230 protein-coding genes, 1 tRNA gene and 1 pseudogene (1 of these 232 only partly in view) are annotated in these 222454 nt (G+C 66.8%); 84 read left to right on the top strand and 148 right to left on the bottom strand.

The window, feature by feature from the left end; genetic code table 11:
* Positions 1–133: 133 nt before the first annotated feature.
* Complete coding sequence (locus EAO27_RS14245; RefSeq protein WP_242770839.1) at positions 134–508, top strand: glycine zipper 2TM domain-containing protein; 375 nt, start codon at positions 134–136, stop codon at positions 506–508.
* A gap of 89 nt (positions 509–597) precedes the next feature.
* A complete protein-coding gene (locus tag EAO27_RS14240) occupies positions 598–2124 on the top strand; it encodes a tetratricopeptide repeat protein (protein ID WP_242770837.1) in 1527 nt (508 codons plus the stop codon).
* A 22-nt stretch (positions 2125–2146) separates the two neighbouring features.
* On the opposite strand, the gene EAO27_RS14235 is transcribed toward EAO27_RS14240, so the two are convergent.
* On the bottom strand, positions 2147–2863 hold the full coding sequence (locus tag EAO27_RS14235) for a cistern family PEP-CTERM protein (RefSeq protein WP_242770835.1): 717 nt from the start codon (positions 2861–2863) through the stop codon (positions 2147–2149).
* A 244-nt stretch (positions 2864–3107) separates the two neighbouring features.
* On the opposite strand from EAO27_RS14235, the gene EAO27_RS14230 reads away from it, so the two are divergent.
* On the top strand, positions 3108–3737 hold the full coding sequence (locus EAO27_RS14230; RefSeq protein WP_242770833.1) for a GNAT family N-acetyltransferase: 630 nt from the start codon (positions 3108–3110) through the stop codon (positions 3735–3737).
* A 233-nt stretch (positions 3738–3970) separates the two neighbouring features.
* On the opposite strand, the gene EAO27_RS14225 is transcribed toward EAO27_RS14230, so the two are convergent.
* The 3 genes from EAO27_RS14225 to EAO27_RS14215 form a co-directional block, all read right to left on the bottom strand.
* On the bottom strand, positions 3971–4246 hold the full coding sequence (locus EAO27_RS14225) for a hypothetical protein (RefSeq protein ID WP_242770831.1): 276 nt from the start codon (positions 4244–4246) through the stop codon (positions 3971–3973).
* A gap of 207 nt (positions 4247–4453) precedes the next feature.
* The gene (locus EAO27_RS14220) at positions 4454–4753 is read right to left on the bottom strand and encodes a DUF1153 domain-containing protein (protein WP_242770829.1); all 300 of its coding nucleotides are present in this window, start codon (positions 4751–4753) and stop codon (positions 4454–4456) included.
* A 2-nt stretch (positions 4754–4755) separates the two neighbouring features.
* Positions 4756–5124: a hypothetical protein gene (locus EAO27_RS14215; RefSeq protein ID WP_242770827.1), complete on the bottom strand. Its 369-nt coding sequence runs from the start codon at positions 5122–5124 to the stop codon at positions 4756–4758.
* 132 nt (positions 5125–5256) lie between these two features.
* Between EAO27_RS14215 and mnmA the strand changes: the two genes are divergently transcribed.
* From mnmA to EAO27_RS14190, 5 genes are all read left to right on the top strand, one after another.
* Positions 5257–6405 carry a tRNA 2-thiouridine(34) synthase MnmA gene (gene mnmA, locus EAO27_RS14210; protein ID WP_242770826.1) on the top strand — a complete coding sequence of 383 codons (1149 nt, stop codon included), beginning with the start codon at positions 5257–5259 and terminating at the stop codon, positions 6403–6405.
* Between the two features lie 51 nt (positions 6406–6456).
* Positions 6457–6876: a hypothetical protein gene (locus tag EAO27_RS14205; protein ID WP_242770825.1), complete on the top strand. Its 420-nt coding sequence runs from the start codon at positions 6457–6459 to the stop codon at positions 6874–6876.
* A 77-nt stretch (positions 6877–6953) separates the two neighbouring features.
* Positions 6954–7103 carry a hypothetical protein gene (locus tag EAO27_RS14200; protein ID WP_242770824.1) on the top strand — a complete coding sequence of 50 codons (150 nt, stop codon included), beginning with the start codon at positions 6954–6956 and terminating at the stop codon, positions 7101–7103.
* 127 nt (positions 7104–7230) lie between these two features.
* Positions 7231–7923, top strand: coding sequence for a DsbA family oxidoreductase (locus tag EAO27_RS14195; RefSeq protein ID WP_242770823.1), 693 nt, complete (start codon positions 7231–7233; stop codon positions 7921–7923).
* A gap of 57 nt (positions 7924–7980) precedes the next feature.
* Positions 7981–8292: a hypothetical protein gene (locus EAO27_RS14190; RefSeq protein ID WP_242770822.1), complete on the top strand. Its 312-nt coding sequence runs from the start codon at positions 7981–7983 to the stop codon at positions 8290–8292.
* Between the two features lie 384 nt (positions 8293–8676).
* On the opposite strand, the gene EAO27_RS14185 is transcribed toward EAO27_RS14190, so the two are convergent.
* Complete coding sequence (locus EAO27_RS14185) at positions 8677–9375, bottom strand: hypothetical protein (RefSeq protein WP_242770821.1); 699 nt, start codon at positions 9373–9375, stop codon at positions 8677–8679.
* A 162-nt stretch (positions 9376–9537) separates the two neighbouring features.
* On the opposite strand from EAO27_RS14185, the gene EAO27_RS14180 reads away from it, so the two are divergent.
* Positions 9538–9795 carry a DUF2171 domain-containing protein gene (locus EAO27_RS14180; RefSeq protein WP_242780594.1) on the top strand — a complete coding sequence of 86 codons (258 nt, stop codon included), beginning with the start codon at positions 9538–9540 and terminating at the stop codon, positions 9793–9795.
* Between the two features lie 126 nt (positions 9796–9921).
* Positions 9922–11496 (top strand): sulfatase-like hydrolase/transferase, encoded by a 1575-nt coding sequence (locus EAO27_RS14175; protein WP_242770819.1) that lies wholly within the window; start codon positions 9922–9924, stop codon positions 11494–11496.
* A gap of 59 nt (positions 11497–11555) precedes the next feature.
* On the opposite strand, the gene EAO27_RS14170 is transcribed toward EAO27_RS14175, so the two are convergent.
* The 3 genes from EAO27_RS14170 to EAO27_RS14160 form a co-directional block, all read right to left on the bottom strand.
* Positions 11556–12008: a hypothetical protein gene (locus EAO27_RS14170; RefSeq protein ID WP_242770817.1), complete on the bottom strand. Its 453-nt coding sequence runs from the start codon at positions 12006–12008 to the stop codon at positions 11556–11558.
* Positions 12009–12125: 117 nt separating this feature from the next.
* Positions 12126–12701, bottom strand: a complete 576-nt coding sequence (locus EAO27_RS14165) for a hypothetical protein (RefSeq protein ID WP_242770815.1) — start codon at positions 12699–12701, stop codon at positions 12126–12128.
* 104 nt (positions 12702–12805) lie between these two features.
* Positions 12806–12952 carry a hypothetical protein gene (locus EAO27_RS14160; protein ID WP_242770813.1) on the bottom strand — a complete coding sequence of 49 codons (147 nt, stop codon included), beginning with the start codon at positions 12950–12952 and terminating at the stop codon, positions 12806–12808.
* A gap of 129 nt (positions 12953–13081) precedes the next feature.
* On the opposite strand from EAO27_RS14160, the gene EAO27_RS14155 reads away from it, so the two are divergent.
* On the top strand, positions 13082–13585 hold the full coding sequence (locus tag EAO27_RS14155; protein WP_242770812.1) for a hypothetical protein: 504 nt from the start codon (positions 13082–13084) through the stop codon (positions 13583–13585).
* Between the two features lie 387 nt (positions 13586–13972).
* On the top strand, positions 13973–14593 hold the full coding sequence (locus tag EAO27_RS20935) for a hypothetical protein (protein ID WP_278190099.1): 621 nt from the start codon (positions 13973–13975) through the stop codon (positions 14591–14593).
* A 247-nt stretch (positions 14594–14840) separates the two neighbouring features.
* On the opposite strand, the gene EAO27_RS14145 is transcribed toward EAO27_RS20935, so the two are convergent.
* The 5 genes from EAO27_RS14145 to EAO27_RS14125 form a co-directional block, all read right to left on the bottom strand.
* Positions 14841–15155 carry a GIY-YIG nuclease family protein gene (locus tag EAO27_RS14145; RefSeq protein WP_242770811.1) on the bottom strand — a complete coding sequence of 105 codons (315 nt, stop codon included), beginning with the start codon at positions 15153–15155 and terminating at the stop codon, positions 14841–14843.
* A 143-nt stretch (positions 15156–15298) separates the two neighbouring features.
* Positions 15299–15955, bottom strand: a complete 657-nt coding sequence (locus EAO27_RS14140; RefSeq protein ID WP_242770810.1) for a DUF4145 domain-containing protein — start codon at positions 15953–15955, stop codon at positions 15299–15301.
* 43 nt (positions 15956–15998) lie between these two features.
* The gene (locus EAO27_RS14135) at positions 15999–16232 is read right to left on the bottom strand and encodes a hypothetical protein (protein WP_242770809.1); all 234 of its coding nucleotides are present in this window, start codon (positions 16230–16232) and stop codon (positions 15999–16001) included.
* Positions 16233–16366: 134 nt separating this feature from the next.
* Positions 16367–17431 (bottom strand): ribonucleotide-diphosphate reductase subunit beta, encoded by a 1065-nt coding sequence (locus EAO27_RS14130; protein WP_242770808.1) that lies wholly within the window; start codon positions 17429–17431, stop codon positions 16367–16369.
* 119 nt (positions 17432–17550) lie between these two features.
* Positions 17551–19497: a ribonucleoside-diphosphate reductase subunit alpha gene (locus EAO27_RS14125; RefSeq protein WP_242770807.1), complete on the bottom strand. Its 1947-nt coding sequence runs from the start codon at positions 19495–19497 to the stop codon at positions 17551–17553.
* Positions 19498–20398: 901 nt separating this feature from the next.
* On the opposite strand from EAO27_RS14125, the gene EAO27_RS14120 reads away from it, so the two are divergent.
* The 3 genes from EAO27_RS14120 to EAO27_RS14110 all read left to right on the top strand — a co-directional run bounded on the left by EAO27_RS14120 (position 20399) and on the right by EAO27_RS14110 (position 23632).
* Positions 20399–20767: a BlaI/MecI/CopY family transcriptional regulator gene (locus tag EAO27_RS14120; RefSeq protein ID WP_242770806.1), complete on the top strand. Its 369-nt coding sequence runs from the start codon at positions 20399–20401 to the stop codon at positions 20765–20767.
* Positions 20764–22485, top strand: a complete 1722-nt coding sequence (locus EAO27_RS14115) for a M56 family metallopeptidase (RefSeq protein ID WP_242770805.1) — start codon at positions 20764–20766, stop codon at positions 22483–22485. The genes EAO27_RS14120 and EAO27_RS14115 overlap by 4 nt, the downstream gene beginning before the upstream one ends.
* A 190-nt stretch (positions 22486–22675) precedes the next feature.
* Positions 22676–23632, top strand: coding sequence for an SEC-C domain-containing protein (locus tag EAO27_RS14110; protein ID WP_242770803.1), 957 nt, complete (start codon positions 22676–22678; stop codon positions 23630–23632).
* Between the two features lie 518 nt (positions 23633–24150).
* On the opposite strand, the gene EAO27_RS14105 is transcribed toward EAO27_RS14110, so the two are convergent.
* The 9 genes from EAO27_RS14105 to EAO27_RS14065 form a co-directional block, all read right to left on the bottom strand.
* Positions 24151–26421 (bottom strand): EAL domain-containing protein, encoded by a 2271-nt coding sequence (locus tag EAO27_RS14105; RefSeq protein ID WP_242770801.1) that lies wholly within the window; start codon positions 26419–26421, stop codon positions 24151–24153.
* A gap of 225 nt (positions 26422–26646) precedes the next feature.
* Positions 26647–27822, bottom strand: a complete 1176-nt coding sequence (locus EAO27_RS14100; RefSeq protein ID WP_242770794.1) for an acyl-CoA dehydrogenase — start codon at positions 27820–27822, stop codon at positions 26647–26649.
* 14 nt (positions 27823–27836) lie between these two features.
* Positions 27837–28244 (bottom strand): RidA family protein, encoded by a 408-nt coding sequence (locus tag EAO27_RS14095; protein WP_242770793.1) that lies wholly within the window; start codon positions 28242–28244, stop codon positions 27837–27839.
* Entirely contained in the window at positions 28241–28645 is a 405-nt protein-coding gene (locus tag EAO27_RS14090) for a thioesterase family protein (protein WP_242770792.1), read from the bottom strand. The genes EAO27_RS14095 and EAO27_RS14090 overlap by 4 nt, the downstream gene beginning before the upstream one ends.
* Positions 28645–29811 (bottom strand): acyl-CoA dehydrogenase family protein, encoded by a 1167-nt coding sequence (locus EAO27_RS14085; protein ID WP_242770791.1) that lies wholly within the window; start codon positions 29809–29811, stop codon positions 28645–28647. Before EAO27_RS14085 ends, EAO27_RS14090 begins: the two co-directional genes overlap by 1 nt.
* Positions 29811–30620 carry an enoyl-CoA hydratase family protein gene (locus EAO27_RS14080; RefSeq protein ID WP_242770790.1) on the bottom strand — a complete coding sequence of 270 codons (810 nt, stop codon included), beginning with the start codon at positions 30618–30620 and terminating at the stop codon, positions 29811–29813. Before EAO27_RS14080 ends, EAO27_RS14085 begins: the two co-directional genes overlap by 1 nt.
* Complete coding sequence (locus EAO27_RS14075) at positions 30617–31114, bottom strand: MarR family transcriptional regulator (RefSeq protein WP_242770789.1); 498 nt, start codon at positions 31112–31114, stop codon at positions 30617–30619. The genes EAO27_RS14080 and EAO27_RS14075 overlap by 4 nt, the downstream gene beginning before the upstream one ends.
* A complete protein-coding gene (locus tag EAO27_RS14070) occupies positions 31111–31872 on the bottom strand; it encodes an SDR family NAD(P)-dependent oxidoreductase (protein WP_242770788.1) in 762 nt (253 codons plus the stop codon). Before EAO27_RS14070 ends, EAO27_RS14075 begins: the two co-directional genes overlap by 4 nt.
* Before the next feature lie 14 nt (positions 31873–31886).
* The gene (locus tag EAO27_RS14065) at positions 31887–34187 is read right to left on the bottom strand and encodes a bifunctional salicylyl-CoA 5-hydroxylase/oxidoreductase (protein WP_242770787.1); all 2301 of its coding nucleotides are present in this window, start codon (positions 34185–34187) and stop codon (positions 31887–31889) included.
* 137 nt (positions 34188–34324) lie between these two features.
* Between EAO27_RS14065 and EAO27_RS14060 the strand changes: the two genes are divergently transcribed.
* The gene (locus tag EAO27_RS14060) at positions 34325–35494 is read left to right on the top strand and encodes a pyridoxal phosphate-dependent aminotransferase (RefSeq protein WP_242770786.1); all 1170 of its coding nucleotides are present in this window, start codon (positions 34325–34327) and stop codon (positions 35492–35494) included.
* Between the two features lie 43 nt (positions 35495–35537).
* On the top strand, positions 35538–37193 hold the full coding sequence (locus tag EAO27_RS14055; RefSeq protein WP_242770785.1) for a DUF885 family protein: 1656 nt from the start codon (positions 35538–35540) through the stop codon (positions 37191–37193).
* Positions 37194–37270: 77 nt separating this feature from the next.
* Here EAO27_RS14055 and EAO27_RS14050 read toward each other — a convergent pair whose 3' ends face one another.
* Positions 37271–38998 (bottom strand): amidohydrolase family protein, encoded by a 1728-nt coding sequence (locus EAO27_RS14050; RefSeq protein WP_242770783.1) that lies wholly within the window; start codon positions 38996–38998, stop codon positions 37271–37273.
* Between the two features lie 100 nt (positions 38999–39098).
* Between EAO27_RS14050 and EAO27_RS14045 the strand changes: the two genes are divergently transcribed.
* Positions 39099–39761, top strand: coding sequence for a Crp/Fnr family transcriptional regulator (locus EAO27_RS14045; protein ID WP_242770781.1), 663 nt, complete (start codon positions 39099–39101; stop codon positions 39759–39761).
* A 26-nt stretch (positions 39762–39787) separates the two neighbouring features.
* Here the strand turns inward: EAO27_RS14045 and EAO27_RS14040 are convergent, their stop codons facing one another.
* The 5 genes from EAO27_RS14040 to EAO27_RS14020 are packed head-to-tail and all read right to left on the bottom strand — an operon-like array spanning position 39788 to position 44119.
* On the bottom strand, positions 39788–40270 hold the full coding sequence (locus tag EAO27_RS14040) for a VOC family protein (protein WP_242770780.1): 483 nt from the start codon (positions 40268–40270) through the stop codon (positions 39788–39790).
* A complete protein-coding gene (locus EAO27_RS14035) occupies positions 40264–41448 on the bottom strand; it encodes a DUF1214 domain-containing protein (protein ID WP_242770779.1) in 1185 nt (394 codons plus the stop codon). The genes EAO27_RS14040 and EAO27_RS14035 overlap by 7 nt, the downstream gene beginning before the upstream one ends.
* Before the next feature lie 13 nt (positions 41449–41461).
* Positions 41462–41947, bottom strand: coding sequence for a VOC family protein (locus tag EAO27_RS14030; RefSeq protein WP_242770778.1), 486 nt, complete (start codon positions 41945–41947; stop codon positions 41462–41464).
* Position 41948: 1 nt separating this feature from the next.
* The gene (locus EAO27_RS14025; RefSeq protein ID WP_242770777.1) at positions 41949–43106 is read right to left on the bottom strand and encodes a sulfotransferase; all 1158 of its coding nucleotides are present in this window, start codon (positions 43104–43106) and stop codon (positions 41949–41951) included.
* Positions 43103–44119, bottom strand: a complete 1017-nt coding sequence (locus EAO27_RS14020; RefSeq protein WP_242770776.1) for an alcohol dehydrogenase catalytic domain-containing protein — start codon at positions 44117–44119, stop codon at positions 43103–43105. The genes EAO27_RS14025 and EAO27_RS14020 overlap by 4 nt, the downstream gene beginning before the upstream one ends.
* A gap of 87 nt (positions 44120–44206) precedes the next feature.
* Between EAO27_RS14020 and EAO27_RS14015 the strand changes: the two genes are divergently transcribed.
* Positions 44207–45298, top strand: a complete 1092-nt coding sequence (locus EAO27_RS14015; RefSeq protein ID WP_242770775.1) for a hypothetical protein — start codon at positions 44207–44209, stop codon at positions 45296–45298.
* A gap of 458 nt (positions 45299–45756) precedes the next feature.
* On the opposite strand, the gene EAO27_RS14010 is transcribed toward EAO27_RS14015, so the two are convergent.
* Positions 45757–46539 (bottom strand): enoyl-CoA hydratase/isomerase family protein, encoded by a 783-nt coding sequence (locus EAO27_RS14010; RefSeq protein WP_242770774.1) that lies wholly within the window; start codon positions 46537–46539, stop codon positions 45757–45759.
* The gene (locus tag EAO27_RS14005; RefSeq protein ID WP_242770773.1) at positions 46539–47252 is read right to left on the bottom strand and encodes a 2-oxo acid dehydrogenase subunit E2; all 714 of its coding nucleotides are present in this window, start codon (positions 47250–47252) and stop codon (positions 46539–46541) included. Before EAO27_RS14005 ends, EAO27_RS14010 begins: the two co-directional genes overlap by 1 nt.
* 143 nt (positions 47253–47395) lie before the next feature.
* On the opposite strand from EAO27_RS14005, the gene EAO27_RS14000 reads away from it, so the two are divergent.
* The 5 genes from EAO27_RS14000 to EAO27_RS13980 are packed head-to-tail and all read left to right on the top strand — an operon-like array spanning position 47396 to position 53127.
* The gene (locus tag EAO27_RS14000; protein WP_242770772.1) at positions 47396–49006 is read left to right on the top strand and encodes a class I adenylate-forming enzyme family protein; all 1611 of its coding nucleotides are present in this window, start codon (positions 47396–47398) and stop codon (positions 49004–49006) included.
* A gap of 27 nt (positions 49007–49033) precedes the next feature.
* Positions 49034–49855 carry an SDR family oxidoreductase gene (locus EAO27_RS13995; RefSeq protein WP_242770771.1) on the top strand — a complete coding sequence of 274 codons (822 nt, stop codon included), beginning with the start codon at positions 49034–49036 and terminating at the stop codon, positions 49853–49855.
* Positions 49852–51048 carry a sulfotransferase gene (locus tag EAO27_RS13990; RefSeq protein ID WP_242770770.1) on the top strand — a complete coding sequence of 399 codons (1197 nt, stop codon included), beginning with the start codon at positions 49852–49854 and terminating at the stop codon, positions 51046–51048. Before EAO27_RS13995 ends, EAO27_RS13990 begins: the two co-directional genes overlap by 4 nt.
* Positions 51045–52283: a hypothetical protein gene (locus EAO27_RS13985; RefSeq protein WP_242770769.1), complete on the top strand. Its 1239-nt coding sequence runs from the start codon at positions 51045–51047 to the stop codon at positions 52281–52283. The genes EAO27_RS13990 and EAO27_RS13985 overlap by 4 nt, the downstream gene beginning before the upstream one ends.
* A 4-nt stretch (positions 52284–52287) precedes the next feature.
* Entirely contained in the window at positions 52288–53127 is an 840-nt protein-coding gene (locus EAO27_RS13980; RefSeq protein WP_242770768.1) for an acyl-CoA thioesterase domain-containing protein, read from the top strand.
* 85 nt (positions 53128–53212) lie between these two features.
* On the opposite strand, the gene EAO27_RS13975 is transcribed toward EAO27_RS13980, so the two are convergent.
* The gene (locus EAO27_RS13975) at positions 53213–54790 is read right to left on the bottom strand and encodes a toll/interleukin-1 receptor domain-containing protein (RefSeq protein ID WP_242770767.1); all 1578 of its coding nucleotides are present in this window, start codon (positions 54788–54790) and stop codon (positions 53213–53215) included.
* Positions 54791–54927: 137 nt separating this feature from the next.
* On the opposite strand from EAO27_RS13975, the gene creD reads away from it, so the two are divergent.
* A complete protein-coding gene (gene creD / locus EAO27_RS13970) occupies positions 54928–56400 on the top strand; it encodes a cell envelope integrity protein CreD (protein WP_242770766.1) in 1473 nt (490 codons plus the stop codon).
* A gap of 114 nt (positions 56401–56514) precedes the next feature.
* Here creD and EAO27_RS13965 read toward each other — a convergent pair whose 3' ends face one another.
* The 6 genes from EAO27_RS13965 to EAO27_RS13940 form a co-directional block, all read right to left on the bottom strand.
* Positions 56515–57663 (bottom strand): alpha-hydroxy acid oxidase, encoded by a 1149-nt coding sequence (locus tag EAO27_RS13965; RefSeq protein WP_242770765.1) that lies wholly within the window; start codon positions 57661–57663, stop codon positions 56515–56517.
* 248 nt (positions 57664–57911) lie between these two features.
* Entirely contained in the window at positions 57912–58235 is a 324-nt protein-coding gene (locus tag EAO27_RS13960) for a hypothetical protein (RefSeq protein WP_242770764.1), read from the bottom strand.
* 68 nt (positions 58236–58303) lie between these two features.
* Positions 58304–59560 (bottom strand): FAD-dependent oxidoreductase, encoded by a 1257-nt coding sequence (locus EAO27_RS13955; RefSeq protein ID WP_242770763.1) that lies wholly within the window; start codon positions 59558–59560, stop codon positions 58304–58306.
* Positions 59557–60384, bottom strand: coding sequence for a class I mannose-6-phosphate isomerase (locus tag EAO27_RS13950; RefSeq protein ID WP_242770762.1), 828 nt, complete (start codon positions 60382–60384; stop codon positions 59557–59559). The genes EAO27_RS13955 and EAO27_RS13950 overlap by 4 nt, the downstream gene beginning before the upstream one ends.
* Positions 60385–60388: 4 nt before the next feature.
* Positions 60389–62038, bottom strand: a complete 1650-nt coding sequence (locus EAO27_RS13945) for an amidohydrolase (protein ID WP_242770760.1) — start codon at positions 62036–62038, stop codon at positions 60389–60391.
* Positions 62035–62913, bottom strand: coding sequence for an NAD(P)-dependent oxidoreductase (locus EAO27_RS13940; RefSeq protein WP_242770758.1), 879 nt, complete (start codon positions 62911–62913; stop codon positions 62035–62037). Before EAO27_RS13940 ends, EAO27_RS13945 begins: the two co-directional genes overlap by 4 nt.
* A gap of 105 nt (positions 62914–63018) precedes the next feature.
* Between EAO27_RS13940 and EAO27_RS13935 the strand changes: the two genes are divergently transcribed.
* The 4 genes from EAO27_RS13935 (at position 63019) to EAO27_RS13920 (ending at position 65803) form a co-directional block, all read left to right on the top strand.
* Positions 63019–64266: a threonine ammonia-lyase gene (locus tag EAO27_RS13935; protein ID WP_242770757.1), complete on the top strand. Its 1248-nt coding sequence runs from the start codon at positions 63019–63021 to the stop codon at positions 64264–64266.
* Positions 64267–64437: 171 nt separating this feature from the next.
* Positions 64438–64836, top strand: coding sequence for an acyl-CoA thioesterase (locus EAO27_RS13930; protein ID WP_242770756.1), 399 nt, complete (start codon positions 64438–64440; stop codon positions 64834–64836).
* Positions 64833–65318, top strand: coding sequence for a GNAT family N-acetyltransferase (locus EAO27_RS13925; RefSeq protein ID WP_242770755.1), 486 nt, complete (start codon positions 64833–64835; stop codon positions 65316–65318). The genes EAO27_RS13930 and EAO27_RS13925 overlap by 4 nt, the downstream gene beginning before the upstream one ends.
* Positions 65315–65803: a GNAT family N-acetyltransferase gene (locus EAO27_RS13920; RefSeq protein WP_242770754.1), complete on the top strand. Its 489-nt coding sequence runs from the start codon at positions 65315–65317 to the stop codon at positions 65801–65803. Before EAO27_RS13925 ends, EAO27_RS13920 begins: the two co-directional genes overlap by 4 nt.
* Before the next feature lie 3 nt (positions 65804–65806).
* Here the strand turns inward: EAO27_RS13920 and EAO27_RS13915 are convergent, their stop codons facing one another.
* The 4 genes from EAO27_RS13915 to EAO27_RS13900 form a co-directional block, all read right to left on the bottom strand.
* A complete protein-coding gene (locus EAO27_RS13915) occupies positions 65807–66502 on the bottom strand; it encodes a class I SAM-dependent methyltransferase (protein ID WP_242770753.1) in 696 nt (231 codons plus the stop codon).
* The gene (locus EAO27_RS13910) at positions 66495–66953 is read right to left on the bottom strand and encodes an Rrf2 family transcriptional regulator (protein ID WP_242770752.1); all 459 of its coding nucleotides are present in this window, start codon (positions 66951–66953) and stop codon (positions 66495–66497) included. The genes EAO27_RS13915 and EAO27_RS13910 overlap by 8 nt, the downstream gene beginning before the upstream one ends.
* A 108-nt stretch (positions 66954–67061) precedes the next feature.
* Positions 67062–67541 (bottom strand): MarR family winged helix-turn-helix transcriptional regulator, encoded by a 480-nt coding sequence (locus EAO27_RS13905; protein WP_242770751.1) that lies wholly within the window; start codon positions 67539–67541, stop codon positions 67062–67064.
* The gene (locus EAO27_RS13900; RefSeq protein WP_242770750.1) at positions 67525–68844 is read right to left on the bottom strand and encodes a S41 family peptidase; all 1320 of its coding nucleotides are present in this window, start codon (positions 68842–68844) and stop codon (positions 67525–67527) included. Before EAO27_RS13900 ends, EAO27_RS13905 begins: the two co-directional genes overlap by 17 nt.
* 369 nt (positions 68845–69213) lie before the next feature.
* On the opposite strand from EAO27_RS13900, the gene EAO27_RS13895 reads away from it, so the two are divergent.
* Positions 69214–69726, top strand: coding sequence for a GNAT family N-acetyltransferase (locus EAO27_RS13895; RefSeq protein WP_242770748.1), 513 nt, complete (start codon positions 69214–69216; stop codon positions 69724–69726).
* On the opposite strand, the gene EAO27_RS13890 is transcribed toward EAO27_RS13895, so the two are convergent.
* From EAO27_RS13890 to EAO27_RS13875, 4 genes are all read right to left on the bottom strand, one after another.
* Positions 69727–70476 (bottom strand): alpha/beta fold hydrolase, encoded by a 750-nt coding sequence (locus EAO27_RS13890; protein ID WP_242770744.1) that lies wholly within the window; start codon positions 70474–70476, stop codon positions 69727–69729.
* Positions 70477–70570: 94 nt separating this feature from the next.
* Positions 70571–71746 carry a PQQ-dependent sugar dehydrogenase gene (locus EAO27_RS13885; protein ID WP_242770743.1) on the bottom strand — a complete coding sequence of 392 codons (1176 nt, stop codon included), beginning with the start codon at positions 71744–71746 and terminating at the stop codon, positions 70571–70573.
* A gap of 85 nt (positions 71747–71831) precedes the next feature.
* Entirely contained in the window at positions 71832–72467 is a 636-nt protein-coding gene (locus EAO27_RS13880) for a sigma-70 family RNA polymerase sigma factor (protein WP_242770742.1), read from the bottom strand.
* Positions 72464–72718, bottom strand: a complete 255-nt coding sequence (locus EAO27_RS13875) for a NepR family anti-sigma factor (protein WP_242770741.1) — start codon at positions 72716–72718, stop codon at positions 72464–72466. The genes EAO27_RS13880 and EAO27_RS13875 overlap by 4 nt, the downstream gene beginning before the upstream one ends.
* A 173-nt stretch (positions 72719–72891) precedes the next feature.
* Here EAO27_RS13875 and EAO27_RS13870 point away from each other — a divergent pair, with 173 nt between their 5' ends.
* Both EAO27_RS13870 and EAO27_RS13865 read left to right on the top strand, forming a co-directional pair.
* Entirely contained in the window at positions 72892–73296 is a 405-nt protein-coding gene (locus EAO27_RS13870) for a BLUF domain-containing protein (protein WP_242770740.1), read from the top strand.
* Between the two features lie 111 nt (positions 73297–73407).
* Positions 73408–74022 carry a sigma-70 family RNA polymerase sigma factor gene (locus tag EAO27_RS13865; RefSeq protein ID WP_242770739.1) on the top strand — a complete coding sequence of 205 codons (615 nt, stop codon included), beginning with the start codon at positions 73408–73410 and terminating at the stop codon, positions 74020–74022.
* Positions 74023–74277: 255 nt separating this feature from the next.
* Here EAO27_RS13865 and EAO27_RS13860 read toward each other — a convergent pair whose 3' ends face one another.
* Positions 74278–74484 carry a hypothetical protein gene (locus tag EAO27_RS13860; protein WP_242770737.1) on the bottom strand — a complete coding sequence of 69 codons (207 nt, stop codon included), beginning with the start codon at positions 74482–74484 and terminating at the stop codon, positions 74278–74280.
* 52 nt (positions 74485–74536) lie between these two features.
* Positions 74537–75325 carry a response regulator gene (locus tag EAO27_RS13855; RefSeq protein ID WP_242770736.1) on the bottom strand — a complete coding sequence of 263 codons (789 nt, stop codon included), beginning with the start codon at positions 75323–75325 and terminating at the stop codon, positions 74537–74539.
* Between the two features lie 230 nt (positions 75326–75555).
* On the opposite strand from EAO27_RS13855, the gene EAO27_RS13845 reads away from it, so the two are divergent.
* The 8 genes from EAO27_RS13845 (at position 75556) to EAO27_RS13810 (ending at position 84661) form a co-directional block, all read left to right on the top strand.
* Entirely contained in the window at positions 75556–77058 is a 1503-nt protein-coding gene (locus EAO27_RS13845; protein ID WP_278190098.1) for a GAF domain-containing protein, read from the top strand.
* 16 nt (positions 77059–77074) lie between these two features.
* Positions 77075–77806 carry a Crp/Fnr family transcriptional regulator gene (locus EAO27_RS13840; protein ID WP_242770734.1) on the top strand — a complete coding sequence of 244 codons (732 nt, stop codon included), beginning with the start codon at positions 77075–77077 and terminating at the stop codon, positions 77804–77806.
* Positions 77807–77962: 156 nt separating this feature from the next.
* A complete protein-coding gene (locus EAO27_RS13835) occupies positions 77963–79213 on the top strand; it encodes a putative DNA modification/repair radical SAM protein (RefSeq protein WP_242770732.1) in 1251 nt (416 codons plus the stop codon).
* A 22-nt stretch (positions 79214–79235) separates the two neighbouring features.
* The gene (locus EAO27_RS13830; protein WP_242770730.1) at positions 79236–80651 is read left to right on the top strand and encodes a UdgX family uracil-DNA binding protein; all 1416 of its coding nucleotides are present in this window, start codon (positions 79236–79238) and stop codon (positions 80649–80651) included.
* Positions 80651–81664 carry a ligase-associated DNA damage response exonuclease gene (locus tag EAO27_RS13825; protein ID WP_242770728.1) on the top strand — a complete coding sequence of 338 codons (1014 nt, stop codon included), beginning with the start codon at positions 80651–80653 and terminating at the stop codon, positions 81662–81664. The genes EAO27_RS13830 and EAO27_RS13825 overlap by 1 nt, the downstream gene beginning before the upstream one ends.
* Positions 81661–83229: a cisplatin damage response ATP-dependent DNA ligase gene (locus tag EAO27_RS13820; RefSeq protein WP_242770726.1), complete on the top strand. Its 1569-nt coding sequence runs from the start codon at positions 81661–81663 to the stop codon at positions 83227–83229. Before EAO27_RS13825 ends, EAO27_RS13820 begins: the two co-directional genes overlap by 4 nt.
* A gap of 201 nt (positions 83230–83430) precedes the next feature.
* Positions 83431–84045 carry a superoxide dismutase gene (locus EAO27_RS13815; RefSeq protein ID WP_242770724.1) on the top strand — a complete coding sequence of 205 codons (615 nt, stop codon included), beginning with the start codon at positions 83431–83433 and terminating at the stop codon, positions 84043–84045.
* A gap of 106 nt (positions 84046–84151) precedes the next feature.
* Entirely contained in the window at positions 84152–84661 is a 510-nt protein-coding gene (locus EAO27_RS13810) for an acyltransferase (protein ID WP_242770722.1), read from the top strand.
* Here EAO27_RS13810 and EAO27_RS13805 read toward each other — a convergent pair.
* From EAO27_RS13805 to EAO27_RS13645, 33 genes are all read right to left on the bottom strand, one after another.
* Positions 84639–85484 (bottom strand): DNA adenine methylase, encoded by an 846-nt coding sequence (locus tag EAO27_RS13805; RefSeq protein WP_242770720.1) that lies wholly within the window; start codon positions 85482–85484, stop codon positions 84639–84641. The two genes, EAO27_RS13810 and EAO27_RS13805, sit on opposite strands and share 23 nt — an antisense overlap.
* 132 nt (positions 85485–85616) lie before the next feature.
* Positions 85617–85931 (bottom strand): hypothetical protein, encoded by a 315-nt coding sequence (locus tag EAO27_RS13800; RefSeq protein WP_242770718.1) that lies wholly within the window; start codon positions 85929–85931, stop codon positions 85617–85619.
* Positions 85928–86122: a hypothetical protein gene (locus EAO27_RS13795; RefSeq protein WP_242770717.1), complete on the bottom strand. Its 195-nt coding sequence runs from the start codon at positions 86120–86122 to the stop codon at positions 85928–85930. The genes EAO27_RS13800 and EAO27_RS13795 overlap by 4 nt, the downstream gene beginning before the upstream one ends.
* Entirely contained in the window at positions 86115–86672 is a 558-nt protein-coding gene (locus tag EAO27_RS13790; RefSeq protein ID WP_242770715.1) for a host-nuclease inhibitor Gam family protein, read from the bottom strand. The genes EAO27_RS13795 and EAO27_RS13790 overlap by 8 nt, the downstream gene beginning before the upstream one ends.
* Positions 86669–87175, bottom strand: a complete 507-nt coding sequence (locus EAO27_RS13785) for a phage tail assembly chaperone (RefSeq protein ID WP_242770713.1) — start codon at positions 87173–87175, stop codon at positions 86669–86671. The genes EAO27_RS13790 and EAO27_RS13785 overlap by 4 nt, the downstream gene beginning before the upstream one ends.
* 12 nt (positions 87176–87187) lie before the next feature.
* Entirely contained in the window at positions 87188–87859 is a 672-nt protein-coding gene (locus EAO27_RS13780; protein WP_242770711.1) for a hypothetical protein, read from the bottom strand.
* 10 nt (positions 87860–87869) lie between these two features.
* Positions 87870–88550 carry a putative phage tail protein gene (locus EAO27_RS13775; RefSeq protein ID WP_242770709.1) on the bottom strand — a complete coding sequence of 227 codons (681 nt, stop codon included), beginning with the start codon at positions 88548–88550 and terminating at the stop codon, positions 87870–87872.
* Entirely contained in the window at positions 88541–89593 is a 1053-nt protein-coding gene (locus EAO27_RS13770; protein ID WP_242770707.1) for a baseplate J/gp47 family protein, read from the bottom strand. Before EAO27_RS13770 ends, EAO27_RS13775 begins: the two co-directional genes overlap by 10 nt.
* Positions 89583–90047 carry a phage GP46 family protein gene (locus tag EAO27_RS13765; RefSeq protein ID WP_242770705.1) on the bottom strand — a complete coding sequence of 155 codons (465 nt, stop codon included), beginning with the start codon at positions 90045–90047 and terminating at the stop codon, positions 89583–89585. Before EAO27_RS13765 ends, EAO27_RS13770 begins: the two co-directional genes overlap by 11 nt.
* Entirely contained in the window at positions 90044–90334 is a 291-nt protein-coding gene (locus tag EAO27_RS13760; protein WP_242770703.1) for a hypothetical protein, read from the bottom strand. The genes EAO27_RS13765 and EAO27_RS13760 overlap by 4 nt, the downstream gene beginning before the upstream one ends.
* The gene (locus EAO27_RS13755) at positions 90331–90870 is read right to left on the bottom strand and encodes a phage baseplate assembly protein V (RefSeq protein WP_242770701.1); all 540 of its coding nucleotides are present in this window, start codon (positions 90868–90870) and stop codon (positions 90331–90333) included. Before EAO27_RS13755 ends, EAO27_RS13760 begins: the two co-directional genes overlap by 4 nt.
* Positions 90867–91925, bottom strand: a complete 1059-nt coding sequence (locus tag EAO27_RS13750) for a phage baseplate assembly protein (RefSeq protein ID WP_242770699.1) — start codon at positions 91923–91925, stop codon at positions 90867–90869. The genes EAO27_RS13755 and EAO27_RS13750 overlap by 4 nt, the downstream gene beginning before the upstream one ends.
* Complete coding sequence (locus EAO27_RS13745; RefSeq protein WP_242770698.1) at positions 91918–93216, bottom strand: DNA circularization N-terminal domain-containing protein; 1299 nt, start codon at positions 93214–93216, stop codon at positions 91918–91920. The genes EAO27_RS13750 and EAO27_RS13745 overlap by 8 nt, the downstream gene beginning before the upstream one ends.
* The gene (locus tag EAO27_RS13740; protein WP_242770697.1) at positions 93216–94700 is read right to left on the bottom strand and encodes a hypothetical protein; all 1485 of its coding nucleotides are present in this window, start codon (positions 94698–94700) and stop codon (positions 93216–93218) included. Before EAO27_RS13740 ends, EAO27_RS13745 begins: the two co-directional genes overlap by 1 nt.
* Positions 94701–94831: 131 nt before the next feature.
* A complete protein-coding gene (locus tag EAO27_RS13735) occupies positions 94832–95131 on the bottom strand; it encodes a phage tail assembly protein (protein WP_242770696.1) in 300 nt (99 codons plus the stop codon).
* Entirely contained in the window at positions 95131–95499 is a 369-nt protein-coding gene (locus EAO27_RS13730) for a phage tail tube protein (protein WP_242770695.1), read from the bottom strand. Before EAO27_RS13730 ends, EAO27_RS13735 begins: the two co-directional genes overlap by 1 nt.
* Positions 95500–95594: 95 nt before the next feature.
* Positions 95595–97058 (bottom strand): phage tail sheath C-terminal domain-containing protein, encoded by a 1464-nt coding sequence (locus EAO27_RS13725; protein ID WP_242770694.1) that lies wholly within the window; start codon positions 97056–97058, stop codon positions 95595–95597.
* Positions 97059–97065: 7 nt separating this feature from the next.
* The gene (locus tag EAO27_RS13720; protein WP_242770693.1) at positions 97066–97716 is read right to left on the bottom strand and encodes a phage protein Gp37; all 651 of its coding nucleotides are present in this window, start codon (positions 97714–97716) and stop codon (positions 97066–97068) included.
* Positions 97713–97931 carry a hypothetical protein gene (locus EAO27_RS13715; RefSeq protein WP_242770692.1) on the bottom strand — a complete coding sequence of 73 codons (219 nt, stop codon included), beginning with the start codon at positions 97929–97931 and terminating at the stop codon, positions 97713–97715. Before EAO27_RS13715 ends, EAO27_RS13720 begins: the two co-directional genes overlap by 4 nt.
* On the bottom strand, positions 97928–98455 hold the full coding sequence (locus EAO27_RS13710; RefSeq protein ID WP_242770691.1) for a phage virion morphogenesis protein: 528 nt from the start codon (positions 98453–98455) through the stop codon (positions 97928–97930). The genes EAO27_RS13715 and EAO27_RS13710 overlap by 4 nt, the downstream gene beginning before the upstream one ends.
* A complete protein-coding gene (locus EAO27_RS13705) occupies positions 98452–98871 on the bottom strand; it encodes a DUF1320 domain-containing protein (RefSeq protein ID WP_242770690.1) in 420 nt (139 codons plus the stop codon). Before EAO27_RS13705 ends, EAO27_RS13710 begins: the two co-directional genes overlap by 4 nt.
* Before the next feature lie 75 nt (positions 98872–98946).
* Positions 98947–99615 (bottom strand): hypothetical protein, encoded by a 669-nt coding sequence (locus EAO27_RS13700; protein WP_242770689.1) that lies wholly within the window; start codon positions 99613–99615, stop codon positions 98947–98949.
* On the bottom strand, positions 99612–100496 hold the full coding sequence (locus tag EAO27_RS13695; RefSeq protein ID WP_242770688.1) for a Mu-like prophage major head subunit gpT family protein: 885 nt from the start codon (positions 100494–100496) through the stop codon (positions 99612–99614). Before EAO27_RS13695 ends, EAO27_RS13700 begins: the two co-directional genes overlap by 4 nt.
* 19 nt (positions 100497–100515) lie before the next feature.
* Entirely contained in the window at positions 100516–100989 is a 474-nt protein-coding gene (locus EAO27_RS13690) for a hypothetical protein (protein ID WP_242770687.1), read from the bottom strand.
* Positions 100989–102053 carry a phage protease gene (locus EAO27_RS13685; protein ID WP_242770685.1) on the bottom strand — a complete coding sequence of 355 codons (1065 nt, stop codon included), beginning with the start codon at positions 102051–102053 and terminating at the stop codon, positions 100989–100991. Before EAO27_RS13685 ends, EAO27_RS13690 begins: the two co-directional genes overlap by 1 nt.
* A gap of 187 nt (positions 102054–102240) precedes the next feature.
* On the bottom strand, positions 102241–103881 hold the full coding sequence (locus EAO27_RS13680) for a phage minor head protein (protein WP_242780590.1): 1641 nt from the start codon (positions 103879–103881) through the stop codon (positions 102241–102243).
* Complete coding sequence (locus tag EAO27_RS13675) at positions 103881–104378, bottom strand: hypothetical protein (RefSeq protein ID WP_242770683.1); 498 nt, start codon at positions 104376–104378, stop codon at positions 103881–103883. Before EAO27_RS13675 ends, EAO27_RS13680 begins: the two co-directional genes overlap by 1 nt.
* Complete coding sequence (locus EAO27_RS13670) at positions 104378–106051, bottom strand: DUF935 domain-containing protein (protein ID WP_242770681.1); 1674 nt, start codon at positions 106049–106051, stop codon at positions 104378–104380. The genes EAO27_RS13675 and EAO27_RS13670 overlap by 1 nt, the downstream gene beginning before the upstream one ends.
* Positions 106051–107589, bottom strand: coding sequence for a terminase family protein (locus EAO27_RS13665; RefSeq protein WP_242770679.1), 1539 nt, complete (start codon positions 107587–107589; stop codon positions 106051–106053). The genes EAO27_RS13670 and EAO27_RS13665 overlap by 1 nt, the downstream gene beginning before the upstream one ends.
* A complete protein-coding gene (locus EAO27_RS13660; RefSeq protein ID WP_242770677.1) occupies positions 107586–108173 on the bottom strand; it encodes a phage protein Gp27 family protein in 588 nt (195 codons plus the stop codon). The genes EAO27_RS13665 and EAO27_RS13660 overlap by 4 nt, the downstream gene beginning before the upstream one ends.
* 1 nt (position 108174) lies before the next feature.
* On the bottom strand, positions 108175–108477 hold the full coding sequence (locus EAO27_RS13655; protein ID WP_242770675.1) for an ArsR family transcriptional regulator: 303 nt from the start codon (positions 108475–108477) through the stop codon (positions 108175–108177).
* The gene (locus EAO27_RS13650; protein WP_242770673.1) at positions 108474–108776 is read right to left on the bottom strand and encodes a hypothetical protein; all 303 of its coding nucleotides are present in this window, start codon (positions 108774–108776) and stop codon (positions 108474–108476) included. Before EAO27_RS13650 ends, EAO27_RS13655 begins: the two co-directional genes overlap by 4 nt.
* Positions 108773–109246, bottom strand: coding sequence for a hypothetical protein (locus EAO27_RS13645; protein WP_242770671.1), 474 nt, complete (start codon positions 109244–109246; stop codon positions 108773–108775). The genes EAO27_RS13650 and EAO27_RS13645 overlap by 4 nt, the downstream gene beginning before the upstream one ends.
* Before the next feature lie 2 nt (positions 109247–109248).
* On the opposite strand from EAO27_RS13645, the gene EAO27_RS13640 reads away from it, so the two are divergent.
* Entirely contained in the window at positions 109249–109833 is a 585-nt protein-coding gene (locus tag EAO27_RS13640) for an SGNH/GDSL hydrolase family protein (protein WP_242770669.1), read from the top strand.
* A gap of 2 nt (positions 109834–109835) precedes the next feature.
* On the opposite strand, the gene EAO27_RS13635 is transcribed toward EAO27_RS13640, so the two are convergent.
* The 20 genes and pseudogenes from EAO27_RS13635 to EAO27_RS13540 form a co-directional block, all read right to left on the bottom strand.
* The gene (locus EAO27_RS13635; RefSeq protein ID WP_242770668.1) at positions 109836–110405 is read right to left on the bottom strand and encodes a hypothetical protein; all 570 of its coding nucleotides are present in this window, start codon (positions 110403–110405) and stop codon (positions 109836–109838) included.
* Between the two features lie 10 nt (positions 110406–110415).
* The gene (locus EAO27_RS13630; protein ID WP_242770666.1) at positions 110416–112668 is read right to left on the bottom strand and encodes a hypothetical protein; all 2253 of its coding nucleotides are present in this window, start codon (positions 112666–112668) and stop codon (positions 110416–110418) included.
* Positions 112661–112861 carry a hypothetical protein gene (locus tag EAO27_RS13625; RefSeq protein ID WP_242770664.1) on the bottom strand — a complete coding sequence of 67 codons (201 nt, stop codon included), beginning with the start codon at positions 112859–112861 and terminating at the stop codon, positions 112661–112663. Before EAO27_RS13625 ends, EAO27_RS13630 begins: the two co-directional genes overlap by 8 nt.
* 22 nt (positions 112862–112883) lie before the next feature.
* The gene (locus tag EAO27_RS13620) at positions 112884–113432 is read right to left on the bottom strand and encodes a hypothetical protein (RefSeq protein ID WP_242770662.1); all 549 of its coding nucleotides are present in this window, start codon (positions 113430–113432) and stop codon (positions 112884–112886) included.
* Entirely contained in the window at positions 113432–114097 is a 666-nt protein-coding gene (locus EAO27_RS13615; RefSeq protein WP_242770660.1) for an N-acetylmuramidase, read from the bottom strand. The genes EAO27_RS13620 and EAO27_RS13615 overlap by 1 nt, the downstream gene beginning before the upstream one ends.
* A 47-nt stretch (positions 114098–114144) precedes the next feature.
* Entirely contained in the window at positions 114145–114528 is a 384-nt protein-coding gene (locus tag EAO27_RS13610) for a hypothetical protein (protein ID WP_242770658.1), read from the bottom strand.
* A gap of 4 nt (positions 114529–114532) precedes the next feature.
* The gene (locus EAO27_RS13605) at positions 114533–114724 is read right to left on the bottom strand and encodes a hypothetical protein (RefSeq protein ID WP_242770657.1); all 192 of its coding nucleotides are present in this window, start codon (positions 114722–114724) and stop codon (positions 114533–114535) included.
* Position 114725: 1 nt separating this feature from the next.
* The gene (locus EAO27_RS13600; protein ID WP_242770656.1) at positions 114726–115466 is read right to left on the bottom strand and encodes a regulatory protein GemA; all 741 of its coding nucleotides are present in this window, start codon (positions 115464–115466) and stop codon (positions 114726–114728) included.
* Complete coding sequence (locus tag EAO27_RS13595; protein ID WP_242770655.1) at positions 115463–115723, bottom strand: hypothetical protein; 261 nt, start codon at positions 115721–115723, stop codon at positions 115463–115465. Before EAO27_RS13595 ends, EAO27_RS13600 begins: the two co-directional genes overlap by 4 nt.
* A complete protein-coding gene (locus EAO27_RS13590) occupies positions 115720–115875 on the bottom strand; it encodes a hypothetical protein (protein ID WP_242770654.1) in 156 nt (51 codons plus the stop codon). The genes EAO27_RS13595 and EAO27_RS13590 overlap by 4 nt, the downstream gene beginning before the upstream one ends.
* Positions 115872–116831: an AAA family ATPase gene (locus tag EAO27_RS13585; RefSeq protein ID WP_242770653.1), complete on the bottom strand. Its 960-nt coding sequence runs from the start codon at positions 116829–116831 to the stop codon at positions 115872–115874. Before EAO27_RS13585 ends, EAO27_RS13590 begins: the two co-directional genes overlap by 4 nt.
* Before the next feature lie 69 nt (positions 116832–116900).
* A complete protein-coding gene (locus EAO27_RS13580; RefSeq protein ID WP_242770652.1) occupies positions 116901–118847 on the bottom strand; it encodes a transposase domain-containing protein in 1947 nt (648 codons plus the stop codon).
* Positions 118844–119311, bottom strand: a complete 468-nt coding sequence (locus EAO27_RS13575) for a hypothetical protein (RefSeq protein WP_242770651.1) — start codon at positions 119309–119311, stop codon at positions 118844–118846. The genes EAO27_RS13580 and EAO27_RS13575 overlap by 4 nt, the downstream gene beginning before the upstream one ends.
* A complete protein-coding gene (locus tag EAO27_RS13570; RefSeq protein ID WP_242770649.1) occupies positions 119308–119514 on the bottom strand; it encodes a hypothetical protein in 207 nt (68 codons plus the stop codon). Before EAO27_RS13570 ends, EAO27_RS13575 begins: the two co-directional genes overlap by 4 nt.
* Before the next feature lie 206 nt (positions 119515–119720).
* Positions 119721–119839, bottom strand: a pseudogene (locus EAO27_RS13565).
* Positions 119840–120210: 371 nt separating this feature from the next.
* Positions 120211–120462 carry a hypothetical protein gene (locus EAO27_RS13560; protein WP_242770647.1) on the bottom strand — a complete coding sequence of 84 codons (252 nt, stop codon included), beginning with the start codon at positions 120460–120462 and terminating at the stop codon, positions 120211–120213.
* Positions 120459–121145: a hypothetical protein gene (locus EAO27_RS13555; protein WP_242770645.1), complete on the bottom strand. Its 687-nt coding sequence runs from the start codon at positions 121143–121145 to the stop codon at positions 120459–120461. The genes EAO27_RS13560 and EAO27_RS13555 overlap by 4 nt, the downstream gene beginning before the upstream one ends.
* A complete protein-coding gene (locus EAO27_RS13550) occupies positions 121142–121489 on the bottom strand; it encodes a transposase family protein (protein ID WP_242770643.1) in 348 nt (115 codons plus the stop codon). Before EAO27_RS13550 ends, EAO27_RS13555 begins: the two co-directional genes overlap by 4 nt.
* The gene (locus EAO27_RS13545; protein ID WP_242770641.1) at positions 121486–121761 is read right to left on the bottom strand and encodes a hypothetical protein; all 276 of its coding nucleotides are present in this window, start codon (positions 121759–121761) and stop codon (positions 121486–121488) included. The genes EAO27_RS13550 and EAO27_RS13545 overlap by 4 nt, the downstream gene beginning before the upstream one ends.
* A 315-nt stretch (positions 121762–122076) precedes the next feature.
* Positions 122077–123078, bottom strand: a complete 1002-nt coding sequence (locus EAO27_RS13540; RefSeq protein ID WP_242770639.1) for a ParB/RepB/Spo0J family partition protein — start codon at positions 123076–123078, stop codon at positions 122077–122079.
* A 252-nt stretch (positions 123079–123330) separates the two neighbouring features.
* On the opposite strand from EAO27_RS13540, the gene EAO27_RS13535 reads away from it, so the two are divergent.
* From EAO27_RS13535 to EAO27_RS13510, 6 genes are all read left to right on the top strand, one after another.
* Positions 123331–124026, top strand: coding sequence for a helix-turn-helix transcriptional regulator (locus tag EAO27_RS13535; protein WP_242770637.1), 696 nt, complete (start codon positions 123331–123333; stop codon positions 124024–124026).
* Between the two features lie 86 nt (positions 124027–124112).
* Positions 124113–124346 (top strand): hypothetical protein, encoded by a 234-nt coding sequence (locus EAO27_RS13530; RefSeq protein WP_242770635.1) that lies wholly within the window; start codon positions 124113–124115, stop codon positions 124344–124346.
* Positions 124346–124597 (top strand): hypothetical protein, encoded by a 252-nt coding sequence (locus EAO27_RS13525; protein ID WP_242770632.1) that lies wholly within the window; start codon positions 124346–124348, stop codon positions 124595–124597. The genes EAO27_RS13530 and EAO27_RS13525 overlap by 1 nt, the downstream gene beginning before the upstream one ends.
* A gap of 19 nt (positions 124598–124616) precedes the next feature.
* Positions 124617–125093, top strand: a complete 477-nt coding sequence (locus EAO27_RS13520; protein ID WP_242770629.1) for an OB-fold putative lipoprotein — start codon at positions 124617–124619, stop codon at positions 125091–125093.
* A 469-nt stretch (positions 125094–125562) separates the two neighbouring features.
* Positions 125563–126948 carry an acyltransferase family protein gene (locus EAO27_RS13515; protein WP_242770626.1) on the top strand — a complete coding sequence of 462 codons (1386 nt, stop codon included), beginning with the start codon at positions 125563–125565 and terminating at the stop codon, positions 126946–126948.
* 13 nt (positions 126949–126961) lie between these two features.
* Positions 126962–128341, top strand: coding sequence for an L-serine ammonia-lyase (locus tag EAO27_RS13510; protein WP_242770623.1), 1380 nt, complete (start codon positions 126962–126964; stop codon positions 128339–128341).
* Between the two features lie 6 nt (positions 128342–128347).
* Here the strand turns inward: EAO27_RS13510 and EAO27_RS13505 are convergent, their stop codons facing one another.
* Complete coding sequence (locus EAO27_RS13505; RefSeq protein ID WP_242770621.1) at positions 128348–128761, bottom strand: immunity 70 family protein; 414 nt, start codon at positions 128759–128761, stop codon at positions 128348–128350.
* A gap of 77 nt (positions 128762–128838) precedes the next feature.
* Entirely contained in the window at positions 128839–129729 is an 891-nt protein-coding gene (locus EAO27_RS13500) for a LysR family transcriptional regulator (RefSeq protein WP_242770617.1), read from the bottom strand.
* Between the two features lie 99 nt (positions 129730–129828).
* Here EAO27_RS13500 and EAO27_RS13495 point away from each other — a divergent pair, with 99 nt between their 5' ends.
* The 4 genes from EAO27_RS13495 (at position 129829) to EAO27_RS13480 (ending at position 132881) form a co-directional block, all read left to right on the top strand.
* Positions 129829–130941, top strand: coding sequence for an S-(hydroxymethyl)glutathione dehydrogenase/class III alcohol dehydrogenase (locus EAO27_RS13495; protein ID WP_242770615.1), 1113 nt, complete (start codon positions 129829–129831; stop codon positions 130939–130941).
* A 143-nt stretch (positions 130942–131084) separates the two neighbouring features.
* The gene (gene purU, locus EAO27_RS13490) at positions 131085–131945 is read left to right on the top strand and encodes a formyltetrahydrofolate deformylase (protein ID WP_242770612.1); all 861 of its coding nucleotides are present in this window, start codon (positions 131085–131087) and stop codon (positions 131943–131945) included.
* A gap of 50 nt (positions 131946–131995) precedes the next feature.
* On the top strand, positions 131996–132373 hold the full coding sequence (locus tag EAO27_RS13485) for a VOC family protein (protein WP_242770610.1): 378 nt from the start codon (positions 131996–131998) through the stop codon (positions 132371–132373).
* A gap of 13 nt (positions 132374–132386) precedes the next feature.
* Positions 132387–132881 (top strand): prolyl-tRNA synthetase associated domain-containing protein, encoded by a 495-nt coding sequence (locus tag EAO27_RS13480; protein WP_242770608.1) that lies wholly within the window; start codon positions 132387–132389, stop codon positions 132879–132881.
* A gap of 56 nt (positions 132882–132937) precedes the next feature.
* On the opposite strand, the gene EAO27_RS13475 is transcribed toward EAO27_RS13480, so the two are convergent.
* The gene (locus EAO27_RS13475; RefSeq protein ID WP_242770606.1) at positions 132938–133150 is read right to left on the bottom strand and encodes a hypothetical protein; all 213 of its coding nucleotides are present in this window, start codon (positions 133148–133150) and stop codon (positions 132938–132940) included.
* Between the two features lie 209 nt (positions 133151–133359).
* Entirely contained in the window at positions 133360–134493 is a 1134-nt protein-coding gene (locus tag EAO27_RS13470) for a serine hydrolase domain-containing protein (protein WP_242770604.1), read from the bottom strand.
* A gap of 68 nt (positions 134494–134561) precedes the next feature.
* On the opposite strand from EAO27_RS13470, the gene fghA reads away from it, so the two are divergent.
* On the top strand, positions 134562–135425 hold the full coding sequence (gene fghA, locus EAO27_RS13465; RefSeq protein ID WP_242770602.1) for an S-formylglutathione hydrolase: 864 nt from the start codon (positions 134562–134564) through the stop codon (positions 135423–135425).
* A 223-nt stretch (positions 135426–135648) separates the two neighbouring features.
* Positions 135649–136524, top strand: a complete 876-nt coding sequence (locus EAO27_RS13460; RefSeq protein ID WP_242770600.1) for an OmpA family protein — start codon at positions 135649–135651, stop codon at positions 136522–136524.
* Between the two features lie 44 nt (positions 136525–136568).
* On the opposite strand, the gene EAO27_RS13455 is transcribed toward EAO27_RS13460, so the two are convergent.
* From EAO27_RS13455 to EAO27_RS13435, 5 genes are all read right to left on the bottom strand, one after another.
* Complete coding sequence (locus EAO27_RS13455) at positions 136569–137555, bottom strand: quinone oxidoreductase (protein ID WP_242770598.1); 987 nt, start codon at positions 137553–137555, stop codon at positions 136569–136571.
* Between the two features lie 202 nt (positions 137556–137757).
* On the bottom strand, positions 137758–139623 hold the full coding sequence (locus EAO27_RS13450) for a DEAD/DEAH box helicase (RefSeq protein WP_242770596.1): 1866 nt from the start codon (positions 139621–139623) through the stop codon (positions 137758–137760).
* A 125-nt stretch (positions 139624–139748) separates the two neighbouring features.
* Positions 139749–140927, bottom strand: coding sequence for an NAD(P)/FAD-dependent oxidoreductase (locus EAO27_RS13445; RefSeq protein ID WP_242770594.1), 1179 nt, complete (start codon positions 140925–140927; stop codon positions 139749–139751).
* Between the two features lie 118 nt (positions 140928–141045).
* Positions 141046–141225, bottom strand: coding sequence for a hypothetical protein (locus EAO27_RS13440; protein ID WP_179498761.1), 180 nt, complete (start codon positions 141223–141225; stop codon positions 141046–141048).
* The gene (locus EAO27_RS13435) at positions 141222–141698 is read right to left on the bottom strand and encodes a GreA/GreB family elongation factor (RefSeq protein ID WP_242770592.1); all 477 of its coding nucleotides are present in this window, start codon (positions 141696–141698) and stop codon (positions 141222–141224) included. Before EAO27_RS13435 ends, EAO27_RS13440 begins: the two co-directional genes overlap by 4 nt.
* A gap of 123 nt (positions 141699–141821) precedes the next feature.
* Here EAO27_RS13435 and EAO27_RS13430 point away from each other — a divergent pair, with 123 nt between their 5' ends.
* The gene (locus tag EAO27_RS13430) at positions 141822–142577 is read left to right on the top strand and encodes a head GIN domain-containing protein (RefSeq protein ID WP_242770591.1); all 756 of its coding nucleotides are present in this window, start codon (positions 141822–141824) and stop codon (positions 142575–142577) included.
* 9 nt (positions 142578–142586) lie between these two features.
* Entirely contained in the window at positions 142587–143330 is a 744-nt protein-coding gene (locus tag EAO27_RS13425) for a head GIN domain-containing protein (protein WP_242770590.1), read from the top strand.
* A 25-nt stretch (positions 143331–143355) separates the two neighbouring features.
* Here EAO27_RS13425 and EAO27_RS13420 read toward each other — a convergent pair whose 3' ends face one another.
* From EAO27_RS13420 to EAO27_RS13405, 4 genes are read right to left on the bottom strand one after another with little or no spacing between them, the layout of a single operon-like run.
* Positions 143356–144948, bottom strand: coding sequence for an MDR family MFS transporter (locus EAO27_RS13420; RefSeq protein WP_242770589.1), 1593 nt, complete (start codon positions 144946–144948; stop codon positions 143356–143358).
* Positions 144948–145106, bottom strand: a complete 159-nt coding sequence (locus EAO27_RS13415; protein ID WP_242770588.1) for a hypothetical protein — start codon at positions 145104–145106, stop codon at positions 144948–144950. The genes EAO27_RS13420 and EAO27_RS13415 overlap by 1 nt, the downstream gene beginning before the upstream one ends.
* Before the next feature lie 2 nt (positions 145107–145108).
* The gene (locus tag EAO27_RS13410) at positions 145109–146233 is read right to left on the bottom strand and encodes an HlyD family secretion protein (protein WP_242770587.1); all 1125 of its coding nucleotides are present in this window, start codon (positions 146231–146233) and stop codon (positions 145109–145111) included.
* Positions 146233–146679, bottom strand: coding sequence for a MarR family transcriptional regulator (locus EAO27_RS13405; RefSeq protein ID WP_242770586.1), 447 nt, complete (start codon positions 146677–146679; stop codon positions 146233–146235). Before EAO27_RS13405 ends, EAO27_RS13410 begins: the two co-directional genes overlap by 1 nt.
* A gap of 100 nt (positions 146680–146779) precedes the next feature.
* Between EAO27_RS13405 and EAO27_RS13400 the strand changes: the two genes are divergently transcribed.
* The 5 genes from EAO27_RS13400 (at position 146780) to EAO27_RS13380 (ending at position 151557) form a co-directional block, all read left to right on the top strand.
* Positions 146780–147427, top strand: coding sequence for a 2-hydroxychromene-2-carboxylate isomerase (locus tag EAO27_RS13400; RefSeq protein ID WP_242770585.1), 648 nt, complete (start codon positions 146780–146782; stop codon positions 147425–147427).
* Positions 147424–147885 carry a GFA family protein gene (locus EAO27_RS13395; RefSeq protein ID WP_242770583.1) on the top strand — a complete coding sequence of 154 codons (462 nt, stop codon included), beginning with the start codon at positions 147424–147426 and terminating at the stop codon, positions 147883–147885. The genes EAO27_RS13400 and EAO27_RS13395 overlap by 4 nt, the downstream gene beginning before the upstream one ends.
* On the top strand, positions 147882–148634 hold the full coding sequence (locus tag EAO27_RS13390; RefSeq protein ID WP_242770581.1) for an alpha/beta fold hydrolase: 753 nt from the start codon (positions 147882–147884) through the stop codon (positions 148632–148634). The genes EAO27_RS13395 and EAO27_RS13390 overlap by 4 nt, the downstream gene beginning before the upstream one ends.
* 74 nt (positions 148635–148708) lie before the next feature.
* Positions 148709–150568, top strand: a complete 1860-nt coding sequence (locus tag EAO27_RS13385; protein WP_242770579.1) for a M2 family metallopeptidase — start codon at positions 148709–148711, stop codon at positions 150566–150568.
* Entirely contained in the window at positions 150565–151557 is a 993-nt protein-coding gene (locus EAO27_RS13380) for a TonB family protein (protein WP_242770576.1), read from the top strand. Before EAO27_RS13385 ends, EAO27_RS13380 begins: the two co-directional genes overlap by 4 nt.
* 20 nt (positions 151558–151577) lie before the next feature.
* Here the strand turns inward: EAO27_RS13380 and EAO27_RS13375 are convergent, their stop codons facing one another.
* Positions 151578–151904 carry a helix-turn-helix domain-containing protein gene (locus tag EAO27_RS13375; protein ID WP_242770573.1) on the bottom strand — a complete coding sequence of 109 codons (327 nt, stop codon included), beginning with the start codon at positions 151902–151904 and terminating at the stop codon, positions 151578–151580.
* Positions 151905–151952: 48 nt separating this feature from the next.
* Between EAO27_RS13375 and EAO27_RS13370 the strand changes: the two genes are divergently transcribed.
* Both EAO27_RS13370 and EAO27_RS13365 read left to right on the top strand, forming a co-directional pair.
* Positions 151953–152435, top strand: a complete 483-nt coding sequence (locus EAO27_RS13370; RefSeq protein WP_242770571.1) for an SRPBCC family protein — start codon at positions 151953–151955, stop codon at positions 152433–152435.
* Between the two features lie 73 nt (positions 152436–152508).
* Positions 152509–152886, top strand: a complete 378-nt coding sequence (locus EAO27_RS13365) for a hypothetical protein (protein WP_242770568.1) — start codon at positions 152509–152511, stop codon at positions 152884–152886.
* A gap of 252 nt (positions 152887–153138) precedes the next feature.
* On the opposite strand, the gene EAO27_RS13360 is transcribed toward EAO27_RS13365, so the two are convergent.
* Complete coding sequence (locus EAO27_RS13360; protein ID WP_242770565.1) at positions 153139–154302, bottom strand: Gfo/Idh/MocA family oxidoreductase; 1164 nt, start codon at positions 154300–154302, stop codon at positions 153139–153141.
* A 404-nt stretch (positions 154303–154706) separates the two neighbouring features.
* On the opposite strand from EAO27_RS13360, the gene EAO27_RS13355 reads away from it, so the two are divergent.
* The gene (locus tag EAO27_RS13355; RefSeq protein ID WP_242770562.1) at positions 154707–155777 is read left to right on the top strand and encodes a phosphotransferase; all 1071 of its coding nucleotides are present in this window, start codon (positions 154707–154709) and stop codon (positions 155775–155777) included.
* A gap of 7 nt (positions 155778–155784) precedes the next feature.
* Here EAO27_RS13355 and EAO27_RS13350 read toward each other — a convergent pair whose 3' ends face one another.
* From EAO27_RS13350 to EAO27_RS13340, 3 genes are all read right to left on the bottom strand, one after another.
* Positions 155785–156339, bottom strand: coding sequence for a TetR/AcrR family transcriptional regulator (locus tag EAO27_RS13350; RefSeq protein WP_242770559.1), 555 nt, complete (start codon positions 156337–156339; stop codon positions 155785–155787).
* 86 nt (positions 156340–156425) lie between these two features.
* Positions 156426–157250 carry an enoyl-CoA hydratase-related protein gene (locus tag EAO27_RS13345; protein WP_242770557.1) on the bottom strand — a complete coding sequence of 275 codons (825 nt, stop codon included), beginning with the start codon at positions 157248–157250 and terminating at the stop codon, positions 156426–156428.
* Entirely contained in the window at positions 157247–157819 is a 573-nt protein-coding gene (locus EAO27_RS13340) for a hypothetical protein (RefSeq protein WP_242770554.1), read from the bottom strand. Before EAO27_RS13340 ends, EAO27_RS13345 begins: the two co-directional genes overlap by 4 nt.
* A 351-nt stretch (positions 157820–158170) precedes the next feature.
* Here EAO27_RS13340 and EAO27_RS13335 point away from each other — a divergent pair, with 351 nt between their 5' ends.
* The 5 genes from EAO27_RS13335 to EAO27_RS13315 all read left to right on the top strand — a co-directional run bounded on the left by EAO27_RS13335 (position 158171) and on the right by EAO27_RS13315 (position 167910).
* Positions 158171–160582, top strand: a complete 2412-nt coding sequence (locus EAO27_RS13335; protein ID WP_242770549.1) for a TonB-dependent receptor — start codon at positions 158171–158173, stop codon at positions 160580–160582.
* A gap of 33 nt (positions 160583–160615) precedes the next feature.
* Complete coding sequence (locus EAO27_RS13330) at positions 160616–161599, top strand: SDR family NAD(P)-dependent oxidoreductase (protein WP_242770546.1); 984 nt, start codon at positions 160616–160618, stop codon at positions 161597–161599.
* Positions 161599–162810, top strand: coding sequence for an MFS transporter (locus EAO27_RS13325; RefSeq protein WP_242770543.1), 1212 nt, complete (start codon positions 161599–161601; stop codon positions 162808–162810). Before EAO27_RS13330 ends, EAO27_RS13325 begins: the two co-directional genes overlap by 1 nt.
* A 151-nt stretch (positions 162811–162961) precedes the next feature.
* Entirely contained in the window at positions 162962–165535 is a 2574-nt protein-coding gene (locus EAO27_RS13320; protein ID WP_242770540.1) for a TonB-dependent receptor, read from the top strand.
* A gap of 92 nt (positions 165536–165627) precedes the next feature.
* Positions 165628–167910 carry an arylsulfatase gene (locus EAO27_RS13315; protein ID WP_242770537.1) on the top strand — a complete coding sequence of 761 codons (2283 nt, stop codon included), beginning with the start codon at positions 165628–165630 and terminating at the stop codon, positions 167908–167910.
* Positions 167911–167924: 14 nt separating this feature from the next.
* On the opposite strand, the gene EAO27_RS13310 is transcribed toward EAO27_RS13315, so the two are convergent.
* From EAO27_RS13310 to EAO27_RS13295, 4 genes are all read right to left on the bottom strand, one after another.
* Positions 167925–168695, bottom strand: coding sequence for an enoyl-CoA hydratase/isomerase family protein (locus tag EAO27_RS13310; protein ID WP_242770534.1), 771 nt, complete (start codon positions 168693–168695; stop codon positions 167925–167927).
* A 54-nt stretch (positions 168696–168749) separates the two neighbouring features.
* A complete protein-coding gene (locus EAO27_RS13305; protein WP_242770531.1) occupies positions 168750–170003 on the bottom strand; it encodes a MaoC family dehydratase N-terminal domain-containing protein in 1254 nt (417 codons plus the stop codon).
* Positions 170004–170089: 86 nt separating this feature from the next.
* Entirely contained in the window at positions 170090–171769 is a 1680-nt protein-coding gene (locus tag EAO27_RS13300; protein ID WP_242770528.1) for a class I adenylate-forming enzyme family protein, read from the bottom strand.
* The gene (locus tag EAO27_RS13295) at positions 171766–172614 is read right to left on the bottom strand and encodes an alpha/beta fold hydrolase (protein ID WP_242770525.1); all 849 of its coding nucleotides are present in this window, start codon (positions 172612–172614) and stop codon (positions 171766–171768) included. The genes EAO27_RS13300 and EAO27_RS13295 overlap by 4 nt, the downstream gene beginning before the upstream one ends.
* Positions 172615–172708: 94 nt before the next feature.
* Between EAO27_RS13295 and EAO27_RS13290 the strand changes: the two genes are divergently transcribed.
* On the top strand, positions 172709–173917 hold the full coding sequence (locus EAO27_RS13290; RefSeq protein ID WP_242770522.1) for a cytochrome P450: 1209 nt from the start codon (positions 172709–172711) through the stop codon (positions 173915–173917).
* 3 nt (positions 173918–173920) lie between these two features.
* Here the strand turns inward: EAO27_RS13290 and EAO27_RS13285 are convergent, their stop codons facing one another.
* The 6 genes from EAO27_RS13285 to EAO27_RS13260 form a co-directional block, all read right to left on the bottom strand.
* A complete protein-coding gene (locus EAO27_RS13285) occupies positions 173921–175747 on the bottom strand; it encodes an AMP-binding protein (RefSeq protein ID WP_242770519.1) in 1827 nt (608 codons plus the stop codon).
* A gap of 31 nt (positions 175748–175778) precedes the next feature.
* Positions 175779–177275, bottom strand: a complete 1497-nt coding sequence (locus EAO27_RS13280; RefSeq protein ID WP_242770517.1) for a class I adenylate-forming enzyme family protein — start codon at positions 177273–177275, stop codon at positions 175779–175781.
* A gap of 80 nt (positions 177276–177355) precedes the next feature.
* Positions 177356–178045 (bottom strand): SDR family oxidoreductase, encoded by a 690-nt coding sequence (locus EAO27_RS13275; RefSeq protein ID WP_242770515.1) that lies wholly within the window; start codon positions 178043–178045, stop codon positions 177356–177358.
* Complete coding sequence (locus tag EAO27_RS13270) at positions 178042–179646, bottom strand: GMC family oxidoreductase N-terminal domain-containing protein (protein WP_242770513.1); 1605 nt, start codon at positions 179644–179646, stop codon at positions 178042–178044. The genes EAO27_RS13275 and EAO27_RS13270 overlap by 4 nt, the downstream gene beginning before the upstream one ends.
* Before the next feature lie 11 nt (positions 179647–179657).
* The gene (locus EAO27_RS13265; protein WP_242770511.1) at positions 179658–181106 is read right to left on the bottom strand and encodes an aldehyde dehydrogenase family protein; all 1449 of its coding nucleotides are present in this window, start codon (positions 181104–181106) and stop codon (positions 179658–179660) included.
* A 4-nt stretch (positions 181107–181110) separates the two neighbouring features.
* Positions 181111–181923 carry an SDR family NAD(P)-dependent oxidoreductase gene (locus EAO27_RS13260; RefSeq protein WP_242770509.1) on the bottom strand — a complete coding sequence of 271 codons (813 nt, stop codon included), beginning with the start codon at positions 181921–181923 and terminating at the stop codon, positions 181111–181113.
* A gap of 193 nt (positions 181924–182116) precedes the next feature.
* Between EAO27_RS13260 and EAO27_RS13255 the strand changes: the two genes are divergently transcribed.
* Positions 182117–183040, top strand: coding sequence for an SDR family NAD(P)-dependent oxidoreductase (locus EAO27_RS13255; protein WP_242770507.1), 924 nt, complete (start codon positions 182117–182119; stop codon positions 183038–183040).
* A 24-nt stretch (positions 183041–183064) separates the two neighbouring features.
* Here the strand turns inward: EAO27_RS13255 and EAO27_RS13250 are convergent, their stop codons facing one another.
* The 4 genes from EAO27_RS13250 to EAO27_RS13235 are packed head-to-tail and all read right to left on the bottom strand — an operon-like array spanning position 183065 to position 187668.
* Positions 183065–184072 carry an NAD(P)-dependent alcohol dehydrogenase gene (locus EAO27_RS13250; protein ID WP_242770505.1) on the bottom strand — a complete coding sequence of 336 codons (1008 nt, stop codon included), beginning with the start codon at positions 184070–184072 and terminating at the stop codon, positions 183065–183067.
* 22 nt (positions 184073–184094) lie between these two features.
* Positions 184095–184667 carry a nuclear transport factor 2 family protein gene (locus EAO27_RS13245; protein WP_242770502.1) on the bottom strand — a complete coding sequence of 191 codons (573 nt, stop codon included), beginning with the start codon at positions 184665–184667 and terminating at the stop codon, positions 184095–184097.
* Positions 184668–184678: 11 nt separating this feature from the next.
* The gene (locus tag EAO27_RS13240; RefSeq protein WP_242770499.1) at positions 184679–186328 is read right to left on the bottom strand and encodes an FAD-binding protein; all 1650 of its coding nucleotides are present in this window, start codon (positions 186326–186328) and stop codon (positions 184679–184681) included.
* A complete protein-coding gene (locus EAO27_RS13235; protein WP_242770495.1) occupies positions 186325–187668 on the bottom strand; it encodes an aromatic ring-hydroxylating dioxygenase subunit alpha in 1344 nt (447 codons plus the stop codon). The genes EAO27_RS13240 and EAO27_RS13235 overlap by 4 nt, the downstream gene beginning before the upstream one ends.
* A gap of 187 nt (positions 187669–187855) precedes the next feature.
* On the opposite strand from EAO27_RS13235, the gene EAO27_RS13230 reads away from it, so the two are divergent.
* The 6 genes from EAO27_RS13230 to EAO27_RS13205 all read left to right on the top strand — a co-directional run bounded on the left by EAO27_RS13230 (position 187856) and on the right by EAO27_RS13205 (position 192452).
* Entirely contained in the window at positions 187856–188650 is a 795-nt protein-coding gene (locus EAO27_RS13230) for a GntR family transcriptional regulator (protein WP_242770492.1), read from the top strand.
* Positions 188651–188738: 88 nt separating this feature from the next.
* Positions 188739–189728 carry a thiamine pyrophosphate-dependent dehydrogenase E1 component subunit alpha gene (locus tag EAO27_RS13225; RefSeq protein WP_242770489.1) on the top strand — a complete coding sequence of 330 codons (990 nt, stop codon included), beginning with the start codon at positions 188739–188741 and terminating at the stop codon, positions 189726–189728.
* Positions 189725–190738 (top strand): alpha-ketoacid dehydrogenase subunit beta, encoded by a 1014-nt coding sequence (locus EAO27_RS13220; protein WP_242770486.1) that lies wholly within the window; start codon positions 189725–189727, stop codon positions 190736–190738. The genes EAO27_RS13225 and EAO27_RS13220 overlap by 4 nt, the downstream gene beginning before the upstream one ends.
* A 12-nt stretch (positions 190739–190750) precedes the next feature.
* Positions 190751–190981 carry a biotin/lipoyl-containing protein gene (locus EAO27_RS13215; RefSeq protein ID WP_242770483.1) on the top strand — a complete coding sequence of 77 codons (231 nt, stop codon included), beginning with the start codon at positions 190751–190753 and terminating at the stop codon, positions 190979–190981.
* A gap of 4 nt (positions 190982–190985) precedes the next feature.
* Positions 190986–191687, top strand: coding sequence for a nitroreductase (locus tag EAO27_RS13210; protein WP_242770480.1), 702 nt, complete (start codon positions 190986–190988; stop codon positions 191685–191687).
* A gap of 180 nt (positions 191688–191867) precedes the next feature.
* The gene (locus tag EAO27_RS13205) at positions 191868–192452 is read left to right on the top strand and encodes a septation protein IspZ (protein WP_242770477.1); all 585 of its coding nucleotides are present in this window, start codon (positions 191868–191870) and stop codon (positions 192450–192452) included.
* A 1-nt stretch (position 192453) separates the two neighbouring features.
* Here the strand turns inward: EAO27_RS13205 and EAO27_RS13200 are convergent, their stop codons facing one another.
* A complete protein-coding gene (locus tag EAO27_RS13200) occupies positions 192454–193701 on the bottom strand; it encodes an aspartate kinase (protein WP_242770474.1) in 1248 nt (415 codons plus the stop codon).
* Positions 193702–193924: 223 nt separating this feature from the next.
* Here EAO27_RS13200 and ubiG point away from each other — a divergent pair, with 223 nt between their 5' ends.
* Together ubiG and EAO27_RS13190 are read left to right on the top strand one after the other, a co-directional pair.
* On the top strand, positions 193925–194650 hold the full coding sequence (gene ubiG / locus EAO27_RS13195) for a bifunctional 2-polyprenyl-6-hydroxyphenol methylase/3-demethylubiquinol 3-O-methyltransferase UbiG (protein WP_242770471.1): 726 nt from the start codon (positions 193925–193927) through the stop codon (positions 194648–194650).
* A gap of 7 nt (positions 194651–194657) precedes the next feature.
* Positions 194658–195257 carry a YdeI/OmpD-associated family protein gene (locus EAO27_RS13190; protein WP_242770468.1) on the top strand — a complete coding sequence of 200 codons (600 nt, stop codon included), beginning with the start codon at positions 194658–194660 and terminating at the stop codon, positions 195255–195257.
* A 110-nt stretch (positions 195258–195367) separates the two neighbouring features.
* Here the strand turns inward: EAO27_RS13190 and EAO27_RS13185 are convergent, their stop codons facing one another.
* The 7 genes from EAO27_RS13185 to EAO27_RS13155 form a co-directional block, all read right to left on the bottom strand.
* Positions 195368–196039 (bottom strand): glutathione S-transferase family protein, encoded by a 672-nt coding sequence (locus EAO27_RS13185; protein WP_242770465.1) that lies wholly within the window; start codon positions 196037–196039, stop codon positions 195368–195370.
* 74 nt (positions 196040–196113) lie between these two features.
* The gene (locus tag EAO27_RS13180; RefSeq protein ID WP_242770462.1) at positions 196114–196542 is read right to left on the bottom strand and encodes a hypothetical protein; all 429 of its coding nucleotides are present in this window, start codon (positions 196540–196542) and stop codon (positions 196114–196116) included.
* Between the two features lie 201 nt (positions 196543–196743).
* Positions 196744–201270: a glutamate synthase large subunit gene (gltB, locus tag EAO27_RS13175; protein WP_242770460.1), complete on the bottom strand. Its 4527-nt coding sequence runs from the start codon at positions 201268–201270 to the stop codon at positions 196744–196746.
* A 30-nt stretch (positions 201271–201300) separates the two neighbouring features.
* Entirely contained in the window at positions 201301–202461 is a 1161-nt protein-coding gene (locus EAO27_RS13170) for a DUF2059 domain-containing protein (protein ID WP_242770457.1), read from the bottom strand.
* A 23-nt stretch (positions 202462–202484) separates the two neighbouring features.
* The gene (locus tag EAO27_RS13165) at positions 202485–203927 is read right to left on the bottom strand and encodes an NAD(P)-dependent oxidoreductase (protein WP_242770454.1); all 1443 of its coding nucleotides are present in this window, start codon (positions 203925–203927) and stop codon (positions 202485–202487) included.
* Positions 203928–204089: 162 nt separating this feature from the next.
* Positions 204090–204890, bottom strand: a complete 801-nt coding sequence (locus tag EAO27_RS13160) for an undecaprenyl-diphosphate phosphatase (protein ID WP_242770452.1) — start codon at positions 204888–204890, stop codon at positions 204090–204092.
* 269 nt (positions 204891–205159) lie between these two features.
* Complete coding sequence (locus tag EAO27_RS13155; RefSeq protein WP_242770450.1) at positions 205160–206098, bottom strand: complex I NDUFA9 subunit family protein; 939 nt, start codon at positions 206096–206098, stop codon at positions 205160–205162.
* Between the two features lie 199 nt (positions 206099–206297).
* On the opposite strand from EAO27_RS13155, the gene EAO27_RS13150 reads away from it, so the two are divergent.
* Positions 206298–206384 (top strand) — tRNA-Leu (locus EAO27_RS13150).
* Positions 206385–206527: 143 nt separating this feature from the next.
* On the opposite strand, the gene EAO27_RS13145 is transcribed toward EAO27_RS13150, so the two are convergent.
* Together EAO27_RS13145 and traA are read right to left on the bottom strand one after the other, a co-directional pair.
* Positions 206528–207295, bottom strand: coding sequence for a DUF6118 family protein (locus tag EAO27_RS13145; RefSeq protein WP_242770448.1), 768 nt, complete (start codon positions 207293–207295; stop codon positions 206528–206530).
* A gap of 10 nt (positions 207296–207305) precedes the next feature.
* Entirely contained in the window at positions 207306–210191 is a 2886-nt protein-coding gene (gene traA, locus EAO27_RS13140; RefSeq protein WP_242770446.1) for a Ti-type conjugative transfer relaxase TraA, read from the bottom strand.
* 172 nt (positions 210192–210363) lie between these two features.
* Here traA and EAO27_RS13135 point away from each other — a divergent pair, with 172 nt between their 5' ends.
* Positions 210364–210669, top strand: coding sequence for a conjugal transfer protein TraD (locus EAO27_RS13135; protein ID WP_242770444.1), 306 nt, complete (start codon positions 210364–210366; stop codon positions 210667–210669).
* A 22-nt stretch (positions 210670–210691) separates the two neighbouring features.
* Complete coding sequence (locus tag EAO27_RS13130; protein WP_242770442.1) at positions 210692–210916, top strand: conjugal transfer protein TraD; 225 nt, start codon at positions 210692–210694, stop codon at positions 210914–210916.
* A 7-nt stretch (positions 210917–210923) separates the two neighbouring features.
* Here the strand turns inward: EAO27_RS13130 and EAO27_RS13125 are convergent, their stop codons facing one another.
* From EAO27_RS13125 to EAO27_RS13110, 4 genes are read right to left on the bottom strand one after another with little or no spacing between them, the layout of a single operon-like run.
* A complete protein-coding gene (locus EAO27_RS13125; protein WP_242770440.1) occupies positions 210924–214061 on the bottom strand; it encodes a type I restriction endonuclease subunit R in 3138 nt (1045 codons plus the stop codon).
* Positions 214058–215623, bottom strand: coding sequence for a restriction endonuclease subunit S (locus EAO27_RS13120; protein WP_242770438.1), 1566 nt, complete (start codon positions 215621–215623; stop codon positions 214058–214060). Before EAO27_RS13120 ends, EAO27_RS13125 begins: the two co-directional genes overlap by 4 nt.
* Complete coding sequence (locus tag EAO27_RS13115) at positions 215620–216030, bottom strand: nucleotidyltransferase substrate binding protein (protein ID WP_242770436.1); 411 nt, start codon at positions 216028–216030, stop codon at positions 215620–215622. Before EAO27_RS13115 ends, EAO27_RS13120 begins: the two co-directional genes overlap by 4 nt.
* The gene (locus EAO27_RS13110; RefSeq protein WP_242770434.1) at positions 216020–217618 is read right to left on the bottom strand and encodes a class I SAM-dependent DNA methyltransferase; all 1599 of its coding nucleotides are present in this window, start codon (positions 217616–217618) and stop codon (positions 216020–216022) included. The genes EAO27_RS13115 and EAO27_RS13110 overlap by 11 nt, the downstream gene beginning before the upstream one ends.
* Positions 217619–218085: 467 nt before the next feature.
* Here EAO27_RS13110 and EAO27_RS13105 point away from each other — a divergent pair, with 467 nt between their 5' ends.
* Together EAO27_RS13105 and EAO27_RS13100 are read left to right on the top strand one after the other, a co-directional pair.
* On the top strand, positions 218086–218292 hold the full coding sequence (locus EAO27_RS13105; protein ID WP_242770432.1) for an AlpA family transcriptional regulator: 207 nt from the start codon (positions 218086–218088) through the stop codon (positions 218290–218292).
* Positions 218289–218483 carry a helix-turn-helix domain-containing protein gene (locus tag EAO27_RS13100; RefSeq protein WP_278190097.1) on the top strand — a complete coding sequence of 65 codons (195 nt, stop codon included), beginning with the start codon at positions 218289–218291 and terminating at the stop codon, positions 218481–218483. Before EAO27_RS13105 ends, EAO27_RS13100 begins: the two co-directional genes overlap by 4 nt.
* A gap of 48 nt (positions 218484–218531) precedes the next feature.
* Here the strand turns inward: EAO27_RS13100 and EAO27_RS13095 are convergent, their stop codons facing one another.
* Together EAO27_RS13095 and EAO27_RS13090 are read right to left on the bottom strand one after the other, a co-directional pair.
* Positions 218532–220670: a hypothetical protein gene (locus tag EAO27_RS13095; protein ID WP_242770430.1), complete on the bottom strand. Its 2139-nt coding sequence runs from the start codon at positions 220668–220670 to the stop codon at positions 218532–218534.
* Between the two features lie 79 nt (positions 220671–220749).
* Positions 220750–221910: a site-specific integrase gene (locus EAO27_RS13090; RefSeq protein ID WP_242770428.1), complete on the bottom strand. Its 1161-nt coding sequence runs from the start codon at positions 221908–221910 to the stop codon at positions 220750–220752.
* A 382-nt stretch (positions 221911–222292) separates the two neighbouring features.
* Between EAO27_RS13090 and EAO27_RS13085 the strand changes: the two genes are divergently transcribed.
* Positions 222293–222454: the 5' end (the start) of a DUF6538 domain-containing protein gene (locus tag EAO27_RS13085; protein ID WP_347567083.1), read on the top strand. 1308 nt of this gene lie beyond the right edge of the window; only the first 162 of its 1470 coding nucleotides appear in the window; it begins with the start codon at positions 222293–222295; its stop codon lies off the right edge, out of view.

The raw sequence follows: 222454 nt of genomic DNA, 5'->3' as shown, positions 1-222454 counted from the left end.
TGGTCGACGCGATCGTTCCGCGCCAATATAAGCCAAAGGACCTCCCGGACGCCGCCGGTGGGCGTCGCTATCGTTCAGCGCCGGTTCGGGGTGCGTGCCATAGCCTTGCCGGATCACAGAAGGAGAATCCGTCGTGAAGAAATTTCTTGCCGCTGCGGTGCTCGCCTCGCTCGCCATTCCGACGGCGCCCGCGTTCGCCGACCCGCCGCCCTGGGCTCCCGCGCACGGAAAGCGTGCCAAGGATCGCGGACTTTATGACAGCTATGGCCGTTATTACGAGCCGCGGCGCCTGTCGCACAACGACCGCATCTGGCGCGGGAACGACGGTCGCTATCATTGTCGCCGCGACAATGGCACGACCGGGTTGATCATCGGCGCGGCGGTCGGTGCGCTCGTCGGACGCGAACTCGATGGCGGACGCGACCGGACGGTCGGCACGATCATCGGCGCGGCCGGCGGCGGCTTGCTCGGCCGGGCGATCGACCGCGGCGAGCTGAAGTGCCGCTGACGCGAGCGGGCGCGGTCCGCCGGGCTTAACGCACCGGTGAGGATTGAGCACTAGGGTTGCTCGCACATGTTCGAGGAGCCCCGATCCCCATGCGCCTTTCGCTATCGTTGATCCTGCCGGCGTTCGCGCTTCTGGCCGCCTGCCAGCCGGAGCGCGGCGCGCGCCTCGCCGATGCCGAGCGCTATTATGCCGCGGGGCAATGGGGCGATGCGCGCATCGCCCTGATGAATGTCCTGAAGGCGGAACCCGGCAATGCCGCGGCGCTCGGGCTGATGGCGCGTATCCAGATCGCGAGCGGCGACGGCGAGGGGGCCGCGGCCACGCTGGCGCGCATCGGCGGCAAGCCGCCATCGCCCGAGCTCGCGGACTTGCAGGCGGAGGCCGACATGCTGCGCGGGCGGTGCGGCGACCTGCTTGGCGCGCCGCCGGGCAAGGCGGCTATGTCTGCAACGTTGCGACGGGTCCGCGCGCTCTGCGCAATCGACGGCGGTGACATGGCGGCGGCAGCCCGAGAAGTTGCATCGGGATTGGCGGATCATGCCGGCGATGCGGGGCTTCAGCTGGTGGCTGCGCGTCTTGCCATGCTTCGCGGCGATCTGTCCGAGGCCGAGCGGCTGGTCGGCGCCGCGCGCGAGGCCAAAGGCAATGGTTTCGAAATCGAAATGGCGGCCGGTGCGATCGCGCAGCGGCGCGCCAATGTGAGCGGCGCGCTGACACATTATGCCGCGGCGGAGAAGCGGAACCCGCTGAACAGCGGACCGCTTGCGGCGCAGGCCGAACTGCTCGCGGCGGCCAAGGACAAGGAAGCACTGACCGGCGTGGTCGAGCGACTGCGCCGGATCGCGCCGCAGTCGCCGGCGACGACGATCGCCGCGGCGCGGCTGGCGCTGCTGCGCGGCGACGCGCAGGAGGCACAGGAAAAATTGCTCGCAGCGCGTCAACTCGCCGGCGACCGTCCGGCGATCCAGCTGCTCGCGGGGCAGGTCGCGATGGCGGCGGGCAACCATGACATCGCGATTGCCGAACTGTCGCGCTATCTGGCGAGCGGCGCGCGCGACGAGGATGCGGCGCTCACGCTGGCCGCGGCCTATGCGGCGTCGGGCGATCCCGAACGGGCGGTGACGACGTTGAAGCCGCTCGCCGACGGCCCCGGCGCGTCGCGGGCGGTGCTTGCGGCGCTGGCCCGTCATGCGAAGGCTGCGGGGCAGGCGGACGCCGCCGCCGCCTATGCCGCGCGTGCCACGAAGCCCTCAGCCGAGCGGACGGCCAATCTGTTCGTTCGGGCCGACCAAGCGCTGGCAGCGCGGGACTGGAAGGGCGCGATCATCGCCTACGAGGCCCTGATCGAGCGCGAGGGTGTCCGGCCCGACGCGATGATCCTGAACAATATGGGCTGGGCGTATTTTCAGGACGGTCAGTCCGACAAGGCAGTGGCCTTGCTGCGGGATGCGCTCAAGCAGGCGCCCGACAATGCATCGGTGCTCGACAGTCTCGGCTGGGTGCTCTGGTCGTCGGGCAAGGATCGCGCCGCGGCGCGGACCTATCTCGCCAAGGCTCATCGGCTCGCGCCGGGCAACGCCGCGATCAGGGCGCATTGGGAGGCCGCGAACCGCTGATCGCGGTCGCGGACCAGCCCGATCAGGCGGTCGCGAGCTGGGGCGCGCCTGCACCGCGCCGGCGGCGCAACATCAATGCGCCGACGCCCAGCGCGAACAGGCCGAACATGCCGGGTTCGGGAACCGGCGTCCCGCCCGACGAGGTGCCGCCCGACGAGGTGCTGATCGTACCGCTGCCGACCGCTGACGTGGTCGATCCCGCGCCGCTGATCGACTGGTAGCGGGTGAAGAAGTCGCTGAGCGTCAGCGAGGTGACGGGCGAGGCGAACGACAGGGTCAGTGTGCCCGAACCCGAATCGCCGAGGCTCACACCGCCGCCGCCGCCTCCGGCGCAGCTGTTGGTGCCGCCGCCGCCCTTGAAGCACACGTCGACGGTGCCGACGTTGGGCACGTTCGAGTTGAGCGCGGTCACGCTGTAGGTGCCGGTGCTCGACGCGCCGCTGATCGTCGGGTCGGTATTGAAGCCGAAACCCGACACGCGCGAACCGGTGATCGGCGTGCCCGAATTGTTCGCGACCGCATAGCTCAGCGTATAGCTGTTCGCCGTCGTGCCGGTCAGCGTGAAGACGATCTGCGACGTCAGTCCGTCGATCGCGCCGCTGCCGGTGTAGCCGTTGTAGTCGACGGTGAAGCTCTTGTTGAGGTCGCCGCTTCCGAGCGTGATGACGTCTGCATGCGCGACGCCGGGCAGCGACGCGAGCGCGGCGGCGGCGAGGATGGGCAGTATGCGGATGTTCATCGAATCCCCCTAGATTTGGTTACTGCCAAGTAAAGGCATGGGGCATTCGGGCCAATGCCAAAGAAGACCGATCACTGTACCAATCGGGGATTCCGGCGGCGCGCCGACCGGGCGAAGGGGCGGCCTGAACGGTGATCGATCTGCGCGGGCAGATTTCCAAGGCCCTCATTCCATGCGCTTTATCGACGCGCGGCAGGGTGTTGCCAGTATTGTGATGCCTGCTATCGTCGGTGCAGGAGGCGCGATGGACGAGAGAGCCGCTTCGAGGCCGCAGCCGCGCCCCGCGCTGGGCGATATCGCCGTGCACAGCCGGCTGGCCGACGGCACCGCCGTGTGCCTGCGCACGATCACCCCTGATGACGAGCCGCTGCTGCGGGCGGGAATTGAGACGCTGTCGGCCGAGGCCCGCTACCTGCGTTTCTTTTCATGTGCGCCGATGCTGCCCGATCCCGTGATCGAGCGGCTGCTCGATGTCGACGGGCACGACCATATCGGCTGGGGTGCGATCTGTACCGAATGCGAAGGCCAACCCGCGATCGGAGCAGTGCACGCGGTGCGCGACCGGCCGGGTGGGCCGGTGGGCGAATATTCGGTGGCGGTGCTCGACGCCTTTCACGGGTTGGGGCTGGCGCGGATGATGACCGCCGCGCTGCTGCTCCAGTGTCGTGCCGAAGGCATCGAGGCGCTCGACGTGCATATGCTGAGCGAAAATGCGGCGGCGAAACGGTTGATCAAGGCGCTCGGCGCAATCTGGCGAGGCGAGAGCGCGGGGGTCGCCGACTACCGGCTCGACGTCGCGGCGAGCCTTGCGCTGCTGCGCGCCGATACCGATGCGCGCGGGGTGCAGGACGTGTTCGCGGCGCTGGACCGGTAAGCGTGCGGGGCTAGTCCCTCCCGCCATCGTGGTCGCGAACGGCGGCGGGAGGGTGGAGCGATGGGGCGTCGCCGAAGCGTTTTCGTCCCACGGACCGTGAATAGCGGGCGCTGCGCGGTGCCGCGGTGACTCCGCTCACAGGTCCGGCATATTTCCGGAAAAGCGCGCGCGCACGACAAAGGGCGCCGGAATCGCCCGGCGCCCTTCACCCTGCCCTTTAGGGGAGGCAGCCCTTATTTCTTCTGCGTGTCGCCGACGCCGGTTTCGGACGGGGCGATCTCGCCCTTGTCGTCCATCGCATTGGCCTTTTCTTCGCCCATTTCCTCGACGACGTCGGCCTTCTGCTCCATCGCCTCCTTGGCGGGCCCCTCGGGCATCGCGTCGGCCTGGTCGTCGATCGCGTCGGCCTTAGCTTCGGCTTGATCCTCGACCTTGTCGGCGGCCGGGCTCTGGCAGGCGCCCAGCGCGAGGGCCGAGGTGGCGGCGAGCGTAATGAACATCTTGCGCATATCGAGTGACTCCAAAAGTTGACTCGGGGGCTTAACGCGGGGTGAACAATTGAGTTGCAACCAAAATGTCACGCGGCAGAGAGCCGACGATCGGGGATGGCGTGCGCATCGCCCCCTCTCGCGCCTGCTCCCGTCCCTTCGCAGACTGTGCCCAAGTCAAAAAAAAAGGGCGCCCGGAGGCGCCCTTCTGCTGGTTGTCGCGCGCGATTAGAAGCGCTGCTGGCGTTCGTATAGATCGCGGTAATGCTGGATACGCGTGACGCGCAGGCCGGGCATGCCGCTGCGGTCGATCGAGCGTTGCCAGCCGGCGAATTCCTCGAGCGTCAGGCCGTAGCGTTCGCACACCTCGTCGACGGTCAGCAGGCCGCCGTTTACCGCCGCAACGACCTCCGCCTTGCGACGGACGACCCAGCGCGTGGTGTTCGCGGGGGGCAGCGTGTCGAGCGTCAGCGGTTCCCCGAGGGGGCCGATGACCTGAGCCGGACGGATTTTCTGATTCTCGATCATATTCATTCCACTTTTTCGCCGCCGGACAGGGGGTGGTCCGGCGAAGACTCGTCTAGAGGCCCGGGTTTCAACATCGACTGAAACCCTCTGGTAAACAGCTTGTTCAGACTTTCGGACAGGATGTTCCCCTCGTCCGACAGGTCGAAGAATCGCGCCGGACGCGGCCCAAACGCGCGGTCCTTTGCGATCGTTCCGCACAGCAGCGCGCGCCGCGCGGCGGCGGTTCCGGCAAGCGATTCGCGCCCGGCCAGCATCGCGGTCGGCAGCGCAGCCTGACGTGCACCCGACACCGCCAGGATGATGTCGAAGCCGGGCGTCGACAGGCTGGCAGCACCGGCAAGGCGCGGAAGATCGGAGGGCGCGAGGTTCATGCCATCGGTCTAGTCCGAACGACCTAAGGCTCGGTAAATGCCCATTTCATGCCTCGTTAGCGAAGCTTAACCGGCGTCAATATCTTGACAGGGGGCGCAGGAAAGCTGGCATTTCGGCGCATTTGTCCCTAGATGGCGCCGATCATGATCGACACGATTGCCGTCCCCGCCGGGCTCGCCCGGGCCGATTTTCAGCTCGCCGAACCGATGAAGGGCCGGCGAATCGTCGTCGCCATGTCGGGCGGAGTCGATTCGAGCGTGGTCGCGGCGCTTGCGGCGCGCTCGGGCGCCGAGGTGATCGGGGTGACGCTGCAGCTTTACGATCATGGCGCCAAGGCGAAGCGCGTCGGTGCGTGCTGCGCGGGGCAGGATATTCGCGACGCGCGGGCGGTTGCCGACCGGCTGGGCTTCGCGCACCATGTTCACGACCATGAAAGCCGCTTTCGCGACACGGTGATCGATCAGTTTGCCGACGAATATCTGGCCGGACGCACGCCGATCCCCTGCGTTCGCTGCAACATGGGGGTGAAGTTCACCGACCTGTTCCAGCTCGCGAGGGATCTGGGCGCTGATTGTCTGGCGACCGGTCATTATGTGCGGCGCGTGACGGGGCCGGCCGGGGCCGAATTGCACCGCGCGGTCGACCCGGCGCGCGACCAGAGCTATTTCCTGTTCGCGACGACGCAGGAACAGCTCGATTTCCTGCGCTTCCCCTTGGGCGGGCTCGAAAAGAGCGTCGTGCGCGAGATCGCCCGCGACCTCGGCCTCGGCGTCGCGGGCAAGCCCGACAGCCAGGACATCTGCTTCGTTCCCGACGGCGACTATGCGACGCTGGTGCGCAAGCTGCGTCCCGACGCCGACGATCAGGGCGCGATCGTCCATGTCGACGGCACGGTGCTCGGCGCGCACAAGGGGCTGATCCACTACACGGTCGGGCAGCGGCGCGGGATCGAGATCGGCGGACAGGCCGAACCGCTGTATGTCGTGCGCCTCGATGCCGCGAAGAAGGAAGTCGTCGTCGGGCCGCGGCGTGCGCTCGCGGTGGCGGGCGCGCGGCTGGGCGAGGCGAACTGGCTCGCCGATGTTTCGGGCCGCGACGTGCTCGCCAAGGTGCGCAGCATGGCGAAGCCGGTTCCGGCGCGCGTCGAAGGCGAGCGACTGGTCTTCGCGGCGCCCGAATATGGCGTCGCGCCGGGGCAGGCGGCGGTGCTGTATGACGCCGCGAACGAAAGCCGCGTGCTCGGCGGCGGCTGGATCGAGGAAACATTCGCCGCGGAATAGATTGCGCTTTCGTCCCCGATGCCGCAGCCTGCGGTGCAACAAGGGGAGAATATGATGGTCAACTGGGTCTTGCGCGGCGCCGTCCTGCTCTGGGCGCTTTTCTTTTTCATCGTCGGCGCGCGCGGGTTCCTCGACCCGGCAAGCTATACCGAGACCTTCGGTTTCACGATCAGCGGCGTTGCGATCAACACGCTGCGCGCCGACCTTTCGGCCTTTTTCCTGGTATCGGCGGGTGCGGCGGCGCTCGGGGCGCTGGTGCCGGGATGGCTGCGCGCGCTGCTGGTACCGGCGGCGCTTTATGGCACGGCGCTCGCCGGACGGCTGGTCGGGGTTGCAATGGGCGATCCGACCAACGCCGGAATCGTGCAGGGGATGATCATCGAGGCGCTGTCGCTGCTGCTGATGGTCGGGGCCTGGTGGGTCTTGTCGCGCCCGGCATCGGGTGCGGCGAGCGGCGCTCCGGCCGCCTAGGCGGCCGTTAACCATTTCTCATCGCCTTGCTGCGATAGACACTCCTTCCGTCGGTGGGGCGGAGAAGGAGGGACCAGATGGAACCCGAATATGAACAGCGGAGCGGCGCAGGCCGTCGCCGCGCGGACCGGCGCAAGGCCGTCGATCCCAATTATACCGGACCCGAGCGCCGCTCGGGCGTCGACCGCCGTTCGGCGACCGACCGGCGCGCCGCCGTCCGGAGCTAGCGCAGCAACCTGTCGCGGATCGCATTTATTTGCCGCATTTTCCGAATTGGCGCCTGTTTCCCGCCGGGCCGGAAGTGCTAGGGTCGGATCCGCGGCCGGCTTTGCGGTCGCGCCGGAAAGGCGCGTCATGACCAGTTCCCCGATTCCCCGTCTCAGCGTCGATATCGTGTCCGACGTGATGTGCCCCTGGTGCATCATCGGCTGGCTGAAGTTCCGCAAGGTCATGGAGCATTTCGAGGGCCGGATCGCCTTTCGCGTCCAGTGGCACCCTTTCGAGCTCAACCCCGATATGCCGCGCGAGGGCGAAGATGCCGCGAGCCATGTGATGCGCAAATATGGCATCAGCGCCGAACAGAGCCGCGCCAACAGCGGCCGGATGGCAGGGATCGCAGATGAACTGGGCTTTGCCTTCAATCGCGGCCCCGATTTTCGGATGCGCAACAGTTTCGATGCGCACCGCCTGCTGACCTGGGCGGGAGCGATCGAAGATCCCGAACAGACCGCGGCAACGGGCGTGCAGACCGCCTTGAAGCTGGCGCTGTTCACCGCGCATTTTACGGACGGCCGCGACGTGAGCGATCCCGCCGTGCTCGCCGATGTCGCGGCGTCGGTCGGGCTCGATCGCGCGCGCGCGGCGGCAATCCTCGCGGGCGACGAGTTCGGCGAGATGGTAAGGACCGAAGAGCGCTATTGGGCCGACCAGAATGTCACCGGGGTGCCGGCCTTCATCCTCGGCGGGCGAATGCTGGTACCGGGCGCCCAGGACCCGGAGGTTTTCATCCGGGTGATCGAACGAAAAATATTGGCCGACGCGGCCTGAGGAACGGAGGCGCCCCGCGGCGCGTTGCCTGGCTATTCCGCAAAAGGAGTCCCGGCCATGACCGCCAAGCCCATCCCGGCGAACGACGATGCCCCCGAAGCGCTGAACCGCGAGCAGCAGGACGAAGACGCACAGGCGCAGACCGTAGCCGGGGATGCACGAGCAGGGCGGCGGCTCGAGGACAGCGAAAAGCCCGCTGCGCACGGCGAAGGCGATGATGTCCAGGATCTGGTCGACCATATGCACCAGATGGAGCGGTCGGGTCGGATCGACATGGACGCCTATCGCGGCGAGCGTAGCGACGACGACGAGGAGGGCGAACTCGGCGAGGCCGGGATCGAGGACGACGAGCCCCGCGGCGCACCCTAGCGGCCGCCGGTTTCAATCGTGGCGGCTCCGGCCGGAACTGCGGGACACCGCAGCTTGTCCGGCGCGGAGCACGCGTCGCGGTACATCAATCCTTGCGCGACCGGATCAGGTCGCCCGCGGCGATCGGTCCCAGAATGACGAGGAACGACAGCATCATGAAGGCAAAGATCAGGACGGGTGTCTGAAGAAGATGATCGGACATGGCGGTGCTCCTTTGGCGGCCGTGATGTCCGTGCATTGCCCGGCGAGCGCTGCCACGCATTGACTTCGGTCAAAATGGCGCCGCGGCAGGATATCCTTGTTCGCCTGTTCGCATGCCGACCGGGCTCGTCTGGATTTCGGCAAGGGGGTGGCAGGCGGGCGCGATGACTATTGGCTGGTGTGTCAGTTCGCCTGCCCGGCGTCCGTGGCCGGTCCATTGTCGTCAATCGTCGGCAGTTCCTCGCGCAGCGGCTTGTTCGGTCCGGCGAGCTGGCGGTCGATGTCATCCGCGAGCAGTTGTGCGACAGGATCGTCCGTCAGGGCGCGCCATTCATCGCGACGCGCGACCAGCGCCGCGTGCCGGTCGGCCTCGGGCAGCGCCTCGACCTCGAGATAGAAGCGCACCGCCCGGAGCCAGGGTGCCTCGTCGGTCAGGACATCCTCGGCCCAGCGCGAAAAGGCGCCGCCTGCGCTCGTCCAGCCGCCGCCCTCGCGGTGTTTCAGGAAGAAGAGCGCGCGCGTGCCGAGCGGAAAGGCGTAGCGAACGCACGCGCCCGCGAAGCTTTGCGGATGCGCGCTTTCAAGGTCGTAGGGATTGCTGAGCAGCGTGTCGCCGCCGTTCGCGAGCATGAATGGCAGGGTCAGCGGGCGGTCGGGCACGGCCCCCTTGAGCGCCGCCACCGGCGCGAGCGTGATCGCCATGTCGTCGGGGCGCCGGGGATCGGTCGTGCCGCCGGACACCGTGGCAAGCAGGATCAGCTCGGCATCGGCCGCGAGCTGCATGTTGGTCGGCACGCGGTAACCCGGCGCGACCGAGCAGGCGAGGGCGGGAAGCGGCGCGGCGAGAAGGAGGAGGGCGGCGAAAGGACGGAAAAGGTGCATCGCGGCAGGCTAGCGCGCCGCCACGGGCTTGGGAAGCGGCGCGACTTTGGGGCGGATCGTCGATGCTGTGGATCGAAAGCCGCGCCGTCGCGTATGATCGCTGTCGCTGCCGTGGAGTCGTCACGGCGCGCGGCGGGGAAACCGATGTCGAGGAGACGGATGATGGCCGAGCATGACCATAGCGCGATCAAGGAAGATATGAATGTCGTCGGCGCCGACGGCGTCCATATCGGCACCGTCGACCGGCTCGACGGCGAGCGCATCAAGCTGACCAAGGCCGACAGCCCGCAGGCGGGCGACGGTGCGGGCGCCAGGCATCATTATCTCCCCGCGGGGCTCGTCGCCGCCGTCGAGGGCGATACGGTGCGGCTGTCGGCGACCGCCGCCAATGCGGCTGGCCTGTTCGAGGAAGCCGAATAACGGCGGGCGGGCCGCGCGGCGTCGCCCGCGCTGCAGCGGGGCTGGCGTGCGGCCGCTTCATTTCGTGATTTCTCAACATGTTTCGCTTAACCTCTTCGCCCAATGGCACGCGAAGGGGCGAGGAGAATGGCGGGGCGGCGCCGCGGGGCGGGGGCGATGTGGATCGCCGCCGGGCTGCTGCTGTTCGCGTTCGGCTATGCGGTCGCCAACCGGTTCCAGCTGACGCATGATGTTGCGTACCGGCTCGCGGCGGGCGATCCGCAGAATGCGGCGCGCGCCTTTGCCACGCTCGCGGCGCAGGGCGCGGGGCTGCTGGCGGCGCTGGTCTGGCTGCCGCGGCGCTGGATGCTGGTGCTGCTGGGGCTCGCGGGCGCGTCGATCCTCGTCAATATCGGATATAGCGGACTTGTCGGCGAACTGCTCGGCGCCGGATCGCTCGCCTGGCTGATCGCGGAGGCGCGGCAGGCCGGCAATGCCGCGGGCGAATTCGCGGGTCCGTTGCTGTTCGCGCTCGCGCAGAGCGTCGCCGCGGTGGCGCTGTTCGCGGCGGCGCGGCACGCGCTGCGGCGATCGGCGCTGGTGCCCGCGGGGCGCGGCTGGAGGATCGCGGCGGTGGCGGCGCTGGTGCTGCCGGCGCTGCTGATCCGGCCGCTCGAACGCTGGCCCGAGGGCGCCGAACGCAATCTCTACGGGCTGGCGTGGGAACTGGCGACCGCGGCGCCGCCACCGCCGCGCGATGCGGTGACGGCGGTTCCCGACACCGCGGGGGCGCCGCGGCATATCGTCTGGCTGGTCGACGAGAGCGTTGCGGCGGCGCCGTTCGGGCGGCTCGTGGCGCCGATGCTGGCGAAGGTGCCGCACAGCGATTTCGGAACCGCGGCGGCGCTGGGCAATTGCAGCGCGCCGGCGCAGGTCGCGCTGCGCTCGGGCGTCGATGTGCTGAACGTCGGAAGGCGCACCGACTTGCGGCGAACGCCGTCGATCTGGGGCTATGCGCGGCGCGCCGGATATCGCACCCGGCTGATCGACGGGCAGGCGGTGGGCGCGCCGCAGAACCTGCTGCTCGCGCCCGAAGCGGCGCTGATCGACGAACTGCACCCGATGGCGGGCGGGATCGACACCGATTTGCGCATCGCCGGATATCTGAACCGGAAGATGAAAGAGCCGGGCAAGAGCTTTACTCTGGCGGTGCTGCGCGGTGTCCATTTCCAGTATCGCGACCATTATCCCGCGGGCACCATTCCCGACGACAGTCCGGTGCCGCGGCAATATGACACCGCGCTGAGCTGGTCGAAGCGCGGCTTTTTCGAGGCACTGCTCGCCGGGGTCGACCGCGACGCGGTCGCGATCGTCTATACGTCGGACCACGGCCAGAATCTGGCGCCGGGGGCACTGCCGCATTGCAGCCACGCGCCGGTCGCCGACGAGTTTCGCGTGCCGCTGCTCGCCTTCCTGCCGCCCGCGCAGGCGGCGCGCTATGCCGCGGCGCCGCGCGCGGGGCATTCAGCGAGCCAGATCTTTCCCGCGACACTGGGCTGGATGGGCTATGACCGCGCGGCGGCCACGGCGCGCTACGACCGCGACCTCGACGCACCGACCGCGCGCTATGTGTGGTTCGGGCGCAGCGTGATCCCGATGGGCGGCAGCCGCGAGATCAATGTGGTCGCCGGCCCCGGCTTCCCCGGCACGCCCGCGCGATAGGCACGCAGGACCGGGCCGGGCCGGGCCGGGGAGGCGGGGCGGCCGCCGTCGGCGCGCGCTCAGTCGATCGCCACGCCGCCGGCGGCGCGCGCCTTGAAATCGGCGCGCGGCAATTTGGTGACGAGGCCTTTCACCCGGCCGCTGGCATCGTGATAGATGGCGGATAGCGGCACATTGTACAGCTTGCCGCCGCGCACCACGATCGCGATGTCGCCGTCGAGGCTCTGGACCGTGCCGACGGAATGGCCGCTCGAATCGCGAAGCTCGGCGCCGGTGCGGACATGGTCGCGGGTGGCGGGGCTGAGGTCGGTGGCGTCGATCGCGCGGTCGGCGGCGCCGTCGAGCCGGTCGACCGTGGTGCCGAGGCGGCCGGTGACGCCGCCAACGGTGCCCGCCGGATCGACCCCGACGCGCGCGCCGGCCTGGGCGCCGACATCGACCCCGAATTGGGCGAAGGCGGGCATCGCGGCGACGATGGCGCCCGTAGCGGTGAGGGTGAGGATGGTCCGCATGGCTGTTCTCCCGAGGATGGTCGGGAGAGAAACCGGGCGGCGACGCGCGCGTTGCCCGGTGCGCGGCGGGACGGCGCAGCGGCGCGACGAATGCCTGTTCCGGCCGAAGGGTGCTGATCAGGCGGCTGTTTTCGGCCCCTCGCCGCACGCAGGGCAGAGAATGAACAAAACGAAATAGAAGAAGAGAGACACGCTGATCAGAGCGAGGCCGGCACGGGGAAAGCCACAACCGCCGATGACGGCTCCGGCGGCGGCGATGCCCGAAAGACCAACAAGGAGTCTGTTTGCCCTGAGCGATCCGTTGCGCTGCGCCCATGACCGCCCGCGCGAGGACAGAAAGATGCGGGAGATTGGGGGGTGCAGGAAGGCAATCGCGAGCCAGCACCAGTGGCGTTCGAGCGACGGATCGGCGAAGACGGCATTTGCAAGGGAGCCTGGGGGGCGTTCGAACAAACCCAATGCCCCAAAAGCCATTGTCATGACGCAGATCTCGAAAAGTTCGCATAGCATCTCCGGCCAGCCGAACGCGTCGCCATCGCCCGTTTTATTCCGCTGAGCTGCGGTCGCGCCCTCGCCATATTGCGCGATAAAATAGAGCAGAGCTGCAATTATGATCCCGAACGTGACGCAGTCGCCGACAGGGAGAGACAGGGCCGAAACGAGAAACGTCCCGAGGAAAGCGGGGTAGATCAAGCCATAGATATATGTTGACGCGCGCACGGCCAAAGAATGCCATGGGCCGGCGAATCCACAAGTTCCAATCGCCCCGTTCCGGTTCAATCAACCGGATGGGCGTGTCAGTGCGGTTTCGGGCGCGCGACGAGTTTGGTGAGGGTGGCGAGGCGGCGGCGGGCCGCGCTCCAGTCGCGTTCGGGGTGCGCCTGAATCTGGTGGAGAAGGACGCGGATTTCCTTGCGGCGGTCGCCTTCGGTCACGGCGTGCATGGCGAGTCTCCTTTCGCGCGTGAGCATAGCATGAAAATCGCGCCGTCGAGGGCTTTCGCCGCGCGTGCGGGGCGGGGCGCCGTCACGCGGTGCTGGCGCCGCGCCGCCGCGCTGCTATCGTGCGCGGCGATGAAACATTGGGAACGCAAGATGGTGGTGATCGGCCGGCTGCGCGCAAAGCCGCTGCTGGCGGGGCAATTGCTGTGCGGCCTCGCCGCGGCGGGGCTGGCGGTGCGGCAGGCCAGCGGCGCGTGGGACGACGGCGCGGCCGAGGTGCTGCGCGCCGTCGTCGCGGGCAATCCGGCGGTGACGGTGCTGATCGCGGCGGCGCTGGCGGGGGTCGTCCATTTCCGGCGGCTGTGGCGGCGGCGGGCCAGCCATATCCGCCACGACGGGTCGCTGCTCTATCGCGGCAGCGAAAGCTGGCCGCTGGCGCTGATCCGCGACGTGGTGGTGGCCAGGAACGGGATCGGCATCGCGTCGCTGCGGCTGGTCGTCGACGACGACAGCGAGGTCACGCGCGCGCTGGCGCCGCTCTACATGCTCGAAGATTCGCCCGAAGCGGTGCGCGGCGGGGTGATGTTCGCGGTCGCGGGGGTGCGCGGGTTTCCGGCGGGGTCGGCGATGAATTGAGGGAGGGGGGGCGTGGGCTCCCCCGCTTCGTCATCCCGGACCCGGTATTGGGCGGCGAGGACAGGCAAGCGGCGGCGATCCCGGCGCCTGGCCCGCTTCGCGCGGGCGGCGCGGCGCGATGCGGGACGACCATGCTTGACAGGTCCGGGGCGGAGTCTATGTCCCCGCCCGGGGTTGGAGGGTCTAAATATCTGTAGCATATAGTTTTTAAGAGGACGGGCTGGCCCGGCCGGACGCCGGCGCGCCTTCGCGGCTGCCGCGTGATCGCGGCGCGTCCCCTCCATTTTCCTGTTGCCTTGCGGCAGTCCCCGGACAGCCGCTGTTTCCACCACCCGGCGCCCCGTGCTGCCGGCTGCGCCCCGGCGCGATCCCATGGAGTTTGATATCGTGAAGAAGTTGATCCTGCTGGCAACCGCAACCTTCATCGCCACCCCGGCGACGGCTGCCCCGCTGTGGCAGAATGTCGAAGCGGGGATGACCGTCAAGGAGGTGATGAGGCTGTACCCCAAGGCCAACCGCAAGTCGAAATATGTCGAGATCAAGAAATATGAGCCGATCCGGGGGTGTAAGAGCGAGGTTCGGGTGATGCTCGACGCGGGGGTCGTCGACAGCGTCGTGGTGACGGGCGAGGACAAGAAATGCGCCGACAGGCTGTATAGCGCGCTGATCGGCAAATATGGTCGGCCGGCGCACAGGATCGATGGCGAGGCGGGCGGATCGGGCGGCGGCGGCGGGCTGCTCGGGCGGATCACCGGCGGAGTCGTCAACCAGGCGCTGGGTGCGGCGGGTGTGCCGCAGGGCGCGGGCGGTCTGCTCGGCGGCGACGGCGGCCTGGGCGAGCTGGGCGGCGCGACCGCGATGAACGCGGTCGGCGGAATGCTGGGCGGCGGCGGCGGCCGGGGCGACGGCGCGCTGATGTGGTCGATCGACGGCACCATCCTGCGTTTCGAACGCGACGGCGGCGACTGGGAAATGAGCTATCTGCCGACCGCGAATATCGGGCTGTAGGCGAGGGCGACCGGCCGGGGGCGAGGCGTTCGGGCGGGGGGCCGGCGCTTCGCCTGGGGGGCGGGGCGCGCGCCAGGATCGCGGTAATCGGGTTTCGCGCGAAGACGCGAAGCGCGACCCCTCTTGCGTCGCCCGCGAACGAGGCGCGTGCCTCGTTCGCTTTGATCCGGGGGCCATGTGGTACGCGCTGGAGTGGATGCCGGATCAAGTCCGGCATGACGAATGCGGGAGGGGCAGAGGGTCGGCGTCACGTGCCGAGCGGCGGCAGGCCAAGTTCCTCGGCCAAGTCGCGCCAATCCGGGTTCGCTGCCTCGATCAAATCGATCTTCCACTTGCGCTGCCAGTTCTTGATCTGCTTTTCGCGCGTGATCGCGGCGTGCATCGTGCCGGCGAGTTCGAACCACACCAGCGTCTTGACGCTATAACGTTTGGTGAAGCCGTCGAAGCTGCCGTCGCGGTGCTGGCAGATGCGCTGGATCAGGTGCGAGGTGACGCCCGCGTAGAGCGTTCCGTGTCGCGCGCTGGCCATGATATAGGCGCAGGGCTGGAAGTCGGCGTGCATGGGGTGGAGGCTAGGGCGGCGATGGACCCCGGATCAAGTCCGGGGTGACGAAGGTTGGGTTGGAATAGAGAATACTCTTCGGATCGTCATGCCGGACTTGATCCGGCATCCATGCGGTTTGCCAAACTATTGCGCGTACTTCTTTAGGTTGATTGGCCTTGGCCTAAGTTACGCCTTTCGCGACTTCTTTCGACCATTTTTGGCAAGGAATAGATATACCTGAGATAGGCATCAACAAATGAGCTAAGAGCTTCTGCTTGATCCTTGGTAAATGGGTCATCCTCATGCGCGGCTTCGTTGCCGTCAAGCCGTATCTCGTGTGCCCAAGCTTTAATGTCGGGTGTCAGTTTTCCCGATTTTTCTAATTCGTCTATACGGGAGGCAAGCATCTTCTTTGAAAGAGATGGGTCTAGCAACTTTGTAGATATGTCTATCACTTTTCTGAAGGTCATCCCCGCCGCATCCCATGCGCCCTGTCGAAGGCATTTGACTGCTTGAGACAAAAGCCCCGACAACTGGGCGGGTATGTCTTCCGGGACGTCGTTGTGGGCGGTCTGAGGCCAAGATTTTATCGGTCGCAAGCCATTGAATTCCAAATTACCACTGGCCTTGTTGAAGTCGTAGTCGGATGTGTGGTTGCTTAAACCAAAAAGAAAAATGACTCCGCCATGGCATCCATTGCATGTCGTCAATATAAATTTTTGGCTTGAAGTGTTTGGAATTTTCCAATCATAACGACTGGTAAAGCCAATCTTATCAGTTTTGCAATAAGGGCAATTGTGAGAAAACTCTAATGGCATTGAGTTTACCTCGCTAAGTGCATAATTTGGACGCGATTTTCACTCAAACCGAAAACCCGCCCGAGTTCCGCCGGTTCGATCCTGCCGCGAGGACCTTCTTGCCCGTCAGGGTCAGCGCCCATTTGGCGCCCTGCTTGACGACGAGGCCAAGCGTGACGAGCTCGTCGCGGACGGGGTCGGTGGGGAGTTGGGGGCGGCGGTTCGAGAGGCCTTCGAGGGTCGCGCGCTGGGGCTGGCTGAGGACCAGCAGTTTGAGCTTGGGTTTCTTGTCGGTCATTTGGGTGGTCTTATCCTGTTGTCGGGCGTGGGCCTGTCGCGCTGACGTTGGAGGCCCACCCCGCTGCGACTAGGTGGCATAGCCACCAAGTCTCGCTGCCCCTCCCCTGAAGGGGAGGGGTTTTGGAGGGCGGGTTACTCCGCGGCGATGCCGGCCTTGGCGAACATGTCCTCGCCGTCGCCATCGGCGTCGGGCGCCGCGGCGCCGTCGTCGTTGGCTTTCGCCTTCTTGCGGTTGTCGAAGCTCGACCAGACGGTGTTCCAGTCGCCGCGCGTCGCGCCCTTGCTATACTCGGTCGCGCGCGTTTCGAAGAAGTTGGCGTGCTCGACGCCGTTGAGGAGCGGGGCGAGCCAGGGGAGCGGGTGTTCCTCGATCATGTAGATCGGCTGGAAACCGAGCTGGCCGAGGCGCCAGTCGGCGATGTAGCGGATGTAGCGCTTGATCTCTTTGGGCGTCATGCCGGGGACCGGGCCCTGTTCGAAGGCGAGGTCGATGAACGCATCCTCGAGCCGCACCGTCTTCTGGCAGGTGTCGATGATGTCTTCCTTCACCGCCTTGGTCAGGCAGCCGCGTTCCTTCACGAAGGTGTGGAACAGCTTGATGATGCCTTCGCAGTGGAGGCTTTCGTCGCGGATCGACCAGCTGACGATCTGGCCCATGCCCTTCATCTTGTTGAAGCGCGGGAAGTTCATCAGCATCGCGAAGCTGGCAAAGAGCTGGAGCCCCTCGGTAAAGCCGCCGAACATCGCGAGCGTGCGCGCGATATCCTCGTCGCTGTCGACGCCGAAGGTGCCCATATAGTCGTGCTTGGCGCGCATCTCGTCATATTCGAGGAACATGCCATATTCGCTCTCGGGCATGCCGATCGTGTCGAGCAGGTGGCTGTACGCCGCGATGTGCACCGTTTCCATGTTGCTGAACGCGGTCAGCATCATCTTGATCTCGGTCGGCTTGAACACGCGGCCGTATTTTTCGTGGTAGCAATCCTGCACCTCGATGTCGGCCTGGGTGAAGAAGCGGAAGATCTGGGTGAGCAGGTTGCGCTCGTGGTCGCTGATCTTCTGCGCCCAGTCGCGGCAATCCTCGCCCAGCGGCACTTCCTCGGGAACCCAGTGGATCTGCTGCTGGCGCTTCCAGAAATCGAACGCCCACGGATATTCGAAGGGCTTGTAGGTCTTGCGGGCTTCGAGAAGGGACATCGGCTTATCCTCGGGTCTTGTCTCGGGTGGTGTGCCCCGGCGAAAGCCGGGGTCCAGTCGGATGTTGCGTTACTGCGCGCTGGGCCCCGGCTTTCGCCGGGGGGCACGCGGCGGGAGCGTCACTGACAGGCCAGACACTCGTCGTAATCGGTGCTCTCGGCGCTGAGTTCGAACTTCGCGGCTTCGGGCGTGTTGTCGGCCTCGACCCCGCCCGCGAAGCCGGCGCGCTGCACCGATTTCGAGCGGAGATAATAGAGCGATTTGATGCCGAGTTCCCACGCGCGGTAGTGGAGCATGAGCAGGTCCCATTTCTCGACGTCGGCGGGGATGAACAGGTTCAGCGACGCCGCCTGATCGATATACGGCGTGCGGTCGGCGGCGAGTTCGAGCAGCCAGCGCTGGTCGATCTCGAAGCTCGTCTTGTAGCAGTCCTTCTCGTCCTGCGTCAGGAAGTCGAGGTGCTGGACGCTGCCGCCGCGTTCGAGGATCGAGTTCCACACCGCGTCGCTGTTCTTCGCCTTGTCGACGAGCAGCGCTTCGAGGTGCGGGTTGCGGATCGAGAAGCTGCCCGAGAGCGTCTTGTGCGTGTAGATGTTCGCGGGGATCGGCTCGATGCACGCGCTGGTGCCGCCGCAGATGATGCTGATCGACGCGGTCGGCGCGATCGCCATCTTGCAGCTGAAGCGCTCCATCACGCCCTGATCGGCGGCGTCGGGGCACGGGCCGCGCTCGTTGGCGAGCAGCATCGAGGCCGCGTCGACCTGCGCGCGGATATGCTTGAAGACGCGGAGGTTCGACGATTTCGCCATCGCGCCCTCGAAGGGCAGGCCGCGCGCCTGCAGGAAGCTGTGGAAGCCCATCACGCCGAGGCCGACCGAGCGTTCGCGGCTCGCGCTGTACTTGGCGCGCGCCATTTCGGGCGGGGCGCGGTCGATATAGTCCTGGAGGACGTTGTCGAGCATGCGCATCACATCCTCGATGAAACGCTTGTCGCCGTTCCACTCGTCCCAGGTTTCAAGGTTGAGCGACGAAAGGCAGCAGACCGCGGTGCGATCGTTGCCGAGATGGTCGCGGCCGGTCGGCAGCGTGATTTCCGAGCAGAGGTTCGAGGTGGTGACCTTGAGTCCGAGGTCGCGATGATGCTTGGGCATCATGCGGTTCACCTGGTCGATGAAGATGATGTACGGCTCGCCGGTCGCGAGGCGCGTCTCGACGAGCTTCTGGAACAGCCCGCGCGCGTCGACGGTGCCGCGGACGCTCTGGTCCTTCGGCGAGCGGAGGTCGAATTCCTTGCCGTCGCGGACGGCTTCCATGAACTCGTCGGTGATGAGGACGCCGTGGTGGAGGTTGAGCGCCTTGCGGTTGAAGTCGCCCGAGGGTTTGCGGACCTCGAGGAATTCCTCGATCTCGGGGTGCGAGATGTCGAGATAGCAGGCGGCCGAACCGCGGCGGAGGCTGCCCTGCGAAATCGCGAGGGTGAGGCTGTCCATCACCCGGACGAAGGGAATGATACCGCTGGTCTTGCCGTTCAAACCGACGGGTTCGCCGATGCCGCGCACCGCGCCCCAATAGGTACCGATACCGCCGCCGCGCGAGGCGAGCCAGACATTCTCGTTCCACGTGCCGACGATGCCCTCGAGGCTGTCGTCGACCGAGTTCAGGTAGCAGGAGATCGGGAGGCCGCGGCCGGTGCCGCCGTTCGAGAGAACGGGGGTGGCGGGCATGAACCACAGCTTCGAGATATAGTCGTAGAGGCGCTGCGCGTGATCCTGATCGTCGGCATAGGCGTCGGCGACGCGCGCGAAGAGATCCTGATAGGATTCGCCGGGGAGCAGATAACGGTCTTCGAGCGTTTCCTTGCCGAAATCGGTGAGCAGCGCGTCGCGGCTCTTGTCGGTGACGATCGCGAAGCGGCGCGCGTGCACCTTGGGCTCGCCCGAATCGTTGAGCTTCACCGCGGGACCCGAATCGGGCGTCGATTCGGTGCTCGCCGGAGCCTCGTTCTTCGTCAATTCCACCGTCGCCACGTCGCCTGTCTCCACCCGTTCCGTCTCGCGAAAATCCATCTCGATCGCCCTCGTTCCGAACGCGCGCGCGGCGCGTTTTGTTCCTGTCTTGTTCGACTCAGGGCGAAGCCCCGATCCTAGCATCTAAACCCGTCGCCGGGGCAGTTATTTTTGGGCGCAAGCAGGGTTTTCCCGTGCCCATATGCGATGGGCGACGGAAATCCGCCACTTCCAGCCAAATACAAATTATTGGGGTGCCCCCTGCGGTCGACCCACCACCTATAGTGCCACGTCGGCGCGGCGATGCAAGAGAGTAAATGACAGATTGAGGACTCGACTCGTCGCTCTTCCGATTCGTTTCGTCGTTCGCGAGGCACGCTTCGCGGACCCGATCGACGGCTTTCCGCGGGCTTCGCCGATACGGTCGGCGCCGAACGGCGCGAAGCAAAATAAATCGCTTGCCACCCGATGCGGAAACGGGGGTGCGGGGGCGCATCGGGCGGCCGGGCATCGCGGCGCCGGTGCGGCCGCCATCGAGGGGAGGGAGGAGGCGTCCGGGGGGCGGGGCCTTGCGGCCGCTCCGCCCCCCGTCTGCTTCGGGGGCAAGTGGGGATTTCCCGGGTGGGGACAGGAGGCATCGGGGACCAGACCGATGCCTCCTGCCGCTCCAGTGAGCGGAACACTCGGGAACATCGATGATCATACAAGGCGCGTGCCAGATTCGGGCCGCCGTGCTTTTGTGCGGCCTCGGCTGGTTAGCGATTCCTTACCGCGCCGCGCGGGTGTCAAAAATCCCGACAGGGCCCGCCCGTGCCGTCGGCCTGGTGCGGGCGGGGTGCGGGCGGGGGGCCGAAGCATCGCCCCGCCGCTCCTCCTCCTTTCGTTCCGTTCAGCAAGCGTTCAGTCTATTGACTACATCTGTAGTCGTATTGCAGACACAAGCCGAGGGAGGGGTTCCGTCATGGCTGAACGCGCAAGCGAATCCGAGATGCAGGTCCTGACCGCGCTGTGGGACGAATCCCCGCAGACCGCGGCCGAGCTTGCGGAAAGCGTCGGCACCGCGAACGGCTGGACGCTCGCCACGGTCAAGACCCTGCTCGCGCGCCTCGTCCAGAAGGGCGCGGTCGCCGCCGAGGCCGAAGGGCGGCGCTACCTGTACCGTCCCGCGGTCGAACGCGCCGAGGCGGTCGGCGAGGAATCGCAGCGCTTCGTCGACCGGCTGTTCGGCGGCCGGGTGAGCCCGATGATCGCGCACCTCGCCGAACGCGAGGCGCTGACCGACAGCGACATCGCCGAGATCGAGGCGCTGCTCCGGAAGCTCAAGTCATGAGCGCCGCGATGCTCTTTCAGGCGTGGGCCGACACGCTCGTCACCACCGCGCTGCTCGTCCTCGCGGTCCTGCTGATCCGCAAGCCCTTTGCGCGCCATTTCGGACCGCGGCTGACCTATGCGCTGTGGGCGGTGCCCGCGTTGCGGCTGGTGCTGCCGCCGCTGCCCTTTGCCGAGCCCGTTGCCCCTCAGGCCGCGGCGCCGGTGGCCGATATCGTGCTGGTCGACATGGCCGGGGCGGCGGGCACCGGCACCCCCGCGCTGCCGGTTTCGCAGGCGGCGCCGCTCTGGTCGTTCGCCGACCTGCTGCCGTGGCTGTTCGCGCTGTGGGCGGCGGGGCTGGTCGCGGTGATCGCGACGGCGACGCTGTCGCACCAGCGTTTCCGGCGGGCGGTGCTGACGGGCGCGGTCGCGCTCGAACCGATCGGCACGATCCGGCTGGTGATGAGCGAGGCGGTCGACGGCCCGGTCGCCTTTGGCCTGTGGCATCGCTATGTCGCGGTGCCGCGCGATTTCTTTGCGCGCTATGTCGCCGAGGAGCGCGCGCTGGCGATCGACCACGAGCTGGCGCATCACCGCCACGGCGACTTGTGGGCGAACAGCGCGGCGCTGCTTCTGCTCGCGGTGCAATGGTTCAACCCCTTCGCCTGGCGCGCCATCCGCGCCTTCCGTTTCGACCAGGAGGCGGCGTGCGATGCGCGCGTGCTGACGATGAGCGACGTCGCGCCGCGCGATGTGCGCACCGCGCGCTACGCCACCGCGATCGCGAAGGCGGCGGTCGGATCGCGGCTGTCGCTCGCGGCGCCGATGGCGGTCCACGACAATCTGCAGGAGAGACTGACGATGCTGATGCAGCAGGATATTTCGAAGGAGCGCGGGCTGGTCGGCCGGCTGCTCGTCGGCGGCACGGCGCTTGCGGTGCTCGCGACGACCGCGACGCTGGTGCCCGCCGGGATCGCGAGCGCGAGCGTGCAGGACAGCGACCTGCCCGCACCGCCGCCGCCGCCGGCACCGCCCGCTCCCCCGGCCGCGCCCGACGCACCGCCGCCGCCCGAAGCCCCCGCCGCGCCCGACGCGATCGGCGATGGCCATGGCGTGATGATCTTTACCTCGAACGACGACGGCGCGGGCACCGACGCCGCCAGGCATGGCAAGCGCCGTGAAGTGCGGAGCATCATGATCCGCGAGCGCGACGGCGAGACGCCGGCGCATGTCACGATGGTTGCGCCGGGGGAGGCCGGGGCGAAGCGGTTCGAATTCCGCATGCCGGGCAGCCTGTCGCGCGACGACATCCTTGCGACGTTGAAGGAACAGGGCATCGCCGGCGCCCAGGCCGAAGCGATTGCCGACAAGCTCGAGGCGAAGCGCAAGGAAAGCTTTCGCACCGCTCTGGCGCCCATCCCCCCGATGCCCCCGATCCCGCCCATGAGCTGGTCGCCGGGCGACGGCAAGGCGCTTAGCGTCGCGCATTGCGGCAAGGGGGCGGTGCCGGTGCCGCTGGTCGATCGCGACGACAAGGATGGCGCCAGGCACAGCCGCGTGATGATGATCCGCTGCGGCGCGCCGGGCGACCGTACGGCGCAGCTGTCGGCGCTGAAGAAGGCGCGGGCGCAGTTTTCCGAAGCGCAGGCGGGGCGGCAGATGTCCGACGCGATGCGCGCGAAGGTCGCCGCCGACCTCGACCGGGCGATCGCCGAGCTCGAGCAGAAGCACGACTGACGGGTTTCGATCATGCCGCGCGCGCCTTCTCCCCGGTGGGCGCATGCGGCAGGGGCGGGGAAAGGGAGCGGGCGACCGCTCCCTTTTTCTTGGGCTGCGCGAGCGAGCGCCGGCTGCCGTCGGACAGGGAGCGATGGCGCGGAGGGCTCCGCCGTGTCATGTCGGTGACCAAATCATCGGAGTAGTCCGTGTGACCCTGATCCTCGCCGCCATGAACAAAGATTTCGTCGTGCAAGTTACCGATCGTCGCCTGACGGCCGATGGCCTCGTCGTGGATGACGAGCATGAGAAATGTTTCTCGCTCGTTTTTTCGAACTTCCGCTTTTCCGTTGCCTTTGCCGGTCTTGCGACGATCGGCTCTCACGCGACGAAAACATGGTTGATGACCACGCTCATCAATTTGGCAAAGGAAAATACGGATCCGGTCCAGATGCTCGATGGCTTGGCGACCGAACTCACCAAGCTTTTCACGACGACAATACCCATTAAGATATTGGCGCCCGACCGAAAAGCGCTGATCATATCGATTATCGGTTATAATATTTCGATCGATCCGCCCAAAGGGTTGGCGGCGGAAATTTCCAACTTGGACGACCCCCACGGGCCCTTTGGCACACGCTATTCAGGCGTCGCCGACAATGCGCCCGATGATTGGACGTGGGTTGGCGTCATGGGGAGCGGCGGACCTGCCGCTGTCCGGTTCGAGCACCGGATTCGGAAGGGGCTGAAGGCCGGCATGCCCGCAGCCGGGATGCGTGCCATGCTGGAAGGGATGGTGCGCAAGGTGGCGGACGATCCGAAAAGTGCGGGCACCGTGGGCAAGCAACTCGATTCTATCCTGTTGTATTCCGATCCCGTGCGCCCGATCGAAGGCGGCGGTTCGACCATGGTCAACCAGTTCAGTGTGCGCATGCCTTCCATGGTGTCCATCCATCCCGGCGGCGGCGGGATCGCCATGACCGACTTCACGGTTGAGGACGTTAGCGACGAGCCGGCTCCCATGGCGGTGCCCAAGGTCCACCGCAACGCGCCGTGCCCGTGCGGAGACGGCAAGCAGTACAAAAACTGCCACGGAAGCAAGCTGTTGCAACAGCCGTCTCCGATCCTCCCCGGGTTGCCGGGCAATGGGCAACTCCCCCGCTCCTGATGCGGACGACAGCGGGTCGGGGTGGCGTCGGCGCCGCTCTGAACTAGAAACCCTTCCGCTCCACCTCCGGCTTGGCGGTGCTGACAGGTGCCCCGCGTCCTTCGCGGGGGCGGAGAATGCTTGCGAACCGCGCTTCGCCGATGCCGTTGTCGTGTCGTGACATAAATCGATAGGCGAGGGGCCAATGACGAGCGTCGCAACCGGAATCGGGCCCGCCACGAGGAACGAGACCGTCGTCTTGTCGACGAAAATCTCCGATGTTTACCATGCCCCAACGAAAAAAAAAGGCCCCGGCGATGCCGAGGCCCTTTCTCTATTTCGTTCGGATCAGGCCTGACCGCCACCGCTACCGGTGCCGCCGCCGCCCATCCATCTCCAGAACCAACCCATGGGATGTCTCCTTGATGCACTGCATGCACTGCCCACGCAGAGCAGTTAACCAATCATATACCTTAATGGATATGGTAAAGCGAGTCTTAACTATGTCCATTAGTACCAGAGTGGCGGCTTTTGGGAGGTCAGGCGGAGCGGCTGTGGGGCGGGGTGGCGAGACGGGCCGCGAGTTCGGAAAATAGCTGCGGCTTTCCAAGGTGATAACCTTGGCCAACGTCGCATCCGAGTTCGGCGAGCAGCGCCATCGTCGGGGCGTCTTCAATGCCTTCGGCGACCGCGACGGCGCCGAGGCGGTGCGCGAGATCGATCGTCGATTTCACGACTTCGAAGTTGCGCTGCGAATCGCGCATCGTCATCACGAATCGCTTGTCGATCTTGATCTCGTCGGCCTCGATCTCGGTGAGATATTCGAGGTTGGACTGGCCGGTGCCATAGTCGTCGATCGACAGGCGGATGCCGGCGCGGCGCAGCTGCGCGAGCGTCTGCCGCGCCTGGCGGCTGTTTTCGATCTGCGCGGTTTCGGTGATCTCGATCGTCAGCATCTCGGCGGGCAGATGGTGCGCAGTGAGCATGACGCGGATCGTGCCGACGAGGTCGGCGTGGTCGAGCAGCGTCGCCGAGAGGTTGACCGACATGTGGATGCGCAGCCCGCGTTCCTGGAGCTGGGCGGCCGAACGGATCGCCTGGTCCATCACGAACAGGGTGAGGCGATAGATGTCCTGGCTCTTTTCGGCCTGGACGATGAATTCGTCGGGCGGAATCGGGCCGCGCGTCGGGTGCGTCCAGCGCGCGAGCGCCTCGACCCCGACGAGCTGGTGCGTGCGGATGTCATATTGCGGCTGGAAGGCGACCCAGATGTCGCCGCCGGTGAGGGCGTCCTCGAGCTGCGAGTGGAAGCTGAGCTGCCAGCCGGCGTCTTCCTTCTGCCGCGGCGCATATTTGGTCCACAAGGCACGGGTGCGCACCGCGCGTTCGGCCGCGACGAGCGCGGCGGCGAGGCGCTGCGCGTTCGACCCTTCGAATTCGTCGTTGACCCCGAAGGCGATCGCGACGTCGACGCGTAACTCGCCGATCGTCAGCGGGGCGTTGAACAGCGCGGCGAGCCCGGCGAGATGCCCCTCGATCTGGCTGTGCTGATAATAGGGGACGAGCCAGGCGAAGGTGCCGTCGAGATCGTGATGGAGCTGGGTGCCGTGGCACGCCAGCGTCAGGCGGCGCGCGACCTGGTCGACGAGCTGCTGGCTGCCCTGCCCGGGCAGGAAGGCGGCGAGATCCTCGAAATTGACGAGCTTCGCGGCGATGATCGTGGCGCTGCCGAACGGCGCCTGGCCGCGCAGCGCCTCGAAATTGGGGAGACCCGAGACGGGGTTTTCGCGCTGGGCCGAGGTGCGGCGGCGCTTGCGCGACACATTGGCGCTGACCGCGGCGACGAGGAAGAGCGAGGCGCCGATCGACGAGGTGACGAGCAGCGTCGCGAGCAGGACCTTGCCGACGATCGCGGCGCCCACCGCGGCGAAGGCGATCGGCGCGTACCAGCGCTGGAAGCGCGGCAGCAGCGCGACGAGGAGCGTGAGCAGCATCGCCGCGAGCGGGGGGATCCAGCCGATATCGACCGGGTTGCCGCGCTTGAGCGTCTCGCCCGCGATCAGATGGATATAGGCGCCGGGCACGAGATCGTGGCCGGGGAGGTAATGCGCGTCCTGGAAGGTCGAGGCGGTCGGCGCGAAGATGACGTCCTTGTCCTTGAGCCGGGCGGGATCGACGCGCCCCGCGAGCAGGTCGGCGGCGCCATATTGGGGGATGCTGTCGGTGTCGTAGGACAGGTCGAGCCGGAAGCTGCGGGGCTCGGGCGAGGTCTTGCCGCCGAGCAGCGAGGCGAAGCTGGGGAGCTTGCGCCCGTCGGCGACATAGGTGATCGGCACCGACCAGACCTGCCAGAATTCATAATCCCACGCGATGCTCGCGAGCTGCGCCTCTTCGCCGAAGGCGGGGTTGGGAAAGATCGAGCGGGTGCGGTCGGTGCCCGGCATCGATTTGGTCGCGACGGCAAGCACCGCGCGGTCGCCGAGCCGGCGCACCGTATCGGTCAGGCGCGAGAAATCGGGATCCGATTCGCGGCGGTCGAAAAAGAAATCGAGAAAGATGCGCTTCGCGCCCGCCTTGTCGATCGCGTCGATGACCTCGGCATATTGGGTCATCGAAAAGCTGCCGCCTGGGGTCTGGCCGAGGGTGCGGTCGTCGAGCGCGACGATGACGATATCGCCCGAAACCGGGCGATCGCCGAGCCGGCTCGTCGCGGTCGCGATCATCCGGTCGGCAAGCTCGCCCGCCGTCGAGACGCCGACGAGGATGCTGAGCAGCAGCGCGAGCCCGAGAGTCCGCCAGCTGACGATCATCCTGTTGACAACAAGTGGCACGCGCACACGTCTCCGGCAATTGCCGGTCGTGCCTATCGGCCGATGGTTATCATCGCGTTAATGATGAAGGAAATCTTGCGGTTTTCCGGGGCGGGTGGCACCCCGGCGCGCGCTTTCAAGCCTTGCCGCCCCGCCGCGCCGAAAGGCGACCGGAGGGGCGGCAAGGGGGCGCCCGCCGCCCGCAGGCGGGGGCGCTCCGGGGGCTCAGAAAGCGGCGATGCCGGTGATCGCGCGGCCGAGGATCAGCGCGTGGACGTCGTGCGTGCCCTCGTAGGTGTTGACCGTTTCGAGGTTCATCGCGTGGCGGATGACCTGATATTCGCCGCTGATGCCGTTGCCGCCGTGCATGTCGCGCGCCGCGCGGGCGATATCGAGCGCCTTGCCGACATTGTTGCGCTTGACGATCGAGATCATCTCGGGCGCGAACCTGCCCGCGTCGATCAGCCGCCCGACGCGCAGGCTCGCCTGCAGGCCGAGCGCGATGTCGGTCTCCATGTCGGCGAGCTTTTTCTGGAACAGCTGCGTCGCGGCGAGCGGGCGGCCGAACTGGTGCCGGTCGAGCCCATATTGGCGCGCCGCGTGGAAGCAGAATTCGGCGGCGCCGAGCGCGCCCCAGCTGATCCCGTAACGCGCGCGATTGAGGCACGAGAAGGGACCTTTCAGTCCCTCGACTTCGGGGAGCAGCGCGTCGTCGGACACCTCGACCTCGTCCATCACGACCATGCCGGTGATCGAGGCGCGCAGGCTGAGCTTGCCCTCGATCTTCGGCGCCGACAGGCCCTTCATGCCCTTTTCGAGCACGAAGCCGCGGATCGCGCCGCCGTGCGCGTCCGATTTGGCCCAGACGACGAAGACGTCGGCGATCGGTGCGTTCGAGATCCACGTCTTGGTCCCCGACAGGCGATAGCCGCCGTCGACCTTGGTGGCGCGGGTGCGCATCCCGCCCGGATCGCTGCCTGCATCGGGTTCGGTGAGGCCGAAGCAGCCGATCCACTCACCGCTCGCGAGCTTCGGCAGGTAGCGCCGCTTCTGCGCTTCCGACCCGAAGGCGTGGATCGGGTACATGACGAGGCTCGACTGCACGCTCATCATCGAGCGATAGCCCGAATCGACGCGCTCGACCTCGCGCGCGACGAGGCCGTAGGCGACATAGGAGGCGCCGACGCCGCCATAGGTTTCGGGGATCGTCGGGCCGAGCAGCCCGAGCTCGCCCATCTCGCGAAAGATTTCGGGATCGGTGCTCTCGGTCGCGAACGCCTCGATCGCGCGCGGCGCAAGGCGGTCCTGCGCATAGGCGCGCGCGCTGTCGCGGATCATGCGCTCGTCGTCCTCGAGCTGATCGTCGAGGAGGAAGGGATCGGCCCAGTCGAATTTTTGCATCTTGCTGTCCTTGCTCAGGCGGCGTCGGGGACGACGGCGATCGTCTCGATCTCGATCTTCGCTTCGGCCTCGACCAGCGCGACGACCTCGACGACGGCCATCGCCGGGAAATTCTTGCCGATCAGTTCGCGATAGGCGTCGCCGATCGCGGGCAGGCTGGCGAGATATTCGTCGCGGCTGGTTACATACCAGGTCATGCGCACGATATGTTCGGGCCCCGCGCCGGCTTCGGCGAGGATCGCGAGCGTGTTGAGCAGCACCTGGCGGAACTGGCCGCCGAGATCGGCGGCGACGAAGCGTTCCTCGGCATCCCAGCCGACGACGCCGGCGGTGAAGACCATGCGGCCGGTGGCCGCGACGCCGTTGGCGTAGCCGCGCGGGCGTTTCCAGCCGGGGGGGAGAAGGCTTTGGTGGGCGGTCATGACAATTCCTTGTTCAGTCGTTCGAGGAGGTCGGGCGGCCAGGCGTGCGAGCTGCCTTCGGCCAGATTGGTGAGCACCTGCGTGAAGCGCACCGCGAAGCGCGGCGTACCGGCGCAGGCGACGTCGACCGCGAGGTCGATCGAACTGCGCCCGACGCGGGTGACCGCGACGGTGAAGTCGAGCCGGTCGCCGAGCCGGCTCGGCGCGGCGAAATCGGCGTGCAGGCTGACCGTCGGCAGGCCGAGGCCCATATCGAGGTGCAGCGTCCGCCGGTCGATGCCGAGCACCGCCGCCGTCCAGTCCTCGATCGCCGCGTCGCACAGTTCGAAATAGCGCGGATAATAAGCGATGCCCGCCGGATCGCAGTGCGCGAAGCGCAGCGGCAGGCTGGTTTCGAACATCAGGGCGCGCTCTGGGCGAGGTGCTGGCGTGCGATGACGACCTTCTGCACTTCCGACGCGCCTTCGTAGATGCGCAGCGCGCGCACCTCGCGATAGAGCGCCTCGACGGGCGTGCCGACGGTGACGCCGAGCCCGCCGAACATCTGCACCGCCTTGTCGATCACCACCTGCGCGCTGTCGGTCGCGTGGAGCTTGGCGAGCGCGGCCTCGCGCGTGTTGCGTTCGCCGCGCACGTCGCGGAGCCAGCCGGCGCGATAGATGAGGAGCGCCGACGTATCGACGTCGAGCACCATTTCGGCGAGCTTCGACTGGGTCACCGCATTGTCGGCGAGCGTCCCGGCGCCGAGCTTGCGGAGCTTCGCGCGCGCCGTGGCGTCGTCGAGCGCGCGGCGCGCGAAGCCGAGCGCCGCGGCGCCGACGGTGGTGCGGAAGATGTCGAGCGTCGCCATCGCCTGCGCAAAGCCGCGTCCCGCCTCGCCGAGCAACGCGGTTTCGGGGATCGTCATGCCGGTGAAGGTCAGCGTCGCGAGCGGGTGCGGCGCGATCACCGCGATGCGCTCGGTCACCGCAAGGCCCGCGGTGTCGGCGTCGACGATGAAGGCCGACACGCCCTTCGCGCCCGGCGCCTCGCCGGTGCGTGCGAAGAGGACATAATAGTCGGCGATGCCGCCGTTCGAGATATAGGTCTTTGCCCCGTTGACGACATAGCCGCCCGCCGTGCGCTCGGCGGTGGTGTCCATCGATGCGACGTCCGACCCCGACGCGGGCTCGGTGAGCGCGAAGGCCGCGATCTTCCGGCCCGCCGCGACCTCGGGCAGATAGGCCTGCTTCTGCGCTTCGGTGCCGAAGAGACTGATCGTGCCCGAGCCGAGTCCCTGCATCGCAAAGGCGAAATCGGCGAGCCCCGAGTGGCGCGCGAGCGTTTCGCGGATCAGTGCGAGCGAGCGGATGTCGAGGCTGTCGTGCACCCCGCCATAGGCGGCGGGGACGCAGTAGCGCAGCCAGCCGGCGTCGCCGAGCGCGCGCACCAGCTTGCGGCATTCGCCGTCGATGTCGTCCGAATGATCGTGCGCGATGTTCGCGCTGCACCAGTCGTCGAGCTCGATCGCGAGGCGGCGGTGACCGTCGTCGAGGAACGGCCAGTCGAGGAAGCTGCGGTCGGCCATCAGTCGCCCGCGAACTCGGGGGTGCGCTTTTCGGCGAAGGCTTCGAAGGCGCGGCGGAAGTCCTTGGTCGCCATGCAGATCGCCTGCGCCTGCGCTTCCATCTCGATCGCGGTTTCGACCGAGACCGACCATTCGGTGCTGAGCTGGGTCTTGGTGATGCCGTGCGCGAAGGTCGGGCCGGCGGCGAGCGATCGTGCCAGCTTGGTGGCTTCGTCGAGCAATACGTCGGCGTCGACGATGCGGTTGTGGAAGCCCCAGCGCTCGCCTTCCTCGGCGCCCATCATGCGGCCGGTGTAGAGCAGGTCCGACGCGCGGCCCTGGCCGATGATGCGCGGCAGGATCGCGCAGGCGCCCATGTCGCAGCCGGCGAGGCCGACGCGGGTGAAGAGGAAGGCGGTCTTGGCCGCCGGGGTCGCGATGCGCAGGTCCGACGCCATCGCCATGATCGCGCCGGCGCCGACGCAGATGCCGTCGATCGCGGCGATCACGGGCTGCGGACAGGCGCGCATCGCCTTGACCAGATCGCCGGTCATGCGCGTGAAGTTCAAGAGTTCGGGCATCGCCATTTCGGTGAGCGGGCCGATGATTTCATGGACGTCGCCGCCCGACGAGAAATTGCCGCCCGCGCCGGTGACGACGATCGCCTTGACCGCCGGCACATAGACGAGCGCGCGGAAGGTGTCGCGCAGTTCGGCATAGCTTTCGAAGGTCAGCGGGTTCTTGCGGTCGGGGCGGTTCAGCGTGACGGTGGCGACACCGCCTTCGAACTGCCAGCCGAAATGTTCGGGCGAAAAGCTTTCGGGATTCATGCCTCTTCCTTTCCATGGTCGGCGGCGAGCGAATCTTTGAGCGCGCCGAGGAGATCGTAAAGCGTCGTGCGCTGGTCGCGGGTGAGCCCCGCGAGCATCGCGTCGATCCAGTCGTGATGCGCGTCCGCGAGCCCCGCGAAGCAGTCGCGGCCTTCCTGCGTCAGGCGGACGATCGAGGCGCGACCGTCGCTGGGGGAGGGGGCGATGCTGACATAGCGGTCGCGCGCGAGCGTCTGGACGACGCCGGTGACATTGCCGTTCGACACGAGCAGCGCCGCCGACAATTGCCCCATCGTCATGCCTTCGGGGTGGCGATCGAGCGCGGCCATCACGTCGAAGCGCGGCAGGGTGATGCCGTGCTGGTCCGAAAAGCGCCGCTTGAGACGCTTTTCGATCACCGTGGTGCAGGTCAGCATGCGCAGCCAGAGGCGGACGTTGCCGCGATCGTCGAGCGCGCCGTCGTGCTTTTCGCGGATCGGAGCGACCTTGGTCACATCACTTCCCCGCCCGCGACCATCACCGCCTGTCCGGTGACCGAACGGCTGGCGGGCAGGCAGAGCCAGAGCACCGCTTCGGCGACCTCGGCGGGCTCGATCAGCCGTTTCTGCGGATTGTAGCGCGTCAGCTCGGCGATCGCCTCGTCGGCGCTGCGGCCGGTCTTGGCCTGGATATTGGCGACCGCCTGCCCGACGATATCGGTGTCGGTGAAGCCCGGGCACACGGCGTTGGCGGTGAGCGGGGTCGCGGCGAATTCGGTGGCGAGCGCGCGCATCAGCCCGATCGCGCCGTGCTTCGAGGCGACATAGGGGGCGGTATAACCATAGCCCTTGACCCCCGCGGTCGAGGCGACGGTGACGATGCGTCCGGCCGGCGCGGCGAGCAGGTCGGGCAGCGCCGCCTGGCAGCAATGAAAGAGCGCGTCGAGATTGACCGCCATCGTCGTGCGCCACGCCTCCGCCGTGACGCGCGCGAAGGGCGCGCTCGGCGCGACGCCGGCGTTGTTGATCAGGATCGAGATCGGACCGTGCGCGGCGCGCGCCGACGCAAAGGCGGCATCGACCGCGGCGCGATCGGCGACGTCGGCGGGGGCGACGTGCGCGCCGGGAAGCGTCGCGGCGACCGCGTCGAGCGCGTCGCGGCGGCGCCCGACGAGCGTCAGCCGCGCGCCCTCGGCCGCGAGCGCCTGCGCCACCGCGGCGCCGATCCCCGATCCGCCGCCGGTGACGACGGCATGCACATGTTCGAGCCGCATCGCTGCCTCCTGTCTCAGCCCCGCAGGGCCGCTTCCTGTTCGGCCGCGCGCTTCATGTTGCGCGCGAGCTGGCCCATGCCGTTGAGATAGGCGGGCGGCACCGCGGCGCCGCGATATTCGTGCTGCGCGGCGGCGCGCAGCGTCCACATCGGATCGATCATGTGCGGGCGGCCCAGCGCGACGAGGTCGGCGCGGCCCGCGGCGAGGATCGAATTGACATGGTCGGTCTCGAAGATGTTGCCGACCGCCATCGTCGATACGCGTGCTTCGTTGCGGATCTGGTCGGCGAAGGGGGTCTGGAACATGCGGCCGTAGACCGGCGTGCAATCGGCCCAGGTCTGCCCCGCCGAGACGTCGATCAGGTCGGCGCCCGCGGCGTGGAACGCCTCGGCGATCCGCACCGCCTCGTCGGGGGTCACGCCCTGGTCGCCCATCCAGTCGGTCGCCGAAATGCGCACCGACATCGGGCGGTCGGCGGGCCACGCCTCGCGCATCGCGGCGAACACCTCGAGCGGGAAGCGCAGCCGGTTTTCGAGGCTGCCGCCATAATCGTCGGTGCGGCGGTTCTGCATCGGGGTGATGAAGCTCGACAGGAGATAACCGTGCGCGGCGTGCAGTTCGATCATGTCGAACCCGGCGTAGATCGCCATGCGCGTCGCGGCGACGAACTGGTCGCGCACCTGATCCATATCGGTCCGCGTCATCGGGCGCGGGGGCTGGTTGGCCGCGCTCCACGGCACGTCGGACGCGGCGATCAGCGGCCAGTTTCCGGTGTCGAGCGGCTCGTCCATCCCCTCCCAGCCGATCTTCGTCGATCCCTTGGCGCCCGAATGGCCGAGCTGAAGGCAGATTTTCGCCTGGCTCTCGCGGTGGACGAAATCGACGATGCGGCGCCACGCGGCGGCATGGTCGGGGGCGTACATGCCGGGGCAGCCGGGGGTGATGCGCGCCTCGGGCGAGACGCAGGTCATTTCGGTATAGACCAGTCCCGCGCCGCCCTGCGCCCGCGTGCCATAGTGGACGAGATGGAAATCGCCGGGGGTGCCGTCCTCGGCCGAATACATCGCCATCGGCGACACGACGATGCGGTTTTCGAGCGTCATCTCGCGCAGCTGGTAGGGCGCGAACATCGGCGGTGCGTTCCGGTCCCGACCGCCGGGGGCCTGCGACTGGAACCAGCGCTCGACGCCTTCGAGCCAGCCCTTGTCGCGCAGCCGGAGATTCTCGTGGCTGACGCGCTGCGAGCGGGTGAGCAGCGAATAGGCGAACTGGATCGGCGCGAAGGGCAGGTAGCGGTCGAGCGTTTCGAACCATTCGGTCGAATTGCGCGCGCTGTTCTGGAGCTTCAGGACCTCGACGCTGCGTTCGGCCTGATATTCGGCGAGCGCGGCGGCGCGATCGAGGCCGGGGCGGCTCAGCACCTCGGCGAGCTTGATCGCATCCTCGATCGCGAGCTTGGTGCCCGATCCGATCGAGAAATGCGCGGTGTGCGCGGCGTCGCCGAGCAGGATGAGCTTGTCGTACGACCAGCGTCCGGTGATGATGCGGCGGAAATTGAGCCACGCCGCTGACCCGCGCAGGTGCGACGCGTTCGTCATCAGCCTGTTGCCGTCCAGATATTTGGCGAAGACGCGCTCGCTCCACGCGATCGCCTCGTCGGGGCCCTGCCGGTCGAGCCCGAGCTTCTCCCAGGTTTCGGGCGCCATTTCGACGATGAAGGTCGAAAGATTGTCGTCGAAACGATAGGCGTGCGCCCACACCCAGCCCTCTTCGAGCTGTTCGAAGGCGAAGGTGAAGGCGTCGAAGGTCTTGTGCGTGCCGAGCCAGATATATTTGTTGCGGCGCGTCTGGATGTCGATGTCGAAATGTTCGGCATAGGCGTCGCGGATGCGGCTGTTCGCGCCGTCGGCGGCGATGACGAGGTCGTAGTCGGCCCATTCGGCGAGGTCGGCGCTCGCTTCATGCTCGAAATGCAGCCCGACGCCGAGTTCGCGCGCGCGGTCCTGCATGATCCGGAGCAGGCGCTTGCGGCCGATGCCGATGAAACCATGGCCGGTCGAACGGACGCATTCGCCATGGATATGGACGTCGATATCGTCCCAGTGGGTGAATTCGTCGCGGATCGTCGCGCCGCTGACGGGGTCGTTCGCCATCAGATTCTCGACCGTCTGGTCCGAGAAGACGACCCCCCAGCCGAAGGTGTCGTCGGCGCGGTTGCGTTCGAACACATCGACCTGGTGCGCGGGGTCGCGCAGCTTCATCGAGATCGCGAAATAGAGGCCGGCCGGTCCGCCGCCCACGCAGGCAATCTTCACTGCAAGAGACTCCATCGGGGATTGATGCGTCGATTCCTAAGCCGCGGCACAAGAAGCTTCAAGCCTAAAATTTTAAGCTTGAAATATCCTTTATCACACAATTATTCACGTGTAGGGAATCGCTCGGAGGATCGAATATGAAGTGGCCGGCACAACGTCTCGCGACGGGATCGAAGAAAAGTTTTGGCATGTACGACGAGGCGGCGAAGCTCGACGCCGAGGGCGTCGACCTGATCCATCTCGAGTTCGGCCGGCCGCATGCGGACACCCCGCTGCACATCAAGGAGGCCGCGAAGGCGGCGCTCGACGCGGGTATCGTCCACTATGGCGATTTTCGCGGCACGCTGTCGTTCCGCGAGGCGCTGGCGCGCAAGCTGCGCGACTTCAACCGCCTCGACTACGGGGCCGACGAGATCCTCGTCACCAACGGGCTGACCCACGCCTCCTTCGCGGCCTTCATGGCGGCGATCGATCCGGGCGACGAGGTCATCCTGCTCGATCCCTATTATCCGCAGCACATCGGCAAGACCGAGATCGCGGGGGGCAAGGTGGTGATCGCCGAGCTCGACAAGGCCGACAATTTTGCGATCTCGAAAGCGCGGATCGCGGCGAAGATCACCGACAAGACGCGGATGATCGTGCTGATCAACCCCGCCAACCCGACCGGCCGCGTCTATTCGCGCGCCGAGTTGCAGGAGGTCGCGGACCTCGCGATCAAGCACGATCTGCTCGTGCTGTCGGACGAGGTGTATGAATATATCACCTATGGCGGCGCCGAGCATATCAGCATCGCCAGCCTGCCCGGGATGCGCGAGCGCACGATCACCTGCTTCGCCTTCACCAAGGCCTATTCGATGGACGGCTGGCGGATCGGCTATCTGACCGCCGATGCGGCGCTGATGCCCGCGATCCTGCGCATCGCGATGACCGACGTGACGCACGTCAACGTCTTTGTCCAGGAAGGCGCGCGCGCCGCGGTCGAGGGGCCGCAGGACGCGATGCACGCACTGGTCGAGGCCGACCGGCGCAAGCGCGACATCGTCGTGCAGGCGCTCAACCAGATGCCCGGCGTCACCTGCGCCGAGCCCGAGGGCACCATCTATGCCTTTCCCGACATCAGCGGAACGGGCAAGAGCTCGACCGACCTCGCGATGGCGATCCTCAAGGAAGCGCATGTCGTCGTCGAATCGGGCAGCTTCTATGGCCCGAGCGGCGAAGGTTATCTGCGCGTCTGCTTCGGATCCGAATCGGAAGCGCGCGTGACCGAGGCGATGGAGCGGCTCGGCCGCTTCTTCAACAGCCTCTGACAACCGACGGGCCGCATCGGGCCGACATGACAGGGAGTATTCGATGACGAAGACGCTGCGACTGGCCGCTGCCCTGATGGCCGCGCCCCTGTTCATGACCGCCGCGCCGGTGCCGCCGGCCGCGGCGAGCGAGGCGGCGCCCGCGGGCTATTCGGACCTGCTCGCGCTCTATGCCGAATTCCGCGCCTTCGTCGCGCCGCCGATGGTGAAGGGGGTTCCCGACTATTCGCCCGTGGCGATGGCGAAGCAGAAGGCCGGGCTGGAAACGTTCCAGGCGCGGCTGAAGGCGATCGACGACAGCGGCTGGCCGGTGGCGCAGCGCGTCGATTATATGGTCGTGCTCGCCGAGATGCGCGGGCTGGAATTCCAGCATCGCGTCGTCGAGCCGTGGAAGCGCGACCCCGCCTTCTACAGCACCACCAACCTTGGCTTCGGGCCGAAGATGCACGGCGCGATCGCGATCCCCAAGCTGCCGCTGGCCAAGGACAAGACCGCCGCCTTCAAGGCGCAGCTCGACGCGGTGCCCGAGGCGTTGCGGCAGGCGCGGGCGAACCTGATCGACGCGCGCGGCGACCTTGCGCGGCTCGCCATCGCGCAGAAGGCGGTCGAGGTGAACGTCTATGGCGAACTCGCCGACCGCGCGGCGAAGGTGCAGCCCGCGCTCGCAGCGCCGGCACGGCGCGCGCAGGCGGCGGCGGCGGAGTTCAAGGCCTGGCTCGAAGGCATCGAGGCGGGGCTGCCCGCGCACGGCGGCGTCGGCCGCGACAATTATGCCTGGTATCTGAAGAATGTCCTGCTGCTCCCCTACACCCCCGAAGAGATCGGGGTGATCGGCGAGCGCGAATATCAGCGCCAGCTCGCCTTCCTGAAGATCGAGGAGCATCGCAACCGCGCCATCGCGATGCCCGAACCCGTCGCGACCCGCGAGGAATTCGACGCCAAGCGCAAGGTCGAGGACGAGGATCTGCTCGCCTTCCTGCGCGACGGCGACTGGGTCACCATCCCCGACTATGTCCGGCACGACCCCGAGGAAGGGCCGTATCAATTCCCGTTCGAAAAGGACCCGTCGAAGCCGGGTCTGTTCGATCCGCCGCTGCATCTCCATTTCTTTTTTCAGGCCGAATTCCGCGACGGCCGCCCGCTGCGCGCGCACAATCTGCCCGGGCACGCCTTCGACGCCTTGCAGGCGGCGCGCGACACGCGGCCGGTGCGCGGCGCACCGCGGCTGTTCTTCGTCAACGGCCTGCGCAACGAGGGCTGGGCCTTTTATCTGGAGGAGCTGATCGTCCAGGCGGGGATGCTCGAGGACCGGCCGAAGACGCGCGAGATCGACTATATCCTCGGCGCCAAGCGCGCGGCGCGGGTGATGCCCGAGCTCAAGATGCAGGCGAACGAATGGACGTGGAGCCAGGCGAATGAATCGCTGATCGCGCGCACGCCCAAATGGATGAAGCCGGGCGACGCGGTCGCGCAGTTCGACATCGAGCTCTACCTGCGCCAGCCGGGTTATGGCATCGGCTATTATATGGGCAAGGTCGAACTCGAAAAGCTGCTCGCCGACGTTGCGATGCAGGAAGGCGACGCGTTCGACATCAAGCGCTTCCACGATCGTTTCCGCGCGGCGGGATCGATCCCCATTTCGCTGATCCGCTGGGAAATGACCGGGCGCGACGACGAAATCCGGGCGATGCGCGACTAGCGCGGCGAGCGATAAATCAGCACCATCCCGAAGCCCGACAGGCTCAGGGCTGACGGTTTATATCGAACGCACGCCGCTTACGCCGCCAATCGCCGCGCGCCGCGCACCAGCCGGCCGGGCAGCGCGCCGCTGTGCGTGCCGCCGCGGTAGGTGACGACCCCCGACACGATCGTCGCGTCGTAGCCGTCGGCGAGCTGGCGCAGCCGCCGTCCGCCCGCGGGCAGGTCGTTGACCACCGACGGATTGTGCAGGCGCAGCGCCGCGAGATCGATGATGTTGATGTCGGCCTTTGCCCCGACCGTCAGCCGGCCGCGGTCGCCGAGGCCGATCATGTCGGCGGGCTCGCTGGTCAGCGCCGCGACCGCCGTTTCGAGCGCGATGCGCTGGCCCGGCGCGGCGTCGACCGTCCAGCGCCTGAGATAGAAGGTCGGAAAGCTCGCGTCGCAGATCATGCCGTAATGCGCGCCGCCGTCGGCGAGCCCGACGACCGTGCCGGGGTGAGCGAGCATGGTGTGCACCGCGTCGAGGTTGCCGTCGCGATAATTGGCACCCGGCTGGTAGAGCAGCGCGCGGCCGTCCTGTTCGAGGAGCAGGTCATAGGCATATTCCTCCGCCGACAGGCCGAGTGCGGCGGCGCGATTGTCGATCCGGTCGGCAAGGTCGGGTTCGTAGTCGGGGGTTTCGCCCATCGGATAGGCAAAGCGGAACGCCTTGACCGTGGCGAGCGAAACCGGATTGCTGTCCTCGGGCTGTTCGGCGAGCAGCCGCGCGCGGAAATCGGGATCGCGCATCGCCGCGACCTTGTCGGTGAGCGGGCGGTCGAGCAGCGGGCGGAAACTCGGGTGCATCGAAAAGGGATGGAAGCTGAGGTCGAGACCATAGAACATGCCGACCGGCCGCGGCGCGACCTGCGCGCGGATCGGCAGCCCCGCGTCGCGCGCGTCGGTCAGCGCGTCGAGCGACGCGCGCCATTCGGCGGGGTCGCCGGCGGGCATCTGGAGCAGCGAATAGGAAAGCGGGCGCCCGGCGGCTTCGGCGAGCCGCCGCATCAGCGCGAATTCGTCGCGCGCCGGCCCCATGACGCGCGGGATGATCTGGAACACCCCGTCATCGGCGTCGCGCAGGCCGTGCGCGAGCGCGGTCAGCTCATCCTCTTCGGAAAACAGGCTGGGTGCGAGTTCGCCGGCCTTGGTGCGGTGCATCAGGTTGCGCGAGGTGCTGACCCCCAGCGCACCGGCGCGGATCGCCTCGGTGGTGAGCGCGCGCATCTGTGCCAGATCGTTCGCATTGGGCGGCTCGTGATCGGCGGCGCGGGCGCCCATCACGAAGACGCGCAGCGCTGAATGCGGCAATTGCGTCGCGACGTCGACGTCGAGCGCGCGGGCGTCGAGGGCGTCGAGATATTCGGGAAAGGTCTCCCAGTTCCACGGCAGGCCCTCGGTCATCACGACTTCGGGCACATCCTCCACCCCCTCCATCACCGCGACGAGCATGTCGCGCTGGTCGGGCTTGCACGGCGCGAAGCCGACCCCGCAATTGCCCATCAGCACCGTCGTCACGCCATGGTTGGAGGAGGGGGCGAGCCGCGTCTCCCACAAGGCCTGTCCATCATAGTGGGTGTGGACGTCGACGAAGCCGGGGGTGACGATGCGGCCGGTGGCATCGATCTCCTCGCGCCCGCGGCCGTCGACCCGGCCGATCGCGGCGATGCGGCCGTCCTGCACCGCGAGATCGCCGACCGCGCCGGGATTGCCGAGGCCGTCGACGATCGTTCCGCCGCGAATCACCAGATCATAATCGGCCATGATGCTCTCCCTGTCGCCGTTCTGCCGCGGGCATAGCATCGGCGGGCATCGCAAAATGTCATGTGGTTGACATTGTTCCGGCGGACGGCCAGCCTTGGGCATGGGGACTGCCGATCATCTCGTCGCCGACAGCTGGTTCGACGCGCTTCCGGGCGACCAGCGCGCGGGGCTGCTGGCTGGCGCGCAGGCGCGGACGATCGACGACGGCACGCATGTCTATCGCATCGGCGATCCGCCGAACGGGCTGCACGCGGTCGTGACCGGGCGGGTACGGCTGGTCAGCTATCCGGCGGCGGGGCAGGAACTCGTCAACATGATCGTCAGGCCCGGCCGCTGGTTCGGCGAACTGTCGGTGATCGACGGCCGCGAGCGCCCGCACGATGCGATCGCGGCGGGCCCCGCGCGCATCCTGACCGTCCCGATGGGGGCGATCGCCGGGCTTGCCGCGGTGGTGCCCGACCTGTGGCGAGGGCTCGCGCTGCTCAACTGCATGCATCACCGGCTCGGCATGCGCGAAGCGGCGCGCGTCCGCGCCTTGCCCGCGCTGGCGCGGCTCGCGCTGTTTCTGGCGGGCGGACGGGGGCATGTCGACGGGCGGTTCGACACGACGCAGGACGAGCTGGCGCGCATCGTCGGCGTATCGCGCCAGCACATGAACGGGCTGCTGCGACAGCTCGCCGGACAGGGGCTGATCGCGCCCGCCTATGGCGGGGTCGCGATCCGCGACCGGTCGGGGCTGCTGGCGCTCGCCGACAGGGGTTGAGGCGCCGCATGCGCCGCCGTTTCGTTTCAGGAAACGGCTTCGGACCGGACCCACGCGTCGAGCCGCTCGGCCAGCGGGCGCCATGCGAGTTCGAGGAAAAAGCCGAGTTCGGCGACGGTGTTGAGGTGGACGATCGCCGGGCGGCCGCCGGGCGTGCGCTGCGATTGCACCTCGAACACGACGCCCGCCGCCACCGGGCGATCCGCCATGTCGTCGACCGCGACCCCGACGTGAAAAATGCCTTCGCCGCGCGTATCGAGCCATTCGCGCGCATTGCCCTCGCCGATGCCGGGCTCGATCATTTCGAGGTGGATCGGACCCCATGGCGCAAAGGCGTTGCGGTTGGCGATCCGCCCCTCCCAGTCGCGGTAGCGCGCGACATAGTCGGTATCCATGTGCTTCCAGCCCGAAAGGCCGAGCAGGCGGCGGTAGCGGTCGATGCCAGCGTCGAGATCGGCGACCATGACGCCGATCTGGTACGGGACGAGCCCCGGCGGCGCGATCACCATTTGCGACGGAATTGCGCGCCGCGGAAGCGTGCGCGCAGGCTCTCGCGCCGCGCCGCGCGGTCGACCTGCGGCGTGTCGGGGGGCAAGTGGTCGCGCAGCTCCGACAGCCTGACGCGCCGCAGCGTCGGGGTCGGCGCCGCGCTCGCCTGATACCAGCGGCCCTGGACGACGCCCCTGGTGCGCCCGCCGGTGTCGAGCCAGTTGGGGACGCCGGGATCCTCGGCGGCGATCACCGCGCGGAACCTGCCGTCGGCGTCGCGCCGCGCCTGGAAGCCGTTGAGGCTCGACTGGCATTTCTCCCAGTCGATCGTGTTGAACAGCGGGTCGGCGAGCAGCACCGCCCAGTAGCGCACCGTGTCGGGCACGTCGGTCTCGAGGATCAGTGCCTCGCCCTCCGAAAATTCGAACAGTCCTTCGTAGTAGGTCTGTCCGGCGAGGCCGCCGATGTCGGACCAGCTGTTGAGCACGACGGTGTTGACGGGGTGCCGGCTCAGCGTCTTGACGAAATGGACAAAGAGCTGGGCGTAGCGTTCGGGAAAGCCCGCGAGCCGTTCGAGGCGGTGCGCGATCTCTTCGGGGGTGGGGCGGGTGAAGCCGCCGGCGTCGTCGAGCCGCTCGATCGCGAGGCGGCTGTCGACCTCATTCTCCCAGTCGTAGCTCGCCTCGCGGATGCCGATCGTGCGGGCATTGGCGGGCAATGCGTACCAGTCGCCGTCGTAGCCCGCGGGGCGTTCGGCGCTGAGGATCACCGAGAAGCGCCCCTGATCGTCGAAGGTCAGCGTGTCGGCGTCGATATGACCGACCGACGGTCCCGGCTTGTCGTCGACGCCGATATAACCCGACCCGATGCCGATGTGCAGGAACAGCGTCGTGCCCCGCCACCCCGACAGGCGATAGGTGCCGTCGCCCTCGACGAAGCTGGTGCGGTACATATAGTCGGGGTTGGGCGCCGCCGACTTGATCACCGGGTTGAGGAAGGTGAAGAAGCCCGGGACGCGGCTGTCCTGCGCGACGATCGGAGCATAGCCCTGCGCGAGGCTCATCGCCATCTGCTGGATCGCTTCCTGCTTGAGCCAGGGGTCGGCGGGGTCGATCACATGCTGAAGGCTGCGATCGATGCCCGAGATCAGTTCGATGAAGCGTTCCCATTCCATCGGGACGGCGGGGCCGGTCGACATGGCGGTTGCCCCCTTAGTTGCGCGGGATGCGGGCAAAGAATTGCTCGCCCGCGGGCTTGAGGTTGATGAGTTCGTAATAATGGCCGAGCAGCGCGGTGGTGTCGGCATAATGATAGTCGAGCGCGTCGCCGAAGCTGCCGCTGACCGCGGTGGGATAGCCCGCTGCGCCGAGTTGCGCGATCGCGGCCTTGAAGTCTTCGTCGCTCCGGACGAGGAAGCCGAGATGGTGCAGGCGGACGCCGTCCTCTTCGGCCGGGATCCAGTCGCGGTAGATCGAATCGCCCGCGGGGTCGGGTTCGATCAGTTCGATCATCGTGTCGCCGGCGAAGCTGTTGCCGATGTAGCGGGTGCCGTGGCCGGGACCCATCAGCGCCGCCATGTCCATGACATCCCATTCGGCGACCCCGAACTCGCGCGCGAGCCGCGTGCGGGCGGCGGCGAGGTTGCGCACGACATAGGCGATCTGGAAATGCTGTTTGAAAAGGACGGGGATGCTCATCTCAGGCTCCTGCGGGAACGGGGCGCTTCAGGTCGAAGCGCGCGATATAGTCGGCGAAGAGGTCGTCGACGGGGCCGCGGTCGACCGCGCGATAGCTGTGCGACGAGCGCCCGTCGGGCGGGTTGGCGGCGGCCCAGGCGGCGTAGCGGCGCTCGGCCTCGGCCGACATCGCGATGCCGAAATGGCCGTAGATGCGCGTGACGACGCCCAGCGGATCGGCGCGGATATCCTCCTGCCGGACATGGACGAATCGTGCCGGATCGCGATCCGCCGCCGCCATGCTGCGCCGGGCGGCTTCGGCCCAGAAGCTGCTTTCGCGCGCGAGCAGCGCGGCGCGGTCGATCGGCCCGCCCGCCATCAGTTCGCGGATGCCGCCGAGCAGGCTCATCAGCGACGCGATCGACGCGGCGGGGTCGCGGTGCGTCTGGACGATGCAGGCGTCGGGAAAGGCGGCGAGCAGCGCGTCGATGCCGAACGCGTGGCTGGGATTTTTCAGCAGCCACGGCCGCGCGTCGCCCAGCCCGACGAGCTGAAGCACCCGCTTGTAGCGCAGGAAGGACGGCGTCTCGTCCGCGGCGCGGAACCAGGCGTCATAGGCGGGCGCGTCGATGTTCGAGGCGAACCAGTTGCAGATGAAGCTCTGCGCCATCGGCATCAGGCATTCGTCGACCTCGTCGGCTTCGGCCGAGTGCGCCGCCATGATCGCGGGCGCCCGTGCGCGCATCGCCGCGATCCGCGCCTGCGTCGCCTGGAACAGCGGATGCGCGTCCCATGTGTCGCGCGGCGGGCGCACCATCGGGTTCGCGGTGAGCCAGCGTTCGAAACCCTGGAACTGCGGGTCCTGGCTGAGCAGCTGGTGGAGCGCGGTGGTGCCGGTGCGCGGCAGGCCGATGACGATCAGCGGGCGCGCGACCGGTTCGGCGGCATGGTCCGGATGGGCGTTCCATCCCGCCTGCGTGACCAGCCGGCCGGCGAGCGCGCCGCCGATCGTTCCTGCCACCGCCGCCTCGACCGCCGCGCCCTGCGGCGGATTGGCGTCGATCGCGTCGAGCAGCACGCGCATCGGCGCATGATAGCCCGTGTCGCCGAAGTCCTCGTGCCCCGTCGCGGCAACCGCGGCTTCGTGCAGCGCGTCGAAGCGCTTCCGCCAGCCGCTCACCGGCCGCGCCACGGATCGACGAGCAGCTTGCCGCCGCCGCCGGTTCCGGCGCGCAGCCGTTCGAAGGCGGCGGGCGCGTCGGCGAGCGCGACGGTCTCGGTCACCATCGCGCGCGCGCGGTCGCCGTCGGCGTCGAGCGCGGCGGCGCATTCGGCATAATCGTCGCGCGTGTAGATGAGCGAGAAGCGAAGGCTGACGTCCTTCATCAGCGCCATGCCCGGCACGAACTGGTCGGGCACCATGCAGAAGCCGAGCGAGACGACCTGCCCCTGCGGCCGCACGAGCGCCATCGCGCGCGCGATGGTGCCGGGGACGCCCGCGCATTCGAACACGATATCGGGCGCGCCGCCGAGTGCGGCGACGATGTCCTGCTGCGCGGTTTCGCCTTCGAGGATGAAGCTGTCGGCCCCCATCGCCTCGGCGAGCGGCCGGCGGCGGTCGCTGCTGGCGAGCAGCGCGACCGACCGGACGCCGGCGCGACGCAGCCAGAAGAGCACCGCGAGACCGATCGGACCGGGGCCGATGATCAGCGCGCGGTCGCCCGGCGCGGGGTTGGCGAGGCGGACCGCGCGGCGCCCGACGGCGAAGGGCTCGACCAGCGCGCCGTCGGCGAGCGACAGCGTCTGCGGCAGGATCGTCGCGCCGCGCTCGCTGATCTTCGCATAGTCGGCGAGCCCGCCTCCATAGCCCTTCCAGCGCGAACAGAGCACGTCGATGCCGGTGCGGCAGGCGTCGCATTCGCCGCAGCCGACGACGGGCAGCGCCGCGACATGATCGCCGACCTTCAGCCGTTCGACCCCGCGTCCGACCGCGACGACCTCGCCCGCATATTCGTGGCCGAGCTGTGCGCCGGCGGGCAGCGTGTAGCCGTGGCCGCTCGTCGAATGGAGGTCGGTACCGCACACGCCGCAGCGCGCGACGCGGATCACCGCCTCGCCCGCGCCGGGTTCGGGGTCGGGCAGGTCCTCGATGGCGAGGGGGGTGCCCACCGCCTTGAACAGGGCCGCTTTCACGTCTCGTCTCTCCCGAAGCTGTTTTTTCCTGTATAGGATTCGCAAAGAGGCGGGGCATATTCCCAAATGGGAAGGGCGGAGAGGATAGTGGACGACGAACTCGAAGCGTTGTTGCTGGCGGTCCAGGCGGGGCCGATCGACAGCCCGCCCTGGTCGGATTTCGTGCGCCGGCTGCGCGTGCGGCTCGGCGGCAACTTCGCCAACCTGATCTTTCGCCGCGCCGATGCCGATCGCGCGAGCGGGATCGAGGTCCACGACGCGCCGGCGCCGCCCGACTGGCTGTGGGACCGCTATCGCGCGCGCTTTGCCGACGCAGACCCCATTCCCTATTTCGCGATGCAGCCGGGGCGGGTCTATGCCTATGCCGAGCTCGACGGCATCGCGGCGCTGGCGCGCGATGCGTTCCGCGAGGATTTCCTGCGCGCCGCCGACCTTGAACATTTCCTGATCTTTCGCGTCGTCGAGCCCGGCGGGTGCAACATCTGGGTCACGGTCACGCGCAGCGCGGCGATGCCCGATTTCGACGCCGACGACCGCCGGCTGTGCGAGCGGCTGACGCGCGCGCTGGTACCGGCGCTGTCCTGCTATTCGGCGCTGCTCGCGCAGGCGACCGAGACCGCCGCGTATCGCCGCGCTGCCGACCTGCTCGCCTTCGGCGTCGTGACGCTCGATTCGACCGGCCGCGTGGTGGGGGTCGACGATGCCGCGCAGCGCTGGATCGACACCGCTGGCGCTCTCGTCATCCACGGTGACCGCCCGCACGCGATCGACCGCAAGGTTGACCTGCCGCAGCGCATCGCCGCGGCGCTGGCGTCGGGCGAGGCCGAAGCGATCCATCTTGGCGATGCCGACGGCATCGACCTGTTGCTCGTGCCGTCGCCGCCGCGCGTCGACGCGGGGCCGCGCGCGGCGCGGCTGACGCTGTACCTGTCGGGGCGGCGCCCGCCGCAGCGCGACATATCGGCGCATGTCGCGGCGCTGTTCGGGCTGAGCGACACGCAGGCGCGCCTCGCGATGCTGCTCGCCAACGGCCGCGCGCTCGCCGAAGCCGCGGCGGAGATCGGCATCACCGAACAGACCGCGCGCACCTATTCGAAGGATATCTATGCGCGTACCGGCACCGCGCGGCAGGGCGAGCTGATCCAGCGCATCCTGACCAGCGTGGCGGTGCTCGACTGAGCAAGGTGGGGCGTGGCGTTCGTCAGGCCGGTGCCGGGGCGGTTTCGGGGTGGGGAGCGGGCTTTCCTGCCTGACTTCGTCATCCCGGACTTGATCCGGGATCCATAGCAGCGTCGAAGTCATGGACCCCGGATCAAGTCCGGGGCGACGATGAAAGACAGGGCCGTAGCCGGTCGAAGCGACCCCGCTCCTCCCTGTCGCGCAGCGATGGGGAGGGGGACCGCCGCCGCAGGCGGTGGTGGAGGGGCCAGCAACGTTGCGCCATGGCCCCTCCGTCAGCGCTGCACGCTGTCACCTCCCCATGGCTTCGCCACAGGGAGGAGCGAACCTCCGCTTCTGGTCAAAAATCAGACCTTGTACGAATCATAGAGTTATATTAGTTATATGATTGTTGGTTCATCCGAACCTCCAATCAGGGCAACTCCAATCGAGCCGGTCTTTCGGGACCGGCTCGCTTTTTATCGGCTGTCGGAGCCGGCATCGCCGCGCGGCCGGTCGTGGAAGCGCTGGCGCCGCGCCGCGGCGTCGCGGTCGAAGCCTGCGTTGCGCATGATCTCGTGGTCGATCCCTTCGGCGAGGCGCATGCCGTCGGTGTTGTAGACCAGCCGCTTGTTCTCGGCATTGCTGTGCCAGCTGTTGGCGAGGATCGTCGCCGCAAGCTCGCCGACCGCGGCGTCGAGTTCGCCCGCGGGCACGCACTGGTTGACGAGCCCCATCGCCAGCGCATCCGCGGCGCCATAGGGACGGCAGGTGATCATCATCTCGAGCGCCTTCGCCTGGCCGACGCGCCGCGGCAGCCGCTGCGACATGCCCCAGCCCGGAACCAGCCCCCATTTGCCGTGGGTGTCGGCGAAACGCGCACTTTCGTCGCAGAGGATGAAGTCGGCCGCGAGCGCGAGTTCGAGCCCGCCGGTGAAACAGGTCCCGCGCACCGCGGCGATCACCGGCTGGCGCAGCCGCGTCAGCAGTTCGAGCGTCTGCACCTCGCGCCGCAGCCAGCCGAGCGCGTCGGCGTGCGGTTTTTCGGAGAGGTCGTGCCCCGCACAGAAATGATCGCCCGCGCCGGCGATCACGACGAGCCCGATCATACGGTCATCGTGCAGGGCGAGCAGGTGGCGGCGCAGCGTGCGGAACAGCTCGCGGTTGATCGCATTGCGCTTTTCGGGGCGGTTGAGCGTCAGCGTCGCCACGCCATCGGCATCGGTGCGCAGCACCAGTTCGTCGGTCGTCGCGTCGGTCATCACAGCAACTCCGGTTGTGCCAGCGCCTGCCCGATCGCTTTCACGAAGCGCGCAGCGTCGGCGCCGTTGATCACGCGGTGGTCATAGCTCAGCGACAGCGGCATCATCGATCGCGGCTGGAAGGCGGACCCGTCCCACACCGGCTGCACACGCGACGGCGTGACGCCGAGGATCGCGACCTCGGGCTGGTTGATGATCGGGGTAAAGCCGGTGCCGCCGATCCCGCCGAGCGAGGTGATCGTGATGCACCCGCCCGACATGACGCTCATCGGCAGCCCCTTGTCGCGCGCCTGCGCGCTGAGGGCGGCAAGCTCGCCGGCGAGCGCCGCGACATCCTTCCGGTCGGCGTCGTGCAGCACCGGGACGAGCAGCCCGAGCGGTCCGTCGACCGCGATGCCGATATGGCAATAAAGTTTGCGCACCAGCGTCTTGCCGTCCTGCGACAGCGAGGCGTTGAACTGCGGATAAGCGGCCATCGCCCGGGCCAGCGCCTTGACGAGATAGATCAGCGGCGAAATCTTGACCCCCGCGGGGAGGGTCCTGCGGTGCGCGTCGAGCGCGGTGACATCGACCGCGTCGTGGTGCGTGACGTGCGGAATCTGGGTCCAGCTCTGCGTCAGGCGCCGCGCGACGACCTTCTGGAAATTGTTCATCGGTGCCGCCTCGACGGGTCCGAAGGCGGCGAATTCTTCTTCGGGGGAAGGCTGGGTCATCTTGTCCTCTCGCTGTTCCGGCGCTTGATTGCCGACGCCGTCCCGCACAGGAATGTGCAGCGGGACGGACTCCGCTCTTGCACGAATATATCATAATCATATAGACTTTAATGCAAGAGAGATACGCTTCGATGGCGAGGGTTATGACGGAAGAGGAATATGCTGCGCTCGGTTTGCAGGGCCCCCCGGCCCGCATCGATCCCCCCCGCGCGCCGCGCGACGTCGCGAGCCTGATCGCGCGCGCCGCGGCGGCCTGTCCCGGCGACGAGGCGCTCGTCGACGCGCAGGGCCGCTATGATTTCGGCGAGCTGGCGGCGGCGGTCACCGCCGCGGCGGCGCTGTTCGACGCGGCCGGGATTCGGCCGGGCGATCGAGTCGCGGCGTCGCTCGGCAATGAAAACAGTCTCGTGATCGCCTTTTTCGCGGCGATGCGGCTCGGCGCGGTGTGGGTGGGAATCAACAAGATCCTGCCGCCCGACGACAAGCGCTACATATTGGCGCACAGCGGCGCGACGCTGCTGCTGACCGACGCGAGCCTCGAGGAACAGGTCGTGGCGCTGCGCGACGGCGCGCCCGAACTGGCGCATGTCTGGATCCTCGATGCGCCGGGGCGCGACGGCGGCTGGCACGCGGCGCTCGCCGACGCGGCGAATGCGGTGGCTCCGGCCCCCGACATCGATCCCTTCGCCCCCGCGGCGATCATGTACACCAGCGGCACCACCGGCGTGCCCAAGGGCGTCGTCCACAGCCAGCACAACATGATCGTCGTGCCCGCCGCGGCCTTCGCGCACGGGCTGATGACGCCCGAGGCGCGGCGCGGATCGGCGCTGCCGCTGACGATCACCAACGTGATGATCCTCGGCCCGGTGTCGGCCTTCCTTGCGTGCAAGCCCTTCCTGTTCGCGCCGTCGATCAAGATCGAGCCGCTGATCGGCTGGATCCGCGACCAGCGCGTCGGACAGGTCGCGTTCGTGCCGACGATGATCTACGACCTGCTCCAGGCCGATCTCGACCTGCCCGAACATTTCCGCATGGCGTCGGGCGGCGCGCCGCTGCCGCACGCGATCCGCGCGGCCTTCTTCCGGCGCCACGGCTATCATGTCTCGCCCTCCTACGGGCTGACCGAGGCGCCGACGGTGGTTGCGCACAGCTTCGATGCGGTGCCCCCCGACGGCGCGAGCGGGCATGCGCTGCCGCATCTCGATATCTCGATCCGCGACGGCGACGGAAACCCGGTGCCCACCGGTACCGTCGGCGAAGTCTGTTTTTCGGCGACGCAGGCGGGCGAATGGGCGAATGTCTACACGCCGCCGCTCGGTTACTGGCGCGAGGCGGACAAGACCGCGGCGCTGCTGCGCGGCGGGGTGGTCCATTCGGGTGATCACGGCAGCCTCGACGCTGACGGCTGGCTGACGATCGCCGACCGCAGCTCCGAACTGATCCTGCGCGGCGGATCGAACGTCTATCCGGCCGAGATCGAGCGCGTGCTGCACGGGCACGACGGCGTCGCCGACTGCGCGGTGGTCGGCAAGCCCGACCTGCGCATGGGCATGCTGACGGTGGCGTGCATCCAGCTGGCCCACGCCGACCTCGACCCCGCGGCGATCGAGGCCGAACTCGTCGCGCTCTGCCGCGAAAGGCTGACGCGCTACAAGATACCCGACGAATGGCGTTTCCTCGACGCCTTTCCGCGCAACGCGATGGGCAAGGTGGTCAAGCCGAAGCTGCGCGAGATGGTCGCCGCCGCCGACTGACGAACACCGCCGAACGAAGGAACTGCCATGCCCCAGCCCATAAGCTTTCACCGCCGGCTTGCCGGCTGGCGCGCGATCGTCACCGGCGCCGGCACGCTCGGCGACGGGGTCGGTACCGGCAAGGCGATTGCGGCGCTGTTCGCCGCCGAGGGCGCGCGCGTCGCGCTGCTCGATATCGAGGCCGATCGGGCCGAGGCGACGCTGGCGCTGGTGCGCGAACTGGGCGGCGAGGGGCTGGTGGTCGCGGGCAATGTCGCCGACCCCGCCGACGCCGCGCGCATGGTCGCGGAGAGCCTGGGCTGGCTCGGCGGGCTCGACGTGCTCGTCAACAATATCGGCATCGGCGCGGGCGCGGGGCGGCTGCACGACGTCGCCGACGCCGACATCGACCGCGTGCTGTCGGTCAACCTCGGCACGATCTACAACATGTGCCGCCACGCGATGCCCGCGCTGCTGGCGGGGCAGGGCAGGGCGATCGTCAACATCTCGTCGGTTGCCGGCATCCGCGCGCACGGCAACGCCGCCTATGGCCCCAGCAAGGCGGCGGTGCAGCAGCTCACCGCCGAGCTCGCGGTCATGTACGGGCGCGACGGCATTCGCGCCAATTGCGTCGCGCCGGGGCATATCGTCACCCCGATGGTCGCCGCGCATCTGGAGGGCGAGCGCCGCCGCATCCGCAGCGCGATCGCGCCGCTCGGGGTCGAGGGCGACGCGTGGGACATCGCGCAGGCGGCGCTGTTTCTCGCCGGTCCCGAAAGCCGCTTCGTCACCGGGGTGACGCTGCCCGTCGACGGCGGGGTAACGCAGGTCGGCCCGCTCGCCGCCTACGAACGGGTGACCGGCGAATGAGCGACGCCTATGCGTCGGCGCTCGCCGGTTTCGCGGCGCCGCTCGCGGCCGCGGCGTTGCTCGCCGAGGCCGAGGCGCGCACGGGGCTGTCCGACTGGGGCGGCAGGCGCTGGGGCGAGGACCGCTTCCGCCACGATTTCGCGCTGCTCTGCGACGAAATCGAGGCAAGCGCCGCGCTGACCGCGACCGGGCGCAGCCGGACGCACAGCCGCCTGATGACGATGCTTGTCTCGCGACTCGGCTATCTGGATGCACGCAAGGCGGCGAAGGGCGCCGATGCCGAGCGGATCGCCGCGCCGCTGATCGGATCGGGCATGCCGCGCGCGGGCACGACCTTCCTCCACGGGCTGTTCGCGCGGGACCCCGCCAACCGCGCGGTGCCGGCGTGGCAAGCCGCGATGCCGGCACCGCTGGCGGACGGCGGCGACCGCGCCGCGCTCTACGCCCGCATCCTCGCCTTTCAGGGCATGACCGCGCCCGACGTCACCGCGATCCATCCTTTCGGATCGGAGCTGCCCGAGGAATGCATCTTCCTGCAGGAAGGCAATCTCGGCAGCCTTTATGGCGTCTACTGGAACGTGCCCCGCTATCAGGCCGCGATTGCCGGCAAGATGCCCTCGGCCTTCGCGTGGCAGGTCGGGGTGATGCAATATCTGCAGGCGGGCGGGCCGCCGCGGCGCTGGGCGCTCAAGGGGCCGGGGCATCTGTTCGCCTGGCGCGAGCTGCTGATCGCCTTTCCCGACGCGCGCCTCTATGTGAACCATCGCGACCCGGGCAAGGTCATCCCGTCGATCGCCAGCCTCTTCGCGAGGCTGCGCGCGCTCTTTTCGGACGATGCGGTCGACCCGGCGGCGATCGGCGCGCAGCAGCTTGCGGCGTGGCAACATGCGACGGGCGAATATGCGGCATGGCGCGACTGCGAGGGCGTCGAAGCCTGCGTGAGCGACGTGCGTTTCACCGATCTGGTCACCGATCCGCTTGCCACCGTCGCGCGCGTCTATGACGAGCTCGGGATCGGCTTCACCGCCGACGCGCGCGATGCGATGGCGCGGCACCTCGAAACCGATCCCCACGCCGCGGCGCCGAAGCGCGCCTATCGGCTCGCCGACTACGGCCTCGACGAAGCGGCGATCGAGGCCGCCTTCGCTCCCTATATCGAACGCTTTTCCATCGAGCGGGAGAAACGCCAGTGACCAATCCCATCGCCAACCCCGGCCAGTTCGTCGCCGAGGCGGATGTGTGCGCGATGCGGGGCGACGAGCGCGTCGCCGCGGCGCGGACGCAGATCGAAATGCTCTTCGCGCGCGGATACGGCGACCGCATCCCGGCCGAATCGCGCCCGCTGCTCGGCGCCTTCGCCGACGAATATCTCAACAACTGGCTGTTCAAGGCGGCGGCTTCGGACGCGCAGCATCCGCGCTTCGTGCGCAACTTCATGCCCGCCCACGACTGGTTCGGGCACGCCGTGCCCGGCGCGCGCACGGGCGGCGACAATCCCGACAATTGCTACCGGCTTGCCGGGGTCGAGCACGGCACGCGGTACCGCATCGCCGGGCGCATCCGCGATGCGAAGCCCGCGAACATCTCGTTCACGCTGACCGCCAACTACGGGACGTCGCAGACGATCCAGACGCTCGAGGATCACGAACTCGAGCTGGCGGACGACGGAAGCTTCGAATTGTGGATCGACGACGGCAGCGGCGATGCGGGACCGAACCGGCTGGTCACCCGGCCGGGCGTCAAATTCCTGTTCGTGCGCGATTCGATCATGGACTGGGCGACCGAGACGCCGCTGGAGCTTTCGATCGAACGGCTGGGCGACGCGAAGGCGGCGCCGGTCACCGTCGACGAGATGGCGACGCGCGGCGTCGAGCACGCGCTCGGCGACCTCTATCTCTATTTCTGGTTCCAGAATGTGTGGAGCGGCCTCGCCCCCAATAGCATCACGCCGCCGCAATCCTTTCGCGGCGCCGGCGGCGGGCTGGTGACTCAGGGGATTTCGAACGGCAGCTATCGCCTCGGCCCCGACGACGCCGCGATCCTCGAATATGACCCCGCGGGGGCGGGCTATGCCGCGGTGCAGCTCACCGAATGGCTCTACCGCTCGCGCGACTATCACCGCATCCAGTCGAGCCTGACCGCCGCGCAGTCGGCGATCGATCGCGACGGCCGCATCCGCGTCGTCATCGCACGGCGCGATCCGGGGGTGTGGAACTGGCTCGATACCGGGGGGCACGAGCATGTGTTTTCGATCCTGCGCTGGCAACGGATGCGCGCAGACGGCCCGGCGATCGCATCGACGCTGCATCTGACCCGCGTCGACCGGCTGAAAAGCGAACTGCCCGCCGACACGCGCTGGGTCGACGCCGACGCGCGCGCGGCGCAGCTCGCGGCGCGGGTCGCCGCCTATGACCGGCGGATCGTTTGACGCGATGATGCCGCGCCGCGCGCCGTTGCTCGCGCTGCGGGCGGGGGAGGGCGATGCCCGCTTCGCGGCGGGCGTGCCCGAGCCCTTGTGCGTGGGACCGCCGGGGCGCCAGTTCCTGTTCGGCGGCATCGCGCTCGCCGCCGCGATCGAGGCGATGGAACGGCGAACCGCGCTGCCCGCGATCTTCGCGTCGCTGCAGTTCATCGCGCAGGCGCGCCCGGGCGACCGGTTGCGCTTCGATGTCGCGCTGGCCGCCGATGGCCGCTCGGTGCGGCAGTGCGGGGTGACGGGCTGGTGCGGCGAGGCCCTGTTCGTCCAGGGACACGGCGCCTGCGGGCGCCGCGACGCCGCGGTGCTGTACCAGGGCGTCGTCCGGCCGGCGGTCGCGCCGCCCGCTGCCTGCCCCGAACGCTCGGTCGCGCGCCTGCTGTCGTCGAACCTCAACGCGCTGCTCGAATTCCGGCTGGCGGAGGGCGAATTTCCCGACCGCGCGGGGTGGACGGGACCGGGCGATGCCGACCTGTCGTGCTGGGTCCGTCCGCGCGATGGCGCGCCGCTCGACCGCCGCAGGCTGGCGGTGATCGCCGACTGCGCGGCGCTGGCGCTCCCGGGCGCGCTGGGCCGGCCGGCGAGCGGGAGCAGCCTCGACAACATGATCCGCTTCACCGCCGCGCCGGTGGGCACGTGGGTGCTGGCCCGGATGCGCGTCGAGGGGATCGGCGACGGCGTGGCGCATGTCGCGACACATCTGTTCGCGGAGGACGGCGCGCTGCTCGCGGTCGCGGGGCAATCGATGCTGCTGCGGACCGGAGGTGCCGGCGCGGGAGCATCGACGCCCGGTTGATTGTGAGCGACCGGCGGACGGTCGGCGGGGGCATTGGGGAGCGTATCCTTGGGAGAGCCCCGCACCGCCGCCTTTCTCGACGGTTCTAGCGCTTGCTTTCCGCCAGCGCATCGCGGGCACCGCGCAGGCCCATATACTGGTCGGCGAGCATCCAGTCCTGCCGTGCGAGCTGGGGGTCGGAGAGGCTGATTTGCCGCGCCTCGTCGAGCAGGCGTCCGGCCTTTGCCGCCGCGTCGCCCGACAGCAGGGAATAGCTTTTCGCGAGCGCGTGGATTTCCCACCCCGCGGGGACGTGGCGATAGGTGTCGATATAGGTTTCGCCGCCGGCGCGCGCGACCATGACGTCGGTCGAAAAATTGCGGTCGATCGGCGACAGCTTGTCGATCCCCGCGACGAAGCCCGCCGCGATCTCCCTTGCCTCGGCCTCGCCGACCTCGGGCAGCAGCGCGAGCGTCGCCATCGCCGAGATCGACGGGGCCTCGGTGCGCAGGCTGTTGTCGGGATAGTCGGCCCAGTTGACCCCCGATTTCGGACGCCGCCGCTTCAGCCATTCGACCGCGCGGCTGCGCGCGGTGCGGATTTTGGCCTGGAGCGCCGCGTCGCCCGCGACCGCCGCGTCGGCCTCGCGCAGCGCGATGACCGCAAAGGCGGTGACATAGGTCGCGGCATTGTCGGGGCGGTCGGCGGCGTCCATCGCGCTCGACCACCAGCCCTCGCGATTCTGCGCCGCGAGCAGCGCGTCGACGACGGATGCGGGCGGCGCGCGTCCGGCGGCGCCATAGGCCTTGAGCGTCCACAGCGAGACGAAGGTGAAGGGCGCGCCCTCGACGATCACGCAGTGGCAGCCGGCGCCGAGGAATTTTTCGACCGCGGCGTCGAAGCGCGCGAGCTTTGCAGGATCGCGCCCCGTGTCGACCGCGAACAATTGGGCGAGTCCCCAGAAAATCTTGCCGTTGGTCGAACCCTCGGTGTCGCCGAGCGCGCTGACGACGGCGTTGGCGATGACGGGTTCGGTCGCGGTGACCGTCCTGTCGAGGCTCGCCTCGACCGCGGCCTGATCGAAGGCGGCGAGGTGCGCGCTGTAATACCAGCCGCCACCGGCGACCGCGGCGATCGCGAGCGCCGCAGCGCCGCCGAGCGCGAGCGGCGACAGGCGGCGGCGGCGCGCCGCGGGCGCCGGGCCGGGCGGCGTTTCGTCCGCCGCGGCGCCGGCTGCGCTGCCGCCGCCCGACAGGCGCCGGTCGATCGCCGCGAGCACGCGCTGCCAGCCCGGATGCGCCGCATTGCCGTCGAAGGTCGACAGGTCGACGACATTGACGTTGTAGAATTCGGCGGGCAGCGCCTCGGGGTCCATTTTCTCGAGCCCGATCGCCACCAGCGAGCCGCGGTCGAGCCCGATGCGGCTTTCGATGCGGACCCAGCGGCGCTGGATCGCGGCGGGGGTCCAGCAGCCGAGCACGACCTTCGCACCCTTGACCGCGCGGTCGATGACGTCGGGAAATTCGGCGCCGGCGTCGATCCCCTCGGCGTCGAAAAAGACGGCGTGGCCGCGCGCGATCAGCAGGTCGCGCAGCCGCGTCGCCCGATCGGCATCGGCGCGGCTGTAGCTGATGAAAATGTCATAGGGACGCGCATCCAGCGCCTCTGCCCCGTCCGCCGTCATGGCCGCCGCAACCTTTCATCCCATGTGGCGTGATACACCGACGCAGCGATAGCAGCCCCGCGACGCATGGCAAGTCGCTTGACGATCGCGACGAACCGTTCCATTTTGTCGATGAATCGAGCGAAAGGAAATCCCGCATGACCGAGCGCGCATCCGTTCCCCCCGTCCCGCCGTCGCCGTGGGGGGAGCGCGAGAAGCGCGAGCGCAGCCCGGGGGTGAAGCTGGCGATCGCGGTGCTGATCGCGGTCGCGCTGATGGTGCCGCTGCTGATGGTCTATGGCCTGCTGTGGGACCGCCAGCAGCAGGCCGAGACCGCGCAGGCGTCGATCGGGCAGGGCTGGGGCGGCCAGCAGACGATCGCGGGGCCGGTGATCGTCATCCCCTATCGCGCCACCGAACAGCAGACGGTGACCGAGAATGGCCGCGACGTGACGCGCACGGTCGAGACGGTCAGGAACCTCTATCTGTCGCCGCAGACAAACAGGGCCGAGGTCGTCATCAAGCCCGAGAAGCGCCGCAAGGCGATCTACGAGACCGTCGTCTATGAAAGCCAGATCGCGGGACGCGCCGATTTCGTGCTGCCCGCCGACATCGCGCGCTACGGCGTGGCGCGCGAGGCGCTGCTGCTCGACCGCGCCGAGCTGCGGCTGGGGATCAGCGATGCGCGCGGGCTGGTCGACGGCAACAGCCTTGCGGTCAACGGCGCCGCGGTGCCGCTCCAGCCGGGCAAGGGGCTGCTCTCGACGGGCAATTCGGGGACCTTCGCCTTCGTCGACTGGACCGGTGCGGCGCCGATGAAGGTCGACTACCGGATCGGGGTGCGCGGTCTCGGCGATTTCCGGCTGGTGCCGCGCGGGGTCGACACGCGCTGGACGGTCAAATCGAGCTGGCCGAACCCGAGCTTCGGCGGCGACTTCCTGCCCGCGACGCGCAAGGTCGGCGCGGAGGGTTTCACCGCGACCTATGCGATCCCCAACCTCGCCCTGGGGCAGGCGCAGGTGCTGACCGGCGACCTGTCGGCGCCCAACGTCAGCTATGGCGGCGGCGGGCGCACCGATGCGATGGCGGTCGAGACCGCGGTCGCCGATGCGGCCGCGTCGGCGGAAGCGTCGGGCGGCACCGCCAAGGCGGTCGCGATCAGCCTGATCGAGCCCGTCGACCTGTACAGCCAGGTCGACCGCAGCATCAAATACGGCTTCCTGTTCATCGGTTTCACCTTCGTCGCCTTCCTGATGTTCGACGTGATCGCGGGCGCGCGCGTCGCGGCGGCCGAATATCTGCTCACCGGGGTGGCGCTGGTGCTGTTCTTCGTGCTGCTGCTCGCCTTTGCCGAGGTGATCGGCTTCACCCCCGCCTATCTCGCCGCGTCGGGGGCGATCATCGGGCTGCTCGCGGCGTATAGCGCGGCGGTGCTGCGGAGCTGGAAACGCGCGCGCTTCCTCGCGGCGATGCTGATCGGGCTCTACGCCCTGCTCTATGTGCTGCTCAACCTCGAGGCATACTCGCTGCTGATCGGGTCGGTGCTGATGTTCATCGCGCTCGCGGGGGTGATGTACATGACGCGCGGCGTCGACTGGGGCGGGGTGGGGAAGAAGGAGGCGGCGGCTTAGCGCTCCTCTTCTTCGTCATTGCGAGGAGCGAAGCGACGAAGCAATCCAGAGTGGCGTAAACCCGCCCTGGATTGCTTCCCCCGGCTTACGCCGGGGTCGCGATGACGAACTGGGTTACCGCCAGCGCAGATTGTCGCGCGACAGGTCGGCGAGGCTCTTGGCGCCCATCAGTTTCATCCCGCGTTCCATCTCGGCGCGCAGCTGGGCGATCGCACGCGTCACGCCGTCCTCGCCCGCCGCGGCGAGCGCGTAGAGGTAGAGGCGGCCGCCCGAGCAGGCCTTCGCACCGACCGACAGCGCCTTGAGCACATGCGTCCCGCGGGTGATGCCGCCGTCGCAGATCACCTCGATCCGGTCGCCGACCGCGTCGACGATCTCGGCGAGCGCGTCGAAGGGCGCGCGGCTGCCGTCGAGCTGGCGCCCGCCATGGTTCGACACCATGATCGCGCTGGCGCCGATGTCGACCGCGCGGCGCGCATCCTCGACCGCGACGATGCCCTTGAGGCAGAAGGGGCCGTCCCATTTTTTGCGGATCGCCTCGGCGCGTTTCCAGTCGAGGCTCTGGTCGAGCATCGAGGTGAAATATTCGGCGACCGATTTGGGGACGCTCGACCCTTCGGACACGTGCGTCGCGAGGTTGGGCAGGCTGAACTTCTCGCGCAGGACATAGTTGAGCCCCCAGCCGGGCTTGATCGCATAGCTCAGCAGGTTGCGCGCCGTGAAGCGCGGGGGCGAGGTGAAGCCCGAGCGCAGGCAGCGTTCGCGGTTGCCGCCGACGATCGTGTCGACGGTGAGCGCGACCGCGTCGAATTTCGCTTCGCGCGCGGCTTCGAGCATCGCCTGGTTGAGCCCTTCGTCGTGGTGGACGTAGAGCTGGAACAGCTTGGGGCCATCGGTGAGCGCGCCCGCCTCGGCGAGGCCGATCGTCGCGAGGCTGGAGATCCCCGCGACGGTGCCGGCGTTCGCCGCGGCGCGCAGCACCGCGCGCTCGCCCTGCCAGTGGAACAGCCGCTGGAGCGCGGTCGGCGAGAGGAAGAGCGGCATCGCGATCTCGCGCCCGAACAAGGTCGTTTTCATGTCGACGGAGTCGACCCCGGCGAGCACGCGCGGGACAAGATCGCAGGCGTCGAACGCTTCGCGGTTGCGGCGGCGCGTGACCTCGTCGTCGGCGGCGCCGTCGATATAGTCGAACACCGGCCAGGGCAGGCGGCGCTTCGCGAGCGCGCGGAAATCGTCGATATTGTGGCAGTCGGTGAGTTTCATCGGAGCCCCGCTCTTGCCCCGTCGTTGCGAGCGTAGCGAAGCAATCGAGGGTGGTTTACCCGGGGTCTGGATCGCCGCGTCCCCCGGGTCAAGCCCCGAGGCCTTGCAAGGGCGAAATCAGGCCCCCGTCTCATAAACGCGGCGTCACAGCCGAACGGGCGCAGGCCGGGCCATGGCGAGAAGGACTCGGCCAGTTCGTCGTATCGGCTGATTGGCCCCTGAACCGGAACGGCGGCGGTAGGAACGGCTCAAGCCTGCCGCGGCGGATCGTATAGCGGACCGGCATCCCAAGTCGGCGGGAGATCGAGATCGGCCTGTCCGCACCAAGTCAGGAGTCCAGCCTTGTAAGCCTCACTCTCGACCAGTTCGGAATGGACCGTCCGCATGGCGAGCAGGAGCGCCTGGACACCATCTTCCCCGCTCGCATACCGGCGAAACTCTCGCTCCGGCCATCCTACAAGATAGCGGCACTGGAATTCGCCTCCGGGGGCTCTCGATGGCGCGAAGAAGCGGACAACCAATTCCTCGCCATCGAGCTCAAACCTGCGTTCCGCATATGGTGCTTCGGTCATCACCCCTCCATCGCTGCGGGACCGGTCTGGCACGAGGCCGGGGAACCGGCAACTTTTCTGCGCACGGCCTAGAAAACCGTGCGCGCCGCCGCCGTGCCCTTGGTTGCGAAGGCGAAGCGCGGTTCGATCGCGAGGTTCGCATTGAGGATATGTGCGGCGACGCGCTTGCCGACCGCGGGGCCGTTCTTGAAGCCGTGCCCCGATCCGCCGCCGACGAGCCAGACGTGCGGTTGACCGGGAAAGCGATCGATCAGATAGTCGCCGTTCGAGCTGTTTTCATATTGGCAGACGCGGCCGCCGATCAGCGGCGCATCGGCAAGGCCCGGGAAGCGCCGCGCGAGATAGGCGCGCGCCTCGGCGATACCCGCGGGGGTCAGCTGGCGGTCGAGCGTGTCGGGATCGATCACCGGGCCGTGCGCATCGATCGCGATCTTGAACCCCGCGCCTTCGAGGTCGGGGATGCCATAGACGATGCGGCCGTTGTTGAAATCGGCCCACACCGGCAGCTCGGGCGGGGCGAAGCGCGTGTCGCCCTGCGGCGCGCCGAAATGATAGACCTCCTGCCGCGTCGCGACGATCTTGTACATCAGCTGCTGCGGGAAGAGCTCGGCGAGCCATGGCCCGCAGCAATAGACGAGATGATCGGCGGTGCCGCCGTCGGGCAGCGTGTGGCGCTGGATCTTCTTCGACAGGAGGGGGGCGGGCATGACGACGCGCTCGACCGCGATTCCGGCGTCGGCGATCACCTCCTGCACCCCGCGTCCGGCGATCAGCGCGCCGGCTTCGGTCTCGAGGATGCCGCTTTCGCCCTGATAGAACTGGATCTGGCGGTATTTATTCTGGAGCCAGGCGACGTCGCCATGCTCGTGGCGTACGCGGTTCGCCTGGAGCCAGGCGAGCGATTGCGCGGTGTAGGCGTCGCCCTGCGGCGCGAACCAGAGGACGCCGGTGTTGTGGAAGATCGGGGCGCTCGCGCTGTCCGATACATTCTTCCAATAGGGCAGCGAGTCGCGCGCCATGTCCGAATAGATTGTGTCGGCGCCGTAGCCCATGCGCAGGACGCGGCTTTCGCCGCCCGAAGAGGCGCGCGCGTGGCCGGCGCCATAGGCGTCGAACAGGCGGACGCTCTTGCCCGCGCGCAGCAGGTGCCACGCGGTCCACGCGCCGAAGACCCCCGCGCCGATTACCGCGACGTCGACATGCTGAACCGTCGGTCCGGCGTCCTTGCGCTTTTTCGCCTTGCGCTCCTTGCGTTCGGCCGCGGCGGCGCTGGCCGCGACGGGCAGCGCGGCGAGGCCGCCGAGCAGCGCGCGGCGCGACGTCATGCTGTCGCCGCCGTGGCCCACGCGACCAGCGCGCGGCCGCGCCCCGCCAGCGCGGCGAGGTCGGCGGCGTCGCCGAGCAGCCAGCATTCGCCGGGTTGCCACGCTCGGCCGTCGAGCGTGCCTTCGCCGTCGATGGGGACGAACCAGACCGGACCGCGCGCGCCGAGGTCGGGGAGCGCCGCGAAATCCTCGCTATGGATTTCGGCCATGCCGAACTTGGGGCCGTCGACCAGCCGGTCGATGCCGACCGCGACCGGCGTGCGCAGATTGGCGGTCAGATAGGGGCCCGCCTCGGCGCAAGCCATCGCTTCGTCGAGATGCAATTCGCGCGGACGGCCATAGTCGTAGAGGCGATAGGTGATGTCGGCATATTGCTGCACCTCGATCAGCGACAGCCCGCCGCCGATCGCGTGGATGGTCCCAGGGGTGACGTGGAAATGATCGCCGGGGGCGATGGGTTTCCAGTCGATCAGCTCCTCGATGCTGCCGTCGAGCGCGGCGGCGCGCAATTGTTCGGGGCTGACGCGCTGTTCGAGCCCGAGCCCGATCACCGCGTCGTCATCGGCGTCGAGGATGAGCCACGCTTCCTCCTTGCCCTGCGCCGCGCCCGCGCCGCGCGCCTGCGCGTCGTCGGGGTGGACCTGCACCGACAGCGTTTCGGAGGTAAAGAGATATTTGACGAGCAGCGCGGGTTCGGCGCTTCCCTCGGGAAGCTCGAACCAGATTTCGCCGATCCGCTCGCCGCCTGCATCGAACAGCGGTCCGATGTCGTCGCGGCCCCACGGCTTGGCGACGCGGCGCGGGATCAGGCGCGTGACGCTCACCGGGTCAGTCGCCCTTCTTGTAGTAGCGATAGCCGCCGATCCAGGTTTCGAGCGGCACCATGCGGCGAATCTCGTCGGGGCCGGCGAGCATCGGGTCGGTGCCGACGATCAGGAAGTCGGCGCGCATCCCGGGCATCAGCGTGCCGATGCGGTCCTCGGCGAAACCCGCGAAGGCGGCGGTGCGCGTGAAGCCGTCGAGCGCGACCTCGCGGCTCACCGCTTCCTCGGGGCGCCAGCCGCCGAAGGGCTGGCCGTCGGCGTCGGTGCGCGAGATGGCGGCGGCGAGCCCCGCAAAGGGGTTGGCGCTTTCGACCGGAACGTCGGAGCCGAAGGCGAGCCGCGCACCCGACGCCGACAGGCTGCGCCACGCATAGGCGCCCTTCAGCCGGTCGGGGCTGAGACGCGCTTCGGCCATGCTCCGGTCGCTCGTCTGGTGCACCGGCTGCATCGAGGCGATGACCTTCAATTGCGCGAAGCGCGGAATGTCGACGGGGTCGATGATCTGGGCATGCTCGATGCGCCAGCGGCGTTCACCGGGCAGGTCGGCGTCGAGGTCGGCGATCGCGTCGAGCGCTTCGGCATTGGCGGCGTCGCCGATCGCGTGGATCGCGACCTGGAACTTGTCCATCGACGCGCGCACCATCTTGTTGCGCAGCTGCGCGGGGGTGAGCAGCGGCAGGCCCCGCTGTCCCGGCGCGTCGCTGTACGGCGCTTTCAGCCACGCGCCGCGCGAGCCGAGCGCGCCGTCGAGATAGAGTTTCACCCCGACCATGCGCAGCTTGTCGTCGTAGAGCCAAGGCGTCGGTTCGCCGCCCGCGATCAGCGCCATATTGTCGATGTCGCCGCCGTAGCTGAGGATGCGCACCGCGAGCTGCTTTTTGTCGCCGGCGCGGCGATAGGCCTGCCATTCGCCGATCGTCGTGCCCATGTCGGCGATCGTCGTGATCCCCTGTTCGAGCAGCTTCTGTTGCGCGAGATAGAGCGCGCGGTCGACGTCGCGCGCCAGCGGCCTGGGCTTGGCCTTGTCGATCAGGCTCATCGCGGCATCGACGAACACGCCGCTCGGCTTGCCGCCCGCCATCTCGATCCGGCCGCCCTCGGGCGCCTTGCTCGTCGCGCCGATCTTTGCGGCGTTCATCGCGGCGCTGTTCGCCCAGCCGGCGTGGCCGTCGACGCGTTCGAGCCACACCGCGCGGTCGGGAACCACCGCGTCGAGGTCGGCGGCGGTCGGGAAGCGGCCGAGGCCCCATTTCTCCTGGTTCCAGCCGCGGCCGATGATCCACGGCATTTCGGGATTGTCGGCGGCATATTTGCGGATCGCCGCCTGCGCTTCCTCGAGCGACCGCGTCTCGCTGAGGTCGAGCAGCATCAGCGAAAAGCCGAGCCCCATGACGTGGCCGTGCGCGTCGATCAGCCCGGGAATGAGCGTGCGGCCCTTGCCGTCTTCCTTGAAATCGGGGCGCTCGGGGCGCTTGTCCTTGCGGTCGAGCAGCTGTTTGACCTTGCCGTCGGTGCCGATGACCATGCCGGTGAAGCGGACGAGCTTGCCGTCCTTGTCGAGCGTGATGCCGTTGACATTGTCGACGAGCGTGTCGGCGTGCGCGGGCGCGGTAAGCGCGAGGGCGGCGAGCGAGGCAGGCAGAAGGCGCTTCATTTGGGCATCCTCGTCACGAGCGAGCTGGTGTCCTTGCGGCCGCCGCCCGCCTTTTGCACATCGGCGTAGAACTGGTCGACGAGGCTGGCGACCGGTAGCGTCGCGCCGTTGACCCGCGCCTCGTCGAGCGCGAGGCCCAGGTCCTTGCGCATCCAGTCGACCGCAAAGCCGAAATCAAACTCGTCCTTCGCCATCGTGCCCCAGCGGTTGAGCATCTGCCAGCTCGCCGCGGCGCCCCCCGACACCGCCTCGAACACCTTGTCGGTGTCGAGCTTCGACGCCTGCGCGAAGCGCAGCGCCTCCGACAGGCCCTGCAGCACGCCGGCGATCGCGATCTGGTTGACCATCTTGGTCGTCTGCCCCGCGCCGGGGCCGCCGATATGGACGATGCGCCCGGCATAGGCCTTCATCACCGGCTCGGCGGCGTCGAACGCGGCTTTCGGGCCGCCGCACATGATCGAGAGGGTGCCGTTCTGCGCCCCCGCTTCGCCGCCCGAGACCGGGGCGTCGAGGCACAGCAGCCCGAGCCCCTCGGCCTCGACCGAGAGCTGGCGCGCGATCCGCGCCGAAACGGTCGTGTGGTCGACGAACAACGCGTCCGCGGTCATCGCCTTGAACGCGCCGTCGCGGCCGAGCGTCACCTGCGCGAGATCATCGTCGTTGCCGACGCAGGTGAGCACGACGTCGGCGCCGGCCGCGGCTTCGGCGGGGGTGGCGACCGCGGTGCCGCCATATTGCGCGGCCCAGGCGTCGGCCTTGGCCCGCGTGCGGTTGTAGACGGTGACGCGGTGGCCGGCGCGGGCCAGATGCCCCGCCATCGGCCCGCCCATGACGCCGGTGCCGATGAAGGCGATGCGCAATTTTTGTTCGCTCATTCCGGGTCCATAACCATGGTTGGGGACGAGAACCACCCCTCGCTGAAAGGAACGGAGAGAACGGGGGTTTCCCTCGCGCGCGGGAAACAGTAGGGCCGCACCCCTATGACAGACCAGCCCACCCTTGCCGCTGCCGACCTTCCGGCGATCACATTGGACGATGTGCGCGCGGCGGCGGGGCGAATTAACGGCGCGGTCGTGCGCACGCCGACGCTCCATTCGCAGACCCTGTCCGAAATGGTCGGCGCCGAGGTGTGGCTGAAGTTCGAGAATCTGCAGTTCACCGCGGCGTACAAGGAACGCGGTGCCTTGAACGCGCTGCTGCTGCTCGACGACGAGGCGAAGGCGCGCGGCGTGATCGCGGCGTCGGCGGGCAACCATGCGCAGGGCCTCGCCTATCACGGCAAGCGCCTCGGCGTGCCGGTGACGATCGTGATGCCGAGCACGACGCCGCAGGTGAAAGTATCGCAGACCGCAAGCCACGGCGCGACGATCGTCCTCCACGGCGAGAAGTTCGACGACGCCTATGCTTATGCGCGCGTGCTCGAAAAGGAACGCGGGCTGACCTTCGTTCATCCTTTCGACCACCCGCACGTCGCGGCGGGGCAGGGGACGGTGGCGCTCGAAATGCTCGAGGATGTGCCCGAACTCGACACGCTGATCGTGCCGATCGGCGGCGGCGGGCTGCTCGCGGGCATGGGCACGGCGGCGCGCGGGATCAAGAACGACATGCGCCTCGTCGGGGTGCAGGCCGAGCTCTATCCGTCGATGTACGCCGAGCTCAACGGCGTCGACATGGCGTGCGAAGGCGATACGCTGGCCGAGGGCATCGCGGTGAAGGAGCCGGGAAGCTACACGCGCAAGCTCGTCGCGGGGCTCAACGATGATATCGTGCTCGTCGCCGAACGCCATCTCGAACGCGCCGTCAGCCTGCTGCTCCAGATCGAAAAGACCGTGGTCGAGGGCGCGGGTGCGGCGGGGCTCGCGGCGATGCTCGCACATCCCGAGGAGTTTGCGGGGCGCAAGGTCGGGCTGGTGCTCACCGGCGGCAATATCGACACGCGGCTGCTCGCCAACGTGCTGCTGCGCGACCTCGCGCGCTCGGGGCGCATCGCGCGGCTGCGTATCCGCCTGCAGGACCGGCCGGGCGCGCTGTTCAAGGTGATGAAGCTGTTCGACGAGAAACAGGTCAACATCATCGAAATCTATCACCAGCGCATCTTCACGACGCTGCCCGCCAAGGGGCTGATCACCGACATCGAGTGCGAGGCACGCGACCGCGAGCATCTCGACAGCCTCGTCGCCGCGTTGCGCGAGGCGGGCTATATGGTGACGACGGTCGAATTGGCGTAGTCCTCCCCTCCCGCTTGCGGGAGGGGTAGCGAGGCTTGGCAGCTTGCTGCCTAGCCGCAGCGGGGTGGGCAAACCGGCCTCGCTGCATGCCCACCCCGCTGCGACTAGCGAACAAGTTCGCAAGTCTCACAACCCCTCCCGCAGGCGGGAGGGGGATGCTAAGCAACAGGCATGAAAGACTTTACCCTCCAGCTCACCGCCACGCCCGAGAGCATCGACGAACTCGGCCATGTCAACAATGCCGTCTGGGTCCAGTGGATCCAGCAGGTCGCGACGGGCCATTGGGACGCCGCAGCGCCGCAGGCGCACAAGGATGCCTATGTCTGGGTCGTGGTGCGGCACGAGATCGACTATCTGCGCGCGCTCGGCCCGGGCGAGACGGTGACCGCGCGGACGTGGGTCGCCGACAAGCCGCAGGGGGCGAAGTTCGACCGCTTCATGGAATTCACCGGCGCGGACGGAAAGGTCCATGTCCGCGCGCGGACGGTGTGGGCGCTGCTCGACAAGGCGAGCGGCCGGCCGCTGCGCGTCACCGCCGAGGTCGTGGCGCCGTTCGGGGACGCGGCGTGAGCGGCTGGCGTCCGATGCGCGCGGCCGACCTGTCCGCGGTCGTCGCGATCGCCGACGAAGTGCACGGGGTCTTCACCGAGCCGCTCGCGGTCTACGCCGAGCGGCTGGCCCTCTATCCCGACGGGTGCCGCATCTTCGAGGCCGGGGGCACGATCGCCGGATTTCTGGTCACGCACCCCTGGCACCGCGACGCCGCGCCCAAGATCGGGGCGATGCTGGAGCGCATCCCCGAAGCCACCGGCAGCTATTATCTCCACGACATCGCGCTGCTGCCGTCGGCGCGCGGGACGGGGGCCGGCGCCGCCGCGATGGCGTTCGTGCTTGAACAGGCGGCGGCGGCGGGGTGCGACGAGGTCATGCTCGTCGCGGTCCACGGCGCGGACAGCTATTGGTCGGCGCAGGGCTTCGCCTATGCCGCGCCGGGCGAGGACGGGCCCTATGGACCCGGATCGCACCTGATGCGGCGGCGGGTTTCGGCGTGACGGTCGCGGTCCGTCCGGCGACGCGCGCCGATGCCGCCGCCATCTGGGCGATCATCGCGCCGGTGATCCGCGCGGGCGAGACCTATACGCTCGACCGCACGCTGAGCGAGGAGGATGCGCTCGCCTACTGGTTCGGCGCCGACAAGGCGGTGTTCGTCGCCGAGGCGGCGGGCGCGGTGCTGGGGACCTATTATCTGCGCGCGAACCAGGCGGGCGGCGGCGCGCATGTCGCCAATTGCGGCTATATGACCGACGCCGCGGCGGCCGGGCGCGGGGTTGCTCGCGCGATGGCGGCGCATTCGTTCGAGGCGGCGCGGGCGCGCGGGTTTCGGGCGATGCAGTTCAACTTCGTCGTCAGCACCAATGCGCGCGCGGTGCGGCTGTGGCAGTCGCTCGGCTTCGACGTCGTCGGACGGCTGCCCGGGGCGTTCGATCATCCGGCGCACGGCGCCGTCGACGCGTTCGTCATGCATCGCACGCTCTGACCGTCACGCGCAGGCGACCCACCCGCGCCAGGTGAAGGCGGCATAGAAGAGCTCGATCCCGGTGAAGCCCGCGGCGCGGAGCACGGCTTCGTCGGCTTCCGGGCTGAGCATCGCGACGTGCGTGGCGACGGCTTCGCGCCCCCTGGCGACCTGTTCGGGGTCGCCGCCCGAGGCGATGGCATAGGCGGCGTAGCGGTCGAGCCAGCGGTCGCGCGCGCCCGCTTCCTGCGGAAAGCTGCCGTGCGCGGCGACGAAGGGCGCACCGGGCCTGAGCCGCTTGCGGATGGCGGCGGCGGTGCGGATGCGCTCGTCGCGTTCGAGGAAGTGGAGCGTCAGCAGGCAGGTGGCGCCGTCGAACGGACCGGCGGGGGCATCGTCGATATAGCCTTCGATCAGCTCGGCGCGGCGGGCGTCCGGGCCCATGACCTGCGCGGCGAGGTCGAGCATCTGCCGTGCCGGGTCGATCCCGGTGAAGCGCCAGCCCGGATGGGCTTCGGCCATCGCCTTGAGTTCCAGTCCGCCGCCCGCGCCGAGGACGAGGATATGCGCGTCGGCGGGCACGCGCTCGGCGAGAAGCAGGCCGGTCATGCGGTGGAGACCGTCGAGCCCCGGGACGAAGCGCCGCGGGCCGTCGGTGTAGCGCGCGACCGCCGCGGGGTCCCTGAAGCTGTCGAGAAAATGCTGCGCGCCGTCAGCCATGATGATGATCCTGTGCGTTCGAGGGGCGCGCGGTCCTGCGCGCATGGAAATCGGCGGCGAGCTCGGCCAGCGTCACTGCGGCAAAGCGGTCGAGCAACAGCGCCTCGGCATCGCGAAAGGCGGGATCGAGCGCGGCGTTGACCGCCTGTTCGACGAGGCAGCCGGGCGCCTCGGTGCGGTTGCCCATCGCCATCAGCTTCGGGCGGCCGATGGCATCATAGACGTCGTGCATCGTGATCGCCGCCAGGTCGCGCGCGATCGTCCAGCCGCCGCCATGGCCCTTTTCGCTGCGGACGAAGCCCGCGTCGCGCAGCCCGCCGAGGATGCGGCGGATGACGACCGGATTGGTCTGCATCGCCCCTGCAAGCTGTTCTGACGTCATCGGGGCAGCCTGTTCGGCCATGTGGAGGAGGACGTGGAGCACGCCCGAGAGCCGGCTGTCGCGTTTCATGTAACTTTAAATAGTGCGTGATATGCTGCCGTCAAGATTCCGGGTGAGCGTGCGCCGACCGGTTCCGCCGCGTCCGCCGATGCGACGGTGATGGTCCGGACGCTTTGGCTAATCGTTGACGCGTTCGCTCAGCGGTTTGTCGGCGAGCGCGTCGAGCGCTTTCAATATCACGGCGTGGACGTCGCCGACCTCTTCGAAGAGTGCGCGATAAACGCGGCTTATCCGCACGCTATAGGCGTCGATGCGGCGGAGCTGGTCGCGGCCCGCGTCCGTCAGCCGGAAAATCTTGCGCCGTGCGTCGGCGGGGTCGGCGTGCTGGGTGATGAGGCCGAGACGAAGCAGCGCGGGGCATTTCTGGACCACCAGCTGGTGCGACTGGCCGAGCGCGCGGGCGAGATCGGCGGCGGAGGCTTCTCCCGCCGCCTCCAGCGCGGCGAGCAAAGAGCAGGAGCGGACGGGGACGGTGATGCCGGCGTCGTCGAACAAGGGGCGCGTCTGTTCCTCGATCCGCGTGCTCAGCGCTTCGCTGAGGCGGCCGAGGAACGAGATGTCGTCCAGGGCATTGGGGAGATCAGTGGAGGCGGGCATAAATCCGGGTCGTTCCGTCGCGGTCGATGCGTTCGAGCGCGGCTATCTTGCCGCCTTTGCGCACGATGCGAAAGCGGAAGTCGCGCACCCCTTCGATCGCGAGCAGGTCGCCGCCGAGCGGTTCGAGCGCCAGACGGAAGCGTTCGCGCCAAGTGTAGCGCAATTTGCCGTCGACGAGGTCGATGCGACGTCCTTCGTATCGGCCGGCGATCGCGCTGAGCGCGGCGGTGGACAGGGGCGGCCGCGCGGCGAGTTCGGGCGCGAGCCAGTCGGCGTCGGCCCGTTTGGCCGGGTCGGCTTTGGCGAGGTCGGCGAGCGCGAGGCGGTGCGCGACGGCGAGGGCATCGGCGGAGGCCGCCGGATGGTCGGGCGTGACCCCCTGGCCCTCGAAATCGCCGCGATCGACGGGATCGCGGATCTGGCCGATCGGCACCTGCAGGAAGAAGTCGGTGCCGACGGGCTTGCGGTCGACCGGGTGCGCGCCGCCCGCGGTGCGTTCGCCGACGAGGGTCGCGCGGCCCAGCTTCTTGAGCGTGTAGGCGAACCATTCGGCGGCAGAGAAACTGGTCGAGCCGGTGAGGACATAGACGGGCTTGCCGGTCAGCCGTTTCGCGGGCAGCGCGGGGAGCACCCACTGGCCGCGTTCGACGCGGCGGCCGTCGAGGTTGTAATAATAGTCGAACAGCTCCTGATCCTTGTCGCCGCGAAAGAGCTGGCTGGCGAGCAGTTGCGCCATCTCCAGATGTCCGCCGTTGTTGTAGCGCAGGTCGTAGATCACCGCGTCGCCATTCTCGATGAAGCGCATCGCCGCCGCCGCCGCGTCGTACCCGAGTTCGGGGTCGGCGAAATGCGTCAGGTCGACATAGGCGATGTTGCCGTCGAGGTAGCGGAGGCCGGCAAAACCGAAATTCTGCCGCGCCTCGTCGCGGCGTTCCTCGTCGCGCACCGCGGCGGCGCGCGCGGGGTCCTGTCGCGCCGCATGGTCGGCGACCCACGCCGGATCGACCCCGACGGCGAAATGCAGGTCGTTGCTTGCGGCGATCAGATCGTCGGTCAGCTCGCGCGCAAGGGCGGGGCGATCGTGCGCGGCGTCATAATCGCCGGCGTCGAGGTTGTGACGCAAAGCCGCGGCGATGGTTTTTGCCTTGTCGGGAAAGACGTAATTGGCCTCGAGCGTCCGGCCGAGCTGCTCGACCACGGCGCGCCTGTCGGCGGCGGAAAGCGGCGCCTCGTCCGCTGCGGCGACGGTCGTCAGCCACGCGGTCGCGGCGACCAGCAGGGCGGTCCAGCGTTTGTCGGTCATCGAATTTGCTGCTCCAGGACGATTATTACAATATATTGCGCAATATATTGTAATAATCGTCGATGCAAGCGGCATGACGGGTCGAGGGGCGGGCGCGGCGCGCCCCGGGCATCACGCGCTGGCGGTGAAGGGGGCTCGTCGGGCGAAACAATGCCGTGCCGGCGGGGGCTTGATCGCGGCGCGCGGCGCTGTTAGGTCCGCCCGCGATGACCGACGCCCTGCAACCCCGATTCAAGGCATATTGGCGCTCCTTTACATAGGAGCGGCATGGCATCACCTGTGACCATCGCCGCCGTGTTCGGACAGGCGAATGGTTATCCCATCACATCCCCCATCCGGTCACGGCGTGCGCATCTTGGAAGACGCGACATGACCGATACCTTGCTTGCCCTCTCGACCGACCGGTGCCGCATCGCACCGCTCCACGCCGACGACGCGTCGGCGCTTGCCGCGATCACCGATGCGTCGGTGACCGACCAGGTGCATTTCCTGCCCGCGCCCTTCACCGAGGCCGATGCGCGTGCGCTGATCGCCGGCTCGGGCGGCGGCGACGTGTTCCACGCGGTGCGCGACCGCGCCGAAGGGCGGCTGCAGGGGGTGGTCGGGGTGCACCGCCGCGACGCGCGCGAGGTCGAGGTCGGTTACTGGTTCGCGGCCTCGGCACGCGGCAAGGGGCTCGCGACCGAGGCGGTGAACGCGGTGGTGCGCGAGATCGCGGCCTCGCGGCCGGGGGCGGCGATCGTCGCCGAATGCCATCCGGGGAACGAGCGCTCGCGCGCGCTGCTGCGGCGGGTCGGCTTCCTCGCGACGGGGCAGATCGGGCGGCGGCCCGGGCGGATGCTGATGAAATGGCGCCCCGGACCGGGGATCGACGTGTGCTGATCAGCTGGCGCGTCCGACCTCTTCCTTCAGCGCCTTGACGATCGCCGCGACTGAGGTCGGGGCATAGGCGAAACCCATATGCGCGCAGTCGACCTCGACCTGGCGGTCGCTTTCGTGCGGGCCGCCGCGCGCGCTGTTCACCGCGACGACCCCGTCGAAAGCCGACCACAGCGCGAAGGTCGGCATTTCGGGGCGCGGCGCGGGGTGGAAGTCGATCGGCGGATTGTCGACCGGGTGGCGCGCGATCAGATGATAGAGGCGCCACGCGCGATTGGCGCGGCGGCTGCCCGAGAAGGGCGAGCCGAGCGTCACGACGCGCGCGACCTTGGCGGGATGGTGCTTGGCATATTCGCGCGCATAGATGCCGCCGAGGCTCCAGCCGACGAGCGCCGGGGCGTGGCCGGTGCGGTCGATGATCCACTGCACGCGGGTGTCGATACGCTCGATGATGTCGGCGGTCGCGCCGCGGTTGAACCCGAGGCCCCACGCGTAGCAGCGAAACCCCGCGCGGCGCAGGTCGGCCCGCAGCGCCTTGGTCGCCCAGTCGCCCGACAGGAAACCGGGCAGCACCATCACCGGCGGATGGTCGCTGTCGGGGTTGGGTTCGGGCGGCATCGGGCGGATGCGGCCGCCGAGCGCGCGGAGCAGCGATCCCGCCTCGCGCCACAGCAGCGCGAGCCGCGGCGGCGCGTCGGGATCGGGGACGCGCGCGGGCCATTCGGCACGGCGGGCGAGAAAGGCGCGGATCATCGGGGGGATATAGTCATTCCTGTTCCCCGGCGAAAGCCGGGGTCCAGCCAGCCCGTGCAAAGCTTCATGGACCCCGGCTTTCGCCGGGGAACAATTATCCCCGCGGAACCAGCTTCATGAGCTTGCCGCCGGGGCCGTCGCCGAGCAGCCAGACCGTCCCGTCCTCGCGCACCTCGACCTCGCGGATGCGCCGGCCGAAGTCCCAGCGATCGGACTTGGTGAGCCGGTCGCCGTCGATGCCCATGCGGATCAGCCCTTCGCCCGAGAGCGCGCCCATCAGCAGGCTGTTCTTCCAGCCCGGATAGAGGTCGCCGCCGTACCAGACGAGCCCGCCCGGCGAGACCGAAGGGTTCCACCACAGCTTCGGCGCGGCAAATTCGGGGCGCGTCGGATGGTCGGGGATGTCCCGGCCGTCATAATGGTCGCCGTTCGACACGACCGGATAGCCGTAATTGGCCTTTGCCTCGACCAGATTGACCTCGTCGCCGCCCTTCGGACCCATTTCCTGGTTCCAGAGCCGGCCCGCGCCGTCGAAGGCGAGGCCGAGGATGTTGCGGTGGCCGAGCGACCAGATCTGCGCGGTCACGCCGCCTTCGGACGCGAAGGGATTGTCGGCGGGGACGCTGCCGTCGGGGTTCAGGCGGACGATCTTGCCGAGATTGGCCTTCATGTCCTGCGCGGGATCGAATTTCTGGCGCTCGCCCGACCCGATGAACAGATATTTGCCGTCGGGTGAAAAGGCGAGGCGGTGCGAGAAATGGCCGCGCCCGGTGACCTTGGGCGACTGGGTCCAGATCGTCTCGAGCCCTTCGAGCCGCGGCGCGGCGCCCAGGACGAGCTTTGCCTTGCCCGCGACCGCGCCGAAGGTGCCGCCCTCGCCAGGTTCGACCCAGCTCAGATAGACGGTGCCGCTGGCCGCGAAATCGGGCGCGAGGATCACGTCGCCGAAGCCGCCCTGGCCGCCATAGGCGACCGCGGGGACACCCGCGACGTCGCGTGTCGAACCGCCCTCCTGCCACAGTTTGAGCTTGCCCGATTTCTCGGTGATCAGCGCCTGCCGCCCGCCGGGGAGGAAGGTCATCGCCCAGGGTTCGTCGAAGCTCGCCACCTCCTCGACCGTGAAGGGCGCGTCGGCGAGAGGGATGGCGGGCTGGTCGCCGTTGCTGTCGATCGCGGCGGCCGGTGCGGCGGCGCCGCTTTGCGTCGCGCCCGACGAGCAGGCCGCGACCGCCGCGGCGGCGGACAGGGCGAGGGCGGAAATCTTCTTCATGGGGAACTCGCTTGGCTGGGGAGGAGGGGGGAGCAATCTGGCGCCCCCGGCCGGCAAAGTCGAGAGGCGCGAACGGCGCCGGCGTTCAGCGGCCGCCGGCTTCGTGGCGCGCCGCGATCGTCTCGACGCTGCCCATGATCGCGTCGATCGCCTCGCTGGCGGGGGCGGCGTCGGCGCGCTTCTGGCTGAAATGGCCGCGGTCCATGATGTCCTCGAGCGCGGTGCGCGCGCGCGACACGCGGCTCTTCATCGTGCCGAGCGCGCAGCCGCAGATCGTCGCCGCCTCCTCGTACGACATGCCCCCCGCGCCGACGAGGATCAGCGCCTCGCGCTGGTCCTGCGGCAATTCCATCAGCCCGCGCTGGAGATCGGCCATCTCGCCCGATTCCTCTTGGCTGGCGGGGGTCGACAGCGTCCGCTCGACCGCGCTCTCGTCATAATCGCCGACGAACTTGTTGCGCCGCATCTGCGACAGGAAGGTGTTGCGCAGGATGACGAAGGTCCACGCCTTGATCGAAGTGCCGGGTTCGAAGCGTTCGCGCGAGGCCCACGCCTTGACCATCGTGTCCTGCGTCAGGTCGTCGGCGAGGTCGGGGTTGCCCGACAGGCTGCGGCCATAGGCGCGCAGGTGCGGAATGACCCCGGCGAGCAGAGTCTTGAATTCGCGATCCGAAAGGCTGGCCGTTCCCTCCGCTCGCGCAACGGCACTGTTTTGCGTCATTTCCGGTCGGACACCTTGTGGTCGAGCTGCGAAAGAAGGTCGCACATCCGGTCGGGCAGCGGTTCGGCGACGATGTTGCCATAGATCATGCGCAGCTTGGTGCTGACCGGTTCGGGCGACTGGCGGCCCGTGAGCGCGCGGTGCCAGTGATCGCCGCCAAGGCCCGCGAAGCTGCCCGGCGTGGAGCGCGAGCCGTTGAGCGGCCGGGGAGCGCCATCGCCTTTCGTCCTGTGATCGCCGTGTGTTGCCATGTCCGAGGAACGAAAAAAAACGGCCGGAGTTCCCGCGCGGGTTGTTTTTTGCGACGGGATGCTGCGCGGACAAAATATTCGCGGCCTAATCCAGATTAAGGCGCGCGATCCGGACGGTCGCTACGGTCGCGCCGGGTCGCCGCGTGCCGCGGCCGGCGCGGGAGGGGTATGGTGTGCTTTCGGTCATCTATGTCAGCGTCGCGGACCCGGCCATCGGGTCCGCCGATCTCGTCGCGCTGGTCGCGCAGGCGCAGGCGAACAATGCCCGCGACGCGCTGACCGGGGCGCTGATCTACAACGGCCAGAATTTCATGCAGCTGCTCGAAGGGCCGGTTTCGAAAGTCGAGGCCTGCCTCGCGCGCATCCGCGCCGACCGGCGCCACAACGGCATGATCGAGGTGCGCCGCCGGCTGGTCGAGGCGCGCGAGTTCGCAGCTTTTTCGATGCTCTACAGCCCGCTGTTCCGCGACCATGGCGAGGATCTGTCGCGGCTTGCCGCGCGGGGCGGGCTCGATCCGCAGGACGAACGGCTGATCACCAGTTTCCTCGCGCTCGGCGGACACGGCGGGGCGGGGTGAGCGGGGCGGCTGCTATATGGGTTTGCATCATGCGCTCGACGGGTTAAGCTCTGGACAGATGATAAGAAAAACCTTCCCGGCCCCGCCCAAGCGTCCGGAGCGGCGCGCCCGATGACCGACGGCACGGCCCGTCCGCTCGACGACACGGCCTTCAAGCGCGAACTCGCGGCGATGCTGCCGCACCTGCGCGCCTTCGGGCGCAGCCTGTGCGGCAACGCCGATCTCGCCGACGACCTGGTCCAGGAAACGATGATGAAGGCGTGGAAGGCGCGCGAACAATATATCCCGGGCCCGTCGAGCATGAAGAGCTGGGCCTTCGTGATCCTGCGCAACTGTTTCCTGTCGCAGATGCGGCGCAAGAAATTCACCGCCGACTATGACGAACTCGCCGCCGAACGCCTGCTCGTCGCGCCCGACGACCAGGACGACAGCCTGCACCTTGCCGACGTCCAGCGCGGGCTGATGCAGCTGCCCGTCGACCAGCGCGAGGCGCTGGTGCTGATCGGCGCGGGGCAGCTGTCCTACGAGGAGGCGGCGGCGATCTGCGGCTGCGCGGTCGGCACGATGAAGAGCCGCGTGTCGCGCGCGCGCACCGCGCTGCACGCGATCCTCGACGGCGGCGCGATGCCGCTGCGCAGCGACGACGAACTGCCCGCGAGCGAGGCGTTCCGCGCGATCATGGACAATGTCGACGAACTGACCGCGAACGGACCGAGCGGGGGATAGGCCGCCCCGCCTTCACCGCGCGGCGGCGAGCCGTGTCGGGACGCCGTGGGTGCGGCTTTCGAGCGATTGCGGACACTCTTCTCCCCTCCCGCTTGCGGGAGGGGTCGGGGGTGGGCAGCGGCGTCGCGATGGCCCACCCCGCTGCGGCTAACCAGCAAGCTGGCAAGCCTCGCTGCCCCTCCCGCACGCGGGAGGGGAAACCGGTTCGCCACTCAGTCGGCTGCTCCCCACCCCGTTTCGGTCATTCCGCCCGGTTCAGCCCTTCGGCTTGACGGTGACCCACACATGGACCGGCGCGGCGAATTTGCCCGGGGCGGGTTTGCCGACGTCGATGCGTTCGGCGGTGACGAGTTCGCCCGTTTCAAGATTGAAGCTGGCCCATGGTTTCGGCATGCGGCCGAAGCTCATTTTCTGGATCGGCTGGCCGGTGGCGGTGTTCATGATTGTTGCGACGATACCCATCGCGCGCCGGTAGCGGCGCGCGTCCGATTCTGTCCAGCCCGAAGGACGGGGGTCAGGCCGCGAGCTGGGGCGTGAAGAGCAGGCTCTGGCTGATCGCCGCGCGCACGGTGTTTTCGCGGAAGGGTTTGGAGATCAGGAAGGTCGGCTCGACGCGGTGGCCGGTGAGCAGCCGTTCGGGGAAAGCGGTGATGAAGATCGCGGGAACCGGCGCGATCGCGAGAATGTCCTGTACCGCGTCGATGCCCGACGAGCCGTCGGCGAGCTGGATGTCGGCGAGGACGAGCCCCGCGTCGCTGTTCTCGAACGCCGCGACGGCGTCGTCGTGCGTCGCCGCGATCCCCGCGACGTCGTGGCCGAGGCCGCGGACGATCTGTTCGAGCTCCATCGCGATCAGCGGTTCGTCTTCGATGATCAGCACCGAGGTGCGCGATTCGCGGTCGAGGTCGTCGACCGCCTCGGCCAGCAGCGCTTCGACGGTGGCGAGGTCGGTCGCGGTGATGCGCGCGGCGTCCTCGGTCGAAAAGCCCTCGAGCGCGGTCAGCAGCAGGATCTGGCGGCCGAGCGGGGTGAGGCGCGACAGGCGGCGCGTCGCGGCGCGGACGAACGCATCCTCCTCGCTTTGCTCGCCATCCTCGATGAAGGCGCTTTCCCAGATGCGGTGGAAGGTGCGGTAGAGGTCGATGCGGATGCCGTCGTCGGTGCGGAATTCGTCCGGCGCGGCGACGATCACCTCGAGCATCGTGTGGACGAAATTGTCGCCATGCTGCTGGTTGCCCGTCAGCGCGCGCGCATAGCGGCGCAGGAACGGCAGATGACCGCGGATTTCTTCGCCCAGACTCATCCAGAACCTCCCTCTCTGATACGGGTCATACGCACCCGCGCCCGATGCGGTTCCGATGCGGCCGCAGGAATCTGCGCAACCTGTCGGCGCGCGGTGCGTAGAAACCGACGGGACGCGCCAGGGCCGCGGCGGAAGGGACGGAATTCCGGCTCTTTTCGCCGTTTCGGCCTCCATGCTTTTGTAAGGAGCTGAATCATGGCACAGCGGCCCGGGGGCAGGATGGTGGCGGTATGACGCCAGCGGCAGACAAGGGGCGGCAATTGGCGGACGGCGGGGATCGCGACGAGGCGCAGCACGAAAAGCGGCGCCTGCGCACGTTGCGCGAATATCGGATCATGGACACGGCGCCCGAACCGGCGTTCGACCGGGTGACGAAGCTGGTCGCCGACCTGTTCGAGGTGCCGATCGCGCTGGTGTCGCTGGTCGAAGAGGACCGGCAATGGTTCAAGTCGGCGGTCGGCCTCGACGCCGGCGAGACGCCGCGCGACGTCAGCTTCTGTCACCATGCGGTGATCGACGATGCGCCGCTGGTCGTGACCGACGCGCGCGCCGATCCGCGGTTCCGCGACAATCCGCTCGTCACCGGCGCGCCGCATATCCGCTTTTACGCCGGCATGCCGCTGCGCGCCTATAATGGCGACGTGCTGGGGACGCTGTGTATCATCGACGACAAGCCGCGCCCGGCGCCGGCGCCCAAGGACCTCGACCGGCTCGCCGATTTCGCCGCGATCCTCATGGCCGAGGCCGAATTGCGCCGCACCGCGATCGACCGCGACGAGGCGCAGCGCACGCTCGAGCGCGCGCTCGACTTTTCGAGCATCGCGACCTGGCGCTACGATGCGCAGGCGGGCGAGGTGCGCTGGAGCGGGGCGGTCGCCCAATTGTGGGGCACGGATTATGCGACCGCGCTCGGCACGATCGAGGGCGTGTTCGAACGCCTGCATCCCGACGATCGCGATCGCGTGCGCGCGGTGCTCGGCGAATCGGTCGCGACGGGCGAGCCCTATGTCACCGAATATCGGATCGTCCATCCCGAGACGGGGGTGCGCTGGCTCGCCGCGCACGCCGACTGGGACGTGCGGTCGAACGACGCCGTGCTGACGGGGATCAGCCGCGACATCACCGAACAGAAGCAGCGGCAGGACAATGCCACCATCCTGCTGCGCGAACTGCACCACCGGATGCGCAACCTGTTCGCGACGGTCGGCGCGATCATCTCGCTCACGCGGCACGCCGCGACCGGGGTCGACGATTATGTCGAACGGATCAGCAGCCGCCTCGACGCGCTCAACCGTGCGCAGAATGTGCTGCTCGGGGCCAATTTCCTGACCGGGTCGATGCACGCGCTGATGCGCGAGGTCGAGGCGGCCTTTCCGCGCATCCGCTGGTCGGGCCCCGACCTCGAACTCCCCGAAAATGCGCTCGTCGCGATGGCGCTGCTGTTCAACGAACTGGCGACCAACGCGGTCAAGCATGGCGCGCTGGCGACCGAAAACGGCCGCGTCGACGTCGACTGGACGCAGGACGGCGCGGGCGACGAACGCCGGTTCCGCCTGACCTGGGCCGAGAGCGGGGGCGGCGGCGCGGTCGCCGCGCCCGAACGCACCAGCTTCGGCACCCTGTTGATGGAGCGCAGCGTGCGCAACAATCTGGGCGGGACGATCGAACGGCAATGGGAGCCGGGCGGGCTGGTGTGCACGATCACGCTGCCCGCGCGCTGGCGCGAAACCTGATCGGGGCGGAGGACCCATGACGCTCGAAGCGCTGGTTGCGCGCCTGTCCTATTACAGCGATCTCGGCGACGGGGATCGCGCGCAGCTGCTCGCGCTCGGCGGCAAGGTCCGCCCCTTCGCGGCGAACAGCGAAATCATCAGCGCGGGCGAACCGATGGACGCGGTGCTGGTGATGCGCGAAGGCTGGGCGGCGCGTTTCAAGGAACTCGAGGACGGGCGGCGCCAGATCCTCAACATCCTGCTGCCCGGCGACATCTTCGATCTGCAGGTGCTCGTCGCGGCCGAGGCCGACCATGGCGTGGTGACGGTGACTTCGGGGTCGCTCTACGCGATTGCGCCGCACGCGGTACGCGACCTGCTCGCGGGATCGGGCGCGCTGACGACGGCCTTCTGGTGGACGCAGGTGCAGGAAGAGGCGTTCCTGCGCGAACAGATCGTCCGCAACGGGCGCCAGACCGCGCAGGAACGGATCGGCCATTTGCTGCTCGAACTCCATCGCCGCGCGCAGATCGTCAATCTGGCGGGCGAGGATGTGCTGCGCCTGCCGATGACCCAGACGCAGATCGCCGACACGCTGGGGCTGACCCCGATCCACACGAACCGGGTTTTGCGGCGGCTGGTGCGCGAGGGCTATATCGAGACGAACCGCCAGTGGATCCGCTTCCTCGACGCCGACGCGCTGGCGGCGATGTGCGGGTTCGATCCAAGCTATTTCCACCTCGACGCGTTTCGCATGCGGTTGGGGTAGGGTACGAAAACCACCGTCATTGCGAGCGAAGCGAAGCAATCGAGGGCGGTTCACACCCATCCTGGATTGCCGCGTCGCCTTCGGCTCCTCGCAAGGACGGGGTTGAAGCTAACCCAAGTTTGTTCTTTTTTTGTTCCATATGCTATGCCGATCGGCATGAGCAGCAAGACGATTCTCCAGAAGCTCGCGGTGCTCGCTGATGCCGCCAAATATGACGCCTCCTGCGCCTCGTCGGGCACGGTGAAGCGCGACTCGGTCGCCTCCAAGGGCATCGGGTCGACCGAGGGCATGGGCATCTGTCACAGCTATGCGCCCGACGGCCGCTGCATCTCGCTGCTGAAGATCCTGCTCACCAATTTCTGCGTCTATGACTGCCGTTTCTGCATCAATCGTGCGTCGAGCAATGTCGAACGCGCGCGCTTTTCGCCGCAGGAAGTCGTCACGCTGACGCTCGATTTCTACAAGCGCAACTATATCGAGGGGCTGTTCCTTTCGTCGGGCATCATCCGGTCCGAGGATTATACGATGGAGCAACTCGTCGAGGTGGCACGCATCCTGCGCGAGGAGCATCGTTTCCAGGGCTATATCCATTTGAAGACGATCGCGGGCGCCGACCCGGCGCTGGTCGCGCTCGCGGGGCTCTATGCCGATCGGCTGTCGACCAATGTCGAGCTGCCGACCGAGGCCGGGCTCGAAAGCTTCGCGCCCGAAAAGAAACCCGCGACGATCCGCAAGACGATGGCGTCGGTGCGCGTCGGCGCCGAGGATGCGCTCGAGGCGGCGAAGAGCCGGCTGATCGGCAAGGCGAAGCCGCCGCGCTTCGCGCCCGCGGGGCAATCGACCCAGATGATCGTCGGCGCCGATGCCGCGCGCGACGACGATATCCTCGCCGCGGCGGACAATCTCTATTCGGGCTATCACCTCCGCCGCGTCTATTATTCGGCGTACAGCCCGATCCCCGACGCGAGCAGCGCGCTGCCGCCGGTGCGCCCGCCGCTGATGCGCGAGCACCGGCTGTATCAGGCCGACTGGCTGCTGCGCTTCTATGGCTTTGGGCGCAGCGAGATCATGGAGGGCGCGCGTGGGGGCATGCTCGACCTCGCGATCGATCCCAAGCTCGCCTGGGCGCTGACGCGGCGCGAGATATTCCCCGTCGATGTCAATCGCGCGCCGCGCGAGCTGCTGCTCCGCGTGCCGGGGCTGGGGACGCGCGCGGTCGACCGGATCGTCGCGGTGCGGCGCACCGGCAAGCTGCGGCTGGGCGATCTCGCCAAGCTCACCGCGTCGGTGAAGAAGATCCTGCCCTTCATCGTCACCCCCGACTGGCGGCCGGGCAAGCTCACCGACAGCGCCGACTTGCGCGCGCGTTTCGCGCCGCCGGCCGAACAACTGGCGTTGGCCCTATGAGGCTCGTTCCGTGAGGGAGGTGGTGCTGGAGCGGCCCGGCGATTTCGCCGAATGGCGCGGCGTCGCGCGCGCGCTGCTCGCGGGCGGCGTGGCGCCCGAGGATGTGAGCTGGCGCGGTGCGGAAGACGGCGCGTCGCTGTTCGGCGACGAGGCGCCGCCCGCATCGGCGGGCGCGGTGAAGCTGCCGCGCGAATTGCTCGCGATGGCCGACCGGGTGATCTGTCATCGCGGCGCCGAGGTGCCGGCGCGGCTCTACCGCCTCGTCTGGCGCGCGGCGCGCGAGCGGCAGTTGCTCGCGCGGACGACCGACCCCGATGTCGACTGGCTGCGCAGGACCGACAAGGCAATCCGCCGCGACATCCACAAGATGCACGCCTTCGTGCGCTTTCGCCGCCTCGGCGAGGGCGAGGAACGCGAGCGCTTCGCGGCGTGGTTCGAGCCTGATCACCGCATATTGCGGCTGACTGCGCCCTTCTTCCAGCGGCGCTTCTACGGGATGGACTGGGCGATCCTGACCCCCGACGCACGCGCGATCTGGCAGGACGAGCTGCTGACCCTTGGCCCTGGCGGCACGCGCGACGAGGTGCCCGACGGCGACGTCGTCGAGGATCAGTGGCGCACCTATTATGGCGCGATCTTCAACCCCGCGCGGGTCAAGATCGAGGCGATGCGCGCCGAGATGCCGAAGAAATACTGGCACAACCTGCCCGAGGCGCAGGATATCGCGCCGTTGCTCGCGGGCGCCGGTGCACGAGTGGAACGGATGCGCGCGGCCGCCGTTTCGGCTGCGAACCCCCGGACCGACAAATGGCGAACGCGCGTGCCCGAAGAGCTTGCCCCGATCGACGATGTGAAGACGCTGGGCGCGCTGGCGAAGGCGATCGATCGCTGCACGCGCTGCCCGCTCTATTGCAACGCGACGCAGGCGGTCGCGGGCGAGGGGCCGACGAAAGCGCGGATCATGCTCGTCGGCGAGCAGCCGGGCGACCAGGAGGATCTGCAGGGACGGCCGTTCGTCGGGCCGGCGGGGCAGGTGCTGGACGCGGCGCTCGACGAGGCGGGGCTCGACCGGCGGCGGCTCTTCCTCACCAATGCGGTCAAGCATTTCAAGTTCGAGCCGCGCGGCAAGCGCCGGCTCCACCAGAACCCGACCACAGGCGAGATCGACATCTGCCGCTGGTGGCTCGACAAGGAGCGCGCGCTGGTGCAGCCCGAGCTGATCGTCACGCTCGGCGCCAGCGCGCTGCGCGGCGTGACGGGCAAGAGCGCCAGCATCAAGTCGATGCGCGGCGCGGTGCACGAACTGGAAGGGGGGAGCAAATTGATCGCGACGATCCATCCATCCTTCCTGCTCCGCCTGCCTGACCGTGAGCGCGCCGCCGAGGAGCGCAAGGCGTTTGTTGCCGACCTGATCCGCGCGCGGAAACTCGCCGCCTGATGGCGAAGGCGAAGACCTGGATCGAGCCGCATCCGCACGGCATCCATGTGAAGCCCGCCGATGTGTGGATCGATCCCTCGCGCCCGGTCGAACGCGCCGCCGTCACCCACGGCCACGCCGACCATGCGCGCAGCGGGCATGGCGCGGTCTTCGCGACCCCCGAGACGCTCGCGATCATGGCGCTGCGCTACGGCGTCGATGCCGAGGCGAGCCACAATGCCGCCTTTGCCTATGGCGAGGGTTTCGAGCGCGGCGGGGTGCGTTTCAGCTTTCATCCCGCCGGACATGTGCTCGGCAGCGCGCAGATATTGATGGAATATGCGGGCGAGCGGATCGTCGTCACCGGCGACTACAAACGCCGCGCCGACCCGACCTGCGCGCGGTTCGAGGTCGTGCCGTGCGACATCTTCGTCACCGAGGCGACCTTCGGCCTGCCGGTGTTCCGTCACCCGCCGACCGGCGACGAGATCGCAAAGCTGATCGGCGCGGTGCGCGCCGAGCCCGACCGGTCGGTGCTCGTCGGCGCCTATGCGCTCGGCAAGGCGCAGCGGGTGATCGCCGAGCTGCGCGGCGCGGGGTGGGATGCGCCGATCTTCATCCACGGCGCGCTCGAACGCATGTGCGGGCTCTATGCCGATCACGGCGTCGACCTCGGCGAACTCAGGCTCGTGTCGGAAAGCGACAAGGCCGCGATGGCGGGGCAGATCGTCGTCGCGCCGCCCGCGGCACTGAACGACCGCTGGTCGCGGCGGCTCCCCGATCCGGTGACCGCGATGGCGTCGGGCTGGATGCGCGTGCGCCAGCGCGCGCGGCAGCGGATGGTCGAACTGCCGCTCGTCATCTCGGACCATGCCGACTGGGACGAACTCACCGCGACGATCGCCGACGTGAACCCCAAGGAGACGTGGATCACCCACGGCAGCGAGGACGGCCTCTTGCGCTGGTGCGAACTCACGCAGCGCAAGGCGCGCGCGCTGCACCTCGTCGGCCGCGATCTGGAGGAGGAGGCGTGAAGCGCTTCGCGGCCCTGATCGACCGTCTGGTCTACACGCGCTCGCGCAACTCGAAGCTCGCGCTGATCGTCGATTATTTGCGGCACGCCCCCGATCCCGACCGCGGCTGGGCGATCGCGGCGCTGACCGAGAGCCTCGACTTTCCGGCGGTGAAGGCGGGGACGGTGCGCGCGCTGCTGGCGACCCGGGTGGACGAGCAATTGTTCCGCCTGTCGCGGCATTTCGTCGGCGACACGGCGGAGACCGCGGCGCTGCTCTGGCCCGATGCCCCGGGGGCGAAGGACGACGTCAGCGTGAGCCAGGCGGTCGATGCGCTCGCGTCCGCCACCCGCAGCGATGCGCCCGCGATCGTCGCTTCGCTGCTCGACCGGCTCGATGCCGACGGGCGCTATGCGCTGCTCAAACTGGCACTGGGGGGCATGCGCGTCGGGGTGTCGGCGCGGCTCGCGAAACAGGCGTTTGCGCAGGCGTTCGACGTGCCGGTCGACGATGTCGAGGAGCTGTGGTACGCGATTCCGCCGCCCTATGCGCCGCTGTTCGCCTGGGGCGAGGGACGGGGGGATCGTCCCGACCTCGATGACGTTGCTTTCTTCCGCCCCTTCATGCTCGCGCATCCGCTCGAGGCGGAAAGCGTCGACCTCGCCGATTATGCCGCCGAATGGAAATGGGACGGCATCCGCGTCCAGATCGTCCACGGGGGCGGCGAAACGCGTCTCTACAGCCGCGGCGGCGAAGAAATCGGTGCGGCGTTCCCCGAACTGGTCGCGGCGTTCGACCAGGAAGCGGTGATCGATGGCGAACTGCTGGTGCGCGGTGCGGTGCAGGGGGGTGAGGCCGCGAGCTTCAATGCGCTCCAGCAACGCCTCGGACGCAAGACGGTGTCGAAGAAGATGCTCGCCGACTATCCGGCCTTCGTCCGCGTGTACGACCTGCTCGCGGTCGACGGCAACGACCTGCGCGGCCTGCCATGGACCGAACGGCGGCGGCAACTCGAAGCCTTCGTCCCGCGCCTCGCCGACAGCCATTTCGACCTGTCGCAAGTCATCGATGCGAAAGACTGGGGCGACCTCGCCGAGCGCCGCGCCGGCGCGCGCGATGCGGCGATCGAGGGGGTGATGCTCAAGCGCCGCGACGCCCCTTATGTCGCGGGCCGCCGCGCCGGCCTCTGGTACAAGTGGAAGCGCGACCCGCTCACCGCCGACTGCGTGATGATGTACGCGCAGCGCGGCAACGGGCGCCGCGCGAGCTTCTATTCGGACTACAGCTTCGGCTGCTGGTCCGACGACGGCGAACTGCTTCCGGTGGGCAAGGCCTATTCGGGCTTCACCGACGAGGAGCTGAAATGGCTCGACAAGTTCGTCCGCGACCACACGCTGAACCGCTTCGGCCCGGTACGCGAGGTCGAAAAGTCGCTCGTGCTCGAGGTCGCGTTCGATTCGATCCACGCGTCGAAACGCCACAAGTCGGGGCTTGCGATGCGTTTCCCGCGGATTTCGCGCATCCGCCGCGACAAGCCCGCCGAGGAGGCCGACCGGATCGCGACGCTGCGCGGCATGGTGACGTAGCCCCCTCGTCATTGCGAGGGGCCGAAGGCGACGCGGCAATCCAGCGTAGGCGGTAACCGCTCTGGATTGGTTGGCCTACGGCCGCCTTCGGCCCGCTTCGCTCGCAATGACGAGATGAAAATTTCCCCGTCCCGGGGTTGCAACCGCGCCCCCCGATACCGAGTTAAGACCCCGAACGTTCAAAACAAAAGGAAGACTGCCATGACGATCGCTCATCCTCCCCTGCCGTACGCCCAGGACGCGCTGGAGCCGCATATCTCGGCCGACACGCTGGCGACGCACCATGGCAAGCATCACAAGGCCTATGTCGACAAGGTCAATGCCGCGATCGAGGGCACCGACCTCGCGTCGAAGCCGCTCGAGGAAATCGTCCACCACGCCGAAGGCTCGGGCAACAAGGGCCTGTTCAACAATGCGGCGCAGTCGTGGAACCACGCCTTCTACTGGGAGAGCCTGAGCCCGACCAGGACCGAGCCCAAGGGCGATCTCGCCGCCGCGATCGAGCGCGACTTCGGGTCGCTCGAAGAGCTCAAGAAGAAGCTCAAGGAAACCGCGGTCAATCATTTCGCCTCGGGCTGGGCGTGGCTCGTCTCGCGCGACGGCACGCTGTCGGTCACCGACACGCACGATGCGGGCACCGAGCTGACCGCGGGCATCAAGCCGCTCGTCGTGATCGACGTGTGGGAACATGCCTATTACATCGACCGCAAGAACCTGCGTCCGGCCTATGTCGACGCGGTGGTCGACGAATTGCTCAACTGGGATTTCGCGGCAGAGAATTTCGCCCGCGACGGCGCCTGGACCTATCCGGCCTGATCCGGCGGCGGGCGGGCGCTTGCGTCCGCCCGCGCCATCCCCCTTTCCCTGATGCCCCCAAGCCGCTAGTCAGCGTCGGCTCGCGCCGGCCAGTTTTCGGGGGACCATGCAGTATCGCAACGACATCGCCGGGCTGCGCGCCGTTGCCGTCCTGCCAATCCTGCTCGTCCACGCCGGCCTTGATGCCATCCCTGGCGGTTTCGTCGGCGTCGACATCTTCTTCGTCATCTCGGGCTATCTGATCAGCCGCATCATCCTCAAGGAGATGGACGGCGATCGTTTTACGCTCGCGGGCTTCTATCGCCGCCGCGCGCTGCGCATCCTGCCCGCGCTGCTCGCCATGCTCCTCGTCGTGCTCGCGGTCGGATGGTGGCGGCTCTTCCCGCAGGACATGCGCGACCTGTCGTGGAGCGCCGCGGCGACCGCGCTGTCGGGGTCGAACTTCTGGTTCTGGCGCACGGTCAATTATTTCGGCGACGCCGAACTGACCCCCTTGCTCCACACCTGGTCGCTGGGGGTCGAGGAACAATTCTACATTTTCTATTGTAGCGCGGCAAAAGCTTCTGGAGTCTCGGACAAGAGGTTCTGGAGCACTAGCGCCGCCGTTCATGGGTAGCATGTAGCGCCGCCGCGCCCTGACCGCCAGTGATGATCAGTTCGCGCGCCGGTGTTGTTTTGCCGCTGATGCGATAGTTCAGCTCGACCGGCTCGATCGTGCTGGCAGCGAACAGCTCGCGGATCTCGGGGCGGTCGTTGATCGACAGGATGAAGCGTCCTTCAACGGCTTCTAAGAGGTCTCTCAGTCGGGCATAATCGGCCGGTGAGAAGACGCCTTTGCCATAGTCATCTTCGCCGTCGACATAGGGCGGGTCGCAATAGAACAGCGCACCGGGGCGATCGTAGCGCGGGATCAGCTTCTCGAACGGCAGCCGCTCGATGATGACCGGCGCGAGCCGATCGTGGACGGCTTCGAGCATCGGCACCAATTTCGTCAGATCGAAGCGGGCGGGACCGGTGGTGGTTACGCCGAAGCTGCGGCCGGTCACTTTGCCCCCGAAAGCGAGCTTCTGGACGTAGAGGAAGCGGGCCGACCGTTCGAGGTCGGTCAGCGTGTCGGGGTCGACTCGCAGCAGCCGGTCGAACTCGGCACGGCTCGCCAGCTGCCATTTCAGCGTGTCGAGGAATTGCTGATAGTGGCGCTGGAGGATGCGGAACAATGTCGTCACGTCGGCCGAGATATCGTTGATGACTTCGGTCTTGGGGCGGCGATCACGCCGAAAGAAGACGCCGCCCATGCCGACGAACGGCTCCACGTAGAGGTCATGGGGCGTCTCGTTGATTAGCGCTACGAGCCGCTTCGACAGGTTCTTCTTACCGCCAATATATCCTGCAACGGGGCGGGTCGGAGCCACCGGCTCCAAGGTCAATTCTTCGTTCACTTATAACACCTATCGCCATCCCTGCCGGCCAGCCGGCGGGGGAACGTAGCGCTGCCCGGGCAGCGCGAGGTGCGGGGTCCAGACCCTGCGGTGACGGGCGCTGCAACGCCCGTTGCCTCCCCCTATTCGGGGTCAGTCGATACGGTCGGTCAACACCGTGAAGCGCGATCGGCCGAGGTGGTGAGCGGCGACGCGAGCGCGCCAACGCTGGTCGCGGCACGCCTGATCAAACCTTTCATCCCGGTGCGGCGCCAGTGGATCATCGATGATCACCGTTCCACTTTTCCCGCGAATGCGGCCGGGAATGTCGAAGTCATTGGGGTTGAGGCCGTGACGCTCAACGATCGCCATGCCGCGCGCGATCGCCGCATCGCGTTCGCCGTGCGTGCCAGGTTGGCGGGCGAGCGCGAAGCACTTGCGCGCGCGATCGGCGGGACCGGCTTTCACCGCTGCGCCGCGTCGGGGTGCGTCATGCCGGCGACCCAGGCGGCGAACTCGCCCGGCTCGGCCGACGCGCGCTCGTACATCTCGTCGAAGTTCCGATGATGGATTTCGATAGTCGAGACGAGGCGCTCGGCCTGGGCTTTGAGGTCCGCGTTTTCCTTTGCGAGCGCGGCTTCGCGGGAGGTTTCAGCCATCGGTGCGCGCCTCTTCCTTGGTGTCGGCCGGGGTGACGTCGATGAAGAACTGGTCGGCCTGGCTGACCTTCACGCCCTTGTCCTCGAACAGCTTGCGGGTGTCGGCCTCGTCGGGCCATGCGGCGATCAGCGCGTCCTTGTTCAACTCATATTTGGCGCGCACGAAGCGCGACGCGCCCGTCCAGGAGTGGCCGCGCAGCCATTCGACGATCGCGTCGATCTTGATCCCTTTCGGCATGCGCACCGACGCGTTCGACAGGCGCGTCCCGATCTTGGCGCCGGCGACGTCGGCCGAACGCTTCTTCCCCGCCCATCGTTGGGCGGCACCCGCTTCCCACCAGCTCTTGATCGCCGCGAAGCGCTGCTCCTGTTCGGGGCGCGCCTCGGCTTTGATCTCGTCGAGTCCCTCCTTCACCCCCGCGATCATCTCGTCGGCGGCTTCAGCAGCTAGGCGCAACCTCCGCTCGACGTCGATATATTCGCTGATCAGCGCGATCGCGGCCTCGTCGGTCGTCGGGACGGGCAGCGCGGGTTGCTTGCGGCGGCTCACAGCTTTTCCCCCTGCTCACCGATCCAGCTCGGCCGGGGCGGCCATTCGACGTCGGCCGATGGCAGCGACGGCGCGATCGCGTCGGGGAAGTCGCGCAGCGCCTGGCGCCAGGCGAGCAGCTCGGCGCGCTGTTCTTCGGTGATCGGATAGTCCGGCACCGTGACCATCGGGTCGGTCGCGAGGAGCAGGCGATCACGGCGCGCGCGGATCGCGGCGAGCTGCTCCTCGGCTGTCGACACCGGGTCGATCGCGACGACGCGGCCGGCATCGATGCTGATGACCTTGCCCTCGCCTTGCGCAGTCAGCAGCGCCATCCAGCGCGACTGGTCGACGGCGATCGCGTCGACCGGGATCGTGCACGCGGGGTTGACGCGATACCGCGGCTTACGCCCGGCCTCAATCTGCGCCTCGGTTTGTGGGTCGGCAATCTGGCGCGGGCCGTGGATCGCCTCGTTGAACCAGCTGCCGGTCGACGGGCTGAAGAAATGCTGAAGCTGTTCCATGTCGATGTCTCCTTAGAAACCGATCGCGAACCAGGTGCCGGTCACGCCAACGCCGTCGGTGGCGTTGAAGATCGTCGCGGCTCCCGCGGATTTGCTGCTAACCACGGGATTATTGTCCTGGGCGCCATAATCGAGGCGGCCACCGGCGCAGTCCGCGTGCACGCACATTGTCGGAAAAGTCGTGGGAAAGGTGACGTTGACCGACGCGTTCGCGCCCACCGAATAGGTGCCCCACTGGATGATCAGCCCGAAGATCGTTTTATAGCCAATGCCGGCCATGAGGCTGCCGCCCGCACCGCCCTGGAGCGCGAAGGGCGTGATGGCTTCGTCGTCAGCGATCATTGCCGCCACGCTGGCCGGCGACGCCTTCTTCACGTTGATCGTGCGATCGACCGCAAGGTCGCCGATCACCTGGACAAGGCCGGCGCCGATCAGCTGGCGCGTCGTCGGCACCGCGCCGCTGCCGTCGCCCGCCGCGCCGGCAGCGATCGCGACGATCGCGGCATAGAGCTGATCGAAGTTCCCCTTCGCCAGCGCGATCCCCGCCTGCTCGATGGCGCGGGCCATGTTCCCCTGCATGTCATTGAGCCAGTCGGCGGTGACCATCGTCGCCTGCTGGCCGATCGAGGGATCGCCCGAGGTGAACTGGTTTCCGACATGGCCGGGGCCGTCGATGCGATGCATGGCTGGTCTCCTATTCTTCGGTAAAGTCGAACCAGGCCAGCGGCTCGGGTTCGATGTCGTAGGCAAAAAGGACGTTGGTGTGCGCGGGCCGGGCGCGCATGATCAGGCATTCGAGGTTGAGCGATCCGTAACCGACGAGCCGTTCACCGGCGCGGCTCTGCCCGGCGCGGAAATAGCGGACCGACACACCGGTCCCGGTGTCGATCGCGGCGGGCTGGACGTTGACGCGCCAGACATGCGCCCAGGCTTCGTCATAGAGGCGCTCGCCGCACCGCATGCCGGCACGAAAGGGCCGGAACTCGTCGATGGTGATCGCGTAACCGATGCTCGCCGCCAGCTCGACGAAATAGGCCGGCGTCTGCCCGCCCTGACCAGTGATCCGCGACAGCAACGCCGCGCGCCGCTCGGCGATCGAATCGGGCGCCGGCGTGCACGCATCGGGCAAGCCCGCGACGCGCTCCCAGTCGCCGAGCAGTTCCAGCGCCGTGCGCACGTCCACCTCTTCGAACAGGTCGGACGCGCGGCCGTCGACGCGGGCCAGCTCGTCCGCCTCGGCATGAAGCAACCGCATCAACGTGCTGTCTTCGTGGCGCGGCCAGGCGCGACCGCGCGGCAGCAGTGCGGCGAGCTGCTCGCGATAGGCGATGGCGTCGCGTACCGGCAGCTGGTTGGTCGACGGCGCTACACCCATTCGACATCTCCCAGCACGGGCAGCGATCCGGCGGGCGCCTGGATATTGAGGCTGGGCAGTTCAAGATCGTGCCACACCTCGCCCGCGGCGATCGACACCGCCTCGCGCATGCGCGACAGGTAGATCATGCCGCCCGGCTCGGCATCGCGGCGAAAGAAGTCGTCGAGTTCGGCCAGCACCGCGGCGCGCGCGGCCGTCGTGTCGGGCACGATCTTGATCCGAACGTCGATCGGAAAGGGCTCGGGCGCAAAGACGACGACATCGGCGGTGACCGGGCGCCGATCGTCGAGATGCGCCTCGACCGCCGCGAGATCGCCGGGAAGTGGCAGGATGTCGGCGCGGCCGTCGAGGACGAAAGTCACGCCGACCGTGCCCGCGCCCATCCAGCCCGGAAACACCCATGCGCGCGTGACCTCGGCGATCTCCAGCGCCCAGCGCTGGTAATCGCCTTTCGATCCGCCGTTCGGTGGCGTGCGGATGCGCGCGAGCAGGCGGGCGCGCAGCGCCTCGTCATCTTCCTCGGCCGCTCCGCCGGTCAGCCCCGGCGCCTGGACGATCGCGGCGGCGTTCACCCCGGTGATCGGCGCGATGAAGCGCAGCTGGGTCGCGGGCGCGGTGTCGCCGGCGACGCCGCCCGCCACTTCCTCGACCGGCGCGATCGTCGTTCCGGCGCCGAGCGTCACCGCGGCGGTGGTGCGATATTCGACACCGTCTTCGCGGACGAGCGGGCTACCGACCGGAACGGCCGCGCCCAGGACGCCGGTCAGGCCGACCGGCCCTGTCGCGCCGACCGCGCCCTTGCGCGGGATGTTCCAGGTCGAGGCATGACGCATGAGGATTTCCGCCTCGGCGCGGTCGGGCAAAATCTGGTCGGCCAGCCAATCGAGATAGCCATAGAGCCCGTTCACCGCGCCGGCGCTGTTGCGCGCCTTCACGTCCAGGACGCTTGCCGGCAATTTGCTGTCGGCGCCGGGCAAGCGGCCGTCGATATCGGCGCGGGCGCGATCGATGAGCGCGGTCAGGGTTGGACGGTTAAAGGGCAACGCTGGCCTCCCAGGTGAAATCATAAACTTCGCGCGCCGGCCCCTCGGGCCGCTCGACCGCGACCGAAATCGCCAGCGTCTGGTCGCCGATCCGCGCGGCGGTGACGGTAAGCGAGGAAACGATGCCGAGAAGCTTCAGCCAGGCGAGCGCCTCGGCCGCATAGCCGCGCGCGCGCTCGACGACGCGCGGGGTCAGCTTCTCGCGTTCGAGCAGCCACAGCCGCGACCCGAGTTCGAAGTCGTCGCCGGCATCGCCCGGAAAGGCGTTGCCCCACCATCCGCGCGGGTCGCCGCCCGGATCGGGCAGCACGTCATCGGGCCGCGCGCGCGCGTCGGTGAACAGCGACAGAATCATCGCGGTGCGCAGCCCGTCATCGGTCGCCAGCCGCCCGTCATCGAGCGCGAAGTCGCCGCTGAAGCTGTCGTTCGACCAGAGAATTGCGATATCGGTCATTGGCGCACCGTCGTGACCATGCGCAGGCCGAACGAGACGCTGTGACTGCCGTCCTTGCGGATGTTGAGGACGACCGTCTCGCCGGGGCCATAGGTCGCCTTCACGCGCAGGATGCGCCCGGTACCGCGCTCGGCCGTGCCGAGCAGCTGGGTTGGCTTTCCTTCGAAGATATGGCCGCTGACCTTGCCGATCATCTCGGCGATATTGTCCCAGCTCGGCCCCGGCTCGACGATCCAGCGATAGCTAGCCGACGTCTTGCGACGTGCATTTTTGCGCAGCTTCCTCATTCCGCCCTCACCACGTCGCTGCCGCTGATGATCTTGCCGGTGGCGAGGTCGACGTCGTCGCCGACGCGCGCGACCGGCGCGCCGCCTGCGCCGCCCAGCCCGATATCGCCGCTCTCGATCGTCACGCTGTCGGCCGTCACGTTGACCTCGGGCGCGTCGATATCGACCTTGAAATCGCTTTCGATGCGGATGCCGTCGCGCTTCAGGTGTACGGCCTGCCCGAGATCGTCGAAGATCGCGACCTCGCCGGGCTGCATCGCCTTCATCCGGTACCGGCGATCCTCGACCTGCACCACGATACCGCGGCTGCGCAGCCCACCGACGAAGGCTACGATCGCTTCGGCGCCGGGATGCGGCACGCTGGTGAAGCCATAGCCCTGAAAGCGCTCGATCGCGTCCTGGGCCTCGTCGGCGAGCAACTCGACCTGCATTTCCTGCGCCTGCGGCGCGTCGTCGACCGTGCCGATCGTCCCGCGGCCGAGCATCATCTGGATACGGCCGGCGATCGGCTCCAACAGGCGGCGGAACTCGCTCATGACCGGCCCACCGCCGACGCGTCGGCGTCCTCGCGCACCGGAATCAGGCTGAATGCCTCGGGCGGCATCAGCGTCAGGTCGGTGACCGTGCCGCGCCGCTCTTCCTTTAACTGACGCACTTCGCTGACCAGCATCACGCCCTCGACGTGCAGGAAGGGCGACGACACCGAAACGCGCACATTGGGTCTCCACAGCGCGCCGGATGGCATGTGCCAGCCCGGCACCGGGATCGTCACCGACTGCGATCGGCCCGCGCGCGTCGTCGCTTCCCACGCCGCGCGCTTGCGCAGCTCGGCGATCGTCGACTGTTCCTCGCCGACGATCAGCATGGGGCGGTACCGCCCGATCGCCGGGTCGCGCACCTCGGCCTTCACCGCCGACACCGCCTTGCCGTTCGCGCGATCGTCGCCCGATGCCTGCCCCTTGACGATATAGTCGCTGAAGCGCTCCTTCGCGTCGTGGCTGGCGCTGCCGCCCAGGATGTTCACGCCCTCGACCAGCTCGGCGACGATCGCGCCGGTACCGGGTCGGATCAGCTCGACATTGCCCTCGGCATCGGTGACCGCGAGCAGGCCGCGATAGCGCGCCAGCCGCTCGATCGCCGAGAACACCGTCTCGCCCTGCTGCAACGCGAACCGCTTGACCTTGGCGCCGGTGTCGGTGCGCGCAGTGACCGTGATCCCGAACGGCTTCGCCAGCTCGGCCGCGATCGCCTCGATGCTGCGCTGCGTCCAGCTGCCAGGCTTGGCGATCGCCGAACAGTCGACCAGGTCGGCCGACCGGTCGCGGCCGGCGACGCGGATCGAATAGCCGTCGGCATCGAAATCGGGATCGAAGCTGTCGACATGGCCGCTGATCACCGTTTCGCCGTCGAGCTGCACCGTGCACGCCTCGCCGGTGCGCAGCGGCCAGCGCGGCGCGCCGGTAAACTCGCGCGCGGCGATTTCCAGCTCGAACGATCCGGTCAGCGTCTCGATCGACCGGACGACCGACACCTTCGTCCAGCCGTCATAGACCTTGCCGCCGATCGTCAGGGTGGCGCGCGGATCAGCCACGGCGCACCGCCCCCGCCGGACTGGCGACGACATCGATCGCGGAGCCGCCGGGGACGAAGCCCGGATGGCGGACGCGGTTCATCGCGACGATCGCCGCCGCCATCGCCTCCATCGTGCGGCCGAAACCGCCAAGGCGCTGGGCAATGACCAGCGCGGGTTCGGTCGCGCGCGGGGTATAGCTGTATCCGCGCGCCAGCCCGGCGCTGCGCGCCACGATATCGCGGACCACCGCACCGCGCAGCGCGTCAAAGGTCGCGGCGCGGGCATCGTCGCCGGCGTCGGCCGCGGCCAGCGCATGGCCTTCGAACAGCGCCGCCAGCCGGTCGCGCACGTCGCCGGCATCGCCGCGGTTGGTCCACGCGATCGCCGCGGCGGCGCGCACCAGCTCGGCGCCCGCGGCCGCGCGCACCAGGTGCACAATCGCGTCCTGGTTCGCGGCCTGGCGATCGCGCTGCGGCGTCGATCGCTCGACGGGCTTCAGGTCGGCGCCGAAGGAAGCAAGCGGCTCGATCGAGCGCATGCGCGTGCGCGGATTGGGCGCGAGCGCGGCGACGGTGGCGACCAGCCCGACCAGCGTCTGGCCGAGCGCGAGCGGCGCGCGGAGCAGCGACGCCTTGCCTGCGGGCAATAATCGCAATCCGCTTTCGAACGCGCGCAGCGCCTGGCCGAGCCCGCCCGAGCTGGCGGCGGACAATTCGGCAACGATCGCGGCCTTGTCGACCAGCTCGGCCGCCGCTTCCTCGACGAAACCCGCGGCCTTGTCGATCGAGAAGCGGTCGGCGAAGTCGGCGGGCAAGGCGCCGGTGATGTCGCCCGCCGTCGCGCGCGCCAGCGCGGCGGTATCGGTGCGCGCCGCGATCGGCTGGTCGGCACCGCTTTCGCGCAGCACGATCGAGAAGCGAGCCATGCCGCCCTCGGCGGTGCTTTCGGTGACGCGCCAGTCCTCGACGGACACCTGAAGCTGCTCGCCGGTCCACGGGTCGACATAGGTGCCGGGACCATAAGCGCGCAGCGCGACGAGGAGCGCGTCGCGCTTCTCCATATAGTCGGGACCGATGACGAAGCATTCCAGCGTCGCTTCCTCGGCGCGGCGCCCCATGTCCTCGCTGCCCGGCTTGTCGCGAAAGGGAAATTCGAACAGCGCGACGCGCCGCCCGCCCGACAGGTCGCGGTCGGTGGTGGTAAAGGGCACGCCGCGAAAGCTGCCCTGGACATAGCGCTCGCGCCAGCCCGGCGCCGCGGCGGCGGTCGCGTCGATCGGTGCCTGCTGAAAGGGCGGAACGCTCGCCATCAGCCGAAACCCCGATTGGCGCCGCCGCGGAACACGACGGGCACGGCGGGGTTCGCCGTCGACATGCGCGTCGGCGTCGCGGACCATCCGGGCGGCGGGGTCAGTTTCACCTCCATGGTGCCGCCGACCGCGACTTTCTGCGGTGCGATCGGCGTGCTGCGCGAATTGCCGGGAAGCATCCGCTGCGGGATCGGGGTCGCCGGACCGCGAGGAAGCCGCGCTGGTGGCTTGCCAGGTGCCTTTGGTGGAGCTTCATTCGCGCGTCGGATGCGGAATAGCGGACCGCCGTCGACAACTGTGGTAGCGCCGTTTTCCTTGATCCTATCCTGTGTGTTGATGAGCTTGCTTGCCCAGTTCACGGCGTCAGCGAACGCCTTAGCGACCGACCAAACCGCCTTCGCGATGTTCCAAAGATCGGCACCAAAAGCTGCCCAGTCTTTTTCCGTGAACTGACCCAGCCAGTTCGCGATCTCCTCCAACTTCTTCGACACGCTATTCGCCCAGCGATCGATCGAACCGTCTTCCAGTCGTCGATCGAGCCAGCCGAGAACGGCCTCCATCTTTTCCTTCAGCTTGTCGTAGATGCCCGCGTCAGCGATCTTCAGCTGGAAGCGCTGCCACCATCCCGTCAGCCGTGCCCACATGCCCTTCAGCGTGCGGCCATAATCCTCGGCCGCGCCCTTCGAACGCTCGCCAAAGATGCCGACCAGTGCGCGCTCGATGTCGCGCGCATTGTCACGGACATTCTTCGTCATCCGCTTGCCGGTCTTGTCGAGCCATTGCAGGATGACGCGCCCGTTCTTGCGGGTGGTCTGGATGTCGAACGGCTCCAAAGCGCCGAGATCACCGTTCTTTGCCGACTTTACCGCGTCGACTACGGCGACCAGTTCCTTTTTCGACCCGATGGCCTCGTCGACCAGGGCGCGCAGACTATCGATCGTCGTGTCGATGCCCGCCTTTCGCGCCTGTACGAACGCCTCGCCGAGCTGCTCGATCGGGACCGGCAATTTCTGGTCGACGAGCCAGCGCAGCTCGCGTTTCGCGTCGGCGGCCGAGCCGCTGACCCGCGCGAGACGAAGTTCGAGTTCCTCGAACGTCGATCCGATCCGGATCATACCGCCAAATAGCGACCCCGCCCCGATCGCGGCGGCGCCCACCGCGAGCTGGGCAACGACAGCAGTCAGACGAAGTGCTTTGCCGATCACCGTGCCGATGGCCCAGCCTGCACCCTTTGCCGCCAGCTCCAGCCCCTTAAGCCCAGCCCGCCCGGCGAACTGTCGAACCTTGGTGAGGCCGGCACCCAGGCGCCCGCGCATGCGTGATGCGGCGGCGGAGACCTTGTCGATCGCGCGCGCCGCCGGACTGCCTTCGCGCGCCAGTTGTCGCGCGCCCTTGGTCAATTCCTTGGCGCCGGCGGCCGCACGTTTCGCGGGACCGGACATCCGGTCGACCGCTTCCAGGATCATGGCGAATTTGATTGCCACTTATCACCCACTTGTTCCGGTCGGGTCGGGTTCGAGGAGCACCGTAAGCTCGTCGAACCATGCCTCGACCTCATCCCAGGGCATCCCCATCAGCCGATCGTCCGGCCAATGAAAATGGAGCGCCAGACAGGCTAGGACTTGCCGCCAGTTGGGAGGGCATCGGTGATAAGCGACATCACAGACTCCCCCAGCGCGGCGAAATCCTCCACGTCCAACTCGTCGGAAAAGCCCACGAAGACATCCGTCTCGTCGGGCATCCGGCACAGGCGGTCGATCATCGTCGCCATGATTTCGACGTGCCCGTCGATCTGGTCGAGGACCTTGAGATCGCGGCCGCGAGGACGAACGATCAGAACCTCGGTAATCGGGGTGCCCTGTTTCGGCGTGATTGGCGTCGCGAGCCGATAGCTCTTGTGGACCTTGCGCGACATCAGTTCAGCTCCTCGGCGGGCGGTCCCTGGAAGACGCAGGCCGCGCCTTCGCCGCCGGCGGTCAGCACGGGCGGTTCGGCCGAATAGGCGTTGCGGATGATCCACACCTTGCCGGTGTCGGTTTCAAAGGTGATCGTCGCATTGTCGATCGCGCGGATCGCGGACAGGCTGACCCCGCGTTTCGTCAGCAGTGTGAACGTCACCTTCGATTCGGCGGTCTCTTCGCTGAAGGCGCCCGCCTGATAATCGCCGCGCTGCGCGGTGCGGGTGGCGCCGCCGATTTCCAGCACGGCGCCGGGCTTCGATTCCTGCGGGTCGCCGTCGATCTTGATCTTGACCTGACCGACGATCTGATTGGGATTGGTCATGCGAAAACTCTCCTTCATGGGTCGCTGAGAGGGCGCTGAGTGCTGCTTCAGCAGAACGGCAACTCAGGACTCCGCCCCGCTCAGACGGCGAATATTCAGACGCGGAACTGGAGCTGAGCGGCAAAGGCGCGCAGCTGATTGACCAGGTCGGGCGGGATCAGCGCGTTGACGCGGTTCGGATCGTTCGCGTCGATCTCGACGATCAGGTCGGCCTTGAACTGGTCGAGATTTTCGACCAGCCCCGCCTCTTCCAGCTCGCGGAACAGCGCGACCAGCTCGGCGCGCAGCACCGATGGCGTGACGATCGACTGGCCGGCGCCGAAGCGCGTGCCGTCCCTCGCAAGCTTGTGGCGCGGAAATTTCGCCAGGAAGCGCGCGCGCACCGCGATGCGGATGTACGACAGCGTCAGCACCGTTTCGGCGTCGAGGAAGGCGGTGTTCGGTTGGCCGAACGCGTCCTTCTGGTAACTGGTGATCGTGCGCTCGAGCGCGACCGTGCCGTCGCTGCCGACCGTGTAGGTCGCGACGCCCGCCTTTAGCAGCGCCTCGCGATCGCCGCGCGCCATCCTACCGCCCGGAACCGGCGCGAGCACGCCGGGCAGCGTGAGCGTGTGGAGCGGCCGCGCCGGATCGGTCGCGGTCTGGTACCCGGCGATGCCGCCATAGGCGCCCGCCCATTCCCAGGGCGGCGTCGGCGACATGCCGGTGCCCAGGTTGCTGACCAGCTCGCTGTTGCGCGTCGGGCCAAAGGCGAGCAGCGCGGCAAGGTCGCCGCGCTTCGCGGTCCAGCAAAAGCTCTCCTGCATCCGCTGCGGTCCCCAGCGGCTCGCCAGCTCGACTTCGATCGAGCCGAGCACCGTCGCCGAATGCGCGGCGAGGATGATCGTGCGATAATCGACCTCGCCCAGCGCGGGCCAAACGGCGTCATAATCGGGGTCGCCGGCACCCACGGCCATCGCGACGACGGCCAGCCCGATCCCGGCGGGCAGCGCCTCGCCCTGGTAAAAACTGTGACGCACATCGATATCGTTGCCCGCGGTGCCCTTGTGCTTCGCGGTCAGCGTGACGACCGCCGCGGCGGCGTTCGCCGTCACCGGCAGGTCCGCCTTCGCGTTCACCGCCGCCGCGATCGCCGTCGCGACGGTGTCGGCGGTCGACGCATTGGCGACGCCGACGGGCACCTTCTGCCCGGCGATCATCAGCGCGATCGTGCCCGCGGCCGTCGCCGGTCCGGTGACCGTGATCGTTCCGGTCGCCTGGGTGCCCGCGACCAGGTCGGTCAGGCCGATGATCCAGCATTCGCTCGACGCGTCGGCGCGCTTGAACGCAGCATAGCAGCGCGCCGCGATCGAACCCTTGCCGAACAGCTGATCCGCCTGCGCCGCCTGAAATACGCGCTGCGGTACCAGCGACGGCGCGGTGCCGGCGGCCAGCTTCTGCGCGATGATGAGCACCTTGTTCGCGACGACGGGCAGGCCGCCGCGCGCCCGGCTGGCGTCGAACTCGACATAGGCGCCGGGCGTGCGGATATCCGCCGAAATCTGGTTGAAACTGATCATGCGATACTCACTCCTGCGGAAGGATCAGATGGTCGGACGCGTCGGCGCGGCCGGGGCCGGCGTCGGGCGCCGGAAGCTGGATGCCGGGTTCGCCCAGGTCGCCGTCGATGCCGCCGAAGGGCGGCACGTCCCAGTCGAGGTGCAGCCGCTCGAAAATCTCGACAGCAAAGGCCGGATCGAGCGGCGACAGGGTGAAGCTGGTTTCGAACTGGATCGCGATCAGCGACGCCTTGCGTTCGAGCATCAGCTCACTCGGCCGCACGAGCAGCAGGCGCTTCGGTTGCAATGCCTGGATGCCCAGGCCGAGCGCATTCCCGCTGAGCAGACGGACGGCATCGACCGCGAGCTGGTAGCTGCCGACCTCGCCGCCGGCGAAGCCGTGACGCGTCGCCTGTTCGTTGCGCAGATTTTCGGCGCCGACGACCAGCCCGAATTGCGCACCCTCGACCTGAATGTCGCCGCTGCCGAGCAGCGTAATGCTGTTCGCCCCGGCAAAGGTCGCCCAGGCGCCCGGCGCGTTCCATTCGGTCGTCTCGCGAAACCGCTCATCCCAGTCGGCCGGATAGGTCTCGCGCGTGCGATAGTGATAGGGGATGGCGCCGCTGTCGCTTGCGTCGCCAAGCACGGCAATCATGCCGAGTTCGATTTCGGCGATCACGACACGCGCTCCCGGCGCCGGCGCAGCGCGCGCAGGATCGGCAGCACGAACGGGCGAAACAGCGCGATCTCGTAAAACAGGATCGCCGCGGCGAGCACGATCACGCCCGGCCAGAGCAGCGCCAGCCACCAGCAATCGGCGCGCGAACGCAGCGGCGGTGCCGTGATGATCAGCGCCGCGACGACGATCCAGGCGATGACGGGCGTGATCGTCATGCCGTGCCGCCCGCGAACAGGCCCGGCGCCTTGCCTGGGAAAAATTCGGTGAACATGTCGCGCGCCGCCTCTTCGTGCCGCGGACCGAAGCCGATGACGCGACGCGCAGGCAGGACGACTTCGTCGACCGACCGGAAACCGAGCCCGCCCGGCAGCTGGAACTTCAGCTTGCCGCCCGATTTCGCGCGGATCGTCGCGCCCTCGTTGTTGGGACCGGCATAAATGACATTGCTGCCCCAGCGGATCGTGCGCGCATCCGATTCCGACGTGATCGATGCCTTGTATCGGCCGCTGTCGGTCAGTGTCTTGCCGCCTTCGGTCTTCGCCCGGATGCTCGGCTTCAGGGCGTTGCCGTCGACATCCTGCTCAAGGTCGAACAGGTCCATCGTCACCGCCTCGAACTCCAGCCCCAGCGCGCTGTTGAACTCCGACAGGTCCTCGCCGGCGGCGACGAGCGCGGCCATCTCGCGGACGATTTGGTCGGGGCCGTCGCCCAGGACGGAAATCTGGACCGACGCGGTCACATCGCACCGTCGAGCTGGTCGCGGGTAAAGCGCTTGCGCCCCGCGATATGGATCGCGCCGGGACGCGCGGGCACGGCGGCGACATCACCGCCATCGATCTTGTAGCGGCCCGCCGCGATATCCTTCAGCGTGTCGATCGCCGCCTTGTGCTTCTTTTCGACGCCCTCGGGCGGGGTCGCGCGGTGCAGCTCGTAAAAGGCAATGTCGCATGCCAGGTCGACAAGCACCGGGACGGCCGTCCAGTTCGAATATTTCGCGGCGACATAGCCATCGATCCTGTTCCCGGCTCGCGCGATCGCCTGGTCGATACGTGCCTGGTCAAGCGCACCCGTACCATCCCAGTCCGACAGCTGGATCAGCTGCTCGGGCCGGAACCGGGCCTGCATGTCGGCAAGAGTGGCATAGACGATCGGCATGGAAACTCATCATGGTGATGGAGAGTAGAGGTCGGGGTCGGCGGAGAATGGCGAAACCGCCGACCCTTTCCCCCTTCAGCCCTTGGCCGCTTTCGTGTTGGCGGCATCGGCCTTGGGCTTGCGACCCGAAGAGCTCGCCGGTTTGGCAACCGCCTCGGCTTTCGCCGCGGACGGGGCCGGCTCTCCCTTCGAAGCCTGTTCGGCGGCGGCGGTAGCCGCGGCCGTTTCCTTGGCGGTGGCAGCGGCAGCCTGGTCGGCGAGCCGCTGTTCCTCATCCTTCGCAGCCGCGGCGCGCTCCTCTTCCGCTTTGGCGTCGGCCGCCTGCTTCTCGGCGGCAAGCCGCGCTGCGTCGGCTTTCTCCGCGGCCATCGCGGCGGCCAGCCGCTCGGCGTGCGCCTGCTGCTCGGGATCGACCGGCGGCGCAATCTCGCCGACGATGCCGGCAAAGATCGCCTGCGCCGCTTCCTCGGCCGCATCGGGATCGGAGTGCGCCGCCGCTGCGTCGGCCGCTGCGACGATCGTCTCGACCTCGACTTCGGTCAGCTCGCGGAACACGTCCGGGGTGTCGGGGTCGGCAACCTTCACCTTCAGCACCGGATCGGCCACGATCGCTGCAAGTGCCTTCAGGGCCGCGATGCCGCGTTCGAAATGCTCGGGGCCAAGGACGAGCGGCAGGCTGCCGAACTCGATCCCGCCGCGACGATAGGGCGAGCGGGCCGAGACGACGCGAAGCAGCGCGGTCACGGCAGGCGATCCGACTCAAGGATCGCAACTTCCTTCCACAGGACGTTGCTTTCCCCGCCGACGAGGTTCTGCTTTTCAAACAGCTCCTTCGCCGCCGCCTGGTTGCTGCGACCGACGACGATCGTGTCGGGACGCAGCGCGAGCGGTTCACCTTCGTCGTCGGTGAAGGCCTTCATCGCGTCGCGCGCGGCCTCGTAATTGGCCTTGTTCAGCGTCTGCGTCGACCGATAGGCGAGCTGCCAATAGGTGTAGCCGGCACCATAACGCGCTTCGCCACCGATCAGATATTCGCCCGTCTCGAAGACGCGGCTGTCGGTCATGTCGGTGACCATGTGGAAGTGCGGCTTCTCGCGCTCCTGGAGCAGGATCGGCTTGAGCGACTTGCCGGTCACCAGCAGGAACCATGCCTGCGACCCGCCGGCGGCGCTGATGTTCGACGCGACGCCATCGGCCATCGGATGCTCGTCATCGAAGAAATTCTGGCCGTCGTAGCAAACGGCCAGGTGGCCGTTGGCGAGCGCCGCATAGGCGAGTCGGTCGGGCAGCGCCGCCGATTCCTCGCCCCATCCTTCGATCTGGGCCGGCCACAGGCCCAGATTATCATCCTGGATGTCGTGCTTGTGGATGCCGCGCGTGACCTCATAGGCCTCGTTGACCAGGCGATACGCCTTTTCGGCCAACCGCTTGATCCGCTTTTCGCCGATCCATTTACGGAACAGCGGGAAGTCGCCGAGCCAGCCATAGGTCTCGACCTTGGTGGTCGAATTGACCTTCGTCGTGAAGCTCAGATAGGTCGGTTTGACCTTGTCCAGGCCGCGCTGAAAGTCGGTCTTGAAGCCGGTGCGCAGACCCTGCAACAAGATGGCGGTGATTTGACGCATGATACTCTCCTGGTCGGAATTAGGCGGTGAGGGCCGCGGCGATGACCGGGCTGACCTCGACCCAGACGCCTTCGCCCGTCACGTCGGCGACGACGCCGGCGACGCAGCGCGTGCTGTTGGGATTGGTTTTGCCGACCGTCTGGTCGTCGATGACGTAACAGGGGAACCCGACGTCATCCTTGGCGAGCACGTCGCCAGCGGTGCCATTCTTCATCAGGAAGCATCCGCTGCGCGTGTCGACGACGACGTCGCCATCGACCGCGCCGCCGACGATCGACTGCTCGGCGATACCGACGCAACGATAGGTTGCGGCGTCGGCGGCCTTCGCGGCGTTATCGGCACCCTGGCCCTCACGAGCAGGACGAAGCCAACCCGCAGCAAGGATGACCAGTGCGCCGGCATGGATCGCAACGGTGGCTTTGACCGGGTGCTGAAAGCGCTTGGGGCCACCCGCCAGTTCCTGGGTGCGCTTCGGTGCGGTGAGAGCCGCCATTATTCAGCCTCCTTCTTCAGCTCGGCGAGATATGCCGCCTGGTCCCAACCCATCGACGTGCAGAGCGCGACCTGTTCTTCGGTCAGCTTGCCATCGGTGGAGAGCTTGCCGTCGACGGCCGGCTTGCCGAGATTGGTCGCGGGCAAGGCGGCGAGCAGCTGATCGAGCTTGTCGTCGTCGGTGATCGAGGTGGCGTAGGCGACCATCGCCGGAGCGAGGCGACCGTCCCGCTGGGCGGCGTCGATCTTCGCCTTGCGCTTCTCTTCCTGCATCGTGCCCATGTTTGCGGTGAGCGACTGGATCGACGTCTGCATCGCCGCGACGGTTTCGATCGGCACATACTTCGCCGGGTCGGGTGCGCCGGCATCGGCCTGTGTTTTGAGCGCGGTCGCCGCGGCGACCAGGTCGCCGCCTTCGGCAACGCCAAGCGCACTGGCAATCGCCGTCATCGTGGCGGCGCTGCCGAGATTTGCGATCGCGCGGAGGATTTCCTCCTCGCTCGCATCTTCGCCAAGGCCGAGCGCCTTGGCGATTGGACCATAATTCATGGATGCTGTTCCTTCTTCGGTGGAAAAGGCACTCGCCACCGCGGCGAGATCGAGCGACGGCGTGTTGGTCAGCGCCGCGTTGATGATGCGAACGACGCGCCCCTGGGCGTCGTGCTGGAAAACCGGGGAGATGTAGCGATACTCGCGCGCGCCGAGCGCGCTTGCGGCGGCATCGGTCCAATCGACGTCGGCGAACACGCCCTGGTCGGTGGCATAGATCCGCTTCATCCAGCCCGCCGCGCGGGCCGTCCCGCCGACACCGGCGCGCGCGCCGAACACCGACTGATGATCATAGTCGATGACGATGTCGTTGCTGCGGTGGTGCGCCGCGGTCGCCGCGGCGATGCGGCTCGCGTGCGCTGCGTCGTCGACACGGACGATCGCGGGCTTGCCATTGCGCGAAGGATTGGCGCCCATGGCGAGCAGCTGGATCGTGGCGGGTGCTGACTGGCCCGCGGCCGTCGCGATCGCGATCGCAGCAGCGCCATAGTCCAGCTCGACTTTCCCCCGTGCCACGTCCGCAACGCTCCCCGCGCCCGGCACCGCGCCGGTCGATGAGCTTGCTATGGAGGGGTCAAAGGCGCGGGGTCAGATGACAAAAGTCACAGCGAAGAAGCGCGCCGCCGAGCGTTCATTGCACGGTAACGCGATTCGGGCTATATGAAACGGGTCGCGACCGTCTCGGACGTGCTGCCTGGGGACGCTAGTCGTCATCAAGCCCGCGACTTTTCCACACCGGATAGAGCGAGATCAGCGCGACGTTGCGCTTGCTCTGCTCGAATATCGCGCCGCGCTTGCCGGCGATCGCCTCGAACCGCTGCGCGCCGCCGCGGCCGGGCTTCGCCGGCAGGAACTTCGTCGCCGCATTGAGGTGCGATTGCGCGTTCACGATATCGCGGCCGGTGACGCCCTCGGCCCCGTGCACCTTCAATATGTGCTTGGCATAGCGATGTTCCAGCCGGACGCCCTTGCCGCGAATGTCGATCCCCGCGTCGGCCGCGCGATCGGCCGCGCCGTCGCCGACCTTGCCGAGCAGCGCGGTCTTGAAGAACGGGACGCCGGGGGAACCGAGCGACACCAGCGCGGCGCCGCGGCCGGTGGACCGGAACCGCCCGCCGTCGCGGCTCCCCTTCGGGTGGCGCGGCTGCGACGGGTCATAGGCGGCGACGCCCAGCTCGGGCGACCACGCGAGCGCGCCCCGGCGCATCGCCGCCGCGCGCGCCGCCGGTACCCGTTTCGCACGCCACCAGCGCGCCACGTCGACGACCATCACCGCACCGTCCTGATCGGGTGCGCCGAAATAGCGCCGGACGAGCTGGGGCGAGACATCCTTCGACACGATCCACAGCCAGCGGATTTCGGCGGGCGCCATGATCGCGGCCGCTACATCGTCCAGCTCGGCCGCGTCGAGGCCGGCGGGTAGCGCCCCCGCACCATCGTCGCCGCGAAACCAGCTCGCCGCGATCGCGATCGGCCAGTTGCCGGCGTCGACATAGGTTCGCCCGCCGATCCGCTCGTCGCGGGTCCGCATGCCGAAGGCCGCGAGGAAGCCGCTCACCGCCGCCTCATCGCTCCCTGAGAGCGCGCTCATCGCCGCAATGCCGTCGCCATTCATCGGGCCAGGGGTCAGGCCGTCGTGACGGGCCTTACCGACATGATAGGCCCAGCCGGCGCCGAGGCCCTGTTCGATCATGTGGATCTCGCCGGTGCGCTTGTTGACCCACTGCCGTTTCGGGAACACGCGCGGCTGGGTGATCTTCAGCCCGCGCCGCGCGGCCTGGCCGCGCGAAACCGGCTTGGGCAGGCAGCGGCATTCCCAGTCGTTCGGCGGGTAATGCTCGTCCCACCAGTCATCGTCGACCGGCAGCACCGTCCCGTGCCAGATATGGTGCTGCTCGCGCTCGCGCCCATCCATCGGATTGACATATTCGAGCAGCGGGAAGGCGCGCTTGTTGCGCTGGATGCGTTCCCAGCGCCCGGCGGCATAGCTGGTGCGCATGTTGGTGCTGAAGATCGTCTTCAGCCGGCGCGGGCTGCCGAGCTGCACCGTCTCGATTTCGCCGGTCGCGGGATCGATCGCGCGCCGCTTGCCCCACCAACCGAGCTTTTCGAGCAGCGGGCGCAGGTCCTTCCGGAACTGGTCGAGCGTTTGCCCTTCGGCGATCGCGCGGTCGACGGCCTCGCGGATCGTCTCCAGCACGTCGCGCGTCATCGCCTTCGCGACGGTGAAGCCGCGCCCATGCTCCTGGTGCCAGACATCCTGCCACGAAAAGCCAAAGACAAAGCCCTTGGCGCGGAACCAGGCGAGCGCCTCGACGGGCGTCAGTCCGAACGGAATTTCCATCACGCACCGATCAGGCCGCGACCGGCATCGTCGCCGATCGCGGCACCGGCGCCCGCGGCGATCAATTCGGTCAGCTGCCAGTCGATGCCGCGAAAGCGGACGAAGCCGCCGAGATTGCGGCGATAGCCGGGGATGGCGCCGATGCGCAGATGATGCCCCGCCTGCGACAGGCAGGCGTCGATCGTCGCCTGCGGATCGCGGCTGTACCAGGCGCGGCGCACGATCGTGCCGTCCGCGTCCCGCCGTTCATGGAACACCGTCGCGATCGTCGCGCCGATCGCGTCGACCTGAAGCCGCGCGCGGTCCGCTTGCCCCAGCTCGGCGCCGGGCTCGACGAGCAGGCCGATCGGCGCGCCCGCGGCGTCATGGTCGAACCGCGGCACGTCGATCGCCGCGGTGACGATCGCGCCCGCCGCGTCGCGATACGGCGCGGCGGTCGGTCGGCCGAAGTCGAACCATGCGGCGAAATGCTGCCGACCGATATCGCCGTCCGCCATCACCCGGCCTCGCGCTCGTCGCGCTGCTGGTCGGCATCGCCCGCCAGCCGCGACGCGAACCCGGCCATCGCAAGCATGCCGGCCAGTTCGCTTTCATCCATGCGGCCGATCAGTCCGGTCAGCCCGTCGCGGACCTGTTCGAGCGACGTCGAGGTGGCGACAAGCTGCTCGATCGGCGACAGGATCGGTTCGACCAGCTCGACCCAGTCGTCGAGGAACGCGTCGGCGGATTCATCGATCGGATCACGATAGTCGCCGTTGGGGTCGGCGCTCGCGACCCCGACACGCCCCACAGGCCGTTTAAGAGGGGCTAAGAGGGCAGGAGTCGACCTCGGGCGCTGGGGCAGTCCGGGCAAGGTGCCTGAGGGCGCTCCTGCGGGCAAATTTTCGGGGGTCGGGCTGGAGGCGACCTTCAGCACATCGTCATCGTCTTCCGGTTCGGGCAAACCGGCCTTCTCGCGCATGGCGCGCGCGCCAACCTTGACGCCCAGCGGGACCAGCGCCGCGGCGGCTTCGGTCAGGGCCTTCACGTCGACCGCGTCGGGCTCGCCGATCGTGATACGCGGATATTCATCCTGAGGGCCGAAGTTGAACATGATCATCGGCACAACCAGGTCGTGATTGATCGTTGCGGCCACCATCATCGCGTCGGCGTCGCGGATGTCGTGCCGCACGCCGTCGTGAACCTCGGCCTGACCCGATCCCATGCCGCCCGCCTTGGCGTCCGTGGTGTTGGTCTGGCCGAGTACCGCCTTGCTCAGCTCGTCGTTGACGAACTCGGCCTTGGCGCGCCACAGGTCGCCAGGCGCGCTTCCGGTGCTGGCCTCTTGGAACATGATCTCCATCGACTTGGGGAAGACAGCCGCGGCATCGCTCCCCAGGTCGGAGACCGCTCGCATCAGGATGTCGATGTTTTCCTCGGTCTCGCCATTGTCATAACGGCCCATGCGCATCGGCATGCCATAGGTTTCGAGGAAGCTGACCCAGTCTTTGATCGCGAAATTCTTGAACATCCATCCCCAGGCGGCGATGCGCGCGACGCCTCCGCGGATCGGCGGACCTGACTTGGCCGAATGGATGTGGACGATGAACTTGCCCGCCGCCAGCGGCTCGGGCTCGCCGGCAGTGCGCAGCTTCAGCGTTTCGCCGTTTATGCGGTCGAACTCGAACCAGCGCGGATCGCGGCGCTTCAGCTCGTGCGGCAACCATTTCCCCGGCTTGGTCTGCCAGATCATTTCGGTGGCGCTGTAGCCCTTGCCGATCGCGTCGAGGATGTCGAAGATTTCGGCCTGGAGGGTGTCACGCTTCAGCCATTTGCGGATGAAGTCGGCATGTTCCTTGTGATGCGGCGCGTCGCTCGCGGCCTCGACCTCGATCGGCAGCTGCGCGACGGCGCGCTTGCGGGTGCCGAGAACGGAAAGATAGTGCATATCTTTCTCCTCCATCTCTTCGGCGAGTTCGAGGTAGGCGGTCGCATCGCCATTTTCGGCGGCACGCAGGATGTTCGCCAGGCGATGCGGTGTCAGGCCGGCGGCAGGATGCCCCGACAGGATCGATCGCACCGACGCCATGCGCGGAGCCGCGATCTCGCGCGGCAGCTGCTCGCGCTGCATCAACTGGCCGTTCGGCCAGACGAGCGGAATGCGCGGGGCGGGTGCGGTCGGGTCGGTCATCAATAAGCTCCTCGGCCGAAGCGGCTGCCCCGGCTGTGTCGATCGGGTCGGTCGTCGTCGCGATCGCGGCCCGCCAGTCGGCCAGCTGAAGGCGACACCGCGCGATATTGGTAGAGCGATGGCGGAAGGTCGGCCGCGCGACTGGCGAGCGCATAGGCCCAGAAGCGATCGGCGTGGACCTCATCGTCCGCATTGACGATGCGGATGCCCCCGGACAGCTCGGACCCGATCTTCTTGATCGCCATCAGGTCGGCGCGCGTGAACGGGTCATACCGAATGCGGATGCGATGTTCCTGGACGCGCTTGTGCAGGCTCAGCGCCAGGTCCACGCGTGACGGACCGGTGAGCAGCTCGCCATGAACGCGGTTGCCGTGCAGCCGCACAAGGTCTTCAACGACCTTTTCGCCCATGCCGGTCTGGTCGACCCATGCCGAGCCGATGCGCCGCGTCTTGAACAGCTGGTTGAAGAACGCGTCCTGGTGCGCGAAACTTTGCCCGACCTCCTCATAGGTGTCGCGCTGCCACAAGACGTCGCCGACCAGCTCCATGCAATATTGGACCTGACCGTCGCGGCGCCGCGCGACGTCGCGGCCGATGTAGCAGATGCCGCCCTGGTAAAGTTCGGGCAGGCCGCAATCGGCATGCTCGCAAGCGGCGATATCGGTGATGTTGAGCAGCGAACCCGAGCCGATTTTCGGGTTGCAGTCGAGTTCCTCGTCGGCGTCGTCGCCATAGGCTGCATAGATGCCCGCGACCCATTGTTCCTTGGGCGGGAGTTCGACGCCTTTGGTCTTCGACACCATGGCGACGCGCTCATAGAGCCCGGCATCGAGCGCATCGCGAAAGGTGATTTTCATCGTCTGGCCGGCACGCTTGCCGGTGTTGATGTCCTGGATCAGCAGGTTGAACGGGTTCGAAATGCCGTCATGGGTGGAAATGACGACGACCTGACCGCCCCAGATGAGCAGCGCCATCGCGGCCTTGATGACTTCGCCGACATTCTTGTGGAACGCCGCTTCGTCGATGATGACAATGCCTTGCTTACCGCGCAGCGCGCGCGGTACCGATGGCAGGGCCGTGATGCGGAAGCCCGATGCAAAGCGGATCGAGAAGGCCTTCACGCCCTTCTCATCGGCTTCGAGAACTTCTTCCTCCTCGATGTCGCCGGCGACCAGGCCGAAGGCACGCGCCCACATAGCGCAGACCTCGATAAATTCGAGGGTCATGTCCTTGTCGTAGCCCATGTACCAGATGTTCTGGCCGCCCGCTTCGGGCGCCGCCGCAGCTTTGAGCGCAGCGAATGCGGCCATTCCCCACGTCAGACCGATGCGCCGCGATTTCTCGATGACGAGCAGCGCGGTGCCGGCGAAGAGCGAGTCGATCGGCTTTTGCTGATAGCCGAGCAACAGGTCGCCGCGCGGCAGGCGGAAGATGGCATTCTCGGCCGCGGCGCGGTCGCCCTGGATTTCGCGGAAACGGGTTGATTCCGCCCGCGCCGCCTGGACACGCTTGAAATCCTCCTCGGGCGATAACCTCACTCGCCGCTCCCCAGCACGGCAAAGCGGATCGATTCGACGGTTTCCTTCGACAGGCCCTTGGCGCGGGCCGCACGGGTCGCGCTCTCGGCCGCCTCCGCCTTCGCCTTGTCGGCCGCGCGCTTTTCGGCGCGCTCGATCAGGTCGAGGTCGGTCTTGCGGGTCAGCGCGATCGAGCGCAACGCGTCGGCGAACGCCTTCGCATCCTTCGCGCCGAGCTGGACGCCTTCGCCGCCCTCTTCGTTCGCCGCGAGCATCAGCTTGAACATGTTCGACTGGAGCAGCTGGACGTTGACGTCGAGCATGCGCGACTGATCGGCGTCGCCGACCTCGCGCGCCAGCGCGGTCGCCATCGCCTGCGCCTCGCGCATCTCGGCCGCGACGTCCTGGAGCGTGCGGACGTGCCGCCCCAGCGCCGACCGGCTGACCGACTGTCCCATGTCCTTCAGACGCTGCAAAATCTCGTCGATCGTCCAGCCATGATCCATGCGCAACTTGCCGATCAGCTCGCGGACCTCCTGGTCGAGCTTGTCGATCGACGACGGCGTATGGCGCGCGGGTTTCGCGCGGACGGGACGGCGCGCCATGTCAGGCGCTCGGCGACGGGCGCTGGACGCCGGCGACGATCGAGCGGCCCGCGGCGACGTCGGCACCGCGTTCGGTGATCGTCGCCACGGTCAGCGTCGCCGTCGGCCGCAGCAGCGTGACCAGCCGCTGCTCTTCCAGCCAGGCGATGTTCGTGCGCATCTGGTCGCGGGTGCAGACGAGGCCCATCGCGTTGACGGCGTCGGTCAGCACGCTGTCGTTCGTCGAATAGCCCGGCGCCTCGGCGAGCAGCCGCAGAACGGTCAGGCGCACATGCTGAAAATGGAAATCGCCGTAGTTCATCATTCGCCCTTCAGCGCTTTTTCGATCAGGAAGGATTCGATGCGGGTCACCGCGAGAAAGGTGCGCGCGTTGAGTTCATGTTCGGCGGCGATGTTCGCATCGACGCGCGCAAGCGCGGCCTTCAGCGCCGCGACATCCTCTGTCGTCGCCTTCCCCTGGAGTTCCTGTTCGACCCGGCTGATCCGGCGCGCGATGCGCCCGGTGCCCTCGGGGTTCTGCTGCCCGGCGCGCCAGGCGATGAAGACGCCGGCGAGGATGAAGGCGATGATCGCCAGCTGGTAAAAATCGGAAAGCGTTTTCATGCCTGTTCCTCGTCGGCGGCCAAATGGTCGGGTGTCGGGGCGGGTGTCGGAGATTTCGGTCGCAGGCCGGGGAGCGGCAGTGCGGCGATCGCGCGCTTGATGTATGCCGCGATCTCTTCGCCCAGCAGCTCGATCAGCGTGTAGCCGCTGAAGCCGAGCCCGATCGACACGACAAAGGCGAAAAGCATGCCGGGCCGGCTGTCGACCACCCACAACAGCGCCGCGACCAGCATGATCAGCGACACCAGGACATTCTTCGCCAGGCTGAGCGGTGGGTTACGCTTCGGCGCGAGCGGACGCGCGGCGAGCACGCCGATCGCGGCGAGCGCCAGCGTGACGACCGGCCATTCGAACCCGCCCGCGGCGATGACGACGTCGGCCGGCGACGCCTTGCTCGCCGAGCTGGCGAACAGCAGCGACGGCGTCCAGGCGGCATAGAAGCCGGCGAGAGTATCGGTTGGCTGGGTCATCGATGTCCCGAATTGACGAAAGCAAAATGCCGTGGCAGCAGCGCCGCATGAGAGCGGTGATACTGTTTTTTGTAGGCGTTTTTCTTGGCGGAGCAGTGGCGGGCGCGGCCGGCTACGTGCGCTGGAACAAACCGCACGACCCCTACGCTAAGTGGCGCTTTGCGCATGAAAAGCGGGCGGAAGATTTTCCGACCGGCGGTGCCCTCCTTATCGGCGACAGTATCGTTCACCGACTCTACATTCCCGAACTGTGCGGCAAACCGGTATTCAACGCCGGGATGGCCGGCGCGAGAGCCGATCAGATCGCACCGCTTTCCGCAGTGCTCATTGATAAGCTCAGGCCGAGCATCATTGTCGTTTCCGCCGGGGCGAATGACCGGGAACAAGGCGATGCCTGGCACCGGGACCTTGAAAAGATAGCCCCGCGCGGGGCTATCGTTATCGATGCGCCCACATCGCTCGCCGTCCGCAATGGCTGGGCGGTCATTCCTGCGTTGCCCGCGATTCTGCGCACCGACGACGTTCATGCGAACGCGGCCGGGCGTTCCGAACTCAAGAAGAGGATCGCTGATACGGCCTGCTCTTGATGTCATCTATCGGGCTCCTCTTCGCCGAGCAGCCAGTTCATCGCAGCACGATTGAGCGTCCCGTCTGGGCGAAGCGCAAAGCGCGCCATGAAGTCGCTGCCATGAGTTTGGGGCGGATGACGGAAGGAACAGTCGGCGAGCGGCCACTTTTCGACGGCTAGCCCCGCCAGAAGCACGTGCGCCGAACTGCCGTCGTCGCCGATCAGAACGCCCGCCTTGCCGTCGCAAAGGACGATGTCGCCGCATACGCCGACATCGAAGGGGTCACCGACCAGCGCCGGGTCGAATAGCTTGTTCAACTTCAATCGCCGCGCGCCGTCGGACAGTTCGGGCCGGGGCCGTTCGAAATGGATCATCGGGTCGTAATCTGCGACCAGCGCGATATCGCTCACCGCGATCCGCCCGCCGGCAATCTGCTCGGGCGCGACGATCACGAACAGCTTGCCCGCGTCGACACAGACTTCGCGCAGCCAGTCGGCGGCAGGAAGCGTGTCCAGAAAGAGCGCGCTGTTGAGCATTCGCGGGGGCGGGAACATCCCCTCCAGCAGCCACTGATATTGCGGATCGAGCATCGTTGCTTCCCTAAAAAACGGGTGTTGTGCGCACATTGCGCTTGGCGCGGACATTTGCGTGGATCAGCCCGCCGAGCTTGTCCTGACCGGCAAAGCTGGGGTGCACCCGATCGCCATTCGCGCTGTTCAGATGGACGACGTTGCCGTCGATCCGGTCGACCGAAGCGAGATGCGCAGCCTTGAAGGCGGTGCCGGCGTCGCGTTCGTTCGCCAGGGCGGCGGCACGGTTCACGCCAGCCGGACTGTTCGGGTAATCGGGATCGCCGCCCAAGACGCCGTCGGCGAAGCCGTCGCCGTCGCCATCGGGCTGATGCGGATCGACGATCGTCATCTGAGGGTCGGCGATGCCGACGAAGGTGATGATGAATTGGCGATCGTCTTCCAGCCATTGCAGCGGGGTGGCGACGTCGGGAACCGCGCCCGTCCCGATGAACGCGGTGTTGAGGCCCCAGCTCTTGACCCAATGGACGACGGTGTACCCGACGCCGAGCTTGCGGCTGCGCTGCTCTTCGCGGTGAACATTGCGATTGAGCAGCGAGCCAACCATTCCCGCCGAGACAAGGTTCTTGACATTGCGCGACAGCGCAGCGGTGACATTCGTGGTGCCACCGAGCGCGTTGACATAGTTGGTCGAGGTCGTTTGCGCGGCTTCGGAACCGCCCGGGCAATCCTGTGTCGATCCTTGCGAAACGAACACCAGGTCATAGAAGCGCCCGTCGTCGGGCGCTTCGTTCGCGGCACGAACGAAGCCATAGGCCCAGCCCGATTTCGGTGCGATCGATTTGACGTTCGGCGCCGCCTGGTTGTCGTAGGGCGGCCGCATCGTCAGCCGGTCCATCGACACGCCCGTGGTGCCCGAACTGTTGCTGTTTCGCGCGACGACGCGGACATTGTTCGCGCGCTGATTCTGCTGAGCGACCGTCATGTCAGGGTAATAGACTGCCTGGTTCCCCGTCACTGCGGGTGCCCAGCTCACGCGATAGGTTCCGCGCTTGCCCATCGCCCCGTCGGGCTCGTTGCTGGTCAGCTGCGCGACGACATATTGGTTGAGGTCGGCGTTGGCGCTCGCCTTCAGCGCGTGACCGGCCTCCAGCGCGCGAGGCGCGTTGCCGTTGAAGCCGATCACCGTCATCACGTCGCCGGCGAAACTGGCCGTCGCCGCTGCGAACAGCGTCGACGTGTCGGTGCTTTCACCGAAGGCGAACACGGGGATCGCTTCGCGCGGGCAATCCTCGACCCGCAGCCACTTCCGGTGCTCGGCGAGCTCCGGTCGCAGATATTGCGCCGCCTGGCTGATTTCCGCTTCGGTGGGTTCGGTCGCGGCATAAAGCGAGCAGATATGCCGAATCCACGACGCCTTGCCCGCCAGGGCCGAACTGGCCGCGGCGAGCACCGGCTGTCCTGTCGGGTTGTCGGCGGCAACGGCCGCGACGCCCACGACGCCGCCGCCTTCCCATTCATAGCCGCCGGTGCCGCCCAAATCGCCGCGCCGAAATATCTGATGCGGACCCCAACCCTGCACCCCATAGACCTTGGTCCAAGTGGCGAGGCCGCCGACCTGACCCTTGCCGGCTGCCTTTCCCGTAGAGGTTGCGAAATAATATCCGGTGCCGCCGCCCTCTTCGACCTCGAAGATATGAAGCTGCGCCTTGTGTCCCTGCGCGGGGAGCTTCGCCCCCTGGTTGGCAAGGATCAGCCAGCCATCGCCGTCGAACGACAGGCCGTTCGGAAAGGCGGTGGCGATGTCGACATGCTTGTTGCCGATGAAGTCGCGAATGACGGTACCGCGCGGACGGCGCCACCAATATCCCGCTGTCCAGACCGCGGGCAAGAAGGTCGCGGGCAACATGTGCTGCAACCCCGCCGCGGCGCCCACCGCATCGTCGCGCGCATCCTGCGCATCACCGACCAGCCCTTGCACTTCGGCAGCGGCCTCCGACGACAGCTTTTCGAACTGTTCCCAACTGCCGGCGCCCGGCGCGCCGATCTTGCGCCACCAGCCATTTTTCGCCGGGGTGGGATCGGCATAGACGAAACCACAGGAAAACGCGGGCCACGCAAGATCGCCCTGGAGCCCTGCTGGGGCGGCCTCGGTTTCATAGGCGGTATCGACCTGGAGCAATTTTCCGAACAGCCGCCGGGCTTCGACCGACTGCATCGACCCGCCTGGCTCCTGACACCCGATCAGCGCCTTCGGCGATACCGCCGTCGCGCGCGCCATTTGCTCCAGCGTGCGCGTTTCAAAGGGAACGGTATCAGCCATTGGGGCAGGCAGTCCTTGCGTCGATCAGGCGCGCTTCGAGCAACAGCTCGCGCGCGAAGCGGGCGGCGATCCAGGCGAGCGTCGGCGGGTCGGCGTCGATCGCGGCGCCCGCGGGCATCGCGGGCGACGGCGGCAGCGCCTGGCTCAGCTCGGGCGGACAGACGGGTTTCGTCTCGACCCGGCGCTCGATCACCGGGTCGGGCGCGGCGCCCGGCTCAGGCTGCGCGGGAGAGTTTGCGCAGGCAGGCAGCATCGCAATGCTTGCGAGTGCCGCTGCCATCGCCAGCGCTCGGCGCGGATTTGATCGCGTCATCGGCGGCGTCCTTTCTTTTTGCCTGGTCGCGACCGCGCGCCTCGGCGCGGTCGGCGATCTTTCCCTGGTCGGCGATCAGCCGGTCGACCTCGCCCTCGGCCGCGCGCTGTCCATCCTCGGCGGCGGTGCGCGCCGCAACCTCGGCCTTGACCGCGGTCGAACAGGCCGAGTGGATCGCGAAGCGCGTTGCATCGCGGTTGCGGGCGACCAGCGCGACGTCGCATTGCTTCGCCTGGCGCGCGGCGGTGATCACCGCCTTGACCGGCTCGGCGCAGCGATCGGCGGGCGCGCTGGCTTTCTCGGCCGCGAGCGAGCAACTGGCGACGTCGCCGCGCAGCTGCTTGAGATCGCGTTTCGCGGCGAGCCCGGTCCACGCGCCGATGATCAACGCGGCGAGCAGCAGCGCGCCCGTCGCCGCGCCGAACAGCCGAAATCCCGACAAGACCTTCATCAATCCCTCCCCAGTTCGTCGGCGCGCGCCAGCCAGCCATTCAGGAATCGCTTCTGCGAAGGATTGGCGGCGGCGATCGCGCGGTAGCGAAGCCGCACTTCGGTGCGGTACGCGTCGATCAGCGCCGGCATGCCGAGCGCCGGCCATTTCAGCACCCAGTCCAGCGCCTTCATCGTGAGCGGGCCGAGATTGCGGTCGGCGCTGAGCGCCTCGGGCTTGGCGCTGGCGACTGCGCGGGCAAGGCAGCGGTTGAGCGCGAGCTGGAGCAGCCGGCGCGCATTGCCCAGCCCGGCGTTGACGCCCTGGTCGAACAGCATCTCGCCGATCGGTCGCGGCAGGTTATCGGCGCCCAGGCGCTGCCAGAAACAGCGGTGGTAGAGGAACTTCGCGTCGCCGCGCGTCAGCTTGCGGACATCGTCGCGATCGATGTCGCCGTCGCCGTCGAGGTCGAAGTCGAGCCGCCCATCTTCGTCGAGGTCGATCGCGCCTTCATGGACCAGCGTGCGCAGCGACCAGCCGTATTTCGTGGCGCCGCCGCGATCGACCGGATCGTCGACGAACCCGCCTTCGATTTTCAGCAGCTTGTCGACAGCGCGCGCAAAGCGCGGCGTCCAGCTTTCGACGACGATGTCGTCCGTTTCGGTGGTGTTGGTGTCGCTCCCCATGACCGCTGCAATGGCGCGTCGGGCGCCGCGCGGTCAGATGACATTCGTCACAAGTCGGCGAAGAGGTCCAGCTGGCCGTCATCCTCTTGGGATTCGGCCAGGATGCGGATGACATGCCGCTGGCTGTAGTCGGTGGCAAGCGCGATCTCGGCGAGCGTCAGTTTCGGCTCCTGCGCCGCGAGTTCGATGACGCGCCGCTTGCGGTGCCAGGCCTTGGGAAGCTGGAGCTGCTCGCCGGTGAAATGTTCGCAAAGCAATTTCGCGGCAGCGGCGCCGATCGCGAGCGTGATCGGATGATTCGTGCCGACGCTGGCGGGCACATAAAGGCACGTGCCTCCCAGCCGATCGCACAGCTTGGCGGCGTCGCCGCTGCCGATCACGGCAGCGACCTGGTCAAAGATCGCGGAATCGAGGATTCGCGATTGCTTCATGGGATCAGAAGATAACCGCCAGCGCGGCGATCGCCGCGATGGCGAAGCCGACTCCGCCGGCAAAGGTCAGCGCGCGCTGGCGCGCCGCCTCGCGGCGAAGCCGCTGCGCGCGGGTTTCGAACAGCGGCAACGTACGGAACTCCAGCGGTTCGCGATCGGTGCGCAGCTTGTCGCGGTGCAGGCGATAATCTTGCATGTCAGGCCTCCGGGTTGTGCATGGGCGCGCGGTCGCGCAGGACGTCGCCGAGCAGCTGCGACACGCGCGTCTGCAACTCGATCGACAGGGTCAGGTCGATTTCACGGACTTCCTCGCCGGTCAGGCGGAACAACGCCTCGGGCACGCGCCAGTCCGGGTGCGCGACGCCGGCGTCGACCAGCTTTTTCAGGATCGCGCGGTTGAGCCGGTATTTGCTCCCGATCAGCTTCGCGTGGCTGCCCTCGCCGACGTCCCAGCCATGGCGCTTCGCCATCGCTTTGAGCGCCTCGATCAGCCGGTACGACATCGACTGGTCGGACCAGCGCCAATTCTCGACCTGCATCTGGCGCTTCGCAAACGCCTCCAGCGCGGCGTCCGACCGGTTGCGCACCGCCCCGAGCTGGTAGAGCGAAATCCACAGCGCGCGCGCCTTCTTCGCCGCGGGGAAGTCGGCCGCGGGCGCCTTGCGACCCGGCACCTTCGCGACCGTCTTGAATCCGCGCTGCGCGAAATGCTGGACGATGCGCTCCAGCTGATCGTCTGTCGCGTTGCGCGCGCTGGCGAGCGCGAGGTCTTCATCGCTCGCCTGTTCGATCGGCGTCGCCGAGCAGTGCGTGAAGATGATCGCGCGATAATCATCGTCCGACAGGCCGAGTTGCTTCTTCGCGATATGGACCTTGGCGAGCAGCCCCCGGCGACGCTGGTCGCCGGGAGTGACGAAGGCACGGGCCGCGACGCTCACCGGATTTCTCCCGCCAGCCAAAGCACGCCGATCAGCACCAGCGTGAAGGCCGCGACGAGCGCCAGCTCGACATACCAGGGACGCGGCGAACGCATGTCCCGATCGTCGCCCAACCACGCCCGCACCAGCGCATATTCGAAGGACGCCGCCTCGATCTCCTCGCGGGTACCGAGCGCTTCGAGCGCGCCGATCACCGCCGCCTTTTCGGCCAGCCACCGTTTGGCGTGCGCGCGGTCGCGGAACATGGGGATGCTCATTCGATCGCTCCCGTCATCACGCCCGCGACCATCACGCCCAGCGCGCCAAAGATGACGATCCACGCAAAGGCATAGAGCTTGAGCGCGACGACCGAAGGCCGGTCGCGCCCCTGCCGCGTCAGCGCGGCCGCGATGTCCGACATGCGGGTCACGCCGCGATCTGCCGGGTCGAGAGCTGCGCCCAACAATCGCGGACGTGACCGGCGTTGACCGTCTGGCCCTCGCTCGCCGCGATCATGTGCGCCAGCTCAAGCGTCATCGTCGCGCCGCGCAGCGCGCCCGGCTTCTGGCAGATTTCGCGCACTGCGGTGATGATCTTCGCGTCGCCGATGTTCCACGCATCGCAAAGCGCGTCGGCGTCGCCTTGCAGAGGCTGGGCGCGGACCATGCGCATGCCGACCCGACTGAACAGCTGCGCGAAATTCGCCTTGCGGGTGCCGCCTTCGAGCCGCGATAGCACCGAAATATTGCCGACGAGCGCGATGCCGACGCCGGTCTCATCGTGCAGGCTGCGCAGCTCTTCGAGCGATTTTTCCGACAGATGTTGAGCTTCGTCGATGACGATCAGCCCGCCACTGTTACGAACCTTGTCGATGATCAGCTGACTGAGCTTGTTCGGCGGTCCGGTGATGTCGCGCTCGCCCAGCGCGGCGAGCACCGCGAGCAGCATGTTCATGACACCCGACGACGACGGGCGGATCGTCGCTTTCCAGACGTTCGACACGCTGGCGCGATAATGGTCGATCGCCTTGGTCTTGCCCATGCCGGCGCCGGTAGCGATCACGACAATGCGACCGCGCTGACCATAGGTCAGGATTTGGATGACTTCGCTAGCGGTCGGCCCCGCGAAGAAGGTCGGCAGCTCGGGCGCCGTCACGGCAAACGCCTTCTGGCTGAGCAGCTGCTGCTGATAACGATAGACCTGTTCGGCAACGCCCTTCTCGTCGCCGGCATAGCCCTTGGCGCTGGCGAACTGGCTGAGCGTCCCGGCGGCGCGACCGATGCGCTTTTCCAAGTCCGACCAGCTCATGCCGGTGGCCGCCTTATGATCGATCAGCCAAGCGCGCTGGTCTTCGATATCGACGGGCTGATTTTCGGGATTGTTCATGCTACGCTTTCCTTTGTCTTTCACGGGACATTGCCGGCGGCGGAGGCTCCTAACCCTCCGCCGCCGCTTTCATTCGACCACCCGGAACTGCGCGACGGCGGCACCAAAACGGTTCATGAAATTCGGGGTCTGTTCGGCCTGCACGGCAACGGCCGCGGACCCGTTGCGATGGCGCGGACGCACCACCCGGATAACCTCGGGCTCGGGCAATTCGGGTTCGGCCGTGTCGGGCAGCATCGCCGCGATCGACGAGGCGACGAGCAACTGCTCGCGCTCTTCCAGCTCGCGGGTCGCCTTGCGATGGTCGCGTTCCAGCTTGGCCCGCGCGCGCGCGGCTTCCAGACTGTGAAATCCACTGTCCTCGATCAGCTGCGCGGTGACGAGAAAGCGGCCCGTCGGGTCATAGACATGGATATCACCGTGCAGCTGGTCGGGGTCGAAGCGGATCGTCACCTTCTGGCCCGCGATCTGCATCAGCTCGGGCGACCAATAGCGATTTTTCGCCAGCTTGATCTCGCCGCTTTTGCGGTCGGTCGTCACGCGGTCGGCAGTCAGCAGCGCGAGCCGCATCTGTTCTTCGGTCGCCTTGCCGATCGGCGCCGTCGCATAGCTGGCGTTGAACGCCTGGTCGAAGCTGCGCCCGTTCGCCATCTCGGTCCGGCGGCCCAGCTTGGCATTGAGCGCCTTCACCCCGGCATTCACGATCTGGACGAACGTGTCCCATTCGATCGCGTCGGGCTTGTAATCGGGCTTGTTGTCGATCCGGTTGCCCGTCCACGCCCCCGAGCAGGCCGGGTGACGCGAGATATAGTCGGCGACGTCACGGAAGAAGCGCTCGATCGGCTTGGACTGACCGCGATAGGGCAACGCCCAGTCGGTCTTGATCCCCAGCGCGGTCAGCAGCCCTGTCGGATCGTCGGCGCGGATCGTGAAGCGATTGCGCGTCTCGGCGCCGCCGGTGATTTCCTTCGACGCGAACGCGCGACCATTGTCGCTCGTGCAGCGCTTCGGAATACCATAATCGCGGAACAGGTCGGCAAAGGTCAGGCGGGTAAGCAACGCACTTTCGCTCTCGCCCAGCCGCCACGCCAGCATCTTGCGGCTGTGCAGGTCCTGAATCGCGATCATTGTCGGGCGGATCGGCTTGTCGTTCGGCTTCGCGCCCTTGCGGTGGACCCAGACGTCGAACTTGTGCCCGTCGATATCGACCGCTTCCATCGCGTGCAGGTGTGCGACCGACCGGCGCTGCGGCGGCAGCATCTGGCGCAGCGCATCCTTCCCATGGCGCTTGGCGGTGACGAGGCGCTTGTCGATCTCGGCGTCGAAGCGGCGCTTCAACGTCTTCTCAGACGGCAATGAGAGGCCCTTCGCCTCGCCGATCTGGCTGGCCCGCCAATAGCAGGACGAGAAGGTCGGGCGTTCGGGACGCAGATAATCGGAAATCAGCACCTGCCAAAGCTCGGGGTCGATATCGACCTGCCGACCGCCGCCCTTCCGGCGCGGGGCAAGATGCGGCAGCCAGTCGGCGCCGGGCACGCCTTTGACCATCGCGCGCCATTCGTGCAGCGTCGACCCGCCGACCTTCTCGCCGATCGCCACCGCCGCCACCGCGTTGCTGACCGGGATGCCGCCCTCGATCAGCGCCTCGACCTGCGTCAGGATTGCGTTGCGGCGCTCGGCCTCCGCCTTCACCTTGCCGGACTGCGCCTCGTACCAACTCCATGCCGTGCCCTGACGCAGCGCTTCGTCCTCGGTCGGCTCGCACGCGACCGAAATGCCGCGCCGCACCAGCGCCGTCTGCGTCGCCGCGGGCAGGATCGACACATGATATTCAAGGCCTCCGCCGACCGCCTTGCGCGGCCGCGCCAGCGGCATGCCGTCGGCATCGACTTTCAGCGCCCAGCATTCCTTGTCCGCGCGCTCGTTCACCTTGCGCTTCGACGACGGCAGGCCGGGCAATTTCAACTCGGCAAGCTCGCTGGCCGAGAACCAGAATTTTCCTCCGGTGAATTTCATGCGTCCCCCGTCGCGCGCCCGATCGGCACGGCTCGTTGCTGGATTTGTTTCTTGCGGGCGTTCAGCTCGGCGATCTGGCGATCGAGATGGCCCAGCTGCGCGGTCATGATTTCCTCGCCGAACAGCGCGGCCACGCCGATCCGGCGGAGCAGCGCGTCCAGCACGTCGACGCGGTCGGTGACCTGGACGAGCGCGAGCAGGCGCGCGAATGAGATGTTGAACCGGTCACGCGCCTCGCTCGCCCAGCCGTCAATCGTCATCTTGTCGATCTCTTCGTCGAGCAGCTCGGACAGCGCAGCCGCCAGCGCCGGGCGGCTGCGGCCATCCTCTTTCAGGATGCGCGCCACCGCCGACGAAACCTCGCGCGACAGCCCAGCCAAGGCGCCCTCGTGGCGCTGCGGCTGCGGCACCTCGAACGTGAAGGCCAGCTGGTCGGAACTGAAGGCGGGGCTGCGCTTGGTCACCGGACGGGCACCGCCGGTTCGAACGCGAACAAGGGACGCTGCGCCGATTCGACCTTAAAGACCGGGGAGAAATAGACGACATGGCCCGTGGTCTTGGCGTGCTGATGTGCCCAAGCCTGCGCATTGCGAGCATCGCACCGCGCATCGCAAAACGTGCAATGCGCGTTGATGTCCATCATGGTCTGGAAGGAGCGTTTCGTCATTCGACCCAGCCCCATTCGATCGCCATCTCGACCAGCTCTTCGGCATAGAGCGAGCGGCGGTTTGCCGAGACGAAATAGGTGCGGATCGGCGCCTGCCTGTCCATGATCGACACCACGACACCCCGATCGCGAAGGAACGCGATCGCGCCGTCGATCCGAGCCTGCCGCTGCTCGATCCAGTTGCGGCCGGGCTGGCGGCGGGGTTGGCCGGCGGCGGGATTCGAACCCGCGACCTCCTCCATCGTGCGCGGGGCACGATCGGGTGCGACCCGATCGCGGCGAACCGCCCCTTGCAACGGGCGCGCTACCGCTGCGCTACGCCGGCCATCACTGTTTGTTTGTTCAACCCGAAGTCGCTCCGCGCGGCTCTTGATGATCGGCGGGCGTGAAACGGAAGGCGGTGCGGGCGGCATGCAATCGGGCCGCATGCATGCCGGCACGTCGGCCGGATCGATCGGCGGCTGCATCTTGACGATCTCGATCGCGCCGTTGGGACGTCCGCGCGCAAGCACCTCGACCGACATGTCGGGCTTGGTCGACACGTCCATGCCGATGAACACGACCTGGTCGCCAAGGTCCTTGTTTGCCTTCGCGATCGCGGCGAGCAACGCGTCGCGGTGCTCGATCGACCGGAAGGTCGCAACCATCGCGGTCGCGACGGTGGGGTCAGAAATCGGGCGAATATTGCTCATCACTTCAATCCCTCATCATCCAGGGTGCATCAACGGGAATCGGGGTCAGCGGCCGATCGGCGACCGCAACCGACGCAGGCGCGATCACGCGGCCACAGCGGCGGGTGGCTTCCTGTCGCGCCAGCCGCGCCGCGCGCGCCTCGCGCAGCATGGCGATCTCGGCCGCGACCAGCGTCAGCCCATGGGCCAGCGCATATTCAAAGATTTCGCGGTGGCGGCGCAGCTGCTCGGCGCGCGTCGGTTTCGACTTGCTCATCGCCCGCGCCCCGCTGCCTTGAACACCGCGTCGCGCGGCTTCACGAAATGAGTCCGCGTCTCGCCCGGCGCGGTGACGGCGCGATTGTCGAACATCACCCACGAATAATCAGCCTTGCCGTTGCCGAACGCGTCGTCGCCCAGCGCGGGGATCAAATGCCCCGGCGGCATCGACGGCCGCTCCATCAGGTGGATGACGTCCGACGGCATCTTGCGCTCGAACAGCCGGTACCGCTCATCGCTGTGCAGCCATTTGCTGGGCACCAGCGCGCAAACCTTGTGCGTCGCGACGCGCAGCGCCCGGCTGACCATCATCGACGACAGCGCCGTGACGACGCACCCGTCCTGTGTCGAATAGGGCGGATTGAACGCGATCGACGTCGGCCTATCGCTCCGTTTCGGCGGCGACAGGTAAAAATCGCGGATCGCGAACGCCCAGTCGTCGACGTGAAAGCCGTACGCACCGCGCCGGTCCTCGACATCGCCGCCGCTGACCTCGAAACCGAATGTCGCGAACACCTGCGGAATCGTCCCGCGCCCGCAGCACGGATCGTGGATCAGTTGCCCCTTGAAGGCGTCGAAGCCGATCGTCGCGATCAGCGCCTCGGTGCACCAGCTCTCGTCGACATACCAATCCCAGGGATGACGGTCGGCGGCGAGCGCGGTCAGTTCGGCCGCGCTCACTGGGCGTTCCAGTCGGGTGCATTTTGACGGATCAGCGCCTCGACAATCGGCATCAGCGGACGGAAGCGATGCTCGATACCCTTCATGGCGAGCCAAGCCCGCAGTTCGGAAGAGCAGAAGCAAATCGCGCTGTCGGTCTCGATCGCCCGCGGGATTTCCTGGGCGACATCGATTTCCTGATCCACCGCCGAGATGATGTCGGCGATGGTGTCGGTGCTCAATTCGTAGACCGAATAATCAGCCGTTTCCTTGTCGACAACGATCAGGATCGGGCGCCGGTCGGGTCGCGCAAAAATGTCCAGCGCGAGCACGAAGTTCGGATTGATTTTGAGTTCGCTGCTCACAGCATCCTCCCCGTTGCATAGGCGACCGGACGCTCGCCCTCGAAGGCGATCGTCGGCGGCGTCGTGCGCCGCGAAGGCGACGGGTCGAGGATGACCAGCGCCTCGGTCCAATTTTCCTGAAAGGCCGCGACATGCCGCGCACGCCACGTCGCGCCCAACGCCTTGCGCAGCCGCTCCGGCAGCGAAAACCAGTGACCCGGGCACAGCCAATTGCCGGGCTCGATCACACAGCGGCACCCCGGCGCCGCGCAGGTGACGGGACGGCGGATCATGCTCGACGCCCTTTCCGCTTGGATCGCGTCCGCATGGTCCGCGGACAAAGCAGATAAAGAGCTTCGGCTCGATCCAGCCGCACACCGCGAACGCGGCGGCGCCATTTGTCGATGGTTCGCGGCGCGACCCCGGCAGCATATCCAGCCGCCGTGTCCGCGAGACATCGCGAGAACCCGGCCAAGTGCAACGCATCGGCATGGGCGATCACGCCAACGCGGCGAGCGGCCTCCATCTGCCGATCGACTGCCTGCGCTTCGAACCAGAGTCCCAAAACCCCGACGCGCATACGCTCAAGGAAAACCGATGTGGAATGATCAGGCATCGTCGGCTCCGATCGCTTCGACGCCGCCCTCGGCGGCAATTCTCGCAAGGACAGCGTCGCGGATGGTGACGAGGGCGCTTGGCTTGATCTTCTCGACCAGCGTTGGGGCGAACTGCCGCCACCCCGATGCGCTCAGGCGATCGAGATTGGTACCGGCCCCATCCATCCACTTGCTATCGCCGGCTTTGCGGACCTTGCCCGCCGCCGCCTTCGCGCCCGCCGCGATCATCGCGTCCGAGACGGATTTGATCTCGCCCATGTCATCGCCGACGATCGTGTCGATCACCAACCGGCGCGTTTCCTCGTCGGCGATGTCGGCGAGTTCCATCAGCGCCGCGCGCTTCTTGCCCAGGGGCGAACGCGCGAGCAGTTCCCAAAGCTCTGCCTCGAAAGGCGCGATCAGCTGGCGATGGATTTTCAGGGAATCGCGGATCGTGCGCGGCGAAAGGCCGAGTGATTCCGCAACTTCTTCCTGCCATCCATATAGTCCGGCAATTGTTGCCGCACTATACTCCGCCTCCATCGCTGCGGCATCATCAGCGCGAACAACGCCCGGCGCCTTCTCGCGCTCGCGTTCCCAGCGCTTGATCTGGCCGATCTGCTGGGGGGTCAGGTTTTCATGACCCTTCGACCAACGCTCCTCGGCTAGCTCGGCGATTTCGCGGATGAACAGGGCGCGCTCGATCGGGCCAAAATCCCGGCGATGGATATTCTCGCTCGCCTCGATCAGCGCCAGCTCGGCGGAACTGCCCTCGACCTCGATCGCCTTGATCGTGTCCAGCCCGGCTTCGATCGCCCCGCGCAGCCGGTGCAGACCCGTGACGAGCAACCATTCGCCCTTCTTGTGCTGGACCTTGATCGGGTCATTCTGCCCGTCACGCTTCATCAGCGCGCCGAGCGCGCTAGCCTTTTCCGGCCAGAACAGGCCGATACGCGGACCGACGACAACCGCAGCCGGATCGAGCGGGAAGATTTCAGAATGCTGGGAAGCCATACCTATTGGGCTCCCGCAATTAGATGCTGCGTCGAGGATTCGGCGGTGCTATCCGTTTTTTCGGATAGACTCGAAGGAACGTCGATGGCGGCCGCGATTGCCCGCTCCACCCGTGCCCATTTCCTGTGTCGGAGGACGTCGTGGACGGAGCCGGGCGAAAACCCGTGCGCAATTTCGAATTTTCGGATGGTGCCGTACTTCTTGCGAAGCGCGGCTTTAACATCCTCCCTGTGCATTTGAGCGAGTGACATAATGGCAAATCCGAAAGTTCGTAACGAAAACCCGGATAGCGAGCCGAAAAAACGCCGTCAACCATCTCAAACCGATAATTCGGTTGGAAGGCGCATTTTGTCGTTGCTCGACGGCCGGGATTACGGCTGGCTGTCCGAGAAAACCGGAATTTCAACGAGCACGATCAGCGATTATGTCAGAAAGGGCATTTCGCGCGCCGACAACGCGGTTTTGATTGCTCGCGCCTTGGGAACTTCGGTCGAGTTTTTGATCGATGGCCGCGAAAGCGCCGGACCGCGCCCGCTGGTCGACGCGAACGACGCCGATTGGGTCGAGGTGCCCGAATATGCGCTCTTGGAAATCGACGAACTGGGAAAGATGGACCCGATCTCGTCGACGAGGTTCCGACGCGACTGGCTCTACTCCAGTCTGGGCGAAAATTCCGGCCTGTGGATCGGTCGCCTGCCGGCGCCGTATGATGCGCTGACCCTCAACACCGGCACGCCTTTATTCTGTCGCGATCACCGCAAGGGCGAGCGAATGGTCCACGGTGCCTACTATCTCTTCCGCGTCAATGGCGGGATCGTGATGGCGCGCTTTGCGCTGCGCGACGACGGCAGCGACGAACACACCGTCCTGTCCCGCGATCTCGGACACGAAGAGGATCAGTACGAGGTGGTGGCGCGCGTCGTCGGCCAGCTCGCCCGTCCGATTTAGGGACGCCGCCGTGGCGCTCGATTGTCGATGTTCTCATTTTGTTCTACCGTCGCTTGCGACTCGTGAACCGGAAAGGAGAACATGCGATGTCGAACGTGACTACCGCCGCTGGAACCTTCATCGACTGGCTGCGGCGCCAGCACACGCGAAAGGACCTCGTCGGCGAACTCGCGCGATCGGTGCGCAGCGACCCGCGCTCGGCGCGCCTGTCGACCGCGCTCGATCTGTCGAAACGCCTCAACCAGGACGAAGCGAGCTGGGAATTTCACGACGCGCTCGAACAGGCCGAAGGCGAATGGCTGCGGGAGGCGCTCGACTGATGCGCACCGTCACCCAATATGCCTACTCCTGGTGTGGCAAGCGCGTCGGTCCCTGGCGCGCGCACCGCCGCGACGCCGAACTCGACGCGCTGCGCGAAGGCCGCGCCCAGCGAGATCGCTATCACCGCTGCATATTCCTGACCGTCCCGGCCGACATCGTCACGCGACAGGTCGAACCCGCGATGGATGTGCCAGAGGTCGACAATGTCGTCGCGTTGAAGATAAGGCCGACACTCAGGCTGGTCGGCTGATGAATTGGGGGAGGGGTATATGAAGAAACTGTTGATCGGCGCCGCACTGGGCCTCGCCGCCTGTTCCTCCCCCGAGCCGGCCGAACCCGACGATGGCGCTCTGGCAATCGGGCAGCTGGAAGGTTCCGGCGCTGAGCAGGCAGGTGCGCGCGACGCAGTGGCGGCATCAAACCCGGCTGTAAAGGTCACGGTCGACCAACTTGTAGCCGCCTTCGAAGCGAACGAAGTTGGGGCGATGCAAGACTATGGCGGCGTTCCGGTCCAACTCACCGGCACCGTCCGCCGCGTCGTGCTGGACTTTGCTGATGATCCGGCCGTGCTGTTCGAAACCGGCCAGACGCGACCGGTGCAGGCACTCTTCGATAAACGGGCCGGAGCATCCACCGGCTCGCTCAAAAAAGGTCAACAGGCGACCGTCGTTTGCAATGAAGTCCGCGAGATCATGGGCCTGCCGATCCTGGAAGATTGTCGCATGGCAAACGCCGTCGACAGCTGATTTGATCCGGCCCACTTAAGTCTTTGACTGCAAGGCGGTGCGTGCCATTCGCCGCGTCAAAACGCCCGGATTTCCGCGCCAAATGCTAAGTGGGACCTGAAACGACCCATTTTTGCCCAGGGTCCCACTTCCGGTCCCACTTACCGCGCTCGTTTTCGGGCCGCCCCGCCGTCATCGCCCGACTGAAAGCCGCCTGAGAGCCCGCTCAGCGCCGTCTCACGCGCTTCTAAGAAGCTCGCGCCCGACTCTGGTTGATCCTGTCCGAGCGATGTCTATTACGGTGGTTAATCTAGATAACGGTCCCACTTCCACGGAGCGCCCCGAATGTGCCGAAACGCCCGGTTTTCCGCCCTTCGTCCCGCGCAATCCCACAATATGCCGCTCAATCCCGGCGTTCTGGAACCTCTAGTCCCCTAACATCTATCCGCTGCTGCTGCTCGCGCTCCATCGCTGGCTGCCGAAGCGGATCGTGCCCGCGCTGTGGGCGATTGTCGCGGCGTCGCTGGGGCTGGCCTTTGCCTTCACGATGATCAACAAGGCGGCGTTCGCCTTCTACCTGCTGCCGACGCGTGCATGGGAACTGGGACTTGGCGCGCTTGTCGCGACGGGGGGCTTTCCCGCTCTGGCCGGCCGGATCAGGGTCGCCGCGGCGTGGACCGGCCTCGCGCTCGTGATCGCGGGGCTGTTCGTGATCACGGAGGACAGCAGCTTCCCCGCGCCGTGGGCGTTGCTGCCGTGCATCGGCACCGCGCTGCTCATCGCCTATGGCGAGAGCGGCGGCACGGCGCGGCTGCTCTCGCTCGCGCCGATGCGTTTCGTCGGCGACATCAGCTACTCGCTCTATCTGTGGCACTGGCCGGTGATGAGCTTCTGGCGCTTCGAACGCGGCATGACGCTCGACGCGGGCGAGATGGCGGCGACGATCGCGCTGTCCTTCGTGCTGGCGATCCTCAGCTACCGCCTGATCGAGCGCCCCTTCCTCGATCGCGGCCGCGGCTGGGCGACGCCGCGCATCCTGTGGTCGGCGCTGGTCGCGATGCTGGCGGTCGCGGGCGCCGCGGCGGTTCTCGCGATGCAGGCGTCGGCGGCGCGCATCGCCGACCCGAAGATCGAACGCATCCTGACCTATCTCGACTATGATTTCTCGCCGGCCGCGAAGCTGCAGTTCAAGAGCGGGCTGTGCATGGCCGACAGCATCAACCCGCGCTTCGACGTGGCGCGCTGCGCGACGCTGCGCCCCGACCGGCCGAACGTGATGATCCTCGGCGACAGCCACGCCGGACAGGTGGTGCAGGCGATCGCCGAACGCCTGCCCGACGTGCATGTGATGCAGGTCAACGGGTCGGGGTGCCGGCCGGTCTGGCCGACTGCGGGCGCAAAACGCTGTACCGAGGTGATGGAGATCGGTTTCGGCACGCTGCCCGGCGAAGGGCGGCTCGACCGCGTCATCCTGTCGGCGCGCTGGCAGGAAGGGGAGATGGCCGGCGTGCTCCGCGCCATTCGCCGTTTCCGCGACCGCGGCATCGCGGTGACCGTGCTCGGGCCGTCGGTCGAATATGACGAACCGCTGCCGCGCCTGCTCGCCCGCGCGGTCGCGCGTGACGACCTCGCGGTGGCGCGCGCCGGCCGCGCGCAGGGACCGGTCGCGCTCGACCGGCTGATGGCGCCCCAGGTCCGCGCTGCGGGCGCGACCTATATCTCGATGCAGGACCTCGAATGCCCGGCGGCGGGCGTCTGTCCGCTGTTCGCGCCCGATGGTTCGCCTTTCCATTTTGACTATGGCCATTATACGCTGCCCGCGTCGCGCCAGATCGTCGCGGCGCTCCCTCTCGAAGCGATTGCCCCGGCACCCTAGAAGAATCTCGGCCATGACCATCAGCCTGTTTGAATTGTTCAAGATCGGCGTCGGACCCTCCAGCTCGCACACCGTCGGGCCGATGGTCGCGGCACGCCGTTTCACCGTCTGGCTCGACGAGGTGGGGCTGCTCGCGGGCACCGCGCATGTCGAGGCCGATCTCTACGGTTCGCTCGCGCTGACGGGGAAGGGGCACGCGGCGGACACCGCGGTGGTCGCGGGGCTCGCGGGCGAAATCCCTGCGTCGACCAGCCTCGCCGCGATCAAGGCGCACTGGGACCGGGCGGAGGGCGAGGGCGCGCTCTACCTGCTCGGGCGCCAGCGCGTGCGGTTCCAGCCGGCGCGCGACCTGCATTTCCAGATGAAGCAGCGCCAGCCGTTCCACAGCAATGCGCTCTCCTTCACCGCGCGCGACGGCGACGGCGAGATCCTCGCCAAGCGCATGTATTTCTCGATCGGCGGCGGTTTCGTCGTCGACGAGGACGAGGCGGGGCGCAACAGCCGCGGCGCCGAGGATGAGGTCGAACTGCCCTATCCCTTCACCTCGGGCGCCGACCTGATCGCGATGGGCAAGGCGTCGGGCCTCAGCTTTGCCGAAATGATGTTCGCCAACGAAGTGCGTCACCGCCCGCCGAACGAGGTGACGGCGGGCATCGATGCGATCGCCGAGGCGATGGATGCCTCGATCGACGCGGGCTGTTCGAGCACCGGAATTTTGCCGGGGGGCCTCAAGGTCAAGCGCCGCGCGCCGCAGATCGCCGACGATATCCGGGGCCGCCACGAAACCAATCTGATCGATCCGCTCGCGATGATGGACTGGATCAACCTGTGGGCGATGGCGGTGAACGAGGAAAATGCCGCGGGCGGCAAGGTCGTCACCGCGCCGACCAACGGTGCGGCGGGGATCATCCCCGCGGTGATCCGCTTCTACCGCCGCGGCTATCGCGGCGACGCCGCCGGGGTGCGCACCTTCCTGCTGGCGGCGGGCGCGGTCGGGGCTTTGTACAAGCGCAACGCCAGCATCTCGGGCGCCGAGGTCGGCTGTCAGGGCGAGGTCGGCGTCGCCTGCTCGATGGCGGCGGCGGGGCTGACCGCGGCGCTCGGCGGCACCAACGCGCAGGTCGAGAATGCCGCCGAGATCGGCATGGAGCATAATCTCGGCCTCACCTGCGATCCGATCGGCGGCCTCGTGCAGATCCCGTGCATAGAGCGCAACGCGATGGGCGCGATCAAGGCCATCGACGCGAGCCGCATCGCGATGATCGGCGACGGCACCCATGTCGTCAGCCTCGACACGGTGATCGCGACGATGCTGCAAACGGGGCGCGATATGCGCGACAAATACAAGGAAACGTCGAAAGGCGGGCTGGCGGTCAGCGTGGTGGAGTGTTGAGGGGCTTCAACATTGCACGATTTCGGCACTGCCTCCAATGCTGTGCAGGTCGTCGAGCGCTTCCGTAACGGTCACAATCAAATCACGGCCGGTTGATGTTACGAAATAGTTGGCGAGATTGGTGATATCTTCACTGATATTGTCGCCCCAAGGTGGCTGTTTGGTACGATCATCGATATCCCAAACGACCGCAGAGGGCGGAAACGCGGCCAGTTCGCTGCTTATTTGCGCAAGCTCGCTGAGTGCAGTCGCAGCTTGTGAGTGCGGGAGCGAGCCTTGATAAAGCTGGTTGAGCAAGACCGGAAACCTTGCGCCCCAGCGATCTTCGAGTGTCGCCGATATTGTTGAGAAGAAAGCGTGAAAGAAGTCGGCGGTGCCGATTTCATCGGTAATGCTGCCGACCTTGATCCCTACTGCCATACGTCCCCCCCCCCCCCGAAAATCAGTCCGCAACTTGAGAGCGGTTAATGATCTTGTTCAAGCCAAAATTTGGAGCACTAGGCCCCACTCCGCGACAACGCCCCCGGCAATTCCTCGCGCAATTTGTCGATCAGCAGCCGCACCTTCGGCAGCAGGTGGCGGCGCTGCGGATAGACTGCCCAGATCGGTTCCTCCTGCGGACGGAGCGGGTCGAGGAGCGAGACGAGCGCGCCGCTTTGCAGGTGCGGCATCACATAGAAATCGGGAAGCTGGCAGACGCCATGACCCGCGAGCGCGGCTTCGGTGACCGCGGTGCCGCTGTTGCAGCGCCAGCGGCCTGCGGGGCGGTGGGTGATCTCCTTGCCCTGCGCGCGAAAATGCCAGGCGGGGGCGGTGCCGAGCAGGCATTCGTGGCGCGCGAGGTCGTCGATCGACGCGGGCGTTCCGGCGCGCGCGAGATAGGCGGGGGCGGCGCAGAGGTAGAGGCTGCGTGAGGCGATGCGCGTTGCGACCAGCCCCGAGTCCGGCAGCGTGCCGGTGCGGATCGCGAGGTCGAATCCCTCGGCGAGCAGGTCGACGACGCGGTTGGTGAGTTCGAGCGTCACGGTCACGTCGGGAAAGGCGAAGGCGTAATCGCGCGCGATCTGCGCGACGAAACGCTCGCCCATCGCGATCGAGCAGGTCATCCGCACCTCGCCGCGCGGCGCGCCGTCGTCGCTGACCGCCGAGAGCGCGTCGTTGCGCGCCGCGATCAGGCTGCGGAACTGCTCGATCAGGGTGCGGCCCGCCGGGGTGGGGACGACGCGGCGCGTCGTGCGCACGAAAATCTGCGCGCCGATGCGGTTTTCGAGGCGGATCACCGCGCGGCTGATGTGCGAGGTCGAGGTGCCGAGCCGCGCCGCCGCGGCGACGAAGCTGCCCGCGTCGGCGATCGCGACGATCTCGTCGATGCCCTCCCATGCGCCCATTATCTCACCTTTGGGATAATATATTGCCGATTGGCCCCTTTATCCGCATTTCGATCGGTGTACAGCGGGCGCAATCCATTGTCCGTGAGGAGCATCCCCATGAAGACCCGCGCCGCCGTTGCGTTCGAAGCGAAGAAGCCGCTCGAAATCGTCGAACTCGACCTCGAAGGCCCGAAGGCGGGCGAGGTGCTGGTCGAGATCATGGCGACGGGCATCTGCCACACCGATGCGTACACGCTCGACGGCTTCGACAGCGAGGGCATCTTCCCGAGCGTGCTGGGGCATGAGGGCGCGGGCGTCGTGCGCGAGGTCGGCGCGGGGGTGAGCAGCGTCGTCCCCGGCGATCATGTCATCCCGCTCTACACCCCCGAATGCCGCCAGTGCAAAAGCTGCCTTTCGGGCAAGACCAACCTCTGCACCGCGATCCGCGCCACCCAGGGCAAGGGGCTGATGCCCGACGGCACGACGCGCTTTTCGTACAAGGGCCAGCCGATCTTCCATTATATGGGCTGCTCGACCTTCTCGAACTTCACCGTGCTGCCCGAAATCGCGGTCGCGAAAATCCGTCAGGACGCGCCGTTCCAGTCGAGCTGCTACATCGGCTGCGGCGTCACGACCGGGGTCGGTGCCGTCATCAACACGGCGAAGGTGCAGGTCGGCGACAATGTCGTCGTCTTCGGACTCGGCGGGATCGGGCTCAACGTGATCCAGGGCGCGCGGCTCGCTGGCGCGAACCAGATCATCGGCGTCGACATCAACCCAACCCGAGAGGAATGGGGCCGCAAGTTCGGCATGACCGAATTCCTCAATTCGAAGGGCATGAGCCGCGAGGATGTCGTCGCGGCGATCGTCGCGATGACCGACGGCGGCGCCGACTATACCTTCGACGCGACGGGCAATACCGAGGTGATGCGGATCGCGCTGGAGGCCTGCCACCGCGGCTGGGGCACCTCGATCATCATCGGCGTCGCCGAAGCGGGCAAGGAAATCGCGACGCGGCCGTTCCAGCTCGTGACCGGGCGCAACTGGCGCGGCACCGCGTTCGGCGGCGCCAAGGGCCGCACCGACGTGCCGAAGATCGTCGACATGTACATGCAGGGCAAGATCGAGATCGACCCGATGATCACCCATGTCATGGGGCTGGAGGAGATCAACAAGGGATTCGACCTGATGCACGCGGGCGAGAGCATTCGTTCGGTGGTGGTTTATTGATTTAATTTCCTTGTCCGTTCGCCCTGAGCTTGTCGAAGGGCTGTTCTTCCTTCATGCGGCGCGCGAAGGAAGAACAGTGCTTCGACAAGCTCAGCACGAACGGGCTTTGGGGTGGGTGCTTCCATTCGGAGGGAGCATTTGATTTGACCGGACCCTATGTCCTGACCTTCAGCTGCGCCGACGCGGTGGGGATCGTCGCCGCGGTGACGGGGCTGCTCGCCGAGCGCGACGGCTTCATCCTCGACAGCCAGCAATATGCCGACCTCGATTCGGGGCGCTTTTTCATGCGCGTCGAATTCCGCGGTGCCGGTCCGCGCTTTCCCGCAGGGCTCGCCGGCGTCGAGGAAGCCTTCGCGCCGATCGTCACCCGCTTCGCGATGGACGCGCGCATCCGCGACCGCGCCGCGAAGCCGCGCTTCGTCATCGCGGTGTCGCAGGGCAGCCATTGCCTCAACGACCTGCTCCACCGCTGGTCGACGGGCAATCTGGCGATCGACATCGTCGGCGTCGTGTCGAACCATGAGGCGCAGCGGCGCCTCAGCGAATGGCACGGCGTGCCGTTCCACTACCTGCCGGTCAGCGACGCCAACCGCGCGGCGCAGGAAGCCGCGATCCTCGACGTGATGGCGCGCGGCGGGGCGGAGTATCTGGTGCTCGCGCGCTATATGCAGATCCTGTCGCAGGATTTTTCGGCGGCGCTCGCGGGCCGCTGCATCAACATCCACCACAGCTTCCTGCCCGGCTTCAAGGGCGCCAAGCCCTATCACCGCGCGCACGAGCGCGGAGTCAAGCTGATCGGCGCGACCGCGCATTTCGTGACCAGCGACCTCGACGAGGGACCGATCATCGAACAGGCGGTCGAGCGCGTCGATCACCGCGATTCGGTCGAGGACCTGATCCGCACCGGCCGCGACATCGAGGCACAGGTGCTCGCGCGCGCGGTCCGCTGGGTCGCCGAACAGCGCGTCCTGATCGACGGACGCAAGACGGTGGTGTTCCGCTGACGCAGGGTATAGGTATCGATTCGCAACCAAAATCAGGAGGAGCCAAGGCGATGTACAGTCACAATATGGTCGGGTCGAACGACCTTGAGGCATCGAAGAAATTCTACGACGCGACCTTTCAGGCGATCGGCGGCAAGCCGGGGATCCAGGACGACAAGGGCCGCCTGATCTATGTCCACAACGGCGGCCTGTTCCTCGTCACCGCGCCGATCGACGGCGCGCCGGCGACCGCGGGCAACGGCTGCACCATCGGTTTTGCGATGGACAATCCCGAACAGGCCGACGCCTGGCACGCGGCGGGCGTCGCGAACGGCGGCACCGCGATCGAGGACCCGCCGGGCGTCCGCGACGGCGGCGCGATGAAGATGTATCTCGCCTATCTGCGCGATCCGTCGGGCAACAAGCTGTGCGCGCTGCACCGCCTGTAAGCGGTTGATCCTCATGCGCGGCGAAACGGGATTGCTGGCCGATCTGGAAACGCTCGCCATCCCCTTTGCCGCGCACGAGCATGTCGCGGTGTTCACCGTCGCCGAAAGCGAACCGGTGAACGCCGCGATCCCCGGCGCGCATACCAAGAATCTGTTCCTCAAGGACACGGCGGGGGCCTTCTGGCTCGTCACCGTCCCGGGCGAGGCGCGCGTCGACCTGAAAGCGCTGCCCGCCGCGATCGGCTGCAAGCGCGTGAGCTTCGGCAAGGCCGACGACATGGCGCGGCTGCTCGGCATCCTGCCGGGGTCGGTGACGCCGCTCGCCGCGATCAACGCGGCGCCGGGCAGCATCACCGTGGTGCTCGACGCGGGGCTGGCCGCCGCCGATCGGGTCAACGTCCACCCGCTGCGCAACACCGCGACGCTCGGGCTGACGGGCGGGGCGATCCTCGACCTGCTGCGCCACTGGGGGCATGCGCCGCTGACGGCGGCGATCCCCGTCCAATAAAAAACCGCCGAAGCGCGGACGCTTCGGCGGCGATTTTTACCGGTGGGCCCGGTGGATCAGGCCTGCGGTTCGGGCGCGGGCTCTTCCTTGGGTGCGGGCTCGTCCGACGGGGCGGGCGCGGGCGCCGGCTCGTCGGTCGGCTCGGTCGAGGGCGGGGTGGGAGCCGGTTCCTCGGTGGGCGCCGGGGCCTCGGGCTGCGGCTGGGCAGCCGCCAGCGGAGCGATGAAGAAGCTTGCCGCCGCGACGGCCATAATCGAAGTCTTGCGCATAAATTCCCCTATGCTGGAAAATCGTGAGGGGTCGAGGCATCGACCCGGAAACACCATGTCCGCTGTTCGCCGCGGACTGTGGTTTGGGCGCAACCTGCAAAATTATGGAAAAGTTCCAGAGGCTTGTCGGTTCGGTCCGTTTGCGGGGCGAACGCACCCAAATGCAGGGCGAACCGAGCCGCGGGGCAAGGGGCGGGGGACGGCCGGGGTCAGGCGGCGGCCATCGCCATCCACATCGCGCCGATCAGGGTGAAGGAACGCGGGTCGCCGGTCAGCCCCACGTCCATCTTGTTCATCACATAGCTGAAGGTGGCGCGGGCATCCATGTCGATGATGATCAGCGAGCCGCCATAACCGCCCCAGAAGATCGTGTTCGGATTGGGCAGCGGCAGCATGTCGCCGGGCAGGCCGAAACCCATGCCGTAGCGGATGGGCACGCCGAGGATCATGTCGGCGCCCGCGATCTGGAGCTCGAGCGCCTTGCGGCACCCGGCTTCGGAGAGCAGGCGCTTGCCCTTCGCGACGCCGCCATTGGCGAGCAGGGCATGGATTTCGGCGACGCTGCGCGCGTTGCCGGTGCCGCCGGCGGCCGGGATTTCGGCGCCGCGCCATGCGCGGGTGCGGGTCGCCGACACGTCGATACCGGGATTGACGAGCGTCTTGCGATGGATGTCGCTGGCGAAATCGATCGTCATTTCGGGCGGCGGGATCAGGTCGGCGACGCGGTGATCCTCCGATGCGGGCAGGCCGATGTGGAAATCGGCACCCAGCGGTTCGGCGATCTCCTCGCGGAAGACGGTGCCAAGCGACTTGCCGGTGATCCGCCGCACGACCTCGCCGACCAGATAGCCCTGCGTGATCGCATGGTAGCCCGGTGCGCTGCCCGGCTGCCACCAGGGCGCCTGCGCCGCGAGCAACGAGGTCATCTTGTCCCAGTCGTAGAAATCCTCGGTCGTGACCGGGACCTCCCACCCCGACAGGCCGGCGCTGTGGCTCATCACTTGCGCGACCGTGATCTCCGCCTTGCCGTTGGCGGAAAATTCGGGCCAGTAGCGCGCGACCGGGGACGCGAAATCGAGGTCGCCGCGGTCGGCGAGCAGCAGCGCGGTGAGCGCGGTCATCGTCTTGGTCGTCGAATAGACGTTGACGATCGTGTCGGCCTGCCAGGGCCGGGTCTTTGCCGCATCGGCATGGCCGCCCCACAGGTCGACCACCGTTTCGCCCCCGATCGTCGCGCAGAAGGACAGGCCGATGTCGGCACCGCTCGCAAGGCTCGCCGCCATCGCGAGGCGGACGGCACCAAAGCGATCCGGACACGTCCCCCGGATATTATCGTCGAACACCAGCCCCTCCCTTTTGCTTTTGCGCCAGCATGAACTAGGCTTGCGAAAAGACAAGCAGGACGAAGAACATGACCCTCGAAACCCTCTCCACCAACCGCAGCCATGGCGGCATGCAGGGCGTCTACCGGCACGCCAGCGCCACCACCGGCACCGACATGACCTTCGCGGTCTTCGTTCCCGACCATGCGCCGGGGGCGAAACTGCCGATCCTCTGGTATCTGTCGGGGCTGACCTGCACCCATGCGAACGTCATGGAAAAGGGCGAGTATCGCGCCGCCTGTGCCGAACATGGCATCATCTTCGTCGCCCCCGACACCAGCCCGCGCGGCCCGGCGTCCAACGGCGACGCGGTGCCCGACGATCCCGACGGCGCGTGGGATTTCGGGCTGGGCGCGGGCTTCTACGTCGATGCGACCGCGGCGCCGTGGGCCGCCAACTACCGCATGCGCTCGTACGTCGAGGACGAACTGCCGTCGCTGATCCTGCGCGAATTTCCCGCCGCCGACCTGACGCGGCAGGGGATCACCGGCCATTCGATGGGCGGGCACGGCGCGCTGACCGTCGCGCTGCGCACCCCCGACCGCTTCCGGTCGGTGTCGGCCTTTTCGCCGATCGTCGCGCCGCTGCAATGCCCGTGGGGCGAAAAGGCGCTGTCGAACTATCTGGGCGCCGATCGCGAGGCGTGGAGCGCCTATGACGCCTGTGCGCTGCTCGCGGGCGGCGCGCGCGTCGCCGACCTGCTTGTCGATCAGGGCGAGGCCGACGGGTTCCTTGCCGAACAGCTCAAGACGCACCTGCTCTCCGAAGCATGCGAGAAGGCCGGGCAGAAAGCCGAAATCCGGATGCAGCCGGGCTATGACCACAGCTATTATTTCATCTCGACCTTCATGGCCGAGCATATTGGCTGGCACGCGGAGCGGCTGAAGGCATAGCGGCGGACAGGATATCCGCCGGCGGCGACCGGGTGTTCGCCGGCGCGGAATTGCGCCGCCGCGAGCGGCGTCCGACGCACGCGTCGCGGACGGGCGCGGCTCGGTTCGCCGCACAATGCGCTCCAATTACCGGCTTGGCGGCGGTGGCGCTCTTGCAGGAAAGCGGCCGGTGCAGGAAAGGTCGGGGCGACGACGCGGGGGCGGCTCGTTGAAGGAGTAGCGTATGAGTTCCGTTTCCCCCCGTTCCAGAATGTTGCTGGCGGCCATGCTGGCCGGATCGGTGACAATCAGCCTCGCCGCACAGGCGCAGGACACGTCCGACGGCGAGGTCATGACGACCGTCTATGGCACGATTCCGCCGGCGTCGGAGATGACCAAGGGACCCGAGGTCGAGGGCATCATCTCGGCGCGCAGCGACGGCCGGATGCAGGTTACGACCGCCGACGGCAACACCACGATCCTCGCGATCACCGAAGAGACGCGGATCAAGTCCAGCGGCGGCTTCCTGGGCCTCAACCGCAACAAGCTCACCGCCGATTCGCTGCTCAACGGCCTGCCGGTCGCGGTCGAGACGCTGCAGTGGAGCGGCGGCCTCGTCGCGAGCGAGGTCGACCTCAAGAGCAAGGACCTGCGCACCGCGTCGATGATCCGCACGGGCACCGACCAGCGCTTCGCCGAACAGACCGCGGCGACCGAAGCGCTGCGCGGGCGCGTCGGCGACATCGACCAGTATAATGTCAAGAGCACGACGAACGTGAACTTCGACACCGGCAAGGCGGTGCTGTCGGCGCAGGCGAAGAATGATCTGTGCGCCACCGCAAGCTCGGCCGAAGGCATGGACAATGCGTTGCTGCTTGTCGTCGGCTACACCGATTCGACCGGCTCCGACGAGTTCAACCAGGTGCTCAGCGAAAAGCGCGCCGGCAGCGTGGTCAACTATCTCCAGCAGGCGTGCGGCTGGAAGCCCTATCGCATGCTGACGCCCACGGGGATGGCCAAGGCCGATCCGGCCGCCAGCAACGAAACCGTCGAGGGCAAGGCGCAGAACCGCCGCGTCGCGGTGAACGTGCTGGTGAGCAAGGGGCTCGACGGCCTGTAAACACGAACGGGGCGGGCCCGGCCCGCCCCGGATCGCCCGGCGTGTCAGCGCGGCTCGGGTATCAGCAGGCTCGACCCCGTCGTGCGCCCGGCCTCGAGGTCGGCATGCGCACGCGCCGCGTCTTCGAGCGCGTAACGCTGGCCGACCCGCACCGTCACCGCACCGCTTTCGAGCATCTCGAACACCCGCGCCGCACCCGCGGCGCGCTCGCCGGGGTCGAGATAATAGTCGAACAGCGACGGGCGCGTGACGAACAGCGCGCCATGCTGCGCGAGGATATTGATGTCGACCCCGGTCAGCGGCCCGCCGGCATTGCCATAGACCGCGATCAGCCCGCGCCGCGCGGTCGCCTTCAGCGACACGTTCCAGGTCGTCATGCCGATCCCGTCGAAGGTCACGGGGACGCCCTGGCCGTCGGTGATCTCGCGGACGTGCGCCGCGACATCCTGTTCCTTGTAGCGGATGACATGGTCGGCGCCGGCTTCGCGTGCGGCGGCTTCCTTGGCTTCGGTGCTGACGGTGCCGATCACCGTGGCGCCGATCGCCTTCAGCCACTGGACGAGGATCAGCCCGACCCCGCCCGCGGCGGCGTGGACCAGCACGGGCCAGCCCGCCTCGACCTTGGCGCAGCGTTCGACGAGCGCTTCGACGGTACACGCCTTGAGCAGCGCCGCCGCCGCGGTCTCGTCGTCGATTCCGGCGGGCAGCTTGAACATGCCCGCGGCGGGAACGATCCGCGCCGAGGCATAGGCGTTGCGCTGCGGACCGAAGGTCGCGACGCGGTCGCCGGGCTTGAAGCCGTGGACATCGGCCCCGACCGCCAGCACCTCGCCCGCGGCCTCGACGCCGAGCCCGCTCGGCAGCGGCACCGGATAGGTGCCGTTGCGGTGATAGGTGTCGAGATAGTTGAGCCCGACCGCGGTGTGGCGGACGAGCAGCTGGCCGGGACCGGGCTCGCCGAGCGTGACCTCGCGCCAGTCGATGACCTCGGGGCCGCCCTGGCTTTCGATAAAGGCTTCGATCGCTCGCATCACCGCTCTCCTGCTGTCGGGTCCATCTGGGACGCGCGCAGGCGGGGTGCAAGGGGGATGCGCCGAAAGCCCTTCGGTTTCGGGGGAGGGGTGAGGGCGGGGCCGTCGGCCCTGCACAAGACGTCAGCCCCCCACCCGCCGGGACCGGGAAATAGGTTTCCCGGCCTCGTTGCCCTCCCCCGAAGGGGAGGGTGGGTCTTGTTCAGTATTTCCCGGTCTTGCGCGGACCGCGCTGGCCATAGGGCTTGGGCTTGTAGCGGTCGGTGCCGCTGCCCGGGCCGCCGGCCCCGGGGCCGCGCGGTTTGCGCGGGCCGTCGTGACGCGGGCCGTCGGGGCGCGGCCCATTGGCGCGCGGACCGTCGTGGCGCGATCCGCCCTTGTGCGGTCCCTTGTCGCGGCGCGGCGGCCAGGTCGGGCCGTCGGGGGCGGGGGTGATCGCGACGCCGCTGTCGTCCTCGCCGTCCTGGTTCGCGGTGCGCATCACCGCCTCGGCGAAGCGGTCGGCGATCGCGATCGGGATATTGAACAGCGTCTCGTTGGGCCCGATGCGGATCGCGCCGATCTCGTGCTTGGTCACATGGCCGCGGCGGCAGAGCAAAGGCAGGATCCAGCGCGGGTCGGCGTTCTGGCGGCGGCCGATGTTGATCCGGAACCACGCACTGTCGTCGAACTGCTCGCGGTGCTGGCCGCGTTCGCCGCGGTCCCCGTGCTCGCGTTCGAAGCGCTCGCCGCGTTCGGGGCGCTCGCCGCGCGGGCGCGGACCGGTGTCGATCAGGTCCTCGGGCGGGGGCATCAGCGCGCGGTGCGCACGCACGAGGCTCGCGGCGATATCCTCGGCGCTGCGCTCGGCCATCAGCCGCTGCGCCAGTTCCAGATCCTCGGGCTCATGCTCCTGCGGCGTGAGCAGCTTTTCCATCAAGCGTTCCTGATCGCGCGCGCGCACGTCGGCGGCGGTCGGGGCGTCCATCCACTCGGCGTTGATGCGCGCGCCGCGCAGCATGCCGTCGACGCGGCGGCGGCGCGGATAGGGGACGATGAGCACCGCGGTGCCCTTCTTGCCCGCGCGCCCGGTGCGCCCCGAACGGTGCTGGAGGGTTTCGGCGTCGCGCGGGATTTCGACGTGGATGACAAGGCTCAGGCTCGGCAGGTCGATGCCGCGCGCGGCGACGTCGGTCGCGACGCACACGCGGGCGCGGCGATCGCGCAGCGCCTGCAGCGCGTGGTTGCGCTCGTTCTGGCTATGCTCGCCCGACAAGGCGACCGCGGCGAAACCGCGCTCGACGAGGCTGGCGTGGAGGCGGCGGACATTGTCGCGCGTCGCGCAGAACAGCATCGCGGTCTCGGCCTCGTGCAGGCGCAGCAGGTTGATCACCGCGCCCTCGATGTCGGCGGGGGCGACGGTCACCGCCTGATAGGCGATGTCGCCGTGGCCGCGCTCTTCGCCGACGGTCGAGATACGCAGCGCGTCGCGCTGGTAGCGCTTGGCGAGCTGCGCGATCGGCTTGGGGATCGTCGCCGAAAAGAGCAGGGTGCGGCGCGTCTCGGGGGTCGCGTCGAGGATTTCCTCGAGGTCGTCGCGAAAGCCCATGTCGAGCATCTCGTCGGCCTCGTCGAGGATCGCGACGCGCAGCGCGGTGAGGTCGAGCGCGCCGCGCTCGAGATGATCGCGCAGGCGCCCCGGGGTGCCGACGACGATCTGTACGCCCTGATTGAGGTTCCGCCGTTCCTTGCTGGCGTCCATGCCGCCGACGCAGGTCGCGATGCGCGCGCCGGCCTTGGCATAGAGCCAGCTGAGTTCGCGGCTGACCTGCAGCGCGAGTTCGCGCGTCGGCGCGACGATCAGCGCGAGCGGCGACGACGCGAAGGGCAGGCGCCCGTCCTCGATCAGCTGCTCGGCCATCGCAAGGCCGAAGGCGACGGTCTTGCCCGATCCGGTCTGGGCGGAGACGAGCAGGTCGCGGCCCGCCGCGTCGGCTTCGACGACCTGCGCCTGGACGGGGGTGAGCGCTTCATAGCCGCGCGCGGTGAGGGCGTCCGCAAGGACGGGGGAAAGGTGATCGAAAGCCATTGTTCTGTTTATCCTGTGCGGCGATGTGCCGTATTATTGGGTTCCCTCGCCGCCATATGGCCATCGATGCCTGAATGACGGAGCCATTGTCCCGCCAGCATCCCGAGGAATTTTTTTGGTTTTTCCTAAAGGGCCTGGCCCGCCGCGTATCCGCTGGCCCATGCCCATTGAAAATTATAGCCGCCCAGCCACCCGGTGACGTCCACGGCTTCGCCGACCGCATACAGCCCCGGCACGCTTTTGGCCATCATTGTTTGCGACGACAGGCCGGCGGTCGAAATGCCGCCGACGGTGACCTCGGCCTTGGCGAAGCCTTCGGTGCCGTTGGGGTGAAACGCCCAGCGCGCCAGCCGCGCCTCGGCCTCGGCGAGCTTGCGGTCGGTCAGCGCCCCGAGTTCGCCGGGCAGCGCGAGCCGGTCGGCGAGCGTTTCGGCGAGGCGGTCGGGCAGCTGGACGCCGAGCGCGGCGCGCAGCGTCGTGCGCGGGCGCATCCGCTTGGTGTCGGCGAGCCAGCCCGGCGCGGCATCGGGCAGGAAGTCGATCGTCACCGCCTCGCCGTGCCGCCAATAGCTGCTGATCTGGAGAATTGCGGGCCCCGACAGCCCCTTGTGGGTGAACAGCGCGGCCTCGCGGAACGCCGCCTTGCCCGCGCGCGCCTCGACCGGGGTCGCGACGCCGCTGAGGTCGCGGAACAGCACATCGTCGCCGCCAAGCGTCAGCGGCACAAGCGCGGGGCGCGGCTCGACGACCTTGAGTCCGAAGCGGCGCGCGAGGTCATAGGCGAAGCCGGTGGCGCCCATCTTGGGGATCGACGGGCCGCCGGTCGCGATGACCAGGTTCGGCGTGGCGAAAATCTGGTCGCCGAAACCGACGGCGAAGCGCCCGTCGGCGTGCGCCACCTCCTGCACCGGCTGGCCGCAGCGCAGGTCGACGCCGCCCTTGGCGCATTCGTCGAGCAGCATCGCGACGACCTGCTTCGCCGACCCGTCGCAGAACAGCTGGCCCAGCGTCTTTTCATGATGCGCGATGCCATAGGCGTCGACCAGCGCGATAAAATCGGCGGGCGTGTAGCGCGCGAGCGCCGACTTGGCGAAATGCGGGTTGGCCGAGATATAGCGGTCGGGGGTGGTGTGGACGTTGGTAAAATTGCAGCGCCCGCCGCCCGAAATCAGGATCTTCTTGCCCGGCGCATCGGCATGGTCGAGCAGCAGGACGCGGCGCCCCCTTTGCCCCGCGATCGCGGCGCACATCAGCCCGGCCGCGCCGGCACCCAGCACGATGGCGTCATAATCGGGGGTGGTCATACCCGTTGAATCGTCATCCCGGCGCAGGCCGGGATCTCGACCTCGCCGTTTAACTCACCGGCGAGATCCCGGCCTGCGCCGGGATGACGGGCAGGAGATGAAGACATTTCCGTCACGCTCAGTGCAGCTTTGCGATCGACAGGCCGTCGGCCTTGGCGCGGGTCTTCACCGATTCCTCGCTGCGCGTCAGCGCCTTGGCGATCGCTTTCAGCGCCATGCCCTTCTTGGCGAGCGTGTGCAGCTTGTCGATCTCGGCCGCGGTCCACGGCTGCTTGTGGCGTTCGAACCTGTCCTTCATGCCAATGTCTCCGGATCGGCCGCGGCGGCGACGATGGTGATCGCATCCTCGCGGCCCTGATATTCGATCGTCTCGCCCGCCTCGGCGCCCATCAGCGCGCGCGCGAGCGGCGCCGAAAAGGCGATCGTTCCCTGCGCCGGATCGGCTTCGTCATGGCCGACGATGGAAAGGGTCCGGGTCGCGCCGTTGAGGGTGAAGGTGACGCGGCTGCCGATGCCGACGCGGTCGGCCGCGGGCGGCGGCTGCATCTCGGCGGTCGACTGGCGCGTGTGGACATAGCGCTGGCGCTTCAGCAGCTTCTTGCGCGCATCCTCGTCGGCGGCGGCCGCGATCGCATCGGCAAGCCGCGCCGCTTCTTCGCCGAGCAGCCGGACCCCGCGCGGGGTGACGAGGTTCGGACCGATCGGGATCGGCCATTCGAACGCGGGTTCCATATGCTCGTCGTCGCTCTCGCGGCGAAACGCTACGCTCATCGTCTTTGCTTTCGGTGAAGGGGAAAGAGGCCTGTGGCGTGCGAAGGTGGCGACAAGATGGCAGCGCGCTGGACAGGGTCGGCCGGCGTGTGTTATGCAGGCAACACACAAAGGAGATTGACGATGCGCAACTGGACGATCGCGGCGTTGCCGCTGGCTTTGGCCCTGACGGTGACGGCGTGCAGCGGTTCGGTCACGACCGAGAACAGCGACAAGGTCGAGACGCGTTCGGCCGACGCGGGGCCGCAGACGACGCAGAATTATGCGCTGACCGGTTTCACCGCGGTCGAGGTCGCGGGTCCCGACGACGTGACCATCCGCCAGGGCAATGCCTTCTCGATCAGCGCGACCGGGCCGAAGTCGGAGATCGACGAACTCGACATCAAGCTCGACGGCACGATGCTGTCGATCGGGCGTAAGCGCGAAGGCTTCAGCTTCAGCCGCAACGGCAAGGGCGTGAAGATCGCGATCACCATGCCGAAACTCGACGGCGTGCGGCTGACCGGATCGGGTTCGCTCGATGCCGATGCGGTCGCCGGCGACGCGGTCAAGGCGGTACTCACGGGTTCGGGCGACCTCAAGGTCGCAAAGCTCACGGGCACCAGCGCCGAAATCAAGGTGTCGGGATCGGGCGACATCGAGATCGCGGGCGGTACCGTCAAGTCGGGCGATCTCGGTGTCACCGGCTCGGGCGACATCGACGCGGGCGGCCTCGTCGCCGAGACGCTCGACGTGTCGGTTACCGGATCGGGCAATGTCGAGGCGCAGGCGACGGGCAAGGCCGACATCAGCATCCTCGGGTCGGGCGATGTCGAACTGACCGGCGGCGCGACCTGCACCACCCGGAAGATGGGATCGGGCAGCGCGACCTGCAAATAGGCGGCTCTGGTGCCGGCCGCCCTCCCGGGCTATGCCGGCACCATGATCCTGATCCCGCGATCGGCCCTGCTGGCGGCCGCCCTGCTTATGATGCCCGGTTCCGCCTCGGCGGCCGAAAAGCGTTACGGGCTTACCAGCTTCGAAACGATCGAGCTCCAGGCCGACGTCACCGTCGAAGTGGTGACGCGCGCACCGGTCAGCGCGGTGGCGAGCGGGCCGCAGGACGCACTCGACCGGCTGACGGTCGAGGCGCGCGACGGTCGGCTGGTGATCGGGCAGAAACAGTTCGTCGGCGACGACAAGCGCCGCGCTCCGCTCGGCCCCGTGACGGTGCGCGTCAACGCCGCGAACCTGCGCGAGGCGACCGTCGCAGGCGCGGGATCGCTGCGGATCGACCGGCTGAAGGGCGCGCGCGTCGCGGTCGGGCTGCGCGGTCCCGGCCGGCTGAGCGTCGGCGCCGTGACGGCCGACCGGCTGTCGGTTGCGATGATCGGCAACGGCGGCATGACGCTGGGCGGCACTGCGAAACAGGCGCAGATGACGCTGTCGGGCGCCGGGACGGTCGATGCCGGCGAGCTCGCGGTCGGCGAACTGGTCAGCGACAGCGAAGGCGCGGGCGATCATCTGTTCCGCGCGGTCAAGAGCGCCGCGGTGACGACGCGCGGGATCGGCAAGACGGTGGTGCTCGGCAAACCCGTGTGCAAAGTGCGCAACGTCGGCAGCGGCACCGTCCAATGCGGCCCCCGAAAATAGGACGCGCCCCGGCGGCGCGACGCCGTCAATGCCCCATGTCGGCCATCGATGCCTTTTCGCCACCCGGTTTCGGCGGGCGCAGCAACAGCACCAGCGGCACCGCGGCCAGCGTCACCCACATCATCAGCCAGAAATCGTCGATATAGGCGACCATCGCCGCCTGCCGGTTGATCTCGGCATTGACCATCGCCATCGCCGTATCGCCCGCGATGCCGAAGCGGTCGGCGGTCGAGGCGTCGAGCAATGCGGTCGAGCTGTTGGTGACATGCGCCGCCAGATCCTCGTGGCTCGTCTGGATGTTCGATCCCAGCAGCGTGGTGACGATCGAGATGCCGACCGACGCGCCGATGCTGCGGAACAGGTTGAGCAGGCTCGATCCGTCGGTGCGATATTGCGGCGCGATCGTCGCAAAGGCCATGGTGTTGAGCGGGATGAAGATCAGCCCCATGCCGACCCCCTGCACCAGCCCGCTGACGATCACCGGCTCCATCCCCATTTCGAGCGACCAGTGGCTCATCTGCCACAGCGACAGGCTGGCGATCGCCAGCCCGCTGCCGACCAGCCAGCGCGCGTCGACCTTGCCGAGCAGGCGCCCCGCGACCCACATGCTGGCGAGGATTCCCACCCCGCGCACCGCGAGCACCAGCCCGGTGTCGATCACCGGCCAGCCGAACAGATTCTGCAGCATCGGCGGCAGCAGCGCCATCGACGCGAACATCACCACGCCGATCACGATCATGAACAGCATGGCGGTGACGAGGTTGCGGTCGGCGAGCATCGTGCGGCTGAACAAGGTATCGCGCCGCGCGGTGAACAGGTGCACGGCGAACATCCACAGGCATGCGGCCGCGACCCCGCATTCGATCCAGATCTCGATGCTGTCGAACCAGTCCTCGTGCGCGCCGCGGTCGAGCATCAGCTGCAGCGCCGCGAGCCCGAGCGCGAGCATCGAGAAACCGAAGAGGTCGAACCTGCGATCGCGCGTGCGCGTCGCGGGGAGCAGCGCCCACATCATCGCCAGCGTGAGCAGGCCGACGGGCAGGTTGACGTAGAAGACCCAGCGCCAGTTCGCCTGTTCGGTCAGCCAGCCGCCGAGCACGGGCCCCAGGATCGGTCCGATCATGATCCCCATGCCCCAGATCGACATCGCGCGCGCGTGGCGCTCGGGCGGGTTGACGTCGAGCATCACCGATTGCGACAGCGGGCCGATGAACGCCGCGCTGACCCCCTGGAGGAAGCGGAACACGACCATCTGTTCGAGCGACTGCGCCGCGCCGCACGCCATCGAGGTGATGATGAAGCCGGCGATCGCGGCGAGGAACAGCTCGCGGCGCCCGATGCGGTCGGCGAGCCAGCCGGTGATCGGCATCGCGACCGCCGATGCGAGGATGTAGCTCGTCAGCACCCACGTCACCGTCTCGCTCGTCGCGCCCAGCGCCGACTGCATGTGCGGGATGGCGACATTGGCGATCGTCGTGTCGAGGATCTGCATGATCGACGCGCCCATCACCGCGACCATCAGCAGCCCGCGATAGCGCACGCGTTCGTGCAGCGGCCGTCCGTCGTCGGCGGGCAGCGCCGCGGCGGACGCCCGGCGGGGGAGCGAACGGCTGGCCATCAGTGCATGTTTTTCGACATCAGCACCGACATCAGCATCAAACCCGTTCGCCCTGAGCTTGTCGAAGGGCCGTTCTTTCCTTGCAAGGTGGAGAAGAAGAACGGTGCTTCGACAAGCTCAGCACGAACGGAGTTCATGTATCCGTTGCCGCGCATCACGCCTATTTCCCCGCCACCGCCCCGTTGCCGGTAAACACCCGCACCTCGGCCGACAGCCCGGCGATCATCTCGCGCGAGGGTTTTTCGTCGAACGCGATGCGCACCGGGACGCGCTGCGTCACCTTGACCCAGTTGCCGGTGGCGTTCTGCGCCGGCAGCACCGAAAATTCGCTGCCCGTGCCCGCGCCGATTGTCAGCACATGGCCGCGCACCTTCAGCTTCGGATAGGCGTCGAAGCGGATTTCGGCGCGCTGGCCGGGGCGCATGTTGGCAAGGTCGGTTTCCTTGAAATTGGCCTCGACCCACGGATGGTCGGTGTCGACCAGCGTCACCGCGGGCAGCCCGGCGACCATCATCTGGCCGATCTGCAGCCGGTCCGACTGCGCGACGCGGCCGGCGCTCGGTGCGCGCACCTCGGTCCGGCCCAGGTCGACCTCGGCCTGCGCGCGCTGGACGCGCGCCGCTTCGACCTGCGGGTTGACCCCGCTCGCGGGGCCGGCGGCCAGCTTGGCGCGCGCCTCGGCGGCGGCGGCCTCGGCCTGACGGACGCGCTCGCGCGCCTGCGTCACCGCGTGGCGCGCCGCGTCATAGGCGGCGCGGGTGGTGAATCCCTTTTCCATCAGCGCCGCCTGGCGCTCGAAATTGATCTGGGCAAAGGCGACATCCTCGCGCGCGGCGGCGATGTCGACGCGCGACGTCGTCGCGCTCGCCGACAGGTTGCCGACCTCGACCTGCGCCGCGTCGATCGCCGCGGTCGCCTGCGCGACGTTCAGCCGATAGGGTTCGCCGTCGATGCGGAACAGGAGCGCGCCCTTGTTCACCAGCTGGCCGTCGCGCACCGCGACCTCGGTGATGCGCCCGCCGACTTCGGCCGCGACCGACACCTTGTCCATCTGAACATAGGCGTTGTCGGTCGACACTGATCCGCCGCTGGTCAGCCAGTAATATCCGCCCGCCGCGACCAGCGCGAGGGGCAGTCCGAACATCAGCGCGCGCGTGCGCCAAGTCGGCCCGGTGGCCCCTTCGGACGCGGTCGTGGCCGCGACGGGGGGCACGGGGTCGGCCTTGGGCGCGCGCTTCGGCGCGGCATTTTCCGCGGCGGGGCGGCTGGGGGAGAGCTGGTCCATCAGGCGGTCTCTTTTTCTTTTTGGCATTCGCGGCGGGACAGATTGGCGCGGACGCGCTCGACCAGCGCGGCGAGCTGTTCGCGTTCGCCCGCGTCGAGCCCCTCGGTGGCTTCGGCGACAACGGCTGTCGCGGTCTGGCGCAGGTCGTCGAGCAGCGGCTGGGCGGCGCCGGTCAGGTGGAGCAGCCACGCGCGGCGGTCGGTCGGGTCGGCGCGGCGCTCGACCAGTCCGGCCTCGGCCAGCCGGTCGATCATCCGCGACAGGGTGATCGGTTCGACCTCGATCAGTTCGGCGAGCGGGCCTTGCCTTATGCCGGGATAGCGCGCGAGATAGGTGAGCACGCGCCACTGCAGCGCGGTGATCCCGCTGTCCTTGGTGCGCGCGTTGAACGCGCGGCGGAACATCCGCGCGGTATCGTTCAGCAGGAATCCGATATGCTCGCTCATGGCATGCGACATAATAGCAATTGCTATTAAAATCAATGTCGCGCTGCGCGGCACTTTCGCCAACATCGACAAAGCGCTGCGCCTGTTGCACTATGCCCGCATGACACTCACCGCCGACCTTTTCTGGTCGTTCCGCTCGCCCTATTCCTACCTCGCCATCGGCCGCTACCGCGCGCTCGCCGCCAGCCACCGGCTCGAGATCGACCTGCGTCCGGTCTATCCGCTCGCGATCCGCCAGCCCGACTTTTTCGAGCGCAACCACCCGAACTGGCTGAGCTACACGATGCGCGACATGATCCGCGTCGCGCAGTTCCACGGCATCCCCTTCGGCCCGCCGCGTCCCGACCCGATCGTCCAGAATGTGATGACGCGCGAGATTGCCGCCGAACAGCCGTACATCTATCGCCTGACGCGGCTCGGCCAGGCGGCGTCGCGCCGCGGTCGCAGCCTGGCCTTCGCGCACGAGGCGGCGCAGCTGATCTGGGGCGGGGCGCAGGACTGGCATCTGGGCGATCATCTCGCGGGCGCCGCGCGCCGCGCCGGGCTCGACCTCGCCGAACTCGATGCCGAGGCGGAGCGCGACGCCGAGGCGCTCGACAACGAGATCGCCGCGAACCAGGTCGCGCTCGAAATCGCGGGCCATTGGGGCGTGCCGACGCTGGTGTTCGACGGCGAACCCTTCTTCGGACAGGACCGCATCGAAATGGCGCGCTGGCGCATGGAACAGAAGGGGCTTGAGCCGCGATGACCGAGCTCTCGGCTCTCGCCGGGCGCTGCCTGTGCGACTCGGTCCGCTATACCGTGCGCCCCGGCTTCCGGATGCGACCCTATGCGTGCCATTGCCACGATTGTCAGCGCCGGTCGGGCAGCGCCTTCGGGATCCAGCTTGGTGTCGCCGAAGCCGATCTCGTCGTCGAAGGCGAGGTGATCGAGGGGCGCCATGTCCAGCCGAGCGGCGCGGTCGCCGGCATTTTTGCCTGCCCTGTCTGCCTTACCCGGTTGTGGACCACCAACGACCAGCGACCGGGCTTCGCCAACCTGCGCGCCGGGACGCTCGACAACAGTCCGGAAATCGAGCCCGCGGCGCATTTCTGGATCCGCTCGAAGCAGCCGTGGATCGTGCTTCCCGAAGATGTGGTCGCGCTCGACACGCAGCCACAGTCGCCGGACGAATGGATGCGGTTGCTGGGGCCGCAAGGAGAATGACGATCGAACCGCAATTTTTCGAGGCGCGCGACGGGGCGCGTCTTGCGTGGCGCGAGCTGGGCGAAGGCCGGCCGGTCGTGCTGCTCCACGGCCTCTTCTCGAGCGCGGAGGTCAACTGGATCAAGTTCGGGACAGCGGCGCGCATCGCCGAAGAGGGGTTTCGCGTGATCATGCCCGACCTCCGGATCCACGGGTCGAGCGAGGCGCCGCACGAGGCGGAATATTATCCCGCCGATGTGCTTGTGCGCGATCTCGAAGATCTGGTCGCGCATCTCGGCCTTGCCGATTTCGACCTCGGAGGTTTCTCGCTCGGCGCGCGGACGAGCGTGCGCGCGGTGGTTGCGGGGATGGCGCCACGGCGGCTGATCCTCGGCGGCATGGGGCTCGCGGGGCTTGCCGGCTGGGCCAAGCGCGGGCAGTTCTTCAAGCGCGTGATCGCCGATTATGAAAGCGCGAAGCGCGGCGACGACACCTGGCTGTCGATCCAGTTCATGAAGACGATGAAGGTCGACCGCATCGCCGCGGGGCATCTGCTCGACAGTTTCACCGACACCGCGCCCGACATGCTTGCCGCGATCACCATGCCGACGCTGCTCGTCTGCGGCGATCAGGACCAGGACAACGGCTCTGCCGAAGAACTGGCGGAGGCGCTGGCCGACGCGCGGCTCGCGACGATCCCCGGCACGCACATGTCGAGCGTGACGCAGCCCGAAATGGGCGCGGCGATGGCGGCATTCCTCGCCGCTTGACCGCGCCTGCGGGCAGGTTCAGATTGCCGCCATCGCGCCGCAGAGCGCCGCATGAATCTATCGAGGACGACCCCATGAAAGCCATGATTTCGACCCTGTCGCTTGCCCTTTCGCTCGCGCTCGCGGGCCCCGCCGTTGCCGCCGAGCCGGCGAAGAAAGCCCCTGCTGCAAAGAGTACCGCTCCTGCCGCCGCCCCCACCGCCGCCGATGCCGACGCCTTCATCGCGGCGGTCGAGAAGGACCTGTTCGACTATACGGTCGAGGCGAGCGAAGTGAACTGGGTCAATTCGACCTACATCACCGACGACACCGACGCGATGGCGGCGCGGATCAACGCGGTCGGCACCGAAAAGTCGGTCCAATACGCACTCGAAGCCGCCAAATATATGAATGTCGCCGGGCTGAGCGCGGACACGCAGCGCAAGCTCGATATCCTGCGCACGGGCATCGTGCTCCCCGCGCCGACCAAGCCGGGCGCGGCGGTCGAACTCAGCAAGATCGCGACCGATCTCCAGTCGCAATATGGCAAGGGCCGCGGCACGCTGAACGGCAAGGAGATATCGGGCTCGGACATCGAGGCCGAAATGGGCAACCTCCAGCATACGCCCGCCGAGTTCGCCGAGATGTGGACGAGCTGGCACGACAATGTCGGCGCGCCGATGAAGGAGGATTATGCGCGGCTGGTCACCATCGCGAACGGCGGCGCGAAGGAACTCGGCTTCACCGACGTCGGCGCGATGTGGCGATCGGGGTACGACATGCCGCCCGCCGAATTCGCGAAGACGACCGAGACGATCTGGCAGGAAATGAAGCCGCTCTACATGGCGCTTCACACCTATGTGCGCTGGAAACTCAACGAGAAATATGGCGATGCGGTGCAGCCCAAGACCGGCGCGATCCGCGCCGACCTGCTCGGCAACATGTGGGCGCAGGAATGGGGCAATATCTATCCGCTCGTCGCGCCGCCGGGAACCGGCGACCTCGGCTATGACATCGGCGACCTGCTGACCGCGCAGGGCAAGGCGCCGCTCGACATGGTCAAGGCGGGCGAGAATTTCTATTCCTCGCTCGGCTTCGCGCCGCTGCCCGAGAGCTTCTGGAAGCGCAGCCTGTTCACCAAGCCCGCCGACCGCGAGGTCGTGTGCCACGCCTCGGCGTGGGACATCGACAACAAGGACGATATCCGCATCAAGATGTGCATCAAGGTGAACGCCGACGATTTCGTTACCATTCACCACGAGCTGGGCCACAATTATTACCAGCGTGCCTACAAGGATCAGCCGTTCCTTTACCTCAACGGCGCCAACGACGGGTTCCACGAGGCGATCGGCGATTTCGTCGCGCTGTCGATCACGCCGCAATATCTGGTCGACATCGGACTGCTCGACAAGGCGAAGGTGCCGAGCGCCGACAAGGATATCGGTCTGCTGCTGCGGCAGGCGATGGACAAGGTCGCTTTCCTGCCGTTCGGCCTGCTGATCGATCGCTGGCGCTGGGGGGTGTTCGACGGGACGATCAAGCCCGCCGACTACAACAAGGCGTGGACGCAGCTCCGCCTGCAGTATCAGGGCATCACGCCCCCCGCCGAGCGGCCTGCGACCGCGTTCGACCCGGGCGCCAAATATCATGTGCCGGGGAATACGCCGTACACGCGCTACTTTCTCGCGCGCGTGCTGCAGTTCCAGTTCTACAAGGCTGCGTGCGATCAGGCGGGGTGGACGGGACCGCTGCACCGCTGTTCCTTCTATGGCAACAAGGAGGTCGGCGCGAAGCTGAACGCGATGCTCGAAATGGGCATGTCGAAGCCCTGGCCCGACGCGCTCGAAGCCTTCACCGGGACGCGCGAGATGTCGGGCAAGGCGATGGCCGAGTATTTCGCGCCGCTCAAGGCCTGGCTCGACGAGCAGAACAAGGGCAAGCCGACCGGGTGGTGAAGCGCGCGCTCCGGCCGACGATGGGTGCGGCGACGCTTCTGCTGTCGCCCGCCGTATCGGTCGCGCAGTCCGATGGCGGTGCGTCGGCACCCGCGCGCACGACTTCGGCGGCGCCGGCGGGGGTCGTATCGGTCATCGTCGACAGGAGCGCCGTCCGGTCGCCGCCCAAATATCTGTCGGGCAAGATGCCGGGCGCCGACCCGGTGGTCGCCGCCGCGGTGGCCGACGGGCGGATGGGGCGGCTGCTGGCCGAGGCGACGGTCGGTGCCGACGGCGCGCTGTCCGATATCGTCCTGATCGAACCGTCGGGCGACGCGGGCATCGATCGGGCGGCGATCGCGGCGCTGCAGGGATGGAAACTCTCCCCGGGACGCGACGCGGCGGGCAAGCCGGTTGCGGTCCGGGCGAAATTCCCGCTTCCGGTCGGCGGACTCCGGCGGATCGAAGGCGCCAACCCCGAATTTCCCGACGCGGCGAAGGCGTTCGGCCACAATGGCAAGATCGTGGTCCGCGCGACGATCGATGCGGCGGGTCGCATCGTCGAACCGCACGTCGAGGAATCGACTCGGTCGGACCTGCTCGACGCGGCGACGCTCGCCGCGATGGCGGCGTGGCGCTATGCGCCGCCCAGGGATCTCGCAGGGCGCCCGCTGCGCCGCGAGGTGCGATTCGAGTTCGAATTCAACCAGGCGGCGGGCGACGGCGACAATTATCTCGCCGCGATACGCAGCTACCGCTGCGACACCTTCCTGCGCGAATATGACTGGTGGACGAGCGTGCACGGTGGCGAAAAACCGGCCCGGTTTCCGCTCTATTCCTATCTGCGCGGGATGCAACTGCTGGTGCCCGAGGTGCTGGGACCGCCGCGCCCGGCGGGTTCGAAACCATCCGCGGGCTTCATGGGGCATGACACGTCGTGGACCAACGCCGTGGCGCGGTGCCGCGCCGCGCCCGATGCCATTTTCCTCGCCGAATATCGCAAGGGCTGAGCGCGGTCAGGGTCAGGACCCTAGCCCGCCTCGATCGCCTGTTTGAACCGCGCCAGCCGCGCGCTCGCCGCGGCGGCGTGCGGGCCGATCCAGCGGTCGTGGATATCCTGGATCGGCATCGCGTTGAGGTGATTCCACCGCTCGCGCCCGCGGCGTTCGGCGATCACCAGCCCGGCATCCTCCAGCACCTTCAGATGCTGCATCACCGTGCAGCGGTCCAGATGCGCGAAATTGCCGCACAGCGTGCCCGTGGTCAGCGGCTGGTCTTTCAGATTGTCGAGGATCTGGCGGCGGACATGCGATGCCAGTGCCTTGAAAATATTGTCATATTCTTCGTGGATTGACATGTTATAAATATATAACATAATGAAAAGGGAATCAAGCGGAGATTGTCGATGGAACTGAAATTCCGAGTCGCGGCGCGGATCGCCAAGCCGGTGCACGATGTGTTCGAGGCGGTCGCCGACCCCGCGCAGCTGTCGCACTATTTCACCACCGGCGGCGCCGAGGGGCGGCTCGCGACCGGCGCGACGGTGACATGGGATTTCCACGATTTCCCCGGGGCCTTTCCGGTCTGGGTGATCGAGGTGGTCGCGGACGAGAAGATCGTGCTCGAATGGCAGGCGAGCGAAGGCGAGGCCCCCAACGTCGAGGGCGGCGAGCTCAAGGACGCCGATTACCGCACGCGCGTGACGATGCGCTTCGAGGCGCTCGACGACGGCCGCACGCTGGTCGAGATTTCGGAGGAGGGCTGGCGCGAAAATCAGGGCGCGCTGGGTGCGAGCTACGGCAACTGCCAGGGCTGGTCGCAGATGCTCTGCGCGCTCAAGGCCTGGCTCGAGCATGGCATCAACCTGCGCGAAGGCATGTACCGGTAACTGAGCCGCGCCTGGACAGTGGCGGCGGATTGCGCCGCCCACCTGGCTGGCGTTTCGGGCCGATGTCGGTCCGATGGATTTGGCTCAGGTCCGGAATGACGAAGGTCAGGAAGCGACCGTTTTTTGCCGTTTAAGCCGAGGAATAGGCTTCTTAATTGCGGACGTAGCGAGTTGGTGGCATCAGAGCCTGATGAATAACGAGCGCGAGCAGGCTACACGCGATGATTGGCAGACGGCGCTGTATGAAGCGTCCTACCGTTATTCGCTCGCGGTGAGCGAGCTTCACAAGGCAAACCCGTGGCCGGACAATCCCGTTCTCGGTCAAGCAATCAACACCTTGGTCACGGAGCTGTGGGATCGCAGCTTTAGCGTCACCGAAATTACCTCGGCGTTTCGAGAAGCTGTTGCCAATCTGCCACGGTATGCCGCAGGCGATGAGGTTCGGCCTTAGTCCGTCATGCTCCGCTCGCCCTGAAAGCTGACCCAGAACTCACCACCCCGTTTCGGAAGTTGCCGGTCGGTGCGACACCCATGGCCGCTATCGACCGATTGCAGACCCCGAATCCATCGTCACCCCGCGTTCGCCGACCATCCTGTAGGTCGAAACACCCTATTTCGGCGTCCATCAAACCGGCAGCAGGCCAGACCGTTGCTGATCCAGTTCGACGGCGAACGCCGCCGGGGATGCTTAGCCAACGGAGGGTTAGATGACCACGGTGACTCGCTGTCCGCTGCGTTCGGATTCCTCCGCCGCCTCGCAAATCGCTTGAACCTGAAGCGCCTGTTCGAAACCCGGATGGCAGTCACGATTTTCGCGCACGGCCGAAACCATCTCGTCCAGCATCAGCGTCATCGGAATTATGACACGAGCGTCATCGAGCATCGGGATGTCGGCGCCGCGCAACTGCGTCAGCGAATTCGGTAATGTGACTGGCTGTGCCGCCCTGCCTAGATCGGCTCGGGCGACCGCAGGCGCATGGGATAACGTTGCATTGGCCGCATCGGGAAATCCCGAGGGCGCCTCGATCCGCAACCGCCCCTTCGACCCATAAGCTTCAAGCGCAAACCCACGCGCGCCGGCCACGCTCCAGCCAATATTCATCTGTGCCATGCCACCATGCCGGAAACGCAGCGTCAAAAAGGCCGTGTCGACGGTTTGGGGTTCAAAGTGACTGCCATCATCAAAGCGCCATTCCCGCAGCCCGCGCTCCAGCGTCGCCGACACACTGGCTACGTCGCCGAAGAGATATATCAGGGCGTGGAGGCAATGCCCCCCAAGGTTGCGCAGCGCGCTCGCGCCCTCGCCCGTCATGCCGAGCCAATTGTAGTTCGAGGTATAGCCCGGCCGGGTAACGAATGGGAATACCGCATCGCCGTCGCGGATGAGCGGGAAGTGGCATCGCAGTTCGACGCCAATCAGGTCGCCGAGAGCACCATCTTTGATCAGCGCCTTCATCTGACGAAATTGCGGCAGCCACTGGAATTGCGCTTCGACCATACCGACGACGCCCGCTGCCTGCTGCGCCGCGCGGATGGCACGCGCCGCAGCGATGTCGGGCGCAAAAGGATTGGCATTGATCACATGCTTGCCAGCGGCGAGGGCGTGCATAACCATGTCATATCGCAAGGCCGGGCGCGTGCCGACGTCGATGATATCGACAGGTGCTTCGTCAATCATCTGTCGATAATCATGGTAAGCGTTGGGAATCCCGTGGGTATCGGCAGCAGCGCGCGCGGTCTCCTCCTGAGCGGTACAGATCGCCGTCACCTCGACGCCCGGCAGATTGCGCCAGGCTGGAAGGTGGCCGACGATTCCCCAGTTGGCACCAATCATTCCCACGCGCAGCGACTGCAAGCTATCCGACATCACTACATCCTTCAGAATAATTATATAACCTATTAGGAGGATTATTCTGGCCGGCCGACGCAGCTAGCGCAAGGAAAAACGTAGTCCTGACTGGTGTGTTTAAACATAAGGTGCGAAGGGACGTGTCCTACTGCCGGTTTGTGCTCGGTAGTCTGAGGCTTCCACGAAACGGCATGGGGGGCAGTGCGGTTCAAATAGCGACTTCCAACTCTCTATAACATTAGATGTCCCCACGAAGTCCGTGATGACGAAAGAGATTGAGCGAACGTCCGCTTCCCACCCCAAAGCCACCTTCCGCGCTGCCGGCCCCATGCCGATCGCACGCTCCATTTGGCGGCTTGCCAAATCTTGAAAGAGTATACTAAATAAGCGATACAAGGAATCGAACGAGAGAGGAGCCGCCAATGGCCGACGCACCCCGGAGCCACCTGCCGCTGCGCATCGAGGAGATCACCGCCGACTGGCTGACGTCGGTCCTCGCCGAAAATTTTCCCGGCACGGTCGTCACCGAGCTGCATATCGGGACCGTCATCGCGGGCACCGCGACCAAGGTGCGGCTGCTGCTTGCCTATAATGACGCGGGGCATGCGCACCGGCTGCCGCCGACGATGTGGCTCAAGGGCGGCTTTATCCGCCACGCCTATACCTTCGACGAATCCTTCGTGAACGAGGCCAAATTCTTCGCCGCCTGGGCGCCGGAAATGACCATCCATATCCCGCGCGCCTATTGGTCGGGCTGGCACGAGGGTGTGCAGGGGCTGGTGCTGATGGAGGATCTGGCCGCGCGCAACATCGCCTTCGGCAACGCCACGCGGCCGATCAGCCTCGACCAGCAGGCGCAGACGCTCGACCTGCTCGCGCGGATGCACGCGCGCTGGTGGCAGTCGCCCGAACTCAAGACGCTGCGCAATTTCTCGACCGTCTGGCAGGCGGCCGACCGCGTCGTGATGATGATGCTCGAACCCGCCTATTTCGAAGCCTGCATCAACCATCGCCGCTGCGCCGCCTATGTCGGCCCCTATCGCGACCGCGAGCGGATCATGGCGGGGCTGCGCGCGCAGTGGAGGCGCTCGCCCGAAATCCCGCAATGCTTCTCGCACGGCGACGCGCATCTCGGGAACATGTTCTTCGAAACCGACGGGCGCCCGGGCTTCCTCGACTGGCAGGCGTGGCAGGAGGGGCCGTATATGCACGACGTCGCCTATTCGATTATCGGCAACCTGCGGGTCGAGGACCGGCGCGCGGCCGAAAAAGACCTGCTCGCGGGCTATCTGGCGGCGCTGAACACCCATGGCGTCGCGCGTCCGCCGAGCCGCGAAGAGGCGTGGGAGGCGTATCGGCGCCATGCGATGCACGGGTTCATGTGGCCCTTCACTCCGCTCGAGATGCAGCCGATCGAGATCGTCACCGCCGAGGGCGACTGCTTCGGCGCCGCGGTGTCGGACCTCGATACCTTCGGCGCACTGGGCGTCTGACGCCGCGTCAGCCGCGCGGCGCGACCGCGCGGCAGAGCAGGTCGACCTGCAGGTGCATCATCGAACGGAAGGTCGAGACATCGTCGGTCGCGGCGCCCAGTCCGCGCACCGCAAAGACGAGCCCGCGCGCGAGGTCCGTCGCGGCGGCGGGAAGCGGCCCGGTCGCGCCGGCCGCGATCAGCTCGGCGATCAGCGCTTCGAGTTCGGCATAGACGCGGCGCACCACCGGGATCGACAGATCGTCCATGTCGCGCGCGTCGGGGGTGCGTTGCTGGAGGTCGAAGACCTGCACCAGCCACAGGTCGCAGGCGATCGACAGCCGGTCGGCAAGCCCGGCCGCGGGGGCCAGTGCGCCGCGGATTTCGGCCATGCGGATGCGGTTCAGATGCTCGACCGCCGCCTCGAACGCTTCTTCCTTTCCGGCGAAAAGCAGGTAGAGTGCGGGGCGCGACATCTCTGCCGCGCGCGCGATGTCGCCCATCGTCGTGCGCGCGAAGCCGTAGCGGATGAACTGGTCGGCCGCCGCCGCCACCGCGCGATCGATCTTGGTTTCCGACGCCATGCTGCCCCCGATGTCCGCCGTCCGGGCTGGGGCGGCGCAGGTATTAACGCAATGACGTTTTTTGTCACAATGTCAAATCGGTGCACCTATTCGCCGGTGAAGACGGGCTGCTCCTTCGAGGCGAAGACGCGCACCGCGGCGAGATTGTCCTTGGTTCGCGCGGTTCGCGCGACCGCGCGCGCCTCGGCTTCGAAGCTGCTGTGCAGGTCCTGCCGCAGGCCGTCGGCGACCAGCGCCTTGATCTCGCCGAGCGCGAGGGTCGCGCCATCCGCGAACTCGCGCGCCACCGTGCGGGCGCGATCGGGGAGGGCGGCGGCCGGCACGCTCTCCGCCGCCAGCCCCCACGCGAGTGCGGTCGCCGCATCGATCCGTTCGGCGCGCATCAGCATGCGCTTGGCGCGCGGCACCCCGATCGCACGCGGGAGCAGCCACGACAGGCCCGAGTCGGGCGCCGAGGCGAGCCTGGCGAAGGGCGTCTGCATCCACGCCTCGTCGGCCATCACGACATGGTCGGCGGCCATGACGAGCCCGAGCCCGATGCCGATCGCGAGGCCGTTGACCCCGGCGATCAGCGGGATGGGGAGCGCGTGCAGGCGGCGGAGCATCGGGTGATAGAGCGTCTCGGCGCCGCCGAGCGGGCGGATCGTCGACTGGCCCGCGGCGAGGGCCTTGCGGCTCACCATCAGATTATAGCCGGCGCAAAAGGCGCGGCCTTCGCCGGTGAGCAGCACCGCGCGGCAGCGCCGCCGCGGCTTGACGATCTCGGCCAGCGCCGCGGCGAGCGATTCGGCCATTTCGTCGCCCATCGCGTTGAGCCGGTCGGGGTCGTTGAGCGTGACGACCGCCAGCGCGCCGTCGAATGCCAGCCGCACGAAGGCATAGTCGATCGTTTCGATGCCCGGCCCGGTCATTCGACCAGCCCCGCCTGCTGGTTGGCCTGTTTCCAGAAATCGCCGCCGGCGACGGCGTCGATCTCGAGCTCGGCAACCTCGGACACGCGTGCGAACAGCATGTAGATGCCGATGACGTGGATCAGTTCGACGATCTGGCGCGGCGAATAGAAGGCGGCGACCGCGGCGAAGACGAAATCATCGACGCGCACGGTCTTGACGACCTGGCGGGTGAAGGCGAGCAGCGCGCGTTCGCGCGCGTCGAAGACGGGGTCGCCGAAGCGGTCGTCGGCGATCGCCGCGACCTTGGCGTCGGCGATCCCCATCGCCTTCGACACCTCGATATGCTGCGCCCATTCATAGGCGCCGCGGTCGAGGTGGAGCACCGCGAGGACGCAGATCTGGCGCTCGAGCGGCGGGACCTCGATCCCCGTCATCATGCCCTGCACCGCGAGGCCGATGCCCGGCTGCATCGTCACCGCATGCGCGAGCAGGCGCGAAAGGTTGAGCTTGCCGCCGGGCTTGTTGTCATAGGCGTCGCGCTGCTGCGGCGTGAGGTCCTCGACCGCGACCAGGGGAATGCGATTCATCAATCCTCTCCTTTGCCCGAAAACGTGGCGCTGAACCGCGCTCGACGCAAGTATCCAATAACGTAGATATATGATTATTCCGCGGCGCCATCCGGCAGATAGCTTGGTTTTCCGCGGCTGTCGGTTCGAAGCATATTGACTCATAAATCAGGGTGATCAATATAATCATATATATAACAAATCCGGTTGCAAGCCGGATGGACACAGGATGGAGAGCGATCCGAAAGGCCGGGCCCGGCCCGTCGGGCCAGCGGCCGCGCACGCGGTCCGCGCCGGCAAGTTCCCATCATCGACGACGCGTGCCGCCCCCTGCGGGCGGGAAGAGCAAATGGATCTGGGGAGGAAGCTGAAATGCGAACCGTGAAACAGTCGCTGATGTCGGGGATCGTGCCGGGCGCACTGGCGCTGGCGCTGGCGCTGGCGTCGGCACCGGCGCTTGCGCAGACCGCCGGGCCGGCGCCCGCGGGCGAAAGCGTCGGGATCGAGGATATCGTCGTCACCGCGCGCAAGACATCGGAGAATCTGCAGTCGACCCCGGTCGCGGTCACCGTGCCGACCGGCGACACGCTCGACCGCGCGCAGGTGATGTCGGTCGAATCGCTGCCGCGGCTCGTCCCCGGCATCGTCGTCCAGCCGACCACCGGCCAGCCGGCCTCGGCCTTCATCGGCATTCGCGGCCAGTCCTCGTCCGACGCGCTGCTCGCGCTCGACCAGGCGGTCGGGCAATATTTCGACGGCATCTATATCGCGCGCTCGTCGGGCGCGCTGTTCAACTTCGTCGACGTCGAGCGCGTCGAGGTGCTGCGCGGGGCGCAGGGGACGCTGTTCGGGCGCAACACCACCGGCGGCGCGGTCAGCATCATCTCGAACAAGCCGACCGGCGATCTCGGCGGCAGCCTGCGGCTGCGCTACGGCAATCACGACAGCTGGGAGACGACGGGCATCGTCAACCTGCCGATCCGGGGCGACGAGATCGGCGTGCGGCTGGTCGCGCAGCACGTCCAGAACGACGGCTATGGCCGCACCCTCAGCTTCGATACGCCGCTCGGCGGCGACAATGTCGATTTCCTGCGCGGCACGCTGCGCATCGCCCCCGGGGGCAGCGGCCTGTCGATCACGGTGATCGGCGACTATACCAACCGCAAGGGGCAGGGACAGATCACCGGGCTCAAAAGCTATTATCGCAACCCCGCGAACGGCGCCAATCTGAACGGCACGGCGCAGGCGGTGCTCGGGCTCTGTTCGGGCGCGACGCCCAACCCGCGCTGTCCGGTGAAGGGGCCGGTGGCGGGCGATTCCTACGGCAATTACGCGATCGACGTCGTCGGGAAGGACAATTTCTACGACGTCGCGGTCAGCATGATCCCGTTCAGCAGGGCCGAGTCGTGGGGCGTCGGGGTGACGAGCGAATATGAGATCAGCGACGCGACCTCGGTCAAGGCGATCACCGCGTGGCGCGGGGTCGACACCAATTCGCTGTCGGACAATGACGGGACGCCCTATGTGCTCACCGGCGGGCTGCGCGCGGGCGACGGCAATATCATCAGCCAGACCCAGTTCTCGCAGGAACTGCAGCTCGCGACCGCGGCGTTCGACGACCGGTTGCAGCTGATCCTCGGCGCCTTCTATTTCACCGAACAGGGCACCGACCTGTCGAAGAGCTATTCGGCGTTTCCGCTGGGCTCGCGCCTCGGCTACAACGACGGCGACATCCACAACAAGAGCTACGCCGGCTTCGGCCAGTTCAACTTCAACATCACCCCCGAGGTGCGCTTCACCGGCGGGCTGCGCTACACGAAGGACAAGCGCTCGATCCTGCGCCGCAACCGCGCCGAGAACACCGACGCGGTGACCGGGCTGCCCAACGGCACCTTCGTGTGCAGCCTCGTCGTCCCCGCGGGCGCGCCGTGCGAGGATTTCACCAGGGCGTCGTTCGATTACTGGTCGTACACCGCGGGCTTCGACTGGCGCCCGAACGACAATATCTTCCTCTACCTGAAGACGAGCAAGGCGAGCCGCGCGGGCGGTTTCAATCCGCGCGCGACGGGGACGACGCCGCTGGTCTTCAACCCCGAAACGGTCGTCGATTATGAATTCGGCTTCAAGCTCGACCTGCTCGATCGCCGCCTGCGCCTGAACACCGCGGTGTTCCAGACCAATTACGACGATATCCAGCGCACCGTGCCGACGATCGTGAACGGGATACTGTCGAACACGATCGTCAATGCGGCGACGGCGCGCATTCGCGGCCTCGAAACCGAATTGACCGTGCTCCCGGCCGAGGGGCTGCAACTCGGCGTTTCGGCGACCTTCCTCGATCCCAAGTTCAAGGATTTCACGATCCCGCTGACCCCGACGACCTTCCAGGACGTGTCCGACACGCCCTATTCCTTCACGTCGAAGACCTCCTATTCGCTCTATGCCGACTATAGTGTGCCGGTGGGCGGCGGCGAGCTCAACCTGCGCGCCGACTATGCCTGGCGCAGCAAGCATTATGCGACCGGCCCGCTCGTCGGCCCGGGCTATCAGGAACAGTTCCGGGAAACGGCGAAGATCCCGAGCTACGGCCTGCTCAACGGCCAGATCGCCTATCGCCTCGACAATCCGAACGTCGAGGTGGCGGTTTATGCGCAGAATCTGGCCAACAAGAAATATATCCAGCGCCTGCTCGCGATCGAGAACAGCCTCGGCGTCACCGCCTATTCGCCCGGCCTGCCGCGCATGTACGGCGTCCGCCTGACCTACAGGTTCGGGGGCGAATGAGCGCGGCCGTCGCCGGGTCGACGGGTGGATGGCATGAGTGATGGCCGGATCGACCTGTCGGGACAGGTCGCAATCGTCACCGGCGCGGCGGGCGGGCTCGGCCGCGCCTATGCGCTCGCGCTCGCCGCGCGCGGCGCCGCGATCGTGGTCAACGACCTCGGCGGCGACACGCGCGGCGCGGGCACGGGCACGGCGCTTGCCGAAGCGGTGGCCGGGGAAATTCGCGCGCGCGGCGGGCGCGCGGTCGCCAGCGCCGACACGGTCGCGACGCGGGCGGGCGGCGAGGCGATCACCCGCGCGGCGCTCGATCATTTCGGACGCATCGACATTCTGGTCAACAACGCCGGCAACCAGCGCAACGCGCTGTTCGAGGACCTGACCGACGAGGATATCGAGGCGGTGCTCGCGGTCCATTTGAAGGGCGCCTTCTTCGTCACCCAGCCCGCCTATCGGCTGATGAAGCGGCAGGGCTATGGCCGCATCATCTTCACCGGGTCGCAGTCGGGAACCTTCGGCAATCCCTATCGCGCCAATTACGGCGCCGCCAAGATGGGCGTGATCGGCCTGATGCGCGTGCTGGTGCAGGAAGCACCGCCCGAAATCCGGATCAATTGCGTGATGCCGAACGCCAGCGGCAGCCGCATGGGCGCGCCCGGCGAGGATCGCGTCGACAAGGATTTCATCGCGGCGATCCTCGCGCGCGGCAACGCCTATGCCGACCGTTCGGCGCCCGACTATTGCGCGGCGCTGGTGACGTGGCTCGCCAGCCCGGCGTGCAACCTGACGGGACAGACCTGGTCGGTGCTGCGCGGTCATTATGCCCGCATGTTCAGCGGCCGCACGGCGGGCTGGGCCGGCCCGCGCGATGGCGGGCCGCCGTCGGCCGAAGATATCGCGGCGCATGTCGGCGCCATCGGCGACGCCGCCTTCTGGCACGAACCGCAAAGCGGGATCGACGAAGGCGATATCGTCCGCGCGGCGCTGGACCGCGAATATGGGAATATGGAGATTCGTTGATGCCGGCGTTCGACACGCAATCGCTTCGCAGCCTGGGCGTGCTGTTCGCGGCCACCATATCGATCGCGATCATCGGCGTGCATTTCCACGTCGTCGGCGCGATGGTGAAGCCGCTGGGCGAGGCCTATGGCTGGACCCGCGGCGAGGTCGCCTTTGCGCTGACCATTTCCAGCGTGATCCACCCGTTCACCAACATCCTGCTGGGCATGCTCGTCGATCGCTACAGCGCGCGCAGCATCGCGCTGCCGGGCATCGCGGGCTGGGCGATCGGGACCGCGCTGCTCGGCCTGGTCGGCGGACCGGTCTGGACCTGGTATGCGGGCTATATCGCCTTCAGCCTGCTCGGGTTCGCGGCCAGCTCGATCGTCTTCACCAAGCTGATCGTGCAGAATTTCTCCAAGCGGCGCGGGCTCGCGCTCGCGACGTCGCTCGCGGGCGCCGGCGTGCTCGTCAGCACGATCCCGTCGATCGTCCTCGGCTTCGAGCGCACATTCGGGCTCGGCGGCGTCTATCCCGCGATGGCGGCCTGCGCGTTCGCGCTGATGTTCATTCCCTGCTGGCTGTTCCTGCCGCGCGAGGATGCGGCGGCGCGCGTCGCGGCGCAGGCGGTGCCCCGGGCGGATTGGCGCGAGGTCGTCGGGTCGACGATCCTGTGGCGTCTGGCGATCGCCTTTCTGTTCATCGCCTCGTGCGTCGGCACCTTCATCGTCCATCTGCAACCGATGCTGGCCGATGCGGGGCTGAGCCGCGACGATGCGGCGACGGTGGCGCTCTTCCTTGGTCCTGCGATGATCGTCGGTCGCCTCGGCACCGGCCTGCTGTTCGACATCCTGCCGACGCGCTTCGTGGCGGCGGTCGCCTTCAGCCTGCCGGCGCTGGCCTGCCTCTGGCTGTGGCTCGTCCCGCTCGATTTCCGCAGCGCGGTCGCGCTGGCGATGCTGATCGGGGTCGCGATGGGCAGCGAGGTCGACGTCGTCGCCTATATGTCCAGCCGCTATTTCGGCCTGCGCCGCTACGGGCTGGTCTTTGCGATCCTGATCAGCGTCTATGGCTTTGCGGTCGGCACCTCGTCGTGGGCGGCGGGCAAGGCGTTCGACGCCATGGGCAATTATCACGCGACACTGATGGTGCTGATCGTCGGTGTCGCGATCGCCGTGGGGCTGATTCTGTCGCTCGGACGGCCACCCGAATTCGAAAAGGAAGCGCGATAAACCGTCGATCTGTCGAATTTTTCATATCAATTTACCGAATAATATATACGATATTGACAGAGGCTTGCTCGCCGTTACGCTCGTCCCCCGATAGCTCCGCAAAGGAGACTCGCAGAGGATGGGCCAACGCGCCCGAACGGGAGAGGACCGCATGAAAAACTGGAAAGCGATGCTGTGCGCGGGCACGGCCGGCCTGATGTTCGCCCAGCCTGCCCTGGCGCAGGACGGGGGCGCGGCATCGGCGCCCGCAGAAGCCGAAACCGCCGGTGGCGGCTTCGACGAAATCGTCGTCACCGCGCGCCGCCAGGAAGAACGGCTGCAGGACGTGCCGGTCGCGGTCTCGGTCGTGTCGCAGGAACAGATGGACCAGCGCGGCGCCTTCAATCCGGTTGACCTTGTCCAGACCACGCCGGGGCTTGCGGTGTCGGCGTCGGTTTCCGACCGCAACAATTTGACCTACACGATCCGCGGGCAGGGCTATTCGTTCGGCACCGTCTTCCCGGCGGTGATCACCTATTTCGCCGAAGTGCCGATTTCGCGGCTGACGCAGGGCCAGTTCTACGACCTCGCCAACGTCCAGGTGCTGCGCGGTCCGCAGGGCGTCAACTTCGGGCGCGTCACCGACGGCGGCAACGTCATGGTGTCGCCGCAGACCCCCAAGGATGAATTCGGCGGCTATATCGGGGTCAAGCTCGGCAACTACGGGCTGCGCACGGTCAACGGCGCGATCAACATCCCGATCGTCGAGGACAAGGTGCTGCTGCGCGGGGCATTCGAAACCGCCCGGCGCGACGGCTTCACGCGCAATGTTGCGACCGGCCTGCGGCACGACAATATCGCCTATGAGGGCTTCCGCGGTTCGCTGACGTTGCGTCCGACCGACACGTTCGAGAATACGACGATCGTGTCGTACCAGAACACCCACGACAATGGCACCGCGGTGGTCTTCACCGGGCTCAACGCGGCGGCGCTGGGCGCCAATGTGGGCGGACCGGCGGCGCTGTTCGCGGGTGGTTATGGCATCGACGCCAACGGCAGCGTCAAGGCGATGGCGCCGGGGCTCACGCCCTTCACCGCCGCCAATTATCTTGCGTCGCAACAGGCGCAGCTCGCGGCGCAGAACGCCCGCGGTCCGCGCGCGGTGTCGCTGGTCGACCCGCTCTACAGCAAGCGCAAGAATCTCTATATCGTCAACCGCACGGTCGCCGACCTGACCGACGATATCCAGGTCACCAACATCTTCGGCTACATCCGCGAAAAGGAGGACGAGGCATCGAACTTCGGCGCCGCCAACGGTGCCGCGGTGCTGACCTGCCATTCCTCCTGTCCGAACACCGACGTGCTGTTCACCAACGCCGAACAGTTCAGCGAGGAATTGCGGCTGTCGGGGCGCGCGATCGACGGGCGCCTCAACTGGGCGCTCGGCGGCTATATGGACGAACAGCGCCCCGGCGGTCCGTCCGAAAATGCGACGATCAACGTCGCCGTCCTCCAGCGCGTCGGGGTCAACGAGCTGACCACCAAGTCGCGGGCGATCTACGGCTCGCTCGAATTCGCGGTGACCGACAATTTCAAGATCAACGGCGGCCTGCGCTACACGCACGACAAGGTGCTGTCGCGGCAGGCGACCTATCTCAGTCCGCTCCCCGGCGGCGAGGCGGCGCTGAAGGCGTTCCTGATGGGACCAGGCGGCGGCAACGTCCCCGAACCGCTCGCCAACGTCCTGGTCGCCTCGACCTTTGCGCCGATCCCGCACGGCGAGTGCCGCGACTATGGTTTCGGCTCGCTCGACCTCGGCCCGGGCGTCGGCGTCGTTCCGCTCAACAATGTCCTCGGCACGGCGCGCTGCGTCGAGACGCGCGGATCGTTCAAGTCGACGACCTGGACCTTCGGCGCGTCGTACAACACCGACGCGGGCCAGCTCTTCTATGCCAAGGTCAGCAAGGGCTATCGCCCCGGCGGCGTCAATTCGTCGGCGCCCCCGGGGGTTGATCCCGCCTATGCGCCCGAAACCGACGTGTCGATCGAGGCGGGCATCAAGGCCGATTTCGATTTCGACGGCGTCTTCCTGCGCACCAACCTTGCGGCCTATACCGACCGCTACAAGGGCATTCAGAAAAATGTCGTGCTGCCCGGCGCGGTGCCGGTGTCGCAGGTGCAGAATGTCAACAACGGCCGGATCAAGGGCATCGAGCTCGAGGTCAGCCTGATCCCGGTCGAAGGGCTGACGCTGGGCGGAACCTTTGCCTACACCGATGCCAAGTTCGACCGGACCACGCCCGACGCAGTCCGCAATCCGTGCGACCCGGCCTCGGTGTCGATCGTCGGCTTCTGTTCGGACAACCGCTTCAACTCGGTGCCCAAGACGCAATATACGCTGAACCTCGACTATGTGCTGCCGCTCGACGACAGCATCGGCAAGGTCAGCGTCGGCGGCCGGCTCTATCACCAGTCGAATGTCGCGCTTACCGACACCAGTCGCCTCAATCCCGCGGCGATCGAACCCGCCTACACGACGCTCGATTTCACCCTCAACTGGAAGGATGTGATGGGGCAGCCCGTCGACCTCGGCGTCTTCCTGACCAATGCGACGAACAAGCTCTATCGCATCGGCGGCAACGATCTGACCCAGCGCTCGTCGCTGGGGGTGCGCGGCGCCATCTATGCACCGCCGCGGATGTGGGGCGTCAGCCTGAAATACCGGTTCGGGAGCGACGCCCGCTGATCGTGCCGCGCCGCCCTTAACCGGGCGGCGCGCGCGCCTCGTTCCGAAACCGCGGCGGCATTCGTCCCGCCGCTGCCAGAAGAGGTATCGCGATGATCCGACGCTCGCTCTCGCTGGCGGCGCTGACGGCCTGCGCGGCGCTGGTCGTACCCGTCGCCGCCGTCGCCGCGCCCGATGCCGACCCGCGGCCCGCCTGGCCCGAACGCCGCACCGCCCCCGCGAACGCCCCGAATGTGCTCGTCGTGCTGACCGACGATATCGGCTTTGCGGCCTCGTCGACCTTCGGCGGGCCGATCCCGACCCCGACGCTCGACCGGCTCGCGCAGCGCGGCCTGCGCTTCAACCGCTTCCACACCGCCGCGATCTGTTCGGCGAGCCGCGCCGCGCTGCTGACCGGGCGCAACCCGGGGCGCGTCGGCATGTCGGGGGTCACCAACGCGGCGAGCTCGCACCCCGCCTACACCAGCATCCTGCCTGCGAGCGCCGCGACGATCGCCCGCATCCTCCGCGACGGCGGCTACAACAGTGCGATGGTGGGCAAGGCGCATCTGACGCCCAAGTGGGAAACCGGCCCGACCGGCCCGTTCGATCGCTGGCCGACGGGGCTCGGCTTCGAATATTTCTACGGCTTTCTCGACGGCGACACCGACCAGTTCGCGCCGCAGCTCTATCTCGGCACCGAACCCGTCGAGCCGCCCGCCGACGATCCCGGCTATATCCTCGACAGGGATCTCGCCGACCGCGCGGTGACGTGGCTGCGCCGTCAGCACGCGGCCGAGCCGGGCAAGCCCTTCTTCCTCTATTATGCGACGGGCACCGCGCATTCGCCGTTCCAGGCGCCGCCGGGGTGGATCGACCGGTTCCGCGGGCAGTTCGACATCGGCTGGGACGCGCTGCGCACCCGCACGCTCAAGCGGCAGATCGCGGCGGGGACGGTCCCTGCGGGCACGCGCCTGACGCCGCGCCCGCCCGAGATCGCGGCGTGGGACAGCCTGCCCGCCGAAAAGCGGCGCCTCTACGCCCGGATGATGGAGGCCTATGCCGGCGCGATCGCCTATGCCGACGACCAGATCGGGCGCCTGCTCGACGAGATCGCGCGCGCGGGCGAACTCGACAACACGCTCGTCATCTTCGTCCAGGGCGACAATGGATCGAGCGCCGAGGGCGGCGCCAACGGCCTGTTCAACGAAACCGCGGGGCTCAACGAGGAAGGGGAGGCCGATTATCCGGTCGCGCTGGCGAACATCGCCCGCTTCGGCGGCCCGATGACCTATGGCCATTTCCCGACCGGCTGGGCGCATGCGATGTCGACGCCCTTTCCCTATTTCAAGCGCGTCGCCTCGCACCTCGGCGCGACGCGCAACGCGATGGTGCTGTCGTGGCCGCGCGGTGCGCCGGACGCGCACGGCGGGGTGCGCAGCCAGTATCACTATCTGACCGACGTGGTGCCGACGATCCTCGAAGCGGCGGGGATCGAGGCGCCCGCGACGGTCGCCGGGGTGCCGCAGATGACGCTCGACGGCGTCTCGATGCTCTATGCGCTCGGCGATGCGGCGGCGCCACCGGCGCGGCGGACGCAATTCTTCGAGCTGTCGGCCGATGCCGCGATCTATGCCGACGGCTGGCTCGCCAACACGCGCCCCGTGTCGATGCCGTGGCAGTTCACCGGTCTCAAGGACGTGCCCTTCGCCGACCGGACGTGGGAGCTTTACGACCTGTCGCGCGATTTCAGCCAGTCGGTCAACCTTGCGGCGCGCCACCCCGCGAAGCTCGCCGAGCTCAAGGCGCTGTTCGGGCGCGAGGCCGAACGCAACCATGCACTGCCGATCGCGCGCGCGCCGCGCGGGCTGCCGGCGCCCGACATCAACAGCGGGCGGACGCGCTTTTCCTATCCCGCCGGGGTCAGCCGCATCCCGGGTGCGATCGCGCCCGCGGTGCTCAACCGGTCCTTTTCGCTCGTCGCGACGGTCGAGGTGCCCGCGGGCGGGGGCAACGGCATGCTGGTCACGCAGGGCGGCCGCTTCGGCGGCTACGGCCTCTATGTCCGGGGGGGCGTCCCGCGCTTCGTCTACAACCGGCTGGGGCTCGAGCGCAGCACGCTCGACTGGAGCGGTCCGCTGGCGCCGGGACGCCACGAGATCCGGGTCGACTTCGACTATGACGGCGGCGGGCTCGGCAAGGGCGGCACGGTGCGGCTGTCGGTCGACGGCGCGCCGCCGCGCAGCCTGCGCGTCCCCGCGACGATCCGCCTGCTGATGCCGCTCTCCGAAACCTTCGACGTCGGGGTCGATACCGGCACCCCGGTCAGCGAGGATTATCGCATACCCTTCGCGTTCGACGCGAAGCTCGAGGATGTCACGGTGCTGCTGCGCTGAGCGCGGCCGCCGCCCTAGGGCTTGGCCGCCGCCGCCTCGCGCGCGCGTTTGGCGGCGCGCAGCATTTCGATGAAGGCGTCGGTCTCGCGCCGCAGATAGGCGTTGGTATCGGCCTCGAGCGCGTTCGCCGCGAACAGCCCGCGCGTCAGCCGCATCTGCAGCTTGGGTACGCCGGCGAGCTTTTCCGCGACGGCCACCGCTTCGTCGAGAACCTGTTCGTCGGGCACGACGCGGCTGATCAGCCCGATCTCCTTCGCCTCCGCCGCGGTCAGCTTTTGCGAGGTCAGGCAGATGTCGAGCGCGCGGCCATAGCCGACGAGCCGCGGAAGGAGGGCGGTGCAGCCGAGTTCGGGCATGAAGCCCAGCGACAGGAAGGGAAAGCTCCACGTCGAGCTTTCGCCGCCGACGCGGATGTCCATCGGCAACAACTGGGTGACCCCCAGCCCGATCGCCGCGCCGTGCACCGCGCCGACCATCGGCTTCGACCGTGCGAGCAGGTGAATCCAGCCCGTGTCCTGCATCATGCAGATCTGCGCGATGTTGAGCTTCTTGCCGGTGTCGGGGTCGACTTCCGGCCCCGCCTTGAAATCGGTCCCGGCGCAGAAGATCGGCCCTTCGTGCGTGAGCACGATCGCGCCGATCTCGTCGTCGCCGTTCGCGCTTTCGATCGCGCGCTCGGTTTCGCGATAGAGCGGCGGGCTCCACGCGTTGCGCCGCTCCTGCTTGTCATAGGTGATGACCGCAACGGCCCCACGCTTTTCGTACCGGATATGGTCGTATGTCATGCTCGGTCCATGTCTGGACCGCGGCGCGCGCGGCGCCGCGGTCAAAGGCCGGGATTACTGCTTCAGCCGCTCGACTTCATAAGCGTACATCTCGTCGATATTTTCCTTCGCCGGCTTCGGCAGCTCGACCGGCGCGTCGCGGGTCGGCAGCAGGACGACGGCGTTGCCCGGCGACACGACAGTGCCGTGCTGGTTCTCGACCCAGATGTCGAGGTGGACCTCGTTGCGGCCCTCTTCCTGCACCTTCTTGCGGACCTTGCCTTTGATCCAATAGGTGTCGCCGGTGTAGACGAACTTGCGGTGCTGGCACGACATCTTCCACAGCCAGCCGTCGTCGCCCATCCAGTTGGTGCAGATGTTGGTCAGGAAGGTTTCGCGCAGCCCGCCATAGTCATAGGGGATGGGGATACCGAGTTCGTTCGCCCATGCCTTTTCCCAGTGCAGGCGCTGGACCGTGTCGGGGACGTTGAGCTCGTTGGGGGTGTAGAGGCCCGGGACCTTGGCGCGGATCTTCCAGCTCTGGCGGAACGCGCCCGGCGGGGTGAGCTGCATGCCCCAGCCGACGTGCCAGACGACGATGTCGCTGGTGCGCAGCGGACCGCGGACGATCGTCTGCAATTCCTCGCCCTCGATCACGTCTTCCCAATAGCGGGTTTCGGCGCCGCGCAGCGTTTCGGCGGCGTAGCAGGCGTCGATCTCGGCGAGCTGGGCATCGGTGTAGGGGGTCGGAAGGTCATATTCCTTCTTCTTCTCCTTCGACGCATGGCGTTCGGCGCGGATCCACGTGCCGCGCTGGATCGCGTGCAGTTCGTCGTCCTGGTTGCGATAGATGTAGCCGTTGACTTCGGACACGGTGCGCCCGGCAAAGCCGCTCTTGTCGTTCACCTGCACGCCGATCAGCGCAAAACGCTGCTTGAGCTGGTCGCCGAGGCGCAGCGGACGCCACCATTCGAATTCCATCTGCGCCTGATAGGAGCCGAGCCCGGCGAGCGGATCGCCCTTCATCATCGCCTTCACCTCGGGGGTGATCGGCGGCGCGTCGGACACGCCCATGGTATAGAGGAAATTGGGCGGCGCGATCAGTCCGCCCCAGCGCGTCTTCTCGCCATAATGCTTGTCGCACCACAGGGGATTGTCGTCGCCATAGCCGAAGGCGAAATGCCGCGTGCCGTCCCACGTGACTTCATAATTGTGCGGCGGGGTCGGCTTGTTGACCTGGATGCCGACGCGTTCGCGCAGCTTCGCAATGCCCTCGTCGGTCAGGATGCCGTATGTGTCCGGCCGCTCCTTGGTGCTGGCTTCTACCATCTCTCTCTTCTCGCTTCCTCTGCCTCTGGTTTCCGAATCCATGCAGGCGCCGGGAGGTTGAATCAAGTAAATTCGTTATATGATTATCATGATTGTCCGCGGAACATTCCGGCCATCAGGGTCGCGAGTTCGGCCTTCTTGATCTTGCCCGATCCGGTCGCGGGCAGCTCGCTTTCGACAAGGGCGACGATGCGTTTCGGGACCTTGAACGACGACAGCCGCTGCTTCAGCTCGGCGACGACGGCGGCTTCGTCGAGGGTGCGCCCCGGGGCCATCAGCACCGCCGCGACGAGCTGCGTGTCGTCGCCCTGCGCGATCCCGACAACGCCCGCCTTTTCGATGCCGAGCAGCCCGGTCATCGCCAGCTCGACCTCCAGCGGCGCGACATTGGCGCCGTGGATCTTGATCATCTCGCCCAGCCGCGCCTCGAACTTCAGATAACCCTCGGCGTCGAGCCGGCAGAGGTCGCCGGTCGCATAATAGCCGTCGGCATCGAAGGTCTCGTGCCGCTCGCGCCCCGCGAGGCCGAGCATCAGGCAATAGCCGCGCACGAGCAATTCGCCGACCTCGCCCGGCGGCAGGGGACGGCGCGTGTCGGGGTCGACGATCCTGAGCTCGACCCCGGGCACCGCGCGCCCCTGCCACGACGGGCGGTCTTCGGGCAGCAGTTCGTCGAACCGCGCCGACGTATGCCCGCCCAGCGTCTCGGTCATGCCGAAGGTGCGCGCGAAACGGGCGTTGGGCACCGGCGTTGCCGCGCCGCAGCGCCGGTCCAGATGGTCGCTCGCAAAACGTCCCGCGCGTGCGATGCCGGCGCTGTCCATGTTCAGCCGCACGACGTCGCAGCCCGCCGCGCGCAGCTCGGCCGAATCGCGCAGCACGTCGAACCAGCCGGCATCGCCGGCCAGCGCGTTGGCGCCCTCGTCGCGGATCAGCCGCGCGACATTGGCGGGCGATCCGTCGCCGGTGACGATCAGGCAGGCGCCGTTGTTGAGGCTGTAGAAAAGGGTGGCCACGAAACCCGCGACCCAGAACATCGCGCGCGTCGTGATCACCCGGTCGCCGGGGCCGAAGGGGGTGAAGTCCAGCCCCATCTGGCGGCTGTGGCGGACCAGCGGGCCGTGGCCGTGGATCACCCCCTTGGGGTGCGCGGTGCTGCCCGACGTGTGGATGATGCAAAAGGGATCGGCGGGCGTCACCAGCGTCTCGACCGCGCGCAGCATTGCCGCATCAACGACTTCGCTCCCCGCGAGCAGTGCCGCGAAGGGCTGCGACCAGGGGCGGGCGGGCGCCCCGATGACATGGATGTGCCGCAGTCGCGGCGCTGCGGCGAGATGGAGTGGACCGCCGCCTGCCTCGGCGAGCCCCGGCAGCGCTTCCTCGAGCCGTGCGAGATAGTCGTGACGGAGGAAGGCGTCGGCGACAATCAGATGGTCGAACTCGGCGTTGGCGAGCACCCAGCGCAGCTCGGGCGCCTGATAGAGCGTGCTGAGCGGTCCGGCGATCGCGCCGATGCGCCCCGCCGCGAGCACCGCAACGACGAATTCGGGCGAGGGCGGGGCGAGGATGGCGATCCGCGCGCCCTTGCCGACCCCGCGTTCGAGCAGCGCCCGCGCGACCGCCGCCGACTGCCGGTCGAGATCGGCGAAGCTCACCCGCTCGCCGTCGCGCACCATCGCCTCGGCTTCGCCGTGGTGCGCGGCGAAGGCATGGATCAGCCCGGGGATGGTGGCGGGAAAGCCGGGTTCGGGGAACGATGTGGTCATGCGGCGGCCTCCTCCAGCCAGTCGATCGTCGCGTGATGAAAGGCGCGGCCGACATGGTGCAGGCTGATATTGTGCCCGCTATGCGCTTCGAAACGGACCAGCGCGCGCCGGCTCGCGGCCAGGTGCGCGCGCGCCTCGGCCGCGACCGCCGCGTCCGCGACCGAACTGGCCTCATCGGCCGCGAAGCTCAGGCGGACGGGCAGGGTGATTCGGCGCATCAGCGCGGGCAGGTTCCGCGGGGCGTCGGCGGCGTCGGGAAGCTCCGCCCCGGGAACCGGGGCGCGCAGCGCCGCATCATAAGCGAGCGCGGCGGGATCGAAATCGGCGTCGGCGCCGAAAAAGGCCTGGCGGGCGTGCGCATCGCCCAGCGAGGGGAAATGCGTCTCGCCCGCGTTCAAGCGGCGTGCGTCGAGCGCTGCCTGCATCGCGTCGGTGTAACGCAGCGGCACGCCGCACGCGTCGATCGCGGCGAGGGCGGTCGCGGCGCGCGGTCGCGCCGCGGCGGTCAGCGCCAATATGCCGCCCATCGAATGGCCCGCGAGCAGCAGCGGCACGCCGCCCTCGCGCGCGCGCAGTTCGTCGGCAAGGTCGAGCATCGCATCGGCCTGTTCGGCCAGCGGCATCGGGCGATCGAAGGCGGCGCCATAGCCGGGCCGGTCGATCGCGACGCCCAGATGGCCGCGCTCGGCCGCGACGTCGAGCAGCGAGGTCGGCGGGAAATCCCAGTATCCCGCACCATATCCGCCGCCGTGCAGCGCAAGGATGATTCCGCGCGGCCGCCCCGCAGGCCTGCGTTCGCGCGCCGACAGCGCCAGGTCGCCGATGCGATAGCCCGTATCCGCCATCTTCTTCCCATTCTTGCCCCGTCTGCGCAGGGTGCTTGCTTTTCGCTATAAACAGATAGATGATATATACAACAAAATGCAATCGGAGCAGGAAATGAACAGCCCCATCCCCGTCCTCACGCCGCGGCCTGACCATGTCCCGGAGGAACTGGTCGTCGATTACGACTATATTCGTCCGGCGGGCATGGAAGAGGTCGGCGTCTACAACGCCGTCAAGCGGCTGCACGACGGTCCCGACATCATCTGGTCGCCGCGCCACGGCGGTCACTGGATGGTGACGCGCGCCGAGGATATCCGCTTCGTACAGGAAAATTACGAGATTTTCAGCCACGAGGAATTCATGATTCCGCGCACGCTGATGCCGCTGAAGCCGCTGCCGCTCGCGGTCGACCCGCCCAATCATGCGCGCTATCGCGCGGTGATCAACCCCGGCTTCATGCCGGGCAAGGTGGCCAAGATGCGCGACGATGCGCGCGACCTGACGATCGAACTCACCGAAAAGATGAAGCCCAACGGCCGCTGCGAATTCCTGTCCGAATTCGCGCGCGTCATGCCGGTGACGATGTTCCTGCGCATCGTCGACCTGCCGCTCGACCGGCGCGAGGAGTTCGTCGAATGGGGCATCGCGATCATGTCCTCCTACGATCCCGCCGACCGGATGGCGGCGCAGCTGCGCGTGCGCGAATATCTGAAGACGATCCTCGACGAGCGCGACGGGGGCGACGGCGACGATCTTCTCACCCGCGTTGCGGGCTGGCGCCGCAATCCGCGCTTCCAGTCGGAGGAAGAGGTGCTGTCGATGGCGACCCTGCTGTTCGCGGGCGGGCTCGACACGGTGGCGTCCGAACTCAGCTACATCGTCCATTACCTTGCGCAGCATCCCGAACAGCAGCGCCGGCTGCGCGAGGAACCGGACATCATCCCCGCCGCGCGCGAGGAGTTCATCCGCCGCTTCGGCCTCTCGAACACCGGGCGCATCCTCACCCGCGACTTCGAATATAAGGGCGTGTTGTTCAGGAAGGACGAGATGATCATGGTCCCCAACAATCTGTCGGGGATCGACGAGCGGATGTACGACCGGCCGATGGAGGTCGATTTCGACCGCAACGCGCCGTCGCACAACACGTTCGGCAACGGCCCGCACAAATGCGTCGGCGCGCATCTCGCACGCGCCGAGATCGACGTGTTTCTCGAGGAATTTATCGCGCGAATCCCCGAATTCCGTCTCGACCCCGACCGCCGCAATGTCGAGCATTGCGGGTCGGTGCCGGGCTTCGACGAACTCTACCTGCGCTGGGACTGACCGTCAGGCCGGGAAAACCGCCTCGCCGCGGTACAGCGCCGCGACCTCGTCGGCGCGGCGCCGCTGCACCTCGCGCTGGTTGATATAGCCTTTGTCTGCAATCTCGTCACCGCTGGCCGGCTCCACCAGCACCCGCACCGCAGCGACCTGCCGCGATTGGCCGCCCGCCGCTTCATTGTGCGCCGCCAGCCGCGTAGCGAGGTGCGCGGTCACGGCCGGATGCGCCGCAAGCGCCGCCGCGTCGAGGTCGGCGCCGGCGAGCCGCTGCGCGTCGGCGGTGCGCAGCCAGCCGAGCGCGCGCACCTCGCCGCGGCCCTCGCCGACGATCACGACGTCGTGGAGCAGGCCGAGCGTATCGAGCAGTGCCATGCGCAGCGCGCCGACATGGACCCAGGTGCCTGATTCCAGCTTGAAATTCTCGGTCACCCGCCCGTCGAAGGCGAGGCCGAGTTCGGGCTGTGCCGGATCGACGAAGCGTGCGGCGTCGCCGGTGCGATAGAAGCCTTCCTCGTCGAACGCCGCCGCGGTCGCTCCTAGGTCGCCGAGATAGCCGGGGGTGACGGTCAGTCCCTTGACCCGGATTTCGAGCCGGTCGCCGACCGGCGCCAGCTTCACGACATTGCCGGCGAAGGGCAGGCCGATCGCGCCGGTGCTTTCGAGCGGGCGGCCGACGATCGTCGTGCCCTGCGTTTCGGTCGTGCCATATTTGGTGATCACCGGGATCCGGCGTCCGGTCGCGGCGACCGCCAGCGCTTGCAGGCGCCGGAACACGTCGTCGGACAGGCCCGCTGCGCCGTAGCTCAGAAAACGCAGGTCGCGGAAAAAATGGTCGCGCAGCGCGGGGTCGGTTTCCATCGCCATGACCAGTTCCGAAAAGAAGATCGGCGTCGAATTATATTCGGTGAGGTGGATTTCCCGAAGGTTGCGGATCGTTTCGGAGAACTGGCCCGGCAGCGGCCGGCCGTCGTCGATGTAAAGGCAGGCGGCTTCGTTGAGCACATCGGCGGGCAGGATATTGTTGCCCCCGACATGGCTCCACGGCACCCACGACAGAAAGGCGCGGGCATGCGCCGAATGGTCCGATTCCTCGTACATTGCCTGATGCTGTGCCACGACGCCGGTCAGGATGCGCTGAGTCTGGATGACCCCCTTGGGCTTGCCGGTCGAGCCCGAGGTGAAGATGGTCTTGGCGTGGGTATCGGGAGTGATCGCCGCGATCGAGGTGTCGACCGCGTCGGTTGCGGGCGTCGCGAGCAGGTCGGCAAGCGCGATCGTCTCGCCGCCGGGGGCGGCTTCGTCGGTGACGAGGATCAGTTCGGTTTCCTCGCGCAGCGCGCGCATTGCGGGCAGGAAGGTGCGCCAGTCGTCGGCGTAGACCAGTCGGGGGCGGCAGGTCGCGAAGCAGTGGCGCAGCCGCGCAAAGTCGCCGCCCGCCAGCGAATAATTGACCGACACGGGGGCGTAGGGCGCGCGCGCCATCTGGGACGCAAGGTTGACGACCATATGGTCCGGGCTGCCCCCCGACAGCACCATCACCGACGCATCGGGACCGATGTCGCGATCGAGGAGGGCCTGCGCCAGTGCGCGCGACCGGTGCAGCGCGTCGCCATAGGTCAGCCGCCGCCATTCGCCGCGGTTGCCGCCTTCGAACCGTTCGCGGCGAGCGACGAACGGCCGGTCGGGAAAGCGCTGCGCGCGGTCGATGAACAGGTGCGGGATCGAGGGCCAGAGCTCGGGCAGCGCATATCCCGGCGTGATCAGCGCGGAGCCGTCGTCGCGAAATTCGAAACGGCAGCCGTGCGGCCGGAAAGGGAGGGCGATATAGTCCACGATCACCCGATGCGATGCCCGTCGCTCCCGATCAAGCGGCTTCGAGCAGTTTCCTGAGTTCGGGCTGGCTGGGTTTCATCGAGGGGGTGCGCGGGAAGTCCTGCACCTCCAGCAATTTGGTCGGCACCTGATAGGCGGTCAACCGTTCACGCAGGAAGTCGCGCAGCTCGTCGGCGCTGACCGCCTGCCCCGATTTGACTCGGTAGCCCGCAGCGGGAACCTGTCCCAGCCGCGGGTCGGCGAGTGCAACCACGCAAGCCTCGAGCACTGCGGGATGCGCCTCGATCGCCTTCACCACATCGTCGGGGATGATCTTGAATCCGCCGCGGATGATCGCATTGTCGGCGCGCCCGAGGATCCACAGAAACTGATCCTCGTCCATGCGCGCGAGATCGGTGGTGCGCACCCAGTTTCGGCCGTCGCCCAGATGGCGCGCGCGCAGTTCGAGCAACCCCTTCTCGCCATAGGGGAGCGGCTCGCCGCTTTCGGGATCGACGATGCGGCCATCGACGCCGGGATTCATCTTGCCGACGCTGCCACGCCGGAGCTGGCCCGATTTCAGGAAATCGGGAAGCGTCCAGCCCGCGACGCCGCCGGCGAATTCGGTGGCGCCATAGTTCTGCAGCACCGGAATGCCGAAATGCTCAAAGAATTGATCGGCAAGCTCGGGGTCGAGCGGCGCGGTCGAGGTGCGAAAGGCGACGAGGCTCGCCAGCGCTTCCTTTGGTACCCCGGCGTCGAGGATCATCCGCAAGGCCGAGGGCGGGGCACCCGCGACCTTGGGCTTGTGACGCTGCACCGCGTCGACGAATTCCTCGACGCGGAAGCGGTCGAGCATGCACGACTTGCGGCCCGCCGACAGCGAGACGAACAGGCCGAAAATCCCGCCGATGTGCGAAAAGGGCGTGTTCGAGATGGTCACGGCCTTCGACAGCTTCGGCGGGGCATCGACGTCGCGCTTTTCGAACACCGCAGCGTCGAGCACCATTTTCGAGAAATTGCTGGCCTTCAGCGGCACGCGCTTCGGGGTGCCGGTGGTGCCGCTGGTCAGCATCTCGATCCCGATGCCTTCGGCGTCGCTGCGGAAATCGGTCCCGGTCATGGCGGCGATGATCCGTGCGGGTTCGCCGGTGTCGCCGGTGATTTCGATCCCCAGCGCGCCGCTGCGGCGAACCGCTTCGATCACCGCCGCGCGTTGCCAGTCGGCGGTTTCGGCGATCACCACGGGAGTTTTGAGGCTGGCAATGTCGTTCGCCAGCTTTTCATCGGGCAGCGCGGGGTTCAGCGTCACGACGCAGCGGTCGCCGATGATCGTGCCGATGATCACCGCTGCGATCTGCGGCGTGTTGCGCAGGATGCCGCCGATCCGCGTGCCCGCGCCGATGCCGTTGGCGAGGAGGATCGCATCCACCGCGTCGATGACCGCGCTGAGTTCGCCCCAGCTGTGCCACTGTTTTTTATGCTCGAGCGCCGGAGCGGAGGGATCGATCGCCATGACCTGGCGGACGATCGAATTGAGCGTGGGCATGAAGCCGGAATCCTCACCTGTCTGCAATATTAACGTCTATCTGATTTAGACGAATCATTTAGACGTTTGCAAGCCTTTCATCAGCCGATCAGGAATCCGCCGTCGAGTGTCAGCGCCTGCCCGGTGATGAAGCGTCCGGCGGGGGAGGCGAGATAGACGATCGCGCTCGCGACATCGTCGGCGTTGCCCATGCCGAGCGTCAGCCGACCCGGCTGCGTGGCCGGACCGCCGAGTCTTTCCATGTCCGCGGGCGGGTCGCCGACGGGTACGGCGCCGGGGAGGACCGCGTTGACGCGAATCCCGTCCTCGGCATGGTCGAGCGCCGCGGCGCGGACGAGCGCGTTGAGCCCGGCCTTCGACGCGCCATAAGCGCCATTGCCCTTGAGCACCGGATGGACCGATCCCATCGTCGAGACTGCGACGATCGCGCCGCCACCTTGCGTGCGCATCGCGGGGATGACCGCGCGCATCGCGAGGAAGGCGCCGCGCAGATTGGCGTCCTGCACCGCGTCCCATTGATCGAGCGCCATCGTCGGCAGGGCATAGGTGCCGATGCGGGTCACCGCATAGACGAGCAGGTCGATGCCGCCGTGCCGTTCGACAAAGCTGCTCACTGTTGCTGCAATGCTGCCTTCGTCGGGGACGATGTCCGCAAGTTCGGCGGCCGCGCCCAGATCGCCGAACATCGCGGCGGTTGCCTGACCGATCGGCGTGGCGCCGATGATCAGCACGCGCAGTCCCGCGACTCCGAAAATCCTGTCGAGCGTCATTGGCTTGCTCCTATCCATTCGGCGGCGCGCTCGGCGATCATGATCGTCGGCGCGTTGGTGTTGGCGGACACGGGTTCGGGCATCACCGACGCATCGACGACGCGCAGCCCGGCAATGCCGCGGACCCGAAGCTGCGGGTCGAGTACGGCCATCGGGTCGCCATCCGGCCCCATGCGGCAGGTGCCGACGGCATGGTAGCCGATGCCGCCCCATTGGCGTACATAGGCTTCCCAGCCGGCGTCGTCGTCGGGCATCGGATCGGGGCGCAGCGTGCCGGTGACGATGTCGGCGAGCGGCCGGGTGCGGCAGATGCCCTCGACGATCCTGAGCGCCCTGACCAGCTTGTCGACATCCTCCTGTGCGCCCTGTAGCCGGTGATCGATCACCGGCTTGGTGTCGGGATCGGCGCTGCGCAGTCGAATCTCGCCTCGGCTGGCGGGGCGCGCGACGTGGAAGCCGAAGGAAAAGGAGGGGCGTTTTTCGACCACCGCGTCGCCCCTGTCGTTGAAGGTCACCGCGACGGGCAGCATCGACAGAATGATATCGGGATCGGCGAGCGCGGGATCGGTCCGGAACGCCGCCATTACCTGCACCGCCGGCGTCGTTAGCAGTCCGCGGCGGAACAGCAGATAGTTCAGCATGTGCCGCACGAGCTTCACCGGCCCGAGTTCGGCGCTCATCGTCGGGACGCTGACCAGTTTGGCGAGCGACACGCTGTTATGCTCGCGCAGATTCTGTCCGACACCGGGCAGGTCGGCGTGCACCGCGATGCCGTGATCGGCGAGATGCGCGCCGGGACCGATCCCCGACCGCATCAAAATGGCCGGCGATACCATCGTACCCGCGCACAGAAGCACCTCGCGCCGCGCCCGGATGATCCGCGGACCCCCGTCCACCCGCATCTCGACGCCGGTCGCGCGGCCGTTCTCGACCCGGATCCGGTCGACATGGGCCCCTGTGATCACCGTCAGGTTCGGGCGGTCGCGGACGGGTTCGAGATAGGCGCGCGCCACCGAACAGCGCTGTCCGTCCTTTTGCGTCGCGAAGATCCGGTACACGCCGCTCTGGCTGCCGTTGCAATAGTCGGCGTTGAGCGGGATTCCGGCCGCGACGAAGGCGTCGATGACATATTGGCCGATCGGCTGCGGATCGCGGATCGGCGAGACGCTCAGCGGGCCGTGGCGTCCGTGCGACTGCGTTGGAGCGCCATGGAAACATTCGGCTTTCAGGAAATAGGGAAAGACCGCGTCATAGTCCCAGCCGGCGCAGCCCATCGCCGCCCAGCGGTCGTAATCCGAGCGCTCGCCGCGCATATAGACCTGACCGTTGATCGCCGAACTGCCGCCGAGCGCCTTGCCCGCGGCCCACTGCATCGTGCGGTCATTGATCGAGGGATCGGGCTCGGTCGGCAGGCACCAGTCGAAATCCCGGTGCCCCATCAGCTTCGCGGTACCCGCAGGCATGTTGATCAGGAAATCGCGCCCCTCGCCCCCGGCTTCGAGCAGGATGACGCGATGTGCGGGGTTCTCGCTCAGCCGCGCGGCGAGCACACAGCCCGCGCTGCCGCCGCCGATGATGACGAAGTCGGTTTCTTCCTCCATGCGGCGCTCCTTCAGCGCAGGTGCAGCAGCACCTGTTTGATCTGCATGAATTCCTCGAGCCCGGGACGGCCGCCCTCGCGCCCGAAGCCGCTCTGCTTGACGCCGCCGAAGGGCTGGTTGGCGGCCATCGGCAGCATGCCGTTGACCGCGACGCATCCGGCCTCAAGTTCGGCCGCGACCCTGTGCGCGCGCGACAGGTCGCGGGTGTGGACATAGGCGCCGAGGCCGAAGCGCGAGTCATTGGCCATCGCGACCGCATCGGCTTCATTGTCGAACTGGACGATCGACAGCACCGGCCCGAACACTTCCTCGCGCGCGAGATGGCTGTCGTGCGCGACGCCCGCGAAGACGGTGGGCTCGACGAAGCTGCCCGCCGCGAGCGCGCCCTGACCGCGCCGACCGCCGGCGACGAGCGATCCGCCGCTTTCGGTTTTCGCGCGCTCGATCACTCCGATGATCCGTTGTGCCGAGGCCTCGTTGATCACGGGCCCGACCACCGTCGCGGGATCGAGCGGGTCGCCGAGCGTGAACGCCTGGGCCTGCGCGCGCACGCGATCGACGAATTCGTCGAAGATCGCCGCCTGCGCATAGACGCGCGTCGGCAGCACGCAGCCTTGCCCCGCAAGCGGGACGAGGCTGCACGTCGCGGCCATCGTCGCCGCGACGTCGAGGTCGGCGTCGGCGAAGATCAGGTTCGCCGATTTGCCGCCGAGTTCGAGCGCGACGGGCTTCAGATGCTCGGCGGCGGTGCGCATCACCGCCTTGGCGACGATGTCGCCGCCGGTGAAGCTGACCTTGCCGACCGCGGGATGCGCGATCAGCGCTTCGCCGGCTTCGGCATCGCCGGGGACGATGTTGAGTACGCCGGGCGGGATGCCCGCCTCGAGCGCCAGTTCGCCGAAGCGCAGCGCGACAAAGGGCGTTTGCGTCGGCGGCTTGAGGACGACCGCATTGCCCGCCGCCATCGCGAGGATCGCGGTCATCGATATCGCGACCAGCGGCGAATTCCACGGGATGATGACGCCGATCACGCCGATCGGTTCGTGGCGGGCGTATGCGAGGCCGGTGATGCCGAAGGGCTCGCTGTACGTGCCCTCGATCTTGTCGGCCCAGCCGGCATAATAGCGGATCCACGACAGCGCGAGCCCGCTCGAATTGCTCGAGACGGGCGTGCCGCATTCGCGCGCGGCGATCTGGAGCAGGCGCGGCGTGTCGGCCTCGACCAGATCGGCGAGGCGGAGCAGGCAGTCGCGGCGCCGCTCGGGGCCGAGCGCCTGCCACGCGTTCTGGCCCGCCACCGCGGTGCGGGCAGCGGCGTCGATTTCGGCCGCGCCGCCGATCATCACCGACGCCTGCACCTGGCCCGTCGTCGGATTGACATGATCGCGCGTGTCGGGGCCGGTCATTGCGGGCCGCGTGGCGCCGATCAGCGGGCGGCTGTCCGAAAGCAGGTCCGACATCGGCTCAGCCCTTGGTGAAGCCGGCGTCGACGAGCAGTTCGGCGCCGTTGATATAGCTCGCCGCGTCGCTGGCGAGGAACAGGATGGCGCGCGCCATCTCGATCGGGTCGGCGACGCGGCCCATCGGGTTGCGGCCGGGGATCGTCGCGGGTCCGGCGATCACCGCGCCCCCCGCCGCCTGCGCCGCGCGCATCTTGTCGGGGCCGGGCGTCGCCATGCCGCCGGGGAGCACCGAATTGACGCGGATCCCGTCGCTGGCGAACTCGACCGCGGCGAGCCGGGTGATCGCATCGACCCCGGCTTTCGCCGAATCATAATGCATGTTGGGAAAGATCGTCGGGTGCTGCGCGCTCATCGACGAGATGTTGACGATCGACCCGCCGCCGCGCCCGCGCATCTGTTTCACCGCTTCGCGCAGGCACAGGAAGCTGCCGCGCGCGCAGACCGCGTGCATGATGTCCCATTCGGCGACCGACATATCCATTGTGTTCGCCTTGCCGCGATAGGCGGCGTTGTTCACCAGCACGTCGACGCCGCCGAAGGCGGCGGCTGCGGCAGCGAATCCCGCCTGCACCGCCGTCTCGTCGGAAACGTCCATGCCGACGCCCAAGGTTTCGCCCTTGCCGGCGAGTTCGGCGGCCGCCACCTTTGCTCCTTCGGCGTCGAGGTCGGCGATCACCACCTTTGCGCCGACGTCGAGGAACAGCGCGGCGGTCGCCTTGCCGAGCCCCGAGGCGCCGCCGGTGATCAGCGCGACCTTTCCGGTCAGGGCGAAGGGCGCGAGCGCGGCGTTGGTGGAATTTCCGGTGTCGGTCATGCTGTTCTTCCTCGACTGTCGGATACCCCGCCGCGTCGCATCCCACGCGATCCGGCCAGGCACCCCATCTCCATTTCCGGTCCGGCGCTGGTGCGCCGGCCTGTGACATGCCATGTTGAATCACGGCTATAATCATATAAACCTTTTATACCATTAGGCGAGAATCGCCGGCAAGCACAAGTGGGAGCGGACTATGGGAGAATTTGCGGGACGCGTCGCCGTCATCACCGGCGCAGGGCGCGGAATCGGGCGCGAAATCGCGCTGCTGATGGCGCGCGAAGGCGCAAAGATCGTCGTCAACGATCTGGGCGGCGGGCCGCAGGGCGGCGGCGGCGACGCGAGCTTCGCGCAGCAGGTCGTCGACGAGATCAAGGCGGCGGGCGGCGAAGCCGTCGCCGAAACGTCGAGCGTCGCCTCGATGGCGGGCGGGCAGGCGGTCGTCGATTGCGCGATCGACAATTTCGGGCGGCTGGATTTTCTGGTCAACAATGCCGGCATCATCCGGCCCAAGCGGCTGATCGAGATGAGCGAGGAGGATTTCGACATCGTCCTCGCGGTCAATCTCAAGGGCTATTTCGCTACAATGCGCGCGGGCGCTGAACATCTGAAAAAACAGGGCGGGGCGATCGTCAACTTCGCCTCGCCTTCGGGCTTCGGCCATTACGGCATGGTCAATTACAGCGCCGCGAAGGAGGGCGTGGTCGGCATGTCGCGTACCGTCGCGCGCGAACTCGCCGAATATGGCGTGCGCACCAACGTCATTCGCCCGATTTCGGGGCCGAGCAACATGAATATTCCCGAGGTTTACGAGACGCTCGGCTATGCGATGAACACGCTCAAGATTCCGCCGCTGTCGAACCACTGGATGGGCAACAGCGGCCCCGACGGCCGTCCGTGGAATGTCGCCGCCGTGGCCGCGTGGCTCTGCTCCGACCGGTCCGAAAATCTCAACGGCCGCGAACTCTTCATCAACGGCGGCCACGTCGCGCTGGTGCAGGAACCCGAATATGTGCGCAGCCAGTTCGCGGTCGACGGCTGGACGTTCGAGGGCCTGTGCAGCGAGGGAACCACACGCGCGCTGACGTGGGACATCCGCAACCGCTTTACCGGGAAATAGGGGGGGAAGGGTGGTCCGGGTCGTTCAGACCCGGATCACCACTTTTCCGAAGTGCCGCCGCGCGGCGAGGTGGGCAAAGGCATCGCGCGCGTCATCGAAGCCGAAAACACGGTCGATCACGGGCTCGAAATGGTGCGCGGCGCGGTCGAGGAGGCGAGCAAGGTCGGCGCGCGACCCGACCGAAATGCCGCGGATCGTGCCCGTCGTCCGCATCAGCGGGAGCGGGCTGATCGCCTGCGTCGGATTGCCGAGCAGGCCAACCAGCGCGATTTCGCCCTCGGGCGCCAGCGCCGCCATCGAACGGGGCAGGGTGCCCGCGCCGCCGACTTCGACGATGCGCTCGATCCCGCGCCCGCCGGTCAGGTCGCGTACGCGCGCGTCCCATTCGGGATATTCGCGATAATTGATCACGTCGCTCGCCCCCAGCGCGCGCAGGCGGTCGGCCTTGGCGTCGCTCGAGGTGGTGGCGATCACCCGGCACCCCAAGGTGTGCGCGATTTGCAAGGCGAACAGCGAAACCCCGCCGCTGCCCATGATCAGCACACCGTGCCCGGGGCGGAGCGGCGCGCCGCGGTCGAGCGCCGCCCATGCGGTCACCCCGGCGCAGGGCAGCGTCGCGGCCTGTTCGAACGACAGTGCGTCGGGGATCGGTACCACCGCGCGCGCGGGAACCGCGACATACTCGGCGAGCACCCCGTCGACCGCGCCGCCGAGATCGGTGGCGATCGCGGCGGGGTCGAACGGGCCGTCGATCCAGCCCGGCCGGAAGGGAATGACGACGCGCGCACCCGGCGCGACGTCGGTCACCGCCGATCCGCACGCGACAACTTCGCCCGCGCCGTCGGACAGCGGCACGAGTCCCGGTTTCGGGCCATAGGGCGACGGACCGAAGACCATCATCAGATCGCGGGCATTGAGCGAAGCGGCGCGGATGCGGACCAGCACTTCATCGGGGGCGACCGCGGGTTCGGGCGCGTCTTCGACCGCCAGATTGTCGAGCGACCCGTGATCGCGGAGGCGGTAGAGCTTCATCGGCCGGCCTCGCGTCGCGGTGTCACGCGCCCGCGAGGATATCGAGGTTGATGCCGACCCGTTCGGCGGGAATGGTCAGCGGCCGTTCGTACGAGCAGTCGGTCGCGTCGCGCGCGGTCGTGCCGCTTTGCGCAAGCATCGCGCGTGCCTCGGGACTGATCTGCGTCGCCACGGGCTGGCCGCCCCAGTCGGGAACGCATTTGCGCGCTGCGATCCGCCATTCGCCGCCGCGCTTTTCCATGCGGTCGATATAGCGCCCGCCGCCGATGGTCAGATTCTGCCCGTTCGGGTCGAGTGCGGCAAACAGCCAGTAAGTTTCGGCGTGCGCGATGTCACCATCGAGTTCGCAACTGTGGTTGGTGACGATGTGCTGGTGGGTCGACTGGGCGGTGGTGTGATAATGGTTCACCCACGTCCAGAATTCCTCCGGCCCCGCGACGACGAAACCATGGTCGTCGATCGCGTCGGGATGATAGGCTGACAGGAACAACGCGCGGTCCATCCGGTCGACCCCGCGGCAATAGCGGGTGACGACCTCGCGGATCTTCTGCTTGTCGTAAAGTTCGCGGACCATGGCCTCCAGCGCGGGTTCCATCTCGCGCGCCGTCAGTTGGGGATGCGGTTCAGCGCGTGCTGCGCCGCGACCCAGCCGAAGACGAAGGAGGGCGAGATGCTCGCCCCCGCGCCCGGATAGGTCTTGCCCATCACTGACGCGGTCGAATTGCCCGTCGCATAGAGGCCGGGGATCACCGATCCGTCCTCGCGCAGCGCGCGGGCATATTCGTCGGTCAATATGCCGCCGAAGGTGCCGACGTCGCCGGGAAAGACCTCGATCGAATAATAGGGCGCGGTCTCGATCGGGCCGAGCGTGGGGCTCGGCTTGTGCGTGCGGTCGGCGTAGACGAGGTCATAGGCCTTGTCGCCGCGCCTGAAGTCGAGATCCTTGCCTGCTGCGGCGAAGCCGTTGAAGCGCGCGACCGTCGCCTCGAGCCCGTCGGGGTCGACGCCGATCTTTTCCGCCAGTTCGCGCAGCGTCGATGCGGACTTCAGGAAGCCGCTCTCGTGCCAGATTTTCGGCACCGCCCCCATACGGAAACCCCAGCTGTATTTCTTGAAATAGGAGGCATCCATGATCGCGTGCGCGGGCACCGCGCCATGCGCGTAGAAATCCTGACCGTTCGCCATATAGGATTGCGCTTCGTCGACGAAGCGCCGGCCCGCCTTGTCGACGAGGATGCAGTGCGGCTTGGGCAGGTCGGGGACGTTCATCAGCGGCGGGCCGTCGGGCGGGACCGAGGTTGGAATCCACACCGCCTGGTCGGTCAGGTCGAGCGCGGCACCGTGCACGCGGGCGATCTCGATCATCTCGCCCGTGTCGCCGGGGTTGGCGTTGGTCCATTCGGTCGATGACGGCTGCGGGCCATATTTTTTCCGCAGTTCGGCGTTGCGCGCAAAGCCGCCGGCGTTGATCAGCACGCCGTCGCGCGCCTCGATCCGCCAGGGCTTGCCATGCTTTTCGGTGACCACACCGGTGATGCGGCCATCTTCCTCGACCAGATCGGTGACGCCCATGTCGGTACGAATGTCGACACGGTGGTCGAGCGCCATCTTGAGCATGCGGCCCTGGATCGCAGCGCCCGATCCGACCTGGTGGATGCCCAGAAGCTTGTTGCGGATCATGCGGAGGCCGATCTTGACCATTGCGAACTTGCCCGCCCAGGTGACCTTCATCAGCGTCAGATGCTTGGATTCCGTACGCTTGGCGGGGACGCCGAACTCGCCGCGGCGCAGCTTGGGATACCATTCCTTGCCCAGCGACTTGATGTTGAAGATCTGGACGCCGAGCGACCGGCCTTCGCCGAGCCCGCCGGGCAGGTCGTCGTGATAGTCCGACCAGCCGCCGTAGCGGACGAAGGGCATACCCTTGCCTTCGAGATAGTGGACCATCCGCGGCCCCATGCGAAGGAACATGTCCTTGCGCGCGCGCGACGTCGACGGGCCGACGTCACCCACCGCCGCATCGAGATAGGTGCGCGCCTTTTCGTCGCTGTCCTCGATGCCCTCGCGCGCCTGCAGCGGATGGTTCGGAATCCAGAATACCCCGCCCGACAGCGCGGTCGAGCCGCCGACGCGATCGGTCTTTTCGAGGATCAGCGGCTTCTTGCCCGCATCGACGGCTTCGATTGCTGCGAGCATCGATCCGCCGCCGCTGCCGACGATCACGAAGTCGGCGCTCTCGTCCCAGCCGCCGCTCATGCGCCATATCCATTTTCGATGAAGTCATCGAGGCTGCGGTGGAAATTGATCACGGCGATCTCCTGCCGCGGATTGGGCTTGGCGCCCTTGAACGCCTTCGATTTCATGCCCTTCTGGACCTCGGCCATATTCTGGTAATCCTGGGTCAGGATCAGCCCCCAGAAATCGACGTCGCCGTGGTCCTGACTCCATTCCTGCTCGACCTTCGGCGCGGTCCCGGGGGCGTAACGCTGGAGCGAATAGACATCCCAGATGCATTTGTCGGGGTTGGTGCCGAACGGGCGGGCGCGATAGCCGAGCAGGCCGGTCGGCCCCATCAGCATGATCTGGTTGGGGAACAGGTGCCAGTCGACGCCCGCGGCATACATTTGTTCGGGGGTGATGCTGGGCCATTGCAGACCCTGCGAGACGGCATTTTCATAAATGAACTGGCCGAACTTGGCGAGCACCTCCATCGGCGGCGTACCCGGTGGCACCTCCTGCTCGACGCGGCGCGCGGCAAAGACGGTCTGCACCGACGAACCCGCGTTCAGCGTCGCCGCCATGTCCTCCATATAGTCGCGAATGCCGGGCCGGATGTCTTCGGTCGGCTTGCCGTCGGTCAGTCGAGCCGAGCGCGAACCCATGGGCATCGATTCCCAGTAACCGAAGTGCGAATGGCGCCCGCGTGCATAGCTTTGTGTCCAGTCGTCCATGTAACGCAGCATCTGGTTGTGCGTGGTCTGGACGTGATAACCCTCGTTGAATGCTTCGAGTGCGACCTTCCAGTTGCAGTCGAAGACCGTCGACTTGCGCCAGTGATAACTCATCCCGCCGATGTCATAGGGATCGAGATAGGCTTTGGCCGGCGCCAGATGCTCCTCGAGGCTGATGCTGTCGGGGTCGAGATTGACATAGACCCAGCCGCTCCAGCGTCCGACCTTGACGGGGACGAGGTTGAGGTCGTCGTCGGTCAGCGATTCCGCGGGCCATTCGTGACGGTCGACGACCTTGGCGATCGTCCCGTCGAGTTTCCATGACCAGCCGTGATATTTGCAGAACAGGCGCGCGGCGTGGCCGCAACCTTCGGTGATCGTCCTGCCGCGGTGCGGGCAGACGTTGTAATAGGCTTTGATCTCGTCCTTTGCGATGCGGATCACGATGATCGACTGGTCGACGATGTCATAGGTGTAATAGTCGCCGACGTTCGGGATTTCCTCCTCGCGGCAGGCCATCTGCCAGACGCGATACCAGAGATTTTCGGCTTCGAGCTTCGCGAATTCGGGCGAGATATAATGGTCGGCCCCCACGACATAGCCCGCGCCATCCTGCTGGAGCCCGTCCTTGGTCTGAACGTTCATCGATTTCCTCTCCTTGTCGGAATTCAGTATACTGAATGGGCCGACGTCGCAACGCCATCCACTGCCGGGCGCCTGTCTTTATCATCTAACTAGGTAATATGACTGTTGGCAAGAGGGAGTTGGCAACCCTGCTTGCGCGCGCGCGGATTTCGAGGCAAAAGGTCGAAAATCCAAAAAGGAATTAAACTTGTCTAACGCTTTTGTCGCTATTCCCATCGGCAATCGCAGCAATGCTGAAGCCGTGCGCGTTCCCAAGACGGCCGAACTTGTCGCGAAGCAGATCCGCAATGCCATCATCCGGGGCGAACTGGTCGATGGCGACACGCTGCCCGCCGAATCGCACCTGATCGCCGAGTTCGAGGTCTCGCGCCCGACGATCCGCGAAGCAGTGCGGATTCTCGAATCGGAAGGGCTGGTGACGGTCGCGCGCGGCGCGCGCGGTGGGGCACGGGTCAGTTCGCCCAATTACGAGATGATCGAGCGCGCGGCGGGCATCACGCTGCAGGCAAAGGGCGTCACCATCGGCGACCTGTACGAGATGCGCACGCTGATCGAGCCGCCCGCCGCGGGCCTCGTGGCGCAGCGCAACAGCGAGGTCGCGGTGCCGATCCTGCGCCGGATGATCGAGGAGGAACTTTCCAACATCCGCGACCGGTTCCTGGTGACGGCGAAGATCGCCGAGTTCCACCAGGTGATGATCGAACTGGCGGGCAACAAGACGCTGATCATGTTTTCGAATGCGCTGCGCGGGCTGGCCGACGAGCATCTCAATCTTGCCCAGCGCCGCAATTCGCATATCGATCCCGAATTCTCGATGCGCCAGCTGCGCTACGGCCTGAAGTCGCATTCGAAGCTGGTCGACCTGATCGAGGCCAAGGACGCCGAGGGGGCCGAGAGGCACTGGAAGGCGCATATGATCGCCGCCGGCAAAGTGTGGCTGGCGCAGGTCGGGCCCAATTCGGTGGTCGATCTGATCGACTGATTTTCACCGACATATTCTCTCGACAGAAGCAGTGTAATCATATAGCTAATTGCACTGATAATAATCTCTGTACGAGGGAGTGTGACGGATGGCCGGCAAGCAGTTTGTGGCGGATTCCGCGGTTCTGCGTTCGATTTACGAAAGCGCCGCGCTGCTGAAGGCGAACGACGAACGCGCCCGGAAAGTGATTCTCTCGGGCCAGATCGCGATGGTCTATTACAGCTATCGCGGGCAGGAGATCATCCCGTCGGTGATGGGTGAAGTGCTGCGCGACGACGACACGATCTGCACCATCTATCGCGGCATCCACGACATGCTCGGCAAGGGCTTTCCGTTGCGCGAACTGTGGGCCGAACTCGCCGGCCGCACCACCGGATCGTGCAAGGGCAAGGGCGGGCCGATGCACCTGACCTACCCGCCCAAGGGGATCATGGTGACCACCGGCATCGTCGGATCGTCGGCGCCGATCGCCAACGGCCTGTCGTGGGCGGCGCAGCTCGACGGCAGCGACCGCGTGTCGGTGTGCACCTTCGGCGACGGCGCGTCGAACATCGGCGCGGTGCATGAAGCGCTCAACCTCGCTTCGGTGTGGAAGCTGCCGACGATCTTCGTCTGCCAGAACAACCTGTTCGCCGAGCATACCAAATTCGAGAAAATGACGGGCGGCGGGAATATTGCGGCCCGCGCCGAAGGCTATGGCATGCCCGGCGTGCGCGTCGACGGCAACGATCCCGGGGCGATGTATTCGGCCTTTGCCGAAGCGGTGGCGCGCGCGCGGGCAGGCGAGGGGCCGACCCTGCTCGAATGCATGACCTTCCGCTTTTTCGGTCACAATTTTGGCGACGACGACAGCTATATCCCCAAGGAGCAGAAGGCCGCGGCGATGGCGGCCGATCCGGTGCCGGTGCTGCGCGCACGGCTGATTGCCGACCGCGTCGCGACCGAAGAGGAGCTCGCGGCGGTCGAGGCTGGTATCGAGGCGCGGATCGACGACGCGATCGAGCATGCGCTTGCCTCGCCATGGCCCGAGCCGGACGACCTGCGCTTCGACGTTTTCGCAAAGGAGATTGCGGCATGAACGTCGCGGCGGAAAAGGCAGCCAAGCCGAAGGTCACCATCATCGAGGCGATCGCCAAGGCCTATCACGATGCCTTTGCCGACGACCCGAAGGTCGTCACGCTCGGCGAGGACCTCGCCGACCCCGAAGGCGGCGGCATCGCCAAGATCACCAAGGGGCTGTCGACCGCCTTCGGCGACGACCGGGTGCGTTCGACGCCGATTTCCGAACAGGCGATCATGGGCGCGGCGATCGGCGCGAGCCTCGCGGGCTACAAGCCGATCGCCGAGATCATGCTGATGAACTTCACCACGGTGGCGATGGACATGATCGTCAACCACGCGGCGAAGCTCCGCTTCATGTCGGGCGGCCAGACGAGCGTGCCGATCGTGATCCGCACGATGACGGGACTCGGTTTCGGGTCGGGCGGCCAGCATTGCGACTATCTGGAAGCCTGGTTTGCGCACACGCCGGGGATCAAGGTCGTCGCGGCTTCGACGCCCGAAGATGCCTATGGCCTGCTCCGCGCCGCGATCGAGGATCCCGATCCGGTGATCTTCATCGAGAATCTGCCGACCTATCGCGTGCCGATGGCGTTCGAACTGCCGGCGAGCGACCACCGCGTGCCGCTCGGCAAGGCGGCGGTGCAGCGCGAGGGCAGCGACGTCACGATCGTGACCTATGCGCGGATGGCGGTTCAGGCGCGCGCCGCGGCCGATCAGGCGGCGGACGAAGGCATTTCGGTGGAGGTCGTCGACCTGCGCACGATCGCGCCGTGGGACCGCGAGACGGTATTGGCCTCGGCGCGCAAGACCGGGCGCGTGATCGTCGTCCACGAAGCGGTCAAGGAACATGGTGTCGGCGCGGAAATCGCTTCGGTGATCAGCGAGGAATTGTTCGGCGAGCTCAAGAAGCCGGTGAAAAGGCTGGGCGGGGCGTTCAGCGCCGTACCCTATTCGCGGCCGCTCGAAAGCGCCTATGCGCCCGATGCCGAACGCATTCTCGCCGCCATCAAGACCATCATCAGCTAAGGAGGCTGCGACGTGGCTGTGCAAGTGACCGTGCCGAAGATCGGCTTTTCGATGAACGAAGGAATTCTCGCCGAATGGCTCGTCGAAGACGGCGCCGAGGTGACCGAGGGGCAGCCGCTCTATGCGCTCGAGGCCGACAAATCGACGAACGAGGTCGAAAGCCCCGCGAGCGGCAAGCTGAAGATCATCGGCGAGGTCGGCGAGACCTATGAGGTCGGCGTCGTCATCGCGGAAATCGGCTGAGCCGATGGACGACCGGGAGGCGGTGGCACGCGCCTATGCCGCGGTCGTGAACGGGCGCCGCAGCATCAGGGGGTACAAGCCTGAGGCGGTGCCCCGGGCGCTGCTGCGCGACGTGCTGGCGCTCGCGATGCGGTCGCCTTCGTCGCTCAACACCCAGCCGTGGAATTTCTACGTCGTCACCGGCGACCCGCTCGAGCGTATTCGCGCCGAAAATACGCGCCGTAACCTCGAACGCATCCCCTCGACGCGCGAGTTTCGCGGCATGGAAAATTACGAGGGCGTGCACCGCGACCGGCAGGTCGGCATCGCCAAGCAATTGTTCGGCGCGATGGGGATCGCGCGCGACGACAGGCCGAAGCGCACCGACTGGGTGCTGCGCGGCTTTCGCCAGTTCGACGCGCCCGCGTGCATCGTCGTCACCTATGACAAGGTCCTCGTCGGCAGCGACATTGCACCCTTCGACTGCGGAGCCGTCGCGACCGCGATCGTCAACGCCGCCTGGTCGAAGGGGCTGGGCTGCGTGATCAACAGCCAGGGGATCATGCATTCGGAGGTCGTGCGCCGCGAGGCCGGCATCGCCGACGACCAGACGATCATGATCTGCATTGCGATCGGCTGGCCGGACGGGGACTTTCCAGCCAACGCCGTCGTTTCGACGCGCAAGACCGTCGACGAGGCGGCGATCTTCGTGGGGTTCGAGGCCTAGGCGAGGCCCGGGAATCGGCTGCCTGTCCGCGCGGGGCCGGCGTCCGGAGGTCCTGCGACAATCCGTCCGTGCCGGGGGCACGGAATGGCCTCCATGTTGACGATGTAAATTTTGATTTGACCTGCCGGGTCATTTGCGCAATGTTTACGTTGATAACATTGAGTCGCGAAAGGATGCGCCATGCGAACCTTGCTCTATGCCATCGGACCGATGCTGTTCGACTCGCTCGGCGTGATCGTCTTTGCCGCGCTGCTCGGATTGGGGGCGGGGATCGTTGCGGCGACGATAGCGGGAACCGCGATCGCGATCGCCGTGGTCGGCTATGAATTGGTTCGCGGACACAAGGTAGCGGCGCTGCAATGGATCAGCCTTGCCTCGGTACTCTTCACCGCGGCGGCCACGCTCTTCACCGGCGATCCGCGGTTCGTGATGGCCAAGCCGACGATCGTCTATCTGATCGTCGGGAGCGTGATGCTTCGTCGCGGCTGGCTCAACCGCTATATTCCGCCCGAACAGCTCGCGATCGTCGGCGATGTCATGGACCGCTTCGGCATGATCTGGGCGGCGCTGATGTTCGCGAGTGCGGGACTCAACCTTGTCGTCGCGCTCTTTTTCACCGGCTGGTGGCCGCTGTTCATCGGGATTTTCCCGCTCGCGTCGAAATTCGGCCTGTTCGCGATCCACATCGCGGTGGTGCATTTCATCACGCAGGCACGGCTGCGCCGCCGCGCCGGCGGCGAACTGCAGCCGCTCGCGGCCGAATAGCCTATTCCGCGTCGAGCCCGTAGGCGGTGTGCAGCACGCGCACCGCGAGTTCGGTTTCGTCTTCGTCGATCAGCACGCTGACCTTGATCTCGCTGGTCGATATCGCCTGGATGTTGATGCCGCGGTCGGCCAGCGCGCGGAACATCGTGCTCGCGACGCCCGCGTGGCTCTTCATGCCGACGCCGACGACGCTGATCTTCGCGACCTTGTCGTCGCTGATGATGCGGTTGAAGCCGATCTTGTCCTTGGCCGCCTCGAGGATGTCGATCGAGCGCAGCAGGTCGGCGGCGGGAACGGTGAAGGTCACGTCGGTCTCGCCCTTGTCGCGGCCGACATTCTGGATGATCATATCGACATTGATCGCGGCAGCGGCGAGCGGGCCAAAGATATTGGCGACCCCGCCGGGCCGGTCGGGCACGCGGGTGATGATGATCTTCGCCTCGTTCTTGTCGTGGGCGATGCCGGTGATCAGCTGCCGTTCCATCTGATGTTCCTCTATTTCCTCGTCACTGACGATCATCGTTCCGGTCTTGGGGGCTTCGTCGCCCTCGACGAAGCTCGACAGGACCTGTACGCGAACGCCCATTTTCATCGCGAGTCCGACCGAGCGGGTCTGGAGCACCTTCGCCCCGACGCTCGCGAGCTCGAGCATTTCCTCATAGGTGACGAAATCGAGCTTGCGCGCGCGCGCGACGATACGCGGATCGGTGGTGTAGACCCCGTCGACGTCGGTGTAGATATCGCAGCGATCGGCCTTGACCGCCGCGGCGACGGCGACGGCGCTGGTGTCGGACCCGCCGCGACCGAGCGTCGCGACGCGGCCGTCGTCCATCATGCCCTGGAAGCCCGGGATCACCGCGACCTCGCCGCGTGCCATCGCGGCGCCGAGCGCACCCGTGTCGATGTCGAGGATGCGCGCGCGGGCATGCGCCTCTTCGGTGCGGATCGGGAGCTGCCAGCCGAGCCAGCTGCGCGCAGGCACGCCCATCGCCTGGAGCGTCAGCGCGAGAAGGCCCGACGTGACCTGCTCGCCGCTGGCGAGGACGACGTCATATTCGGCGGGGTCGTAGCGCGGGTTCGCCTCGCGGCAGAAATTGACCAGACGATCGGTCTCGCCGGCCATCGCCGAAACGACCACCGCGACTTCGTTGCCGTTCGCGACCTCGCGCGCGACGAGCTTCGCGACGGTGCGAATCCGCTCGGTGCCCGCCATCGACGTGCCCCCGAATTTCATCACGATCCGCGCCATCTCGTTCCGCCCTTTGCAAATTGGTTTCGACCGCAACTTTTCCAAGTTTTCTGCGGCGCTCGGCTGTTAGGCAAGGGGCGGTACGAAGGCAAGGCGGCGATTGTCCTGCCCGGATATATTTTCTTGGACAGTCCAAACGGATTCACGGATTCCGGCGCAGGCGCCGATTGTCCAACGGGCGATTTCCTTGCGTGCGCCGGGCGGTCGTGGCACATCGCGGGCCATGAACGCCGCGACGATCAATCCGCAAGAAGCCGCCCATTTCGGGGCTCTCGCCGCCGACTGGTGGGATCCGCACGGATCGTCGGCGATGCTGCACAAGCTCAATCCCGTACGGCTGGCCTATGTTCGGGACCAGATCGACGCGCACTGGCATGTCGATGCGCGCGAACGCCATGCCTTGCAGGGACGCACCGCGCTCGACGTCGGGTGCGGCGCGGGGCTGCTCGCGGAGCCGCTGGCCCGGCTGGGCGGCGCAGTGACCGGGATCGATGCGGCGCCGGAGAATATCGCCGCGGCGCGCGCGCACGCGGCAGGGCAGGGGCTGGCGATCGACTATTTTGCCGGTGAACTCGCGACGCTGCCGCCCGCGCGGTTCGACCTTGTCACCTCGATGGAGGTCGTCGAGCACGTCGCCGACCCCGCCGAATTCATCGGTCAGCTTGCGGCGCGGCTCGCACCCGGCGGATTGATGATCCTGTCGACCCCGAACCGCACCATGTGGTCGAAGCTGTTGCTGGTCGAAGCTGCCGAGCGCGTCGGTGCGGTCCCGCGCGGGACGCACGACTGGGACCAGTTCCTGAAGCCCGACGAACTCGCCGCGCTGATCGAGGGTGCGGGGCTGGAGGTGGTTGACCGCACCGGCCTGTCGCCTTCGGCGGCAAAAGGCTTCAAGCTCGGCGGCAGCGAGGCGCTCAACTATCTGGTGACCGCGCGGTGGCCGGGCTGAGCGTTCGGTGACGGGCGGACGCGACCCGCGCGTCGATGCCTATATCGCGAAGGCGGCGCCCTTCGCGCAGCCGATCCTGACCCATTTGCGCGCGCTGGTGCACGATCATGCGCCCGGCGCCGAAGAGACGCTGAAATGGAGCGTGCCGCATTTCGTGCTCAACGGACAGAATCTGGCGGGCATGGCGGCGTTCAAGGGACATGCGACCTTCGGCTTCTGGCGCGACGAGGAGGTCACGGGATCGCCGCGCGACACCGGCGCGATGGGCAGCATGGGACGAGTGGCGTCGCTGGCGGACCTGCCTTCGGACGCACAGATGGCGGCGTATATCGCCAAGGCGGCGGCGCTATGCGGCGAGAGCCGACCCAAACGAGCGAAAGCCGAACTGAAGGCCGCGCTCGACCTGCCCGAGGATCTGGGCGCGGCGCTCGGGATCAATGCCGCGGCACAGGGCCATTGGGACGCTTTCTCGCCGGGCAAGCGGCGCGATTATATCGAATGGGTGCTCGAAGCGAAGCGCGCGGAAACGCGGAGCAGGCGCATCGAAACGATCGTCGCGCAGGTCGCCGAGGGCAAGGACCGGAACTGGAAGTACAAGGCCTGTTGATAGACCCATTCGTCATTGCGAGGAACCTAGTGACGAAGCAATCTCCAGCGATCGGGATTGCGGAAGCCGGATCGCTGGAGATTGCTTCGCTTCGCTCGCAATGGCGAGGGTCAGAAATCGACGTCTTCGTAATATTTCGGCGGTGTCACGATTTCCATCCGTTCGGCCAGCAGCGGACGGAAGCTGGGGCGTGACTTGAGGCCCGAATACCAGCCTTTGGTCTGCTCGTGCCCGGTCCAGTCGATGCCGCCGAGATAGTCGGCGACCGAGATATGCGCCGCGGCGGCAAGGTCGGCGAGGCTCATTGTCGCGCCCGCGAGCCAGGTGCGATGGTCGATCAGATAATCGACATAGTCGAGATGCTGGTTCGCGGCCTTCATCGCCTCGCGCAGCGCGCCGCCGTCGGGCGGCTGGCGGTGGACGATGCGTTTCTGCATGCGCTCGAAGAGCAGCGGGCCGGTGACTTCATAGTAGAAGTCCTGATCGAACCAGGCGACGAGGCGGCGGATTTCGGCGCGGTTCGCCGCCGTGCCGTTGATCATCGCCTTGCCTTCGACGGTTTCCTCGAAATATTCGGCAATCGCATTGCTGTCGATCAGAACCTGCCCGCGCGTCTGGTCGACCATCACCGGCGTGCGGCCGGCGGGATTCAGGTCGATGAACTCGTCGCGCCGTTCCCATGGCGATTCGCGCACGAGTTCATAGCCGACGCCCTTCTCGCCGAGCAGCAGACGGATCTTGCGCGAAAAGGGACAGAGGGGGAATTGATAGAGTTGCCACATGATCCCGGCATAGCCGCACCGGCGCGCCGCGCCAACGCCTATGCTGCACCGCGGCGCAAAGCCTGTGGATGGGGTCAGCGCCGCCGTGCGGCGTCGCGTTCATAGTCCCATTGTGCGGCAAGATCGCGCGCCATGTCCTTGAGGACCGGCGCATAGGCCGCGGCGGCGGTCGCAAGATGCCCCGCCATGCGGCCGGTCGCGCGCACGTCGTCACCGACGCGCCGGCCGTAATCGGGGTCGCGGCCCGCCACCTCGCCCAGCGTCGCGTCGTGCGGAATATAGGCGGCACCGGATTCGGGATCGACGCGTGCGACGGCCTCGGCGAGCGGCCCGACGTTCAGCCGCATCAGCGCATCGACGAGCGCGGTGACGGTCTCGGCCATGCGATCCTGTTCGACCGGATCGGTGAGGGTTTCGGCGGCGTCTCGTACATCGGCCGCCTGCGCGGGCAGCGGAGCTGCGATCGCGAGCAGGGGGACGGCGAGCAAGGTCCAGCGAGGCATCGGCATATCCTTTCGCGCGCACCAGCGCGGGTCAGCGAAGCGGCGTTCCTAGAGGCCGGACGCTTTCGCTGCGCTGAACGCTGCAGGGCCGTGCGGCGGGATGCCCCAATGATGCGACGATCAAAAGGCCCTGCGGCAGGGCGGCCGGGGAGAAGGCGCCCCTCCGGCAGGCTTGCGACGGGCATCCATGATGGCGGTGTTCTACTCCGCCGCGACGACCTCGGCTGCGGCGTCGCTGAGCGGATGCGCGAGCCGCGTCATCATCTCTTTCGGGCACACCTGCCAGAACTGGCCCAGCCAGCGGTCCCAGTCGGCGAGAATCTCGCTCGACCACTTGCTGCCCGTCGCCTTGGCATGATCCTCGACCAGCGCTCTCAGCACGCCTTCCCAGTGCGCGCTGTCGACGCGCTGCCAGACGATCGATTCGGGATTGGCACGGCGTTCGAACTGGGCGTCGGTGTCGAGCACGAAGGCCATGCCGCCGGTCATGCCGGCCCCGAAGTTCGATCCGATCTCGCCGAGGATCACCGCGACGCCGCCGGTCATATATTCGAGGCCGTTGGCGCCACAGCCCTCGACGACGACATTGGCGCCCGAATTGCGGACTGCGAAACGCTCGCCCGCCTGGCCCGCGGCGAGCAGGGTGCCCGCGGTCGCGCCGTAGAGGACGGTGTTGCCGACGATGGTGTTGTGCTGGCTGACCAGCGGGCTCGACACGGTCGGGCGCACGACGATGCGGCCGCCCGACAGGCCCTTGCCGACATAGTCGTTAGCGTCGCCGAAGACTTCGAGCGTGACGCCCTGGCACAGGAAGGCGCCGAGCGACTGGCCCGCGGTGCCGCGCAGCCGCACCTGGACGTGATCGTCGGCAAGCCCCTTCATGCCGAAGCGCTTGGTCACCTCGGCCGACAGGCGGGTGCCGACCGCGCGGTGTGTGTTGCGGACGTTATAGGTGAGCTGCATCCGTTCGCCGCGTTCGAACAAAGGCTGTGCATCGTGCAGGATCTGCGCATCGAGGCTGTCGGGAACCGGATTCCGGAAATTCGGTCCCTGCGAGCGGCGCTGGTCGTCGGGCGCGTCGACCTTGGCGAGGATCGGGTTGAGATCGAGATCGTCGAGATGTTCGGCGCCGCGGCTGACCTGGCGCAGCAATTCGGTACGCCCGATCACCTCGTCGAGGCTGCGGCAGCCGAGCTTGGCGAGGATTTCGCGTACCTCCTCGGCGATGAAGGTCATCAGGTTGATCACCTTCTCGGGGGTGCCGACGAACTTCTGGCGCAATTTCTCGTCCTGCGTGCAGACGCCGACCGGGCAGGTGTTCGAATGGCACTGGCGCACCATGATGCAGCCCATCGCGACGAGGCTCAGCGTCCCGATGCCATATTCCTCGGCGCCCAGGATCGCCGCGATCACGATATCGCGCCCGGTCTTGAGCCCGCCGTCGGTGCGCAGCCGGATGCGATGACGCAGGCCGTTGAGCGTCAGCACCTGATTGACTTCGCTGAGGCCCATTTCCCACGGCGTCCCGGCATATTTGACGCTCGTCTGCGGGCTGGCGCCGGTGCCGCCGGTGTTCCCCGACACGAGGATGACGTCGGCGTGCGCCTTGGCGACGCCCGCCGCGACGGTGCCGATGCCGGCCGAACTCACGAGCTTGACGCAGACGCGCGCGCGCGGGTTGATCTGCTTGAGGTCGTAGATGAGCTGCGCGAGATCCTCGATCGAATAGATGTCGTGGTGCGGCGGCGGCGAGATCAGCGTCACGCCGGGGGTCGAATGGCGCAGCCGCGCGATGAATTCGCTGACCTTGAACCCGGGCAGCTGTCCGCCCTCGCCGGGCTTGGCGCCCTGCGCGACCTTGATCTCGATCTCGTCGCACGCGCCGAGATATTCGGCGGTGACGCCGAAGCGGCCCGACGCGATCTGCTTGATGTTGCTGTTGGCGTTGTCGCCATTGGCATAGGGCTGGTAGCGTTCGCTCGCTTCGCCGCCTTCGCCGGACACCGCCTTGGCGCCGATGCGGTTCATCGCGATCGCCAGCGTTTCATGCGCTTCGGGCGAGAGCGCGCCCAGCGACATGCCGGGGGTGATGAAGCGTTTGCGGATCTCGGTGATCGCCTCGACGCTGTCGAGCGCGACGCCCTGCGCGGGATAGTTGAACTCGACGAGGTCGCGCAGATAGACCGGCGGCAGGTCGGCGACGCCGCGCGCGAACTGCAGATAGGTCGAATAGCTGTCGGTGGCGACCGCGGTCTGGAGCAGGTGCATCAGCTGCGCCGAATAGGCGTGCGTCTCGCCGCCCGCGCGCTGGCGATAGAAGCCGCCGATCGGCAGGGTGGTGACGCGCGCGTCGAACGCCGCCTCGTGCTTCTCGGTCGCGTTGATGAACAGCGACTGATAGCCTTCGCCCGAAATCTTCGCCGGCATGCCGGGGAAAAGATCGTTGACGAGCGCGCGGCTGAGACCGACCGCTTCGAAATTATAGCCGCCGCGATAGCTGGAGATCACGGCGATCCCCATCTTGGCGAGGATCTTGAGCAGTCCGTCGTCGATCGCCTTGCGGAAACGCTGGCGGCAATCGTCGATCGACAGGTCACCGAACAGGCCGCGCGCCTGGCGATCGGCGATCGCGGCTTCGGACAGATAGGCGTGGACGGTCGTCGCGCCGACGCCGATCAGCACCGCGAAGGCGTGGGTGTCGAGCACTTCGGCCGAGCGGACGTTGATCGAGGCATAGCTGCGCAGCCCCTTGCGCACGAGGTGGGTGTGGACCGCGGCGGCGGCGAGCACCATCGCGACCCCGACCCGTCCTTCGCCGATCGCCTGATCGGAGAGGAACAATTCGCTGCGTCCGGCGCGCACGGCTTCCTCGGCCTCGCGGCGGATGCGCGCGATCGCGTCGCGCAGCGTGCCGGCATCGCCGCCCTTTTCGAAGGTACAGTCGATATCGGCTACCGCGTCGCCGAAATAGGCGCGCAGTCGATCCCAGTCGTCGCCGACCAGAACCGGCGAGTCGATGACGAGGACGTGGTCGCTCTGGCCCTTCTCGTCGAGGATGTTCGCGAGGTTGGCGAAGCGCGTCTTCAGGCTCATCACATGCCGTTCGCGTAAGGAGTCGATCGGCGGATTGGTGACCTGGCTGAAATTCTGGCGGAAGAATTGCGCGACATGGCGCGGCTTGTCGGAGATCACCGCGAGCGGCGTGTCGTCGCCCATCGATCCGATGGCTTCCTTGGCGTCCTCGACCATCGGGGAGAGGATGAGTTCCATATCCTCCATCGTCAGCCCCGCCGCGACCTGGCGGCGCAGAAGTTCGCTGCGGTCGAAGACGGGCAGGCTCGACCGGCCCCCCTTGGGCAGGTCCGCCATCGTGCGGAAACCCTTGACGCGCGAGGGATAATCCTGCGCGCCCGCGATCCGGTCCTTGATCGCGCGGTCGTCGTAGAGCTGGCCTTCGTCGAGGTCGACGGCGATCATCTGGCCGGGGCCGAGGCGGCCCTTCTTGCGGATGCTCGCCTCGGGCAGCAGCACCATGCCGCTTTCGGAGCCGACGACGAGCAGATTATCGGCGGTCAGCGTGTAGCGCAGCGGACGGAGCGCGTTGCGATCCATGCCCGCGACCGCCCAGCGGCCGTCGGTCATCGCGAGCGCGGCCGGGCCGTCCCACGGTTCCATGACGCTGGCGAGATAGGAGTACATCGCCTTGTGCGCCTCGGGGGTGTCGGCATCGCCGCCCCACGCTTCGGGAACGAGGATCAGTTTTGCCGTCGGCGCGTCGCGGCCGGCGCGGCACAGCGTTTCGAACACCGCGTCGAGCGCCGCGGTATCGGACGCGCCGGCGGGGATCACCGGCTTGATGTCTTCCGAATGCTCGCCGAAGGCGAGGCTCGCCATCTTGATCTCGTGGCTCTTCATCCAGTTCTTGTTGCCGCGGATCGTGTTGACTTCGCCATTGTGGGCGAGGCAGCGGAAGGGCTGGGCGAGCCACCATTGCGGGAAGGTGTTGGTCGAATAGCGCTGGTGAAAGATCGCGACGCGGCTTTCGAACAGCTTGTTCGTAAGGTCGGGATAGAAATCGGCGAGGCTTTCGGCGAGGAAGAGCCCCTTGTAGATGATCGAGCGTGCCGACAGGCTGCAGACATAGAAGTCGGCGACCTGCGCCGCGATCACCTTTTTCTCGATGCGGCGGCGGACCAGATAGAGCTGCTTTTCGAACTCGGCGAGCGACTGTTCCTCGGGCAGCGGCCCCGCGATCATGATCTGCTCGATTTCGGGGCGCGTGCGCTGCGCCTTGTCGCCGATCACCGAAACGTCGACGGGGACCTGGCGCCAGCCATAGATGGTATAGCCCGCGTCGATGATCTCGGCCTCGACGATCGTGCGGCATTCTTCCTGCGCGCCCAAATCGGTGCGCGGCAGGAAGACCATGCCGACGGCGAGGCGGTTCGGGCGCACCTTGTGGCCCGACGCGGCGATCGCATCGTCGAAGAAACGGACCGGCAGGTCGACATGGATGCCCGCCCCATCCCCCGTCTTGCCGTCGGCGTCGACCGCGCCGCGGTGCCACACGGCACGCAGGGCCTCGATCGCCGCCTCGACGACGCGGCGCGACGGCTTGCCGTCGGTCGCCGCGACCATGCCGACGCCGCAGGCATCGGATTCGAGGTCGGGGCGATACATGCCCTCTGCGGCGAGCCGCGCGTGGTCGGGGGTGGGGTAGTGGGTCATCGTTGAATCCTGACGGTTCGGCCGAGGCTCTTATGAAGATGGTTTGCGCTTGCGGGCGTTTTCGATCGCCGCCTGCTGGGCGTCATAGGCTGCGGTCGCGGCGGCGTCCGACGCGGCTTCGAGTTCCTCGACGCGCTGGCGATCGGCCTCCGACCAGTTGTCGCGCTCGTAGGCGGGATCCCAGTCGGCTGCCGCGGCGTCGGCGGCGGCCGCTGCGGCATCGGCCGCATCGCCGGCTTCGGCTGCGGCGGCGTCGGCATAGGCGACGTCGTCGGCGGCGGTCGCCTCGGTCGTCTCGCTGTTCCACATGTCGCGCTGTTCCTTCAGTACCTTGACGTCGACCTTCATCAGCTTGGCAAGCTTCGTCAGTTCGGCGTCGCTGAGGTCGCCGAGCTGCTTTTCCTTGGGCAGGTCGTCCTTGAACTTGCCTTCGAGTTCGGGCACCCGGTCGATCCACTTGTTCGCCATCGGCGGCACCGACTTGATGATCGCCAGGATGACTTCGGGATCGGCCTGCAACGCCATCCATTCACTGGCATAGGCCTGGCCCGCGGGCGTGGCGAAAAAGGCGTTCATCTGGGTGAGCTGATCGGCGCTGAACTTGCGCGCGAAGGCGCGGGCCATGCCGGCGCGGGTCGGTTCCTCGAAGTCGCGCAACACCTCGCTGACGATCGGTTTGATGGAAGTCATGATCTTTTCTTCGCGCGCCTTGCGGTGCGGGTCGAAGATGTCGGCGATGGCTTCCTTGGTCGGTGCGTCGAGCGCTTCGATTTTCTCGCTTTCGACACCGGTCTTGATCGACAGCATGAGGTCGGACATGCCGCCGAGTTCGCCCAGCAGGCCGCGGAACAGCTTGCCGTAGAGATTGTCGATCATCTTTTCGAGGCTGCCCGGCGGGACGAGCGCGCCCGTCGTGGTCTCCGCGAGCGCCAGCTGGGCCGGCGCGATCGGGGGCAATTTGTCGGTGCCGAAGACCTTCTCGACCAGCTTGATCGCTTCGTCGATTTCCTTCTGCATCTTGGCCTTGGCTTCGGCCATCGCGGCCTCGCTCGTCGGTTCGTCCTGCGCGTCGGTTGTGACCGCATCAGTCGTGACGACCTCGGCGATCGGGGCTTCCTGCGGTGCGGCGAAAGCCTGTGCGGGGGCAAACGCCATCGCGCCGGCGAGGAGCATGGTTTTCAAGGTCGACATTGTGGTGATTCCTTCCCTGTTGGTCATGCCGCCTTCATTTCGCTTTCGGCTTTCGCTTTCAACCATTTCGACATCTGGGCGCTGACGTCGCGGCCGTCGCGGATGCCCCAGACGACCAGGCTGGCGCCGCGCACGATGTCGCCCGCGGCGAAGACGCCGTTCAGGCTGGTCATCATCGTCTGGTGATCGACGCGGAGCGTGCCCCAGCGCGTGACGCTGAGATCGGGCGCGCCGAACAGGTGCGGCAGTTCCTCGGGATCGAAGCCCAATGCCTTGATCACCATGTCGGCGGGCAGGTCGAAGTTGCGACCCGGATCGGGCTCGGGGCTGCGCCGGCCGCTGGCGTCGGGAGCGCCGAGGCGCATGCCGGCGACGGCGACCTCTTTCACATGCCTGTCGGCGGTGAAGCTTTCGGGGGCCGAAAGCCAGACGAACTCGACGCCTTCTTCTTCGGCGTTGGCGACTTCGCGCTGCGATCCCGGCATATTGTCGCGGTCGCGGCGATAGAGGCATTTCACCGACTTCGCGCCCTGGCGCACCGCGGTGCGGACGCAGTCCATCGCGGTGTCGCCGCCGCCGATGACGACGACATGCTTGTCCGCTGCATTCAGGCGCCCGTCCTCGAATGCGGCGACCTTGTCGCCAAAGCTCTTGCGGTTCGAGGCGATGAGATAGTCGAGCGCGGCGACCACGCCGTCGGCCTTGTTGCCCGGCACGTTGATCTCGCGCGGCTTGTAAACGCCGGTGGCGATCAGCACCGCGTCGTGCTTCTGCCGGAGCTGGTCGAGCGTCGCATCCTTGCCGACCTCGAAGCGGAGGTGGAAATGGATGCCGCCCTCGACGAGGCGGTCGATGCGGCGCATCACGACATCCTTTTCGAGCTTGAAGCCCGGGATGCCATAGGTCAGCAGCCCGCCCGCGCGATCGTGCCGGTCATAGACGTGAACCTCATGTCCCTGGGTGCGCAGATATTCGGCCGCGGTCAGCCCGGCGGGGCCGGCCCCGATGATCCCCACCGACTGGCCGGTCGGGACTGCCACCTGGATCGGTTCGACCCAGCCCTCGGCCCAGGCGGTGTCGGTGATATATTTCTCGACGCTGCCGATCGTCACCGCGCCGTGGCCCGAAAATTCGATCACGCAATTGCCTTCGCACAGCCGGTCCTGCGGACAGATGCGGCCGCAGATCTCGGGCATCGTCGAGGTCGCGTTGCTCAGTTCATAGGCTTCGCGCAGCCGGCCTTCCGCCGTCAGGCGCAGCCAATCGGGGATATGGTTGTGCAGCGGGCAGTGCACCGAGCAATAGGGGACGCCGCACTGCGAACAGCGCGCCGCCTGCGCGTCGGCGTCGGGCGCGGCATAGCGTTCCGCGATTTCGCGGAAGTCGCGCGCGCGCTCTTCGGCGCTGCGCTTGGCGGGATAATGTTGGTCGCGCTCGACGAACCGGAGCATGCGATCGCTGGCCATGTGCAGTTTCCCCTTCGTTGGAAGGGGCAAATGCATGTCCTGCAAATGCCTGTCACGGCGAAATCATCATTTAAGTCAGTTTTCTTGACCTAAAATCTGCACCAAATCACCACCTGAATGGTGCTGCGCAACATTCTTTCGTCATTTAATACCGTTTCGGACCTATCTGGCGGCGAGCCACACCAGCGCCGCGGCGCCGATGATGATTCGGTACCAGGCGAAAGGGGCGAAGCCATACCGCGTGACGACGGCGAGAAACGCCTTGATCACCGCCCAGGCCACGATGAAGGACACCAGCGCGCCGATGCCGATCAGCCCGAGGTCGCCTGTCGTGATCGCATCGCGATGCTTGAAGAGCTGGAGCGCGGTCGCGCCGCTCAGCGTCGGCAGCGCGAGGAAGAAGCTGAACTCGGCGGCGGTCTTGCGGTCGACCCCCATCGCCATCGCGCCCATGATCGTCGCGCCCGAGCGGCTGACCCCCGGAATCATCGCGATGCACTGTACCAGCCCGACAAAGATCGACTGCCGCGCCGACAGGTTGGCGACCCCGCCGCTCTCCTTCGGCTTGGCGAAGCGTTCGACGAGCAGGATCGCGAAGCCGCCGATCACGAGCGCCCATGCGACGACGACCGCGTTTTCGAGCAGCAGTTCGATATAGTCGCCGAAGGCGAGGCCGAGCGCGACCGCGGGTACGAAGGCGAGCAGCAGGTTGCGCACGAACGCAATCGCCACCGGATCGCGGCGGAAGAAGCCGGTGAACATGTCCCAGAATAATTTCCGGTACAGCACGACGATCGCGAGGATCGCCCCGGGCTGGATCGCGATGTTGAAGATCGCCCAGCGCGATGCGTCATAGCCGAGCAATTCGGTCGCGAGGATCAAATGCCCCGTCGATGAGACGGGAAGGAATTCGGTCAGCCCCTCGACGATGCCGAGGATGATCGCGGTCATGATCTCGTTCATCGGATCAACCCTCCGCGCCGGGGGCTGCGAAGGGCGGGCGGGCGACGGGCATAAGGGAGGGCATGCGGATCCTGGCTGCGATGAGGGTCAAAAGCAAAGGGCATCCGACGACAGCCGGACGCCCTTGTCCGCTGCCAGACTAGGCAGGCGGGGCGGCTTTTGCCAGTCGCTATTTGAACCGCGCGTCGCACGCGTCCGGCATATCGGCCGACCCCCGACCGTCGCGCGCGCCTGCGGATCGCGCGGCGGTGTTTCCGGCTTCGGCCGGGTCAGCGCGATGCGAGCGTCGCGAAGCGGCCGTGGCGACGGTATTGCACCAGCCAGCCATCGGCGACCGCGGCGAGCGAAGTCGGCGTGACACCAAGGTCGCCCAGGCCTGCAGCATCCGCGCCGACGACATTGTCGTGCTGGAGCATCAGCCACTGGTCCCTGGTGATCGGCGCCCCGGGCGCCCAGCCGAAGCCGGTTGCGAAGGCTGCGGCCACTGCGTCGGGCACGTCGACGAACAACGGCTGGCGCCCGGTTGCCCGGGCGATCCAGCGCTGGAGTTCGCCCATCGACAGGACCTGCGGTCCGCCGAGTTCGAAGGTGCGGCCCGCCGCCGACGTGTCGAGCGCCGCAACCACCGCATCGGCGACGTCGCCGACGTAGACCGGCTGGAACTTCGTGTTCGGCGCGATCACCGGGACGACGGGCAGTATACGGATCAGGCCCGCGAAGCGGTTGATGAACTTGTCCTCGCGGCCAAATATTATCGAGGGACGCAGGATCGCAGGATCGGGGAAGGCCAGGTGGACGGCGTTTTCGCCAACGCTCTTGCTCTGGCCATAGTTCGAGGAGCTGTTCGCATCGGCGCCGATCGCCGAGATATGGACGAGGGTGGGGACGCCAGCGGCATGGGCTGCCGTCGCGACATGGCCCGCGCCCTCGGCCTGCACCGCCTGCATGTCGTCGAAGCTGCCGGCGAGGTTGATCACTGCGTCGCTGCCCTGCACCGCGCGCGCAACGCTTGCCGCGTCGCGGACGTCGGCGGCGACGAACTGCGTCTGCCCGAGGCCGCCGAGCGGCTTGAGGAACAGCGCCTTGCGCGGTTCGCGTTCGGCAATGCGCACGCGGGCGCCGAGCGCGAGCAGGCGCTGCACGACATAGCGGCCGACGAAGCCGCCGCCGCCCAGCACCGTGATCAATTGTCCGTCGAGTTGTCGCATGGCGCCCATCTTTTTCCGATTCCGTCGCGCCGTGCGGCGCCGTCCGGCGATCCCCATGCCGCGAAGCGCCGCGGCGGGCAAGGGGGCGTCGCTGCTTCACCCGCGCAAATGCGTGGGCATGAAAGAAAAGTTGCATCGAAACGGGCGGCGCGGTTGACAAGCCGCCCGACCCCCCGCTAAGCGCCCGCTCCTACCCCGTGCCCAGATGGCGGAATTGGTAGACGCACCAGCTTCAGGTGCTGGCGATCGCAAGGTCGTGGAGGTTCGAGTCCTCTTCTGGGCACCAGTCAACCACTTTATCGTGTTGTTTTTACACGATAAAGTGGACTTTCTGAAAATGTGATCCCACATTGATTCCCACATTTTGTGTGGGTTGGAATGAGCGCTGTCGGCCCTTGCTGGGACGCCAACTCAACTTGGCTGATCCCATTATCTGCCCTTTGGCTGTTGCGCCGCACGAATCCTGACTGTGCATCGAACTGGCTGCTGCGAGGTTGCGGCAGACTTTCGGCAAGCGTCAATGGCATCACGGTTGTCGCGCTGGATGTCAGCGGCCTGCGCCAGCGCGCTCCATGCCTCGGCGCTGTCACTCTGCATCAGACGCGCGCCAGCATCCCAGCGTGAGGGTGCGCCTACCATACGTGCGGCCATGCGCTCGGGCCAATGCCAGCTATCGGGCATGGCGCGCGCGATTGTGCCGGGAAGGAAAGACCATAGCAGGATGCCTGCCAGCAATGCTCCGCCCGCCACCTGGTAAAGCTGCTGCCGCTGCTCGGCGGCGGTGCGGGCATGGGCGGTGACACTGCGCATCGCCTGGGTTGCATGGTGCAAATCGTCCCGTGCCTGACTGATCCGGTCGTGATCTGTCCGCCGTGCCGATTCTGCTGCGGCGGCGATCCGATTACCAATGCTGTCAGGTGTCATCTGCATCGCCGGATGACCAGCCATGCCCTTCAGGCTCTCGCCGATAGCGCCCATTCGCTTGGCCATGTCGGTCAGGGTCGTGCCGTAGTCGGGAATGACAATGTCGGCGCGCTCGGCGGCAAGGTGCTGCACCGCCCGGCGCATGAGGGCCAGCTCCCCTTCAAGGCGGGCAAATGCCTCGGCAGCGGGATCGCCTGTGGCATCCGGTGCGCGCGGGGCAGGTTCCGGCTCAAGGTCCAGTTTCAGGTCCACGTCCACGTCATCGGTATCCATCGTGCTTCTCCTACAGGCCCATGCCGATTGACCGGCTCCGTTCCATCGTGATGGAAGCGGCTAGGTCGCGGGCCAGATCGCGACCGAGTTCTGTCTTGATGCCAAGCTCGCGGGTGCGACCGCGCAGCAGGGACTCGACTTGCGCGTCGCGCTCCAAGCTCTTCGCCATGTCCGTCATGCGGCTGGTGAGCCTCTGCGCGCCCCTGGTGTCGCCATCGCGCTGCATGGCCTGTCGTGCCTGCCCAAGGCGCTGCCAGTCGCTGACAAAGCGGTCGGCGCGCTGTGTGGGGTCGATGCGGATTTCGGCTTCAAGCTGCATGGCGCGGATCGCGCCCTGGCTGCGTCCATCAGCGGCCTCACGAGCCAGCGAGGGCTGGCGCTGCAAGGCGCTGGCGAGGTCGGCGGCGCCATATGGCCGGATCGCATCAAGCGCCTTCCCGGCCTTCTCCAGCGCGTCGCGCTGATGCGGGAGGACCGGCAATCCCTGTTCACGCATCTGCCCGATGTCGGCGGCGGCGCGGGCATAGCGTTCGACCGCTCGGCGCTGATCGGACAGGCCAGCCTGATCGCTTGGCAGTGCTTCGAGTTTCTGAGCCTGGGGCCGGAAATTGGCGAAGATCGACTTTGCTCGCTCCGGCAACTGACGGGCGATTTCGACAATCCGCTCGCGGAAGGTAATGCCGCGCCGCTCGGCGAATGCTTGCTCGGGCTTGTAGTCGCTGGCCATATCCTTGCCGCGCTCGCGGCTCAGCGTGCGGACCAGTTTCGACTGATCGGCGAAGTCGTCGCGGCCATAGTGCAGGGCCACGCCGTCACGATGGCGCGAAAGCGCGACATAGGCCCCGTGGCTATCCATGCCTGGCGTGGCCAGCACGTGTGCCCGATCCACCGTCATGCCCTGCGCCTTATGGATCGTGGCGGCATAGCCGTGATCGATGTGCGCATAATCCTTGGTCTCGAAAGCGACGTTGCGGCCATCGTCGGTGCGCACAGCCATGCCTTGCGGTGTCACCTGCTCGACGGTGCCGAGTGTGCCATTCTTGACGCCCAGGCCCCGCTCATTGCGTAGGAACATAATGCGGTCGCCGCTGGCGAACTGACGCTCGCCCCGCTCGGTGCGGACGGTCACGTCGTTGCCCAGCTCGGCACTGGCGCGCAGCTTTCCGCGCGCCGCGTCATTGAGTTCGCGCACCTCGTCATTGGTGTGGGTGAGAATGATCCGCGTATCGCCAGGACTGGCCTGCCGGTCGCGGTCCCAACGCTCGATCAGTTCGCTGCGCGCTGCCTCCCGGGTCTCGGCAACATGGACCATGCCCCGTTCGCCATAGGCCTGAATGGCAAGACCGGTGCGCCCGGTAGCGAGATGCCGCGTGGCCTCCTGCTGCCAGCCGTCATGCTGGCGGCGCACTTCGGCGATTTCGACGCCGCCGTGGCGTTCATGGATTGCGCGGAAGGCGGCCCCGGCTTCGATAGCCTGGAGCTGCTGCGGGTCGCCGACCAGAACAACTTTCGCGCCTGCATCGGCTGCATGGGAGAGCACACGCTCCATCTGGCGCGTGCCGACCATGCCTGCCTCATCGATCACCAGCACGTCGCGCGAGGTGAGCATTTCGCGGCCCTGGCCCCACTGCTGCTCAAGGCTGGCAATGGTCCGCGAGGCAATGCCCGAACCGTGCTCCAGCCCCTCGGCGGCAATGCCGGACAGCGCCACGCCGTGAACGGTATAGCCAGCGCTCTCCCATGCCTCGCGCGCTACGCCCAGCATCGCGCTCTTGCCGGTCCCGGCATAGCCGACAACGACGCTGAGGCCGCGCCCATCGGTCACATGCTCGAACGCCGCGCGCTGCTCGCCGGAAAGCGCAAGGCCGCGCTCCGCCACGCGCGCCAGCGCGCCTTCCCGGCCACGATCTTCGACCTGATGCCGCTCGCGCTCCGCGAGCAATTCCGATGCGCGACCAAGGCGCTGTTCAGTCTCGATCATCTGGCGCGAAGTGAACCGCTCTTCGCCGCGTCCGTCCTTGCCCAGCGCGATCAGGTCAGACGATCCGCGCACGGCGCCCATGGCCAGGTCGAACTGCTCCTTTCCGTCGCTGTGCCGATGCACGAACATGGCAAGGTCGCGCTTGGTGAAGGTGGCTTGCTGGTGCGTGATCGCGTCCAGTGCGACAGCGGGATTGGCGATGATCCGCTCGCCGTTGCGCTGCGCGACGGCGCGATGTTCCTCGATGCGTTCGGCCTCCAGCCCGCGCACTCCCATGCGTGAAGCGGCGGGGCCGATCTTGTCCTGCGGCTCCAGCGCAATGCCCTGCGCCTCCAGGCTGCGATGATCGATCCGTGCGTCAATATCGAGTTCGGCCAGGCGCTGATTGACGTGATCGGCCCAGCGCTCGCGCCACTGCTCGACCAGTTCGGCCTTGTTCCAGTCGCGCACCTTCGCGCCGAACCCGTCTTTGCCGACTTCGCGCATGGTGAGCATGACATGGGCATGGGGTTTGGGCTGGCCGTCAGCGCCAATGTCCCAATGGACATTGAGGTCGGCAATCATGCCCTTTTCGACAAACTCGGCTTCGGCAAACTCCCGCGCCAGCTCGATGCCCTGTTCCTTGGTAAGCTCGCGCGGAATGGCGAATTCAACCTCGCGGGACAGCTGCGCATCCTTGCGCTTTTCGGCAGCCTCGACCGCGTTCCAGAGCTTTTCCCTGTCGGCGAATTCCCCCGGTGCGCCCTCGGGCAACAGCACTTCGGAATGGATGACCCCGTCCTTGTTGGTGAAGTCATGGTCGCGGTCGAGGCGCTCGTCGTGCAGCCTTTCGCCGCCGCGATAGGCTGCTGCGGCCACAGCGCTGCGCCCGCTCGAACGGCTGATGACTTTGACGGAGAGGTGGAAGATCGCCATGACGGCAATCCATCTACGCCACCAAGCGCACGTCGGCACGACGTATAAGCGCGCCCTCCCATGATAAAATCCTGCTCGGGACTATGCAGTATCAGGCCGTCTCGACGACTCTACAGCATTGGGAGAGCATCGATATTATCATCAGCGCATCACCTCTCAATGGAGAACTTCGATGCGCAAACCCCGTGACATTGATTCGGAACTGAAGGCGCTTGCCGACAAGGCGAAGCAACTGAAGGAACGCCGTGTGCAGCAACTCGGCGAACTGGTGATCGCCACCGGGGCCGATGCGACCGATGCGGAAACGCTGGCCGGTGCGTTGCTCGTCATTGCCGAAACCAGTGAAGCCCAGAGGAAGGAGGCATGGCGCAAGCGTGGCGCGGCCTTCTTTCAGAGCAAGGCGCGCAAGCGTGGCAGCGGACCTCAAGGCCAGCCGGATGGCGCTCTCCCGCTTGACGGCGGCGCGGCATCGGCTTGAGGCACGAAAGGCGCGAACCGACATGCGCGAATGGCAGGTCCAGCGACGCGAACGCACCCGGCAACTGATCGAACTGGGCGGCCTGGTCGTGAAGGCCGGGCTGGTCGAACTGGCCGATGATGATCGCGCCACGCTCTACGGCGCGTTCCTCACCGTCGCGGCCAAGCTGCGCGGCGAGGAGCGGGAACAGGCACTGCTGCTGTGGAAACGCAAGGGCAAGCGGGCATTCGAGATGGAAAGCGACTGAGTGAGGTTCACTGCCCGATTTCCCGCAGCAGGATTTCCGCCTGCGCCAGAACCGTCTGAACCGCCTCGTCAGCCAGGTCTGGCGGATAGCCATATTTCTTGAGGATACGCTTCACCAACACGCGCATTCGGGCACGGGCGCTTTCCCGCTGGTGCCAATCGACGGTCACGTTGCTGCGCAACTGCTCCAGCAGCTCATGGGCAATGACGCGCAGCTTCTCGTTGCCCATGGCTTCAACCGCGCTCTCGTTTTCCGCGAGGGCCATGTAGAACGCGACTTCTTCCTGGCTGAGGCCCATTTCCTCGCCGCGAGCGCGGGCGGCTTTCATGTCCTTGGCGAGTTCGATCAGTTCCTGGATCATCTCCACCGCAGAAATGGCCCCGGCGTGATAGCGGGCAACGGCTTCCTCCAGCCGGTTCGAGAATGCCTTGCTCTCGACCAGATTGGTCCTGGAACGGCTGACGATTTCACCGTTGAGAAGCTTCTTCAGGGCTTCCAGAGCGAGGTTCTTTTTCTCCATCTTGCCGACTTCCATGAGGAATTCGTCGGACAGAATGGAGATGTCCGGGGATTGAAGCCCGGCCACCTTCAGGATGTCGATGATCTCGGATGATGCGACGGCCCGGTCCACGAGCTGCTGCACGGCAAAGGCGCGGTCCTTCTCGCTGATCTTGCCGGTTGCAGTGGTCTTGGCGAGTGCCGCCCGGATGGCCTGGAAGAACCCGACTTCGTCCCGAATGGCGCGGGCTTCGTCGCTGGCTGAAGCCAAGGCATAGGCCTTCGACAATTCCAGCACCATGTCGAGAAACCGGCGATGAGCGCGCTTCTTGTCCTCGTCGGTCTTCTGCCGTGCAGCCTGCGATTCCTGCCACTTCAGAACCCAGTCGATGGCACCGCCAAGGCAGATCAGCCGTTCGCGCGGCTGCCCTGTGATGCCGGGGCGATAGTCGAAACCATGGAACAGATCGCGGATAGCTTCGTACCGTTCCATCATCGCCGCGACGGCAGCGGACTCGTCGATGCCAGTCTTGTCGCGGTCGGAATCGGTGTATTGGCTCAGCGCATTACGCAGGTTCTGCGCGACGCCGATGTAATCGACCACCAGCCCGCCGGGCTTGTCCTTGAACACGCGGTTCACGCGGGCGATTGCCTGCATCAGTCCGTGTCCGCGCATCGGCTTGTCGATGTACATGGTGTTCATGCACGGCGCGTCAAAGCCGGTCAGCCACATGTCGCAGACGATCACCAGGCGAAGCGGATCATCGGGATTGCGGGCACGCTTGGCGAGGTCATCGCGGCGCTTCTTCGATCCGATATGCGGCTGCCAGTCGAGCGGGTCGGATGCCGATCCGGTCATCACGATCTTGACCGCGCCCTCGGCATCATCGGTCGAATGCCACTCGGGCCGTAAAGCGACGATCCGCTCATAGAGGGCAACGCAGATTCGGCGGCTCATGCAAACGGCCATTGCCTTGCCGTTCATCGCCTCGATGCGCGCCTCCAGGTGCGCGACCATGTCCTCCGCCACCTGCGCCAGCCGCTTTTCCGAACCGACCAGCGCCTCAACAGCGGACCATTTAGCCTTCAGCTTTTCCGCTTCGGTCAACGATTGGTCTTCAACCAGCGCCTCGATCTCGCTGTCGATCAGCGGCTTTTCATCATCATCCAGCTCGATCCGGGCGAGGCGGCTTTCATAGAAGATCGGCACCGTGGCCCCGTCTTCCACCGCACGGCTGATGTCGTAGATGTCGATATATTCGCCGAAGATCGCGGGCGTGTTGATATCGGCGGCTTCAATCGGCGTGCCGGTAAAGCCGATGAACGAGGCGTTCGGCATGGCCTGCCGGATATAGTGGGCATAACCATAGCGCCTGAGGCCGGTTTCCCGGTTCAGCTTTGACTCGAAGCCATACTGGCTGCGGTGCGCTTCGTCGGCGATGACAATGATGTTGCGCCGGTTGGACAGAAGCGGAAAACTCTCTTCGCCCTTCTCTGGCGAGAACTTCTGCACGGTGGTGAACACCACGCCGCCAGCCGCCTTGTCGAGCAGGCGCTTGAGGTCTGCGCGGCTGTCTGCCTGTTCCGGGTTCTGGCGGATCAGGTCGCGGCAAAGGCCGAAGGTGCCGTAAAGCTGATCGTCCAGGTCGTTGCGGTCGGTCAGCACAACCAGTGTCGGGTTTTCCAGCGCCTGCGATTTCACGGCGAGGCCAGCGAAGAACGCCATCAACAGGCTCTTGCCTGAACCCTGGGTGTGCCAGATCACGCCGATCTTGCGGTCGCCATCGGGCCGCGATGCTTCAACCGCCTGCCGCACGGCTTTCTGTGCGCCATGGAACTGGTGATAGCCGGCAATGATCTTGAACGGGCCTTCGCCCTTGTCCCCGAACACGATGAAATCGCGGATCAGCGCCAGCAGGTTGGCGCGGGTGAACACGCCGCGAAGCAAGGTCTCCAGCTCTGGCGTGCCCCGGTGGGCAAAGTCCTCACCGTCCACCGTGCGCCAGGGCATGAAACGTTCTGCATTGGCGGTGATGGAGCCGATGCGCGCTTCCATGCCGTCCGAAGTCACCAGAACAGCGTTGGTGCTGAACAGGCTGGGGATCTGGTGCAGATAGGTCTGCAACTGGTTGTAAGCGTCAGCAATCGTCGCGTTCTGCGCGGCGGCGTTCTTCAATTCCAGCACGGCCACGGCCAAGCCGTTGACGAACAGGACCAGGTCCGGGCGGCGATTGGCGCGGTTCTGAACCACGACGAACTGGTTGACAGCAAGCCAGTCGTTCGCGTCCGGGCGGTCAAGATCGATCAGCCAGATTTTGGTGGCGGCGGTCTTGCCGGTGTCGGCGCGATATTCGACATCGACGCCTTCGGTCAGCAGCTTGTGGATGCGGCGGTTTTCCTCGACCAGCGAAGGCAATTCGCCGGTCAGCACGCGGCGCAGGGCTTCCGCGCGCGCGGCATCCGGCGCGTCCGGGTTGATCCGGGCAATCGCTGCTTCCAGCCTGCCGGTCAGCACGACATCGCCAAACGAGCGGCGCTCCGGGGCGGAGCCATCGGGCGCGATGACCGAGCCGTGAAGATAGCTCCAGCCCAGTTCCTGAAGCGTTTCGATGGCCGCCAGCTCGACGATGTCCTCGGTGATGCTCACGCAGCCTCGCTTTCACGGGCGACGCGCACCGTGCCGGACATCAGGCGGGGGAGGAGATAATCGCGGGTTTCGGTAAGGGTGCGGATTTCAATGGCTGCGGCGATCAGGCGGGCGAACAGCGGATCGGCAACCAAACCAAACTCGGCAATCAAGCGTCGATCCGCTGGGAAGGCTGAAGTGATTGGGCGAAAGTTCTTCTTGCTGATCTCTTGGAAGGTCGAACCGTTGGCGTTGGCGACAATCTTGTCCATATTGGCCTTGCACCAACAATAGAGGTAGCTGCTTCCGACTTCGGCAGTGGGAACAAGGCCGATGAAGCCCTGATTGATGGCAACCGGCACCTGAGTGATTGCAAGATATCCAATCGGTGCACGCGACGACAGCAACACTGAACCGGGAGGCAATAGACCTGAGGTAATTTTGGCCAATCCGGCATCGCTGATCTGGCGGGCAGTGTCGAACAGAGCAAGGTCGGTCATGTTCGACAAGTCTTTGGGGGTCGCCCAATAGTGACGCGGCGGGGACCACAGCGTTTCATCGCCTGTGCTAGGCGTAGATCCTCCTTGCGGCTTCACAAGGTCGCCAATGGCCGTCTCCGCCCACCCCACCGGCAAGCCATCATCGCCGAAGGCATCCGGGAAGAGGGCGGCGAGCTGGGCTGCGCGGACGGGGTCCGAGGTCAGGCCGCCCATGATGGCCACCGCGTCCATCTCCCCCGCCATCTTCCGGCGCACGGGGCCGAAATCGACAAACCAGTCCCGGAAGATCGCCTGCGCTTGTCGCTCCAGCGTCTCGTTCATCCGCCGGTTGAGTTCGATCTTGTCGTCGAGTGCGGCAAGAACCGATGCGATGTCGCGCTGTTCCGGCGGGTCGGGGAAGCGGGCTTCCACGGGGTGGATGTAGTTTCGGTTCAACGAGGGCTGCGCACTGCCAGAATTCAGACCTGCCAGGTTGAAAGTCTGAAGAAAGTAAAACGCAAAGCGGGGATCATTGCCTTTGAAATCTCGGACATACAGGCATGTATTCAGTGGCCAATAGTCCCGATCAATATAGCAGACGGTACCAGCTGACGCTCCGCTACGCCCGACAGTAACACCCGGCCCCTTACAGCGAGCTTGATCGTGATATCCGGTGATGCCGAATGACCCCATGATCGGAACATTGCCAAGCCTGCGATTCTGGTTTGGCAAATCAATGCCGCGCTGAAGCGTAACGAGATCGCCCAGTGTCCTAACGGGCCAGCGGCTTTGGCGTTCTCGCAGAAGTGGCAAGCCATCGCGGTCAATCACGGCCTGAAAGCTGGGCGTGACCGCGTGCCAATCGACAACATCGACGCGGAAGGGCAGGTCGCTTTCCTCGAACGCATCCGCCAGTTCGACCATCACCTTGTAGGGAAGCTTCTCCGTGCCCTTCACCGCTAGGTCGAGGTCGGAAAAAGTCTTGGCCGTCCATTTCGCGCGGCTGCCGAAGACACGCACGGAAACCCCGGCAGGCAGATGCTGGGCGAGCACTTCCTGCACGATCGCGGCATGATCGGGACGTAGATCGACAGGCTTGGTCATGCTGCCGCGATGCGCTCCGCCAACTTGTCACGCAGGAAGCGGGCTTCTTCGATGAAGGCGGGGATACCCTCGACCACTTCAAGCGCTTTCGCCTCGTCGTAAGTGTGCGAGGTGACGTTGCGCATGTCGCGGTAAAGCTTCCATCGGCTCCAGTCGTTGAGCAGCAATTCCTGCTCGTTGCCCGTGCGGATGCGCGCTTGGAACGACAAGAGATCGATGGCTTCCGGCGTCGCCGACGTTTCCTCCAGAAACCGTTTCAGCATCTTGTCGCTGAGGTCATAGGTGAACTCGAACCGCTGGATCAGGCCGTCCCTGATCTGCTGGTCGGTGATGTCCTGCATATAACGCGCATAGCCCTCCTCCAGCCGGGCCACGGCATTGACGAGCGGGGAGATATCAATCGGCATCGGGCACCACCATTGCCAGCTTCTTGCGGATCAGCGCGGTCAGCCGGTCACTTTCGTTGAATTGATCTTCCAGGGTCGCGGTCAGCGCGGCGAAGCGTTCGGCGAACGGCACGCCGTCGTCCTCGGCATCCTCCGCCCCGACATAGCGCCCTGGCGTGAGGACATGGCCGTGTTTGCGCACTTCCTCAAGCGTTGCCGATTTGCAGAAACCGGGGATGTCCTGATATTCGCCCAGTCCCGCCTCGGGCTTGGCCCGCCAGCGGTGATAGGCGCCGGTGATCGTCTCGATGTCCTTTTCCGAGAACTCGCGCCGGGTGCGGTCCACCATGTGGCCAAGGTTGCGGGCATCGATGAACAGGATTTCGCCGCGCCGGTCACGGTGGCCGTTCGCGCTCTTGTCCCGCGCCAGAAACCACAGGCAGGCGGGAATCTGCGTGGAATAGAAGAGCTGGCCGGGCAGTGCGACCATGCAATCCACCACGTCGCCCTCGATCATGGCCTTGCGGATTTCGCCTTCGCCCGATTGCTGGGATGACATCGATCCGTTGGCCAGCACCACGCCAGCCGTGCCGCGCGGGGCCAGGTGGTGGATGATGTGCTGTAGCCAGGCGAAGTTGGCATTGCCTGCGGGCGGCGTGCCGTATTTCCAGCGGACATCGCCTTCAAGCTGGGGCTGCCACCAGTCCGAAATGTTGAACGGCGGGTTGGCCATCGCATAGTCGAACTTCAGCGTGGGGAAGGCATCGTTCAGGAACGAGCCTTCGTTGTTCCACTTGATGTCCGCATCGATGCCGCGCACGGCAAGGTTCATCTTGCAGAGCTTCCACGTGGTGTGGTTGCGCTCCTGCCCATAGATGGCGATGTCGCTGCGCTTGCCCTCGTGGCTCTCGATAAACCGCTCGGACTGCACGAACATGCCGCCCGATCCGCAAGCCGGATCGTAAACCCGGCCATTGTGCGGCTCCAGCATCTCCACAATGGTCTGAACGACGGAACGGGGGGTGAAGAACTCGCCCCCGCGACGCCCTTCCGCACCCGCGAACTGGCTGATGAAATACTCATAGGCGCGGCCCAGCAGGTCTTTCGATTTGCCGTCCGGGCTGTGCATTCCGACCTTGGAAAACAGGTCGATCAGCTCGCCCAGCATCGTCTTGTCGAGCTGCGGGCGGCCATACTCCTTGGGCAACACATCCTTGAGCACCGCCGAGTTGGCGCGCTCGATGGAGTCCATCGCGTTGTCGATCAGGTTGCCGATGTCGCCCACGCGCTCCTTGCCGGTGGTCACATCGGTAAAGGTGATCTGCGGGCGCTTGGCATTGGCCTGCAAATGCTCCCACCGGGCTTCCGGCGGCACCCAGAACACGTTGGAGGCGAGATATTCCTCCGGGTCTTCCGGATCGGCGAACTCTTCCTGCATCAGCTTGGCGCGATGATGCTCGAACGCCTCGGAGATATACTTGAGGAAGATCAGGCCAAGGGCGACGTGCTTGTATTCCGAGGGCTCCAGATTGCCGCGCAGCTTGTCCGCCGCCTTGAACAGCTCTGCCTCGAAACCAAGATCACTGCCGCTATTACTTTGCGATGCCATTGAACCGTATTCCCCTTGTCGGCCATGGGTAGCGGAGGACGCGGCACATGGGCAACCAATGAGTGTGCGGGGGCAGCTCGGGTTTATGAAATGGGCAGAAGCCGCAGGCTGGCTTTGCGTTTCCGGCTATCGGTAAACCTGGTGGCGACAGGCTGCGCATTTGCGGCTGATTCGCGCGCAACTCCCGCCAGTCATGGCGCAAATCTCCGCCGCTTACGGTGACCGCTGGGGTGACGGGTCTTCGGAGCGGGAAAGATGGTGAGATTTTTGTCCCACTGAGCACGCCTGGGCTTCCGTCCGCCACATTCTCTATCCGTCCGTAGCCGTGCCTATCCTTATTCCAGTCATTCTATCCGCGTTTGCGATGTCGGGGTGGGGCTCTGAAAATCGCCTTGCGCCAAGCATTTCCGCGATGAATTCTTGCGTCAGGGGCAGCCAATGAACGTCAACGAATGGAAGCAAGTCCCATGTCCAGCACCGACAAGATCATCCGCCTGAAGACCGTCCTCGCCCGGACCGGGCTCTCGCGATCCACCATGTATCGCAAGATCGATGAGGGAACTTTTCCGCCCCAGGTGAAGATCAGCATCCATGGCGTGGGCTGGAGGGAATCCGCCATCAATCGCTGGATCGATGATCCCGCGGCATACCGAAACGACGGCGCGGCGCAGTGAAAGCGCCGCCGCCGGTGGAGCCGATCTGCGTGAAGGTCAATGACGCTGCGCGCATGATCGGCGTCGGTCGCACCAAGCTCTACGAGCTGATTGCCGCTGGTGAAGTGGACGTCGTGAAACTGGGCAAATCAACGAGAATCACGACGGCAAGCCTGAGAAACCTCGTAGAGCGCAATGTTTCTCTGGACTGAGAGCCAAACTACAGCCGCAGGTCTCGCGCATGCGTGGAACACCAACTATTATTGAGCGGGAAAAAGACTTGTTCTTTCTGTCGCTGACGCGGCTTCCAGTGGGTCGCTCACGGCAAATTGCGAACCATCCCATGTCACTTCAAACTGCGCGACCTTGTTATCTAGCTGTCGTTGACGCGCGACACGATTGAGAATGGAATTCGCTTTGAAGGCGGTTGTCTCCAGCGTCACCAATCTACCTCCAGTAGCAGTCAAAAATGCCATCGCTATGCCAAAAATAAACGAAACCCATCGCACGAGCGGGGTCGTTTCGAGCAACAAGGGAACAGAGAATGCTACTGCTATCAGAACTCCGAGTATTAATCTAATTGACCCCCACCTGCGGATTTTTGTACTTACCTCGACGCACAAGCCCTCAACAGCGGATTTATCTTCAGATCGAGCGAGCTCCAATTTTGCGATCAAATCTGTTTTCTCATTATCGCTAATTTCTTTGAGATCGCGCAACTTCCGCCGCTCTTCTTCAATATGCTTGCGCGCAGCGGCTTTCTCAGCAGCCAGGGCAGCTTTCCCCTTTTCTCTTTCTTCCTCAAGGTGCGGATGAAGCATCTCTTGCCACAAGGCGGGAAAATTCTCTTCGGTCACTACGTTGGCCAAGCCCAAGGTCTTGTCCATGAGTGCCTGAGCGCTCCGGTCCTGCGAGATTAGCAAGTCGAGTTGCTGCGCCTTCGACTCATCTGACATGGCATCGGTCAAGCGCTTCACGGCCTCTACGACGCCAGGCCTTATCGCGAGCACCCTCTCACAATTTGCGAGAAGCATTCGCTTCGGTATATTGAGATCAGCCGCCCCCATGCCGGTGCGAAGCCACATTGCAGTGGCAAATGCCCGCCTGTGAACAATCGGGGGCACAAGGTTTGTCGCCCCGTTTTGCATTTCCTGAAATTGCTTTCGCACAATTTGCGCTAGCAGTCCGTTCCTGGTTAATATGACTGCATGCGATTGAAACAGGTCGGAAGACGTCCTGCCGGACCGCTGGCGGACGGTTAGCGTTGTGATGTCAGCATCATGGTCCCGAGCATGAAAATTTTCAGCATAGCTAAGTCTACCATAAAGATTTTGCCTATCAGTCTCCGTAAAAAACTTATGTTCTGACGGGGTTTGTTCGAGAGTTCTGTATGTCGGTCGGACGCCAAATTTCTCCAGTATATTTTCTGGATTTTGCGAAGCAGAAATGACGTATTCTTTCAGGACCTCACGCCGCAGCATTGCTTGTGCAGTCGGCCCTGTTGGCCGCGGATTTCTGAGTACCGCACCCAGGTTCTGTTTAATCTCTTCGATACTCTGCCCAAATATTCTGACTGAAGCACCCATGCGAATGAGCTCGTTGATAATGGGCTCAACGTTATCTTTCGCCGCAGCACCCGAAACGCCGATAAGCTCCATGGCGACAGGCGCGTCGATATAGACGGCCAAGTTTGTTTTATCTACAGATGTAGATGGGCTAATGAAGTCTTGAACAACTTCAGTTATCAAGCCAATTGAAGCGATTCGCGCTAATGTTTCTGCACCGCCCTGATCTTCCATGATCATGTGCTGCACAAATCGAGCGCATAAAAATTGCTCTTCATCGCGTAGGGATGTATTTCTTGGTATTTCAAGCCTTTTAACGAGCTTGCCATTCTCGTCTGGCTTATATCCGACAGTGAACTCGATACTTTTCTCGCTGAAAGCCTCGACATACAGGAGCCATTCAACCAGTATATCTTCGAATTCCTCAATATCTCTTGGAATTGCTGTCAAAGGGGATAATGATTCAGAAAATTCCTTGAATTGAATTGCAATATTTCTTAATTCGACACCGACAGAAGTTCCGTCATCGGAACCATCGTCTTCAGCGACGACGGTGTAAGTTGTGTCGTTCCTTCCTGGAATATCCGCAACGAGATACCCTTGTCTTTCAAGCAGCGGCGCAAATGCCTCGACTAGATCGGCGTTGAAATTCCACTTGTAGGTATCCCGGACCTCCGCAGCAATAACATTTGGGTTCAGCTTTTCGCCTACGTGCTTCCGCAGTATTGGGACAAAGAAGGGCAGTAAGCTCTCCATGACGTTGCCGTTGCCATTTCCCAGGGCAGAGAGCGCGCCATATACCCGAACTGCCGTCCTTGTGAGTTGCTTCACCATGTAGATACTGACCTACCCTTCTGAGCCGCCAACCTTAAGCAACGAACCGCCGATTTGCCACAGCCGAGAATGACCAGCTTCAGGATTCAGTTGTGAAGGGACTTGCCCCAAGGAATTCGGCCCACAGCGCCATCAGATCGCGGCGCTTGTCGAAAAAGTCAGTCCGGCGATAGGCGGCTTCGACCTGATTGCTCAGCTTGTGCGCCAATGCCTTGTCGGCAACTTCCTTCGGGAAATCCGTTTTCTCCGCTGCCCAGTCCGTGAATGATGAGCGGAAGCCGTGAACTGTTGCGCCGGTGATCCCTTCGTTGCGGAGCAATTTGGTCATGGTCATGTCACTGATCGGCTTTTCGCCATCTGCCGAGAACACCAGCCCGTCGTCGCTGGTCCGCTCATCCCACCGCTTGCGCAGCAACGCGACGGCGGGCGGCGACAGCGGCACGACATGAATTTCACGCGCCTTCATGCGCTCGCCAGGGATTGTCCAAGTCGCCTTATCGAGGTCGAATTCGGTCCATACCGCGAAGCGTGTCTCGTTCGAGCGCACGGCGTTGTAGATCGTGAAGCGCAGTGCGTCCCTGCCGGTTGTAGGTGACGCTGCCGCCAATTGGGCCATCAGCGCGGGCACCTCGGCAAACGGCATTGCTTCAAGGTGCACCGCTTTCGCCGTCTGGCGCGGAAGGCCCTTTCGCACCGAACGCAAGGAAGCCTCCTCTGCCCGCCAGCCTTTGATATGCGCGAAATCCAGAACAGCGCCTATCCGCTGTAACAGGCGACGCGCCGTTTCCGGGATTTCCAGCCAGATTGGCGACAGCACGGTGACAACACAGGCGCTGTCCACCTGATCAACCGGCTTGGTGCCGATGTGCGGGAATACGTGGTTCTCGAAGCTGGAGATCCAGTTCGCATAGCGGCGGTTCTTCCAACCCTCCTTCAAGGCGTCGTAGCAGTCGCGCGCTGCCGTTTCGAAGCTGGGTATGACTTTGCGGGCCTTGCGCCGCTCAGCCACCGGATCAGCACCAGCCCTGACCTTGCTCCGCAGCGCCGTCGCCGCCTCTCGGGCTTCGGCAAGGGACACGTCCAAGGCAGAGCCAAGCCCGTAATCCCTCCGCCTGCCCTTGTGCTGCATACGCAGCACCCAGGTCGCCGCGCCACTCTCTTTGACCAGCAGGCAAAGGCCACGGCCATCGACATGACGGCCCGGTTTCGCGTTCTTCACTTTCAGTGTTGTCAGTGCCATCGTTCGAGTCCCGTTTAGGGAATCTTCGGCATCCGTTCCCACGGAATGGCTGCCGAAAATGCTCCCACATTCGTTCCCACAAATCGGTGGGATTTCAGGCAAATGTGGGCGACCGACCGCGAACACCTTACAAGCCAAATCGGCAAAATTACAGTGTGGTTAGGGATGCCTCGGCATTGCCTGAGACAGAATTTTTACGCCTCTTCTGGGCACCAGCTACTCTCAAAGCATTGAAAATGCACGGGGATCGTCGGAAAGACGGTCCCCAGAGAGCGTTTGCTACGACAAACTGCTACGGGAAAATGACCAATCATCGGGCGGAAAGTCGCGGAAAAACGTCCTTATCGAGCGCCGTGACTGCTACGGTAAGCTGCTACGGAAATTGCCTCGTGGTCTGCTTCGAAGAGGCCAAATACTTTACTATCGCCACACCGTCCCGGTTGACGCTCGCTGCTTGCTGAACCGGATGGAAATCTGGCGCTCGCTGCGAACTGACAGCCTCGCTGTCGCTCTGCGTCGAATGCCGGGAGTCGTGGCTCGGATC

This window comes from Sphingopyxis sp. YF1 (assembly GCF_022701295.1).
Taxonomy (GTDB): Bacteria; Pseudomonadota; Alphaproteobacteria; order Sphingomonadales; family Sphingomonadaceae; genus Sphingopyxis.
Note: the sequence above shows the minus strand (reverse complement) of the source record. Positions and strands in the feature narration are given on the sequence as shown.

Excerpts from the sequence above, each read along its gene's own strand:
- EAO27_RS14140 (WP_242770810.1), bottom strand. The coding sequence starts at position 15,955 with ATGCCATTAGAGTTTTCTCACAATTGCCCTTATTGCAAAACTGATAAG.
- EAO27_RS13545 (WP_242770641.1), bottom strand. The coding sequence starts at position 121,761 with ATGATCCGCCGTCCCGTCACCTGCGCGGCGCCGGGGTGCCGCTGTGTG.
- EAO27_RS13225 (WP_242770489.1), top strand. The coding sequence starts at position 188,739 with ATGGCCGGCAAGCAGTTTGTGGCGGATTCCGCGGTTCTGCGTTCGATT.
- EAO27_RS13255 (WP_242770507.1), top strand. The coding sequence starts at position 182,117 with ATGGGAGAATTTGCGGGACGCGTCGCCGTCATCACCGGCGCAGGGCGC.
- EAO27_RS13635 (WP_242770668.1), bottom strand. The coding sequence starts at position 110,405 with ATGCTCGATCCGCAATATCAGTGGCTGCTGGAGGGGATGTTCCCGCCC.
- EAO27_RS13775 (WP_242770709.1), bottom strand. The coding sequence starts at position 88,550 with ATGGGTGTAGCGCCGTCGACCAACCAGCTGCCGGTACGCGACGCCATC.
- EAO27_RS13450 (WP_242770596.1), bottom strand. The coding sequence starts at position 139,623 with ATGGCTTTCGATCACCTTTCCCCCGTCCTTGCGGACGCCCTCACCGCG.
- EAO27_RS13540 (WP_242770639.1), bottom strand. The coding sequence starts at position 123,078 with ATGGCTTCCCAGCATTCTGAAATCTTCCCGCTCGATCCGGCTGCGGTT.
- EAO27_RS13325 (WP_242770543.1), top strand. The coding sequence starts at position 161,599 with ATGCCGGCGTTCGACACGCAATCGCTTCGCAGCCTGGGCGTGCTGTTC.
- EAO27_RS14010 (WP_242770774.1), bottom strand. The coding sequence starts at position 46,539 with ATGACCGACGCGACGACCGACGAACTGGTGCTGCGCACCGATGCCGAT.
- EAO27_RS13955 (WP_242770763.1), bottom strand. The coding sequence starts at position 59,560 with ATGACGTCGCGCCGCGCGCTGCTCGGCGGCCTCGCCGCGCTGCCCGTC.
- EAO27_RS13475 (WP_242770606.1), bottom strand. The coding sequence starts at position 133,150 with ATGCGCAAGACTTCGATTATGGCCGTCGCGGCGGCAAGCTTCTTCATC.
- EAO27_RS13895 (WP_242770748.1), top strand. The coding sequence starts at position 69,214 with ATGACCGATACCTTGCTTGCCCTCTCGACCGACCGGTGCCGCATCGCA.
- EAO27_RS14200 (WP_242770824.1), top strand. The coding sequence starts at position 6,954 with ATGGAACCCGAATATGAACAGCGGAGCGGCGCAGGCCGTCGCCGCGCG.
- EAO27_RS14060 (WP_242770786.1), top strand. The coding sequence starts at position 34,325 with ATGAAGTGGCCGGCACAACGTCTCGCGACGGGATCGAAGAAAAGTTTT.
- EAO27_RS13825 (WP_242770728.1), top strand. The coding sequence starts at position 80,651 with ATGGCGAAGGCGAAGACCTGGATCGAGCCGCATCCGCACGGCATCCAT.
- EAO27_RS13295 (WP_242770525.1), bottom strand. The coding sequence starts at position 172,614 with ATGGCGGATACGGGCTATCGCATCGGCGACCTGGCGCTGTCGGCGCGC.
- EAO27_RS13860 (WP_242770737.1), bottom strand. The coding sequence starts at position 74,484 with ATGGGTATCGTCGCAACAATCATGAACACCGCCACCGGCCAGCCGATC.
- EAO27_RS13525 (WP_242770632.1), top strand. The coding sequence starts at position 124,346 with ATGCGCACCGTCACCCAATATGCCTACTCCTGGTGTGGCAAGCGCGTC.
- EAO27_RS13745 (WP_242770698.1), bottom strand. The coding sequence starts at position 93,216 with ATGGCGAGCGTTCCGCCCTTTCAGCAGGCACCGATCGACGCGACCGCC.
- EAO27_RS13275 (WP_242770515.1), bottom strand. The coding sequence starts at position 178,045 with ATGACGCTCGACAGGATTTTCGGAGTCGCGGGACTGCGCGTGCTGATC.
- EAO27_RS14225 (WP_242770831.1), bottom strand. The coding sequence starts at position 4,246 with ATGCGCAAGATGTTCATTACGCTCGCCGCCACCTCGGCCCTCGCGCTG.
- EAO27_RS13185 (WP_242770465.1), bottom strand. The coding sequence starts at position 196,039 with ATGTGGCAACTCTATCAATTCCCCCTCTGTCCCTTTTCGCGCAAGATC.
- EAO27_RS13535 (WP_242770637.1), top strand. The coding sequence starts at position 123,331 with ATGGCAAATCCGAAAGTTCGTAACGAAAACCCGGATAGCGAGCCGAAA.
- EAO27_RS13345 (WP_242770557.1), bottom strand. The coding sequence starts at position 157,250 with ATGACCGGGCCGGGCATCGAAACGATCGACTATGCCTTCGTGCGGCTG.
- EAO27_RS13500 (WP_242770617.1), bottom strand. The coding sequence starts at position 129,729 with ATGGGCGCATGGGAGGGCATCGACGAGATCGTCGCGATCGCCGACGCG.
- EAO27_RS13765 (WP_242770705.1), bottom strand. The coding sequence starts at position 90,047 with ATGACCGATATCGCAATTCTCTGGTCGAACGACAGCTTCAGCGGCGAC.
- EAO27_RS13930 (WP_242770756.1), top strand. The coding sequence starts at position 64,438 with ATGAAAGACTTTACCCTCCAGCTCACCGCCACGCCCGAGAGCATCGAC.
- EAO27_RS13690 (WP_242770687.1), bottom strand. The coding sequence starts at position 100,989 with ATGGCGGCTCTCACCGCACCGAAGCGCACCCAGGAACTGGCGGGTGGC.
- EAO27_RS13385 (WP_242770579.1), top strand. The coding sequence starts at position 148,709 with ATGAAAGCCATGATTTCGACCCTGTCGCTTGCCCTTTCGCTCGCGCTC.
- EAO27_RS13795 (WP_242770717.1), bottom strand. The coding sequence starts at position 86,122 with ATGGCTGAAACCTCCCGCGAAGCCGCGCTCGCAAAGGAAAACGCGGAC.
- EAO27_RS13165 (WP_242770454.1), bottom strand. The coding sequence starts at position 203,927 with ATGGCCAGCGATCGCATGCTCCGGTTCGTCGAGCGCGACCAACATTAT.
- EAO27_RS13135 (WP_242770444.1), top strand. The coding sequence starts at position 210,364 with ATGCGCAAACCCCGTGACATTGATTCGGAACTGAAGGCGCTTGCCGAC.
- EAO27_RS13510 (WP_242770623.1), top strand. The coding sequence starts at position 126,962 with ATGACCATCAGCCTGTTTGAATTGTTCAAGATCGGCGTCGGACCCTCC.
- EAO27_RS13605 (WP_242770657.1), bottom strand. The coding sequence starts at position 114,724 with ATGCAAGATTATCGCCTGCACCGCGACAAGCTGCGCACCGATCGCGAA.
- EAO27_RS14155 (WP_242770812.1), top strand. The coding sequence starts at position 13,082 with ATGAAACATTGGGAACGCAAGATGGTGGTGATCGGCCGGCTGCGCGCA.
- EAO27_RS13375 (WP_242770573.1), bottom strand. The coding sequence starts at position 151,904 with ATGTCAATCCACGAAGAATATGACAATATTTTCAAGGCACTGGCATCG.
- EAO27_RS13780 (WP_242770711.1), bottom strand. The coding sequence starts at position 87,859 with ATGCATCGCATCGACGGCCCCGGCCATGTCGGAAACCAGTTCACCTCG.
- EAO27_RS13715 (WP_242770692.1), bottom strand. The coding sequence starts at position 97,931 with ATGACGATCACGCCCGTCATCGCCTGGATCGTCGTCGCGGCGCTGATC.
- EAO27_RS13530 (WP_242770635.1), top strand. The coding sequence starts at position 124,113 with ATGTCGAACGTGACTACCGCCGCTGGAACCTTCATCGACTGGCTGCGG.
- EAO27_RS13815 (WP_242770724.1), top strand. The coding sequence starts at position 83,431 with ATGACGATCGCTCATCCTCCCCTGCCGTACGCCCAGGACGCGCTGGAG.
- EAO27_RS13330 (WP_242770546.1), top strand. The coding sequence starts at position 160,616 with ATGAGTGATGGCCGGATCGACCTGTCGGGACAGGTCGCAATCGTCACC.
- EAO27_RS14000 (WP_242770772.1), top strand. The coding sequence starts at position 47,396 with ATGACGGAAGAGGAATATGCTGCGCTCGGTTTGCAGGGCCCCCCGGCC.
- EAO27_RS13460 (WP_242770600.1), top strand. The coding sequence starts at position 135,649 with ATGAGTTCCGTTTCCCCCCGTTCCAGAATGTTGCTGGCGGCCATGCTG.
- EAO27_RS13250 (WP_242770505.1), bottom strand. The coding sequence starts at position 184,072 with ATGAAGCTCTACCGCCTCCGCGATCACGGGTCGCTCGACAATCTGGCG.
- EAO27_RS13315 (WP_242770537.1), top strand. The coding sequence starts at position 165,628 with ATGATCCGACGCTCGCTCTCGCTGGCGGCGCTGACGGCCTGCGCGGCG.
- EAO27_RS14040 (WP_242770780.1), bottom strand. The coding sequence starts at position 40,270 with ATGGTGATCGCGCCGCCGGGGCTCGTCCCGTACCAGATCGGCGTCATG.
- EAO27_RS13680 (WP_242780590.1), bottom strand. The coding sequence starts at position 103,881 with ATGGAAATTCCGTTCGGACTGACGCCCGTCGAGGCGCTCGCCTGGTTC.
- EAO27_RS14045 (WP_242770781.1), top strand. The coding sequence starts at position 39,099 with ATGGGGACTGCCGATCATCTCGTCGCCGACAGCTGGTTCGACGCGCTT.
- EAO27_RS13145 (WP_242770448.1), bottom strand. The coding sequence starts at position 207,295 with ATGGATACCGATGACGTGGACGTGGACCTGAAACTGGACCTTGAGCCG.
- EAO27_RS13890 (WP_242770744.1), bottom strand. The coding sequence starts at position 70,476 with ATGATCCGCGCCTTTCTCGCCCGCCGTGCCGAATGGCCCGCGCGCGTC.
- EAO27_RS13965 (WP_242770765.1), bottom strand. The coding sequence starts at position 57,663 with ATGAAACTCACCGACTGCCACAATATCGACGATTTCCGCGCGCTCGCG.
- EAO27_RS13945 (WP_242770760.1), bottom strand. The coding sequence starts at position 62,038 with ATGAAGCGCCTTCTGCCTGCCTCGCTCGCCGCCCTCGCGCTTACCGCG.
- EAO27_RS13130 (WP_242770442.1), top strand. The coding sequence starts at position 210,692 with ATGCGCGAATGGCAGGTCCAGCGACGCGAACGCACCCGGCAACTGATC.
- EAO27_RS13975 (WP_242770767.1), bottom strand. The coding sequence starts at position 54,790 with ATGACGGCGGACGGGGCAGAGGCGCTGGATGCGCGTCCCTATGACATT.
- mnmA (WP_242770826.1), top strand. The coding sequence starts at position 5,257 with ATGGCGCCGATCATGATCGACACGATTGCCGTCCCCGCCGGGCTCGCC.
- EAO27_RS14180 (WP_242780594.1), top strand. The coding sequence starts at position 9,538 with ATGGCCGAGCATGACCATAGCGCGATCAAGGAAGATATGAATGTCGTC.
- EAO27_RS13280 (WP_242770517.1), bottom strand. The coding sequence starts at position 177,275 with ATGCCCACGCTCAATTCGATCGTCCGCCAGGTCATGGCGATCGATCCC.
- EAO27_RS13360 (WP_242770565.1), bottom strand. The coding sequence starts at position 154,302 with ATGTCGGATAGCTTGCAGTCGCTGCGCGTGGGAATGATTGGTGCCAAC.
- EAO27_RS13350 (WP_242770559.1), bottom strand. The coding sequence starts at position 156,339 with ATGGCGTCGGAAACCAAGATCGATCGCGCGGTGGCGGCGGCGGCCGAC.
- EAO27_RS13880 (WP_242770742.1), bottom strand. The coding sequence starts at position 72,467 with ATGACGCAAAACAGTGCCGTTGCGCGAGCGGAGGGAACGGCCAGCCTT.
- EAO27_RS14240 (WP_242770837.1), top strand. The coding sequence starts at position 598 with ATGCGCCTTTCGCTATCGTTGATCCTGCCGGCGTTCGCGCTTCTGGCC.
- EAO27_RS13335 (WP_242770549.1), top strand. The coding sequence starts at position 158,171 with ATGCGAACCGTGAAACAGTCGCTGATGTCGGGGATCGTGCCGGGCGCA.
- EAO27_RS13245 (WP_242770502.1), bottom strand. The coding sequence starts at position 184,667 with ATGGAACCCGCGCTGGAGGCCATGGTCCGCGAACTTTACGACAAGCAG.
- EAO27_RS13900 (WP_242770750.1), bottom strand. The coding sequence starts at position 68,844 with ATGACCGACAAACGCTGGACCGCCCTGCTGGTCGCCGCGACCGCGTGG.
- EAO27_RS13595 (WP_242770655.1), bottom strand. The coding sequence starts at position 115,723 with ATGAGCATCCCCATGTTCCGCGACCGCGCGCACGCCAAACGGTGGCTG.
- EAO27_RS13810 (WP_242770722.1), top strand. The coding sequence starts at position 84,152 with ATGCAGTATCGCAACGACATCGCCGGGCTGCGCGCCGTTGCCGTCCTG.
- EAO27_RS13505 (WP_242770621.1), bottom strand. The coding sequence starts at position 128,761 with ATGGCAGTAGGGATCAAGGTCGGCAGCATTACCGATGAAATCGGCACC.
- EAO27_RS13675 (WP_242770683.1), bottom strand. The coding sequence starts at position 104,378 with ATGGCGGACGGCGATATCGGTCGGCAGCATTTCGCCGCATGGTTCGAC.
- EAO27_RS13865 (WP_242770739.1), top strand. The coding sequence starts at position 73,408 with ATGACCGACGGCACGGCCCGTCCGCTCGACGACACGGCCTTCAAGCGC.
- EAO27_RS13730 (WP_242770695.1), bottom strand. The coding sequence starts at position 95,499 with ATGACCAATCCCAATCAGATCGTCGGTCAGGTCAAGATCAAGATCGAC.
- EAO27_RS14215 (WP_242770827.1), bottom strand. The coding sequence starts at position 5,124 with ATGAACCTCGCGCCCTCCGATCTTCCGCGCCTTGCCGGTGCTGCCAGC.
- EAO27_RS13440 (WP_179498761.1), bottom strand. The coding sequence starts at position 141,225 with ATGAAGGACAGGTTCGAACGCCACAAGCAGCCGTGGACCGCGGCCGAG.
- EAO27_RS13570 (WP_242770649.1), bottom strand. The coding sequence starts at position 119,514 with ATGACGAAACGCTCCTTCCAGACCATGATGGACATCAACGCGCATTGC.
- EAO27_RS14035 (WP_242770779.1), bottom strand. The coding sequence starts at position 41,448 with ATGTCGACCGGCCCCGCCGTCCCGATGGAATGGGAACGCTTCATCGAA.
- EAO27_RS13240 (WP_242770499.1), bottom strand. The coding sequence starts at position 186,328 with ATGAGCGGCGGCTGGGACGAGAGCGCCGACTTCGTGATCGTCGGCAGC.
- EAO27_RS14175 (WP_242770819.1), top strand. The coding sequence starts at position 9,922 with ATGGCGGGGCGGCGCCGCGGGGCGGGGGCGATGTGGATCGCCGCCGGG.
- EAO27_RS13420 (WP_242770589.1), bottom strand. The coding sequence starts at position 144,948 with ATGGCCAGCCGTTCGCTCCCCCGCCGGGCGTCCGCCGCGGCGCTGCCC.
- EAO27_RS13670 (WP_242770681.1), bottom strand. The coding sequence starts at position 106,051 with ATGACCGACCCGACCGCACCCGCCCCGCGCATTCCGCTCGTCTGGCCG.
- EAO27_RS14070 (WP_242770788.1), bottom strand. The coding sequence starts at position 31,872 with ATGCGGCTCGAACATGTGCATGCCGTCGTCACCGGCGGCGGATCGGGG.
- EAO27_RS13270 (WP_242770513.1), bottom strand. The coding sequence starts at position 179,646 with ATGGAGGAAGAAACCGACTTCGTCATCATCGGCGGCGGCAGCGCGGGC.
- EAO27_RS14195 (WP_242770823.1), top strand. The coding sequence starts at position 7,231 with ATGACCAGTTCCCCGATTCCCCGTCTCAGCGTCGATATCGTGTCCGAC.
- EAO27_RS14085 (WP_242770791.1), bottom strand. The coding sequence starts at position 29,811 with ATGGCCGACCGCAGCTTCCTCGACTGGCCGTTCCTCGACGACGGTCAC.
- traA (WP_242770446.1), bottom strand. The coding sequence starts at position 210,191 with ATGGCGATCTTCCACCTCTCCGTCAAAGTCATCAGCCGTTCGAGCGGG.
- EAO27_RS14050 (WP_242770783.1), bottom strand. The coding sequence starts at position 38,998 with ATGGCCGATTATGATCTGGTGATTCGCGGCGGAACGATCGTCGACGGC.
- EAO27_RS13650 (WP_242770673.1), bottom strand. The coding sequence starts at position 108,776 with ATGAAAACGCTTTCCGATTTTTACCAGCTGGCGATCATCGCCTTCATC.
- EAO27_RS13855 (WP_242770736.1), bottom strand. The coding sequence starts at position 75,325 with ATGAGTCTGGGCGAAGAAATCCGCGGTCATCTGCCGTTCCTGCGCCGC.
- EAO27_RS14095 (WP_242770793.1), bottom strand. The coding sequence starts at position 28,244 with ATGACCGCCCACCAAAGCCTTCTCCCCCCCGGCTGGAAACGCCCGCGC.
- EAO27_RS13305 (WP_242770531.1), bottom strand. The coding sequence starts at position 170,003 with ATGGTAGAAGCCAGCACCAAGGAGCGGCCGGACACATACGGCATCCTG.
- fghA (WP_242770602.1), top strand. The coding sequence starts at position 134,562 with ATGACCCTCGAAACCCTCTCCACCAACCGCAGCCATGGCGGCATGCAG.
- EAO27_RS14220 (WP_242770829.1), bottom strand. The coding sequence starts at position 4,753 with ATGATCGAGAATCAGAAAATCCGTCCGGCTCAGGTCATCGGCCCCCTC.
- EAO27_RS14170 (WP_242770817.1), bottom strand. The coding sequence starts at position 12,008 with ATGCGGACCATCCTCACCCTCACCGCTACGGGCGCCATCGTCGCCGCG.
- EAO27_RS14130 (WP_242770808.1), bottom strand. The coding sequence starts at position 17,431 with ATGTCCCTTCTCGAAGCCCGCAAGACCTACAAGCCCTTCGAATATCCG.
- EAO27_RS13260 (WP_242770509.1), bottom strand. The coding sequence starts at position 181,923 with ATGACCGACACCGGAAATTCCACCAACGCCGCGCTCGCGCCCTTCGCC.
- EAO27_RS13915 (WP_242770753.1), bottom strand. The coding sequence starts at position 66,502 with ATGGCTGACGGCGCGCAGCATTTTCTCGACAGCTTCAGGGACCCCGCG.
- EAO27_RS13405 (WP_242770586.1), bottom strand. The coding sequence starts at position 146,679 with ATGAGCGAGCATATCGGATTCCTGCTGAACGATACCGCGCGGATGTTC.
- EAO27_RS13755 (WP_242770701.1), bottom strand. The coding sequence starts at position 90,870 with ATGAGCGAGTTCCGCCGCCTGTTGGAGCCGATCGCCGGCCGTATCCAG.
- EAO27_RS13610 (WP_242770658.1), bottom strand. The coding sequence starts at position 114,528 with ATGAAGCAATCGCGAATCCTCGATTCCGCGATCTTTGACCAGGTCGCT.
- EAO27_RS13480 (WP_242770608.1), top strand. The coding sequence starts at position 132,387 with ATGCGCGGCGAAACGGGATTGCTGGCCGATCTGGAAACGCTCGCCATC.
- EAO27_RS13495 (WP_242770615.1), top strand. The coding sequence starts at position 129,829 with ATGAAGACCCGCGCCGCCGTTGCGTTCGAAGCGAAGAAGCCGCTCGAA.
- EAO27_RS13845 (WP_278190098.1), top strand. The coding sequence starts at position 75,556 with ATGACGCCAGCGGCAGACAAGGGGCGGCAATTGGCGGACGGCGGGGAT.
- EAO27_RS13875 (WP_242770741.1), bottom strand. The coding sequence starts at position 72,718 with ATGGCAACACACGGCGATCACAGGACGAAAGGCGATGGCGCTCCCCGG.
- EAO27_RS14030 (WP_242770778.1), bottom strand. The coding sequence starts at position 41,947 with ATGAGCATCCCCGTCCTTTTCAAACAGCATTTCCAGATCGCCTATGTC.
- ubiG (WP_242770471.1), top strand. The coding sequence starts at position 193,925 with ATGAACGCCGCGACGATCAATCCGCAAGAAGCCGCCCATTTCGGGGCT.
- EAO27_RS13115 (WP_242770436.1), bottom strand. The coding sequence starts at position 216,030 with ATGCCGATTGATATCTCCCCGCTCGTCAATGCCGTGGCCCGGCTGGAG.
- EAO27_RS14080 (WP_242770790.1), bottom strand. The coding sequence starts at position 30,620 with ATGAATCCCGAAAGCTTTTCGCCCGAACATTTCGGCTGGCAGTTCGAA.
- EAO27_RS13980 (WP_242770768.1), top strand. The coding sequence starts at position 52,288 with ATGATGCCGCGCCGCGCGCCGTTGCTCGCGCTGCGGGCGGGGGAGGGC.
- EAO27_RS13705 (WP_242770690.1), bottom strand. The coding sequence starts at position 98,871 with ATGCCGATCGTCTATGCCACTCTTGCCGACATGCAGGCCCGGTTCCGG.
- EAO27_RS13655 (WP_242770675.1), bottom strand. The coding sequence starts at position 108,477 with ATGATGAACTACGGCGATTTCCATTTTCAGCATGTGCGCCTGACCGTT.
- EAO27_RS13205 (WP_242770477.1), top strand. The coding sequence starts at position 191,868 with ATGCGAACCTTGCTCTATGCCATCGGACCGATGCTGTTCGACTCGCTC.
- EAO27_RS14120 (WP_242770806.1), top strand. The coding sequence starts at position 20,399 with ATGGCTGAACGCGCAAGCGAATCCGAGATGCAGGTCCTGACCGCGCTG.
- EAO27_RS13395 (WP_242770583.1), top strand. The coding sequence starts at position 147,424 with ATGACCGAGCTCTCGGCTCTCGCCGGGCGCTGCCTGTGCGACTCGGTC.
- EAO27_RS14100 (WP_242770794.1), bottom strand. The coding sequence starts at position 27,822 with ATGCAAAAATTCGACTGGGCCGATCCCTTCCTCCTCGACGATCAGCTC.
- EAO27_RS13210 (WP_242770480.1), top strand. The coding sequence starts at position 190,986 with ATGGACGACCGGGAGGCGGTGGCACGCGCCTATGCCGCGGTCGTGAAC.
- EAO27_RS14115 (WP_242770805.1), top strand. The coding sequence starts at position 20,764 with ATGAGCGCCGCGATGCTCTTTCAGGCGTGGGCCGACACGCTCGTCACC.
- EAO27_RS13725 (WP_242770694.1), bottom strand. The coding sequence starts at position 97,058 with ATGATCAGTTTCAACCAGATTTCGGCGGATATCCGCACGCCCGGCGCC.
- EAO27_RS14105 (WP_242770801.1), bottom strand. The coding sequence starts at position 26,421 with ATGATCGTCAGCTGGCGGACTCTCGGGCTCGCGCTGCTGCTCAGCATC.
- EAO27_RS13995 (WP_242770771.1), top strand. The coding sequence starts at position 49,034 with ATGCCCCAGCCCATAAGCTTTCACCGCCGGCTTGCCGGCTGGCGCGCG.
- EAO27_RS13220 (WP_242770486.1), top strand. The coding sequence starts at position 189,725 with ATGAACGTCGCGGCGGAAAAGGCAGCCAAGCCGAAGGTCACCATCATC.
- EAO27_RS13365 (WP_242770568.1), top strand. The coding sequence starts at position 152,509 with ATGGATTTGGCTCAGGTCCGGAATGACGAAGGTCAGGAAGCGACCGTT.
- EAO27_RS13485 (WP_242770610.1), top strand. The coding sequence starts at position 131,996 with ATGTACAGTCACAATATGGTCGGGTCGAACGACCTTGAGGCATCGAAG.
- EAO27_RS13840 (WP_242770734.1), top strand. The coding sequence starts at position 77,075 with ATGACGCTCGAAGCGCTGGTTGCGCGCCTGTCCTATTACAGCGATCTC.
- EAO27_RS13645 (WP_242770671.1), bottom strand. The coding sequence starts at position 109,246 with ATGACCCAGCCAACCGATACTCTCGCCGGCTTCTATGCCGCCTGGACG.
- EAO27_RS13885 (WP_242770743.1), bottom strand. The coding sequence starts at position 71,746 with ATGAAGAAGATTTCCGCCCTCGCCCTGTCCGCCGCCGCGGCGGTCGCG.
- EAO27_RS13180 (WP_242770462.1), bottom strand. The coding sequence starts at position 196,542 with ATGCCTCGCTGGACCTTGCTCGCCGTCCCCCTGCTCGCGATCGCAGCT.
- EAO27_RS13760 (WP_242770703.1), bottom strand. The coding sequence starts at position 90,334 with ATGAGGAAGCTGCGCAAAAATGCACGTCGCAAGACGTCGGCTAGCTAT.
- EAO27_RS13455 (WP_242770598.1), bottom strand. The coding sequence starts at position 137,555 with ATGCGAGCGATCGAAGCCTTTATCGAAAGCCAGGGCGGCCCCGAGGTC.
- EAO27_RS13300 (WP_242770528.1), bottom strand. The coding sequence starts at position 171,769 with ATGACCACATCGTTCCCCGAACCCGGCTTTCCCGCCACCATCCCCGGG.
- EAO27_RS13170 (WP_242770457.1), bottom strand. The coding sequence starts at position 202,461 with ATGTCGACCTTGAAAACCATGCTCCTCGCCGGCGCGATGGCGTTTGCC.
- EAO27_RS13630 (WP_242770666.1), bottom strand. The coding sequence starts at position 112,668 with ATGGCTGATACCGTTCCCTTTGAAACGCGCACGCTGGAGCAAATGGCG.
- EAO27_RS14230 (WP_242770833.1), top strand. The coding sequence starts at position 3,108 with ATGGACGAGAGAGCCGCTTCGAGGCCGCAGCCGCGCCCCGCGCTGGGC.
- EAO27_RS13370 (WP_242770571.1), top strand. The coding sequence starts at position 151,953 with ATGGAACTGAAATTCCGAGTCGCGGCGCGGATCGCCAAGCCGGTGCAC.
- EAO27_RS14205 (WP_242770825.1), top strand. The coding sequence starts at position 6,457 with ATGATGGTCAACTGGGTCTTGCGCGGCGCCGTCCTGCTCTGGGCGCTT.
- EAO27_RS14135 (WP_242770809.1), bottom strand. The coding sequence starts at position 16,232 with ATGACCGACAAGAAACCCAAGCTCAAACTGCTGGTCCTCAGCCAGCCC.
- EAO27_RS13585 (WP_242770653.1), bottom strand. The coding sequence starts at position 116,831 with ATGAACAATCCCGAAAATCAGCCCGTCGATATCGAAGACCAGCGCGCT.
- EAO27_RS13935 (WP_242770757.1), top strand. The coding sequence starts at position 63,019 with ATGACAGACCAGCCCACCCTTGCCGCTGCCGACCTTCCGGCGATCACA.
- EAO27_RS14160 (WP_242770813.1), bottom strand. The coding sequence starts at position 12,952 with ATGCACGCCGTGACCGAAGGCGACCGCCGCAAGGAAATCCGCGTCCTT.
- EAO27_RS13620 (WP_242770662.1), bottom strand. The coding sequence starts at position 113,432 with ATGAAGGTCTTGTCGGGATTTCGGCTGTTCGGCGCGGCGACGGGCGCG.
- EAO27_RS13265 (WP_242770511.1), bottom strand. The coding sequence starts at position 181,106 with ATGTCGGACCTGCTTTCGGACAGCCGCCCGCTGATCGGCGCCACGCGG.
- EAO27_RS13940 (WP_242770758.1), bottom strand. The coding sequence starts at position 62,913 with ATGAGCGAACAAAAATTGCGCATCGCCTTCATCGGCACCGGCGTCATG.
- EAO27_RS13660 (WP_242770677.1), bottom strand. The coding sequence starts at position 108,173 with ATGGCGCGCCGTCCCGTCCGCGCGAAACCCGCGCGCCATACGCCGTCG.
- EAO27_RS13960 (WP_242770764.1), bottom strand. The coding sequence starts at position 58,235 with ATGACCGAAGCACCATATGCGGAACGCAGGTTTGAGCTCGATGGCGAG.
- EAO27_RS14235 (WP_242770835.1), bottom strand. The coding sequence starts at position 2,863 with ATGAACATCCGCATACTGCCCATCCTCGCCGCCGCCGCGCTCGCGTCG.
- EAO27_RS14090 (WP_242770792.1), bottom strand. The coding sequence starts at position 28,645 with ATGTTCGAAACCAGCCTGCCGCTGCGCTTCGCGCACTGCGATCCGGCG.
- EAO27_RS13835 (WP_242770732.1), top strand. The coding sequence starts at position 77,963 with ATGAGCAGCAAGACGATTCTCCAGAAGCTCGCGGTGCTCGCTGATGCC.
- creD (WP_242770766.1), top strand. The coding sequence starts at position 54,928 with ATGACCGAGCGCGCATCCGTTCCCCCCGTCCCGCCGTCGCCGTGGGGG.
- EAO27_RS13105 (WP_242770432.1), top strand. The coding sequence starts at position 218,086 with ATGTCCAGCACCGACAAGATCATCCGCCTGAAGACCGTCCTCGCCCGG.
- EAO27_RS14190 (WP_242770822.1), top strand. The coding sequence starts at position 7,981 with ATGACCGCCAAGCCCATCCCGGCGAACGACGATGCCCCCGAAGCGCTG.
- EAO27_RS13410 (WP_242770587.1), bottom strand. The coding sequence starts at position 146,233 with ATGGACCAGCTCTCCCCCAGCCGCCCCGCCGCGGAAAATGCCGCGCCG.
- EAO27_RS13310 (WP_242770534.1), bottom strand. The coding sequence starts at position 168,695 with ATGACATACGACCATATCCGGTACGAAAAGCGTGGGGCCGTTGCGGTC.
- EAO27_RS14055 (WP_242770785.1), top strand. The coding sequence starts at position 35,538 with ATGACGAAGACGCTGCGACTGGCCGCTGCCCTGATGGCCGCGCCCCTG.
- EAO27_RS13320 (WP_242770540.1), top strand. The coding sequence starts at position 162,962 with ATGAAAAACTGGAAAGCGATGCTGTGCGCGGGCACGGCCGGCCTGATG.
- EAO27_RS13095 (WP_242770430.1), bottom strand. The coding sequence starts at position 220,670 with ATGGTGAAGCAACTCACAAGGACGGCAGTTCGGGTATATGGCGCGCTC.
- EAO27_RS14005 (WP_242770773.1), bottom strand. The coding sequence starts at position 47,252 with ATGACCCAGCCTTCCCCCGAAGAAGAATTCGCCGCCTTCGGACCCGTC.
- EAO27_RS13910 (WP_242770752.1), bottom strand. The coding sequence starts at position 66,953 with ATGAAACGCGACAGCCGGCTCTCGGGCGTGCTCCACGTCCTCCTCCAC.
- EAO27_RS14145 (WP_242770811.1), bottom strand. The coding sequence starts at position 15,155 with ATGCACGCCGACTTCCAGCCCTGCGCCTATATCATGGCCAGCGCGCGA.
- EAO27_RS13390 (WP_242770581.1), top strand. The coding sequence starts at position 147,882 with ATGACGATCGAACCGCAATTTTTCGAGGCGCGCGACGGGGCGCGTCTT.
- EAO27_RS14125 (WP_242770807.1), bottom strand. The coding sequence starts at position 19,497 with ATGGATTTTCGCGAGACGGAACGGGTGGAGACAGGCGACGTGGCGACG.
- EAO27_RS13355 (WP_242770562.1), top strand. The coding sequence starts at position 154,707 with ATGGCCGACGCACCCCGGAGCCACCTGCCGCTGCGCATCGAGGAGATC.
- EAO27_RS13110 (WP_242770434.1), bottom strand. The coding sequence starts at position 217,618 with ATGGCATCGCAAAGTAATAGCGGCAGTGATCTTGGTTTCGAGGCAGAG.
- EAO27_RS13090 (WP_242770428.1), bottom strand. The coding sequence starts at position 221,910 with ATGGCACTGACAACACTGAAAGTGAAGAACGCGAAACCGGGCCGTCAT.
- EAO27_RS13200 (WP_242770474.1), bottom strand. The coding sequence starts at position 193,701 with ATGGCGCGGATCGTGATGAAATTCGGGGGCACGTCGATGGCGGGCACC.
- EAO27_RS13400 (WP_242770585.1), top strand. The coding sequence starts at position 146,780 with ATGACACTCACCGCCGACCTTTTCTGGTCGTTCCGCTCGCCCTATTCC.
- EAO27_RS14185 (WP_242770821.1), bottom strand. The coding sequence starts at position 9,375 with ATGCACCTTTTCCGTCCTTTCGCCGCCCTCCTCCTTCTCGCCGCGCCG.
- EAO27_RS13445 (WP_242770594.1), bottom strand. The coding sequence starts at position 140,927 with ATGACCACCCCCGATTATGACGCCATCGTGCTGGGTGCCGGCGCGGCC.
- EAO27_RS13580 (WP_242770652.1), bottom strand. The coding sequence starts at position 118,847 with ATGAAATTCACCGGAGGAAAATTCTGGTTCTCGGCCAGCGAGCTTGCC.
- EAO27_RS13785 (WP_242770713.1), bottom strand. The coding sequence starts at position 87,175 with ATGGAACAGCTTCAGCATTTCTTCAGCCCGTCGACCGGCAGCTGGTTC.
- EAO27_RS13290 (WP_242770522.1), top strand. The coding sequence starts at position 172,709 with ATGAACAGCCCCATCCCCGTCCTCACGCCGCGGCCTGACCATGTCCCG.
- EAO27_RS13520 (WP_242770629.1), top strand. The coding sequence starts at position 124,617 with ATGAAGAAACTGTTGATCGGCGCCGCACTGGGCCTCGCCGCCTGTTCC.
- gltB (WP_242770460.1), bottom strand. The coding sequence starts at position 201,270 with ATGACCCACTACCCCACCCCCGACCACGCGCGGCTCGCCGCAGAGGGC.
- EAO27_RS13155 (WP_242770450.1), bottom strand. The coding sequence starts at position 206,098 with ATGCGACAACTCGACGGACAATTGATCACGGTGCTGGGCGGCGGCGGC.
- EAO27_RS13560 (WP_242770647.1), bottom strand. The coding sequence starts at position 120,462 with ATGAGCAAGTCGAAACCGACGCGCGCCGAGCAGCTGCGCCGCCACCGC.
- EAO27_RS13435 (WP_242770592.1), bottom strand. The coding sequence starts at position 141,698 with ATGAGCGTAGCGTTTCGCCGCGAGAGCGACGACGAGCATATGGAACCC.
- EAO27_RS13615 (WP_242770660.1), bottom strand. The coding sequence starts at position 114,097 with ATGGGGAGCGACACCAACACCACCGAAACGGACGACATCGTCGTCGAA.
- EAO27_RS13235 (WP_242770495.1), bottom strand. The coding sequence starts at position 187,668 with ATGAACGTTCAGACCAAGGACGGGCTCCAGCAGGATGGCGCGGGCTAT.
- EAO27_RS13120 (WP_242770438.1), bottom strand. The coding sequence starts at position 215,623 with ATGACCAAGCCTGTCGATCTACGTCCCGATCATGCCGCGATCGTGCAG.
- EAO27_RS13160 (WP_242770452.1), bottom strand. The coding sequence starts at position 204,890 with ATGAACGAGATCATGACCGCGATCATCCTCGGCATCGTCGAGGGGCTG.
- EAO27_RS13905 (WP_242770751.1), bottom strand. The coding sequence starts at position 67,541 with ATGCCCGCCTCCACTGATCTCCCCAATGCCCTGGACGACATCTCGTTC.
- EAO27_RS13735 (WP_242770696.1), bottom strand. The coding sequence starts at position 95,131 with ATGTCGCGCAAGGTCCACAAGAGCTATCGGCTCGCGACGCCAATCACG.
- EAO27_RS13340 (WP_242770554.1), bottom strand. The coding sequence starts at position 157,819 with ATGAATCGCATTCCCCTGGTCGCGGTCGAGGACCTCACGCCGCAGCAG.
- EAO27_RS13990 (WP_242770770.1), top strand. The coding sequence starts at position 49,852 with ATGAGCGACGCCTATGCGTCGGCGCTCGCCGGTTTCGCGGCGCCGCTC.
- EAO27_RS13430 (WP_242770591.1), top strand. The coding sequence starts at position 141,822 with ATGCGCAACTGGACGATCGCGGCGTTGCCGCTGGCTTTGGCCCTGACG.
- EAO27_RS13640 (WP_242770669.1), top strand. The coding sequence starts at position 109,249 with ATGTCCCGAATTGACGAAAGCAAAATGCCGTGGCAGCAGCGCCGCATG.
- EAO27_RS13695 (WP_242770688.1), bottom strand. The coding sequence starts at position 100,496 with ATGCGTCAAATCACCGCCATCTTGTTGCAGGGTCTGCGCACCGGCTTC.